Genomic DNA, 230,686 nt, shown 5'->3' with positions numbered 1-230,686 from the left:
AGGCCGTGGAACTGGCCAACGAAAACAAATACGATGGCATCTTGATGGACATCCATATGCCAGGTATCAGCGGCGATGAGGCAACGAGGCAGATCAGAGAGTTCGACAAGGAAATTCCGATCATAGCACTTACTGCTATTTCCCTGGACGATAGTTTAGAGAATTTTTATGCGGCGGGTTGTAACGATGTGGTCACCAAACCCTTTAAACCTGAGGTATTCTATCAAAAAATCGGGGAGAATATTTTGGACAAACAGATTAAGAATACCACCTCATAGCGTTGTCAAGGCATCCGATAATGCTTTTTTTCCTTTTCCAAGAAACTGATGTTTGATACCAAGATAACACAGTTGGTCCACCTTGCCCTTTAAACGTACAAAATCCTTTTCAGTTGTGAGTACCATCTCCCTCCCGTTCAACGAACGTATTTCTTTTTCGGTGAAAAAATGATGGTCCCGGTAGGACAAATGTTCAAAGGAAATGCCCTGTCCCTTCAAAAACTCCAACAAGGGCTGCGGTCTGGCAATACCCGTAACCAAGGTAAGTTTTTTGGTCTTGAGCCACATCAGCGGCTTGGGCGTTGGTAAACCTTTCAATTCCCCATCATAGGCCAGGGTACTGAACAATACCTGCTGATCCGGCAGCGGGTGTAGTTTTTTCCGAATATCATTTTGTTCGGTTTGACCCAGGTGATCTGGGCATTTGGTCACTACAATGAGGTCTGCGCGTTTGGCCGTGTACCGGCTATCCCGTAGATCCCCCGTGGGCAAATACCAATCATCGCAGTACAAATGGTCATAGGCTGTGAGCAAAATAGAAAAGCTTGGTTTCACCCTGCGATGCTGATAGGCATCGTCCAAAAGAATTAGATCGGGAGCTATCTCTGCTTCCAAAATGGAAATCCCGTTCCGTCGATCTGCATCCACCGCCACCGTTAGCCCTGGAAATTTCGAATAAATCTGAAAAGGTTCGTCACCCAATTCCAGGACCGTGCTGTTAGGCCCTGCCAGCACAAACCCTTTGGACCTTCTACCATAGCCCCTGCTCAATACGGCTATTTTACGCGTATCTTGCAATTCGGACGCCAAATATTCTATCATTGGGGTCTTGCCCGTGCCGCCCACGCTCAGATTTCCTACGCAAAGGGTGGGGGTAGCAAAGGATTTGCCGGTAAAAATGCCGGTGTCGTAGAAATAATTCCGCAAGCGCACCACGACCGCATAAACCAAAGATATGGGGAATCCTATTTTTCTTAACAGTTGCATCGGAACGAAAATATAATATTTTATCTTTGGTCACCTATAAAGTTTTGAAATGATTGTAAAGGAAGTAACCGCCATACTGGAGGAATTGGCCCCTTTGGCTTACGCAGAAGACTTTGATAATGTGGGCCTTTTAGTGGGCCGTGCCGATACGGAAGTGTCCGGTGTACTGGTTACCTTGGATACCCTGGAAAATGTGGTGGACGAGGCCATTGCCAAAAAATGCAACCTCATTGTCAGTTTTCATCCCATTATTTTTCAGGGTCTGAAAAAATTGAATGGAGCTACCTATGTGGAACGTGTGGTCATCAAGGCCATACAGCACAATATCGCCATTTACAGCATGCACACGGCACTGGACAATGCCATGGAGGGCGTAAACGGAAAAATCTGCGATATGTTGGGCTTAGGGAAACGTAAGATCCTTATCCCAAAAAAGGGAACCATCAAAAAACTCTCTACCTATGTACCAAAAGCAGATGCCGCCGTACTGAAAGAAGCACTTTTTGCTGCCGGTGCGGGCAATATTGGCAACTATAGCCATTGCAGCTTTACCGCAGAGGGGACGGGAAGTTATCAAGCTGGTGAAAACGCCAACCCTACCAAGGGAGCCATAGGCAAGACACATTATGAAGAGGAGACCCAAATTAATGTAACCTATCGGAAAGCAAATGAGGCTCAGGTGCTGACTTCCTTATTAAAAAACCATCCTTACGAGGAAGTAGCCTACGAACTCTTTACCTTGGAGAATCGCGATCAGCAAATTGGAATGGGCATGATCGGGGAGCTTCATGTTCCTATGGGAGAGCAGGCCTTTTTAAAATTGATCAAGGACAAAATGCAGGTTTCGGTGATAAGGCATTCCAAACTGTTGGGCAAGAAGGTAAAAAGGGTGGCTGTCCTGGGCGGGAGCGGAGCCTTTGCCATAGCAGCCGCAAAGGCCGCAAAGGCCGACTTTTTTATTAGCGCAGACCTTAAGTACCATCAGTTTTACGAAGCGGAAAACCAAATAGTGCTGGCAGACATCGGACACTATGAAACTGAGCAGTTTACAAAACAACTTTTAGTTGATCATCTTACAAAAAAAATTCCTAATTTTGCAATCTCTTTATCGGAGAGCATTACAAATCCCATCAAGTATTTTTAAATATGGCAAAAAAAACAGAAGCGACGGTAGAAGAAAAATTAAGGGCATTATACGATTTGCAATTGATTGATTCTAGGGTCGACGAGATACGCAGCGTACGCGGGGAATTACCTTTGGAAGTAGAAGATCTGGAAGATGAGGTGCTTGGGCTTAAGACGCGACTGGACAAGTTGAAGACCGATGTGGAAACCATCAACTTCGAAATTGGTGCCAAAAAGAACTTGATCGAGGAATCCAAGGTATTGATCAAAAAATACGCGGAACAGCAAAAGAATGTACGTAACAGCAGGGAGTTCAACTCGCTGACCAAGGAAGTGGAATTCCAGGAATTGGAAATACAGCTTGCCGAAAAAAATATTAAGGAATTCAAGGCCCAGATCGACCAGAAGAAGGAAGTGGTCTCAGAGACCAAGGAACGCTTAACGGAACGTGAGGCCCATTTGAAGCATAAGAAGAGTGAATTGGACGCCATATTGGCGGAAACGGAGAAAGAGGAAAAAGCGCTTTTGGCCAAGTCGGAAAAATATGAGGAGCAAATTGAGGAACGCCTGGTCATGGCCTACAAACGCATCCGGAACAATGTCAAGAACGGTTTGGCCGTAGTTCCCGTGGAACGTGGCGCTTCCGGAGGGTCCTTCTTTACCATACCACCACAGGTACAGGTAGAAATTGCCTCCAGAAAAAAAATCATTACCGATGAGCACAGTGGGCGTATCCTTGTAGATCCCACCTTGGCAGAAGAGGAACAACAGAAAATGGGCGAGCTCTTTTCAAAATTGTAGTTAGGAAAGTTCATTCAAGTATAGGGAAACCTCGATCTTTTGGTCGGGGTTTTTATTTACGGGCAAAGTAAGGGTTGTATCCGTTCGGGCAAGTAGCCAACCGAAATCAAGAAGGGAGCAAGCCCAAAATTTTCTCCTCTACCTCCCTACTGTTCCATTTATCGGCTATGTTGGGCATCTGCATTACTTGTTGCATAACCTTCTCCTGTGCATCCCCAATGGCCAAAGCTTCGGCATAAGGCCGATTGGAAAAGGTTACACGGGAATACACCGGAATCCATTTTTCCGGGTACTTGTCGGCAAAGCGTTTTTCAATCTTTTTTTGCAACAAAAATTTGGGGTCCGCCGTCTTGCTGCTCATTTCCATAAAATTCCGGTAGCTGAGTTCGGCAATGGCATCGGCATTGGGTTTTCGTTCCTTCTGATATTCCTGAAAGGTCTTCTCCCAATCATCCCCGTTTTCCTTGATCAGGCGGTTAAGTACGTAGATATCCTCAAAGCCGGCATTCATCCCTTGTCCGTAAAAGGGCACCACGGCATGTGCCGAATCGCCCACCAAGGCCGCCTTGTCCCAATAGGTCCACGGATAACATTTCATTGTGACCAGGGCACTGGTAGGGTTTTTAAAAAAGTCGCGCGTCAAATTTTCGATATCCTTGGTCACATTGGGGAAATAGGTCTTAAAAAAGGTCTTGGCATCGGCCTCCGTGCCAAGGCTTTCAAAGGAGACCTCCCCTTCGAAGGGCAGGAACAGGGTACAGGTAAAGCTACCGTCCAAATTGGGCATGGCGATAAGCATAAAATCGCCCCTGGGCCATATATGAAAGGAATTCTTATCCAATTTATGGGTCCCATCGGCATTGGGCGGAATGGACAATTCCTTATATCCCACATTGATAAAACGCTGGGAATAGTCAAAGCGGCTACGGCGCTGCATCTTATGGCGTATCCTTGAAAAGGCGCCATCGCAGCCAAAGACCATATCAAACTGGTACTCCTTCCATTCGCCTTTTTCCGTAGCCCCGGAAAAAAGCTTGGCTTCGGGAAGGCTTACGTCCCATATTTTTTCCTCAAAATGGAAATCCACTCCGGCTGCTTCGGCAAGATCGATCATCTTTCTGTTCAGGACCCCCCTCGATATGGACCAGATGGCTTCGCCTTCCTTGCCATATTTTTGGAAATACATCGGTTTTCCATTTACGTGCATTGCCCGCTTGTCCAAGGGGATGGCTATTTCTTTGATTTCTTCCTCTATGCCCACCTCCCTAAGGGATGTCCATCCTCGGTTGCTCATGGCCAAATTAATGGATCGACCCGAAAATTCTACCTTCCGTACGTCCGGTCTACGATCGAACACGGTGACGGAGTGTCCAAATTTTTTAAGATAAAGTGCAAGAAGTGACCCCACCAGTCCAGATCCGACAATGGCAATGTTTTTGGAAATTGGTTTCATAGGTGCTATTATTCCAAGAATTGGATAAACGCTAAAGTTAATAAAATTGGATTACTCCTGATATAAGCGTCCCTACAAAGGAGCTATGGAGAGACCATAGCGGTCATTTTATATCTTTTTTAACAGCCCGTCGAAGGCCAAGAATACCTTTCTGCCCGTATATATTATGAATTTTCCGCTTAGGCGTCCATATATATCCAAAAAAGTCCTTCACATTAAGTTTGCGAAGGACTTTTTCCATATGAGGGCCAAGGCCCTATTCCAAAATACCGTCCACGATACCGTAGGCTATAGATTCCTCAGCATTCATCCAATAATCCCTATCAAAATCCCGCATTACGCGTTCGTAATCCTGTCCGCAATTTTCCGACAGGAGTTTGGCGCTTAATTCTTTGGTCTTTATGATTTCCTTGGCCTGAATCTCTATATTGGAAGCTTGCCCCCGTGCACCTCCACTGGGCTGATGGATCATCACCTGGGCATGGGGTTGAATAAAGCGCCTTCCTTTCTTTCCTACCGAAAGCAATATAGACCCCATGGAGGCCGCCAGACCGGTACATATCGTGGAGACCGGACTTTTTAATGATTTGATCGTATCGTACATAGCGAAGCCAGAGGTAACATAACCTCCCGGACTGTTGATGAACAACTGTATTTCCTTGTTGTTTTGCATGTCTAGATAAAGCAGACGGTCTATGACGTGCTTGGCGGTATCATCATCTACCATGCCCCATAGAAATACTTTTCTTTCCTCCAACAATTTTTCGTCAATGGCCTGCTGTACTTTTCCTTTTTTAGAACTCATTTTTTGTTTTCTTGTTAGGTTTCAAAATTAATCAAATTATTGGGAAATGCTACCCCCACAAACCTGGCGATTTCTAGAATTAAACTATAAAAGCGAGTATCTTTGTGGAAAAGCATAAAAATGAAAAAAATTGTATCCCTTCTTGTCCTTGGTGTGCTGATCTTATCAAGTTGTAAAACGGAGAAAAAATCGGAAGCATCCGCAATTGAAAAGGAACTGACCATCTTGGAAAAAGTAGCCTTTGCCCACGGTTATGAAAATTGGAAAGATGTAAACGAAATTAGGTTCACCTTTAATGTGGACAGGGATACGACCCATTTTGAACGCAGCTGGACATGGAAACCAAAAAGCAATGATATCGTGGCCATAGGAGCCCAGGATACCCTTAGCTACAATAGGGGGAACATGGATAGTGTTGCCCTTAAGACCAATGGCGGTTTTATCAATGACCGATATTGGCTACTGGCGCCCTTTAATTTAGTCTGGGACAAGAACAATATTAGCTATGAGCACACAACGGAGGTACAAGCCCCGATCAGTAAGCAAGCGATGCAAAAATTGACCATTGTTTATGGGAGCGAAGGCGGGTATACGCCGGGCGACGCTTATGATTTTTATTTTGGGGATGATTATCTGTTGAAAGAATGGGTTTTTAGAAAAGGGAACCAAGCCGAAGCCTCCCTGACGACCACCTGGGAAGGTTACATTGATCAAAAGGGTCTTAAATTAGGTGCTATGCATAAAAATGCGGAGGGGAATTTTAAACTTTATCTGTCCAATATTGAGGTGCAGACCAAATAGCTGCATTTGTTGTTAGCGACTTTTTCGGTACATGATAAAGGTGGCGACCAATACTACCACGCAGCAACCAAGTAAGGACATAAAGCTCAGCTCCAGGGAGTAGGACTCTGCTATGAAACCTAAAATAACCGGGCCCAGCAGAAAGCCAGTATAGCCGGTTCCTGCAATAAAGGAGACCCCTTGTGCGGATTCTACCCCCTTAACATTGCCGCCAATTCTAAACAGTTCGGGAATGATTACGGAGAAACCAAGTCCGATCAGGGCAAAACCGGTAATGGCCAGGTAGGTCAAGGTACTCAGCACCAGAACATAGCCGACGATGGCAATAAGGCTGCCCAAGCCAACAATTTTTATAGATCCAATCTTGGCACTGATACTATCCCCTAAGAACCTACCCAAGGTCATGGTGGCCGAAAAGGCCAAAAACCCGGCGCCTATCAAGGTCTCTGGCGCCATACTCACTTCTTTTAAAAAGAGACCGCTCCAATCTACCACAGCTCCTTCACTTCCCATAACCACAAAGGACACGATTCCAATAAGCAGCAGGGGCTTGAACAACTTAAGACTAAAACCCTCCTTTTCCACCGGCGCCGCACGAATATGTAGGTATTTTTTATAAAAAAATAGGTTGACAATAATGACCAGGGCCACTGCATACGCCATATGAAGGGCCGGATTCCCGATCGCTACGATCAAAAAACTGCCCAAACCTGCCAATACACCCCCCAAACTAAAGAACCCATGGGCGGCCGACATGAAGTTTTGTCGGTCTTCCTTTTCTATTTCGGTCACTAGCGTATTCATGGAGATATCCGTAAAACCATTGGTGGCTCCGAAAACAAAAAGGGAGGCCATAAGTACGTAATAGTTGGGTGCCAATAAGGGTGCCAGAGCGGTAAGGCCGCTTAGGATTACCCCGTAAAAGGTTGCCTTGCCCACTCCAATCCTGTTTATAATCCATGCCGCAATGGGAAAAATAGTGAAGACACCTAGGGCAAGAAAAAAAATAGCGATTCCAAGATCGGCCTTGTCGATACCCAATTTCTCCTTTACGCTTGGTATGTAAATGGCCCATGTGCCAAAAAGCAGATTTAGGCATGCAAATACCCAGGCAGGGCCAAAATAACGCGGATTGGAAAGGATGAGTACGAGCGACTTCATAGGTACTGTTGGCTATAAAACTAAATATACAATCAATAGGTAAATAGGGTACGAACATCCAACAGTACCTCCTTTGGGATACTTGTACGGATTCTTCCTATTTCTACAACAAAATAACAGGGATAAAAAGGGAAAAAGTAGTATTAAATATTCCATTGTTAAGACAAAATGTTCTTTTTATGATTGATTTTGACAAATTTATGATAGTTTTGACTTATGCGACCGATTTATGAAAATGTGGATGTAGGCATCCATGCTTCCCTGAAAATAGCAACGTACACCCAGGATGATGGCTGTGAATCGGCCAATTGGCACATTCACCCCGAATACGAATTGGTCTACATAAAGAATGGGCGTGGCACCTTGCAAATAGATACCCACTCGATTCCGTATTCCGATGGAGTCCTGGTTTTTTTGGCGGGTAACATTCCCCATGCCGATTTTGGGAACAAGGTCTACGGGAACAATATGGAGGTGGTGGTTCAATTTGGCAATGAATTTATCGAAGAAAAGCTCAGCCACTTTACTGAATTTAGACACATCGTTAGGCTAATCCGCCGTTCCAAAAACGTGTTGCTTTTTGATCCGGAGGTGAAGGCTAAACTCTCGGCGCGTTTTGAGGCATTTGAGCAGCTCGATGCTACTGAAAAATTGCTTAACCTTCTTTATATCCTGCAGCAGTTGGCAAAGACAAAAAGCTATAGCTCCCAGTTTCAGAAGCGTGAACCTTCGGCATTCAAAACCGATGAAATAGACCGGCTCGAGTTCATATTTGAGCATGTCAACGCCCATTTTGCGGGTCACTTAAGCACATCGGAAATAGCAGCAAAGGTGGGCCTTACCACCAATTCATTTTGTCGGTTTTTTAAAAAGATGACCAACCAGTCCTTTATTCAGTTTGTAAACGAGTTCCGGGTAAGAAAGGCCAAGGAACTCTTTGACGGGAACCTAAGCTCCGTCTCACAGGTCATGTACCAATGTGGTTTTAACGATCCCTCCTATTTTACAAGGCAGTTCAAAAAATACCAGAAGTTTGCTCCAACCGACTATCTTCGACACAAGGCTTTGAGTGCATAGGTCAGTCGCCGAGAATACCTTGTTTCAATATCTGGCCAAAACGGTACATATCCTCAAAAGAGCAATAAAAAGGGGCCGGTGCCAGGCGAATGACATTAGGTTCTCGCCAATCGGTAATCACCCCGTTCTCCATGAGATAATCGAAGAGTGCCCTCCCCTCCCCGTGCAAAAAAACAGACAATTGGCATCCCCGCTCCTCCGGGGTAATAATTTCGAACGAACTGTCGACCTCAGCATCAATGGCGTGCAGGACAAACTCCAAATAAGCGGTAAGGATCTTTCTTTTCGCTATAAGGGCTTCCATGCCCACCTCGTCAAAAAGCTCCAAGGAAGCTAGGTAGGGCGCTACGGAAAGCACGGGAACATTGCTAATTTGCCAGGCATCTGCCGAATCCATGGGCTCAAACTCGGGCTTCATCAAAAACCGCGTTTCTTTTTTGGTGCCCCACCAGCCTTCGAAGCGGGGAAGGTCCTTGTTGTTTAGATGACGTTCATTTATAAAGACCCCCGAGGCATTTCCCGGGCCGCTATTCATGTACTTATAACTGCACCAGGAGGCAAAGTCTACATCCCATTTATGCAGGTCCAGATGCACATTGCCCGCGGCATGGGCCAAATCCCACCCCACCACGGCCCCGGCCGATTTTCCAGCCTTTGTTATGGACTCCATGGCCAGGACCTGACCGTTGTAATAGTTTACTCCGCCTATAAGGACCAGTGCCAGCGCATCGCCAACCTCCTCAATTTTGGCCAAGATATCCTCGGTTCTCCAAAAATGCTCCCCTTCCCTTTTCTTTATCTCGATAAGCGCCTCCTTAGGGTCCAATCCGTGAAAACGCAACTGGCTCTGCAACATATATTGATCGGAAGGAAATGCTTTTTCCTCACAGATAATCTTATACCGCTTTTGGGTAGGTCTGTAAAAGGATACCATGAGCAGGTGCAGGTTTACGGTAAGCGTATTCATAACGGTTACTTCCCTGGTTTTGGCGCCCACCACACGGGCCAACGGAGCTGCCAGTCGCTCGTGATAGTCCCACCAGGGCTTCTCCCCTTGAAAATGTCCTTCCACGGCCAACTCTTTCCAGTCGGTCATCACGCTATCCACAAATTTCTGGGTGCGCTTGGGCTGCAACCCCAAGGAATTTCCTGTAAAATAGATAACCTCCTTCCCCTTTACCTTGGGGAAATGAAATTCGTCCCGATAGCTCCGGAGGGGGTCCTTGGCGTCCATTTGTTGGGCAAAGACCAGCGTGTTCTCGAATTGCATAGTATGGTTTTGTTCAAAAGTACAACATCAAAATAGGATACGTATAACACCCATATTAAAGTTGCTCCCGATCTAGGCGCATCTCGATCATATGCTGTTTAAAGCCCACCTTTTCATAGGCCTTTATCGCGGGAAGGTTATCTACATAAACGGTTAGGCGAATCTCTTGGAGCCCTCTTTGCATGGACCAATCCTTCAGGACCTGAATAATTTTGCGGTTCACCCCCTTCCCCCTGAATTCAGGAGCGGTGTACATAAACCCGAGATAACTAAATTCCCTATGGTCCAGATAGGGTCGCGCCTTTTTGACCACGGCATATCCCGAACCCACAATTTGGCCAGCGCTTTCGGCGATCACCACATGGGCCCTGTCGGACAAAATCATTTCCTTAAGATCGTAATAATGTATAGGGTCTTCCCGCAAGGTGGGATCAAAAGGCCTTTCTGCCTGTATGATGCCCTGTTCAAAGTCCAGCAAGACCTCCAAGTCTTCCAACAAAGCCAAACGTACTTCAATTTTTTCCATACCTGATGTATACTATTTGGATACCTATTCTAAAGTACTATATATTTATAGAAATCTAAAAGAAAACAGCCATGCACTTTTTGCCTAAAGCGATAGAAAAATATATTCTGGATCATTCCGAAACGGAACCGCCCCTACTCCAGGAACTTACCAGGGAAACCCACCTGAAGGTGCTGCAGCCTCGAATGATTACCGGGCATTTTCAAGGCAGGGTGTTGAGCATGTTGTCAAAAATCTGTGGCCCGACAAACATCCTGGAAATTGGTACCTACACAGGTTATTCTGCCCTCTGTTTGGCCGAAGGCCTTGGTGCTGACGGACAACTCCACACTATCGATATCAACGAGGAACTATTGGAAATACAGCGACGTTATTTTGACAAAAGCGGCTATGGGAGCCAGATTGTGCAACATGTGGGCAATGCCCTGGATATTATTCCGAAAATGCAAACCGTATTTGACCTAGTTTTCATCGATGCAGAGAAAACGCAATATGTGGACTACTTTGAGTGCGTATTGAAAAAGACCAGGCCTGGGAGCCTCATTTTATCGGACAATGTGCTTTGGTCGGGAAAGGTCGTGGAAGCCGTGACCAAGGACGATAAGGCCACAAAAGCATTGTTGGACTACAATAGGTTGCTCAAGGAAGATGACCGGGTAGCGACCGTATTGCTCCCCATACGGGACGGACTTACCCTAAGTAGGGTGCGCTGATCCGGTTATACGAAAGATAAAACAAATACCCTGTGAGCGCGCCTACCGTGGCGCCCACCAGGATATCCACAGGGTAATGTACACCGATATAGATTCGACTATAGGCAAAAAGTACGGGCCAGAGGTAGAAGGCCCACGCCAAGTTGGTCTTTTTTCTTAGGAAGAGTACTACCAAAGTGCATATGGAAAAGGAGCTGGCCGCATGGCCGGAAAAAAAACTGAAACTTTGAGGCTCCCGGAGCACCCGGATAAGCATATTGATTTCTTCATCGTTATTGGGCCGGACCCTGCCCACCCCATCTTTGACCAAATTGGTAAAAACCGTGATAAAAATGGCGAGTAAAATGACGGTGAGTGCCCTATAAAGAGCTTCTTTGCGCGGGTATTTTACAAAAAGAAGCAAAGCAAATAGGAGAAAAAGGGGAATCCAGGTGGAAATATTGGTAACGGAGGACCAAAACGTATCGTATTGTTCTACACCCAGATTGTTCAGATAAATGAGGGTATCCGAATCCCAGTCCAACAATTTTTTGAGCATCTTATTTTCTTTTGATGACTCCAGTGACCTCGTCCACGTTCTCCTTTACTTTGTTTATTTCGTTCTTGATGTCCTTGGTAAAATCTGTATCGATACCCTGCTTTTCGGCACTTTTTTGTATTTCCTGTTTAATGTCTTCCGTGGCGTCCTTCAGTTGGCGCATCCCCTTGCCCAGACCCTTGGCAATGCCGGGAATCTTATCCGCGCCAAAGACCATGACCACAATGAACATGATGAAGAAAATTTCAGCGCCACTGATAAATAAGAAAACAGATGAATACATATAACAAATATAGTGAAGTTTAATGGCTAAATAAAAAAAGCCCTGCTATCCTGAAAACTGTCAAGAGCAGGGCTTTAGTATATCTTTGGGACTTATTTTCCCTTAATGTTGTTCTTAAAGGAGTCAAAATCCGACTTTTCATCCTTTTTAGGCCAAGAGTTGTTGGCCGGATCAATATCCGCTGTTTCTGCCTTGGGGTCTACAAGGATACCTACCAATTCCTTCTCAGAGGAAATAATGCGCTTTACTTCGGCATCGTTCTTTCTCCATATTTCGGGAGGATAGGTCACATTTTCCTTGCTGCCGTCGGCATAGGTGTATTCCACGATCAAAGGCATGGGTATACCGCCTGGCTTGTCAAAGGTTACCTCGTAAAAATACTTGGGTTCCTTAACTTCGGCCCTTTCCTCGGCCGTCATATTGTCCATCATATATTCCTTGAGGGTGGTAGAGGATTCAGAGGGGGATTTGCCCTTGAGTTCAGGGTCAAAATCCTCACTGTCCTCCTCGGCCAAATATACCAAGGGTGGAAAATCGGCCTCGGTGAGGTTTCGGGCTGCCATATATTCTTCCATCTGTTTGGTAGGCTTGTTGGAAACATAGTATTTTTTAACACCTTTTACCCCGATATCCACATAATCCGTGGTATAGAACCAGCCTCTCCAATACCAATCCAGATCAACCGCCGAAGCGTCTTCCATAGTACGGAAGAAATCCTCCGGGGTGGGATGCTTAAATTTCCACCTATTGGCATAGGTCTTAAAGGCATGATCGAACAATTCCTTACCCATTACCGTTTCCCGAAGTATGTTCAAAGCGGTAGCCGGTTTCCCATAGGCGTTCGGGCCCAATTTATACACATTTTCCGGATTGGACATAATAGGTGCTATGGTACTTTGGTCCCCACTCATATACGGCACGATCTTGGAAGGTTCTCCCCTCCGGGATGGGTATTTGTTATTTGGGGCAATCACCTCAGGATTGGCCTCTCCAAATTCCTGTTCCGCGATATATTGCATAAAGGTATCCAAGCCTTCATCCATCCAGCCCCATTGTCGCTCATCGGAATTCACGATCATGGGGAAAAAATTATGTCCTATCTCATGGATAATCACACTGATCATTCCATATTTTACGCGATCCGAATAGGTACCGTCCTCGTTGGGCCGACCGTAATTCCAGCAGATCATGGGATATTCCATGCCCTGATTCTTGGCATGTACCGAAATGGCTTTGTGATAAGGATAGTCAAAGGTGTGTTCCGAATAAGACTTTAAGGTACCCACTACTGCTTTTGTGGAAAGCTCTTCCCATAGCGGATTCCCTTCCTTGGGATACATGGAAACCGCCATAACATCTCGGCTTCCCAATTTAACGGCCTGCATATCCCAAATAAACTTTCGGGAAGATGCAAAACCAAAATCCCGCACATTTTTGGCCTTCAATCGCCATGTCTGCTTCTTCTCCGAAAAACCTTTTTCGGCAGCTTCTGCTTCTTCCTGGGTTACGATAAGCACAGGCTTGTCATAGGACTTTTTGGCCTGCTCATAACGCTTCATCATTTCCTTTGAGAATACTTCCTTTCTATTTTGAAGTTCGCCCGTTCCATCTAAAATGTGGTCGGCGGGCACCGTAATGTTCACTTCATAATCACCAAAGGGCAAGGCAAACTCGCCACTACCCCAGAATTGATGGTTCTGCCATCCTTCCACGTCGCTATAAACGGCCATCCTTGGAAAAAACTGGGCAATGACGTAGGCCTTGTTCCCATCTTTGGGAAAATATTCGAACCCTGATCGTGCCCGATTCACTGTGTGATCCGGGATGTTGTAATTCCATTTTATCGAAAACGATATTTGTTCCTTGCTGCGCAGGGGCTGCGGAATATTGATCCGCATCATGGTCTGGTTAACGGTGTACGATAGGGGCCTTCCATTGGCATCCCTTACGTAATCAATATTAAATCCGCCATCAAAAGGCTCTGTCATATAGGTCTGCACAAAACCGCCCGCTTGGGAAGCTATGGGCACACCGCCCCCGTTGCGAAGTGGGGATTTGGAATCCTTGGCCCTTACATTCTGATCTAACTGCACCCATAGGAATTCCAAATCGTCCGGGGAGTTGTTTGTATAGGTGATGGTTTCTTCCCCATATAGTCTGGAATTTTTATCATCCAATTCAATATCCATTTTGTAATCGGCCTGTTGCTGGTAGTAGTCGGGGCCGGGGGCGCCGGAGGCAGATCGGTAGGTATTGGGAGTTGAAAACTCTTCATACAACTGCTTAAACTTGCTCTGGTTGTAATGGCCAGGTTCTTTTTCTTCCTTCTCTCCATCCTGTGCTACAACGGTCGCCGCAAATAGGAACAATAGGGAGGCAAAACAATACTTAATTTTATTCATTTTTTTACTTATATTTTTAGTCGACGAAAAATAATATTTTTTTAACGAACTGTTAATAAATGTTATAAGTTTAACATTCCTTTATTATTCTCCCGGACGAGTACGAAACTTTTTTTCTTCCCCTTTAATTTAAAGTGCACGATATTCTGTTGTTCATCAAAAAGGTCGGTCAGAATTTCATTCTGTACTTCAATGGATTTCACCTTCTCGAATTGCACTTCGGGAATTTCCAGATAACACACCATTACATCGTTATCGTATTTCTTTCCCAAAAAAACAAAGCTCCGGTTCTCCCCATCGATTTGAAGTACAAATTTGGCGCGAAGGTATTTTTCGATATAGGTATTGGCAGCAGTGGATTCCTCATCTGTGGCCAACTGGGCCGTAAAGCCGTAACGTTCCTCCAAGACCTGTTCAAAATCATCTATGAAGATCCGGGTAGTTATCTGCAGCGCATCGTCCTTGTCCGAATAGTTAATATTGGTAACACTGACATAAAATTTATGAGCAGTCGTGAAAGCGACCAAAGGCAGTGCTAAAATTAAAAGTCCCTTTTTTAAATTTTTCATTTTCCCTATCTATCGTTCAAAAGTATGCAATCCCTGTGCCAAAAAATATCGATTCATTCCAGGCCATTATTTTCTCGGTAAGCGACACTTTTTTGTCGCAAAAAGCTCCAGATTTTAAGTCGGTCATGAGTATCCACAAGCGCACTGAACTCCGTATCCACTTCGCAAAAATACATGAAGTCGTCTATTTTGGCTTCCGGAATTTTCAGTTCACCGATAAAGAGTGAATCGGCATAAAAGGCACGTACCCGACCCGTTCGCGCATACTTTTTGTCCCTGGCCAATCTTTTCTTCAACATTTTCGTCCGCCCGCTCAGGGCATTGAGAATGGGGTTTAGGGGAACTAGTCCGGCCCCCGAGACAGCTTCGTACAACTCACGTTCCGCCTTTGTCGGTGGTTTTACATAGGCGTTGGGAAGCCCTAGGGTAGATGCGGTGACCACGGGTTCCGTTTCCAAATTTTCTACATCCTGGTCCAGGGTTCCCGATAGGTTATAAGGCATGACCACCACCTCGTCCAATTCCGTCAATCCTTCTTCCAGGGTAACAAAAACAATCTTGCTCTCCAGCACGGACGCGCTTATGACCATCTCCTTACGCTTAAACTGCACGGCCGAAAACACCAGCGTATCATGTAACCGAACCGGAATGGAAAAATACCCATAGGCGTTGGTAATCGTCGCCTTTTTAGTGGTAGTGTTCAGGACATGCACATCGGCAATATCCTTGGTCTCGCTAACTACTTTTCCCTGTAGGTTGGTACTGAACAGTGTTTGTGCCTGTGAACAAAAACAGGCTAAAAAAAAGTATATCCCTAGAAGGCTACTTTTCTTCATTCAATTCCTTTAAATACTTTTTGCTATGTGAAACCAGAAAATCAATCAATTGAAATTCATTATCCCTTTTTAAGAGGGACTGTGCGGGCATCTGGGCATCGCAATAATATAGAAAGTTATCTATTTTGTCCTGTGGGATCCTAAGATCGACCACAAAAAACTCATCGTCGTATACCTGCCGTAACACCTCGCTTACCTTAAGGGGTGCCCGTGCTTGGGTCTTGTCCTTGTTGGAGCGCACCAGGGCCCTAAAGATATTCACAAAATTGATGCCGTCCCGCATACCCCTAGTGGTCTGTGATTCGGCTACATTGATTACTTCTGTGGAGCGATCCGTTTCGTATTCGTATTGTTTGAAGTCCTCATTCTGCACTTCCAGAAATTTCTTCTGGTTTTCCGGACTCACCACGACCTCGTCCAGCTCGGTCACCTTTTCATTTACCTCTACCACCAATCTGTTGTTTTTCAATATTTCAGGGGTAATCTTAACAATCTGCAATTGGTAATTGATCGCCATAAATGCAAGCTCATCGCCTTCTTTGACGCGAATGGCAAACTGGCCGTTCTCGTTGGTAATGGTGGCCCTGTCCGAAGTGGTATTGATGACATTCTCATTGGGTACATTGCTGTTGCGGTAAAGTACTTTTCCCCGTAAGAGTTGACGCCCATCGTCCTGTCCGGATACAAGGCCGAGGCATAAAAAAGAAAGGAGAAGGAGAAGTTGATTTTTCATTGGTGCTAGTTTGAAACCGATCTAAAGGGAAGTCAATTTACAACAAATTTCAGCATCTCTACCGTTGCCCGTCCTACAAAACGAACGACCCTCTTAGGAATATTCCCAGGATAAAGAAAACCCAAGTTGGAGTCATAAAAAAATTTGGGACCTTTAAACTTTTGTTAATTTGGCCAAATTGCGGGTACAGGCTTGCCAAAACGGAGGGAGGGCAAAAACGCCTCTCCCTTTAACACTTTTCATCGATCAATCGAACCCTTTACCGCAAGAAAATGCATTTGGGAGGTTAAAGTTAGATTTCTGTCCCAATAGTTTTATTTTTGGATATTAACAGAAGATTAAATGCTCCCGCTATGCGACTCCCTAAACGAATCAATCGTATCTTCCTACTCCTGGCCCTTGTAGTGGGCACGGCGCTTCACGGTCAAATAAAAATTGGCGACAATCCACAAAATATCGATGCCGCCTCCGTACTGGAACTGGAAAGCGGTTCCCGAGTGCTGGTTATCACCCGGGTCACGGATGCACAAATGAACGGCATTACCCCCTTGCGCGGTGCCATGGTCTACAACACGGATACCCAATGCGTACATTTCTATGACGGCGTCCAATGGTTGAATCTTTGTACAGTTTCCAATATCAGTTTGGTGGATAATGGCGACAACACCTACACCTTTACCGATTCGGACGGTGCCACCACGGACATTATCAATACCACCAACGCAAGCCTGGCCATTGTGAACGACAGCCTGGTGCTTACCGATAGCGATAACAATACGGTGCGCACGGCCCTGGACGATATCAATACGCAGACTTTTAGTACCAATGCGGTGCTCAACGCGATCGAGACGATTAGCATTGAGCAGACGGGCAACAATTTCAATTTTGAGGTAAGTCAGATTACGGGGGAAAATATCGTGAACGGCACGGTGAATGGTACCTTGGATATACAGCCCGGTTCCATTACCTCTACCCAATTGCAGGACGATGCCGTGGGTCCCGGAAAAATTGCGGACAATGTAGTGGGCTCGCCAGAGATCATCAACTCCAGCATACAACCGATCGATATGGCCCCCGGTGGCTTCAGTCAGGTACTGCGAACCAATGCTGCAGGGACCGGTGTGGAATGGGGTACCCTGGATTTCAGTAGTATCACGGGACAAGATCTTACAGGAAGTGATGGCTCCATAGACGTGCTTAACGGTGCGGGTGCCACGCTTATCAATGTGGACATCAATGTGGCCCCCGATGGGATTACCAATGATAAGGTAGCGGACAATGCCATAAACACGGAAAATATTACGGACGGACAAGTGCAGACCGCCGATATCGCGGATGATGCGGTAACAGTTGCCAAAATAGGCACGGCGGGAGCTGCGGATGCCGATAGGCTCTTGATTACCGATGCTGCCGGCGACCCCTTCTGGGCAGATCCCGCTCTTTTGGTGGATGATGTGACCATTGAATTGGATCCCGGCAACGGCTTTCAGGTGAAGGATGATGGAATCACAGAACCCAAAATTGCCGATGATGCTGTGACCGCTGCAAAAATAAATGTGGATGTTGCCGGCACTGGGCTTATTCAAAATGCTGCGGGGGCCCTGGAAGTTGATCCTACAACAATTACAGGTGATGGAGACATTACTTCCACCGATATTACGGTAACTGGAGGAACGGGCGCTACCTTCAACGATGTTACGCTTACCATTGCCAACGACGCTGTGACCACGGTAAAAATATTGGATGGCAACGTGACCAATGCCAAACTGGATAAGGCCAATATTCCCTTGAGCGGATTTGGCGCTGCTACGGCCAATATTTCCATGGGTAATTTCCAAATCAACGACCTCCTCAATCCCACCTTAAATCAGGATGCGGCTACAAAAATCTATGTGGATAATGCCGTCAGCGGTGTGGGAGGATCTATTGTAAGCGCAGATGCAGGAAACTCTATTATCGCCAGTTTAAATGATGGCGGAGCTTTTTACGATGATCCGGATGATGATCCTTTAAACGAAAACCAGACCGTATCCGCCGGGACTGGGATAACCGTGAACCAAGTGGCCCAGGATTTCGAGGTGGTCAATGCGGCGCCTGACCAGATCGTGTCCCTCGCCGATGGGGGGAGCGGCAATGTCACCATAGGGGGCACCTATCCGAACCTGACCGTGGATGTGCCTTCCCTCAACGATGCCGACAGTGACCCGTTGAACGAAAACCAGACCGTATCCGCCGGGACTGGGATAACCGTGAACCAAGTGGCCCAGGATTTCGAGGTGGTCAATACGGCCCCTGACCAGATCGTGTCCTTGGCCGACGGAGGGAGCGGTAATGTCACGATTGGAGGGACCTATCCGAACCTGACCGTGGATGTGCCTTCCCTCAACGATGCCGACAGTGACCCGTTGAACGAAAACCAGACTGTATCCGCCGGGACTGGGATAACCGTGAACCAAGTGGCCCAGGATTTCGAGGTGGTCAATGCGGCCCCTGACCAGATCGTGTCCTTGGCCGACGGAGGGAGCGGCAATGTCACTATTGGAGGGACCTATCCGAACCTGACCGTGGATGTGCCTTCCCTCAACGATGCAGATGCCAATGCGAGCAATGAAATACAAACACTTACTTCGGCAGATAATTCAATTAGCCTTACTCCTACTGGTAACGATTATGATTTGTCGGTAACTAACCAAGTTGTCGCCATGGGCAAAGCAAATGGTAGTACAACCTTGAGAGAAACTGGCGGAACAGTTTCCGGAGCTGTTGCTGGTGTTTATACCGTTACCTTGGATGCCCCCCGAGCAAATGCCAATTACATTGTACAACTAAGTGTTCAAGGGGACAATAGAATTTATCTTACCACACAAGCCGCAGGTTCATTTTCAGTTGAAATAAGAGATAATGCCACGGATACTTTGGTAGCTGCAGTTTGGCATTACACGGTACTGGATTTTTAATCGATGAAAAAACAACTCTACATAACATTCTTCCTTCTGGTCGGTTCCCTACAGGCCCAAACGGCGCTGTACAATGCAGGGAATATCCGGATCCATCCCAACGGGCAGCTCGGTTTTCACACCGACCTGATCAACAATGCCTCTTTTGATCAAAATGCAGGTCTGGCCGGCTTTTATGGCAGCACTACCCTAAATGTTTCCGGGGCCTTTATGCCTGTCTTTTTTGATACCGAGATCGTTAACCCCAACGGGGTCTTGCTCAGCACCGGCCTTAGCGTTACCAACAACGCCAATTTTGTGGTGGGCGATTTTATCTCCCCCAAGGATCAAATGGATGTCTATTTCAATTTTTTCCAGGATGCCTTTGCCACGGGAGCGGCCGATAATACCAAAGTGGACGGTTTTGCCGCCCTTACGAACAAACAAACCTTTTCCTTTCCGGTAGGCGATGCGCAACAATTGCGCCCCTTGATCTTAAATTCGGAAAGCGTGAACGCCTTTGCCAAATGTGCCTATTTCTTTGAAGATCCCAACAACCCCTCGGCCTTCCCAGAAATTTTTGATACCACCAGAAAGATACGGGACATTGGGAACATTAGTACGTTCGAGTTTTGGCGCCTGGAGGGCAGCGTGCCTTCCACAGTTACCCTGAGTTGGAATACCCGTAGTAACCTGCCTGCCGTAGCCGATGATGTGCTCAATGTCATTATTGTGGGTTGGAACAAATCGGCCCGCAGATGGTTAGAACTGGGCAACATCGCTATTGGGGGCGACCTCGACCTGGGTTTTGTGACCTCGGAACCCTTTACCCCGGAGGAGTACGACATCATCACCTTTGGCACCGTGGCCGTACCCACCGAGATCCTCACCCTAGACAATTACCTGCTTACCCCAAACGGAGACGGGGTAAACGATGTGTTGGTCATCCAGGAACTCATTGACCTTTCGCCCAACAACAGTTTAAAAATCTTTGACCGAAACGGCCTGCAGGTCTTTGACATGATCAATTATTCCAACGAATTTGATGGCACCTCCAATATGGACAACCTGGTTATCAATCGGGATGCCGGCCTGCCAGAAGGCGTATATTTCTACTTGATCTTTATGGACGACCTGGATCTTGAATTTCAGGGCTTCCTGTATCTAGATCGCTAAACACAACTCAACATTCTTTGTGGGTACAGGCTAGCGTACTTCATCGCAAAAACCGGATGAAGTGTCTAAAAACACCGATGAAATCATCTTTTTGACCCCAAAAGTCCGTAGGTATCTTAGTGGAGAAGTTGTTATTTTATCTTTTTACATACTTTTCCTACAAATTCACAACAAAGATTGTTAATCGGCACGTTATTTCAGTAGTTTGCCCTAAAAGAATTGCTAACCCAAAAGTCGTTAAATGGTACTATTAATAGGATTTCCTTGGTGAAGGTTTAATTTCACAACAGTCCAACAGCGTTACACAACAATTTGATCAAACCGCCCCAAGTATGGTCTATTTTTATTCCCGATTACGCCTTACCCTCAAATCTATAAGGACATGAATGCTAAAAAATTACTATGGTTGCTGTTTTTTACAGGCCTAAACTTTGCCACGGCACAGGTTAAGATCGGGAACAATCCCAACAGTATTGATGCGGCCTCCATCATTGAACTGGAAAGTACCAACAAGGCCTTGGTACTCACCCGACTCACCAACGTACAGATGCTGACCATGGCTCCGCTCCAGGGTGCCCTGGTATACAATACGGACACGCAATGCGTACACTACTACAATGGGTCCCAGTGGACCAACCTATGCAATACTTCAGGGCCAGGCGGCTTTTCCTTTGCCGACAACGGCGACGGTACCTTTACCTTAAACGACGGTGCAGGCAATAGCATTACTTTTAATGGCGCCCCGGAAACGCTGACTACCTTGACCGACAATTTGGATGGTACGTACACCTATACCAATGAAGCCGGAACCCAAACCACCATTTCTGCTGGCAATACAGACAACCAGACCCTTAATACGGACGGAAGTCCGGGTAATGTTGGGATATCCAATGGAAACTCCCTCCTCATAAACGTAGACGATGGTGATGCGGACGACCAAAATGAAATTCAGGACTTACAGTTCAACGCAGGGGTCATTTCCTTGACCAATGATCCCGATGCCACGACAATCGACCTGAATGGCTATGATACCGATGTTTCGGACGACTTTAGCGGCGACTTCAACGACCTGACCAACGTGCCCGCCAACTTGGACACCGACAGTACGGACGATTTTAGCGGGGACTTCAATGATTTGACCAATGTACCTGCCGGACTTGCCGACGGGGACAACGATACTACATATACAGCCGGAACCGGACTTACCCTAATAGGGACCGAGTTCGCCGTGAACAATGCGGACATTGCGCCTGATTGGGCAAACATCACCAACATCCCGGCCAACCTGGATACGGACAGCACCGACGATTTCAGTGGGGACTTCAACGACCTGACCAATGTACCGGCCAACTTGGATACAGATTCCACCGATGATTTTAGCGGCGACTTCAACGACCTTACCAATGTGCCGGCCAACCTGGATACAGATTCCACCGATGATTTTAGCGGCGACTTCAACGACCTCACCAACGTGCCAGTGAATCTGGATACCGATTCTACCGACGATTTTAGCGGGGACTTCAACGATTTGACCAATGTACCCGCCAACCTGGACACCGACAGTACGGACGATTTTAGCGGGGATTTCAATGACCTGACCAACGTACCGGCCAACCTGGATACCGACTCCACCGACGACTTTAGCGGTAGCTTCAACGATCTTACGGATGTGCCCGTCAATTTGGATACGGACAGTACCGACGATTTTAGCGGTGACTTCAACGACCTGACCAATGTACCTGCCAATTTGGACACGGACAGTACCGATGACTTTAGCGGGGATTTCAATGACCTGACCAATGTACCTGCCAACTTGGATACGGACAGTACGGACGACTTTAGCGGCGACTTCAACGATTTGACCAATGTACCCGCCAACCTGGACACCGACAGTACGGACGATTTTAGCGGGGACTTCAACGACCTCACCAACGTGCCCGTCAATTTGGACACCGACAGTACGGACGATTTTAGCGGGGACTTCAACGACCTCACCAACGTGCCCACCAACCTGGATACCGACAGTACGGACGACTTTAGCGGGGATTTCAACGACCTCACCAACGTTCCTGCCAATCTGGATATCGACAGTACCGATGATTTTAGCGGGGACTTTAACGACCTTACTAATGTGCCTGCCAATTTGGACACGGACAGTACCGATGACTTTAGCGGGGACTTCAACGACCTGACCAATGTACCTGCTGGACTTGCGGATGGGGACAACGATACTACCTATACCGCAGGAACCGGACTCACTCTTACCGGAACCGAGTTCGCCGTGAACAATGCAGACATCGCTCCTGATTGGGCAAACATCACCAACATCCCGGCCAATCTGGACACGGACAGCACGGACGACTTTAGCGGAAGCTTTAACGACTTGACCGATGTACCGGCCAATTTGGACACGGATAGTACGGACGACTTCAGTGGTGACTTCAATGATCTCACCAATGTGCCTGTCAACTTGGACACGGACTCCACCGACGATTTCAGTGGCGACTTTAATGACCTTATCAACGTGCCTGCTGGACTTGCCGATGGGGATGACGATACTACCTATACCGCAGGAACCGGACTCACTCTTACCGGAACCGAGTTCGCCGTGAACAATGCAGACATTGCGCCTGATTGGGCAAACATTACCAACATCCCGGCCAATCTCGATACCGATAGCACCGATGACTTTAGCGGTAGCTTTAACGACCTGACTGATGTACCTGCAAATCTGGACACCGATAGCACGGACGACTTTAGCGGGGATTTCAATGACCTGACCAACGTACCAGCCAACTTGGATACGGACAGTACGGACGATTTCAGCGGCAGCTTTAACGATTTGACGGATGTGCCTGTCAACTTGGACACGGACAGCACCGATGACTTTAGCGGGGATTTCAACGACCTCACCAATGTACCGGCCAACCTGGACACGGACAGTACCGATGATTTTAGCGGTAGCTTTAACGACCTGACGGATGTACCCGCAAATCTGGACACCGATAGCACGGACGACTTTAGCGGGGATTTCAATGACCTGACCAATGTACCGGCCAACTTGGATACGGACAGTACGGACGATTTCAGCGGCAGCTTTAACGATTTGACGGATGTACCTGTCAACTTGGACACGGACAGCACCGATGACTTTAGCGGGGATTTCAACGACCTTACCAATGTACCGGCCAACTTGGACACGGACTCCACCGACGATTTCAGTGGCGACTTTAATGACCTTACCAACGTGCCCGCCAATCTGGATACGGATAGTACGGACGATTTCAGCGGCGACTTCAACGATTTGACCAATGTACCGGCCAATTTGGACACGGATAGTACGGACGACTTTAGCGGAAGCTTTAATGACCTGACGGATGTACCCGCCAACCTGGATACGGATTCCACAGATGATTTTAGCGGCAGCTTTAACGATTTGACCAATGTACCTGCCAACTTGGATACGGACAGTACGGACGACTTTAGCGGGGACTTTAATGACCTTACCAACGTGCCCGCCAATCTGGATACGGATAGTACGGACGATTTCAGCGGCGACTTCAACGACCTTACTAATGTGCCTGCTAATCTGGATACGGACAGTACCGATGATTTTAGCGGCGACTTCAACGACCTCACAAACGTTCCTGCAAATCTGGATACGGACAGTACGGACGATTTTAGTGGAAGCTTTAACGATCTGACGGACGTACCCGCCAACCTGGATACGGATTCCACAGATGATTTTAGCGGTAGCTTTAACGATTTGACGGATGTCCCAGTGAATTTGGATACCGATAGTACGGATGATTTCAGCGGCGACTTCAACGACCTCACCAATGTGCCCGCCAATCTGGACACCGACAGTACGGACGACTTTAGCGGTGATTTCAACGACCTCACCAACGTACCGGCCAACCTGGATACAGATTCCACCGATGATTTTAGCGGCGACTTCAACGACCTAACCAACGTGCCCGCCAACTTGGACACGGATAGTACGGATGATTTTAGTGGAAGCTTTAACGACTTGACCGATGTACCGGTCAACTTGGACACGGATAGTACGGACGACTTTAGCGGCGACTTCAACGACCTTACCAATGTACCCGCCAATCTGGATACCGATAGTACGGATGATTTCAGCGGGGACTTCAACGACCTCACCAACGTACCGGCCAATCTGGATACCGACAGCACGGACGACTTTAGCGGCGACTTCAACGACCTTACCAACGTGCCCGCCAATCTGGATACGGACTCCACCGACGATTTTAGTGGAAGCTTTAATGATCTGACGGATGTGCCGGCCGATTTGGATACGGATAGTACGGATGATTTTAGTGGAAGCTTTAACGACTTGACCGATGTACCGGTCAACTTGGACACGGATAGTACGGACGACTTTAGCGGCGACTTCAACGACCTTACCAATGTACCCGCCAATCTGGATACCGATAGTACGGATGATTTCAGCGGGGACTTCAACGACCTCACCAACGTACCGGCCAATCTGGATACCGACAGCACGGACGACTTTAGCGGCGACTTCAACGACCTTACCAACGTGCCCGCCAATCTGGATACGGACTCCACCGACGATTTTAGTGGAAGCTTTAATGATCTGACGGATGTGCCGGCCGATTTGGATACGAGTACCAGCAATGAAATACAGACCTTGTCCAAAAGTGGGACCACGATTTCCCTTAGCAATGGCGGAGGTTCTGTGGATGAAACGGTGACCTCGCTCTCCCAGAATACCACTACCGGACAGCTTACCTATACCAACGAAAATGCCGCCAGTCAGACAGCCAATGTAGTTTCCACAGACACCAACAATTCCATTTCCGTGGGCTCCGATGGTGGTGCGTATTTAAAAATCAACTTTGGTGGGCGTTGGACCAATACGGATACCAGCACCGACTTAAACATCAATAATACCGTAGCACCCATATTCGGCACACAGGATTATGTGGACGATGGCACCAACCTCTATGAGGTAATTGGGAACACCCTTGTTGTAAAAGAAGCCGGCAGGTACGACATTCGGGCTAATTTATCTTTACAGGGGGTCTCTGTAGGTGGAAACACGGATCAAAGGACCAATGTGAATTCAAGAATTGCGGTAAACGGTACAGTAATCGGAGCGAACGCAGCCTCGGCTTACATCCGATTTGCCAATGGCCATACCCAATCCAGTCTGCACCTCAACGAGATCCTGCAGTTGAATGCCAATGATGTAATCACCATAGTCACCTTTAGGGAAGCCAATTCGGCAGCGGTTAATTTTAGCGGCTCCGGGGAATCTAGCATTATGATCAATAAATTGAGGTAGAAGATGAAAAGAATCCTATTCCCATACCTGCTCTTTTTGAGTCTTGCCCTCCAAGCCCAGGATGCCATCCACAATTTTGGGAACATCCAGGTGCATGGAACGGCCTTGGTGGGCTTCCATACCGATGTAATCAACGACGGTACCTTTGATCAAAATTTGGGACTCGTCGGTTTTTACGGCGAAAACAGGTCTATTAGCCTCTCAGGAGCGTTTTCTCCTGTATTCTTTGACACGGAAATAGCCACAGACGACGGATTTTTCCTGGATACGACGATGGGAGTCACCAACAACGCAAGTTTTATTTCCGGCAATGTAATTACCCCTCGGGATCAAACCGATATTTACCTCAACTTCTTGGGCGATGCTTTTTACGTTGGGGAGGGCGACAATACGAAAATTGACGGTTTTGGTGCCATAAGCAACAGGGAAAGTTTCACCTTTCCGGTTGGGGACGATGACCGCTTACGCCCGTTGACCCTAACATCCGCGGCTATAAACGCCCTGGCCAAATGTGCCTATTTCTTCGAGGACCCAAATGCACCATCTACCTTTACCACGAGGTTCGATACCGACCTTAGGGACGTAGACGTTTTGGGAGTCAGCACACAGGAGTTTTGGCGCCTGGAAGGACAACTACCCGCTACAGTGACCCTTAGCTGGGACAACCAAAGCGATATCATTGTGTTGGGAGAGACCCTGGACGATTTGAAAGTGGTTGGATGGAGCAAGACCGAGCAGCTTTGGGTAAACCTTGGCAATACCGCAGTACAAGGCAGTATGAACTCAGGGACGATTACCTCGGATACCTTTGTTCCCGACGATTATGAAATCATTACCCTTGGCGGCAATAACGATATCCTGGAAACCTTGGATACAATAGAACTGGGCAACTATTTCTTAACCCCCAATGGGGATGGGCAGAACGATTTTCTGGTCATTGAAGGCCTGGAAAACTCGCCCAACAACTCCCTCCAAATCTTTAACAGATATGGGGTCTTAGTGTACAAAAAGGACAACTACACCAACGAATTCAATGGTAGGGCCAATGTGAGTCGCGTTATCGATAAGGACGCCGGCCTACCTGCTGGGATATACTTTTATATCATTGCCCTGAACGATCTACGTCAAAAACATCAGGGGTACATGTACATTACGCAGTAAAGTATTTTTCTGTTGTAAAATACTTAGTAACTTTGGGATTGGGCACAGTCTTGTGGATGCGCAAGCGTTTCCCGCTATGCACAATAGAACTGCCTAGCCCGCGTTTTTGAATTGAACCTACATGGGTTCCTTTTTTGCACTGCGAACATAAAACGGATGTATGAACAGACGATCTTTCATCAAAAAAAGTAGCATTTCGGGCCTCGCCTTGGCCACGGCACCCAGTTTGATCTCGTTTACCGAGACAGAATACACCATTTTGGAGCTCATGGGCAAGGAGGATATACCCCTGTATGGCAAGGACATCAATTTGAGAAAGGAGGCCCACGAGGCCTTCGTTGCCATGAAAAAAGCGGCCTATAGCGACGGTATTGATATCAAAATTGTATCGAGCTTTAGGGATTTTTATCGGCAGGAAGCCATTTGGGAAAGAAAATACTTGAGATTTACCGAAGACGATGGCATGCAGCCACTGGATGCCATTGATAAAATCATCGAATATTCGACCATTCCCGGTACGAGTCGCCACCATTGGGGCACGGATATCGATATTATTGATGGGTATCGAAAAACCGAGGGCGATGTGCTGGTCCCTGAAAAATTCCGCGAAGGTGGTCCTTTTGCCGATTTTAAGAAGTGGATGGATGAAAATTCCAAGAAATTTGATTTCTATCTCGTCTATACCGATCATTCCAAAAGAAGGGGGTTTAAATACGAACCCTGGCATTACAGTTATGCGCCACTTTCCATTCCCATGCTCACCGCATTTCGAAAAAAGAACATCCTACAGCTATTACAAAAAGAGGAGTTTTACGGCAGTGAGCATTTTACGGCTGGATTCTTAAAAACCTACGTCAGGGACAATATTTTGGACATAAACCCGGAACTTTTATAACACTTTTTGTACCTTGGGGAATCACCTGAACACTCCTTAGTATGCGAAGAGGTAGTTGGAAAGTACGGATATTCATAGGCTTGGCCATCGTGGCCTTTGCCTTCGTACAACGCTGCAATAACAAAGAGGAAAACCCCTATACCGGTAGGGTACAGAACATTAATATGTCTGCCGAACAGGAAATTTCCATTGGGCTGCAAAGCGCACCGGAAATGGCACAACAACATGGCGGTTTATACCCCGATGAGCGGATGCAGGCCTTGGTAGATGCGGTGGGAGATAAATTGGTGAACAACAGTATTGCCAGGGAAACCCCTTACAGCTACGAATTTCACCTGCTTGCCGATGATAGGACCATCAACGCCTTCGCCTTGCCCGGAGGACAAATATTCATTACCTATGCACTTTTCTCCCAATTGAACGAGGCGCAGCTTGCAGGCGTTCTGGGCCATGAGATCGGTCATGTGATCGGTAGGCATTCTGCCGAGCGCATCGCAGAGAGTAATTTTTGGAAAACGGTCTCCATGGGTGCCTCCGTTGGAGCGGACGCAGGGAGCATTGTAGGCAGTATAGGACAAAATACGCTTTTAAAAAATGGCAGGGGCGACGAATTGGAAAGCGATGAGTTGGGTGTGCTGTTTATGATCCAATCGGGTTATGAGCCACGGGAAATGATCCGGGTCATGGAAATCCTAAAGGCCGCCGCAGGCCCCAATAGAGCTCCCGAATTTCAAAGTACCCACCCAGATCCGGAGAATAGGATCCAAAAAATCAAGGAGGCCATTAAAAAATACAAGGGGCAGGTGTAACGTTAATTTCCCTAAAATCCCCATTGTTTGACTGCATTTTACTATATTTGTACCCACTCCCAGTCTTTTTAACGCCTCAGATTTAACCCTTATAGCATGATTTTATAATTGGTTTAAATGAAACTATAATGGGAACACTTGTACATTTTAAGAACCTTTATCTGGAAGCATTCAGGAATTGCAAGCCGGAATTCGTAGTGATTCTTTTGAAGATTTACTCGCTTTTCTGCTTTCTGATGTTGTCCATGGCCCTATATGCATTCTTTTATCGGGCCGTTACCGGATTCAATTTTTATTGATCGTATTATTTACTCTTTTACTTGAACACTATTTGATGTAAATACGTGAAAATCAAAATCCCCGTCCTGCTAGGACGGGGATTTTTAATTGATGAACAAACTCTTCTGTCTACCTTTTCATAGCGGCTTCAATAACCGCTAATGCGTCTTTAGCGTTAGAAAGTTCCGCATAGTACTTGGCGGTATACCCCTTGTCGCTTTTAATTTTAAGATTGGCCCCATTAGCAATCAATACTTCCAGTATTTCTGCCTTGTTGTAACGCGCAGCAAAAATGGCAGGTGTCATCCCCAAGGATTTTTTGTTGACATCCTCTCCAAGTTCGATCATACGCTTTACCATTTCCAAATCCCCTTTTACTATCGCCTTGCAAAAAGAACTCAAATCGGCATTTAAGGTTGTGTTGTTTACTGTAACATCAGTAACATCGGCACTGTTCTCGGCGGCAACGCCGGTAGCTACCAACATTAAAGCGGCGACTACGGTTAAAATTGTTTTTCTCATGATGAATGATTTTAATGATATAGGTTTTAATTATATACTAATAGACTACTTCTATCCATTTTTGTTTCATTCTTTAACACTTTAATAACGTAAGTTTAACAACCGGGGTCTCTTTATGGGAATTCCTTAACAACTTTGCAAAGGTCTTGCAAAAAATGCAAAAATTGATTGCCACTAGTAGCTATTCGCCATAGATCGTTCTATTTTTGATCCTGGAACAAAGCAGTTGACATGAACAAGAAAGTAATCCTTATGATTTTGGACGGATGGGGAAAATCCCCGGACCCCAAAATCTCGGCCATCGCTCAGGCCCATACCCCTTTTATAGATTCCCTGTACACCAAATATCCTGACGCCAATCTACTGACCGACGGCATGAACGTTGGATTGCCTGAGGGACAAATGGGCAATAGTGAAGTGGGTCATATGAATTTGGGTGCCGGGAGAATAGTCTATCAGGACCTGGCCAAAATAAACCTTGCCGTGAAGGAGAACACACTTAAGGACGAAGCAGTCCTTGAGGCAGCCTTTTTACATGCCAAAGAAGCGGGCAAGGCCGTACATTTCCTAGGTTTGGTAAGTGACGGAGGGGTGCACAGCCATATACAGCATCTCAAAGGACTTATCGAGGCCAGCGAAAGCCATGGCCTGCAGAAGGTGTTCGTCCACGCCTTTACCGACGGAAGGGATGTAGACCCCAAAAGTGGAAAAGCGTTCCTGGAAGATCTTTCTGCTTTCTGTGAGGATAAAAGTACTCGGCTTGCGTCCGTGGTGGGCCGGTATTATGCAATGGACCGAGACAAACGATGGGAGCGCGTTAAACTTGCCTATGACCTTTTGGTGAACAGCCAGGGCACCGCTGCCCAGGATATACCCTCGGCCATCCAGCAGAGCTATGACCAAGGGATTACCGATGAATTTATAAAGCCGATCGTAGGCACGGACGCCGAGGGCAATCCGCTTGCAAAAATCGATCAGGGCGATGTGGTCATCTTTTTTAATTTTAGGACAGACCGCGGTCGTGAATTGACTCAGGCGTTGAGCCAGGAAGATTTTCACGAACAGAACATGCACAAACTGGACCTTTACTACGTGACCATGACCAATTATGACGACTCTTTTACCGGCGTACATGTGGTATACGACAAGGAAAATCTGCGTGAAACCCTCGGAGAAGTGTTGGCCAAAGCGGGAAAAAAACAGATACGAATTGCGGAGACCGAAAAATATCCGCATGTTACCTTCTTTTTCAACGGGGGGCGGGAGGTGCCCTTTGAAGGTGAAGAACGCATATTATGTCCTTCGCCAAAAGTGGCCACCTACGACCTAAAGCCCGAAATGAGCGCCTATGAAATACGGGATGCCATAGTTCCCGAATTAAAAAAGGGGAAGGTCGATTTTGTCTGTCTAAACTTTGCCAACCCGGATATGGTAGGGCATACCGGAGATATGGATGCGGCGATCAAAGCCTGCGAAGTGGTCGATAGCTGTGCGGAGGCAGTAATCAACACAGGATTGGAACATGGTTACACCACTATCGTTATTGCCGATCACGGCAATTGCGACACCATGATCAATCCGGATGGCACGCCCAATACGGCACATACCACCAATCCGGTTCCCCTGATCTTGGTCGATGGTGAAGTAGATGAAATCAAGGACGGGGTTTTGGGTGATATAGCACCTACCATTCTAAAATTGATGGGTATTCCACAGCCTGGCCTTATGACCCAAAAACCTTTGATCTAAGCAAAAGGTCATTCGCGCCCCCCTTCTTATGAACGTCTTTTAGTTGTGGTTTTCCATATTTTAAAGTATTGTTTTACTTTTGCATCCTATGATAAAGCTCAAAACTTCGGAAGAAATAGAATTGATGCGCGAAAGTGCATTAGTGGTGTCCAAAACCTTGGGCATGTTGGCCGCTGAAATCAAACCGGGGGTCAATGCGCTGTATTTGGATAAATTGGCTGAAGAATTTATCCGCGACCATGGGGCAGAACCAGGTTTTTTGGGCATGTATGATTTTCCCAATACCCTTAATATGAGTCCCAATGCCCAAGTGGTCCACGGCATTCCCAATGGCGAACCGTTAAGGGAAGGGGATATTATTTCTGTAGACTGTGGTGCCTTGAAAAACGGATTCTACGGAGATCACGCCTACACTTTTGAGGTGGGCGAAGTGGATGAAGAGGTTAAAAAGCTATTGCGTGTCACTAAGGAATCGCTCTATCTCGGTATCCGGGAATTTAGGCATGGCAACCGTGTAGGCGATGTTGGCTACGCTATCCAAAAACACTGTGAAAATCACGGTTATGGAGTCGTCCGGGAATTGGTGGGGCACGGTTTGGGAAAAAAGCTCCATGAGAGTCCGGAAATGCCCAACTACGGAAAAAGAGGTAAGGGCAAAAAATTCATGGAGGGAATGGTGGTCGCCATAGAGCCTATGATCAATATGGGAACCCATCGTATAAAACAATTGAGGGACGGGTGGACCATCCTCACCGCCGACAATAAGCCAAGTGCCCATTTTGAGCATGATGTGGCCCTGGTGAACGGCCAACCAGAGCTCTTATCCACTTTTCAATACATTTATGATGCTCTGGGTATCAAGAGTACCGAAGAAGATGAGTTTAGACAAAAGAAACCGGTAGCGTAGGCCTGTATTTAAATGAAAAAGCTTTTTAAGTATATCCTAAATACCCTTCCCAGGCCCTTACTTATAAAACTCAGCTATTTAGCTAGGCCAATACTGGCGCTTTCCTTGCGGGGCAGCACGTATACCGATCCTATAGACCAGAAACAGTTTAAAAGTTTTCTCCCCTACGGCTATGAAAATCCCAGGAAAAATGTGCTGTCTCCCTCTACCCTTTCGTTGGAAAGACATCGCTTGCTTTGGCTCTACCTAAAAAACAAAACCGATTTTTTTACTGCTCCGGCCAAAGTCCTTCATTTTGCTCCCGAACAGGCTTTCTATAAACGCTTTCGGAAATTGCAGCACTTGGATTACACCACGACCGATTTAAATTCGCCCTTGGCGGATGTAAAGGCCGATATCTGCAACCTTCCCTTTCAGGACCACACCTTTGATATCATATTGTGCAACCATGTGTTGGAACATATTCCGGACGATACCAAAGCGATGCATGAACTATTCCGCATACTTAAACCTGGTGGTTGGGGCATATTTCAAATTCCCCAGGATTTAAAACGGAAGACCACCTTCCAGGACGATTCGGTGACGGACCGAAAAGAACGCGCCAAAATTTTTGGGCAATATGATCATGTGCGCATCTACGGAAGGGACTATTTTGACAAACTTAGAAGTATCGGGTTTAAGGTAGTAGAAGCAGATTACACGGCGGCGCTCTCCGATGCCGAAATCGAAAAATACCGCCTTGCCAAAGGTGAGATCATTCCTGTGGTCCGGAAATAATCAAGGTAGTACCAATTCCTTGAACCCGGTGGTCATAAATTCCTGTAACTCCCCTTTTTGATCTAAGTAAATAATGTAGGCGTCCAAGGCCTCCTGCTGCACCAATAATTTGATGGAATCCTCCAGGTCCATGGCCATAAAGGCAGTGGCATAGGCATCGGCTTCCGCACAGCTATTGGCGATTACGGTGGTGCCCAGTACATTGGAATTTTTGGTATAACCCGTTTTAGGGTCTATGGTATGTACATATTTCTTCCCACTTACACTGTCTATCCTGAACTTCCGATAATTGCCCGAGGAGGCCAAGGCCCGATCCTTTAACCTCAGTAGCAGCTTTGAGGTCCTGTCTCTTGTTGCCAGTGGGTCCTCTACCCCTACGACCCATTCCTTTTCCTTGAAAACATTGGTCCCTTGGGATACAATTTCCCCGCCCACTTCTATCAGATAATCGGTAATGCCTTTTTGATCCAGTAGCAGCGCCAAACGGTCTATGGCATATCCTTTGGCAATGGCGTTAAAATCGAAATAGGTATTTGGATTTACTTTGCTGACCGTGTTTTCATCGGTTAAGCGTACCTTATGGAAGCCAACGTACTCCAACAGACTATCTACCTTGGTGCTATCGAGCGATAGCTGTTCTCCCGGGCCAAAGCCCCAAGCGTTTACCAAAGTGCCCACAGTTGGGTCAAAATAGCCATTGGTGGCCCCGTGCACGGTCTGGGAAAGTTCAAAGACATCACGGAACATACCATCCACGACCACGGTAGAATCCCCTTTGTTAATCCTAGAAATATCGGAATCGGGCATATAGGTGGAAAGCGATTGGTTAATTACGGTAAAGACCGAATCTATTTCCTTTTGCATATGCTGCTCGGCCGAACTAAAGAATATGATATGATAGGACGTTCCCAAAGCAGCTCCATTGTAGTCGTTCCGTACGGGTTTTGGCGTTTCTTCCTTGCACTGTACCATAGCTAGCGCAAGGGATAAAAGTATGATCTTCCTCATTTGCTATATTTCAATAAGTCCGTCGTAGTCCACAATATACTCTTCATTTAAGTACACCGGGAGTTTGGTATCGGCGGCATTCGCCAAACCTACACCGGCATAATAGGTTTTTGCCTCGAATTTTTGAGCGCGATCCTTGATCTTTTGCATGAGTTCGGCATCATACCGCTTGGGATCCTGTGGATAGCTTACATTACGGACCACAATGAAATGCAGGAGCTTTTCCTTGAGACATACAAACTGAGGATTTTTTTTGAGCGTGCTATTCACTCCCATGAACTCATAACCTTCCGCTTCCAATTGCCTGCCCACAATGTTCATGGCCAAATTGTGGAGTTCCTGTTCCGTTAACGCTTTCATTATCCCTAATTAAAAAACTGTCTAAAAGTCTAGCCGATGCAAACTTAATAGACAGTTCTTATGTTTTACATGGATTTTAGCGGTCTACCCACCAAAATCATCAAATCTGATGTTCTCATCCGGGATTCCGAAATCCTCTCCCATTTTCTGAACGGCCTTGTTCATCAAGGGAGGACCGCAAAAATACAATTCGATATCCTCGGGCGAATCGTGATCGTTGAGGTAGTTATCTATAACACAATTGTGGATGAAGCCTACAAAACCATCGCCAGGCGCGTCCAGGTTCTCCTTTACCTTCCAGTTGTCCTCTTCCAAGGGCTCTGATAGGGCCAGATAGAACTTAAAATTGGAGAATTCCCTTTCCAACGCATAAAAATGTTCCAAATAGAAAAGTTCCCGTTTGGAGCGACCGCCATACCAATAGCTCACCTTACGACCTGTTCTTAAGGTCTTGAACAGATGGTACAGATGCGAACGCATAGGCGCCATTCCGGCACCACCGCCCACATAGAGCATTTCTGCCTCCGATTCGTTGATAAAGAACTCTCCGTAGGGACCTGAAATGATGACCTTGTCCCCAGGCTTTTGTGCAAAAATATAGGAAGAGGCCACACCTGGATTTACATCCATCCAACCGTTTATAGAACGATCCCAGGGCGGAGTGGCAATCCTCACATTTAACATAATCTCCCTGCCCTCCGCGGGAAAGGAGGCCATAGAGTAGGCCCTTTCTACGGTCTCTGTGTTTTTCATTACCAAAGGCCACAACCCAAACTTGTCCCACTCGGTTTGGAACTTATCGGGTGTCTCATGCTCCTCTGGATGGGCAGTAATATCGATGTCCTGGTATTTTATCTCACAGGGAGGTATCTCAATTTGGATGTAACCGCCCGCTTTGTAGTTCATATCCTCTGGAATCTCCACTACAAACTCCTTGATAAAGGAAGCAACGTTATAATTTCGAACTACTGTGCCTTCCCATTTCTTGATACCGAAAACTTCCTCAGGAATGGTAATCTCCATATCCTGCTTCACCTTTACCTGGCAGGCCAGTCGTGCCCCATGGTTCAATTCCTTTTTGGAAAAATGGGGGGTTTCCGTTGGCAGGGCCTCTCCTCCTCCGGAGAGCACGTGGCACTCGCATTGAATACAGGTACCCCCTCCCCCACATGCGGAAGGAAGAAAAATTTTCTGATTGCCCAGTGTGGACAACAAAGAGCTTCCAGAAGCTACCTCTACCTCTTTTTCCCCGTTTATGGTAATGGTCACAGGGCCCGAAGGCGATAATTTTTCCTTGGTAAAAAGCAGCAGTGCTACCAGGGCCAATAACAATAACATAAAGGCGACTACCGTAATAAGAATGGTTCCTCCCGTACTTGCGGCTAAAAACATAGTTACTCTTTTATAGTGTGGTTATAGGAAACTGCTTTTTCATCAATTTCCTTCTCTGTCTTCTTTTTTTCTTCTTCTTCCAATACTTTCTGAACGGTAGTGTTCTCCACGGGCTCAGGTGCTTCATCCCCTCCAGTGAGCATACCTCCAAAACTTTGGAAACCAATACCCATTAGGCCGGTGATGATAAAGGTGATGCCCAGGCCTCTTAAAGGGGCGGGCACATTGGAATACCGTATTTTCTCGCGGATGGCCGCAATGGCCAAAATGGCCAAGAACCAACCAATTCCAGAGCTTACCCCGTAGTTGAACGCCAATCCCAAGGTCTGGATATCCCTGGCCTGCATAAACAACGAACCTCCCAAAATGGCACAGTTCACCGCAATCAGTGGCAAGAAGATGCCCAGGGAATTATATAGGGCAGGAGAAAACTTTTCCACCACGATCTCTACCAACTGCACCATGGTGGCAATGGTGGCGATAAAGAGGATAAAGGACAAAAAGCTAAGGTTGTAATCGGCGTATTCCGGACCCAGCCAAGCCAGCGCGCCATCGCGCAACAGATACTGATCCAACAACCAGTTCAAAGGCACGGTCACGGCCAATACAAAGATAACTGCCGCTCCCAGTCCGACCGCTGTGGCCACCTTTTTGGAAACCGCCAAATACGAACACATTCCCAAAAACACGGAAAATACCATGTTATCGATGAATATGGATTTAAAAAATAGTTCGGTATGCTCTAACATAATAGTTCTTTTAAAGTCGCAATTTTAGTTCTCTTCGATCAAGGCCCTGTTCTTAGAGCGTTGTACCCAGATAATAATCCCCACTACGATCAGGGCCGCTGGAGGTATGATCATAAAACCGTTGTTCTCGTAACCTGTGGCATAGAGCCCTGTTTTTTCAACGGGATCTCCAAGGACCTTGAAACCCATGAGGGTCCCCGAACCAAAGAGCTCTCTAAAAAACCCTACAATAATCAGGATAACCCCGTAACCCAGCGCGTTCCCAATACCGTCCAGAAAGGACTTCCAGGGCCCGTTGCCCAGTGCAAAAGCCTCAAAGCGCCCCATAATAATACAGTTGGTAATAATCAGTCCAACGAAAACCGCCAAGGTCTTGCTCAGCTCATAGGCGAAGGCCTTTAAAACCTGATCAACGATGATTACCAAAGTGGCCACGACCACGAGCTGTACAATAATCCGGATTTTGGACGGAATAATATTCCGCATTAGGGAAATGACCACATTTCCCACCCCTAGTACAAAGACCACGGATATGGCCATTACAATAGAGGCTTTCAATTCTGCGGTAATCGCCAAGGCGGAACAGATGCCCAGTACCTGAATGGTAATGGGATTGTTATCGGCCAAGGGATCTAATATGAGATTCGCATCTTTTTTTGAGAGTAATGCCATGGTCCTAGCTTTTTGTTTTTATAGTTTCCAAATAAGGCCTGTAGAGTTGTAAACTTTTTCTGATCATGGCCGAAAGACCATCACCGGTTATGGTGGCACCCGCAAGGGCATCCACTTCATTGTCGTCCTTGATATTGTTCACTGGGTCGTTATTTCCTTTTGCCACCTTGATGCCGGCATATTGACTCCCCTTGAGTATGGATTCCCCAATAAAATCATCCATAAAATAGCGCTGCTTTATATTGGCGCCCAAACCCGGGGTCTCCCCTTTATGGTCAAAGTATACCCCTTGCACCGTCATACTTTCGTCCAGGGCCACAAAGCCCCAAATGGCATCCCAGAGGCCCTTGCCTCGCATGGGCAGGATGTAATATTTTTTTCCATCCTTATCCCCGATAAAAACGGGTAATTTTCGAGGAGCTCCCGTTTTGGAAAGAGTTTCTTGTTTTTGAAGATCGATCAAATAAGCCTCATCATCCTGGGTAATCTTGTCCCCTTCGATTACGAGTTGTTCCGTAATGTATTTTGAAAATTCGCCTTCCACCCGATCGGTAGGAATGAAATTCACGCTTCCCTCATCCTCATTCTCATGGACTCCCATGGCATAAAGGATGTTCTGCTGTTTTTCAAAACGTTCATTTTCACTGATCTTGTCCTTGAGACTGGCGGCCAAATAGGCCAGAATAGATCCCACAACCACTACCATCAGGGCTGCAAAAGCCACGGTGTAACTGTTCTTATCTGTATTGATTGCCATAATTATACTGTTTCCGCTTTAAGTTGCTCTGCCTTGCCATCTGTTGTTTTGGGATGGATGGTGGCCTGTTTAAGACGTTTCATTCTTCGTTTGATATTTCCCCTTACTACATAGTGATCGATGGTGGGGGCAAAGACGTTCATAAGAAGGATGGCCAGAAATACGCCCTCGGGATAGGCCGGATTAAAGGCACGGATCATGATGGAAATAAATCCGATCAGGAAACCATAAATCCATTTGCCCCGATTGGTCTGTGCCCCGGTCACGGGGTCCGTGGCCATATATACAATACCAAAGGCCAAACCGCCTATAATGAGATGTTTCCACCCCTCCAAACTCATTAAGCCATAAAACTTGCTGGTTTCGGCAATCCATGCCTGGTCTACCGCAAAATTGAAGATGTAGGCCATAACCAAGGCTCCTATGACCGCACTGACCATAATACGCCAACTGGCTATTTTACTAAAGATGAGGAAGAGCCCTCCCAACAAGATCAAAAAGGCCGAGGTCTCCCCTACCGACCCCGGAATAAATCCGTAGAACATGTCCGAGAGTGAATAGGCAAAGTCTTTGTTCTGGGCCAGATAGCCCAAAACCGTCTCCCCGGAAATCTCATCAGCAGTACCGGCCAGATTTACCGCTTCGTGCACCCACACTTTGTCCCCACTCATCCAGGTAGGATACGCAAAGAACAGGAACGCCCTAATGGTCAGTGCCGGGTTAAGAATGTTCATCCCGGTTCCGCCAAACACTTCCTTTCCGATTACAACACCAAAGGCAATTGCAACGGCCAACATCCATAAGGGAATATCTACAGGTACGATAAGCGGAACAAGCATCCCGGTTACCAAATACCCTTCCTCTACCTCATGCCCCTTAATAACGGCGAAGAGAAATTCAATGGCCAAGCCTACCCCATAGGAAACTATGACCAAGGGGATTACTTTAAGGGCACCCAACCAAAAATTGTCCCAGGTGAGGAAGTGTTCCATGATCGAAAAATCGGCCGGAAAATCGTTCACCGCGGCATAGTGCTGGTAGCCTGTATTGAAAATCCCGAACAAGAGACACGGAATCAAGGCCATGATCACGGTATTCATGGTGCGCTTTAAATCGTCAGCCGCCCGTACGTGAGATCCGGAATGGGTGGTTTCGTTGGGGAGGTACAGAAAAGTATGGATGGCATTAAAAGCCGGGGCCATTTTCTTGCCCTTATACCTTTCCTTTAATTGGTGCATTTTAGTCTTTAAACCCATTGTTATCCTATTTCTTTATACAATAAATCCAAGCCGTCCCTAATAATCTGCTGGTGCGGCTGTTTGGAAATGCAGATGAATTCCGTCAATGAAAAATCTTCCGGCGCCACTTCATAGAGTCCCAATTGTTCCATTTCGTCCAAATCCTTTACCATACAGGCTTTTAAGAGCTGTAGCGGATAGATATCCATGGGAAAGACTTCTTCATAACGTCCGGTGACCACAAATGCGCGATGTTCCCCGTTGGTATTTGTGGTTAACTTGTATTTCTTTTTGGGCTGCATCCAAGAGAAGGTCAACGCCCTGGTGGATGATATTTTGTTGAAAACAGGCTTGTTCCAGCCAAAAAACTCATAATCGTCCCCTTCGGGAATGGCAGTGACCGTATTGTTGTAGAACCCTAAATAACCATCCGGGCTGCTTTTGGAACCGGTAAGCACATCCCCGTTTATGACGCGAATGTTCTCCTCATTTACCCCACTTCCATAGAGGAAGGTAGAAATCTCGGTACCGATTTTGGTGGTGTAGTACTTGGGTGCCTTTACCGAGGAACCGGCTAGGGCCACGGTACGCTCTGGATTGAACTTTCCGGTAAGCAATAACTCCCCAATGATGATTAAATCTTGAGGCGCTACGGTCCAGATCACCTCGCCCTTGTTGATGGGATCCAGTTTATTGATCTGCGTCCCTACCAAACCGGCAGGGTGTGGCCCGGATACCTTATGCAATGTTATACCGTTGAGGCCCGAAAGTGGTGAATTCGATGCTTTCCCTACGGAAACATGTACCTTGCCCGGCGTAAACTTCCCAAGGGCGGTCAGTGCCGCTTGAAGCTCGGCTTCCTTGCCTTGAAGTACGTAATCCATATCTGCGGCCAAGGGCGCGGTGCCATAGGCCGAAATGAATATTGCCTTGGGTACGGCGTCGGGATCCGCTATAATATCGTAGGGCCGTTGCTTAATAAAAGGCCAGCACCCTGCCTTTAATAACAAGGCCTTCAATTCCTCGGAGGATGCCCGTTCGGCATCGAGGGGTTGGTGGGTATGCTGTTCCTGGGATTTATCGGCCAAAACTTTTAGGGTAAGGATCTTTCTGCGGGCACCCCGTTCAATTTCGATCAGTTCGCCGCTTACCGGTGAGACGAACCTCATATCCTCCCTATTTTTATTGTAGAAAAGTGCTTCGCCAGCTTTGATTTCAGCTCCCTGTTTTACCAGCATTTTTGGCGTTATCCCATGAAAATCTAGAAGGTTTATGGCATAAACATTACTTAAAACGGCTTTGGAGGTAGTCTTTTCTGCGGCACCGACAAGGTTAATGTTTAAGCCTTTTTTGATTCGGATGTCTTTAGACATATTGGATAGACCTTAGGTTAACAAAATTTCGTGCAAATTTAGTACTAAAACGGAAGTTTTCATAATAATTCACCTGTAAAAATAGGGATTATATCGATACAAATTTTTTGGGTATACTTTTTGTTTACCTTTACCCAAAAAATACAAAATAAATGCGGTTAAATCCTAAACAAATTGTTTGTTTGCTTTTTGTTTCATCGATGTTCGCGCAGGTACAGGAAGAGGTTGACCCCCCTTCAAATATCAAATCCATCATCTTTAAGGGACCTACGGAAGATCAGTTCCCCATTGTACAATTGGGAGAGACGATTCGTTTGGAATTTGATGACATTTTGGCCAACGAACAGGATTATTACTACCGTTTTGTTCATTGCGATTACGACTGGACCCCCTCGCGTTTGCTCAAGTCCCAATTCCTTACGGGAATGGACAACCAGCGTATCGTAAATTACGAAAACAGCTATACCACCTTACAGCCCTATTCCAACTACCAACTCAGCATTCCCAATGCCCAAGTGCGCTTAAAAGTGACCGGAAATTACCTTATTGAAATCTACAACAGTTATGATGAGCTGCAGTTCTCCCGAAGGTTTGTGGTCTACAGGGATGTGGTAAAAGTTGGCGCCATTGTAAAACGTTCAAGGGATTTTAACTACCTCAACGAAAAACAGGTGGTGCAGTTTAATCTGAATCCCGCCGGTATTCAGCTGGTAAATCCGAAAAAGGAGGTTAAGGTGGCCATCTTGCAAAACTACCATTGGCCTACCGCCCGCTACAATATTGCACCTCAATTTACCCTGGGAAGCGAACTGGTGTACAAGTATGACCAGGAGACCAGTTTCTGCGGGGGAAACGAATACTTAAATTTTGACACCAGCGATTTGCGGGCACCCAGTGCGGTGATTTCGCGCATCGAGTTCAAGAAACTGTATAACCACTATTTATTTACCGACCGTTATCGATCCGAACGGCCCTATACCTTTTACCCGGATATCAACGGGGATTTTGTAATCCGAACGCTCCAAGGTACGGATGTTTCACGTGAGGCAGAATATACCAATGTACATTTTAGCCTGCCTTATACCGATGCACTTGCATTGGACAAGGTCTATGTCTTTGGCAAATACAACAATTATGCCCTTAACGAGGAAAACCAAATGCACTACAATGAGGACACCGGCCTCATGGAGGCCTCCATCAAAATGAAACAGGGTTTTCACAATTACAAATACGTTATTGAAAGAGAGGGTGATGTTATAGACCTGAACACGGTCTGCGGCAATTTTCACTTTACGGAAAACAATTATACGATTTTGGTCTATTACAGGAACTTCGGCGATATCTATGACAGTGTCTTGGGCGTGGGCTCTGTAAACTCCAGAAATATTGCCAATTAATGTATCTTTACCTTGGATCGGACCCACGGCATCGCGGTTCCTTTTCAAGCTTTGACCATGACCAACAAACCAAACATTGTACCGAAAGGACGCTATAAGCTGAGATACAGGGGCACCCAATGTTTAAATTGCCAACACCCCCTGGATATGAGCGACAAATATTGTCCCAACTGTTCCCAGGCCAACAGCACCAAGAAACTGTCCCTAAAGGACTTTTTTGACGAGTTTTTCTCCAACCTTATCAATTACGACTCCAAACTGTTAAAGACGCTAGCCGCCCTCTTGTTGAGACCGGGGCGGATTACGGCAGACTATGTAGCGGGAAAACGTGTGTCCTATACCAATCCCTTTCGGTTTATGTTAAGCCTGGCCTTTATATACTTTCTGATGTTGAACTTCTCGGGCAATTTTGAGACGCTGGATCGCTTTGGGGAAGAGGGCAGCGGTTCTTTTCTCAACACGGAAGGCAAAAGCTTGACCTTTTCAGCGGATGCAGCCGAACTGACCGATGAAGATCAGCAGGAAGCCCTAAGGCAATTGGATTCCCTGGGGATATCCAAGGTGGTAAAGCAGGCTACCCTTGATCGGGATTCCTTGATACTTGCAGATCCTACAGGCCATTTCAAAAGTCTGAACCAAGAGGGTTTTTTTAACCGGTACCTGCAAAAGCAGGAGTTTTTTCAGACGGTCATGGAAGCTAGGCAAATCCATCGTTTTGATCAAGCGCGGGATTCCTTTGCCGTCCAGGAGACTTGGGAGAACAGAATGGCTTTCAATACTGCCGGCAGCGCTTCCCGGGCCATGCGGCAGCCAGGTAGCTTTCTCAACGACATGATTGCCAAACTTCCGTTTGCGATTTTCTTCTTTTTACCGGTCTTTGCACTCTTCATTTGGTTGATGTACATCAGAAAAAAATACAATTACACCGATCATCTTATTTTTAGCTTTCATAATCAATCCCTGTTATTTATCTTGCTCATCATTGGCTTCTTGATAGATGCCGTATTCAAAGTGGATTCGAGTGGGATCTTTTTATTGATTTTCTTGATATACCTCTACAAGGCAATGCGGAATTTCTATCAGCAGGGGCGCGTTAAAACTATTGTTAAATACCTTATTCTTAATGCTATTTTTTTTATTTTAGCATCGATTTCCGTGACGATTTTATTGGCCGGAAGCATTTTTACATATTAAGCAATGATCACACAAGTAACAAAAGGCATCAAAGTTTCGGTAGATACTAGTTTTGAAGGGACGTTCTTCAAAAACTACAAAATGCACTTTGCCTTTGGTTATACCATTACCATCGAGAACCAGAGCAAGGATTCCGTACAATTGACCTCGCGGCACTGGCAGATCTACGATGCCCTGAACGAAATGGAAATCGTGGATGGGGAGGGTGTCATTGGCAAAAAACCGGTCATCCGTCCTGGCGAATCACATACCTATAGCTCTGGATGCTTGTTGGCTTCACCGCTCGGGGCTATGAAAGGGCACTACAACATGGTCAACTTCAGTTCTACGGAAAAATTCAGGGTCTATATCCCTACCTTTAAGTTTAGTGCACCTTTTGCACTTAACTAAGACAGGCCGTTTTCACATTTCTTTTTTATTCTTTTTCCCTCTCGCCATGACATGGTTGAATAGTTGATGGTGGATGGTGGGCAGTGGGCAGTGGGCAGTAAACAGTTGACCGTTTACAGTTGATGGTTGACGGTGAACAGCAAGCAACAGGCAGTTTTAGGTGCTAAGTTTTAAATTCTAAGTTAGATGCTCCTTCACCGTAACTTCAAACCTTGAACCTTGAACTTTGAACAGTTGGCAGTGGTAAGATATAAGATTTCAGCGCTGACTTCCGACTTCTGACCTCCGACTTCTGAATCGGTCCCCTTGTCGCCAATCGCTATTACCTATTATCGGTGCGCAGTGTTAAGTTTTGAATTATGAGTTTTTGAGTTATGGACCTGAAACCTTGAACCTTGAACAGTCGGCAGTCGGCAGTGGGCAGTAAACAGTTGACCGTTCACAGTTGATGGTTGACGGTGAACAGCAAGCAACAGACGGTTTTAGGTGCTAAGTTTTAAATTCTAAGTTAGATGCTCCTTCACCGTAACTTCAAACCTTGAACTTTGAACAGTTGGCAGTGGTAAGATATAAGATTTCAGCGCTGACTTCCGACTTCTGACCTCCGACTTCTGAATCGGTCCCCTTATCGCTAATCGCTATTCCCGCTTCAATAAAACCTAGTAAAGCCCACGTCAGTTCGAGTGATCTGTGATTCAGTATCGGCCGGGACGGGCTGAAGATCGTATCGAGAACAGTGGGCGATTAAAATAGGTCGTTGGCAGTGAACAGTTCACGGTGAGCTTGAACCAGAAACCTGAAACTTTGAACCTGAACTTGAGCTTGTACTTGAACTTTGAACTTGCCCCCTTTTTTGTTTTATTTCCCCTCATGGTTTCACTACCTTTGCGGCGACTAATTTTAAATAAAGATCATCATGGGTAAAGGATTTTTTCAGGTCCCCACGGCATTCAACGAGCCTATCAAAAGTTATGCCCCCGGCAGCCCGGAACGGGAAGCCGTATTGGCACAATACAAGCAGTACTTTAATGGAAACGAGGATATACCGCTATACATTGGAGGAAAGGAAATACGCACGGGAAATACCAGGACCATGTCGCCACCGCACGACCATGGACATGCGGTAGGCCAATACCATCTGGCCGATAAGGAACAGGTATCCAGCGCCATTGAAACCGCCTTGGAGGCAAGGACCGCTTGGGCTGAACTCCATTGGGAACAGCGGGCCGCAATTTTCTTAAAAGCAGCGGAGCTGATTGCAGGCCCCTATAGAGCCAAGATCAATGCCGCTACCATGATCGCCCAGTCCAAAACCATACACCAGGCCGAGATCGATGCGGCTTGCGAATTAATCGATTTCCTGCGTTTTAATGTGGAGTATATGTCGCAGATCTATGAAGAGCAACCCGATTCTGCTGAAGGCATATGGAACCGCGTAGAGTACCGCCCACTGGAAGGTTTTGTCTACGCCATTACTCCTTTTAACTTTACGGCCATTGCCGGTAACCTTCCGACCAGTGCCGCCATGATGGGTAATGTAGTGGTGTGGAAACCCAGTGACAGTCAGGTATTTTCGGCCAAGGTCATTGTAGATGTCTTTGCGGAGGCAGGACTGCCCGCCGGGGTAATCAACGTGGTCTATGGCGATCCCGTAATGATTACGGAGACCGTTTTGGCTAGCCCCGATTTTTCGGGCATCCATTTTACAGGATCTACCCATGTGTTCAAGGAACTGTGGAAACAGATTGGCAACAACATCCATACCTATAAGACCTATCCACGGATCGTTGGGGAAACGGGAGGAAAGGACTTTATTGTGGCCCATCCCACAGCCAAACCACAACAGGTGGCCACGGCCATTACCCGGGGCGGTTTTGAGTTCCAGGGACAAAAATGCAGTGCCGCTTCACGGGTGTATTTGCCCAAATCCACAGCATCGGAAATCATGGACTTGGTAAAGGCAGATATCGCCTCTTTTAATCCTCCGGGAAGCCCTGAGGACATGTCCAATTTTATCACAGCAGTGATTCATGAAGGGTCCTTTGATAAACTCGCAAAATATATTGACCAGGCTAAAAACGATGCCACGGCAAAGGTTATAGCAGGTGGTGGATATGATAAATCCAAAGGGTACTTCATAGAGCCTACGGTAATCCTGGCCACAGACCCCAAGTACACCACTATGGAGACCGAATTGTTCGGACCGGTGGTCACCATCTATGTATACGAGGACGGGGATTGGTCCCAAACCTTGCAACTGGTGGATAGCACCTCGGAATATGCCTTAACGGGCGCCGTGCTGGCAACGGATCGCTACGCCATAGAAGAGGCCACAAAAGCCCTTCAGAACTGTGCAGGAAACTTCTATATCAATGATAAGCCTACAGGCGCCGTGGTAGGGCAGCAACCTTTTGGTGGAGCCCGGGCCTCAGGCACCAATGATAAGGCCGGTTCCGCGCAGAACCTGCTTCGCTGGGTGTCCCCGCGCCTGATCAAGGAGACCTTTGTGACCCCGGAGGATTACAGGTATCCGTTTTTGGGATAACTTGAATAGTACAATACACGTAAAGAACCATCTTCTATTGAAGGTGGTTTTTTTGTTGGGGATAGCATTGATTTCATTCCTACAAGTTTTCTATCTTTAAACAGCCCTGCCCCATGGTTCGGAAATCTCGATAAACTCCAGATAGGGCCCATCCACATAGAAAAGAAATGAAAAAAACAGCTAACAACAAAGATCTTTTTATCTACCACCTAAAGCTGACACCTAAGTACAACATCCCGGAAAACTGGACAGACGAGACCTTCAAGGTTATTGAGGAGCATGCTAAATTTATTGACGCTCATGGCCGCATGGGCATATTGGTCTTTGCCGGAAGGACCAAACTGGAGCCCGGGGATGAAAACCTTTTCGGCCTAGCCGTAATTCAGGCGCCTTCGCTCGAAAAAGCCAAAGAAATTATGGCAGGAGATCCCGCCGTAGCACAACATATTCAAACCGCTTCCATTTTTCCCTTTTCCATGGGCATACAATATTTCGAGAACTTAAAATAGGTGACCTCCCCATCTCGGAACACTTAGCCCAAGCCCACTCCATCCTTATCCAGGAAAAGACAAAGACCATGACCTCGGTTTTTTTATCAAAATAAATTTGCGTAACCGAATGATTACACATATATTTGTAACCATTCAGTTACATAAATGTATGAGACGTGATGTTTTTCAGGCGATAGCCGATCCCGTACGTAGGGATATCATAAACCTTTTGGCAGAACAAACGCTTACGATCAACGCCGTGGCGGACCGCTTTGATGTGAGTCGCCCCGCCATCTCCAAACATCTAAAAATCCTAAAGGAGTGCGGAATCATCGATATCACACAGCAGGGCAGGGAACGCTATTGCCAAATTCAGCCGAGAAACCTCATCCCCGCTTTCCTGTGGATCGATCAATACCGCAGTTTGTGGGAGGAAAAACTGGATTCGTTCGAGAACTATCTAAACAAACTTCAAACCCGCTTGCCGGACGGGCAGGCAAAAAATAAAAAAGATGAGTAAAACCGATGACTTAAAAAACAGGACCCTGAGCTTGAAAAGAACCTTCAATGCGCCAATTGCACTGGTGTGGGAAGCCTGGACCCAACCCGAACATATCGCCCAATGGTGGGGACCAAAAGGCATGGAGACCCGCGTAATTGAGCACGACTTCAGGGTGGGCGGCAAATGGCAATATGCCATGACCATGCCCGATGGAAAGGAGTTCACTACAGAAGGTGTCTATTTGGAAATCGTTGAACGCAAAAAAATAGTCTCCTCGGCCGACTTCAAACCTATGACCGAGGGTGTGGAAATACAGGCACTATTTGAGGAACAAGGGGACAAGACCCATTTTACCTTTAATTGCGTACACGCCACCGAGGAATACTGCAAACAACAGGAGCAAATGGGCTTTTACAATGGTTGGGGTTCCGTGTTCGACCGGCTTGGAGAGTTTCTTCAGCCTTGAGGAACATAACCTATCGGTTCAAGAGTATATCGCAAGCTAATAAATTAGGAAACCGAGGTAGCGGTACAATCTTTACCGTAAGCCCAATATGATGACGATGGCCCCTTTCGGGGCCGCAGATTTGATCAACAGCTATTGCAACGACCCGATATCCATCCATTAAAACGTTCCAAGGAATACCCATCGGGCAAGGGAACGGCAATTTCATGGTCCAAGCACTCTACCTTTCCACATGCAACGCACTTAAAATGAAAATGATTGTGGTTGTGTGCGCCCTTTTGCTCATCACAATTTAGGCAAAGTGCAAAGTACTGTTTACCATCATCCCCTACGATGCGGTGTACCCGGCCATCTTCACAGAACCTGTTCAAAACCCGATATATCGTTGCCCTATTAATGGCCGTTCCCAGTTCGGATTGCAGCATGTCATGACTTAAGGCAGCATTTGCGGCCTTTAGGGCGCCCAAAACCGCTGTTTTTGGTCCAGTGTTCCTTCTTTTCATTTTTATTGCGACTTTGTTGCAATAGTACGATTAATTCTTATATTTGCAAACTAAATTGCAATCTATATGCAGCACAAAAGACCATTAAATGATAGATGATAGAGATTTTGACGTGATTATTATCGGCGGAAGTTATTCCGGACTTTCCGCGGGCATGGCCCTGGGCAGGGCACTCAGACAGGTTTTAATCATAGACAGTGGGAAACCTTGTAATGCCCAAACGCCCCATTCCCACAACTTCCTTACCCAGGACGGGCAAACACCCCAGGAAATTTCGTCTAAAGCGAGAAAGCAGGTGGCGAACTACCCGACCATAAGATTTCATGAGGGCTACGCTTTAAGCGCAAGGAAAATAGACAAAGGTTTTGAGATCGCTACCCGATCCGGAGATCGGTTCACTGCCAAAAAACTCATCTTTGCCACGGGCATCAAAGACATCATGCCCAACATAGAAGGTTTTGCCCAATGTTGGGGCATTTCCATCATTCATTGTCCCTACTGCCACGGTTACGAAGTCAAACACCAAAAAACAGCTGTATTCGGAAACGGAGAATACGGTTTCGAGTTTTCAAAAATGATTCATAATTGGACCGAGGACCTCAGCCTGTTTACCAATGGAAAATCAACCTTGACCGGGGAACAGACGGAAAAATTAAGGGAGCACAACATAAACATTATCGAAACGGAAGTCGACCGCTTTGAACATCACCAAGGACAAATAAAAGTTGTCCATTTCAAGGACGGCTCCAAGACCATGCTGAAAGCGCTCTATGCCAGGACCGACTTTGAGCAACATTCCGACATTCCAAAAGCTTTGGGCTGCGAGTTGACCGAAGAAGGTTATATCGAAGTGGATTTGTTTCAAAAAACGACCATTGACGGGGTATTTGCTTGCGGCGACAATACTACCTTTATGCGTTCGGTATCCAATGCGGTAGCCGCAGGAACCGTAGCCGGAGCAGTAGTGAACAAAGAACTTATTGAAGAGGCATTTTGATGGAAATCCGTTCGCTCCTATAACATGAGGGTTGCTTTCCTGGCCGGAATTGACTACTTTTTCTACCTAATAATAGCTGGATGAGCCAAAAACAGGAAAACATGGATACATTTCTTTTGGAAGCAATCAAAGAGGCTGAACAAGGACTCCGGGAAGGTGGTATTCCCATTGGTTCCGTATTGGTCCATAATGGAAAGATCATTGGTCGTGGACACAATAGGCGCGTACAAAAAGGCAGTGTTATCCTGCATGGTGAAATGGACGCCTTGGAGCAAGCGGGAAGACAACCGGCAAAGGTCTACCAGGAATGCGTCCTGTACACTACCCTATCGCCCTGTCCCATGTGCTCCGGCACTATTCTCCTATACGGAATCCCCAAAGTAATCATTGGTGAGAACAAAACTTTTATGGGCGAGGAAAGCCTGTTAAAGGAAAGGGGCGTAGAAGTGGTCGTGGCCGATAACGCCAGGTGCAAGGCACTTATGAACGAATTTATTGCGGCTAATCCCCAACTCTGGAACGAGGATATTGGGGTTTAGTTGTCCTTAAAGGATGGCAATAGGTACGAATGCTTCAAAACGCACATAAATGTATTTCGGTTAAACTCCGGCAAGCCACTTTTCAACTATCTTGACGGTAATGGTCGCCCAATGACCTGTCCATTGCCATGTGCTTACGATCCATCATCCTATTTGCCCAGACCTGTACACTGCTGTTCTCCCAGTTTTTATTTCCGCAATTACCGGAACCGTCCGGACCACATTGCGTGGGTAAAATGAAGTTCCAGATCAACATTGGTGATCGTCCCGAACAGTATACAGAATCTCCGTCCGATTTTAGAAAACTTGCTGTAGATGTCTGGTATCCCTCAACTTGTAACGGGGACCTAGCGCGCTATATGCACCCCAAGGTATTCCAGGCCTACAAGGCCTCCAAAAAGCTTGGTGATAGCGTTGATATTTCGTTTATGCAACAGCTAAAGACCCATGCCCATTTAAATGCCAAGGTGGTTCCTGGCCTCCCTGCCGCTCCTGTACTGGTCTTTTCCCATGGTTCCTCTACCCCAGTGGAGCTCTACACCAGTTTTATGCTGCAATTGGCGAGCCATGGTTATTTTGTTTTTGCGGTATCGCACACCTACAATTCCATCGCGGTGGAATTTCCGGATGGCAGTGTGGTAACTGCAAACCGAACCTATTTTGACAAGCGTTGGACCGATGCGATCAACACGGGCTGGGAAGATATGATGACCTTTGTAAAGAGCGGGGCAGATCTAGAGGCAAAACGCGCCAAGGTACAAACCCTCTACGGTTCGGATTTCCCCGCCTCCGGTGATATGAAAATTTGGCCCGCTGACATTGCTTCCGCCATAGATTTGGCCATTACATTAAATAAGGACAGGGCAGGTCCTTTTCACAAGCGGCTCAATACCAGAAAAATTGGTGGGTTTGGACATTCGTATGGAGGTTCGGCCATGGCAAATGCCCTTATTTCGGACAGCCGGATCAAAGTGGCCGTAAATCTGGATGGCTGGCAGTTTGGTCCAGTCGTAATTGGCCATAGGTTCAAGAAACCCTTCCTATATGTACGGGGTGGATATCCGCAACCCGATGCCTTGAACACCGCAGTCTATTCCCTTGCCGGACCAAAATTTAAGCAGCTAAAAATAATAGGCACGGGACATTCCGACTTCACCGACCTTCCTTTATTCTCTGGAAAAGATAACATCTTCAATACCGGGGAACTGCATCCCACTAGGAATACCTATGTAATCAGCGACATCCTTCTGACTTTTTTTGATGCGCATCTGAAACGGAAAAAAGCAACTTGGAGCAGCTTGCTCCGCAACTATCCTGAAGCACAGTTCGAGTAGTATCACAAGCATCTCCCTAAAAGCATTATTTCCTGATGGTGACGTTCCCATGGCAATTGCGCGGGCGGGGCCAAAAGAAATTAATCCTTACATTTAGCTAACGGAAATTTACACCCCTGAGCTTGGATAGAAAAAACATTGCTTCCTCGTCCAATTTTGAACGACCCATAGGCTTCTCTAGAGCGGTACGTCTAGGAAACATCATAGCGGTATCGGGTACGGCACCGATTTTGCCGAGCGGCACCACCGCGCATCCCGATGACCTCTATGGTCAGACCAAGACTTGTATCAAAATCATGATAGATGCCATCCAAAAGGCTGGAGGAGCGGCCGGCAATATTGTTCGGACAAGAATCTACCTAAAGGACATAACGCAATGGGAACAGGCTGCGAAGGCACATGGGGAATTTTTTGCGCAGATTGGGCCGGCCTGTACCTTTGTGGAAGTAAAGGGTTTTATAGGAAAAGACTGGCTCGTGGAAACCGAAGCAGATTGCGTGCTGTAAAGAGAAATCGAATATGAAGCTGGCAACAAGCCCTATTTAAACGAATACCATGTCCAGAACAGAAAAATATCAACAGGAGTTCATTGTATTTCAGGAAGAGCTGAAATCGTACATCTATCGGCTGGTGACCCATAAACAGGAAACGGAGGACATTGCCCAGGAAACCTACATTAAAACCTTTAGGAATCTTGGGTCCTTTAAGGAAAATGCGGCCTTTAAAACCTGGGTGTTTGCCATTGCCACCAATTTGGCTAAAGACAGTTTACGGGCCCGTGAAAGATGGGGCGAAGATTGGATGGAACTGGTAAAGGACGCCCATGTGGAGAACCGTCAATTGCTGCAAAAAAAATTCGAGATTTCCCGCACTTCCGAACACGGTAAATTTGTCATTAGGGAGCATATCAGTTATTGTTTGAACTGCATTTCCAAAACCCTCTTGCTTACCGATCAGATCTGTTTGCTGCTAAAGGAGATCTACGGTTTTAAAGTACGGGAAATCATGGTCATTACTGGACTTACCGAAGGTAAGGTAAAACATACCCTGGCAGATGCCCGAAATAACATGACCCGCATCTTCGAAAAAAAATGCGCCCTGATCAATAAGAAGGGTATCTGTCATCAATGCACAGGGCTTAACAAGCGCTTTAATCCAAAACAGGACACCCAAATTGAACTCAACCGGATCAAGATGGTAAAAGAAGCCAGGAACAAAAACTATGGGCAGTTGCTACAATTGCGCTTTCAGTTGGCCCAAAACGTAGATCCGTTAAATGCAGAGGGCATGGATCTGCATAACTACCTCATAGAGAACTCCCCCGATTGGGCCAAGACGCAATTGGCCAAAAAATCTAAAATTAGCTGATTTATAGAAGCTTACGATAATTTTCGTCCGTTTTTGGGTGCAGGCCAGTCTAAGTAGTAGACAAGCTATTTATTAACATCTAAAAACAAGAAAATGAGTAACGTAATCAATTGGTTTAATCTACCCTCAACGGATTTTGACAGAGCTATTAAATTCTACAGCAGCGTGTTGGAAATTGAAATGATGCGCATGCCCAGTCCGGACGGATTTGAAAATGCCTTCTTTTCCAACCCACAGGACGGCGGTGTAAGTGGATCCATTGGCTCCAATCCGCAGCAAAAGCCCGGTGCCGATGGAGCAACCATTTATTTTGACGTGGATGGCCGTTTGGATGACGTTTTGCAAAGAGTGGAAGGAAGCGGCGGCCACATTGTTATGCCCAAAATGAACATTGGTGATTTTGGGAATATTGCTTTGGCCACAGACACCGAGGGCAATTTAATAGGCTTCCACTCCGCCTAAATCAAATTTACGGGGAGCGGAAATCGCTCTCCTTTTTTTATCCATATAAAATTCAATACACATGAAAGTACTTTTAACATTGGTTATGGTATTGGCCATTCTGGGTGGTCTTTATCTGGCCTACAGCATCTTTTCCAACAAAAAACCGCCGCTTTCCGCGGCCAATATCCATGGCGTCATAGGCCTCTTGGTGCTTGGGCTGTTGGGGTATAACGCCTACTCACTGAAGTTGTCCCAATTATGGATTGCTCTGGGCCTATTGCTCATGGCAGCCTTTGGTGGACTTTACTTGGTGAACAATCATAAAAAGGGACAACTGGGCCCCAAATCGGCCATAATTATTCACGCAATCGTGGGGCTTTCAGGAATAGGCCTAACCTTGATTTCAATTTGGTAGCCACCATTCATTGCGATAAAAAACATCAGATGGGGTATCCATATTTTCTGAAAAAGCTCCCTGTCCAGTGCCTTGTGATCGTATGGATATTTCACAATGCACATGTAACAAATATGTGCGGCAATCGTCCTCCTTGAGAAAACAACTAACGATGATCTCCAATAAAAAAACAGCGAGGACCGCAGGTTTTCTCTACCTGCTGCTCGTGGTCAGCGGTATCTTCAGCTTGCTCTACGTGCCCTCCCAACTCTATGTATGGGACGATCCCACAACCACCTTAAACAACATCAGGACATCGGAAACCTTGTTTAGGGTAAGCATAGCTACCGAATTGGTCAGTTATGTGTTCTTTTTGCTCCTGCCCTTGATCCTTTACAAACTGCTACATCATGTTCACAAGACCCAAGCCATCCTAATGGTGGCCTTTGCCGCGGTCAGCATACCCATATCTTTCTTGAATCTACAACATAAATTTGCGGTGTTGAAACTGGTGAACGGAACCGAATATCTGCAGGGCATCCCCATGGAACAGCTGCAGTCCCAACTCATGATACATTTGGATCTCTATAACGATGGACATCTGATCTCCCAAGTCTTTTGGGCCCTTTGGTTGTTCCCATTGGGGTATTTAATCTTCAAATCGGGCATACTGCCCAAATTTCTGGGTATCTTCCTAATGTTGGGTTGTATCGGGTATCTTCTGGACTTTTTTGGTCGTGTCCTATTGCCCAATTACTACGAACTGGCCATAGCCGATTACATCACTATACCGGCCAGTATTGGAGAAATAGGCACCTGTCTTTGGCTGCTGATCATGGGGGCCAAGGAATCCGACCAATAACCAAAAGCTCCACTACTTTTTCATCCGGAAATATACTACCTTTAATCCCCTAACAGCATAGATTCCCCAATAGTTCGTGGAATCGTGCAAATTGAGATAAGCCGTTCCAAAATAATGATCAGCTATGCTTAGGGCACATACCGATTTTGTTACAAGGGCCACGGAAGTCCTTAGAAAGGATGACACCATCCACGGACTTGCCGTTGGAGGCTCCTGGTTAACCGATGAAATAGATCCTTATTCCGATCTGGACCTGATCTTGGTGACCAAGGAACGTATTTCCGGGGACAAAGACAGCATGTTGTTAGCGGCGTCAAAACTAGGCAGGTTACTCTCGGGGTTTACCGGAGAACACGTTGGGGAACCCAGGGTTTTGATATGCCTCTACGATGCGCCCTTATTGCATGTGGATATTAAATTTGTAACACTGCAGGAGTTCCATGATCGGGTAGAAACCCCGGCAATCCTTCTGGACAAAGCAGGGGCATTGGAGAAGGCCCTAAGCGTTTCAGCGGCCAAATTTCCCTATCCGGATTACCAGTGGATCGAAGATCGTTTTTGGATTTGGGTACACTACGCACTTTTGAAGATAGGTCGGGGCGAGTATATGGAGGCATTCGACTTTTTTGGTTTTCTGCGGATGGTGGTCTTGGGTCCCTTGTCCCATATCAAAAATGGTCAGCTCCCACGTGGTGTCCGAAAAGTGGAGTCACAATTACCAGCACAGGATTATGAGGCCTTAAGGCAGACCCTCCCCGAATACGATAGGCAGGCGCTGCTCCGCAGCCTTAGGAGTGCCGTGTCGCTTTATAGGGAATTGCGAACCACACTGTTCGACCCAAGTATTGCCCTTCAGGGCGAAACGGAAGAAAAAGTGATGCGCTATTTTGATGAAATTGAGGCGGCCGGACCGGCTTAGTAGCAAATCGGCCGTGGTGATGGCCAGTTTGCCACATTAACGGAAGTGGGTTATATTTAAGCACGACTATACCACCAGGATATGAAATTATGGATAGGGATTCGCTTGCTACTTGCCTTTATGTGCTTCAGTGCCACGTTGCACGCCCAAAAAGTACTCTTCATGGGCAACAGTCTCACCTACACCAATGATTTACCACAATTAGTGGCCTACCTTGCCAAAAATTTTGATAAATCGCTCGAAACTACATCCCTTTGCTTCCCCAACTACGCACTTGAAGATCATTGGAACGACGGTTTGTTCCAAAAAATGCTCGCCGAACAAAATTTTGACTACGTCATTGTGCAACAGGGGCCATCCTCCCAAGAAGCGGGGAAACAGATGTTGCTCGAGTATGGGAAAAAAATAAAGAATGTCTGTGCGCAGTACGGTGCACAATTGGCCTATTACATGGTGTGGCCCTCTAAACGGTACTATTTTACCTTTGACAAGGTAATTGCTAACCACGAACAAGCTGCCAAGGAGCTTAGGGCCCTCCTTTTTCCGGTAGGTGTGCATTGGAAAACCTATGGGAAAAACGACTTTAGCGCTCAGCTCTACGGTCCGGATGGTTTTCATCCATCTCCTGCCGGTACCTTTTTGGCGGCCCTTACCATTTTCCATGGACTGTTCCCTAAGGAAAAGCTGTCCGAACTGAAATTCGAGGATGTCAAAAAATGGGTTCCGGACACCCGCTCTTTCCAAGGGATGACCCAACTAGTCCATAAAAAAAAGGATATGAATCGATAAACCTGTACACCATGAAAAACGAGAAACTGGAAATCTATGACAAACTGGTGGCCAAATGCCCCAGATTTGAAAGAAAGGGCAAGACCATGCACTTCACCTCGGCCAACGGTCATATGTTCTCACAATTGAACAAAGCCGGTGAAATCGGAATTCGTTTTTCCAAGGAGGCCCAGGAAAAATATCTGGAAGAATTCCAGACTACGTTTTTTAGGTCGTATGGGGCAGTCATGAGGGGTTATGTGTTAATCCCCGAACACATGCTCGACGATTTGGATGCCCTTGCCCATTATCTGGATGAAAGTTATGATTATGTGATGTCACTCGAACCAAAATAGCAATACCATGACTATCATAGATCTGTCCAAACCCATACGGTACAACCGCAACGATCCTTGGTTTATGCGCGTAAAAATCAAGCACAAGCCCCATAGAAAGGCAAAATGGCTGATTCGTCTTTTTGGCCTGCCCTTTAAGCTGTTTCCCAAAGGCTTCGTGGGCTGGGCCGATGACAGTATCCAAAAAATGGGCGTCCACGCCACCACACACATCGATGCGCCCTGGCATTATGCCCCCACTACGGAGGGGAAGCGGTCCAAAACAATCGATGAAGTACCGTTGGAATGGTGTTATGGCGAAGGCTTGGTCGTGGACATGAAGCACAAGGCAGATTTTGACCCGATTACCGTAAACGATATTCAAAGCTTTTTAAGCAATAACAACCTAACCGTAGTGGCAGGCATGATCGTATTGATCAAAACCGGGCGGGATACCTATAACGGCACCAAGGATTTTCATAAAATCGGTACCGGTATGAGCGCGGCGGCTACCGAATGGTTAATAGACCAGGGCGTAAAGGTGATGGGCATAGATTCCTGGGGATGGGACCTTCCCCTGCCCTACATGATAAAAAAGGCCAAGGAGAGCCAAAACCCCGAATTGTTCTGGGAAGCGCATTTGGTGGGAAGGAACAAGGAGTACTGCCATATGGAGCAATTGGTGAACCTGGATGCCCTTCCCCATACAGGCTTTAAGGTGGCGGTTTTTCCGCTAAAAATTGTTGGTGCCTCGGCCGCACCGGCCCGGGTGGTGGCCTTGCTCGATTAGCCAAAATGTGTACTGGACGGTTTCCTCCTGTAAGAATCTTAGGGTAAAGCAACCCTTTGGATTTTGCCCATCTATGAAAAAACATTCCTATGAAACCACCACATTTCCTGGCCTTCCTTTTGGTATGCCTATCTTGTATAATTTGCTGTTCCGATGATGACGATTCCAAGGACGAGCGTAGTGCCTGCGGTGTTGCGAACATCTTGGAAGATCTGGATTGGTTGCGCGACGAGATTGCCGATAGGGAACAGAGCACTTCCCCGGACATTCAATACTGTTATATCACTAAGGCTACCTGGAACGGGCAGACGGTTTTTCTGTATGAAGATTGTAATCCCCTCATCAATAAGGTCGTTCCCGTATTGGATTGCGAAGGGACTTCTTTAGGTGCGGTAGGGGTCGCTGTGGACCGAAATGAACTTAGTGATTTTTGCACAGTATGGAGTCCCGATAACTTTGCGTGCCTTATTGATTTTAGCTGCGTAGTGCAGCAATAAACAAGGTCCTTAGGCCTTCCGAAAACTCACCGAATATCAACTATTTAAAAAAATAACAAGCTTGTTACGCAATATTTATGTAAATTTAACGTTAAGCAATTGTAAATTAAACGTAATATTCTACCCTTTATAGGGCATAACCCAAAGCATTCAACGATGAAATGGCATAAGTCTTACACCAGAACAAAGCTGTTTTTTACCTCTGCGTACATTCACCTGATGTCGCATTTGCGCATCTATGCAAGGAAGTACAGAAGAGCGTACTACGGCATGTTCACCTTATAGGTCAACCCTTAAACTTAACAGGGAGGTAGACCACTTTCTTGGTCTCAAAAAAAGTTTCCGAAAAGTAGTCCGCCAAGTCAAAGGACTGCGCGGTACGATAGTCCTTCAATTCTTCGCTAAGATCTCCGCCCTTCAGATAAAGGATTCCATTTTTACGGGTATGGAGCGATTCCTTTTTTATCCTGCCCTTTACCCAACGGACAAAGGTGGGCATGGCCGCTACAGCCCTACTGACGATAAAATCGAAGCGCATCTCCAAATCCTCCACACGGCTATGGACCGCCTGCACATTGGTAAGGTCCAGGCCCTGAACCACTTCTTCCACCACTTTGATCTTTTTTCCAATGGCATCCACCAGTACAAACTGCGTGTCAGGGAAGAGGATGGCCAAAGGGATGCCCGGAAATCCACCACCGGTACCCACATCCAAGACAGAAGTCGTTGGCAGGAATTCCTGTACTTTAGCAATACCAAGGGAATGTAGCACATGTCGCAAATACAACTCGTCTATGTCCTTTCGGGAAACCACATTTATCTTTTGGTTCCAATCTTGGTAAAATTTCTCCAGCAAGATAAATTGCTGCTTTTGTACTTGGGTTAATTTTGGGAAATATTTAAAGACGATGTCCGCTTTCATGTGTATATTTGCATTTCGGCAAAATTAGCACTTTCTGATTCATAAATAAGGGCCAATTAAAATGGCTAAGGCATTAAAAAGTGCATAATTCCGTTATATTTACAAAAAGATTCCGGTATATGGATAAAAGCACCATCAAATTTTCAAGACGGGATTCCGCCCAGTTCTTCAGAACCTTGAACAAAAGGGTCAATGATTATTTTAAGGAAAACAAAATAAAGAAAACGGGCAACTGGCGACTCCACTTGAAAACAGCCGTGATGTTCGCCATTTTTCTGACCCCTTATTTCTTGATTCTTACTTTAAACCTTCCGTTATGGGCCAATCTGTTGTTGACCATTACCATGGGGGTGGGCATGGCCGGTGTGGGCATGAACGTGATGCACGACGGCAACCATGGTTCCTATTCCAATAAGAAATGGATCAATAAATTGATGGGGAGCAGTATCTATATTCTTGCCGGAAATGTATACAATTGGCAGGTACAGCACAATGTACTGCACCATACCTATACAAATATTCACGAGCACGATGAAGATTTGGAGGCCGGTAGGATTCTTCGTTTTTCCAAACACGCCAAATGGCATAGGTACCACAAATTTCAGCATTACTACTCCGTTTTCCTTTATGGCCTGCTTACCTTTAACTGGGCCATCACTACGGATTTTCAGCAAATGTACCGCTACATGAAACGCAAGCTTTCCTACGGAAAACTGCCGAATCCGGTTATTAACTGGAGTACCTTGGTCATTACCAAGGTGTCCTATATTACCATATGGATTGTGCTACCCCTTATTTTTGTTGATATCGCCTGGTGGAAAATTCTTGTGGGCTTTTTCATTATGCACTACGTTGCGGGGGTCATTTTAAGCGTGGTATTCCAATTGGCCCATGTGGTGGACGAAGCTGAAACCCCCTTGCCTGACGAGGGCGGCAATATGAAAAATACCTGGGCCGTTCATCAGTTGTTCACAACGGTAAATTTTGGCACCAAGAACCGAATTGTCAATTGGTTTACAGGAGGTTTGAACCATCAGGTGGAACATCATATCTTCCCGAACATAAGCCACGTGCATTACACAAAAATCTCCAAAATTGTTAAACAGACAGCCAAGGAGTTCAATTTACCGTACAACGAGTACAAAACTACCAGAAAAGCTATAATTTCGCACTTCAAACATTTAAAGGAGCTGGGCAAAAAACCCGCTTTGCAATATCAGTAAATACAGTATAGCAAATGAGCAACCACCTATCCGATAGAATTAAAAACATGTCTACTTCGGCCACCTTGGCTATGGCCGCAAAAGCAAGGGAATTACGCAACCAGGGAAAGGACATCATCGGTCTTAGCTTGGGAGAACCCGATTTTAACATCCCCGATTTCATAAAAGATGCCGCTAAACAGGCCATCGACGACAACTATAGCAGTTATTCCCCGGTAGATGGCTATGCCGATCTAAAACAGGCCATTTCAAATAAATTTAAGCGGGACAACAACCTGGATTACGGGGTTCAACAGATCGTCGTCTCCACTGGGGCCAAACAGTCCTTGGCCAATGTGGCCATGGTGATGATCAACAAAGGGGACGAGGTTATCCTACCAGCACCTTTTTGGGTAAGCTACAGCGATATCGTAAAAATTGCAGAGGGGATTCCGGTACAGGTACCCACAAGCATCGATACGGACTTCAAAATGACCCCAGAGCAATTGGAAAAGGCGATCACGCCAAAAACCAAAATGTTGTGGTTTAGTTCGCCCTGCAATCCCAGTGGTTCCGTGTACAGTAGAGCGGAACTGGAAGGTTTGGCCAAGGTATTGCAAAAACACCCAGATATCTACGTCGTTTCCGATGAGATTTACGAACACATCAACTTTGTGGGAGGCCATGTAAGTATCGCCGGAATAGAGGGCATGTATGAACGGACCATTACGGTGAACGGGGTATCCAAGGCGTTTGCCATGACAGGATGGCGAATTGGGTACATCGGAGCGGCGGAATGGATTGCCAAGGGCTGTACCAAATTCCAGGGACAGGTTACCAGCGGTGCCAATGCCATAGGACAGCGCGCCACCATTGCGGCCCTAGAGGCACCGGTAAGCAAGATTAAGCATATGATAGACGAGTTTCATCAGAGACGCGATATGCTATTGGAGCTTTTGGGGGAAATTGACGGATTTAAACTTAACGTTCCTGAGGGAGCTTTCTACGTCTTTCCCGATATTTCCAGCTTCTTTGGGAAGACTTTGAACGGGACCACCATAGGGAATGCCTCCGATTTTGCGCTCTACTTATTGGAAAACGCCAATGTGGCCACGGTAACGGGTGAGGCCTTTGGAAATCCCAACTGTATCCGTATTTCCTACGCCGCTTCGGAGAAAGAGTTACGGGAGGCGGTAGCCCGGATTAAATCGGTGGTATAGCTACGTAAACTCCATAAGAATAAAGAAATCGGGCCCGATATGCGGGCCTTTTCTATGTCTTCTTCCAAAAGTAAGGCGTTAGCAGAATCAGTACCGTAAAGAGTTCCAGACGCCCCAGTAGCATCAGAAAACCGCACCACCATTTCCCCAAGGCGGGCAGACCGTTAAAATTGCTCAGCGGGTTAAGGCTGCCAAAGGCCGGACCAACATTTCCAAGCGAGGATGCCGCACCACCGATGGCAGATTGAAAATCGAGCCCCAAAAAACCCAAGACCAGCGCTCCTATGATAAAGGACAGCATATAGAGCACAAAGAAGCCGATGATATTGTAAACGATATGCTCGCTTACGGTTTTTTCATTGTATCTCACGGGGATAATGGCATTGGGGTGCAAGGTCCTTTTAAATTCTAGCAGTCCGTTCTTAATGATCAATATATGCCGCATCACCTTAATACCTCCTGCCGTGGAGCCCGCAGAGCCCCCCAAAAACATCAAACCAAAGAAGAAAACAGTTAAAAAGGGTGTCCAGCTGGTAAAATCGGCCGTCACAAAACCGGTGGTGGTCACTATAGCGATAATCTGAAAAAGGGCATGCCGAAATGAACTTTCACCAGGGCCCAAAACCATAGGATGGTAGTCCGAAACAGGAACGTTGGCTTTAAAGTAGATGACCAGGACCGTGACCAGGGTGAACAGCAGAATTAAGCTTGTATAATACTTAAATTCTTCGTCCCTTAGAATGCGTTGTACCTTTCCTTTAAAGGCAAAATAGCTCAGTACAAAATTGCTACCGGCCAAAAACATAAAGAATATTATGATATATTGTATCAATGGCTGATCGTTCCAAAAGGCCAAACTGGCATTCTTGGTAGAAAAGCCGCCTGTTGACAGTGTGGCCAAGGAATGGTTGATCGCATCAAAAAAGGACATGCCGGCCAGTTTCAGCAGCAGTGTTTCCGCAACAGTATACCCAAAATAGATGAGCCATAATCTTTTGGCCGTGTCCGTAATTCTTGGGTGCAACTTGTCCGCGTTGGGGCCAGGAGCCTCCGCAGCAAACAGCTGCATACCCCCAATACCCAAAAGAGGAAGGATGGCTATGGCCAAGACAATGATTCCCATACCCCCGATCCAATGGGTGAGGCTCCGCCAAAAAAGGATGCCCTCGGGCAAGGATTCTATATCGTCCAAAATGGAGGCGCCGGTGGTGGTGTAACCCGACATGGTTTCGAAAAAGGCATTAGTGATATCTGGGATAGCTCCGGAAAAAATGTACGGGAGCACTCCGGAAACCGACATCACGATCCACCCAAAAGCAACAATGATGTACCCCTCCTTTCGTTTCACTACCTTCTCGTGCCCACGGGTATAGAACATGGCCATAACCCCCACGAGCATGGTAACAATAGCTGCCAGGGTAATGTCCAAAGTTGCCCCGTCCCTATAAATGCCGCTGACAAAAGCGGCCAACAGCATAAAAAAGCCATTGAACAGCAGCAGCAATCCCATAAGGTGGAAGATTATTTTGGAGTTTAGACCCATATTACAGAAACAACTTTTCTATTTTAGGGATAGCACGGGGTAGACAACAGACCACTACCCTATCGCCCTCGGTAATCTCAAAATCGCCCAGGGCAATAATACCTTCCCCATCCCTAACGACCCCACCAATAGTGGCCGCCCTGGGAAAATCGAGCTCCCGGATAATTTTGCCGGTAACCGCTGAGGTAGCCTTAACCTCAAACTCCAGGATTTCGGCATTTAGGTTGTTCAAACGGGTCATGGCCACCACCTCGCCCTTTCGGATGTATCTAAAAATATTATTGGCGGCCAGCAGTTTCTTGTTGATCAGGGTGTCTATCCCAATAGACTGGGACAATTGGAAATAATCCATATTCTCCACTAGGGCAATCGTCTTTTTGATGCGTTTTGATTTGGCGACCAAGCACGACATGATATTGGTTTCGGAATTTCCAGTCACCGCTATAAAGGCGTCCATGGATTCCAGGCTTTCCTCCTCCAGCAGTTCTACATTTCTTCCATCACCGTTGATAACAAGGGCATTGGGGAGATTATCGGCAATATCAAAGGCCTTTTCCTTGTCCTTTTCGATCAATTTTACATTGAACTTGCTGATACACAGATCTCTAGCGGTATTAAAACCCACCTTGCTGCCACCGAGAATCATTACGTTTTTTATTTCCTTTTTCTCCTTGCCCGTAAGCTTATAGAGTTCATCTACCCCTTCTTTGGCCGTGATAAAGTAGACCTGATCTTCCTCCTTAAATACGGTATCCCCCCTGGGAATAAGGGTATATTGCGTGCCGGATCGCTGAATGGCGATGGGCATAAAATGTAATTCCGGAAATATCCTGGCCGCTTCCTTTACCATCTTGCCCACAAAAGGAGCCGATTTTGGCAACGATACCCCGATCATGATCAATGCCCCCTCTTCAAACTCATAGGTATCGTTAAAGGCCGATTGGTTGAGCAACAGTTGAATTTCCGTGGCCGCCAGTTTTTCGGGGGAAATAAGCTCGTCTATGCCCAGGTCCGGGAATTTGATCGCTTCCTTATTGTCCACGAACTCTGTGTTTGAGATCCGTGCAATGGTCCTTTTACAACCCAACTGCTTTGCCAATAGGCAAAGGGTGAGGTTGGTGGTTTCCGAGGAGGTGACCCCAATGACCAAGTCCGAGTTGGATACTTGCGCGTCCTTCAGTACAGAAATAGACGTGGCATCGCCCTTGAGCACCCGAATATCAAGATGGTTATCCGCATAGGTCAGACTTTCTTTCCTGGAATCTATCAGCGTGATATCCTGGGATTCATAAGAGAGTAGTTTTGCCAAATGAAAACCTACTTCCCCCGCCCCTGCAATTATAATCTTCACACCCTTACATTTTTGTCTGAATCCCCATGGGATCTAAAAGCCTTCGTAAAGCTCATTTCAAGAAAAGTTTGCAAAATAATGCGGAACAAAATTACATAAATTTATTGGGTTGGAAGGCATGGGAAGTGGCTAAAGTGCAAAGTGTAAGGCCAATGTTCTGTATACAAATAAACCGATGCCACATGGGTTCTATATCTTATCTTTGCCCAAAAATTGCCCTTATGGCCAAAAAAGTAATTCCCTATAAAGATTCTCCGCTTGGAAAAAAAGATCAGGTGAAAAAGATGTTCGATGCCATTTCTACCAATTATGATGGTCTAAACAGGGTTATTTCCTTCGGGATAGACGTAAAGTGGCGGAACAGGGTGGTAACCATACTCAAGAAGAAAAAGCCTTCCAATATTCTAGATATCGCTACGGGAACAGGAGATCTGGCCATTAAATTGGTCAAAACTGGTGCCGAGGAAATCGTGGGATTGGATATTTCTCCCGGCATGCTCAAGGTGGGTAAGAAAAAGGTAGACCAAAAAAAATTGAGCGACATGGTGAAAATGGTGGTGGGCGACAGTGAAAAACTTCCTTTTCCCGATCAAAGCTTCGATGCGGTCACCGTTGCCTTTGGGGTGCGTAATTTTGAAACACTTGAAAAAGGACTGGCCGAGATCTATCGGGTCCTGAAACCCTCGGGAACTTTTGTAGTCCTTGAGACTTCCGTTCCCACCAAAACACCCTTTAAACAGGGGTACCACCTGTACACCAAATACATACTACCCACCATCGGCAAACTCTTCTCAAAAGACAAAGCGGCATACGCCTACCTTTGCGAATCTGCCTCCGTTTTTCCGCACGGGGCGGATTTCAACAATATTTTAGGAAAAATCGGGTTTATAGCTATGGAGAACAGGCCTCAAACATTTGGGGTGGCCTCCATATATATCGCTACAAAGTAAGCACATGAGGAACATTTTTTTTCTGTTAATGGGAATACTGTTGCTAGGCAATGCGGTACAGGCCCAGTTTAAGGAAAATCCCATTTTGAATTTGGAGAATGAAGACAAACCCCTTTTAAACTGGGGTTACTTTCTGGGATTCAATAAATACGATTTTAAATTTGATTACAAGGATGATATTGGAAGTGATATTTTGGTCAATACCACCTTTGGATTCAACGTGGGTTTGATCGGGGAATTGCGGATCAACGAATTTTTGGATGTCCGCTTCGAACCTGGACTGCTTTATACGCAAAGAGATCTTGGATTTCCGGGATTTAGCGATGCAAGTGAGGCCATCCGTGAGGTGCGCTCCACCTACATTAATTTTCCCTTGCTTTTAAAAGTAAGTGCCCGCAGATTTGGCAATTGGAAACCCTACATTACCGGGGGCGTATATGCCTCACAGAATTTGGGAAGCAACGAGGATAGCTTAGACGACAACAGTAGTGGGACCTTTAGGATGAAAAAAAGTGTTTATGGGTATGAATTGGGCTTTGGAATAGATTTTTACTTGGAATACTTTAAATTCTCACCCTCTATCCGTGGTGTCTTTGCCTTGAGCGACGAGTTGGTACCGGATAATGACCCCAATAGCCCATGGACGGGCAACATAGACGCCTTGCGTACCCGTGGCATCTTTATCAACCTTACTTTTGAGTAAGCTCGGCGTGGTTATGGCCTGCGCAATTCGTTCAATAAAATAGCCGTGGCGGTGGCCACATTTAAACTTTCTGCGGTTCTTTCCCCATGGGGAGGAATGGTCAGTTTTTTTTGGACCAGGCCCTCAAGTTTTTCGGAAATGCCCTTGGCTTCGTTCCCCATGACCAGAATACCTGTTTTGGGCAAGGGCTCGCCGTATACGTTTTCTCCGTCCATAAAGGCCCCATAAACGGGTATCTCCGTGTTCTTGATAAAATCAGCGAGGTCTGTATAGGTAATGCTTACCCGCGCTATAGATCCCATGCTTGCCTGTAACACCTTGGGGTTGTAACAATCTACCGTATGCTCGGAGCACACCAAATGTTTGATTCCGAACCAATCGCACAAACGTATCACCGTACCTAGATTCCCAGGGTCGCGAACATCGTCCAGGGCCAAGATCCAATCAGAGAAATCCACAGCACCGGGTGGGGACATATAAAAAATGCCCAAAATTGTATTGGGGGTTTGTAATCCGCTGATTTTTTTTAGGTCGCCCTCCTGGATTTTCTCCACGACTTCGGACTTGTGATCCAAAATTTCAGTGTTGGTGGTATAAATCCTGTAGGGTTTAAAATTGGATGCCAAAAGTTCCCGAACTACCTTGATTCCCTCGGCCACGAACATTCCGGATTGAATTCGGTACTTTTTTTGCTGTAAGCTTTTTATAAATTTTATTTGGTTTTTAACAACCATTCAAATAATGTATTTTTGGCGTCTATGACATTCCCTTTACGTTTCAAAAAAAGCATAGCAAAAATAGGCTTATTATTGTTAGGTATCGCAATAACTTCCTGTAATGCGCTTAAGAGGGTCGGGGAGGATGAACTTTTGCTTACTAAAAACGCGATATATGCGGATGGCGAAAAAGTGGCAAGCGAGGATGTCAAAAGTCTTATCATTCAAAAGCCGAACAGTACGGTACTGGGATATCCCCTAAGACTAAATCTGTACAATCTTGCCAAAAAAGACCCGGATTCCTCCTTTCAAGCCTGGCTGCACAAAAAGGAAAAAAGGAAACAACGTTACGAAAACTTCCTATCCAAAAAACAGGTAGATCGCCTGGGCAAGTCCTTTGCGGTAAAGGGGGCGAGCGAATGGCTGAAGAAAATCGGGGAAGTCCCGGCGATTATTGATACGGTAAAGACCAAAAAAACATTGGAGCGGCTCAAGGCATATTACGGCAGCAAGGGATACTTTAACAGCGATGCCACCTTTGCCGTAGATGAGGGCAAAAGAAAACAGCGCGCGAGCATAGATTACAAGATAAGCCTTGGGAAACCCTTTATCATCGATTCCCTTTCAAAAAAAATCGATTCCAAGGCCATCGATTCCATCTATGAATTGCATAAGGAAAACTCGTTCATCAAAGCCGAAAAACAGTTTGATCTGAGCGATTTTAACCAAGAAAGGGAGCGGCTCACCACCCTCTTTAGAAATTCTGGGGTCTACAATTTTCAGGAAAGCTCCATTACCTATGACATTCTAAGGGATACCACAAGGATTAGGGACGACCAAAAAATGGATGTGGAACTCAATATTGATAATTTAAGGAAACGAAACGATTCTGCCCTTACCACCTCGGAATACAAAGTGCACCGTTTTGATAAGATCAACATCTACGCGGACTACGTTTTCAATAGCAACACAGAAGAGTTGCAATCGGTGGATTTTGAAAATTACACCATCTATTTTAAGGACAAACTGCGCTATAAGCCCAAGGCCCTTACCGATGCCATTTTCTTGGAGAAAGACAGTATATATAGGGATTTGGACCGCTTAAGGACCTATAGGCAGATTACGAACCTCAATACCTTTAAATACCCCAATATCGAATTTATTGAGGACAGTACGGGAACCAAGTTGACGTCTAATATCTATTTGGCGCCCAGGCAAAAATATTCCTTGGGACTGAATACCGATGTAAAACACTCCAATATTGAGACCATAGGAGTGGCGTTCAGTGCCTCCCTTGTTTCCAGAAATGTTTTTGGAGGAGCCGAGACCTTGAGTCTTTCGGCTCGGGGATCCCTGGGTCTTTTGAGCGATGCCTCCGTCACCGATGAGGATTTTGTTTCCGAAATTGGTGGAGACATTAACCTCACCTTTCCCAGAATTTGGTTTCCTTTGATCAATACCAAAAGGATTATACCCTATTATATGCTTCCACAAACACGGATGTCCATTGGAACCAGTTTTCAAAAGAACATAGGCCTGGACAAACAAACGTTTAACACCATTTTGGGTTATAACTGGTCGCCTTCCAATTTTAAGCGAAACTCGTTAGAGCTCTTGAACATCCAATTTGTACGTAACGTTAACCCCGATAGGTTCTTCAATGTCTACCAGAACACCTACGAAACATTGGACGATATCGCCGATGCCTTCGAGGCCGAACCGCTCTTGCAGGGGTTTTACGAAGATCCCAACAACACTGGAGATCCCAGTCTGATCATTCCAGCGGGAACTACGGGTTTTATAACGGCCATTCAGAACGGTAGTGTAGTGGCCAGTGCCGATGTGGTCAGGGAAGTGGCCAGTGTGGAAGAACGCAGGGAAAGGTTAACGGAGAACAACCTTATCTTCACCAGTAATTATACCTATACAAAGAACAACCAACAGGGAATCAACGACGATAATTTTTACCAGTTCAGGCTCAGCTTTGAAAGTGCCGGTAATTTGTTGTCCGGTGTTTCAAGGATCATCCCCTTTGAGGAAAATGAGGATGGTGATCGTTTGGTCTTTGGGGTCCCTTTTTCCCAATATGTAAAATCGGAATTTGACTTTATCAAACATTGGAACTTATCGAGTACCGATGTGCTGGCCTTCCATGCCTTTACCGGTATGGCAGTCCCTTATGGCAACTCGAACAACATCCCCTTTGTACGCAGTTATTTTGCTGGGGGGTCTAATGACAACAGGGCATGGAACGCCTATTCCCTCGGGCCCGGACGTACTGACAATATCAATGATTTTAACGAGGCTAATTTTAAGCTGGCGGTCAATTTGGAATATCGTTTCCCCATTGTAGGTGATATTAAAGGGGCCTTCTTCGCAGATGCCGGAAATATCTGGAACGTTTTTGATGATATTGACGATGCCAACGCTACCTTCAACGGTTTCAGTTCCCTGGCGGATATTGCCCTGGGCACCGGTTTTGGGCTGAGGTACGACTTCACCTATTTTGTTTTTCGCCTAGATACCGGATTTAAGACCTACAATCCCGCATTGGAGCCGTCCAAAAGGTGGTTCAGGGATTATAATTTTAGCAATGCCGTCTTCAACATCGGGATAAATTATCCTTTTTAGACCTAATTATTTTATTACTTTTGTGCCAACTTTTCTAACACTAACAGACAAAAGAACATTATGGCCCATACGATTAAGCCGGGAGTAGCTACCGGAGATGAAGTGCAAGAGATTTTTAACTACGCCAAGGAAAAGGGCTTTGCGTTGCCCGCAGTAAACGTTATAGGATCCAATACCATCAACGGGGTCCTGGAAACTGCGGCCGACCTCAATGCTCCCGTAATCATACAATTCTCCAACGGAGGGGCACAGTTTAATGCGGGCAAGGGCCTGTCCAATGAGGGACAAAGGGCCGCCGTTCTGGGTGCCGTTGCCGGTGCCAAACACGTGCACCAGTTGGCTGAAGCCTATGGTGCCACGGTCATTTTGCACACCGATCACTGCGCAAAGAAATTACTGCCCTGGATCGACGGACTTTTGGATGCAAGTGAAAAACACTTTGCCGAGACCGGAAAATCCCTGTTCAGTTCCCATATGATCGATCTATCGGAAGAACCGTTGGAAGAGAATATTGAAATCTGCAAGACCTATCTCGCCAGAATGGCCAAAATGAATATGACCCTGGAAATAGAGCTTGGAATTACCGGGGGCGAAGAAGACGGAGTGGACAATTCTGATGTGGACGATTCCAAACTGTATACGCAGCCCGAAGAGGTGGCCTATGCCTATGAGGAACTGTCAAAAGTAAGTCCTAAATTCACCATTGCTGCGGCTTTTGGCAATGTGCACGGGGTATACAAGCCCGGAAACGTGAAGTTGACGCCAAAAATCCTTAAAAATTCGCAAGAGTACATCTCTGAAAAGTATGGGGTTGAACATAACCATATTGATTTTGTGTTCCATGGTGGATCGGGCTCCACAGTGGCCGAAATCAGCGAAGGAATTAGTTATGGAGTGATCAAGATGAACATTGATACCGACCTGCAATATGCCTTTCTATCTGGCGTAAGGGACTATACACAGGACAATTCTGCCTATTTGCAGTCGCAGATAGGGAATCCCAAGGGAAGCGATGAGCCCAACAAAAAGTTCTATGATCCCAGGGTGTGGTTGCGCGAAGGTGAAAAAGCTTTTGTGGAACGATTAAAGAAAGCCTTTGAGGATTTAAACAATATTGATACCTTGTAGGTCTGCAACCTAGGACTAATTTAATAGCAACATATGACTGCTTGGTTTAAACGAACGGAAAAAGGGATACAGACAGCTACCGAACAGAAGAAGGACACGCCAAAGGGGCTTTGGTACAAATCGCCCACCGGAAAGATCGTAGAATCGGAAGATCTGGCCAAAAACTTTTTTGTAAGCCCTGAAGATGATTATCACGTACGCATTGGAAGCAAGGAATATTTTGAAATCCTTTTCGATGACAATACCTTTAAAGAGTTAGATACCAAACTCAACTCCAAGGACCCGCTAAAATTTGAGGATACCAAAAAGTACTCCGATCGCCTTAAGGCCGCCCAACAAAAAACAGGCCTAAAGGATGCCGTTCGGACTGCTGTAGGAAAATCATTGGGCAAAGACCTGGTTATTTGCTGTATGGACTTCAACTTTATTGGAGGCTCTATGGGCAGCGTAGTCGGGGAAAAAATAGCACGTGGAATAGACTATGCCATTAAAAAGAAGGTTCCGTTCCTGATGATTTCAAAATCTGGCGGGGCACGTATGATGGAAGCCGCACTATCCTTGATGCAATTGGCGAAAACTTCGGCCAAATTGGCTCAGCTCGCCGAAGCACGTATCCCATATATCTCGCTGTGTACCGATCCCACCACCGGAGGAACTACCGCTTCCTATGCCATGCTCGGGGACATCAATATCTCCGAACCCGGAGCCTTGATCGGGTTTGCCGGACCCAGAGTGGTAAAAGAAGCAACGGGCAAGGAACTTCCCGAAGGTTTTCAGACTGCGGAGTTTCTGCAGGAACACGGGTTTTTGGATTTTATCACCCATCGCAGGGACCTGAAGAAGAACATCAACCTGTATATAGACCTTATACAGAACAATCCCTTAAGATCTTAGGTAAAGGCAGGCCAAAAAAGTTTTGGCCCCATAAGTCATATTGAGCGCAATCGAAATACCTTTAAGATTAACAACTTAAAGTTCTCGACTGCGCTCGAAGTGACTGTGACATCTGCTTTTGGACTTACCCCTTTTATCCCTTGTGCCCTAGTTAAGGAACCTCCTCAGAAATATCTCCTCGGAAGTACCATCAGGATACGTCAATATTCCGATGGCATCACAGCTGCCATCACCAAAATCCAAACTGGCGGTGGCATCGTTTCTGGAAATTTCCAAAACACCGCTTACAATAAACCGGCAAGCCAATTCACGTCTAAGAGGGGTTATGGTTTCCTTGGAAAAAACATTGCCCAATCTTCCGGTATAGGTGCCCTGCCCAGAGATCAAAAATACATTGTCTCCCCAAAAGCCGGTACCAAAGCCTTCTATCCATTCCCTGGTCCTGTTTCCGGTAAAGCTCGCCGTACTATCATCGGGCCAGGTGGCACTAAAGGAGGCTGTGGCATCAGACTGCGGATTGCCGTCCTCATTGGCACGCATCCTTAGGATAGAGGCACTGCCCTCAACAGCCACCCCATTAAATGTAAAATTCTCCAAGGAAAGCGCCAGCGTCTTTTGGGCCAGCTCCATATCCTTGGCATAGCTTAAATTAATGATTCCGCTGAGCACGTTGCCATTGGGCAATTCGCAGCCATCGCCAAAATCAATGGTCTTTTCCTTGGTCGTGCTGGTCACTACCGTAGTAATGGTTACACAATCGGGCAAATAATCAGAGGTGTAGGATGCTTTGGAAGTGGACGAGATCTCATCCGCGGCGTATACATCTTCGCCAATAACGGTAATTTCTTCCGAGATCATTTCGGTTTCATCGCTGACCTTCAATTCGGCCGCACTGATTACTTCCTCACCCACCACCTCTTCAGGGTCCGAGCTACTTTCGTCGGTACAGGAGGTGAAGGCGGTTGTAGCTACCAGCAACAAAGCTGCAATGTTCTGGGGTTTGAGACATGTTTTCATAAGATAATTGTTTTTAAAGTGTGGAGGTAGGACTGCGGTTAAACCAAATAGTTTAATGCCCTATAAAAAAAAGATCCAGGGCTGTGGATTATAAAAATATTCCTATCTTTGCGCCCTGATTGAAAATCAATCAAATACATAAAAATCATTAAACTAATATTGGAATGTATTTAACCAAGGAAGTAAAGGCCGAAATTTTTAAAAAACACGGCAAATCTGAAAAGAACACGGGATCTGCCGAAGGGCAAATTGCTTTGTTCACACATCGCATCAATCATTTGACCGAACACTTGAAGAAAAACCGTCAGGATTTCAACACGGAACGGTCATTGGTAAAGCTGGTAGGTAAGAGGAAAAGTCTCTTGGACTATTTAAAGAAAAAGGACATTACCAGATACCGTGAAATCATTAAAGAATTGGGTTTACGAAAGTAATTCAACAAAGGGGAGGCCAAGCTTCCCCTTTTATAATTTTTACAAAGCCCCTACAAGGATCTAGGGCAAACACAAAAAGCTTACACATAGTTTTTCATTGGTCACCACAACAACACAACACTGTCCGACGCGTATGTCGGAAGACCATTGTTTAACAGGCCTTTAATACAAGAGGCCTTAATTAAAATTTATGATTCCAAAAGTTTTTAGAGAGGTCATAGACCTCGGTGACGGTAGGGAAATCTCTATCGAGACCGGAAAATTGGCAAAACAGGCCCATGGTTCTGTGGTTGTACAATCCGGCAAGTGTATGTTGTTATGTACGGTAGTATCCAATTACAAACAAAGCGATTTGGATTTTCTACCCCTTACGGTAGACTATCGTGAAAAATTCGCCGCTTCGGGGCGTTATCCCGGAGGTTTCTTCAAGCGGGAAGCAAGGCCAAGTGATGGAGAAATCCTTACCATGCGTTTGGTAGACCGTGTATTGCGGCCACTTTTTCCAAAGGATTATCACTCAGAAACACAGGTTATGATCCAACTCATGTCACATGACGAGGATGTAATGCCAGATGCCATGGCCGGATTGGCTGCTTCTGCTGCTATCCAACTTTCCGATTTTCCTTTTGAATGTACCATATCGGAGGTTCGTGTGGGAAGAGTTGATGGCGAATTCGTCATTAACCCTACCAGAACGCAATTGCTAGAGTCGGATATTGATATGGTTATTGGTGCTTCTGCAGATTCCGTTATGATGGTAGAGGGTGAAATGGGAGAAATTTCCGAAGAGGAAATGGTAGAGGCCATCAAATTTGCCCATGAAGCCGTTAAAGTACAATGTGCAGCCCAGGATAGACTGGCGGACGCCTTTGGAAGAAAGGAAGTGCGTGAATATGAGGGTGAGCCCGAAGATGAGGAACTCGCCAAGAAAATTTATGACATGGCCTATGACAAAGTATATACCATTGCCAAAGCCGGTTCGGCAAAACAGGAAAGAAGTGCTGCCTTTGCCGAAATAAAGGAAGAGATCAAAGCTACTTTTTCCGAGGAAGAGTTGGAGGAAATTGGGGATCTGGTCTCCAAATATTACTACAAGGCCGAAAAAGAGGCCGTACGTAACCTTACCCTAAATGAAGGATTAAGACTCGACGGTAGGAAAACTGATGAAATCCGCCCTATTTGGTGCGAAGTGGATTACCTGCCCTCTACCCATGGTTCGTCCATATTTACCAGAGGGGAAACCCAGGCATTAGCTACGGTTACCTTGGGAACTTCCCGCGAAGCCAACCAAATAGATATGCCTTCTTTTGAAGGTGAGGAAACTTTTTATTTACATTACAACTTCCCTCCTTTCTCAACCGGGGAAGCAAGGCCTATTCGTGGCACATCCCGAAGGGAGATAGGACACGGTAATTTGGCACAACGTGCTTTAAAGGGAATGATTCCCGAGGATTGCCCGTATACCGTACGTGTAGTATCGGAAGTATTGGAATCCAACGGATCTTCCTCTATGGCAACGGTCTGTTCGGGTACCATGGCACTAATGGACGCCGGTGTTCAGCTTAAAAAGCCTGTTTCCGGTATTGCCATGGGGCTTATTTCCGATGCCGAATCAGGAAATTACGCCGTATTGTCCGATATTCTCGGAGATGAGGACCATTTGGGGGATATGGACTTTAAAGTAACCGGAACAGCAGATGGGATTACCGCCTGCCAGATGGATATTAAGGTAAAAGGACTGTCCTATGAAATTCTGGTAAAAGCCCTGAAACAAGCACAAGCAGGTCGCCTGCATATCTTAGGGAAACTTACCGAGGCCATTGCACAACCCAATGCAGATGTAAAAGCACATGCCCCAAAAATGGTGACTACCACCATTCCTGGCGAGTATATTGGTGCGTTGATCGGCCCTGGCGGAAAAGTAATCCAAGAGCTTCAAAAGACGACCAAGACCACCATTGTAATCAACGAGGATCCGGTAACGGAAGAAGGCCTTGTGGAAATTTTGGGTACCGATCAGGACGGTATCGATGCCGTATTGGCAAAAATCGATTCCATCACCTTTAAGCCCGAAGTTGGCAGTGTATATGAGGTGAAAGTCATCAAAATCCTTGATTTTGGAGCGGTGGTCGAATATGTGGAAGCCCCCGGAAACGAGGTGTTGCTCCATGTGTCCGAATTGGCTTGGAAACGTACAGAAAATGTTACCGATGCCGTTAACATGGGCGATGTCTTCGATGTAAAATATTTCGGTACCGACCCTAGAACGCGCAAGGAAAAAGTGTCGCGAAAAGCCCTATTGCCCAAACCTGAAGGGTATAAGGAAAGGCCGCCGAGGGACAACCGCGATCGTGGAAGAAATGACAGGAATAACAGGGACCGTAAGGCCCGTAGGGACTAAAACACCCTAAATAGCTTAAAAATAGGCCCCAGCGCAGTCGTTGGGGCTTTTTTATTGCCCGCATTTCATCGATCTTATTCTATTTCCACCGATTTTTTGTGTGCTTTTAACCAAAAAATCAAAATTATATAAGCTTGTTGTAACATTTGGTCCTTTTTTACGTATAACCATATGCAGTCCATATATTACGAACTTAATTTAGAAAGGAAAAAGTTAGATGAGACAGCTGAAAATTACAAAACAGGTTACCAATAGGGAAACCGCATCTTTGGACAAGTACTTGCAGGAAATTGGCAAGGTAGACCTTATTACCGCTGACGAGGAGGTAGAATTGGCACAACGTATCAAGGCAGGCGACCAGATCGCTCTTGAAAAACTTACAAAAGCCAATCTTCGATTCGTGGTATCGGTCGCCAAACAGTACCAGAACCAAGGACTTACTTTGCCCGATCTGATCAACGAAGGAAACTTGGGGTTGATCAAGGCCGCGCAGCGCTTTGACGAGACCAGGGGATTTAAATTTATCTCCTATGCCGTATGGTGGATTCGTCAATCCATATTACAAGCATTGGCAGAACAATCACGTATTGTACGCCTGCCATTGAACAAAATTGGTTCCATTAACAAGATCAATAAAACTTTTGCCTTCTTGGAGCAAGCGCACGAGCGTATCCCTTCAGCAGAGGAAATTGCAAAAGAACTGGATATGACCGTTGAGGATGTAAAACAGTCCTTAAAAAATTCAGGGCGCCATGTATCCATGGATGCGCCTTTAATAGATGGGGAAGATTCCAATCTATATGATGTTTTGCGTAGTGGTGAATCGCCCAATCCGGACAGGGAATTATTGCACGAATCCTTACGTACCGAAATAGAGCGAGCTTTGGAAACCCTGACGCCTAGGGAAGCGGATGTTATCCGTTTGTACTTTGGCCTTGCTGGACAGCATTCCATGACCTTGGAAGAAATTGGTGAAACCTTTGACCTGACTAGGGAAAGGGTTCGTCAGATCAAGGAAAAAGCGATCCGAAGGTTAAAACACACCTCTAGAAGCAAAATATTAAAGACCTATTTGGGTTAAGCGCCCGAACACAAATCCGATGTTAAATATTTCTTTAAATTGGAATTTTGGCATTAAAATTGTAATTTGTGAAACGTAACAACAGTTTATCATGACTGTTCGTTTTTTGATTGATGAATAAACTCCGGCTGATTACCGGAGTTTTTTCATTTATGGGTTTTACGGACACCTCCCTCCTAACAAGGAGGGATTGAGGGAGATGTAGCGTCATTTTCTCCAAAGATTTGTATATAGTCGACAATGGCTCTAAGCACATTGTCCATGTCAAACATTACCTGATGGTCCGAAAATCGCAAGACATGAATACCTAGGTTATTCAGCCTTCTCGTCTTCTTTTTATCTTTCTCCCAGACTTCGATAATTTCGTGGGAATATCCATCCAGTTCAATGGCAAGCTGTAGCTTATTGCAAAAGAAGTCCACAATATATTGATCTATGGGCTTTTGTCTATGGAAATCATAGCCATACATCTGCCCGCGCTTTAACTTCTGCTATAACCGAATTTCGGACTTGGTGGCATTGTTCCTTAGCTGCCTGGCCAAGGGAGTAAGTTTTGGATTATACCAAATTTTCATGAATATAAAAATAAGGGAATTATCAAATGACACACCCCTTAATCCCCTCTTACTGAAGGGGAAACAAATATGTTCGTTGGTTACCGGAGTTTTTTCATTTATGGGCATGACAATCCTATAAAGAAAATAAGGTTACGCTTTTAACGTAACCTTATTCCTTATTTGTCTTATGGAGCGGGCCATATGTCTCCCCTATTCCTCAGTTAGGCTACCCAGCTCCGGGACCGATTATGGATTGCCACCACCACCGGAGCCGCTACAGCTCAACAATTTACTATTGCTTACGGTACAAGTTGAACCATCTGTCAAAGTAATATTGGCCGTTACCCATAAGTAATGGTTATTGTAACTACCCGTTGGAAGGTAAAGCGGCTTAAAAATAGAATAGTTTCCATTGGGGTTGGATGAGGTACCAAAGGACCTGTTATTGATGGATTGGATGGAATACGTCCAACTTACCGATGCTACATCGTTGGCATTGTTCAGTGAAATACCAAAATCGTCACAACCATTGGCTCCGGCAGCAGCAGCGATGAAGAGATTGCTTCTGCTGGGGCAAGTAACCGAACCTCCCCCTGCGCGGGACAAGCCCATGGACTTCCCACACTGCCCCTGGTTAAGGTCAACACTTATTTGGCCCCCGTTAAAGGCGCTGCCCACACTTACCCTTAAGGTAGCGGTGCCTTGCCCGCTAATAATTCTCAATCCCGTAGGCACGGTCCAAACAATACTGGAAGGATTGGGGTCCGGGGCATTGGCAACACAGGTGAAGGTCACGGTAGACCCAACACTGAGCACCGTAGGGCCTATAAGGTCATTATCACAATTGGAGGAGGAAATAAGGGAAGTTGATTTCAGTTCTTCCGAGGAACCGGATTGGAGTTGGTCCTCCAAACTACTTTCTTTGCTGCAGGAAAACAACAGCACCATAGCCAATACCGGCAAAGCAAAAATTGATTTTTTCATTTTATTCATGTTTTTGAAGTTAATATTATGTCCGCTTAATTGCATACTAAACTATGCGATCAAGGAACGGTAAGAATGAGGGTATAAGGTGAAACACATTCAGGATAAATATAAGATATTTAAATAAAAAGTAATCTATTTCCTACAATAAATATAAATTATTTAAAATGCCAAGCACCCTAGCAAGGTCACGATCGAAGTACGGGGAACCTTTAATTTTCCAGCAAGGATTCAGGGTCAACTCGCAAAAGTGGGACAAATTTGCCCGAAGAAGCAAATTCCAAGGGCCAATCGCCCATTTCTCATAGAAATCCGTAACTTTAGCCACAAGTGTTTAGCTATTTTATAGTTATTAATTACTTGAAAATCAATATTTTAAATAGAGCAATAAGGTTTTTTACCCACAGTTCGAATCTATAAAAGTCAAATGAATACAAATAAAATTGCCCCTTCCCTACTGGCCGCTGATTTTGCCAACCTACAACGCGATATGGAAATGGTAAACCAAAGCGAGGCAGATTGGTTCCACCTGGATATCATGGATGGGGTCTTTGTCCCAAACATTTCCTTTGGAATGCCGGTCATGAAGGCTATGGCCAAACATGCCAAAAAACCTCTGGACGTGCATCTTATGATCGTAGATCCGGATCGTTATATCCAAACCTTCGCCGATCTGGGGGCCGAGGTGCTGACCGTGCATTACGAGGCCTGTACCCACCTACATAGGACCTTGCAGGCCATAAAAGCAGCCGGAATGAAGGCGGGCGTGGCCCTAAACCCGCACACATCCGTGCAGCTCCTGGAGGACACTTTGGCCGACATAGACCTTGTCTGCGTCATGAGCGTGAACCCCGGTTTTGGAGGGCAGTCCTTTATAGAAAACACCTATGAAAAGGTAAAGGCGTTAAAGGCGATGATCCAACAAAAAAACAGCGGGGCCCTTATAGAAATAGATGGTGGCGTTAATGACAAAAACGCAGCTGCATTGGTGGCAGCCGGCGCCGATGTTTTGGTCGCCGGAAGTTTTGTCTTTAAAAGTGAAAGCCCTTCCGATACCATCGCCACTTTAAAAAAACAGATAGGGTAATGGAGCACCTAGATCTTCTCATTATCGGGGGTGGTCCGATCGGTATCGCCTGTGGCCTGGAAGCCCAAAAAAAAGGATTGCGCTATGTTATCATAGAAAAGGGGCCTATAGTAAACTCACTTTTCAATTACCCCATCAATATGCAGTTTTTCTCCTCTTCCGAAAAACTGGAAATCGATGAGATTCCCTTTATAAGCAAGGAGGCGAAACCCAAAAGGAACGAGGCACTGGAATACTACAGGCGCATCGTTACCTCGAACAAACTCAGTATCCAGCTTTTTGAACAAGTGACCGAGGTCCACAAAAATAGCACAGGTTTTACGGTAATCTCCGACAAGCACAGTTATACCGCTGCCCATATCATTGTGGCGACTGGATTTTACGACCTCCCCAATAGGATAAACGTGCCTGGAGAAGATCTGCCCAAAGTATCGCACTATTACAAAGACCCCCACTTTTATGCCAGTCAAAAATTGGCCGTGATCGGCGCCAGTAATTCGGCCGTTGACGCTGCTCTGGAATGCTACCGTAAAGGGGCCGATGTTACCTTGATTATCCGTGGATCCGAGGTAGGACAACGCGTAAAGTACTGGGTAAGGCCCGATATTATCAATCGCATCAAAGAGGGAAGCATTAAAGCCTATTTTAATGCCCAAGTCACCGAAATTAGGGAAACTGAGCTTACCATAGACACGCCTGAGGGGGACATTGTCCTAGAAAACGATTTTGTACTTGCCCTTACCGGTTATATGCCCAATTTCGAATTTCTGCAAAAGTTGGGTATTATCCTGTCCGACGATAAAAAGAAGCTGCCCCAGTACGATCCCGAAACCATGGAGACCAATGTGGAAGGCCTTTATTTGGCTGGTGTCATCTGTGGAGGTATGGAAACCCATAAATGGTTCATTGAGAATTCCAGGGTACATGCCAAGATCATCATCAAAGCCATTCTGAAGAAAAATTCGGCCCGGGTAGGTGCATAAAAGATGAAACTGGATATTTGGTCCATAGGAATCATAATCATCATTTTCCAAGGAATATTCCTGTTGTCTATATTATTGGTATCGGCCGAAAAGCGCAGGAAAAGAGGGAATATATTCCTGTTTGCCCTCATCTTGGCTTTTCTTTGGTTCCTGTCCGAGTTTCTGGCCATACGCACTAAATACGATATCGGTTTTGATCTATTCTACGGAACCCGATATGGGTCCTGGTTTCTCTTGGGGCCTTTGACCCTGTTCTTTTTCAGGTCCGTTACCACTACCCAATGGAAATTCTCTAAAAAAGATGCCTTGCATTTTTTCCCATTTTTGGTTTTTGTGCTTATCGTTCCGCTGCTCAGTTCGGACACCCTGAGTTCCAGACAAATCCATTACGGCATGCTGGCGGTCTTTGATCATCGAAAAAAGGTGGTTACTCCCTTCGAATACCTGTATTCCGTTCTTTTCGTCCTTCAATTTGTACATCTAGGAGGTTACCTGGTCTACAACCAGATAAGGATCAGCAGGTATTCCGAGGGCCTAAAACGTGAATATTCCAACATTAACCAGGTGATTTGGCTCAAGATTCTGAATCTATTGTTGATGGCAACCCTGGTGCTGGCATCGGTTTATCTGTACGTTCTTTTTGCCTCCAATTTCTACCGAAGGTTCTTGGATTATATCTATGTATTGCCCATGGGATTTTTTATCTATTCCGTTGGCTATCGCATGGCGGGCATCCATTGGCCAGTACCTACCCAAAAAGAGGCCAAATACGTAAATTCTTCCTTAACCGAGGACGAAAAGGCAGACTACGCGGAACGCATCAAAAGGCTAATGCAGCAGGATAAGCCTTATTTAAAGAACGATCTTCGCTTGAAGGAACTCGCTACCCTACTCCAAATGAGTACCCATCACCTCTCACAGACCATCAATGAAACATATGATTGTTCCTTCTTTGATCTGATCAATCGGTACAGGGTACAAGAGGCGAAAGAAATCATTCGTTCACAACCTAGGCTCACTATGCTACAGGTAACCTTCGATGCAGGTTTCAATAACAAAACCTCTTTCGTGAATGCCTTTAAAAAATTTGAAAAAATGACGCCCTCCCAATTCCGGCAGCGGAGTGACAATTCCTAAAATTTCCCAAAATCAGGGCAACCCCTATAACGATTGTCAAAAAAATAGGGCATACCTCTTATACTTGTGTCCTGAACATCATCAATAAAACACCTATGAAATTACGCAACGTACTTTTTTTAGCCCTGGCTATCTGTGCCCTTAACACTACTGCCCAGACCTACAACATAGATCCCGGACACAGTGCCGTTCAAATACAGGTAGAACGGTTTGGGGTAATTGATGTTTCGGGAAGATTCAAAGACGTCCAGGGAAGTATCACCTACGATGCCGACGATCTTTCGGCTATGAGCGCACAGGCGGTCATTAAAGTGGAAAGTTATGATGCCAACAACCCTGGAGGCGAAGAAGCGGTAAAGAGCAAGGCCTTTTTGGATCAGGTCAGTTTTCCCGAAATACGTTTCCAAAGCATAGGGGTAAACCAGCGTGAGGGAAAACAGTATTTGATAGGAAACCTGACGATTAAAGGGGTAACCAAGGAAATAGCGCTTCCGTTTACGATAAAGGGGCCTTTACCCGATCTGCCCACAAAAAAGCAATCAATCGCCTTTGAAGGGGGTATTACCATTAACCGGCTCGACTACGGTATCCCCTTTGACAGAAAATTGCCCAACGGCACTAGCCTCATCGGCAATGATGTTAAAATTACCCTGCTCATCCTTGCCCTTGCCGAATAGTATAGGAGCCCTTAAAAGATACATTGCGCTTACCGGGCTTTTCCTTGCATGCGTGCCATGTGTTTTGTGCCAAAGCGTAAAATACATTGTCGACGCGGAAAGATCGGGGATATCCTTCAAAATTTCCCACATGGGGTTTCTAACAGTTCATGGTGAGTTTCACCGCTTTTCAGGAGCCATAGTGTACCGGGACAGCGCTCTTGTGGATATCAGGAGCAGGATTGTGGTGGCTAGTCTGGACACCCAGGACCAGGCCCGGGATAAAAGTCTGGTAGATGAAGCTTATCTCGATGCCTCCACATACCCCTACATCCGTTTCCACGCCTTAGATGTAACCAAGGACAACCCGCCGGTGCTGACCGGTATGCTGCAAATTAAGGGGGTCTCTAAAGAGGTTAGCATGCCCATGCGCATCGATCTCAGCGGGGACGAGCTGTCCCTGGTCCTATCTACCCAAATCAGTCGGGCCGCCTTCGGCTTGGATTTCGGAGCCATGGATATGCTTGTGGGTAATGTCATTGACGTGGAAGTGAACCTGATCGCCATACAGGACCCATAACCGACCCACAAAACCTTCTCAATAGCACCGCCCAAAATTGGCAAGGTGTCGTCCAAAGTAAGTTGCGCTATTATCCACTATTGCTTACACTTTAAAAATCATTACTTTTAGGTAGTACCACCCAATAGTAAAATTGATTCTTGAAAACACTGACCAAATACTGGTTTTTGGAAGGTTTTAATCTCTTCCACAAACTTGGGATGTCTACCATGATGCGCCTATGCGAAATCCTGGAGATGGAGTATATAGATAAGGGAAATCCTATTGAAACAGGCAATCGGGACAAACGTTGTGTCTTTTTCCTGAAAAAGGGCACCGTCAAAATTGTGCATCCCCATAGCGATACCGTAAAGTACATTGTAAAAAAAGGGAACATTTTTGGCGAGCTATCGCTTTATGATGAGGAAGCTGCAGTAAAGGAGCGGGCGGTTACCTTGGAGGACTGTATCGTTTGCTACATTGAATCGGACACCATGGAGGAGCTCATGGAAAAGCACAAATCCCTTAAAAATGGGGTGTTAAAGGTATACGGACTCCGCATCAAAAAATTGGAGCATCGCTTAGAAAATCTGCTTTATAAAGATAGCGCCACGCGCATTGGGGACTTTGTCCAGGACTACATTCGGGAATTCGGGGAAGAAGAAGAGGACAAATGGGTCGCCAAAAACCTGTTGTCCCATAAAGATATCGCCAACCTCACCAATACCTCCAGACAAACGGTCAGCAATCAGTTGAGCACCTTTAGAAAGCAGGGGTTGATCCATTATGACAGCAAATACATTACCATGTTTAAAGGTACTTCATGGGATATCTAAAAAAAATAGGGGTACGGATAGAAGCCGGCTACAGTAGCACCCCTAGCAAGGGTATTTTGAACCCAACTGAAAGGGCCGATACAAATCTGCGTCAAACTATACACAACTAATGAATACAACAACCAAAACCATTACGATTCTGGGCTATCTTGGTCCGCATGCCACTATCCTTACTGGCAAGAACGCACTATTGCTACATTACTTGGAAACGGAAGTGTCCAAAACGCTGGAGCGGAATCGCTATACGTTGCCCTTCTTTTTTGATTTTCCCGTCCCTGATCATTTTAAAGACTATCTAAAAAAAATAATCTCTTAACACTAACAAAAGACACCTGTATATGAAAAAACCCATTTTAATCGCACAGCTAAGCGAATTGGAAGATAGAAAACCCACCCATGCCCTGATAAACGGCCTAGATCTGGTCCTAATAAAATTTGATGCCCAAATCTCGGTCCTCTATGGGAGGTGCCTTCACCGGGGCGCGCTTATGGCCGATGGCAGCATTGTAGGGGACAACCTGATCTGCGGTGTCCATGGTTGGGACTACCGCTACGATACCGGTGTATCGGAATACAACAACAACGAAGTACTGCATAAATTCAGTACCAACTTGGATGGGGACAAGGTCTATGTGGACGAAGCGGAGATCAATGCCTTTTTGGAAGCGCACCCGCAGCCTTTTGATCGCGAGGAATACCTTGGCGCCTACGCCGATACCCATCCCGAGGATACCGAGCCCTATACCGGCTATATTAAGGAATTGGCCAAAAACGGGCTTAAAAACCTTGGACATCACGGCTTTTCCTCCTCCATGGGTGTAGATCGGAACACCTTGCCCAAATGGGATAAGATCCAATTTTTACCGGCGCAGCTGGCCAGCAGGCCGCTGTTGGACCATGAGGATGTGGCCACCCAGGTGGTCATTGGGCCTAAGGCCAAGAAACCGCTGGTCCTGGACATCCCTTTGTTTGTAAGCGATATGAGCTTTGGCGCACTTTCGCGAGAGGCCAAAATAGCCCTGTCCAAGGGGGCCGAAATGGCCGGTACCGGCATCTGTTCCGGGGAAGGCGGCATGCTCCCCCAAGAACAGCAGAACAACAGCAAATACTTTTATGAACTAGCCTCGGCCCAGTTCGGGTTCTCCTGGGATAAATTGGACAAGGTACAGGCTTTTCATTTTAAAGGCGGACAAGGAGCTAAAACGGGTACCGGTGGGCATTTACCAGGAAATAAGGTAAGCGCCGAAATTGCAGAGGTCCGTGGGCTAAAGCAAGGCGAAACCGCTATTTCCCCGGCCACCTTTCCCGATTTTCACGGTGTAAAGGATTTTAAGGCCTTTGCGGAAAAAGTACGGGAACGCACGGGTGGCATCCCGATAGGGTTTAAGATAGCGGCAAGCCATATTGAAAAGGACATCCAATTTGCCCTCGATGTGGGGGTGGATTATATTATCCTGGATGGTCGTGGCGGAGGTACGGGCTCGGCCCCTACCATTTTAAGGGATAACATCAACGTACCCACCATTCCCGCATTGGCAAGGGCAAGAAAGTACCTGGATAAGGTGGGGGCGACCGATGTTACGCTTGTCATTACCGGGGGATTGCGTATTGCCGAGGACTTTTCAAAGGCCATGATGCTGGGGGCAGATGCCATAGCTGTTTCCAATGCCGCTATACAGGCCGTTGGTTGCCTGGGTATGCGAGCGTGTGGCAGCAACAACTGCCCTGTAGGCATTGCGACCCAAAAGGAGTCCCTGCGTAGCCGGTTGATCATTGAATCCTCGGCCAAACAACTCTTTAATTATTTTGATGCCACCAACAACCTCATCAAGGTAATCGCAAGGGCCTGTGGCTATGACGACATCTCAAAATTTAATCAGGATGACCTGTCTACCTTTGATTACGATATGCACCGACTAAGCGGTATACCCTATGCAGGTGTTCTTTAGACATATCCTCATCGCGGCAGGACTGCTCCTGCTTATGGGCACTGGCATGGCCCAGCAGGGATTTATGGGAGGCATTGGACCTACCGTAGAGACCGACCAAGGACTTTGGGGGGCTAACGGGCGCTTTTATTACGGTCCCAATCCACACATCTGTTTTGGGCCAGAGGTTTCGTTTTTCCCCTACCAGGAGGTCGATTCGGAATACGAGATGCGGATCACGGAGTTGAACTTCAACGGGCACTATGTCTTTGAAGCTACACATAAACTAGGGATTTATCCCCTTGCGGGGGTCAATTACACCATAGAGGAAGAACGCCTCATCGAGATGACGTCCGAACAAGAAGAAGTCAAGGAATTTGGGCTTAACTATGGTTTCGGGGCCCATTACAACCTGAACCATTTTTTTGCCTTTGTAGAGTTTAAGGGAATCGCCGGGCAACTGGCAGACCAGTTTGTTACCGTTGGGCTCGTGTTTATTTTGTCCAAATCAACCGTGGAGCCAGAACATTGATGCGTTGCGGTAGAAAGAAGTAAAAGTGAATAACACAGAAAAAGATATGACATGATCAATCAGACGTATTTGGCAGGACAGTATTTGGCTACGGCCGCCATCAGTTTTTTAAAAAAAGAAGCCGATGATAGCCACACCAACTTAGGGTTTTCGACTGAGGATGGCTGTTTATCCACACGACCCTTAAATGCCTCGGGCGATATCCTGGTGCTGAACTATAATACCTTTTCGTTGGAATGGCGTAGAACCAATGCCACTGAGACCTTTCGGTTGGATGGCAGTACCCATGAGGAAGTTGTCCGTTGGCTGGAACGCATGACGCAAAACAGTGATCTGGACAAAGCCTATTCCTATGCCTTTCACTACGAACCCACCTACCCTATGACCCCTGGGTTCACCTTTAAACTTGTGGACTCAGGCAGGCTCCGGGAACTTATGCATTTCCGGATTTTGGCCCAGCTGGTGTTGCGCGCTTTTTTAGAAGAACAAAAATTGACCTCCGCGATTAGGATATGGCCACACCATTTTGATACTGGGGCCTTTGCAACGCTCCATGATGGGAGCGGTAGAGCAGTAGGATTGGGGCTGTCCATTCCCGATACCATGGTCAATGATTTCTATTTTTATATTAGTGTCTATGAGGGACACGATGCCGTGGATACTTCAGATTTCACCGAACTAACACAAGGGGAATGGCGCTCCAATGGATTTAAGGGCGCGGTACTGCCCGCTACGGGCACTAACCGAACTACAGCAGGCGATTTCTTTAAGGAAGCAATGGAAGCTTATAAAAAATAAGGTTCATGGAAAACTGGTACGTCCCCGTTACGATTATTCCCGGAATTGGTCTGCTTATCTTATCGACCTCCAATCTTTTGGTGGCCCTAAGTGATGAGATCAAAAATCTAATTTCGGACAAAACCACTACGGCGATGCTCATGGCCAGGAAACTCAGACAACTGAGGCTACTCAACAATGCCATGGTTTTTTTATACCTTACCGTAGCCTGCCTTTTGATCTCGGGGTTAATTTCCGGATTGGCGCAGAGCGCGGGAACCCATGTTGATTTCTCAATCTATATTACCATCGCAGGTATCGCATGCGCACTAATAGGGCTTATGTTGCTCATTCTTTACTCCTATAAGGCCGTAAAACTAAGACAAGATCAATTTCACAATAACTGTTGAAAATTAAATAACGCAAAGTATGGCTACCACAAAAAACATAAAATGGCACAAGGTGCTGGACAATAAGAAAGACTTGCCCGATGGTCGGGTAAAAACAGTGACCGTTAATCACAAAGGCATCTGTCTCACCCATTTTGAAGGGAAATTTTCTGCCCTGGACAATAAATGTCCCCATCAGGGCGGGCCGCTTGGGGAAGGTTCCATTGAAAACGGAATGCTCAGATGTCCTTGGCACGGTTGGGATTTTCATCCTTGCACAGGTCTCCCGCCCGGAGGTTTTGACGATGGCGTGGAAACCTTTGCCGTAAAAGAAGAAAACGATGCGGTTTTTGTAGGGATGGAAGAGGAAGTCCCCCATGAGGCCACGGTATCGGACATTATGGTGGAGACCATGGTAAATTGGGGCGTCACCAAGGTATTTGGTATGGTAGGGCACTCCAACTTGGGATTTGCCGATGCCATGAAACGACAGGAACAAAAAGGCAAGCTTAATTTCTACGGTATTCGGCACGAAGGAGCAGCGGCATTTGCAGCCTCGGCCTATGGAAAACTTACAGGCAAACCGGCTGCCTGCTTTACCATTGCAGGACCCGGGGCCACCAATCTGTATACGGGCATGTGGGATGCCAAGGTAGACCGGGCACCCTTTCTGGCACTCACCGGACAAGTGGCCACCCAGGTGGTAGGAACCGGAAATTTTCAGGAAGTAGACCTGGTGCAGGCATTCAATACGGTAGCGGAGTTCAACCAACGCGTACAGAGCGATAGCAAGCACGCCGAGCTTATGTCGCTTGCAGTGAAACACGCCATTCTAAAGCGCGATGTATCCCACCTCACCTTCCCGGATGAAGTACAGGAGCGCAAGGCCAAACCCAACGCCAAAGCCCTTACCCCTACCAATAGGATAACGTCGATGCAAATAGCACCACCAAAGGAAATGGCCGACAAGGCCATTGACCTTATTTCCAAGGCAAAACGCCCACTGATCATTATGGGCCATGGCGCCCGTGCCCATAAAAGGGCTATTGTAGCTTTTGCCGAAAGCCTAAACGCCGGGGTGGTCACCACCTTTAAAGGAAAAGGGCTTATAGCGGACAGTCATCCCTTGGGCTGTGGGGTGCTGGGAAGAAGCGGTACCCCCATAGCCTCCTGGTTTATGAACGAGGCCGACCTATTGATCGTTTTTGGGGCCTCTTTCTCCAACCATACGGGCATAACTCCTAAAAAGCCAACGATACAGGTAGATTTTGATCCCTTGGCCCTGAGCAAATTCCACGAGGTGGACGTAGCCGTTTGGGGGGAAATTTCACGGACCCTGGAACTGTTCTCCGATGCACTGCAGGGAAAAACAAATACCCTTGATCAAAAAGAAGAGATTGCTGAACGATGGGCTATTTGGAAGGAAGAAAAAGCAAAGCGCCTAACGGAGACCTCCAACCAGGGCCTAAGTTCCATAGCGGTCTTTGAAGCGTTGAACAAAACGGCTCCCAGGGATGCGGTCATGTGCGTTGATGTGGGAAACAACGCCTATTCCTTTGGCCGTTATTTTGAACCCGAACAACAGGACTTTCTAATGTCTGGGTACTTGGGGTCCATAGGATTTGCACTTCCTGCCGCCATAGGTGCCTGGACAGCAGTAGGCGATAGCAGACCGGTGGTAGCCGTGGCCGGAGACGGTGGACTTTGTCAATATTTGGCAGAGGTGACCACCTTGGTCAAATACAACATGCCGGTAAAACTGATCGTACTCAACAACCACGAACTGGGGAAAATTTCCAAGGAACAACGTGCCGGCGAGTTTGATGTCTGGCAGACCTCCCTTTCCAATCCCAATTTTGCGGAATACGCCAGATCTTGTGGAGCGTGGGGCAAACGCGTTGAGAACGACGCGGAACTCGAAACGGCCATGCAGGAGCTGTTCGCACTGCCCAGTGCAGGGGTTTTGGAAATTATTACTGATGTAAACCTTATCTGATCATGGAAAGTGTTATAACTATCTTCTTGTTATTGCTGGCCGCTTATACGGGCGTAGGCCTGTTATTTGGCCTCTATTTCTTTTTTAAGGGCGCCGCCCAAATAGATCCGGTGATTTCGGACAGCAAATGGACCGTACGCCTGTTACTTATTCCAGGCAGCATAGGCTTATGGCCCCTGCTCCTGGCAAAGCTCATTATAAAAGTAAAAGCATGACCTCGGACCTTAGAAAAGCACATAAGATGATTTGGGTGGTGCTGGCCATCCTAATCCCTATTTTGTTGGTCAGTGCGGTACTGGGTATCCCCAAACCCGCATTTAACGACAACGATTTGTTGGTCAATGATGGGATACATAAAGAACCGCCCGTATATGAAGACGAGTCCCTTACGCTGTTTCTAGAGCAGGACGGTGCGGAGGGAAACTTGCGGTTGTTCCTAAAACGGCCACTGCCCCACCCTTCCGCCCTGGTCTATGCCAGCTCGTCCAAGGCGACCGAGGACACCTATCTGGGCCAATTGGACAAGAAGGGCGTGTACACTTTTACACTGGATAGATCCACCGAGGAAATCAAGATCTACGATGCCATAAAAAAAGAGGAAATAACAAAGATTGCATTATCATGGGATTAGATTACCGACCCGTTCTCTGGAACAAGCATAAGAAAGTCTACGACAAATGGATTGCGGTCTCCGTGCTCCTGTACCTGTTGGCCTTTATCGGGATAAGCCTGGGCACCAATGCCGAAATTACGGCAGAAACCTTGATCATTAGGGCCTTTGGGACCCTGGCCATCGCCCTTTTGCATGTTGTACTGGCCATAGGGCCCTTGGCCCGATTAAACCCCCGTTTTCTGCCCGTACTGTACAACCGCAGGCATCTGGGGGTGAGTATGTTCCTTGCCGCCTTGGTCCACGGGGCCTTTTCCATCATTCAGTTCCATACCTTGGGCAATGTAAATGCCTTTCGCGCCCTGTTTACCTCCAATATGGACTATGGTTCCCTGACCAACTTTCCCTTTCAGGTACTGGGTTTTTTCGCCCTGATCATCCTGTTTCTAATGGCTGCCACAAGCCATGACTTTTGGCTAAAGAACCTCTCCCCCAAAACATGGAAACGCTTGCATATGTCGGTCTATGTTGCCTATGCATTGATCCTTATGCACGTGTTTTTGGGGGCCTTGCAACAGCAACCTTCCCTATGGTCCATCGGGATATTGAGTTTAGGATTTATGGGTATTGCCTCGCTTCACCTGGCCGCGGGAATAAAAGAGGGGAAGGTAGATCGAGGAAAGAGCGCCCAAACAAAAGATGGTTGGGTGTATGTTTGCGAAATTGAAGAGATTCCCGAAGATCGGGCAAAAATCTTTGTATTGGACAAGGAACGTATCGCCATTTTTAAATACGACGATAAAGTTTCTGCCATTTCCAATGTTTGTAAGCATCAGGGCGGACCTTTGGGCGAGGGCAAAGTGGTAGACGGTTGTGTTACCTGTCCCTGGCACGGTTACCAATATTTGCCCCACAATGGGCAGTCGCCTCCACCCTTTACCGAAAAGATAGCCACCTATAGGGTGCAAAAAAGAGGAGAAGAAATCTATGTGTATCCAGAGGCCCTGGCCGAAGGCACTGCCGTGGAACCCATTATCTTGTAAACCTGTATATGATGAAAGAAAAGGATGATTTTTATATCGGATATGTAGATCAGGTGTCCCCCGGCACCAAAAAACTGCTAAAGCGTTTTGTAATGTTTGCGCTAGTGGTGCTTTTGGGTATGGCGGCCATCTTTGGCCTTACGCAGAACAAGCTCAGCAATAGCGCTTTTGATTTTGGCATTGACACAGCCGTCACGGGCACGTATCACGAGCAGCCCTATCCCATGTTGCGGGTACAAACGGAGGAGAACACCTTTAAGAGCATCGTGCTCCTGGGTTTTGGCAAACTTGGCCCCAACTCCTATCTGAACAAGATTCGATCAGAAGTGGATCAGCTCTCCGGAAGTACCCTACGTATAGAAGGGGAACTGGTCTATTACAATGGAAAAACCCTGTTACAGCTCACTTCCGATGAAAAAGTATCCCTAGTGGAGAGGGCCAATGGCAGGGAATTGCCCAAAGCGAACCTAGTGGTATCGGATATGGAACTTAGCGGGGAAATCATAGATCCCAAATGTTATTTTGGGGTGATGAAACCCGGCAAGGGAAAAATTCACCGAAGCTGTGCGGTGCTCTGCATTGCAGGGGGTATTCCTCCGGTCTTGGCCACTACCGACGAGAACAATATCTCAGAATACTATATGATTACGGATAGCCAAGGAAAGGCTATCAACCAGGACATTCTGCCCTATGTGGGAAAACCCTCCTTGGTAAAGGGCACCGTAGTAAAACTGGAAGATTGGTACCAATTGCGGATCAATACCGAGGACATCAAGGATTTGGACAGCCCCTCAAAAGTATACTGATGGAGAAACTTTGGGAAACGCTAAGTGCCAATAAATACCTGATCGCTTTGATCAGTGTACTTAATTTCCTATTGACGCCTATCCATGTAAGTATTATTGGGGGCCATGCGGCCCATATTGTAGTGGTAAACTATACGCTGGTCATTTTGGCCAGTTCTTTGATCGCCGCACATGCCAAATCCAGAAGATGGACCTATATCTTGGGCTTTATTGCGCTCTGTAGTATTTGGCTGGAGTTTTCAAATCCAAACACGTCTATGATGGAACCCTTACGACTTATCTCTTCCTTTCTGTTGTTCCTGTATTTCTGTATTCTGCTTTTAAAGCAATTGCGGATGATCAAGGAGATGAACTTACAATTTATCCTTGGCCCCATACTGGGTTTTGTGTATTTGGGGGTCATTGGCGGTATTTTGTTCGAGTTTGCCCATTTTATGGACCCGGCCTCTTTTCATTTGCGAGGTGATTATTCGGGCTATATCTTTTATTATTTCAGTTTTATCAGCATAACCACCGTGGGATATGGCGATGTTACGCCACTTACCCAGCCCTCACAGGCGCTTACCCTGGTCATGAACATTGTTGGTCAGTTTTACCTAGCCATTGTGATCGCCGTATTCGTCGGAAAATATATTAATGTAAAATCATAGACATGTTACAATCGTTCAGCATCATTTTTTCCATGGCCGCATTCTTTAGTTTTATCAACTATAAATGGCTAAAGCTACCGGCCACCATCGGGTTGATGTTGATGAGCCTGGCCACGATCATCCTGATCACACTCAGTAAAAGTATCTTCCCGGACTTCTATATGTTCTTTTGTGATATGGTGACCAATTCCGACTTTAAGACACTCCTGTTGGACGGCCTTTTGAGTTTCCTGCTCTTTGCAGGGGCCCTGCATGTAAATATTGATGAACTGGCCAAGGAAAAATGGTCCGTTCTGCTGTTTGCCACCCTGGGCGTATTGATCTCTACCTTCTTGGTGGGCGGACTTACCTATGGAGCGGCACAACTTTTGGGCATAGAACTCCCCTTTTTGCACGCGCTGCTTTTTGGTGCCCTCATCTCCCCTACGGACCCCATAGCCGTTTTGGCCATTCTTAAGAAGACCAGCATTGCCAAAAATCTGCAGATCAAGATCGAAGGAGAGTCGCTATTTAACGATGGCATCGGAGTAGTGGTCTTTGCCGGTATATTGTTATTGGCCGATATGGGCGGGCATGCCATGGAAAGTTCCCTGGGTACCGAAATAGGCATATTGTTCCTGGAAGAGGCCGTTGGTGGCATTGTATATGGGGCCCTGCTCGGGTTTGTGGGCTATACCTGCATCAAATCGGTAAAGGACAATCCCCAACTGGCGGTTATGATCAGTCTGGCCCTGGTGATGGGCGGGTATGCGCTGGCCTCCATCATTCATGTCTCGGGACCCCTGGCCATGGTAGTTTCGGGCATGATCATTGGCAATAAGATAAACCTAGCGGCCAACAAGGGGGCCACACAAAAGATGCTGAACGAAATATGGGAAGTCCTGGACGATGTCTTCAACGGCATCCTGTTTGTCCTCATCGGCCTGGCCATACATCTCTTAAAGTTCGATATGGGTTTCCTTACGCTAGGTGTCATTGTCCTGGTCATTGTACTGCTATCCCGGTTTGTTTCGGTCTTCCTCCCCTATTCGCTCTTAAAACATACAGAGCGCAGTCCGTTGAAAACGGTGACCATATTGACCTGGGGTGGCCTACGGGGCGGTATCTCCATTGCCCTGGCCCTGAGCCTGGGCGATAATGCCTCCTCTGATTTAATTCTGTATATTACCTATGTGGTGGTGCTGTTCTCCATTATCGTACAGGGCCTCAGTATAGGCCGACTGGTAAAAAAATTGTATCCTTAAGGTATAGTCCATGAGCGAATCCGAAGCAGAAAACACAGAAGAGAAGAAGGTCCGGAAACGGGCCAAGATCATGGACCAGCAGCTTATGAAGGAGCTGGGCGTGGATCGGGAAGAACTAAAGTCGCTCAAGAAAAAACTGGCCAAAGTAGCACCAAGGCCAGAGCGTGGTGTGGAGACCCTCTTCCGTTTGATCTCCAAGAACCAGTATACCCTTAATGCGATGATCGACCGGAAGTCGAACATCCTAATATCGATCAATGCGTTGATCCTCTCGCTTATCCTGGGCACGGTATTGAGCCAGCTGGATAGGGACCCGCATTTACTTTACCCGGCCATTATGATGTTGCTTACCAATCTGATCTCCATTGCCTATGCGGTCTTTGCCACCCGTCCGGAACTGAAGCACGGGAAGCGGGAGACGGGCAATCTGATGTTCTACGGCAATTTCCACGATATGCAGGAACAGGAGTACATCAATGAACTAACGGGGCTTATGCACCAGGGGGACGAGTTGTACAGGACCATTGCCAAGGACACTTTTTATCTGGGCAAGACCATAGATCGTAAGTTTAAGCTGTTGCGCAAGTCCTTCACCGTTTTTTTGGTCGGTATCGTCCTTGCGGTTCTAGCCTTTATTGCCTGCCATGTGCTTTTTGGGGGCTATCTTGTATTACAATAAAAAACGACCTTTTTGACATGAAGGAAAGCGATTCGCTCAACTTGATCGAACGCATAAAATCCCCGACGCTCGCTTTGCTCGGTCGGGGACGGAAGGGTAGAAAAAACCTCCCCTTTCTCACGCCAGGGGCGTGATTCATTCCCCTCCTTGAACAAGGAGGGGAGCTTTAATACCGGCTCTTTTTTTAAAATCCGCTAGAGATATGTTTTAAATCTGCCAGAGATGTGTTTTGAATCTGCTAGAGATATATCTTAAATCTGCTAAAGATTCATGTTGAATCTGCCAGAGATGTGTTCCGCATCTGTCAAAGATGTGTTCTTCATCTGCCAGAGATGTGTTCCGCATCTGTCAAAGATGTGTTCTTCATCTGCCAGAGATGTGTTTTGCATCTGCCAGTGATATGTTCTGTATCCGCTAGAGGTCTACGGGACAAAGAACCCTTCGAAAAACGGGGATACCTATTTAAGGGCAAAGATTCCATATATTTGGAATGCCGCCGTACTTGGATGTGGCGGTAGTGGGGATATAATAGCTATTTAATCAATGATCGTATTCCTAGCTTAGGTACAAACAAAACCTAAATTAAAGATGATAAAGGGGATAAATACAATGTTCTATAGTTCAAAAGCTAAAGAACTCCGCGAATTTTTAAGAGATAAAATTGGGTTTAAGGCTACTGATATAGGTGACGGATGGCTGGTTTTTGATATTGTTGAAGGCGGTGACATGGGGGTAGAGTCTTCCGACGAAAGCGGGCAACACGGAAAACCTTCGGGCACACACCACATTTCATTTTATTGCGACAATATTGATGAAACCGTTAAAGAGCTAAAAAGCAAAGGTGTTGAATTCAAGGGAGAAATTGAGGATCTTGGATGGGGATTGGTTACTTACTTTAAAGTCCCTGGGGATTTCTTTCTACAATTATATCAACCAAAATATAAAAAGTGAAATCAGTACCTTGGCCGTAACTTAAAGCCTCAATAAACAGAGCGTAATCTTTAACTAAAAATCACGGAGGTATGAAGTTCTATATAATCCTTTTCCTCATCGCGGTGCCGCTACTGCACACGGGAAATCAGGCTAATACGGAAAACCCCCATCAGACCGGATTAAGCATGCAATTGGTCAACGGACACTGGTTCAATGGCCAGACCTTTGTAAAGCGGACGGCATGGGTGCGCGAGGGCAGCTTGCATTTTAAAGAGCCCACCACGGCTAACGATACGGTCATAGACCTTACCAACAAATATGTTATTCCGCCCTTTGCAGAGGCCCATAACCACAATCTGGAGAGCGATTACGGCTTACAGCAACGTATTGATGCCTATTTGAATAATGGCATCTTCTATGTAAAGTTGCTTTCTACCATAAAAAAGCGGATAGCCCCCCTGATGCACCATTACAACAAACCCGATGGGCTGGACGTTAGTATGGCCCATGCCCCCTTGACGGGCACGGGCGGACATCCCATTCCCCTAAGACAGCGCTATCTGGACCGCGGTTACTTTGACGGCATGTTCAACTCGATCGAAGAGGTGGCGTCCTACGGGTACTTTATCATTGATGACCTCGATGATCTGAACAGCAAATGGGAGCAGGTACGCTCTTTTTCACCGGATTTCATTAAGCTGAACCTGCTGTATTCGGAAGAATACGCAAAGCGCAAGGACGATACCACCTATTATGGCCGTAAAGGCCTGAATCCCGAATTGGTGCCGGAAATTGTAAAAAAAGCACATGCAGACCATCTAAGGGTCAGTGCCCATGTGGCCACGGCCCATGATTTTCACGTAGCGGTCGCCGCCGGTGTGGACGAGATCGCGCACCTGCCCGAGATACGCAATGGAAAGCCCATCGCCAAGGAAGACGCCGCGCTGGCCAGGGAAAAGGGGGTTACGGTGGTGACCACGGTTTCCCTGATCAAAAAGAATCAAGAGCAACCGAACTATACCGACTTGGTCAAAAATATCCGCGCCAATCTGAGCCTCTTAAAACAGGAAGGGGTTACACTGGCTATTGGTTCGGATATGTACAATGACAATTCGGTCGGTGAATTCAGGTTCCTATACGATCTCAAGGTCTTTAGCAACCTGGAACTGCTGAAAATGTGGTGCGAAAATGCCGCGACAACCACCTTCCCCAATAGAAAAATAGGCTACCTTAAGGAAGGGTACGAAGCCAGCTTTTTGGTGCTGGAACAAAATCCGCTGGAGAATATCGCCGAGGTGAATACGACCATCGCCTTAAAAGTGAAGCAGGGGGTCCTATTGGATCCATGATATGGAACATACCCATGAAATCCCAGGAATCCACCAAGCAAAGGTTGTTTGAATGGATTAGCTGACCTACCTTGTATATTTTCCGAAATATGAACAGTTACCAAATACATCCAATACTTCAGCTATTAACGGCCTGCCTTTTTTGTTACCAGGCATCCGCACAGACCACGGTGCGTAAAATTGACAACGATTGGACATTAATGGTAGGGGAAAAGCCCTTTGAAATTAAAGGGGCAACTTTTGGGTATGCTAAGGACGTTGAAAATTACGATCATTATTTCCAGGACCTGAAATCTCTCGGTGTCAATACCACCAGGCTCTGGGCCACGGATAAAAACACAGGAAAACTGCTCGATGTTGCACATACCTACGGCATCAAAGTTATGGTGGGCATTTGGATGCGCCACGGTAGGCCCGGGATGGAAGATGACGATAGCTTTGACTATCTAGAGGATAAAAAGGGCATGGAGGTTATGTACAACAATGCCCTCAAGGTGGTGGAAAAATATAAGGATCATCCCGCCGTGCTAAGTTGGGGCATTGGCAATGAGGTCTACCTGAACATGGCGACCGATGCCGAAAAGGAGGCCTATTCCAAGCTTTTGGAAAGCATATGCAGTGCCATTAAGCAACAGGATCCCAACCATCCCATTACCTCGGTAGAAGCATGGACTTTTGGGTTGGAGTGGTGGCAGCAATTTGTGCCCTCCATAGACATTTATGGACTTAACAGTTATGGCCCGGGCGTGGATCTACTGGCCAACGAACTTGAAAAAAGAGGTATTGACAAACCCTATATCGTGACCGAATTTGGGGTAACCGGGGAATGGGACATCAAGGAGAAAAAAAACGGTGTGGAAGTGGAGCCCAATGACCAACAAAAGTACGATGCCATAGCAAAGGGCTATCAGAACTGGATCAAAAACAAACCCGCTTGTTTAGGGGTATACGTTTTCCACTACAGCAATGGCAACGACTTCATTGCTCCTTGGTTGCTCACCCACTACAAGAAAATGCTACGCCCCCAATATTGGGCCATACGGGAAGCCTACACCGGGCAAAAACCGATCAATGCCGTTCCGGTCATAACAAGCTTTACGTTGCCAGACTCCGAAGCGGACTCTGGAACCTGGATGCCTGTCTCCCTAGGGGTATCCGATGTTGAAAACGAACGTCTCGATATTAGTTTTTACTACAATCAGAGAACCGGAAGCCGTAAGCGAAGAAATCAGATCAATACGCTTCAATTTCGCGGTAACCTCAGGGAGGGTTTTGAAATTCAATTGCCCAAGGAGCACGGCCCCATTAAAGTATATGTAAACGTAAAGGACTCGTTCAACAATGTAGGCATTGCCTCCACTGCTGTCGTTGTGAGGGATGAGGAAGCCAAACAGCGGAAATACCTCGTGGCCAAAACCAGCTTGCCATTCTATGTGTATAAAGATGGTACGGGCAATCCCTATATTCCTTCGGCTTACATGGGGAATATTGGATCCATTGAAGTGGATACCGAGCACACGGACGATGTACATTCAGGAACCACCTCCCTCCGGATCGGTTATAAGGCCTTCCAAGATTGGTACGGTGTCGGTTTTGTAGATCCCCCAAACGATTGGGGTGAAATTTTGGGAGGTTATGATCTATCCGGGGCCAAAACATTCAGTTTTTGGGCCAAAGCCAGTAAAAGGGGGGTAACCGCCAAAATTGGCTTTGGATTGATCGACAAGGACAAACCCTTCCCGGATACGGCAAAGAAAGAAATCGAAATCAAACTGACCCCCAAATGGAAAAAGTATACCATTGATCTTAAAAAGCTCGATTTGAGTTGCATACGATCCGGCCTGGTTGTTGTTTCGGCCAGCTATGGATCTCCACATTATATTTATTTGGACGATGTGGTTTTTGAGTAATGACCAGTTTGTGGGGAAGTGCGATGATTGACTGGGCCATAATTAAGATCCCGAACAGCGCAGAAGCACTAACATCGATATATAAACGTAACATCGTATCCTACACCGGACCGTGCATACCAAATGCTTTTCTATTGAAGCAATTGTTCGTATTTTGCTAGCAAGGGTGTCCTAAAAACTATTTCCCTAGCACGTGGATATTATTTTTATTCTGTCCGTAATTTGTATTACCCTATTTGGATTGTTGGGCATTTTTTTGACCCTGTCCAAAAAGGGCAACACCCCTGTGAATAGGCTTTTGGGTGTTTTCTTTTTACTATGGGCCCTCGATTTTTTGGATGGTTCCCTGCTGTTGAACGGGTTTTACCTACAACATCCCAATTGGGCTTTGTGGACAGAAGCCTCGATTTTTCTGTACGGCCCCTTACTATATCTGTATACCGCGCATTCGGTAGGTGCAAGGACCAAGTTCAAATGGATAGACCTTTTTCACCTTGTCCCTTTTTTAGTAGGGTTCATTGCAATGCTTCTAATCTATCATGTACAGCCCAGGGAAATTAAGCTCAATACCCTGACATCAATCGTAAATTTTGAGCAACTTTGGGGATCCTACATAGTGTTCGCCCTGCTCTATGCGCATTTCCTGTACTATATACATCTTTCCAAAAACTTGGTGCGCAGCGCTACAAGAAACCTAAAACAGTACTATTCCTACCACATCCTATCCTGGTTAAATAGGCTGCTCAATGCATTGATTGTGGTATTGTTAATAGCCATGGTCAACAGTGTCCTTCAATTGACCGGCTATAGATTTTATTTTGAGATAGGCCTAGTGGTCGTGCTCTTGATAACGGGTATATTTATTGGAGGTATTATTCTAAAAGCTCTCGATCAGTCTTCTCCCTTGATACAGCAAGATTTGGCCAAAAAATACTCGGGCAGTCTATTGCAATCACAGGAATCGGAGGCTTTAGCCATGAAAATTACACAAGTACTTGAGAAGGACCAGCTTTTTTTGAATCCTGAACTTACCTTGGAAGATCTGTCCAGTGCTATTGGGTCAACCAGCAGAAAGGTATCCCAAACAATCAATGAACGTATGGGGAAGAATTTTTTTGATCTCATTAACATGTACCGTATAGAGGCTGCAAAGAAAATCTTCACTGAACGTAAAGATCCCAAACTCACGGTTTTGGAGGTCATGTACGAGGTGGGTTTCAATTCCAAATCCTCCTTTAATAGGCAGTTCAAGAACAGGACCGGGGTAACCCCCTCCGAATTTTTACGGCTCCAATCCTAAGGTAGCACTTTCCGCAGGTAAAAAGCGAACCTTATAAAAAGCGTTCGACTTCCTGTAATCGGTCGCACAGCTCCCTATTGTTTTTGAGATTTGATTCCTAACAATCTTAAAAACAATTATCATGAAAACTGCATTCAACATTAGTCAAGATCAAATTACTTTAAAAAAGCAGCTGTGGTATCACTTCTATCCCGGCATTGCAATTCTGATCTTTTATATACTGATCTCCAAATACGTTGTTGATCTGGGGTATCCCGGACTTACAGGGCTTCTGCTGGCAGAGTTGTTTGTTCTGGCTCCGATCGGGATGTTCCACCTGGGAAGGCACGCCAAACGACTCAATGGTAGCCATAGCCTCAAAAATGTCATTGCCTATACCAAAAAACTGTCCACAGGGCAATACCTCAAATGGTCTTTGATCGGAATTCTAGGATGTACGCTCATCTACGTTCCCCTTTATCCAATTGGCTTGTATTTTAAGGAAACCATCTTTTATTGGCTTCCTGAATGGTACTTCGATCCGGGTTTTGGGGCTTCCAGCATAGATTTGGTCGCCAAGGTCTTTCTTGCCGGTATCTTTATTGATGGAATCGTTGGGCCTGTCGTGGAAGAACTGTTCTTTAGGGGGTATCTGCTTCCCAGAATGGCTTATTTGAAGCAATGGGCCCCGATCGTAAATGGTACCTTATTTGGTCTCTATCATTTTTGGCAACCCCACAATTATCTAGCGATTATTGGGGTGGGCATTATTCTGAGTTATGTAGTATGGAAAAGGAAAAATGTGTATCTGGGGATTATCATTCATTGTACACTTAATGTATTAGGCGCTATCGGTGGCTTTTTGGCCGCTAACGCCGGTGAGGTCCTGGTACGCTAGGTAGGTTTTGTCGTTCCGGGTCACTGAGCGTTATGCCTTTGCTCAAAAAGCAGTGCTTGGGTCTTTTCTCTCAAAGTATCGGGGATTAGCTACGCTTTTCCTGAATGGGCTCCCCTTTGCAAATAGGGCCGAAAGAAAAAGGCAACGATTTGCCTTTTTATTGAGGCGCCAGGTGGTGCGGCTGGGAGGTTAGCCTTTTAGAGGATTAGCTACGCTTTTCCTGAATGAACTCCCCTTTGCAAATACAAAACTGGCAAAGCTATCGCTTTACCTTTTTTGTTATTTGGAAAAGACCCAAAGCTCTGCTTCTGTCTTTTCCAAATAACAAAACCTGCAATGAAAATTGCAGGTTTTGTGCTTGTAGTGACCCCGGCAGGATTCAAACCTGCAACCCTCAGAGCCGAAACCTGCCTGCCGGCAGGCAGGTCTGATCTATGGTCCTAAATTAAGCAGGTCCCTCAGAAATTCCCGGCCGGCACCCGATTTGAAATACTTTTCCCTGGCCCGGGCCTCTTTCCGTGTCCGAAACTCCTCATAATACACCAGCTCCCATGGGCAAAACCCCTTGGTTGACCTGTTCTGGCCCAGATTGTGCTGTTTCATCCTTTTTTCCAAAGTATCCGTCAGGCCTTTATAAAGCCTGCCATCCTTCCCGCTTTTCAGAACATAGACGTAGTACATGGCCCCTGAAAATATAAAAAGGCCTTGCTTTTGGAAGCAAGACCTTCTTGGTTTAGTGACCCCGGCAGGATTCAAACCTGCAACCCTCAGAGCCGAAATCTGATGCGCTATTCAGTTGCGCCACGGGGCCTTGTCACTATTTTATATTTTATTATACGCTATCAAAAAAACCTATCCTCGCCGAAACCTGCCTGCCGGTTTACCCGCCTTTGGAGGGCAGGCAGGTCTGATGCGCCCCGACGTCGTCGGGCCCGTATTCAGCGTGTCCGCCTTGGGCGGATTACGCCACGGGGCCATTGGTTTTAGCGAGCGCAATTTACGCAAAAAGAACTTTGTGGCGCCAATAAAATTCGCTCTAAAGGGATTTTTGTTGCACATTTTAAGCAAATCCCAAAATTCTTGGTGCCCAACTGCTCCAAATTGCGTTGCAGGCCCGTTAAACGCTCCTTGGCCTTGCGCAGGGCCGCATCCATAACGCCCTTGTTGTTAATGGCATCCATTCGGGAGACGCGCCCTATGGCGTTGTCCGGGGCAATGGGTCCCGTCATACTTTCATAACGCGCTATCCGTTGGGTGGTTTTGGTGATTTCGGATTCAAAAAGCGACCGTATTTTTTCCGTGTCCATCGCTTAAGGCTTAGGCCAGCTTACTGCGTACAATAGCCGAAATGGTCTTCCCGTCTGCCTGGCCGGCCAATTCCTTGGACACGATGCCCATGACCTTGCCCATGTCCTTCATCCCCGAAGCTCCAACGGCGTCGATGGTCTGTACCACCACTTTCTCTATTTCCTCCTCACTGAGCTGTTCGGGCAAAAATTGTTCAATGACTGCTGCCTGTGCCAGTTCGGGTGCGGCCAGGTCGTCCCGCCCTTGTTCTTTATAGATGGCGGCACTGTCCTTGCGCTGCTTTACCAATTTCTGCACCAGCTTTACCTCTTCTTCTTCGGAAAGGCCTTCTCCCGCACCGCTTTGGGTCAGGGCCAATAAGACGGCCGACTTTATGGCTCGCAGGGATTCCAGGGCCACGGTATCCTTGGCTTTCATCGCTTGTTTCATTTGCTCCATTACCTGCTGTTGTAAGCTCATATTTCTTTAATTTTGGTAGGTGAAGATAAAAAATAAACCCGAAAACAAAATGCATCTCCGGGTTTTAAACTTGGTTTAACAATAAAGCCTAATCTACATTGTCATGTAGGTATGAGTTATTGGAACGCAACTGTATTTCGTCATTGCTATCCTCGCTTAAGGTGGTCCTGGAAACTTTCTTCTCCCTCGTATTTTCATCGAGCTCCACGCCTTGTCGCTTATATGCGGGTTCTTTTTCAATTTCGTCTATATTGCCAAGACTGTTTTGAAATTTATAATTGAAATCCTTTAAGGTTCTTCTGCGTTCATCGGCCCTGTCCTTTAAGATTTCCTCTATAGGACTGTTCATAGGATCTATCTTTCCTACCTCGTTACTTTCACTGTCGGTTTCTTTCGGTGCAAGTGTCTTTTTTTCAAAGACCAGTTCGTCCTCCACAATTTTGGGATCAAACTCCTCGGCCTTGGATTTGGCGCCGGTTAGCTTGTTCTCCATTTCCATGTAGTCATCCAGGCTGTAGCGCGTCTCCCCTTCTTTGTTGTATTCCAGTATCGGAATCACCTCTATATGGTCCTGCACGCTCATATCCCGGACCTCATCATCCAAGCTAAAGGTGATTACGTTTTCCTGCTCTTCCTCCTGATCGGTATCGGTCGCGGACAAGGGCAGGTCAAAGCTCATTGCAAACTGATCCTCGGCCACCTTTTTGGAAGAGACCACCTCGGGATCTACGACCTCAATATCGTGAAGCGTATCCTTGGCCTCTATGATGATAAAATCCTCATCTACCTCTTCGGCCACGACCTCCTCATAGAACACATTGAAATTTCTAATGTAGTTGGTAGTGGGAATCAGGTCGAATTCATACTCTTCCTCCTCTTCCTTAAGTGTATGTTTTATGACAGGTTCAAAAATATCCTCGTCCAATTGATGGACCACCGTATCATTGCTTAGATCCTGCTCCGCTTTTTGTTCATCCTCCAGGGTATGGATGATCTTTTTGGTTTCCGTGTTCACAATATCATCCTGTTGGTCCACATTGAATCCTGTGGCTATAACGGTTACGGCAATGGCCTCTCCTAAAGTTTCGTCTTCGCCCACTCCCATAATGATATTGGCGCCATGACCCGCCTCTATTTGAATATGGTCGTTGATTTCACCAATCTCGTCTATAGTGATCTCCTGGGAACCGGAAACGATGAGCAAGAGTACGTTTTTGGCCCCATTAATCTTGTTGTCGTTCAATAATGGAGAATCCAAGGCCTTCATAATGGCTTCATTGGCCCTTGAGGATCCAGAAGCCATTGCAGACCCCATGATGGCCGTGCCGCTGTTGGACAGTACCGTTTTGGCGTCGCGAAGGTCAATATTCTGTGTGTAGTGATGGGTAATGACCTCGGCAATACCGCGAGCCGCCGTGGCCAGCACTTCATCCGCTTTGGAGAAACCGGCCTTAAAACCTAAGTTGCCGTATACCTCCCTTAGCTTATTGTTGTTGATCACGATCAAGGAATCCACGTTACCCCGTAGCTTTTCTATTCCTATCTGGGCTTGTTGGCAACGCATCTTCCCCTCAAATTGAAAGGGCATGGTCACAATACCAACGGTCAAAATATCCATTTCTTTGGCCTGTTTGGCGATAATAGGCGCCGCTCCAGTACCGGTGCCTCCGCCCATACCTGCAGTAATGAATATCATTTTGGTGGTATGGTCCAACATGCCTTTAATATCCTCCATGCTCTCGATGGCAGCCTGCTCGCCCACTTCGGGATTGGCCCCGGCGCCGAGCCCTTCGGTCAGGGAAACACCCAATTGTATTTTGTTGGGCACAGAACTGTTTTGCAAGGCCTGTGAATCTGTATTGCAGATTACAAAATCGACTCCGTTTATTCCTGCCTGGAACATGTGGTTAATAGCGTTGCTTCCGCCACCGCCAACACCGATCACCTTTATTACGTTGCTCTGATTCTTAGGTAAATCAAAAGCTATGCTGTCTAATTCCGTGTTCTTGCTCATCTTTTTTCTATTACTGGTTTATTCTATCTATTTATCAGGTCCGCACTATTCTGCGTTGTCCAAGAAATCCTTCAATTTTTCGGACCATTTGTCAAAAACTGATTTTCGTTCTTTTTTTACCGCGGTTTTGGTAATGCTCTCCCCGTGGCCTTCCAATATGGCTTCTTGCAGGGCTTCCTCCTCTTCCTGGAGTACCTTGCTACGTGCCTCATTCTTGACAGCGTTCATCAACAGGCCAACAGCGGTAGCGTACAATGGGCTGGCCACCTCGGCATCGGAATCACCGGCCAAATGTTCGTTGGGATATCCAATTCGGGTATCCATACCCGTAATGTACTCCACAAGCTGCTTCAGGTGTTTCAACTGGCTTCCACCACCCGTAAGGACGATGCCCGCAATCAACTTTTTCTTTTGTTCCTCGTGTCCGTAGTTCTTGATCTCCACATACACCTGTTCCACAATTTCTACCACCCTGGCATGAATAATCTTGGAAAGGTTCTTAAGGGTAATCTCCTTGGGCTCCCTGCCCCTAAGCCCGGGAATGGAAACAATTTCGTTGTCTCGGTTCTCTCCCGGCCAGGCCGAACCAAATTTCATTTTTAAGAGTTCGGCCTGCTTTTCTATAATGGAGCAGCCCTCCTTTATGTCCTCGGTAATGACATTTCCTCCAAAGGGGATTACCGCGGTATGCCTAATGATGCCGTCCTTAAAAATGGCCAGATCCGTAGTGCCCCCACCTATATCGATCAGCGCTACCCCTGCTTCTTTCTCTTCTTGGCTCAAAACCGCGTCGGAAGATGCCAGGGGCTCCAAAGTGATATTGCCCAAATCCAGACCGGCACTCTTAATACACCTTCCTATGTTCTTAATAGAGGATACCTGCCCCACCACTACGTGAAAATTGGCCTCCAGCCTACCACCGTACATTCCAATAGGCTGTTTTATCTCCGCCTGCCCGTCTACCTTGTATTCTTGTGGCAAAACATGTATAATTTCTTCCCCAGGGAGCATTACCAACTTGTATACTTGGTTGCATAACTTGTCCAAGTCCTCTTCATTGATCACCTCCTCAGAATTAACCCGGGTAATGTAATCACTGTGCTGAAGACTTCTAATATGCTGACCCGCTATGCCCACCACCACGGAACCTATCTTTAATCCGGAATTGGCCTCGGCCTGTTCCACGGCCTGCTGTATGGACTTGATGGTCTGTGTAATATTGTTGACCACCCCGCGATGCACGCCCAAGCTTTTGGACCGTCCGATACCCAATACCTCAATTTTACCATATTCGTTCTCCTTCCCAATGATGGCAACGATCTTGGTGGTTCCAATGTCCAATCCAACTGAATAATTATCCTGTTCCATAATTTATATTTTGGTGCACACTACCTGATTATTATATTCCAAGCTTACTATATCGTAACTTTCCAAGGTTTTGTCCTTTGCCGCCTTGGTGTAAAAAGCCATAAAATTGCTGAACTTCTCCTCCAGATCGTCCACTCCGCCCAAATTCACGACGAAGTCTTCCATACGGAATTTTAACTGGTACTTTTCTTCCTCCACAATATGGATTCCGATGACGTTTTTCCGTAAAAAATCGTCCATATTGATATACTTTAAAATCGTATAGACGTCCTCCAAACTTTTACCGGTGATCTTGCCTGTGATTATAGGAACCCTGGCCGAGTGGTTTCCGGACAACGGCATGCGTTTTCCTTCATCATCCAGATAAAACTTAGTATTCCCTTCTACTCGTCCAATGGGTCGCCTTTGTACAATTTTGGATGTAAGCTCACCGTTTACAGTAAGATAAACTTGGGCACTTTTCACCATTTCATTGGTCTCTATGACCTTTTCCATAGTATTCAAAACTATATGTTCTTGGGGCACGTTCGTAAGGCTACCGTAATTTTGTATTAACAATTTATTAACCGTTTCGTGATTTACGTACAGGTTCTGCTCTCCAACAAATTCAATCTTTAACTTGCTGATTGTCTTCTGCTTACTTCTTTTATCGGCAAAAGCGTACAGGCCAATGCACAAGAGGCCCAAGGCTGTGATTTTAATGTGGTTTCTGTTAATTCGCATGTTCCAATTCACTTTTTATTTTTGCTACTTCCAGGCCAATATCACCCGCACCCATGGTGACCAGCACCTCAGGGTTCTGTTTTCTGATTTCGCTCACCAAGGCCGACTTTTCGACAAAACCCTTGTTGGGATTTTGTATTTTTTCCAACAGCCATTTTGAGGTAATCCCGGCTATGGGCTTTTCTCGTGCGGGATAAATATCCAATAACAGCACACTATCAAATTTGGCCAAACTACGGGCAAAATCCTCGGCGAAATCCTGTGTCCGTGAAAACAAATGGGGTTGAAAAACGGCCAACACCCGTTTATTGGGATGCATTTCCGAAATCGCCTGGTATACGGCATTGATTTCCGTAGGATGATGGGCATAATCATCGATAAAAACGAAGCTTTCCTCTTTGATTTTATAGGAAAACCGCCGTTGTACCCCTCGAAAGGTTTCCAGTGCCTCGGCAAGGCGATACGGGGGGGAACCTGCTTGTATCGCCATTGCAAAAGCCACTAGACCGTTCAGCAAATTATGCTCGCCCGGTTTGTTGAATTTCACCCCCTTTAGGGTCATTTCGGGGGTTCCCAAGTCGAAAATGTAGGTGCCATGTTCTATTTTTAAATTTCGGATGCAATAATCCGAATCGTCTTCTATGCCATATGTGATTCCCGCTATGGGCAGTCCCTTTCGCACAAAGAGCGTTCCGTTGGGCTTTAAACACTTAGTAAAGTCCATGAACGCCTTTTTTAATGTCTCCCTATCCCCATAGATATCCATATGGTCCGCATCCATGGAGGTAATGCAAGCCACATTGGGGGAAAGTTGTAGAAAGGAACGATCAAATTCATCGGCTTCAACCACGGAAAACTCGGTTCCCTCCAAGAGGAAATTGCTATTGAAATCCTCCGATATGCCTCCTAAAAACGCCGTGAGCGGCGTGCCCGTTTCCTTGAGGAGATGTGAAAGGATACCCGAGGTAGTAGTTTTGCCATGGGTACCCGCCACCGCAAAACAAAAGGTGTCCCGAGTAATAATACCAAGAACCTCCGAGCGTTTTTTTACTTTGAAACCGTGGTCCACAAAGTAGCTAAGCTCTGAATGACTGGCAGGAACGGCCGGGGTATATACGATCAGGGTGTTTTTGGGATCCAAAAATGCCCTAGGGACCAACTCCAGATCATCCGAATAGTGTACAGCAATATCCAAATCGGCCAACTCCTGGGTCAGGGGCGTTCGGGTCTTATCATACCCTGCCACCTGCTTTTCCACAAACCTGAAATAGCGGGCCAGGGCAGACATACCTATCCCCCCTATTCCGATAAAATACACCCTATGTATATCCTTCAAGTCCATGTTTTTACAATAATTTTTCTATCTCGTCCACAATTTGTTTTGTGGCATGTGGCCTTGCCATTTTTTTTATATTCACACTCAGTTCCCGTCTTTCGTCCTCCGACGCCATCAAACGGGAAAAAACCGTTTCGAAATCAGATTCCAGATCCCGTTCCCTTAACAACAGTGCCGCGCCTTCCTTTTCCAGGGCCTGTGCATTTTTGGTCTGATGGTCCTCGGCCACATTGGGCGACGGGATAAAGATTACTGGTTTGCCAACAATGCTGAGTTCAGACACGGCTCCGGCGCCCGATCTTGAAATAATTATATCCGCGGCAGCATAAGCCAAATCCATTCGATCCAGGTACTCCAACACCTTCACCTGCCCGGATTCCAGATTTTGATAGGCGGTATAGTACAGTTTCCCGCTCTGCCATATCACCTGAACGTCCTGATCTTTAAAAAAATCGAGCTTTTGAGCTACGAACTGGTTGATACGCCTTGCACCTAAGCTTCCGCCTACGACCAAAAGGGTATGTTTTGTTGTGGGCAACCCAAAAAATCGTAACGCGTCTTCCCTATTGCTCTTGATGGCCACCAGGTCTTCACGTACCGGATTTCCCGTTTTTACAATTTTATCCTCGGGGAAAAACTGCTGCATTCCTTCATAGGCCACAAAAATCTTCCGCATTCTTTTAGCCAGCAGTTTGTTGGTGATCCCGGCATAGGAATTTTGCTCCTGTACCACGCAAGGAATCCCCTTCCCAGCAGCCATTCTCAAGAGTGGTCCGCTAGCGAACCCGCCCGTGCCGATCACCACATGGGGCCTAAACTTTGCTACGATGTTCCTTGCCGTTATCAAACTACTGATCAATTTTATAGGAAACAGTACATTTTTAAGGGTCAGTTTCCGTTGTAACCCGCTGATCCACAATCCCTGGATGGCATACCCCGCTTGGGGGACCTTCTCCATTTCCATCTTATCCTTTGCGCCCACGAACAGAAATTCGGCATTGGCATGCCTCTTTTTTAGCTCGTTGGCTATGGCAATGGCCGGATAAATATGTCCGCCAGTGCCCCCCCCAGAGAGTATGAACCTATAATTGTCCACTCAACACTTCTAAAGGGTTGGTCTCATCCGTACCGGAAGTTTCATTTTCCGGCCCTATCTCTTTATTACTTGCACTCAATACAATTCCTATGGCCAGGCAGGTCATCCAAATGGAAGTACCCCCACTACTGATCAAGGGCAGTGTCTGTCCGGTGACCGGGAACAGTTCTACCGCTACCGCCATATTGATAAATGCCTGAAATACAATGGGCAACCCTACACCGACCACCAAAAGTTTTCCAAAAACCGTGTTATTACCGTTGGCCACGACCACAATTCGGAACAATAACAACAAGTAAAAGAACATTAGCGCAAAACCACCGGCCAGGCCATACTCTTCAATAATGATCGCGTAAATAAAATCGGAGGAGCTCTGTGGCAAAAAGTTCTTCTGAATGCTTTTCCCGGCACCTTTGCCCACGATACCCCCACTGGCGATCGCGATTTTTGCTTTTTCTATTTGGTAATCCCCTTCAGTGTCTGCTGGATCCCAAAAACTCTCTACCCTGCTGATCCATGTATCCACTCGGTTTGGAAACAAATCGGGCAAAGCCTTTGCCGTTAGAACAAACAAGGTTAAACACAACAGGCCGGTCCCTACAATCCCAAGAAGGTATTTCATAGGATATCCCCCAAGAAAACACAAGACTAGCACCATAAAAAAGATGATGGCGGCCGTGGAAAAATTGGCAGGCAATATTAATATCAATACAAGGAAAACAGGGAGCCATAAGGGCAGAATGCTCTCTTTAAAAGTGATGCTCCTGTCCTTGATTTTCGTCAGATACCTTGCCACATAGATCATGAGGACCACAGCGGCCAGATTAGAGGTCTGAAAAGTGACCCCTACTAGAGGCAGTTGGATCCATCTACTGGCGTTGGCCCCATCTATAATAGTACCTTGGGCCAAGGTGTATATCAAAAGCAACAGTACAATGGGCATGGCAATTATGGAAAGGCCCTTGAAAAAATGTGTGGGTATCCGGTGTACTCCGTAAATGATCCCAAAACCCAGGAACAAAAGCAGACCGTGCTTTACCAAGTGCCCCATAGTGGTTCCTTTCCCCACCACATATACCAAATTGCTACTGGCACTGTATACCGGTAAAAAGGAAAAAAGGGCCAATAGCGCCACAACGCCCCAAATGGCCTTATCTCCTTTGATATTTCGTAAAACTCCTAACACGTTTATAGGTTCTTTATAGCATCCTTAAATTGATTTCCCCGGTCCTCATAATTGTCAAAAAGATCAAAACTGGCACAGGCTGGCGAGAGCAGCACGTTATCTCCTCGCTCGGCAATTTTATAGGCCACCTTAACAGCTTCCTCCATGGCATAGGTCTCCACCAACAGATCTACCACATTGCCAAAGGCATCCTTTATTTTAGCATTGTCCAGACCCAAACAAACAATTGCTTTTACCTTTTCCCGTACCAAGGGCATCAACTCCCTATAATCATTACCCTTGTCCACTCCACCAACGATCCATACCGTAGGCGAGCTCATACTGTCCAAGGCGTAGTAGGTGGCATTGATATTGGTGGCCTTGGAATCGTTGATATATTGGACATGGTGTATTTTTAGCACCTTTTCCAAGCGATGTGCCGCTCCTTGAAAGTTTTTTATGCTTTCGCGGATGAATTCCTTTCTAACATCTACCAGTGTAGCGGCTGTGGCCGCCGCCATGGTATTTTTGAGATTGTGCTTTCCTTCTAAAGCTAATGTGTCCGTTGCCATTGTTATTGTCTTGTTTTGAGTCTTTACTACGATTTCATTATTTTTTAAATAGGCCCCCTCCGATACTTCCTTTTCAAGGGAGAAGGGCATCAATTTGGATTGAACGGGATGCGCTTTGAGCCATTCGCGGATGACCTTGTCATCTGCATCATAAATGAGGTAATCCTCATTGGTCTGGTTCTTTGCGATCCTAAATTTTGAAGCGATATAGTTGTCAAATTGATCCTCATATCGGTCCAAATGGTCGGGGGTAATGTTGGTGATCACCGCAATGTGCGGTTTAAAATCGATGATGCCATCCAACTGAAAACTGCTGATTTCCAGCACATAATAGCTGTAATCATTTTCGGCTACCATTTTAGCATAGCTATCGCCTATATTACCGGCCATGCCTACATGCAATCCTCCCTTTTTTAATAGGTGGTTTGCCAACATGGTGGTGGTGGTCTTGCCGTTGCTTCCGGTAATCCCTATAATTGTGGCATCGGTATATTTTGATGCAAACTCGATCTCCGAAATCACGGGCACCCCTTTCCCCATCAACTTTACCACCAAGGGTACCGTATCCGGAATACCCGGGCTTTTCATCACCAGATCGGCATTTAAAATCTCAGCTTCGGTATGCCGCTCCTCCTCCCAATCAATCCCAAAATGTTCAAGAACGTCCTTGTATGTATTGTTTATTTTTCCCTTGTCCGATACAAAAACCTTGTATCCTTTCTGCTTCCCCAAGATGGCCGTGCCAACACCACTTTCTCCACCGCCCAGTACCACGAGCCGCTTCATCTATCTTACTTTTAAGGTCACGAAGGTCACAATGGCCAACAGAATTCCAATAATCCAAAATCGGGTCACAATCTTGCTTTCGTGATATCCTTTCTTTTGATAATGGTGGTGCAAGGGAGCCATTAAAAAAATGCGTTTCCCTTCGCCCGATCTCTTTTTGGTATACTTAAAATAGCCCACCTGCAGCATGACGGAAATAGACTCTGCAAAGAAGATTCCGCACAGCAGGGGAATAAGCAGTTCCTTACGCACGATAATGGCTATGACCGCTATGACACCACCTATGGTAAGACTTCCCGTATCGCCCATAAATACTTGGGCCGGAAAGGCATTATACCATAGAAACCCTACCAGGGCACCAACAAATGCCGCAATAAAGACGACCAATTCACCGGCCCTGGGAATAAAAAAGATGTCCAGATATTCCGAAAAAATGATATTACCGGATACCCAGGCAAAAATTCCTAGGGTAAGCACAATTATGGCCGATGTCCCCGCAGCAAGACCATCAATGCCATCGGTTAGGTTGGCACCATTGGAAACGGCGGTAACGATCAGAATAATAATCGGAAGAAAAACCAGCCAGGCATAGTCCTTTGCTCCTTCACCGGCCCAGGAGATAAAATTGCTGTAATCCAGCTCGTTATCCTTAAAAAAAGGAACATTGGTCTTGGTGGATTTTACCTCTGGACCCTGAATTTCCTCTACGGTAAACTGGGCGGTAATCCTAGTACTGTTCTTCTCTTTCATGGTCACTTCGGGGTGAAAGTACAGGGTAGATCCAACGATCAAGCCCAGTACCACTTGCCCCATCACTTTAAATCTTCCCTTAAGGCCCTTTTTGTCCTTCTTGAAAATCTTGATGTAATCATCCACAAAACCAATAATCCCCATCCATACGGTAGTGACGATCAAAAGCAATACATAAATATTGTCCAAACGGGCAAACAGGAGTACAGGGATAAGGGTAGACATAATGATGATGAGTCCGCCCATTGTTGGTGTGCCCGCTTTTTGCTGCTGCCCCTCAAGACCAAGATCACGTACGGTCTCACCAATTTGCTTGCGCTTTAGAAAGAGAATTATACGTTTACCGTATGCTGTGGCAATAACTAGGGAAAGTAGGACGGCCACCGCCGCACGGAACGTAAGGAACTGGAAAAGACTGGCTCCCGGGAACTGGTACTGTTTTTCCAAATATTCGAATAGGTAATATAACATCTTCTTTGCTTGTTCCTTACGGACCCAGCTTGTGCCGGACCATATAAATTATTTGTCCAATTCGGACAATATTTCCTTCACTATTTTAAAATCATCAAAATCCACTCGTTTGCCATTAGTCTCCTGGTAGGTCTCATGCCCTTTACCGGCAACGAGGATGATATCGTTGTCCAAGGCCAGTTGGCAGGCAGTTTTAATGGCCTGCTTCCTATTTTCAATGGACAGTATTTTTTTAACATTTTGGGCCTCCACCCCTGCTTCCATTTCTTCAATAATCACGGTGGGCGACTCCGTACGCGGGTTGTCAGAGGTAAAAATGGCCTTGGTGCTCAACTCCGAAGCGATATGTCCCATTACCGGACGCTTAGAACTATCTCTGTCACCACCACACCCCACTACGGTGATGACATTTTCATTTCCAGTTCTCAATGTATTGATAGTATCAAGTACATTTTTTAAGGCGTCCGGCGTATGGGCATAATCAACAATAGCCGTTATTTTCTTTTTCGATATGTAGTATTGGAACCTTCCGTCCACGTTTTCCAGCTCGCTCAACAAACGAAGAATCTCGAGTTTTTCCAGTCCCAGTAAATCCGCAGTAGCGTAAATGGCCAAGATGTTATAGGCATTGAAATGCCCTATAAGTTTGGTCCACAGTTCATTGTCATCAATTTTCAGCAATTGGCCATTGAACTGGTTTTCAAGGACCTGTGCCCTGTAATCGGCATATGATTTTAACGCGTAGGTATTTTTTCTTGCCTTGGTGTTCTGCAACATGACCAAACCGTTCTTGTCGTCCACGTTGGTCAGGGCAAAGGCGCTTTTTGAAAGGCCATCGAAGAGTTCTTTTTTGGTGTCCCTGTATTCGGCAAACGTCTTGTGGTAGTCCAAATGGTCATGGGACAAGTTTGTAAAAATGGCCCCCGTAAAAACCAATCCTTCTGTCCTTTTTTGGGCGATACCGTGCGAGCTAACTTCCATAAAGCAGAATTCCACCCCTGCTTCGTTCATTAAACTTAAATGCCTATTGATGGTCAAGGCGTCCGGAGTAGTGTGGCTCGTGTTGTACTTTTGGGCATCTACCATAATCTTGATGGTGGATATCAATCCCACCTTATAGCCCGCTTTTTTGAACAGTTCGTACAACAAGCTACTTATCGTTGTCTTCCCATTGGTTCCTGTAATCCCTACCAATTTCAGGTTTTTGGAAGGGTTGTCATAAAAATTTGATGCCATGATGGCCAGGGCCTTGTTTCCGTTATCCACCTGCGCGTAGGTTACGCCATTGATCAATTGCTCCGGAAGTTCCTCACATACAATGGCATTGGCACCAGAGTCAATGGCTTTGGCTATATACTGGTGCCCGTCGGTCTGGGTTCCTCGTATGGCAATAAAGACATCGTCCAGGCCTACCTTTCTGGAATCAAAGCATATTGCATTGATCAGAATGGTCGTTGATCCGCTCACCGCTGAGAGGCTTACTCCATATAATATGTCCTTTAACAACTTCACGATAGTTCCAAAACAATTTTGTCCACTTTGTCCAAATCAGTACCCTGGGATACCGATTGTGCCCTTACCTTTCCATTTCCTTTGACTTCAACCTGTAAGCCCAAATTTTCCAGTAAGGAAACCGCATCCATTCCACTCATTCCTTTAACATTAGGGACCTTTTGATATTTTTTCTGTGCCTTTGCATAATAACTTTCATAAGCTTCCTCCAAATGTTCATCATCTGGTTTTAGTGTTTCCAACTCGTCTATCAAGGGAGAAGTGGCATAGATTTTTTGGGCGATGGACTTAAAAACCGGGCCCGATACGTCCGCTCCGTAGTATCCTACACTTTTATCTGGTTCATGGATTACCACAATACAGGAATATTTGGGATTGTCTGCGGGAAAATATCCGGCGAAGGTGGATATATACCTTAGTTTATCCGGGTCCTTGGAAACGTAATTTTTCTGACAGGTCCCGGTCTTGCCTGCCATAGAGAAATTTGGCGAGTACAACCCATGTCCGGTGCCGTGTTCTTTCTCCACCACATTCTTTAACAATTGTCTTACCTTGGCCGCCGTTTCCTGGGTGCAGATGGATGGATTTATGACTTCCTTGTTGAATTTTTGAATGGTCTTGTTCCATTCCCGCACCTCCTTGATCAATCTTGGTTTGATCATTTCGCCATCATTGGCAATGGCATTATAGAAGGCAAGGGTCTGCAATGGGGTAAGGGAAACTTCGTATCCATGGGACATCCAGGCCAGTGAAATGCCAGACCATCCCTTGTCACCAGGATACCTTATAACCGGTTTTCCCTCTCCCTTGATGGGTAGTCCCAAGGGTTCGTGAAGGTTCATGTTCATCAAGCGGTCCACAAAACGGGAAGGCCGTTCTTTATAACTGTTGTGTATGATTTTGGCGAAGGCGGTGTTGGAAGAGACCTCAAAGGCCTTTGCAGCGGAAATTTTTCCATATCCGCCAGGTTTGGAATCACGAACTGTACGGTCATACAATCGCCAACGCCCTTTCTCCGTATCTACCAATGTGGTGGTATCTATCACCTTATCTTCCAAAGCGGCCACTAATGACATCAATTTAAAGGTAGAACCGGGTTCATGGGATTCCCCCACGGCATAGTTCAACCGCTCATAGTACTTCCCTTCCTGAGTCCGTCCGAGATTGGAAATGGCCTTCACCTCCCCTGTCTTGGTTTCCATAACAATAACAGAACCATGATCCGCCTTGTACTTTTCCAATTGGCCCAACAGCGCGTGGTGCGCAATATCCTGTATGTTGATATTTATGGTGGATATAACGTCATAACCATCCTTAGGTTCAATGATATTATCCAGCCCAATGGGTTTCCATTGACCCTTGGCAATTTTTTGTTTGAGTCTTTTCCCCTCGCTACCCCTTAAATACTGACCAAAGGCGCCTTCAAGGCCCACCCTGGTAAAGTATCCATTATCATCTACCCGCTCATACCCAACGCTGCGTTCCGCAATTTTTCCCAACGGATGCTCCCGTACCGTACGCTGTTCCACGATCAATCCGCCTTCGTTGGGGCCTTTTTCGAAAAGTGGAAAAGCTTTGGTCCTCATATAATCCGAATAATCGAGGTTGCGGGCCACCAGTTTGTACCTGTGCTTATTTACCTTTGCCTTTCTTAATAGGTTTTCATAATGCGATGCCGGTTTCCCCAACATACTGGCAAGGGAATCGGACAAGGGTTTTATATGGGCCTCAAAGTCCTCGGTCTTAACGGTAACTGCATCGAACCGAATAGTATACCTGGATACTGATGTAGCTAACAAACTGCCGTCATCGGAATATAGGTTACCCCTATTGGGTGCAATGGTGAACATTTTTTCCGTGCGGGCCATGGCCAGCTTCTTGTATTTGTCTCCATGTACCATCTGTATGCTCACCAGTTTCACGACCACTGCGACGGCAAACAAGAACAAACATCCGGCTACGGCATACAATCTGGTTAATATGTTCCTTTCGGTTATAGGCACTAATCCTCTGATTTAACTTTTATTTTTTTAGGCGGTGTTTCTGACGGATACAGGCCGTCTTCGGCCACTGTCTGCATTACCGTAGACTCTAACTTCAGCCGCTGCACATCCGAGCGGATATCCACAAACTCGCTCCTCAATTCCTTTACTTCCTCGTTCAAGGCCGCCACTTGGTGCACCTTACGGTCCGCGCTGTGCGAACTCGCGATCATTACGGTGGCCAAAAAGGAGGCGAAAATGATAAAAAGCCAGTTTTTGGGCGCGTCTCCGCTTACCAAAAACTTCCCTTTTAAAATGTCCAGAATTCCTTTTTTCATTTTTATATTTTTTCAGCTATTCGCAGTTTGGCGCTCCTAGCTCTGTTATTCTTTGCTATTTCCTCTGGTAACGGAACTATAAGTCCGCCCACTTTCTTAAAGGGTACCTGAGGGTTTCCGTAAAAATCCTTTTCGGCCTCTCCTTCAAACTGTCCGGCACGGATAAACCGTTTTACCAGTCGGTCCTCGAGCGAATGATAGCTAATGACACTGAGCCTTCCGCCCTTTTCCAGTAGCTCTGGGGTCTGCAACAAAAACTCCTTGATGACCGCTATTTCCTGGTTCACCTCGATCCGTATGGCCTGGTATATCTGCGCCAGGATTTTCTGTTCCTTAAACTTGGGCAAAAATCGTTGCAACACCTGCTTCAGCTGTTCCGTTGTTTTTATGGGCGCTTCTTCCCGAGCCGTAATCAACGTCCCTGCCATGGCATTTGCATTCCGCAAATCGCCATACTGGAAGAGCACCTTTCGCAACTCATCATAGGAATAGTTATTCACCACATCATAGGCAGAGCTGGTGTTCTTCCTGCTCATGCGCATATCCAGATCCGCATCAAAACGGGTAGAAAATCCACGTTCCGCTTTGTCAAATTGATGTGAGGAAACCCCAAAATCTGCCAAGATCCCATCTACTTTCCGAATGCCATAGAACTTTAAAAACTGCTTGATATACCTAAAATTCTCGTTGATCAATAAAAACCTTTCGTCCGCTATCGTATTCTGCAAAGCCTCCTCGTCCTGATCAAACGCTATCAATCTGCCATCTTCCCCCAACTGTTTTAGGATTTCCTTGGAATGTCCTCCGCCACCGAAAGTTACATCCACGTAAACCCCATCTTTTTTTATGTGGAGTCCATTGACCGACTCCTTTAACAGTACCGGGTTATGATACTCCATCCGTTTTGTCCTTCCCGCCCATTACCTTTTTCGCCAAGCTGGCCACTTCTTCAGGGGCCACATTGATTTCCTGCTCATATCTATCCTTATCCCATATCTCAATATTCTTACCTATGGAAGCCAATACCACATCTTTGGTTATACCCACCAGCGTGGTCAAATTCTTGGGAATCAATAACCTTCCGGTAGTATCTATTTCCACCTGTTTTAAACCAGCGGTAAATTTTCTGATGAAATCTATATTGTCCTTTTCGTACCTGCTTTTGGCATTGAGTTCCTGCATCACCGTATTCCATTCGTACATGGGATAGAGTTCCAGACAGGGCGCATACATGGACCGCTTTATCACAAAGCCGTCATTAAGGATAGGCGTAATCTGGTTTTTTAGGGTAACTGGTAACATTACCCTACCTTTGGCATCGGCCTTACAGTTATATGTTCCAACAAAAAATATGTCCAAAGCTGGTGGCTATTTGCTTTTATAACTCAAATATATAGAAATTATTACCACATAATACCACAAATTACCACTTTGTTGATAATTTTTAGGTGATTTGGCCCAAAAAGAGGCTAAAGTGCTAGAAAATAGGCGGACTAATAAAGTGGTAAGGATTTCATCTTTTTTGTCAAAACCCAGCAGTTTCAGGGCAAGCTCCCTTCAAAGGGAATGTATTGCTATTATGGGGAAATGCCTATATTTGCCAACTGAGACCAGAAGCTGTCCTTGAATGGAAGAAAAGATTATTACCGAAGGAAAATACAGGTATATAGAGATAGGGGAAGGCACCCCGATTATTATATTACATGGGCTCATGGGAGGTTTGAGCAATTTTCAGGGCGTAATGCACCATTTTCCTTCCAAAGGATATAAGGTTCTCGTTCCTGAACTCCCTATCTATGATATGCCCATAATCCGAACCAACGTAAAGAACTTTGCCAAGTTTTTGGAGCGGTTCATCGAGTTCAAAGGACTTAAGGATGTTATTCTTTTGGGAAATTCCCTAGGCGGCCATATTGGTCTATTGCATACCAAACTCTACCCGGAAATGGTGAGGGCCTTGGTCATTACAGGCAGTTCGGGACTTTACGAAAGTGCCATGGGAGATGGGTACCCCAAACGCGGGGATTATGAATTCATCAAAAAGAAGGCCCAAGACGTTTTTTATAATCCCAAGGTAGCCACTAAGGAGATTGTGGACGAAGTCTATGCCACGGTAAACGACCGTATGAAATTGGTGAAGACCCTGGCAATTGCCAAAAGTGCCATACGGCACAATATGTCCAAGGACCTTCCACATATGCTTACCCCTACCTGTATCATTTGGGGTCAAGACGATACAGTGACCCCGCCCAACGTGGCCAAAGAATTTCACGAACTACTCCCGGATTCGGAACTTTTTTGGATCCAAAAGTGTGGCCACGCCCCGATGATGGAACGTCCTAAGGAATTCAACGCTATCCTGGACGCTTGGTTGGAAAAGCGAAACTTCTAAAATCCTTCCGATGAAAATAAAGTCGGCCGACTTTGTAATGAGCAATTCCAATGTGGCGAAGTGTCCAAAGGAACTCCTTCCCGAATACGCTTTTATAGGCCGATCCAATGTGGGCAAGTCCTCCTTGATCAATATGCTCACCCAGCGGAAAAACCTGGCAAAAACCTCGGGCAGACCAGGGAAAACACAACTTATCAACCATTTTAAGATCAATGATAACTGGTTTCTCGTGGATTTACCGGGCTACGGTTATGCCCGCGCTTCCAAAAAGGACAAAAAGACCTTTCAGAAATACATCACGGATTATTTTTTACAGCGCAAACAATTGGTTTGTGCCTTTGTCCTAGTAGATGTGAGACACGAACCTCAAAAAGTGGATATGGAATTCATGGAATGGCTAGGCACCCATATGATCCCTTTTTGCATTGTCTTCACCAAAGCGGACAAGCTAAAGCCCCAGCTCACGGAAAAACAGGTGGACACCTACCTTAAAACCTTATTGGAAGGGGTTTGGGAGGAAGTACCGCCCTATTTTGTGACCTCATCCGCCCACAGAACGGGAAGGGAGGAATTGTTGGGGTACGTCCATAACATTAACACCGAATTTCACAAGGAAAATAAAGGTTAGGTTTAAGGTTTAAGGTTTAAGGTTTAAGGTTTAAGGTTTAAGGTTTAAGGTTTAAGAATGAACCATTTTTTATTGCTAATTGCTAATTGTTCATTTTTTATTGTCCACTACCGAATATAATGCATCACGCCATACGCTAAGCGCCGAGCGCATTGCCCATTCATAATTAACTACTCAACATTTAACACCTAACACTGCCTACTGCCCACTGCCTACTACTAACCAACGTGTTCTTCGATCAATTGAATTAGCTCTTCCGCACTTTTCAAATCGTTCAACACCTGGGTGCTCACCAGAACCTCCAGCTTGTCATGGGTAACCGCTAACACAATGGGAAAGGTAAACTTGTGGCCAAATTTGGATGCATATTGTTGGGTAAACTCGTCTTTGTGCAAAAATTCCATGGACACCTTACTACCTTCCCGGAATTGCTTCCAACCAGTGTTTTCACTGAAAACGCCAAAGGTAATGTCGCATAGATTGCAATCGTAAGTGGCCGGACTGAGAATTTTGTGGGCACTGTCCAGCAAGGCATTGCGCAGGCCAGAGTTGGCGTTGTAAATGAACAACAGTTTGTAGGTATCTTGGTTTTCCATTTTTGAAAGGTAACTAAATATGCTATATCTTTGGGAACCATGGGCGACAATAGCCCAAAGACAGCTCCCAAAACATATGCAAAACACACTTCGCTTCCTTGGCTTGCTCATCCTATTTCTCCATCCCCTGGCAGTTAAGTCCCAAGAAAAAGGGTTGGCTTACAGCTCTGAACACCTTAAAATCATCGCTATTTCAGAAAACAGCTATGTGCACGTCTCTTATCTGGACATTCCGGATTACGGGAAATTTGAGTGTAATGGTCTGGTGTACATCAACAACAAGGAGGCCGTTGTATTTGACAGCCCCTCGGAGGAGGCGGTGGCCACAGAACTGATCAAATGGATCGCCGAGGTTAAAAATTCCGATGTTACCGCGGTGGTCGTCAATCATTTCCATGATGATTGCCTGGGCGGTTTGCCAAGCTTTCATGCGCTGGGCATTCCTTCCTTTGCCAACCAGACAACGATAATCCTGGCCAGGGAGGCAGGCCTGCCTGTACCCCAAGTGGGCTTTGATACCCAGATGGAACTGGAAGTTGGTACAGGCAAGGTACGTAACCAATACTTTGGCGAGGCCCATACGAAGGACAATATTGTTAGCTATATTGCTGAGGACAGGCTCCTGTTCGGAGGTTGTATGATCAAGGCCCAGGACGCTAAAAAGGGCAATCTAGCCGATGCCAATGTGCAAACATGGTCGCAAACCGTGCAAAAGATCAAAGCTGCCTTCCCGGACCTAAAAACTGTAATTCCCGGGCATGGTCCCACTGGCTCGGAGGAATTATTGGAGTATACCATAGCGGTTTTCGCACCTCCCAAATAAAATTTATTTTTTAATTGTTTTAGTTAGATTAACTTACTATATTTGTTTCGGCAACGAAGCCAGAATAAATATAACAATATGAAAAAAGCAACATTTTATCATGCAGGCTGTCCCGTTTGTGTTAGCGCGGAGCAGGAATTATTGAACCTCTTGGATCTTTCCAAAATTTCCTTAGAAACCGTGCACTTGGGCGAAGAAAAGCATCAAATTGCAGCTGCAGAAGCATTGGGAGTGCACTCTGTTCCCGCTTTGGTTCTAGACAACGGCGCTGTACTGCACATCAATCACGGCGCCAGCATGGCCGAAGTAAAAGGATAAAAAAATTTAACTTATAAAGTTAGTTTAACTCACTTTATGAATCGTAATTGAAACAAATATGAAACAACTACAATTAAGAACCGGACTATGGGCAAGTTTGCTCCTAGGACTGCTCTCCTGTCAGGGACAGCACACCAACGAGTCATCCAACTTTAAAGATTCGGATGACTTTAAGATTATCGGTACCACTGTGGAGCACGATACCGATCTACAACAGCTGATCTTTTCCATAAGCGTAAAGGGCAAGGCCGGAGCCAGCGTTCCGGACAAGGCCGGACAAATGGATGGCGCCCCGGTGCTAGGTTATGTTTTTCCAACCAATCTGTCACCCGAAGATGTAGGGTTCTCAAAAACGGAAGGGATTCTTGCCCTAGCCCTTACCTCACATCCCGACTTTGATGACACGCCGCTCTGGGACGAAAACACAAATTCTATCTTTGACGATGACGGAATCGTTTGGCACCCCCATTGGGTGGTTCTGGTCAAAGATGAACGTGTAGCTGGGGGCTTGTCCGTAAAACAGTTCGACAAGGCCGATACCAGCGTAAAATTGCCTCCTACCAATCCAGGAATGCCCATGTTTATGGATTCTCCCGGATTTCCGGTGATTACCAAGGGAAACACCATAAAGGTGGTGGTACCTTTATACCGAATGGGCCATAAGACCCAATTTAAGTTCGACGGTGTTGCCGCCTATATGCAGGTAAATACCAGCAAAGAAGGGTTGCCCTTGTTAGGGGTATACCGTGTATACAGCATCTCCTCTGGCGATCTTTCCCTTCCTTACGCTGTTTCTGAAAAATAAACTTAGGCCCTGAATGGTTAGATAAACTAATTGTTTGGGGCTACTTTTGTGATATGGATACCTTTGATCCCTCAGCTCAACATCTGCGAATTGAAAGTAAAATCGTGGCCGCCCTGGAACGAATTTCCGAGGCCTTTAGGGTACTGCTCTGGCAAGAAGGGAAGCAACACGGGCTTACCCCGATCCAAATACAGCTCCTTCTGTTCCTACGCTTCCATGCCCCAGCACTTTGTAAGGTAAACTATCTTGCCAAGGAATTCAATGTTACCAAAGCCACCATTAGCGAATCGATCCGGATCCTGACCAAAAAGGGATTTATCTTCAAGGAAACGGACCCGGCCGACACCCGTAGTTTTACCATTCACCTGACCGATATTGGAAAGGAGATGGTCAGCAGGACCAGCGCTTTCGCGACGGCTATTGACAAACCGGTACAAGGGCTTACCCAGTTTCAAAAGGAACAGCTCTTTCAAAACCTACTGGAAATCATCAAAAAGCTCAACAAAGCTGGGGTCGTCACGGTACAGCGCATGTGCTTTTCCTGCCGCTTTTACCACCGTGGTCCGGAAAACGATTATTGCAGTCTTCTTAAAAAGACCCTCCATAAACCCGACTTGCGGGTAGATTGTCCGGAACATGAGCTTGTTGCCCCATAGGAACCCTCCTGCTAGAGGCCCAATCGTTTCATAAACTCTTCCCTATAGCTGTCCCCAATCGGAATGCGGATATCATCGATCACAATTTTGCTGCGCTGTATGGAATTGATCCGGCTGATGTTGACGATAAAGGAGCGGTGTACCCTAAAAAAATTGTTTTTCGGCAATTTGGCATCGATATCCTTAAAATTCATCAAGGTCAGAATAGGTTTGCTCTGGTCCGTATGGATCTTGAGATAGTCCTTTAAGCCTTGGATGTACTTAATATCGTCCAATTTGATCTTGACATTGTCATAATCCGATTTCACAAAAATAAAACCCTGCATGGAGTTCTCCGAACCCATGGCGGATACAAGATTTTCAGAGGACACATTGACCCGATTTCTCAGTTCCAGTAATTCCTTCACCCTATTGATCGATTTCACAAAACGTGAAAAGGGTATGGGCTTCACCAAATAATCGGCCGCATTGAGTTCAAAACCCTCTATGGCGTACTGGGGATAGGCCGTGGTAAAAATAAATAACGGTTTTATGTCCAGTGCCTGTATGAACTCTATTCCATTGATCTGCGGCATCTGAATATCCAAAAAGACCAGATCTAATTCCTCTGTCTGCAATATTTCAATGGCGTCCAGGGGATTGGTATAGGTGCCCACGACGTTTAGCTTACCCATTTCCTCACAATAGGATTTTATGATCCCGAGAGCAAGGGGTTCGTCATCAATTATTATACAGTTCATCATATGTTTTTTAGCTTAGGGTCAATTGCAAGCGTACCCCATAGTTACCGTTCTGCCTGTCTATTGTTAAATTGTGCGATTCGGGGAACAAGAGCATCAATCTGTTCTTAATGTTCTCGAGCCCAATGCCCGAATTTTCCAAATCCTTTTTATAGGGGCCCACTTTGTTCCTTACATGGAAATCCAATTGGTCATCGGCAATTTCAATGCGCATATCAATGTCGGTCCGTCCCTTAAAATCCGTGCCATACTTAAACGCATTTTCCACAAATGGAATCAACAATAGGGGAGGTACGATCTTGTTGTTGTAGTCCCCGCTAATTTTTAGGTTCACATTCTCACTGTCTGACAACCGTAGGCGTTGCAGCGCCACAAAATTTTTAATATAGTCTATTTCCTTAATCAATGGCACAAACTCCTGTTTTGCCTCGTAAAGCATATAACGCATCAGTTCGGACAATGTAATTACCGCTTCTGAAGCGTCGTTGGATTTGTTGCGGACCAGGGAATAGATACTGTTGAGGGAGTTGAACAAAAAATGTGGGTTTAACTGGGCCCTGAGGAACTGCAGCTCCGTTTCCTTCTGTTTGGACTCTTTTTCCTTGGAGGCTTTGTCCCGCTTATAAAAGTCCTTGGTCAGGCCCAAAACACCCCCCAAAAGAAAAAAGGCCAGTGAAATAATGGCGGTAACCATATGGGGAAACCTCCTATATTTAGGCATCCGTGCCCTTCTTACAAACCTTTCGAATTCCTCAATAGGGTCTACCGGAAGTACATAACGCATCAACAGGTTTAACAGGAGCAGCAGGGCAAGGGAGACCAAAATATAGGTCGATATCTTTTTTTTGAGCAACAGAAAGGGCACCAAAATCAGGTAGTTACTATACAATAGCAGTGGATTCACCATGAACCTATACAAAAAATTGGACCTTAACTCCCCGTACTCTATAGTAGATATGGTAATAGGAATGGACAATAGACAAATCCAAACGATGATATGTACATATACTTCCTTGATACGAAATGATCTTTTCAAAGCATCTTTCTTTAGCAAAAGAAGATACTTATTTTTAATGACTGATTCCATTCTTTTTTAAATCCTCTACATGGACTACGGGCGATTTGCCCACAATCAAACGGTCTAAGACCAATGTTCCCACGATACGTGCCTCTTCTTTAGATGTAAAATGTTTTTTTCCACGGATTCCAGGGACAAACTCCTGCTTGATCTGCAGTTGATCCCCGTAATATATCTCATACGACCATGCGCTGGCCCAATGCTCAATTACCTCCAGTCGGTACTGCGGCCTCAGGGGCGGCTTCTCCTTTGATCGGATTTTCAAAATGATCCCGATCAAAAGCACCGCTATGCCGATAAGAATCAGAGCTACCGTATGTCTTCTTTTGTTATCCATCCTTGATAGGACGTACCGGCCCCATTTGTTTTCACCAGGACCGGTTTGCCCAACTAATTACACACATTAAAAACCAATCTAAACTTAAATCCTATTTGCTTACAAAAATTCTAATCATCCTCGTCCTCCTCCTCCAAAGGAAAGAACTCCCGATTATCGTCCAAATACAGGTTACCGCTCCTGCCCAGGGCCAGGAAAGCCCGTGAGCCGTTGGAAAAAGCTATCGCACCCTGCCTTGTGGTTCCCTCATAGGGTGTTTTTTCTTCCCATAGATCGGTTAGGGGGTCATATTCCCATATATCTATGGAAGCTCCAGCACCAGAATCTCCCGTAGCAAAATACCCTTTGTCGCCAATACTGAAACCTACTCCGCTATTGCGGACAATGGCATAATCGTCATCATCATCCAAATCGAGCAAGGGGCTCCAGGATTCGTTGGTGAGATCAAAAACCCAAAAATCGGTCTGGTTTAGCCCGTTAGAGACCCCTGTGCCCAAATATATCTTGTCATTGATGGCAAAAGTGGCACCGTCCCTTCTTTTATTGCCCCCAAAACCTACAAGTTCTGTCCATGTGTCCAAAGTGGGGTCGTATCGCCAAAAATCCTTTTTATCGTTATCCCCGTCAAATCCGGTCCCCACATAACCATGGGTAGCCGAGTTGAAGGCCACCGCCCCTCGCCTTGCCGATCCACCAAAGGGCGCAATTGTATCCCAGGTGTTGGCTGCCACATTATAGCGGTAAAAATCGCCCAGCTCGTTATCGCCGTCAAAACCCAGTCCTACATACCCGTTCCCGTTGATGGTAAAGGCTGCGGCAGAGCTGCGTGCCGTAGCCGGAAAACTGGCCAATTGGCTCCAAAAATTACCTTGGATATCGTACACCCAAAAATCGGCCAAACGATCATCCCCATCAAATCCGGTTCCCATATAGCCCAAATCGCCGATGGTAAAGGTAGCTGCACCGCTTCTCGGGGTTCCGTCGAATATGGAACGGTCTACCCAATTCCCCAGTGCGTCATCACCATCATCACTGCTGGAACAGCCGAGGAATATCCCTAAACACATGCATAAGAGCAGCAGGGGCCGGCCATTTGCCAAAAGATTTGCTTCTTTACTTCTTGTTTCCATACCTTCTTTAGTTTAAATTAAACGTTAAGCCCATACTGATGTAGGCTGCGCCCGTTGTTTCAAAATTGAACAGTTCCGTATTTTCGCCATCAAGGATACGGAACTGGTTGGTGGACCAATAACCCACCCTAATCACTGTTGTAAAATTGGGTTGTATCCTAAAGTTGTGCTCCACACCAAAATCAAGGCCGTTGACCTGTAATTTGGTATGCCTAAGGTCTCCTATATCATTGAAGGACACTGTTGATGAGATATTAGCGTAGGTGCCGAAAAAAGTAGCTCTCGCCCTCAGCGAATGCCGTTCATCGGGGCGGTAGGTAAGTCCCGAAACAGGTATCCCCAAAACATAGCTCCATCGTTCACTTAGTTTCTTCCCAAAGGAAAGCGTTGGGAAAAATTGTGGCTTTCCGAAAGCGGTACCAAAGGCAAGTCCAAACGAAAAAGTGGCCGGGCCTTTTCCCCCTTCCCATCTTTTGGACAGACCTGTCAAGGCGTTGATCTGAAAATCATCACCGGAAATGCCTTCGGCAAAGTTGGAGGACAAGCCCGGGGCCACACTAAAATTGGCCGACCAACCTTTACCCATTTTATGTCTGTAAAACAGTCTGGCCCTAAGTACATGTATTTCCTCATATTCCTGGGATTCAAAGTTTCCAGGTAGATCAAAAAAAGAAAAATTATGATTGGTATACCCAAGCCCGATTCCCAAAAATCCCGACTTCATCTTAATCCCCCCTCCAAGGTTAAACGTATAGGTACTCATCTCTGTGTCCCCTAGGCTAGGTACGAGCCGGTATTCCAGTTTGGCGATTTCACCCAAGGCAGCTCCTTGAGCCCATGATATGTTATAGGTAAACGGTACCATTAAGAGTAAATATATTTTGCACTTCAACTACTTGCATTTTTGTCAAAACTAAAGGCAGGGTGCAAGGGTCCGAAAAAAAATATACAGGGCTTGTGATTCTCTAGACCAACCCGGCATAAGTATCGACCGTTTCCGTATTTCCGGTTTGTAGATAGATTTTCCAAGTCCGTATATGGATTTTTCCACTCCGTATAAAATACTTCCCAGACTGCTGGCGCCCTACTTAATTTGCCATCAGAAATAGCTTGCGAAATGAAGAAACTCTTGGGCATAACCGCCGTCCTTGGTCTTATCCTGGCCTGCTCCGTGGATCCACAGGACATCCCTACCCTGGAAGTAGGTCAGGAATTTGCGGATTCTAACGTACGTCTGCTCGTATTGGACACTTTTGCCGTTGAACTCTCTACCTTTAAATTTGACAGTATCATCAGCTCGGATGGCGATAGGCTATTGATAGGCAGGTACTCCGATGCCTTTTTGGGCAGCGTTACTGCCGCGGCATATATGGAACTTAGCGCACAGACCTATTCCCTGCCCAATGACGCAGAGCTGGACAGCATTGCCTTAATTTTGGGGTACGATGACTACTTTTACAGCGATACTACACAGGTAACGCAAATACGCGTACACCTACTTACCGAGGAGCTACGGCCCGAGGAGGATTTTTTTTACAACACCAGCACCCTCCCGTTTGATTCCGTTCCCCTAGCCCAACGAAATTACCGGCCCGAACCTTTTGACGAAGATTCCCTGCATATCTCTCTTCCCATTTCGGCAGGGCAGGAAATCTTTGACCTCATACAAGAAAACGATATCAATGATACGGATGACCTGAGGGAAAAATTCAAGGGATTCAGCCTGCAGTCGGGTGTGGAGGACAATGGTGCTATTGTCGGTTTTTCCAAAAACCAGGAACAAACCTATCTTCGTTTTTTTTATTCCGTTCCAGATGAATTTGAGGATGTGGAGGGAAGCTTTGATCTTTTTATCAACCCCTTTAGCGAAACACCTTCGGCTTTTAACAATATAACCAGTGATGTGTCGGGAACAACATTGGAGGTGTTGACAGACCAGGAAACAAACCTACCTACTACGGCCTCCAACAACCTGAGTTATATTCAATCGGGTATCGGGTATGCCACCCGGGTGGAATTCCCTACGATCAAAAGGGTTTTTGACCTCCAAGGCACAGGAACGGTGCTGAGCGCCATCCTGCAGTTAAAACCTCCTGTTGCATCCTACGATGACATTCTCCCCCTAAGGGATTCCTTAAATGTCGCCATTTTGGACCAGAACAACGAGATTATCGGACCGGTCGCTAACGGACAGGGGATTGTGCTGGGCAGGATAAGCCAGGAAAACGAGGAATTCAGCAATGTCATTTATGAAATTCCTGTGGGGGTCTATATCGATGCTAAATTGACAGAGACCCCTACAGTTGAAGATGCCTTGGTGCTTTTCCCCCCAGAGTTCAATGGGACGGTAGACAGAATTGTCCTTGAAGGTCCTGAAAATACAGATTTTGAAGCTCGGTTAATCCTCACTTATGCCATTTATGATGATTAGATCAGTCCTGTTACGAACGCTACTGCTTTTCCCTTTGGGTTTGATGGCACAGACCAATAATCTTACCGGCTCTCCGTATTCCCTATTCGGCTTGGGTGTATCCACCAATGCCAATATTGGCAAGAACAGTTCCCTCGGAAATGGGGGGTACGCCCTGGCCGGCCCAAATTTCATCAATATCCTCAATCCGGCTTCTTTTGGCGAGTATGCCGAAAGGAGTTTTCTTTTTGATTTTGGGTTTCTGGTCGAAATGAGCAACATATCCAACCGCAGTGCCAACGAACGGCGCATTGCAGGTAACTTTTCCAACTTGGCCATAGCTGCAAGCCTTAGTCCCAAATCTTCATTTGGGTTATCCGTGGCTCCCTACACCGATGTTGGATATTCCCTTATTGGTGTGGAAAGCAATATTGAGGGCTCCTTTGACCAATTTACCAGCAACATCCTGGGCACGGGCTCCCTAAACGATTTTCGGTTTTCCTATGGATATGCGCTCACCGAGCATTTGCGAATTGGGGGCAGCCTCTCCTATCTTTTTGGTACGCTGGAAGAAAGTGAGCAGATCGTGGCCGATCAGAGTTCCCTATCCATTGCTGAACAAAGTAGTTACAATGGATTTCGACTTGGATTGGGCCTCCAATATGAGCTGGGTGAAAAATTCACCTTGGGCCTAGTGGCCAATCTACCTGCTTCACTCTCGGGCACCCAAGATCGGGTAGTGGATAAATCCCTGGATTTTGTTCCTACCGTTGTAGAAAATGAAACAAACATTTCGCTCGAAAGCTTTGATCTGCCCTTGGAACTCAACGGAGGCATCCTAATAAGACCCAGCAACCAACTAGCGGTTAATTTGGATTATGGGATACGCCTGTGGGAGGCTACCGGACAACGGGACAACGTAGGACAGTTTATAGACCAACATGTCATCTCCCTAGGTGGGGAATACATTAAGGACAAACAAGGATTAAAGTTTTGGGAACGTTTGCAATTCCGCGCAGGATTCAACTATGACACCGGTTATCTTCAGGTGAATGACAACAAGATAAATTCCTACGGCATTACAGCGGGCATAGGCATTCCCCTAGGGTACCGGTCCGCATCCCGATTGAATATTTCCTACGCCAACAGTAGCCGGGGCACCACCGAGGGATTTCTGGTACAGGAGCGCTTTAACACCATTAACATAAACATCAGCTTAAAGGACATTTGGTTCCTAAAACGAAAAATTAATTGATACCATAGTTTATGAAAACAAAAAAGATAACTACTACCCTGTTTGTGGGGTTGTTTTTGGCCTGCCTGTCAGCTCAAGAGGGCCTGGATGCCCAAAAAATGGCCGAATATCAAAGTCGAGAAATGGCAAAGGAATTAAAATTGAATGATGCACAGCAAGGCCGTATTGAAGCCATCAACCTGAAATACGCAAAAAAAATGTTCGCCATAAGGGAGGCCGATGGTGGCATGTTTGGGAAAATGGGTGAAATAAAGGCCCTTAAAAAAGCTAAGCATACCAATTTGGAAGCCGTGCTTACCCCAGATCAAATGGAAAAATACAGAGAGGAGCTGGAGCCCAAGTTCAGAAGATATTTCAGAAAACAGATGGGACCATAGCCTCCTGGCCTGCACGTCTTTTTTAGGCCCTACTGCTTGAGTTCCAATTTCTCGGCAAAATAGTCGCAAAAATCCTTCATCGTGGCCGTCATTTTTTCATCTTGGGTAGCCTTCATAAAAGTGTCCGACAGGGATACCAAGGTTTGATGGAAAAAAATCTTCATTTCGTCCACGGGCATATCCTTGGTCCATAAATCGATCTTAAGGGATTCCCTGTTCTTGCTGTCCCATACGGATAGCAGCATAGCCTTGGCCTGTTCGTTATCAATTCCGCCATCCTGGGCGGACCAGGTAAGTTCCTCGGGAACCCTGTTTTCATCGAGTCCTACCTTCAATGTAATTTCCGAGGTGTGGAGCTTTGCCATTATTTCTTAGGTTTGTAGTTAGATCTTTTGAAGATTTCATCGGCAGAAAGGTTCAATAATTGAGTTAGGTTCAAATCATTATTTTCCATAAAGGACCTTACAATCTGCCAACCCATGTACCTGCCGATCCGTCCAGGGGATTCATTGTCCAATTCCAATTGAAATTTGGAAAAAGGGGCAAGGTCCAGAAATCGCTGATCCAATTTGTTGTTTGTACTGTAGAGCAGTTCCCTTTCCACAAAGTAGCGCCAAATTTGTTCTTCATTGGCCTGTGCCCAGGCCAATTGATCTGAGGAATATCCTATTTTTTCGGTATCGTCCAAAAAGGGCGCTATTTTGTCCTTTAGGTACAGTTCCTTGCCATAGTACACCATTTTGGACAGCAAGGTCTTGTCCCTTGGCCTGGAAACCACCTGTTTTCCGAAGGTGCCGGCCACATCACTGATCAAAAACCGTTTGTCCAGACCTGCGGCTATATAATTTTGCATCCCCGCATAAAATTTATGTTCATGGCCCAGGTAGTTGTCCAATCCCAAAAACAACAGCGAGTCCGTTAAAATCACTCGATTGTTGTAATCCACATCTGTAGTGACGGTAAGTACCTTGGGAAGCTTATAGTTGGGGAAGTAATATTTTATGTGTTTGAAAAGCAGCTCCAGATCGGCAGTTTCCGCTTCAAAATTGGCAAATGCCCTATCCACTTCTTCCAAAAGTTCAAGTTGCAAGGTGTCTACAAGCTTGGCCTCCCAGACACTGTCTGCATACTGTTCTGGAAAGAGGTAAGGATAACGATTCTTTAAAGCGGGAAGATCCGAAGGAGAGGCTTGGGCAAACGCCCTATCGAAACGGGATATCTCTAAATCCACCGCTGTTTTCCTAACCGCTTCGGCAACTTTGTCCCCATCACCACAACCAAAAAGAACCGCCGTTAGCATCAAAACCAAAAAATCCCATTTTCTCCAATGAAAGTAATCGCCCTTTCGTTTCATTTTTCAGTACCTACGCTTTATTTTTACGGGGCTAAGTTAACAGTTTTCAACGTAATAAATATCGCTATGCAAACGGAAAAAGTAATAGACCATATTGTGAAATGGTTACGGGATTATGCTACAAATGCCCACATCAAGGGATTTGTCATTGGGATATCGGGGGGAATAGATTCTGCCGTTACCTCCACGCTCTGTGCCAAGACCGGTCTGGACCTTCTCTGTTTGGAAATGCCCATCCATCAATCCGAAAAGCAGGTAAGTCGCGCCTCGCACCATATACAATGGCTTCAGGATAATTTTGCCCACGTAAAGCGGCAAGAGGTAAACCTCACCCCGGTGTTCGATAATCTGGTGGCCGCGTTGCCCCCTGTGGACAATGAGGAAGACCGTTTTATGTCCCTGGCCAATACCCGGGCACGCTTACGCATGACCACATTGTACTATTTTGCGGCATTAAAGGGCTATTTAGTGGCCGGTACCGGGAATAAAGTAGAGGACTTTGGCGTAGGATTTTATACCAAATATGGTGATGGAGGCGTGGATTTAAGTCCCATCGCAGACCTTTTGAAGACCGAAGTTTATACAATAGCCACCTTTCTGGGCATAAACAGGGAAATCATCAAAGCCCCCCCTACAGATGGGCTCTGGGGCGATAACAGGACCGATGAGGATCAGATCGGGGCCTCCTATCCGGAACTGGAATGGGCCATGCGCATGAGCGATCAGGGCAAACAGGCAACTGACTTTTCGGGTAGAGAAAGAGAAGTTTTTCTTATATTTAAAAAATTTAATTCGGCAAACCAGCATAAGATGGTTCCCATTCCTGTTTGCGAGATTCCAACAGGATTAAAATAACCGCTTGACTAAGAATCAAGTGTTTAAGTCGAATAAAGTGGTGAAAATTCTGGTTTTTCCAGAAAAAATTTCATTTTTGTTCAACAAATTAGATATTTTAACCTTACATTGCATGTCAGTATTTTTAGACGTAACAGTATAGTTAGAATATAGAAAAACAAGCCAAAATGATCAAAGTTTTAATTGCGGACAACCACCCCATTGTGCGAATGGGAATTAAGCATGTACTTGGGTCTTCTTCCGATTTTGAGGTTATTGACGACGTTGCTACAACTTCCGAGCTATTCGAAAAATTGGAAAAAGTTAGCCCCGATGTCGTTATGCTAGAGATGGATATTCCTGAAATTAACGGTATTGCTACCCTTAGAAAGATTAAGCAAGAATATCCGAATATCAAGGTACTTATCTACAGCGGGCAGTCAGAGGATGTTTATGCCCTGAGTACCATTAGGGCCGGTGCCTTTGGTTACCTATCCAAGACAGCTGATCTGGATTATATTATTTCCGCTGTCAAAAAGGTAAGCCAAGGTAATATGTTCATTACCAATGAATTGGCACAGCGCCTGGCCTTTGATGAAGGAACACAAAAGCCTAGAAGGTTCTTTAGAAAACTCTCAACAAGGGAAGTTGAAGTGCTGAAGCTTTTGGCTAGTGGCAAGCGAAACAAGGATGTGGCCCTGGGGTTAAACCTGAATGAAAAAACGGTCAGCACCTACAAAGCGCGTTTAATGAGAAAATTAAATGTGGACAATCTGGTGGATTTATTGCAGCAGGCAAAAGCCCTTGAACTGTATTAAACTCCACTTCGATTTCAAAAGATAAAACCCCGCTACCAAATGCAGGGGTTTCTTTTTTGTCCAAACCGGGGAATTAGGAAAGTACCCTGTTCAACTTTTTGTTCAACAACTTATTTAATTGTAAGTAATTGACAATTTCCTCCAGCGTCTCCCTATTGTCCGTATTTATTTCCTGTGTATCCTGTTGTAGGGCTTCGATTCTTCGTTTGATCAAAAAACAACGAAGGGTCAAAATGGTCTCACTGACCAATTGGGCAATGCCCTGCTTCTTTTCCTTGGGATAAATGTCTTTCCGCTCCCAGTTGTGAAGGGTGTATTTTTCCTCTTCCATTAAAATGGAGGAGATGTCAGAAATCACTTCCCGGTCCAAATCTGCCATAAACGTATTTACCGAAAAATCCTCCTTTTCGTTGAGTTGCTCGATCAGGGTGTAGTAAATTGACCGAAAGCGTTCGTGGGTAAGTTCTATTTCGTCCTCTTGTAGGTCCAAAAAGATTTTTTCATATACTTTGACCTGCAATTGTTCCGGTTCCAGGACCAAATCGCCCTTTTCGTTCTCTTTTAGGATTAAATCCTCAAATTCCTGTTGTTCGTTCCCATAGAGCAGCAGCATTTCTATAATCTTGCGTTCCAGTTCATATTGCACATCAACCCTTTGCTGTACCGGTTCGTTTCGGACCACATCAAAGGCCTGTTGGGTCTTTTTTGCTTTTTTACCGGCCTCTACCATTTCTTTTTTGCCTATCTGTGCCAGGGTATTGAAGAGTACTTCTTCCGAAACGTTCATTATCTGGGCACATTCCTGGATATAGATTTCCCTTTTGATACGATCGGGTATCCTGGAAATACTATGCACAATATCGCGGACAGTATCGGCCCTTTTTATTGGGTCGTTCGCTGATTCCTCCGCTAATAGCGAGGTCTTAAACTGAATGAAATCCTTGGCGTTTTCCCGCAGATAGCGCAGCACCTCCTCGTAGTCATTATTTTTTGCAAAACTATCCGGGTCTTCGCCTTCGGGAAAGGTACAGACCTTAACATTCATCCCCTGTTCCAGAATAAGGTCAATTCCGCGTAGAGAGGCCCGCAATCCTGCGGCATCACCGTCAAAAAGCACGGTAATATTTTTCGTTAGCCGGTTGATCAGACGAATTTGGTCCGGCGTCAAGGCCGTGCCACTAGAGGCTACCACATTTTCAATGCCCCTCTGGTACAGTTGGATCACATCTGTATATCCCTCCACCAAATAGCAATTGTCCTCCTTTGCGATGGCTTGTTTTGCCAGGTAGATCCCATAGAGTACCTTGCTCTTATGGTAAATCTCGCTCTCCGGACTATTTAGATATTTCGCTGCCTTTTTATCACTCGTCAATATCCGGCCTCCAAAACCCAGTACCCGACCACTCATGGAATGTATGGGGAACATCACCCGACCCTTAAATCGGTCAAATTTTTTGGTATCCCCTGTGTTGAGGCCGCCGTCCTTTACAATGGTAAGACCAGTTTTTTCCAGGTAATCCAGTTGATATCCCTTATCCAGTGCCCCTTGGGTAAAGGCTTCCCACTGATCCAAGCTATATCCCAACCCGAACTTTTTAATAGTCTCCTCCGTAAATCCCCGTTCTTTAAAATAACTGAGTCCGATAGCCTTCCCCGGCTCACTTTCCCATAGGGTATCCTCAAAATATTTGGCGGCAAATTCAGAGACCAGAAACATACTCTCGCGTTCATTGGCTTGGGCCTTTTCCTCCTGACTCTGCTCGGTCTCCTCAACCTCTATATTGTACTTTTTGGCCAGATATTTTATGGCCTCGGGATAAGTAAAGTGCTCGTGTTCCATTAAAAAAGCCACTACATTACCCCCTTTGCCACTACTAAAATCCTTCCATATCTGTTTTACGGGAGAAACCATAAAACTCGGGGTGCGTTCGTCTGTAAACGGACTCAGGCCCTTAAAGTTTGACCCCGACTTCTTCAATTGTACAAAATCCCCGATAACTTCCTCCAAACGGGCTGTTTCGTATACTTGATCTATGGTCGATTTTGAAATCAAAAGGTGGAAATTTGGAAAATTTTGTGTCAAAAAAACAATATCGTAAAGATAATTTAATTGCACAAACTTCCTTTCAAAAGCGAAAAAACCATCCAAAAAAAAATGAAGTTCTGTTAATATTTATATAGAAAACATAACATTTTCATTACGGTACCCCTGATAAGGCCAGGCCCATGGGCCTCCTAAAAATTTGATACTCAAGATGATTGGGAAAAACGATCCGGTTTTATTCCTCCCTGCACTCTTGTGATAACTGTTTTTTAGGTTGTAAGCAGTGAAAGGCGTCCCCGTACCAAACTACAGGTCAAAAAAACAAGACCGGATTTTTTAACCCGCATTCTTTCGGCCGAATGTAGCAAAGTTGAACAATATCTGGATAATCCATGGAGACGAAGTGCAGCTATGCGTACTTGGCTTTAAGGTACTCCGAGATAGCTTACAATAAAACGAATTAAACCTAAAAAAATAGTAATGAAAAATTTGAAAATATTTGTATTTGGACTGGTGGTCGTTGGCCTTACTTTTGCCTCCTGCAGTGATGATGACGATTTGGTAACCCAAGATCCGGTTACCGATGGCGAAGGTGATGGTGACGACAACGATGACGATGCTCCAAATTTTGTCGGTGCCGTATACGCCATGACCAATGGAGATGGACAGGTTACGGGAACCAATATCCAAGGACCAAACGTAATTATTGCATACGCCCGGGAAGCGGATGGGTCCCTGACACCGATCGGACCCAATCCCACAGGCGGAAATGGGGGCGATTTTGATGGCGGCGAGGGCTTGGACCCACTAATTTCGGCCTATGCCCTTACAAAAACAGATGATAATGAGAATTTATTGGCGGTAAATGCGGGAAGCAATACCATTACCTCCTTTAACATCAACGAGGACTATTCCTTGGAACTTGTAGGTTCCCAGCCCACGGGAGATCTGGGTCCTAACAGTATTGCGTATTCCGAGCGGAGCGATGCTGCGGACGGACTTAAAGGCATTGTATATGTCTCCAATATAAGCCGTCAGGAATTTTTAGCCGGTGGGGAACCGGAGCAGCAGGGAAGTATCACCGGTTACTGGCTATTGGACGATGGCTCCCTGTCTCCCATAGCAGGTTCTACCCGGAATTTAGCCAACAGGCCTTCGGCCGTGCAATTCTCCCCCGACGGTAATTGGTTGGTGGTTGCCTCCATAAATGCTGGCGCCGCGGCCCTGGCATCGGGAAGTGAAGATGAGATTGTGGTATACAGTGTCAATGCAGATGGCACCCTAAGTGCCGATCAAGTGGCAGGCGCTACTTCTACCCTACGGGGCAACACAGACGGGAGAAACCTACCCTCGGCCATTGGATTTCAAATTGTGGGCAACAACTATGTAGTGGTAACAGAAGCCAGGGAGTTTCAGCCAGACGGCACGCCCCCTGCCTTCCCCGCCTTGCAGGACGGTTCGGTTTCCACCTGGCAAATTCAGGCAGATGGCAGCCTAACCCCCATAAGCATGGATGTACGCTCGGGTGAAGGAAACACGGGAAGAACCGCCTGTTGGTTGGATTTTACCGCCGACGGCAACACCTTCTTTGTTTCCAATGCCATTGAGGCAGGTTTGGCCTCTTATTCCTTCAGCAACGGTGCTGTACAATTGCTAGACCAAACGGCAGCCTTGGGCACGGGAACGGGTGGAGCGGACAATGGTCCCGACGCCTTTGCCAATACCGAGGGTTGGATAGACATGTGGATTACCGATGATGGTGAATATCTCTACCAATTGTTCGGATTGGACGGTACCATAGGAATTTATAGAATAAGCGGCCAGTCCTTGGAGTTTGTCGGTGAGGAATCTGGCAACCTTCCGGACACCAATACCCAGGGTATTGTGGCCATTTAAAATATAGTGGTGGTTTGTTTAAAGGCCGGAAGGGGCTTCTAAAACCCTTCTGGCCTTTTTTATGGCACAAGATCATAGATCGAACCGAAGACCCAGTGAAATATTATTTTGCTCCACGACCGCATTTTCAAAGATAGGGCTGAGATCATATTTTGCATAGAGCAGCACCCCTTCTACACCAATATAGGCGCTAAGACCATATACAAAGTCAGATACATTATAATCCCGCTTCAGTTTTTCCTTTATCCGATTCCCACTTTCATTTCGATATTTCAGTTTTTGCCGGGAGCCGATATTAAACCCGCCATAACCTCCGAACCCCACCCGAAACTGATTGCGCAGGGAGTAGCGGATCTTTTCATCGGTCTGCCAAAATCTTGAGGGACCAAATTCCAAATGCAGCGGGAATACCAAATTGTCCATTCTGAACTTGGATTTGCTGAGATTAAATTCAAAATCCTGCAACTCGGTCTGGTCCCCATTGACCACGAAAATTTGGTTATCCTTTGGTTTTAAGCCGTTGAACTGAAAGGAAAAGCCATAGTTGATGCGCATAAAATTCGAGTTTTTAAAGACCCGGGTACGCCAGGCCCATCCCATTTCAAAAAAACGACTTCCCCCAGTTTTATACGGGGAATCGCCCAAGGACTCCCCATCTATAATCGCATTGTTAAACCCTATGGCCAGAACTAGGTCCGAATAGGTACGTCTATCGTACTTAACGTCCCTTCTCCATCGCTGTCGTTTGGCGAATATTGAGGTGCCATCGGACCTTTTTACATCGAACTCAAAACCTGCTGTTTTCTCGGTGGAATCCCGCTCCTGCAACACCAACAACTTGCCCTCGTTGCGTTCCAACAAGGCTATTTCGTTGTCTACGATCGCTATCCTGTTCTCTATGTTCAAGGCCCTCTTTTTTGCCGCTGCCTCCTTTAAGATCTTCGCCTCTTCCACACTTATGAGTTTCTGGTCCAAACGCTTGTTGATGTCCTGAATCTCTAATTTTAATGCGTCCTTTTCCTGTTGGGTGATTTCTTTTTTCCGCGCTTTCAGAGTGGCCACTTCTTCCTTGTATCCTTGGTCCTGGGCAACCGCGCTTTGCGCGATTAGCGAAAGAATAAGAAGTGCCAAATACATGCTAATGGTTCTCATACTGTTTTTGTTTCTCCCCGTACCGCCCCCTCCCTTTTTGGAAGGGTGGCATCTGGGTCTGTTAATGATTGATGAATTATTTATGCTGCCAACCCCATGGGCGTAACAAGGATTGGAGAGGTGATTCATATGAATTTCAGTTGTTACGATCGGCAACCGCTGTCCTAACTTTGAAATATCCTTTTTTCAAGGTTTCAAAAATTTGATCCCTAAACGATTTGTCGAGTTCGGACTCGGCTTCTGCAAGTAAGGCCGATGCATCTACCGTTTGATCCTCCCTAAATATCCTTTCCGCCAATATTTCTTCCTGGGCCTTGCGCAATAGGGTTTCGAGCTCAGCGTCGGTAACTACCGTATTTTCCTGTTCTAGCAAATCTACTTGGGCAATTACCTCGGCAATTTTTGTATCTATGATTTCCTGTGATTCCGACCATTCTTTTTTTCTTATCAATTCCGAACCATGTATCTTTTCCGTTACCTTTATATCGGTCTCTCGTTGCGCCATGGCATTCTTGGCCAGGGGAGCCTCCTCGGTCATAACTTCTGTATCCTCCTTGGCAACTGCAATTTCCTCGGGCACCTTCTCCAAGGCCGGTATGGTATTGTTTCCTTTCGGCTGTTCAATTTTTTTCTTGCTTACCGGTACCTCTACCGTTTGCTGGTCAGGTGCTGTGGAAACCTCCCGAAGGCTAAAATACCAGAGGGAAACTGCCAAAATACCTGCAAAACTGGCGGCCAGGCCATACCAAAAGAAGTTTCCCCTCTTGGACGCCCTATTGGTATAGAGCGTTTCGCTGATGGCTTCCCACGCCCTTTCGGTGGGTTGCATCCGCCTTTCGTTCAATTTTTCCTTAATCTGCTCCTCAAACTTAGTGGGTGCCATAACCAATCCTATTTTGTTCCTTTATCATTTCTTGCAACATTCTTCGGGCCTTAAACAGTTGGGTTTTGGAAGTACTTTCCGAAATTTCCAGCATCTTGGCTATTTCGCCGTGCTTATACCCTTCAACAGCATAGAGTACAAAGACCATTTTGTAGCCCTCTGGAAGTTTATCGATCAATTGTTGTATACGCTCTGCATCCAGGTCCTCATTGAAGGAGATGGGATCTGCGGCCTTATATTCGAACAACTCATCATCAAAAACCACAAACTGTTTCCTTCTCAGGTAAGAAATCGCCTCCCTTACCATAATCTTACGAATCCAGCCCTCAAAACTGCCCTGATGCCGAAACGAGTCAATATGTTTGAACACTTTCACAAAACCGTTGATCATCACATCTTCCGCAAATTGCAGGTCCCGGACATATTGCCTGCACACGCTTAACATCTTGGCAGAATAGGTGTCGTATATGAACCGTTGTGCCTCCCGATCTGCTTCGGTCGCTTTTTTGATCAGGGCTTTCTCGTTGTTGTAAAATGAAATGATTTTCACTGGTCTTTAGTGTCTCTATAAACTAGACGACCTAAATGGCTAAAACGTTGCCTGGCCTGTAGTTTTTTTCTTGGGGGCGCCATTTATAGTCGTGGACGAGCCTATTTTTTTCGATCCACCACATAGTTCACCATGAGTTTTAGGGAACTTTTGTACTCGGACTCGGGATAGGCGTCCAAAATATTCAATGCTTCTTCCTTGAACTCGTGCATTTTGTTTTCCGCATAGCGCAATCCTCCTTTTTCCTTTACAAAAGCAATGACCTCCCTGACCCGTTTCCGATTTTTGTTGTGGTTCTTTATGGAATTGATCAGCCATTTCTTTTCGTCCTTGGAACAGGTGTTCAATACGTGAATCAGGGGAAGGGTCATTTTTTGTTCCTTAATATCGATTCCCGTGGGTTTCCCGATTTTTTCCTCACTGTAGTCAAAAAGATCGTCCTTGATTTGAAAGGCCATGCCGCTAAGCTCGCCAAATTTTCTAAAGATCTCCACCTCTGCTGAGCCGGGTTTCACCGAGCAGGCACCAATACTGCAACAGGCCGCGATCAGGGTAGCCGTTTTTTGTCTGATGATTTCATAGTATACGGCTTCGGTAATGTCCAAGCGCCTTGCCTTATCGATCTGCAATAGCTCGCCCTCACTGATCTCCCGCATGGCTACGGAAATGATTTGCAAGAGATCAAAATCACCATGGTCTACGGATAGGAGCATCCCCCTTGCTAGAAGGAAATCCCCCACCAATACGGCTATCTTATTTTTCCAAAGCGCATTTACGGAGAAAAATCCCCTTCTTTTATTGCTTTCATCCACCACGTCATCATGCACCAAAGAGGCCGTATGTATCAGCTCTATGACCGAGGCCCCGCGATAACTGCGTTCGTTTACCTCGCCTTGGTTCAGTAGTTTTGCGGTGAGAAACACAAACATGGGTCGCATCTGTTTTCCCTTGCGATTAACAATATAATACGTGATCCTGTTGAGCAAGGCCACTTTAGAAGACATGGATTCGTGGAACTTGGCTTCAAAAAGCTCCATTTCCTTATTGATCGGTTCCCGTATTTGAGCTGCTATCTTCACAAATGACTGCACATGGCTTGGAGCCATAAAATTAGGTAAAATTAAGGGGTTTGGGACCATCTAACGGATAAGCTTAACATATTACCCTTTGTATGGCAATCTTTAAAACAGGCGCTAGGATTTATTTGCCAACTGTCCGCAGGCGGCATCGATGTCCTTCCCACGGGACCGGCGTACCGTAACGGTAATACCATTTTGTTCCAGGCATTCCACATAACGATCGATAACCGATGTAGGTGCCTGCTGGAATTCCCCATCATCTATGGGATTATACTCAATAAGGTTCACTTTGGATGGGGCAAAACGACAAAAATCCACTAAGGCGTCGATGTCCTTTTGGGAATCGTTGACATCCTTCCAAACCACATACTCATAGGTAATCCTACTTTTAGTTTCCCGATACCAATATTCCAGTGCTTCCCGAAGATCTTGCAGCGTAAATGTGGCGTTGAACGGCATGATGGAGGTACGGGTCTCCTCAATGGCAGAATGCAGGGATACGGCCAATTTGAATTTCACCCGCTGATCGGCCATTTTTTTTATCATCTTGGGCACTCCCGAGGTAGAGACCGTAATGCGCTTGGGCGACATCCCCAAGCCCTCGACAGAGGTAATCTTTTCTATGGCCTTTAGAACATTGTTATAGTTCATTAAAGGTTCTCCCATGCCCATAAAGACAATATTGCTCAGGGGCCTGTTGAAATACAGCCGGCTTTCGTTGTCAATGGCCACTACCTGGTCATAGATTTCATCGGGATTCAGGTTTCGCATCCGTTTTAGCCTCGCAGTGGCACAAAAGCGACAATCCAAGCTACAACCCACCTGGCTGGAAACACAGGCGGTGGTCCTCTTTGCGGTCGGGATGAGTACGGACTCTACCACCAGACCATCATGCAGTCTTACCGCGTTCTTGATGGTACCATCCTTGCTGCGCTGCATTTGGTCTACCTTAATGTGGTTGATTACAAAATTGGTGTCCAACAGAAGGCGGGTCTCCTTGGATATGTTGGTCATGGCATCAAAGGAATGGGCCCCTTTTTGCCACAACCACTCATATACCTGATTGCCCCTGAAAGCCTGATCCCCTTGAGCGGTAAAGAACGCCCGGAGTTGCTCCTTTGTCAAGGCACGTACATCTTTCTTTTTTTTGTTCTCCACCAGCTAGTTTTAAAAAATCCCGCCTATCTTACTATACACCAAGATACGACGGGATCATTTTATATTGTGCACATCGATCAAATGATCAACATGGCATCTCCATAAGAATAGAACTTATAGCCTTCTATGATAGCCTCTTTGTAGGCCCTTTTCATAAGATCATGGCCCATAAAGGCAGACACCATCATAAGGAGGGTGGACTTCGGTAAATGAAAATTGGTTACCATACAATTGGCGATGCTAAAATCGTAGGGAGGAAAAATGAACTTATTGGTCCAGCCATCAAAGGTGTTCAAGGTATGTTCCGAAGAAACAGCACTTTCCAGACCTCGCATGGCCGTGGTCCCAACCGCACATACTTTTTTCCTATTGGGCTTGGCGTTGTTCACGATTTCTGTGGCCCGTTCATCAATAATAAGCTCCTCACTATCCATTTTGTGTTTGGAAAGATCCTCCACCTCCACAGGATTAAAAGTACCTAGGCCTACATGCAGGGTAATCTCGGCAAAATCTATCCCTTTGATCTCCAAGCGTTTCAACAAATGTTTGGAAAAGTGAAGACCCGCAGTGGGTGCTGCCACGGCCCCCTCGTGCTTGGCGTATATGGTCTGGTAACGATTTTCGTCCTCGGGCTCTACCTCCCGTTTTATATATTTGGGCAGTGGGGTCTCACCCAGTTCCCTAAGTTTTCTTCTAAAATCGGTATAGGAGCCATCGTATAAAAAACGCAGGGTCCTACCGCGGGAGGTAGTATTGTCTATTACCTCAGCCACCAAACTTTCATCATCCCCAAAGTAGAGTTTGTTCCCAATCCGTATTTTACGTGCCGGATCCACCAGAACATCCCAAAGCCTTTGCTCTTCGTTGAGTTCGCGCAATAAAAAAACCTCTATGCGAGCGCCTGTCTTTTCCTTATTGCCATATAGCCTAGCCGGAAAAACCTTGGTATTGTTTAGGACCATAACATCGCCTTCATCAAAATAATCTATAAGGTCCTTGAACATCTTATGCTCGATCTTTCCCGTTTCCCGATGTACGACCATCAATTTGGATTCGTCCCGGTTTTCGGCAGGATACTCGGCCATTAATTCTTTAGGAAGCTCAAAATTAAAGTGCGATAATTTCATTTAAAAAGGTTTTATTAGGGATTTTTGCGGCTGCAAATATACAATGCGCGAACAGGGGTTGTCAAGTAAAACAGCCAATAAATAAAAATTAAAGTTCGCTTATGTTGAATTGTAGGCTCTTGAGGTCTTTCCAATAATCGGGATAGGACTTTGAAACTACCTCGGCGTCATTGATGATCAGGGAGGTCTTTAACGCCAGGGGGGCGAATGCCATGGCCATTCTGTGATCGTTATAGGTGTCTATGACAACGTCCTTTTTCATCGTGGTAGTCGGCATTAACGTTAAGGTACGGTCCGTGACCGAAATTGCCGCGCCCAACTTTGAAAGTTCCGTTTGCAGGGCCTCCAGCCTGTCCGTTTCCTTGATCTTCAGGGTGTGTAAGCCGCTTAAATGACAGCCCATACCCAGTCCAAAACAGCTAACTGCAATGGTCTGTGCAATATCCGGAGCATTGGACAACTCAAAATCTACGGTAGACAACTGGCATTCCCTTGTTTTGCGAAGTACCACCGTCTGTTCCCCAAAGGCGGTCTCTACGCCAAAACGCTTATATACCTCCGCAAGCACACTATCTCCCTGCAAGCTGTTTTCCCGGTAGGCCGACAACTGTATTTCAGTACCCACGGCGCCCAGTGCCACAATACTGTAAAAATAAGAGGCGGAGCTCCAATCGGACTCCACCACCAAATTAACTGGGTCTACCGACACTTTGGGAGCGATGGTAATCGTATTTCCCTCAAAGGAGTTTTGTATGCCCAACTGCGATAGGAGTCCCAGGGTCATGTCAATATAGGGAACGGAGGTAATCTTACCCACCAACTCCAGCTCCAAACCGTTTTCCAGACGCGCTGCAATCAGCAACAGGGCCGAAATATATTGGCTACTAATGTTGGCGGGCAGGCTTGCCTTTCGTTCCAGAAGTTGTTTTCCTTTGATCTGTATGGGAGGATACCCCTCATTTCCCACATAAGCAATCTCCGCTCCCAAACTGCGAAGGGCATCTACGAGGACCTTTACCGGCCGCTCCGTCATGCGTTTGGAGCCGGTAAGCACCACGTCCCTGCCCTCTTGCGAGGCAAAAAAGGCCGTTAAGAACCGCATGGCCGTTCCGGCATGGTGGATATCCACTTCTCCCCGATGGATCTGCAGTCCTTGCTGCATCACTTCCGAATCGTCCGAATTGGAAAGGTTGTCAATGGTTATGTTAGGATATAAGGCTTGTAATAGCAACAGTCTATTGGACTCACTTTTGGAGCCTGTGATTTGTATGCGGGACCGTAAAAGACTGTTTGGCGGAGCGGAAAGGTGTAATTTCAATTTCTGGGCTGTTTTTACAAAAGATCTTGGCCCATGCGGGCCATTTTGTAACGCTACGGGACATCCGCTGCGAACAAGCTACAAATATACTACTATTTCAGCTTTTCGTTGTTGCGGTGCCTATCGCTGTCGCGCTTCGTCTTCAGGTCCAATTTCCTGTCGAAGGCCGATTGCAGATCTACTCCCGTCTGGTTGGCCAAACAGAGCACTACGAACAGGACATCTGCCAATTCCTCTCCCAGGTCCTTGTCCTTGTCGGAAGCTTTTTCGCTCTGTTCCCCGTATCTCCGGGCAATAATCCGGGCAACCTCGCCCACCTCCTCGGTGAGCTGGGCCATATTGGTGAGTTCGTTAAAATAACGAACCCCATGTTCCTTTATCCAATCGTCAACGACTTGTTGGGCATTTTGTATGTTCATCCTCTTAAATTTTGGATAAAACTACCTTTTCTGTCTCTTTTTCAACGATTTTTTTATACAATTCTTTGATGCTGCCGTAAGCCTGGACCGGGATGACCGCTTGGTTGATCTTGAAATCGGCCATAATCTGAAGCGTATTGGTATCCGGATTCAAAATTCTAAAGATGAAACTTCCCATGTTGTTTTCCAACGCAAGACGTAAGTCCTCGGGTTTGGATGTCACTGTATAGCCTTCCGGAATGGTTATGTTTAGAATATATTTTTTTTGGCGCGGATAAGTAAAATCTATAGGATAATTACGTTCCTCCAATTTAAAGGGGTTTTCCTTGGTCGTATTGAAAAGCAAGGGCGAAAAATAAATCTTATCACCGATAATGTCCAACTGGTTTTCTGAATAAAAATCAAAACTCTCCACAATGGGTTTGCCCAGCACTTTACTATTATCGACCTTATAATTCGAAATTTCCATTCCGGCACCGGTGTTTTCCAACCTTTCCAGATAATCCTCTTCGCTGACGTCATTATAGGTATTCCTGAAAAGATACGCGTTATAGTACGTTAACGACTTTCGAATTTTCCCTGATATATCACCGTTCACGTCCAGGTTTACGCTCATCATTTCAGTTGTAACGGAACGTTTCCCTGGAACCACGGACACAATGGAAGAACTTCCATTTTCCTTTATGATCCGACCGGACCAGTTCAGGGCCGATGTAGGCAATAGATTGGGTTCCGTATACTTATTGCAGGCATCCAATAAAATGGTCTTGTCTGCGATTTGGGCGGACGCGATTACATAGTTGAAACCCTCGCGCGTCGGAAAAAGCGGCACTCCGTTGTCCCGCGTGCTAATCAACACCGGATTCGCCGTCAACCCTGCCTCCCTGAGCATCGAAACCAAAATAAGGTTAATGTCGGCCACGTTTCCTGTCCTTTCTTCATATGCATCCTTCACTCCCTTTTCGGCATATTTCCCAAAATAGCCATTCCAGTTCATGTGCCGTTGTACATGGGAAAAAACTGCCACCATCTTTTCAACATCACTGGACGCTCCAGCAAGAACAGCATTGAGCTGGTTTTTGAAAAACCTGGAATAGGTTAACTGCTTACCAAAGCTGTCACTGTTGTAAATGGTCTTCACCACTTTTTCCCAGGTAGTGGAAAAACTTTCCATAGGAGAATTTGGATACTTTACATATTGGAGCTCGTAATTGATGCTTGACCGGTAGTTGTTCATATTGTTTACATGAGGTTCCTTTTGTAAGGCCGGTACATCCCTCATGGTAAAGTTGGTCGTTTTTATAGTATAGTCAACACTGCTTGAACTATAGTATGATTTTCCAGTATAGTCATCTTGGTCCTTGCGCTTTGTCTGGAAGTTTATCTTCCCCGATTTCGAACCGTATTTTGGGTTAATTCCCAAATATCCTTTCATGCTCGGCTTAAAGGCAAAATATTCCGGAATCGAGATGTTAATATGCTGCTGCTGTATTGGGATATCGTATTGCAGCACAATTTCGTCAATGGAATAAGCAAAAGGCGATACAATTTTATATTCGTATTCCACAACGCTTCCCTCCTTCACATTGGGCATCGTGAACTTCTCTTCATTGTGGTACTTCGAGAGCGATTTGGAAAACATCTCTGAGCTCTTCAGTTTAGTCTTTACCACCTCACCATTTTCCAAAGTATACGTGAAGGCTTTAAGGCCGCTGAGGGATTCCCTGTCGCTCTTGCTTTTGTAAAGTCGCTCTGTAACCGTGGCAAATTTAAAGCCGTTTTTATTGAACAGTTTGGCACGCTCATGAACCCGCGTTATTACCTGAAATCCAACAGATTGTGCATAGGAATAGGAAACATCAACATCCCTATACAGCACTACGGCTGGTGCCGATGAATCCTTTGCATAAACACTTTCCATGAGTTCTTCTTTGGACACTTTTCCGAATTTTACCTCTTGTGCGGTCGTAATCAATACCAGGAACAGGCATATCCCAGTCAATCTAAATTGTGGTTTCCTCATCATTTTGGTTGGGTTATTATCAATTCTACGGATTGCTCTTAACAAGCACCATTTGCGCATTGTCGGCACGGGCCGTTGTTCTTCTAAAATCTCTATAGCTATCGTATTTTTCTTTGGGATAGGCCCCCTCCTTAACAAAGAGGCTGCGCTTATAGACCACTGCTTTCCCATCCTCGCTCAGGGAAGCCGACATGGAATATGCACCAAATTCGTTTTTGATGTTCTTTTCTTCTGGAAGGGCTTCTACCTGATATCCTTCCGGGAGCTGTAGGGTCAGTTCATCCTCATCCAAAAAGCCCCTTTGAATTTCCAAGGGCATCTTCCTATTCCTATATCTATTGGGTACATACCCATTGTTATTGAACACGTTGAGCGTAAACAAAATGCGATCACCACTTTTTGTAGCATAGTTGGTAGCGCTCAAAGAAACCGTTTCCGTAAAAACGATATCTTCCCTATCATTTTTGAACGTATGCTCCTTTACACTTAAATTGTTGATATTGGACCAGTAATTCTTGTAGTGTTTTATAACATCATCGTTGGTTTTGTCTTCCAGGTAAAAACGATTGTCGTATTGTATTCCTTCGGTATTGATAAGCACTTCTGCCTTAATGCCCCCATCGCTATTTAAAGAGCAACTTGCCGAGGTCTTTTGGCGGTTTTCCTCATTCAAATAGGAAGCGGTCGTAGCAAGTTCACCCCCTTGAGGTGTAATGACCAAAACTTTTCTTCCATCGGTGAAATCGCCGATGAATCCAAAGGGATGGATTTGGGAGGTACAATCGATCCAATAATACGTATCATTATACGGAATGGCGAGTATAACATGATCACCCTGCCCCAGATCGGCAAAATCGTCCTCAAAATCCACTTTATCCCTACCCGATTCTACATGGGTATAGTAAGCCGGTACGTCCACTGCATTGAGAAGGGCCTTTGTGTAATTTGACAGCCCCTTACAATCCCCGTATTTTACCCTATCCACATCTATGGCGCTAATGGGCTGTAACCCCCCTATGCCTACCTGCACACTTATGTACCTGGTATTCTTCTGAACATATTCATAAATTAATTTTGCCTTCTCCAAATTGTCCGTGACCCCTTTAACCAAAGATCTGGCCTTTTCTTTCGTTGCTTCCGGAAGAACACCCCTGTCCTTTAAGAGATTGTCATGCATCCATAAGCCAACATCCTTCCAGTTCTGGACCGAGGCATCATAACCTTCGTGGTTAAAGTTTATGGCCCTGACCAAAAGTTTTGGTGCGATCTTACCGAAGGACGGACTTAAATTTTCTTTCCTTATCGCCTCAATATGTGAAGCTTTATAACTGATTTTATTTCCCACATCAGTTTTGGAAACATCGATTCCCGAGATATTTTTTTCCTTAATTATAGGTTTTAACCCTGGAGCATTATATACAATAGTGTATTTACTTTCCTCAGTACTCACCAAAAAACCATCGAGAAAATACCAAGATGGGATATTTCCCGTATTTTGCGTGCTTACCTCATAGGTGAATTCAACTGTATAGGGATACTGCACCGGCGTGTATTCCATATACAATACCCTAGAGTCCGAATATAATGTACCTCCACTGACGGCACTAACATCCCTGAAGTCCTTTCTCTTTATTTTATCCATCTCATTGCCAAATGCATCATAAATCACAGCTTGTACATGTTTTACCTTAATGCTGTTGTTGTAACCTATGGACGTATGGGTATGCTTGTTTCCCAATTTGTTAAGCACGGTAACTACTCTTGTAAGTTTTATGCTCATTTCCCTTTTGGAGAAAAGTTCCACGACCATATCATCCAAACGCACCACGGCATTTGCGTTCTCAGTTAGTGCCTTGTCTAAGGAAAGTATTGTATATGTAGAGTCTTGGGCCGGCAAAAAATGGCACAGGAAAAGAAAGCAAATAGGGAACAAGAAGCGCATTTTGGTTTGGTTTGGTCTGATAACTTTCAATAGCTAAAATCGTAAATTTCTTACAATCACGATAAAAAAATCGATTAAAAGTGTTATTCCCTGTTTTTTGAATCTATAATAATGGTCACAGGACCGTCGTTCAAGAGGGCTACCTTCATATCCGCTCCAAAAACTCCTACCCCAATCTCTTTACCCAAGTCCTGTTCCAGTTGTCCGACGAACTGTTCATAGAGCGGAATCGCACTTTCCGGTTTCGCCGCTTTGATATAGGAAGGTCTGTTCCCTTTTTTTGTTGCCGCATGCAAGGTAAACTGACTCACCACAATGGCGCCGCCGTTCACCGCCATTAGCGATTGGTTCATCACCCCCTGGTCATCGTTGAAAATTCTTAGGTTCACAATCTTTCGGGACAACCATTGGATATCCTCGAGACCATCGGCCTCCTCGATGCCCAATAGAATCAGCAACCCTTCACCTATTTCGGAGATCACCTTCTGGTCCACGGTGACGCTTGCCCGGGAAACTCTTTGCACTACGACCCTCATTTATTTTTCACTGTGTATATCTACCCTGTAATTCTCCTCTTCGCCCGTAATCATCTGTACATAGCTCTGATACCGGCTCCAAGCTACCTCATCCCCCTCCAGTGCTTCCTTTACGGCGCATTGGGGTTCATCCAAATGAAGGCAATTGTTGAATTTACATGCACTCTTTAATTTAAAAAATTCAGGAAAATAATCCCCGATCTCCTCGGCATCCATATCTACGATGCCAAAGCCTTTAATGCCTGGCGTATCTATGATTCGCGCTCCAAAGTCCAGATCGTACATTTCTGCAAAGGTGGTCGTGTGCTGTCCCTGAAGATGCTGTTGGGATATTTCCGAGGTCTTTATGTTCAATTCCGGTGCTATATAATTGATCAGGGTAGACTTCCCCACACCAGAATGTCCCGAAAACATACTGGTCTTGTCCTTCATCAACGCCTGTACCTGATCCACATTTTTCCCTGTCTTCGCGGAAATCCCAATACAGGTATAACCAATGTTACGGTACAGCGCCGCCAGGTACTTTATTTCGGCCAGTTCCTCCCGTCCATAGGTGTCCACTTTGTTAAACAGCAAAATAGCAGGAATTTCATAGGCCTCGGAAGTGACCAAAAAGCGGTCGATAAAACGGGTAAAGGTAACCGGATTGTTCAGGGTCACCATTAAAAAAACCTGATCCAGATTGGCGGCAATAATATGGGTCTGTTTGGAAAGTTTCACCGATTTCCTAATGATATAGTTCCTTCGGTCCTCGATTTTCGTAATGACCCCAACGGTTTCATCGCCTGTGGTTTCCAACACAAACTGGACCACATCGCCCACGGCCACCGGATTCGTACTTTTAATGCCCTTTATGCGGAACTTTCCTTTGATCCTGCACTCATAAAAACTACCCTCCGCGACTTTTACGGTATACCAGCTTCCGGTAGATTTATAAACAGTTCCTCGCATGCATTTTTAAATTTCTTTACAAAGAAACAACAATCCTTTTATACTATCCTTTATATTTGGGCGTTGAAAGCATTATTAACGAACCAATTTATACTTTACATCATGAAGAAAATATTTTTTATCGCTTTTTTGGCCCTTGCGGCAACCATAGATGCCCAGGCCCAACAATTTAAGGTCATTACCAGCGTAGAATCCATCGTTCCTGCTGGAATTGGAAGATCTAGGTTAATCAGTGCCCTGGAAGAAAAGGATTACAAGGAGTTTTCCAGTATTCAGACCGAGGATGACAATACCAGAAACAAGTCAAAAAGGGGCGAAATCCGTGTAAAGAACTTTGAAGAGACCAAATTATTGAACTTCTATAACCTTGGGGGCATCCGTTTTCAAAACATTGCCGCCAATGACGCTTTGATCACTTCAAAAATAAATACCATGGTAGCCGAAGGATGGGAACTTGCCTTTGTTACCAGTGCTGTGGAAAGTGAAGGGGGAAAAGGCGATGGAAACGGAATCTTTATTACCCGATATATCTTTAAGAAGTAGTCCCTACACAGAAATCACAAGATAAAAGGCCCTGTCCAATCGGACAGGGCCTTTGTTATTTCCAGGTCTTAATCTAATCCTGTATAAATATTCTTCCGCCAGCAAAGGTATTTTTGTTGATTTCATTCGGATTGCCATAGACATACACATCGCCGCCTGCCCTGACATTAATGTCCACCTGGTCCGAAGCGAATAATTCGGCCTCGCCCCCCGCAGAGATCTTCACGCTGGAGAACTCTGTCTTTAGGGCCCTCCCCTCAAAAATACCTCCGGTATTAAGGACGATATACTGGCTTTTGGCTAGACCCGAAGTTTCCACAATCCCTCCTGTCACGGCACGTATGTCCGCGTAATCTACCTGCATACCAATTCTAATCCGGGCACCTTCCTGTGCCCGCAACTCGATCCTATCCTGTTCTACGAGTTCATTGCACACTATTTTTGCGCCTTCATTACCATCAATAACATCAAGATCGGTATAGTATACTTCGATCAGGGTATCCTCGCCCAGGAATTTTTTCTCCAGGTGCATTTTCAGTTTCAGCACACCATTTCTATTGGTCCATTTGATATCGTGCACGTTATGGCCCTTGATCAAAATCCGGTTTTCATCAGATTTTATCAGGTTCACCTCAATAAGATCAAAAACCTTGATCTCTTTAAAGTCGCCTACTTCCGTATCAATGATTCTTTGGGCGGAGAGATTGGTGGCCACCAATATTACGCAGAGTGTAAGTAATCTTTTCATCGTGTTCCTATTTAGCGTTTGCATAAAGATAAAGGCAATTCGGATCTGTTACAGTGTACGTCAAAAAAAAATCCCGATGTCTCGGGATTTTTCAATAGCTAAGCCTTTATAATTTTCTCCTGATGATTTATGGACTCCTGGTGGATGGCCTTGAACATGCGCAATACGAATTCTTCACTGAGCCCATTGGACTCGCCTTCCAAGATCATTTTGCCCAAAATGGCGTTCCAGCGGTTCGTCTGCAGTACGGCGACATTCCTTTGCTTTTTAAGCTCCCCGATACTGTCCGATATCTTCATGCGCTTGCCCAAAGTGTCGATCAATTGGTTGTCTATGATGTCTATCTGGGCCCTGAGATTGCTCAGCCTGCTATTGTACTCGGCTTCCTCATCCGTTTCCTTACGTATTCTAAGATCTTCCATGATTTGAACCAGTTTTTTAGGGGTTACCTGCTGTGCGGCATCACTCCATGCGTTGTCCGGGTCCCAGTGCGTTTCAATCATTAGGCCATCAAAATTTAAGTCCAATGCGGTCTGGGAAACATCGAAGATCATATTCCTTTTCCCGGTAATATGCGAGGGATCATTGATCAAGGGCAGGTCTGGGAACTTGGTCTGCAGTTCAATGGCCAGTTGCCACTCCGGAATATTTCGGTATTTGGTCTTCTCGTAAGTAGAGAACCCTCTGTGGATTACCCCCAGCTTTTTGATGTTTGCCGTATGGAGCCTTTCTATGGCCCCAAGCCACAAGGGAAGATCGGGATTTACCGGATTTTTTACCAGCACCACCTTATCCGTGCCTTCCAGGGCATCAGCGATTTCTTGAACAATAAAGGGACTTACGGTAGAACGTGCACCGATCCAAAGCAGGTCTACATCGTGTTCCAATGCCAGATCCACATGGGCCCTATTGGCCACTTCGGTCGCGGTTTTTAAGCCCGTTTCTTCCTTTACCTTTTGCAGCCACTTCAACCCAATGGCGCCAACACCCTCAAAATTGCCTGGACGGGTCCTGGGCTTCCATATTCCGGCCCGGTAGTAATTTACATCGGTGTCCTTAAGTTCTTGCGCAATGCCCAACACCTGTTCTTCCGTCTCTGCACTACATGGCCCTGCGATTACCAATGGGTGGCTCAATGCCATATCGTCTAACCATGTCCTCAATTGTTTTGAATTTTTCACTGCTTTAAATTTTATAAGTATTTATCTATTTTGATTTAACGGTATTCCCTTTAATATTTCCCTTATCTTATTGGTATTGTTCATTTCCTTATGAATGCCCTCAAAATTTTCGTCCAACAGCATTTGCTTGAACTGCTGCAAATTTCTAATATATTCCTCCAGGGTCTCTACCACATTCTGTTTGTTTTGCTCAAAAATGGGCGTCCACATGTCCGGGGAGCTCTTGGCCAAGCGCACGGTACTTTCAAATCCGCTCCCGGCCATGTCAAAAATATCACGTTCGTTCTTTTCTTTCTCAATAACCGTCTTTCCCAACATAAAGGAGCTTATATGTGATAAATGCGACACGTAAGCTATGTGTTTATCGTGGGCCTCAGGATTCATATACCGAATGCGCATCCCCAGTTGCTGAAACAGATGCAAGGCTTTTTCCTGTAATTTAAAGGCGGTTTTTTCTACTTCACAAATAATATTGGTCTTGCCTTCGTACAAGCCCTGTATAGCCGCCGAGGGGCCCGAAAATTCCGTACCGGAGATGGGATGGCACGCCAAAAAATTCCTGCGTTTGGGGTGGTCTTCCACGGCCTTGCAGACCTGGGATTTTGTGGAACCGGCATCGAATACGACAGCGCCGTCGTTAATCCCATCCAATATCCGGGGCAATTCGCTCACGAGGACATCAACCGGAATACTGACTACGACCACATCGGCCAAAGGCAAATCGGCGTAGCTAGATTTTAGGTCGATAAGGTTCAAGGCCATGGCTTGCTCCAGATGATCCTTATTGGTATCCACACCATAGATTTTGGCATTGGGGTACAATTGCCTGATATCCTTTGCCAAAGAGCCCCCTATAAGTCCGATTCCTATTATAAATACGTTCATTTTTCTAAATTCTGTCAATAGCTTCCCTGATCTTATCCGTTGTTACACAAAGTGAAAACCGTACATATCCTTCCCCGTTGCTCCCGAAAATGGTTCCCGGCGCTATAAAAATGTCTTTTTGGTGCAGTAGTTCGTCAATATATCGTTCGGCCGAAGGGAATCCTGCAGGCAGTTTGGCCCAAACGAACATCCCTACCGCATTTTTGTCATAAACACAGCCCAACTTATCTACCAGCGTAAACATGAGGTTCCTTCTAGCGCTATAAATGCTATCCAATTCATCAAACCAAGCCTTGCCACTTTGTAGCGCTGTAATGGCTCCCTTTTGGATTCCGTAGAACATGCCAGAGTCCATATTACTCTTTACTTTTAGCACCGCCTGGATGTGCTCCGGACTTCCCAAAACCATGCCCACTCGCCAGCCGGCCATATTAAAGGTCTTGCTCAGGGAATTAAGTTCCAGGCATACGGCTTTGGCACCCGCTATTCCCAACAGACTCAGGGGGTTATCGGTCAACACAAAACTATAGGGATTGTCATTGACCAACAGAATATCGTGATGTCTGGCAAATTGGACCAAAGCACCAAGCTGGTCCGCCGTTGCTGTTGCGCCTGTAGGCATATGCGGATAACTTACCCACATAAGCTTTACTCGGGACAGGTCACGTTTTTGCAACGCCCGCAGGTCGGGAAACCAGTTGTCTTCGGCAAGTAGGTCGTAAGAACGCGGAACGCCACCGATCAGTTTGGTTACCGATGTATAGGTGGGATAACCCGGGTTGGGAATCAGCACTTCATCCCCCTCATTCAAAAAGGCCATGCTGATATGCATAATACCCTCCTTGGAGCCCATCAAGGGCAATATTTCCGAAACGGGATCTAAGGAAACCCCGAATTTTGCGTTGTAAAAATCGGCGATGGTCTTCCGCAATTCCGGTAATCCCTGGTAGCTTTGGTATTGATGTGCACCCTTATGGCTGACCGCATTTTGTATGGCCTCTATGACCTTGCCCGATGGGGCGAGGTCAGGGCTTCCAATGCCCATATTGATGATAGGCTTGCCAGCGGCCGCCAAGGCACGTACTTCTCTCAGTTTTTTGGAGAAATAATATTCTTCTACCGTATGAAGACGATCTGCTGTGCGTATCATAATCGTGCGTTTTTATATTCCCCAAGGATCTTAAATTCTTCCGCCATGATTTCCAAAAGGGCTTTCGCCTTCCTAAAATGCTCATAGGTCTCAAAGGTCACATCCACAAAAAAAGAGTATTTCCAGGGCGTTTCAATTACCGGAAGGGACTGTATTTTGGTAAGGTTCAGGTTACAATCGCTCATCACATTGAGCACGGCGGCCAGACTCCCCCTTTTATGATCGGTAATGAAGCGGAGCGAGGCTTTATTGATTTCCTTTTCCGGTAAGGCCTTGTTCCTTGTCTTTATGATGATGAATCGGGTGGCATTGTTCTTAATGGTCTGTATTTCAGGTGCAATAATCCTTAAATCGTACAAATCGGCCGCCATTTGGGGCGCAATGGCCGCAATGTCGTTTAGTCCCTGTTCCTGGATCCTTCGGGCCGTCTCGGCAGTATCCACATCCTCGACCAATTTAATATGTGGATAGTCCTTAAAAAAATCCTTGCATTGCAACAGCGCCATAGGATGGGAGTGCACTTCCTTTATGTCCTGTATTTGCTGTCCGTTGGACACCATTAGGTTGTGGTGGATCTGCAAATAGTGTTCCCCGATAATGTGCAGATTGTTCCGTGAAATCAGGGCGTAATTGGGAATGATCGATCCCGCGATAGAATTTTCAATGGCCATAATGCCCTTGTCCGCGACCCCCTGGAGCAGTTGATCTACCATCGCATCAAAGGACAGACATTCTACCAGGTCTACACCCTTCCCGAAATATTCCTTGGCCACCTGATGGTGGTTAGATCCCTTTATCCCCTGTATGGCTATTCTTAAACCCATTCTCTTTTCAAATGCAAAATCTTACACAAAAAAAAAGTTCCGATTTTCACGGAACTTCACTCTATTTATACCTTTTGAATATGCTAGAACAGTCCCGTACCTCTCTTAAAAAAGAAGTAAAAATAAAAACCGTTCCAGAAATATTGCTTTGTCATTTTTTCACTTAAACTTAGGCTAAGGTAATTATTAAATTTAAAAATCAAATTTTCTATACATCTTTTTTTGAATCTTTCGGATTAGGTATCATTCTTTGAGAATTCATTTTGAAAAATTGGGTTCTGTTAAGAATAATGAATTGGTTGCCAAGACTTCTTATTTGTTTATTTTTGATGAAAATTTAGTATCCATGTCCATAACGGTTCAACACATCACTAAGGCATTTGGGGCACAAAAGGCGCTGGACGATATCTCCTTTACCATCAAAAAAGGGGAAATCGTGGGTTTTTTGGGACCTAACGGAGCGGGAAAATCCACGATGATGAAAATACTGACTACTTACAGTCGCGCAGATGAGGGTAGCGCAGCCGTAAATTCGTTCGATGTGGTGGGTGACAAAAGAAACGTTCAAAAAAGTGTGGGCTATCTGGCCGAACACAATCCATTATATCTGGACATGTATGTAAAGGAGTATTTGGGCTTTAATGCGGATGTCTATAAGTCCGACAAGGGGCGCATCCAAAAAGTGATCGAACAGACCGGACTGGGCCCTGAAGCCCATAAAAAGATAGGGCAACTTTCCAAGGGGTACAGACAGCGTGTGGGCTTGGCAGCGGCCTTGTTACACGACCCCGAAGTACTGATATTGGATGAGCCCACCACAGGTTTGGATCCCAACCAGCTATTGGAAATTCGAAAATTGATCAAGGAAATTGGCAAAGAAAAGACCATATTGCTCTCCACCCATATCATGAAGGAAGTGGAAGCGGTATGTGACCGCGTACTGATCATCAATAAGGGAAACCTCGTTGCGGACAAGAAACTTTCCGATCTCAGGGAGGAAGACGAACAGATTATCGAGGTGGAGTTCGATTATCGGGTGGAAGAAGTGTTGTTGCAGAAGCTGCCCCATGCCGAAAAAGTGAAAAATACGGGCGGTTTTGTCTATGAAATCACCTTCAATACACCAAAGGACATGCGGCCGGCGGTATTCGACTTTGCCCACGATAACAAACTAAAGACCCTGGAGCTGAGTAGAAAAAACAAGAACCTGGAGAGTTTGTTTACCGAGTTGACCAATTAAGGGGCCATAGCCAAAACGCATTCGACCGTTCTCCAATGACCCTCCAACCCATCATTTGATCCTATCCAAATTTTGATCGATGTCCCTGTTCTTAAGATCGGGATCCTTGATTTTCCCCAGGGCATACTTTACCGTAAGGGCAATTTCCTGTGCGTCCGTAAAGAAAATACCCTCGGACCGGATTCCGTTTATCACATAACTTTCTTCAAAACGCATAGCCCTGCCTATATCGTTAAAACGCAACGAACACTGCAATTTTTTAAAGAATGTCTGTGAAATCCCGGCATTCATCACAAATAGGGCATTTCTTTTAAAAATTCCCTCCTCACGTTTGGTCAATCCCCATCCGTCCATGGATATAATGGTGTCTTTGGTTATGCGAAATTGATGGCTGCTGTGGTAATACAGAAAGGGCTTGGCCTTTACCATTGCAGCTTCAGGATCCGTAATGTTATTGTTGGTCAGGACCATGGAGAAAGAAGCGGTCCACTTACGATAGCTAATAGGTACGTTCACATTTAGATTCCAGCCGCTTTGTTCCCCTAAATTAACGGGGCCAAAAATGGCCCGATCGGCCTCTTCATCATAAAAAACACTGTAATAGATGGGGTTTTTCTGTTGGTAATAGCTAAAACCCAGGCTGCTCTTTTTGTACTGAAAGTTCATGGAAACCTCATCTATCAATGTAGGCTTTAGGTTAATGTTTCTGGAAAACTCCAAAAAAGGATTGATAAAGGTGGTAATGGAACTGGCATTGGAAAAATTGGGTCGCTCTATACTCCTGGAATAGTTAAGTGTAATGGATTTGGTACTATCTATAGGCACGCTTAGCCTCATTTTTGGAAAAAAATTGATGTTTTTTCGATCGACCAGAAAATTGGGCGCGTCCGTAAATTTGCCCTGCACCAGGTTCGTTTCCATTCGCAACCCCGCGCTATAACCCACTTTTTTGCGCATTTTGCCAGAAAACTGTGCATAAACCCCAAAGATACCCTCCTCATAGCGATAATCCGTATCCAAATCCGCGTCACCGATAGCTTGAACCTGGGTGCGTGCCTTGGCCCTGGCCTCATTGACATTGAATCCAAGCTCCCACCGTGCTCCATGGGTAAAGGCGCTTTCCAAATCTAATCGGAATGCAAGGGCATCCAACTGGTACTTTTGTTGTCGGGATTGTGACGGTACAAATCCTGTACTATTAAAATCATTTGAAATATCGGTATCCAGTTTTTGCACAAAGGAAGAATACTGTCCGCCCAAAAACACATTCAAATTCTTACCGAGTTGCTTGTTGAAATTCAAGTTCCCACTAAAAAAATCCTTGGTATTGTCGTTCAGGGTTTGGGAAACGATAAAATCTGCTGAGGTACCCTGTGCCAAAAACGTATCCGTATCGATCGGAAATTTATCGGTCTGCAGTTTTAAAAGCGTACCAAGGGAAAAATAGTCCGTGTCGTTGAATTGATAGGACAGGCCTGCCCCCATATGGGTCTGCAACCTAGTATTGGCCCGCATAAGGGCCAAATAATCGGTTTGGATATCCTGTGCGGGAATCTGGAATTCAAAACCATTGCTTTCCCAGGTTTGCAGATGATTTAAGGCGAGGTTTCCCCTGAGACTTAACCCCTTCTTTCTATAGGTCCCGTTGGTATTCAAAAAATGGTTGAAATTGCGCTTTGACGAGGCCGTCTCCGATACGTTCAACTTAATGCCCTCGGAAAGGTTGGGCTTTGGCGTAATCAAAAGCACAGCCCTCCCCGCTGCCTCGTATTTAGCCGATGGATTATTGATAATCTCAATACTACTGATGCCTTCCACAGGGAGGGCGGCAAATTCTTCCAAACTTATCTGTTGGTTTCGCAAATAGATCAAGGGGGTGCCTTTCCCAATAACCGTTAAGGATTCCCTATCCGGACTCAGCTGCAGGTTGGGCAATCGGGACAGGAGGTCCAGGGCATCCGGAATGGATGAAAAGATGGGGTTGTCCACATTTACCTTTAGGTTTCCATGCTCATTTGAAAATACGTTTTTGGAGCCCCTGAGTTCAACAGCATCCAGTTCTGTAACATTTTCTGTCAATTGGATCTGCAATTCCATATTTTCGTCCACTTCCAGGACCCTTGACTCATCGCTAAAGCCCAGGCAGGAAATTCGCAAGCGGTAGCCACCTTGCCCGATACCTTCAAAAAAAAAGATTCCATCAGTTATGGTGGTGTAATTGATCAGCGTCCCGTCTTTTATCGCAAATAAAAGGGCATCACCAAAGGCAACGGGAGCACCGTCACCATCTACCACGCTTCCCGAAAGGGTATGGGTCTGTCCATAAGCGATGTAAGACAACAGAATTGCGATGGCCATGATTCCTCTATGCATCCCTTTGGTTTTTGGATGCAATTACGCCAGCAAAGCGCATTAATCATTTTTTTAAGGGTGGGATTTAGGTACTAGTACCTAGACTAATTTTTCGCTTTCTTGAACAATTCCCCTCTATTGGCTACGTTCAGCTTCCCATAAATATTGGTTATGTGGGTCTTGACGGTGCTGATACTGATAAAAAGCTCGTTGGCAATTTCCTTATTGCTCTTTCCGGCCAGGATAAGTCGCTGTACCTTCTGTTCCTGCCTGCTTAAATCTACCCCATTGGCGAGATTTTGTTTTCTTCCCATAAGTAACAAAAACACCAATCCCCCCATGGCCACTACCAGAACCACATTGAGGATTCTACTGGTCCTATATTTCCTTGCCACCACCTCGGTGGTAAGATAGGCCAGTTTCTTTTCGAGAAACAGGTATTGGGCCGGATCTAGATCGCTCACCTTCAGCTCTTCCAGAAGGGCCACATAATGGTCAGGGTTCTTGGCGATGTCCTCATCCAGTAATTTTTTATTCTCCAACTCATGGATTCCGATAAGTTTTACCATGAGAATCCGAAGAGAATCCTTGGTATAGCCATTTAAGCGAGCGGCATATGCCATGGCGGTACTATCGCCGTATTGCATTTCCCTGTTTCGAAGTGCAGCCTCGTATTTGCGTAGGCTCTGCCATTCCGTATCGGTCTTGTTGGTAGTATCATAAGGGCCAAACAACCGCTTTCCTTTTCTAAATTGGACGCTGTCTTTCCTGGACAATATCAACAGCCTATCATTGGAAGGTCCTTGGCCAAGGACCTCCTTGATGCGATCCATATGCAAGCGATAGACAGCATCTTTATCCGCAATCAGTTTTCGTTCAAAGGAAAAGTAACCGTCCTTGCCAACGGTTGTAGAGGCCACCAATCTGGTGTGCCTATAATCGGGCAGGTCTTTCATCTTTATCTCGGAGAGATAAACCTTGGATCCCCAGGCCTCGGTATCTTCCCTATGCACATAGCCCGAGATGGCATTTTGGGCCCAAAGGGCGGTACCACTCAGCGTAAGTACTAAAAAGAAAAGCTTTCTAAACATGATTTACTATAAACGGAACAACTAAGTTAGGGGTTTCCTAAGATAAAATCAATACAGGAGATACCGCCTTACACCGCCTCGAGAATCAAATCGATAATCTCGTCCAAAGGTTCCTGTACCTTAGGGTCAGTACAGTTGATCAGTATGGAAATTACCGTTCCATGTTCGGGGTATACAAAAAAATTGGAATACCCGCCAACACCGTTCCCTACATGGCCGTAATACGCCCTACCCTTTTTGTCCATACTTACTTCCCAGCCCAATCCGTAGTAGGTGGGCTCCCCGTTGATGGTAACCGAGCTGAGAAATTCGGATATTACCGAGGTATCTGCAATGGCCCTATCCAAATACGCCTGCCCCAACTTGGCGATATCTTCGGAAGTGGATAGATAACCCCCACCGGCAAGCTTATAAAAATTATCCACCGGCACCGCTTTGCGAAAGCCTCTTGAATTTTTGGAATAGAAAACGGTTCCCAAAGGTGTGGAATCGCCAGAAAGCTCGGGAAAGGTATGTGCCATGCCCAAGGGTTGCAAAACCCTATGCCCTACAACTGCTTCAAAGTGTTGCTGACAAGCTTCTTCTATGGCAAGGGAAATCAGGGCCCAATCGTAGCTGTTATAGTGGTAATCGGTCCCCGGCTCAAAGAGTAGTTCGTCATCCTTGAACACGCTAATTCCCTCCTTGATGGAATAGGGTTCGTTTAAGGCGTACTCCTTGCCCCGGTACGATCGGATTCCCGCAGTATGCCCGGCCAGTTGTCTAATGGTAAAGTCGTATCCCTTTGCAGGATAATAGGGTACATAGGTATAAAAGGATGCATCCAAATCAATGATTCCTTCGGCCACTAGCCTGGCCAAAGCTGTAGCGGCTATGGGCTTGGATACGCTTGCGATCCTAAAAATTGTCTTCCGTGGGTCTACCGGGCTTCCCCTGTCCAAATCGGTATGTCCATAACCTTGCTGAAACACAGTCTGCCCATGTTTAAGGGCAGTTATCGCCAAGCCTGGAACCTTCTTTTCGGAAATCAAAGATCTGAGCAATGTATCGGCCTGAAGCAAGCCTTGCAAGGGCCTATCTTCCCCTACGATCCGGCGGGAGGCGAAAAGATCTTTCAAGTATGTAAGCAGTGGCTTCATTCTAAATAATTGATCTTGGAGTAAATCCCCTACGCACTTAGGAATCCATGGCCAATGATGTTTAAGGTGCATCACCACGCTCGGAGTCACAAAAGGGCGGCCTAATCCCTAAAAATCAATCGCCCGTTAAACAGTTCCTCCACATTGATCACCGGCGGCCTATTAAAACTTACCACATCTCCGGTACCCCGAATCACCCCGTTCAAAGTTTGTTCGGGAAAGATCAATATATCATTGGAACCCCTATGGTTCAAGGTAACGTTCTGGGCGATCAGGCGTTCCGCATCTATCCTGGAATCTCCCGCAGCGATAAACACATTGAGATTTTCTACTGTACCCCCAAGCTCAAAAAAGGCAATGCCATTGGTAGTGATACTTATATTTTCCGAGGCCACTTCCAATTCAAAAGAGCCATCGGTGGTCTCCTCCTCAGGGTTGGTGAAACTCTCGGAAAACAAGGTCAGGCTCGGGTAACCCAATACTCCATCACTTTCAATGGGAAAACCGGTATTGCTCCTAATTTCGGTGATGTCAGGTGCGGTCACGTACACCGTAGTGAGTCCAAATTCCCGCACAAAATTACAATTGTTTTCATCGCGTAGTAGGAGTCTGTCCCCTTCCACCACAGCAGATACTTCATCCCGTAAAAATTCCCCTGTCTCTATTTCCACCTTTTGTTCGGCACCATCCCTGAGGACCAAACGTACGTTCTCGAAAACTGTAATCGCGGTAAATGCGGGTACGGTGACCTCGTCCCGGACGGTATCGCCAGCGTTCTGGAAGCAGTCAGAAAAACCATCCCCGTTACAGGAGACCAGTGTTAGCACAAGATATGTCAAAAACCATTTTCTCATAGACGTACCCCTATTCCAAATTCCACGGCTTCGGCCTTGGCCCCGTGCGATTTTAATGTAATCGCGCCGTACCACCGATCCCCAAAATAGCGCTTTAAGCCAATCCTATTGTATACCCGCCCTTCAAAATCAAATGGATAATACACATAGTATCCCAATTGGGTAATGACGGACATGCTGTTGATAAAAAGTTCGTGTCCCAAAAACAGGCCGACCCTTTTGAAATCCGTGTCCTCCGCTACCGCCAGTTCAGGAAATGCGATGGCCTGAAAGCGTATCAATTCCTTTAAAAAATTGGAGAAAAACAGGTCGGTCCCTAGCTGTATGGCGCTTACCCTTCCCAAACGCTTATCGGCATAGGCCGAGAAAATATAGAATGGGAACCTCCCGGAATCAATGACATCACTTTCGTTGATTCCGCTCCTGAAGGCCAGGTTAAACCGCAAAGGTTCCCTGATTTTTTCGGTTTCCCTATCTGCCTTCGGAAGGTATTCAAATTCCTTTCCGCCATCCAGGTCGTACACCAATCCGGCGTTAAAAGCCAAGGTGTTCGTGGAAGTATTGGGCGCTTTAAAGTTGGCATTGGAATAATGCACTACGGAGATGCCCGCCTTAAATCCGATGCCCTTGAAGAGGTTCTCCCGGTGATAATTGAACATCAGTAAGGTAGAACTCAACAAATGTGAGCCGTAGGCATTGTTCCTAAAATTGAGGTTTTTGTCATATGGATTGGTGTTGTATGCCAGCCCTTGTCCAATCCGGAATTGCAGTTTGCGCCTAAAAAAATAAAAATTATAATGGGCGTATACCCCGTAGTTTTTGCCCAGGGTCGTATTGTCCATGTCCTGGTATACAAAGGAAAAACCAAGATCGGGATAGTTGTACGTTTGTTCCCATTCCTGGGAACCATAGGTCTTTCTATTGAAGGCCAGAATGATCCCGCTGGGATGTTCCGTGATCAGATGGGAGATATCCGGGTTGTGCAAGAGAATGGAACCGTAGAACGGGTTGGCATCCACTGTAAATTTTTTGGGAAGGTTTTCTTCTTGTGAAAAGCACAGCAGAGAGGAAAAAAGTAGGCCAAAGAGAATTTTCACGTTCATGGGGTGTAAAAATAAACAATCGGTCGAGAACTGGACACCCTTGCCCGTTTTATGTTTTTAAAACCGCTGAATTCGCTTAGCTACCCCCTAGAAAACGGCCTTGGCAATGGCCTTGATATTGTCCGATTTTCCCATGGAGTAGTAATGCAGCACCGGAACACCAGCTGCCTTGAGCTCCTTGGATTGTTCAACCGCCCATTCTATGCCTACTTGGCGCACTTCCTTGTTGTTATCACAGGCATCTACGGCATCTATCAGATCTTGGGGCAGGTCTATGCGGAAGACCTGTGGCAACAATTGCAAATGCCGCTTAACGGCAATCGGTTTTATTCCAGGAATAATGGGCACTGTGATACCTATTTCCCTGGCAGCCTTCACAAAATCAAAATACTTCTGGTTGTCAAAGAACATCTGGGTCACCACGTATTCGGCGCCTGCATCCACCTTTTCCTTTAATCGTTTCAAGTCCGATTTTAAGGATGGAGCCTCCAGGTGTTTTTCCGGATAGCCGGCCACACCGATACAAAAGTCGGCACAATCGTCGGTCTCTATCACCTCGTGGAGATAGGTACCGCAATTTAAATCGTGGATCTGGCGCACCAGGTCTATGGCATAGGGGTGGCCTCCCTGTGTGGGTTCAAAGAACTTTTCCTCCCTCATGGCATCCCCTCGCAAGGCCATTACATTATCCAATCCCAAATAATGGCAGTCTACCAATAGGTATTCGGTCTCCTCCTTGGTAAAACCTCCGCACAGTACATGGGGAATGGTGTCTACGTTGTATTTGTGCTTTATAGAAGCGCAAATCCCTACGGTACCTGGGCGCATTCGAGTGAGCTTTTTGTCCAAAAGGCCATCCCGATCTAGGTATACATATTCCTCCCTGGAGGTAGTTACATCAATAAAGGGAGGTTTAAACTCCATCAAAGGATCTATGTTGTTGTACAGTTCTTGGATGCTTCTCCCCTTTACCGGGGGGATGATCTCAAATGAAAAAAGTGTTTTTCCCTTGGCTTGTTTTATATGTTCCGTTACTTTCATCGATATGCTACTTGGTTCAGTATCCTTTTCTTTTCTTATGCGTTCGGGCGGGCTTTCGGTAGTCGCTTCCCCCTTCGCCTTCGGCTACGGAGGAGAGCTCCAACAGTACCTCAATCCCTAACGCAAATCAGTCTTCCGCTATGTTTGGGGCCAACCATTGTTTGGCCTTTTCCATGGGTATTTCCTTTCTTTCGGCAAAGTCCGCAACCTGGTCTTCCTTGATCTTGCCTAGGCCAAAATACTTGGCCCCGGGATTTGCAAAATAATAGCCGCTCACACTGGCTGCAGGCCACATGGCCAGACTTTCCGTGAGGGTTACCCCAATTTTTTGCTCCACCTCCAATACCTCCCAGATGGTCAATTTTTCCAGATGGTCCGGGCAGGCCGGATAACCTGGTGCCGGACGTATACCTTTGTAGGCTTCCGCTATCAGCTCCTGATTGCTCAATTCCTCGCTGGAAGCGTAACCCCAATACATGGTGCGGACTTCCTTATGTAAATACTCCGCGAAGGCCTCCGCTAACCGATCGGCCAGGGCCTTGATCATAATGGCGCTGTAATCGTCCAATTCCTTTTCAAATTTCTCCGCCAATGCCGCCGTTCCAAATCCGGCTGTGACACAGAAACAGCCCAGGTAATCCTGTATACCAGTTTCTTTTGGCGCTATAAAATCGGCCAGGGCCAAATTGGGGACACCTTCCCTTTTTTTGAGCTGCTGGCGCAAGGTTCTAAAAACATGTTTTGTTCCATTCGCGCTTACTTCAATATCATCAACGTCCATGGTGTTGGCAGGGAACAGCCCAAATACTGCTTTGGCCGTTAGTTGCTTCTCTTCAATGACCTTTTTCAACATTTCCCGGGCATCCGAAAAAAGTTCCCTGGCCTGCTTGCCCACTACCTTGTCTTCAAGAATATCCGGATATTTGCCGTGCAGGTCCCAACTTCTAAAAAAGGGGGTCCAATCAATAAAATCTTCCAATTTTCCCAACTCTTGGTCCTCAATGACGTGTATACCCGGTTTTTTTGGCGGCACAATTGAGGTACGGTCCCAAGCTATTGCCAACCTATTGTCACGTGCTTCCGCAAGTGTGAGGTATTCTTTTGCCCTTGTGCGCTTCAGAAACTTGTCCCTAAAGGTTTCATAGTCCAGTTTAAGGGATTCCTTGTAGGCGTTGGAGGACTCTTTTTGCAACAGATCCCCCACCACGGTTACCGCTCGTGAGGCATCGTTTACGTGTACCACGGCCGAACTGTACTGCGGGTCTATTTTTACCGCTGTATGCGCCTTGCTCGTGGTGGCACCTCCAATTAACAGGGGTACCTTAAAATTTTGCCGTTCCATTTCCTTGGCCAAAAAGACCATTTCATCCAGGGAAGGGGTAATCAATCCGCTTAGACCAATGATATCTACCTTTTCCTCCTTGGCCGCATTGATAATTTTTTCAGGAGGTACCATAACGCCCAAATCCACAATCTCATAATTGTTACAGGCCAGGACCACACTGACAATATTTTTTCCGATATCATGAACATCCCCTTTTACTGTGGCCATTAAGATCTTACCTGCGGCTTGGGAAATCCCATCCTTCCCAGCTTCGATATAGGGAAGCAGATAGGCCACGGCCTTCTTCATCACACGGGCCGATTTCACCACCTGTGGCAGAAACATTTTTCCGCTTCCGAACAGATCACCCACCACGTTCATACCCGTCATCAAATGTCCTTCTATCACTTCTATAGGCCTGGTAACGCTTTGCCGTGCCGCCTCCACATCCTCCACAATATATTGGTCTATCCCCTTTACCAAAGCCCGTGTGATACGATTTTGCAAGGGTTCCTCGCGCCAAGACAAGTCTACCTTGCCTTCCTTTGCCGTGCCTACTACAGTTTCGGCAAAATCCAGAAGGCGTTCGGTGGCATCGTCTCTACGGTTGAGAATGACATCCTCTACACGTTCCAAGAGATTTTTCGGAATATCATCATAGACCTCCAACAGGTTTGGGTTAACAATCCCTATGTTCATTCCCGCTTTTATGGCATGATATAGAAATACCGAGTGCATGGCCTCCCGAACCGGATTGTTCCCCCGGAAAGAAAAGGAAACGTTGCTTACCCCGCCACTTACACTGCAGTGGGGCAGGTTTTCGCGCACCCATTTGGTGGCTTCGATGAAGTCTACCGCGTTGCGTTTGTGTTCCTCCATTCCAGTGGCCACCGGAAAGATATTGAGGTCAAAAATGATGTCCTCGGGAGGGAAATTCACGCGGTTTACCAGTATATCGTAGGAACGTTGGGAAATTTCTATCCGTCTTTGGTAATTGTCTGCCTGCCCCACCTCATCAAATGCCATGACGATTACGGCCGCTCCATAGCGTTTAATACGTTGGGCATGTGCTATAAATTCGGCCTCTCCCTCTTTTAAGCTGATGGAGTTTACCACACATTTCCCCTGTACCACTTGGAGTCCGGCCTCGATAATCTCCCATTTGGAGCTATCGATCATAATGGGCACCCGCGCAATATCCGGCTCGGCTACTACAAGGTTCAGGAATTTTACCATGGCCTCCTTGCCATCGATAAGGCCGTCATCCATATTGATATCTATAATCTGGGCTCCCCCTTCCACCTGGTTACGGGCAATATCCAGCGCCTCCTCAAATTTGCGCTCTTTGATCAGGCGCAGAAATTTCTTGGATCCGGCCACATTGGTGCGCTCCCCCACGTTTATGAAATTGCTTTCCGGGGTAATGACCAGGGGTTCCAGGCCTGAAAGCTTTAGATATTTTTCTTGGATCTCGTTCATTGTCACACTATTGTACGGCATTTCCCTGTACCGGAATCTTCATCCGCCTAGGTTCGTATTCCTTCACCAAATCTGCAATGGCCTTAATGTGCTCCGGTGTCGTGCCACAACACCCCCCCACAATGTTGACCAAACTTTTTTCTACATATTCCCGTATTTGATCTGCCATTTGCTCGGGTGTCTCGTCATAGGCTCCAAAGGCATTCGGCAATCCTGCATTGGGATGGGCAGAGACGGCATTTCCCGTCTTCACCGATAACACTTCCAAATGCGGTACGAGTTGGCTGGCCCCTAAGGCACAATTAAACCCTACCGATAACATGGGGATATGGGAAATGGAAATTAAGAAGGCCTCAGCGGTCTGTCCGGACAGGGTTCTCCCTGAGGCATCCGTGATGGTACCACTGATCATCACGGGTACTTGAATGGCTCGTGCTTCCTTGACTTCTTCTATAGCAAATAGGGCCGCCTTGGCGTTTAGGGTGTCAAAAATGGTCTCTACCAACAAAATGTGGGCGCCGCCATCGAGCAAGGCCTCCACCTGCTGTTTGTAGGCCGTTTTTAATTCCTCAAAGGAAATGGCCCTGAAACCCGGATCGTTCACATCGGGGGACATGCTGGCCGTCTTGTTGGTAGGGCCAATACTTCCGGCAACAAAGCGTGGTTTATGAGGTTCCCGGGCCGTGAAGTCGTCAGCGACCTCCCGGGCTATCCTGGCCGATTCATAATTGAGTTCGTAGACCAGTTCCTCCATGCCATAATCGGCCATGGCTATGGTCGTGCCCGAAAAGGTATTGGTCTCCACAATGTCCGCGCCCACCTCAAAGTATTTCCGGTGTACGGCGGCAATCGCATGGGGTTGTGTCAGGGACAACAGGTCGTTATTGCCCTGTAAGGGGTGCGGCCAATCCGCAAAGCGTTCACCGCGAAAATCGTCCTCAGTGAATTTATAGCGCTGCAGCATGGTGCCCATAGCGCCGTCCAAGACTAAAATTCGGTTTTCCAATATGCTTTGTATCGTATCCATGCTGTTTTTTGTATTAGCGATAATCCCATGCATGCTCCATTCCCTCATTTTGCAAGGGAAAACATCATAAAAATGCCCCCTCCGCAAGCAATGTGGTGAACTGGTATTCATAGGGTATCAAGTAAGGGAAAGGTCAAGACCGGAACGTCTTGCTTTTTGTTATCTATTCCCAAATCGGTTGGGATAGAATGTAGCACCTTCTTTATCCAAATGGGTTTGTGAAAAAGGGTTGCTAAGGCTTCAACGGGTCTATTCCCTCCACCTTTCTTGATAACGTTTTCAATTTTGAAATGAACTGAGTGCAAAGAAACAGCACAGTTCCTTTAAAAACAAGGAAAGTCCAATTTTTTTGGATCTCCTATTCCAAAAAAAGAACCCTTCTGCCGTTTAGGGAAGAAGGGTCCATAGCTAATCTACATAATGTGGTACTCTTACACCAAAATACTTTGCACCACTTCTTTTTTTGCTTCTTTCTTGGAGCCATCAAATCCTTCTACCCCTCCAACGGTGGTGTATTTCATAACATACCGCTTGCCCGGATGGATCCGTTGATAAGCGCTCTGGCACATAACCGCCGCCTCGTGGAAACCGGATAGGATCAATTTTAGTTTTCCAGGATAGGTATTTACATCCCCAATGGCATAGACCCCGGGGATATTGGTCTGATAGTCATAGGCGTTGTTTACTTTAATGGCGTTTTTTTCTATTTCAAAACCCCAGTCCCCTATGGGTCCCAATTTTGGGGAAAGACCAAACAAGGGGATAAAATTATCCACTTCCAGATAGGTCTGTCCTTTTTTGACATCATTGTGCTTAACAACAACCGCCTCCAAATGGTCCTTACCGTGCAGTTCAGTTACCTCGGCCTCCGTAAACAATTGGATTTTTCCAAGTTTGGCCAGTTCCGATGCTTTTTCCACGGAATCCAGGGCCCCACGAAACTCGTTTCGCCTGTGCACCAGGGAAACCTCGGCAGCTACATCGGCAAGGAAAATGGCCCAGTCCAATGCTGAATCCCCACCCCCGGCGATAACTACTTTTTTATTTCTATAGACCTCCGGATCTTTAACGATATAGGCCACGCCTTTGTCCTCAAAGTCCTTGATATTTGAAATGGGCGGTTTTCTGGGTTCAAAGGAACCCAAGCCCCCAGCAACCACTACAACGGGCGCGTGGTGCCTTGTACCTTTGTTCGTAGTAACGATAAAGGAGCCGTCTTCCAACTTGTCCAAGGTTTCGGCCCGTTCGCCCAAGGTAAATCCAGGTTCAAAGGGCTTTATTTGTTCCATCAGATTGTTCACCAGATCGCCCGCCAATATTTCGGGAAAGGCCGGAATATCATATATGGGTTTCTTGGGATAGATTTCGGAACACTGCCCGCCTGGTTGTGGCAAAGCGTCTATTAGATGTGTTTTTAATTTTAGCAATCCCGCCTCAAACACCGTGAAGAGCCCTGTAGGACCCGCACCTATTATCAAAATATCCGTTTTTATCATCTCTAATCGATTTACTTTATCTTATTTGTCGCCTATCCCAATACGGTTTTATGGGCGCTGTTTTTACTTTCCACACGTATTTGTTTTGCCTTATATCCGTAGGCAATATCTTTTAGGGCAGCCCTATGCCTAACAACCTCGCCAATAACAATGATGGCCGGATTGCTGAGCTGTTGTTTTGCCACTTCGGCCTCTATGGTCCCAACGGTTGCCACACCCACTTTTTCATTTTTCTGGGTGCCATTTTGGATAATGGCAATGGGCATTTCCGATTTCCCTTCCTGCCTGAAGAGTTCCACAATTTTGGATAATTTACCCATGCCCATTAAAATAACCACCGTGGCGTTGGATTTGGCGGCCAAGGCCACATCCTGTGACAATTTGTGATTCTTCGTAGTTCCGGTAATGACCCAAAAACTTTCTGTTGCACCTCTTTTGGTCACCGGAATATCTTGCAAGGCAGGAACAGACACGGCGGAAGACAGCCCCGGAACCATTGCCACGGAGATTCCATGTTTTGCGGCATATTCCATTTCTTCAGCGCCCCTTCCAAAAACAAAGGGGTCTCCTCCCTTTAAACGTACCACATGTCCGTGGGTCTTGGCCCGACTCACGATCAGTTCATTGATCTGCTCCTGCTGATAGGCATAACACCCTTTTCGCTTGCCCACAAAAATATGTTCGGCCAAAGGAGCATACTGCAGGAGGGTGGGATCTACCAAGGCATCATAAAGGACCACATCGGCATTACCCAAGGTCTTTACAGCCTTAAGCGTGATCAGTTCCACATCTCCTGGACCTGCACCTACAACGGTAAGTTTTTGTTCGTTACGCATGTTCCAATTCCAATTTTCTATAGGCTTCCACTTTCTCCAAAAAGCGTTTTGCATCCAATAGATAGTTTTTCGCAAAAGCTTCGGTGGGCTTGTTTTTATTCAATTGAAGCGCCAGGGTCTCAAAAGAACCCCTAAGGTCTATATTTCCAGGGGCCACAAACACTTCATCGAAGCTCTTGATAATGCCCACATGGGTATTTGTCTTTTTATTTTCTGCGGTCAACAGCGCCTTGGCAGAATTTACCATGGAAGCGTAGGAATGGTAGATGCTGGCAGCCCATTTTCCCTCTTCAAATGCGGACTGGGCATTTTGGATCTTTTCTTCGCTCTCGAACAGCAGCGTCGCGATCAAATCAATGACCACTCCGGCACATTCCCCTATTCCTATGGCCTTTTCATATCTCTTGGTATTTCCCCAATCGATAAAATCTTCTTGGGTCAAACGTTCTATATTCGATAGCGGTTTAAGAAAGTCGTAGAAATAATGCTCTCCCTTTTCCGCATAATAGTCCACAAATTTTGCTCCCTTGCCGTGCGCTTCAAAATCGTTCAGTATAAGACGAAGGGCCTCTGGTCCCCTTTTACTGGGCACCTTAATGACTTTATCCGCAAAGCGTCCCTCTCCGTTCCCAAAATTGCCACCACCCAAAAGCACCTGAAGTGCCGGGGCGACCAATTTGTCCTTTGTTCGTATGGACATCCCCTGAAAGCCAATGTTGGCCATATTGTGCTGCCCACAGGCGTTCATACAACCGCTGATCTTGATGACCACATCCTCATTGGCAATGTATTGCGGGTATTCCGTTTTTATGACCCTTTCCAACTCCTCGGCAATCCCCGTACTGCTTGCTATACCCAAATTACAGGTATCCGTTCCAGGACAGGCGGTTATATCCAAGGCTTTATTATATCCCTTTTCAACAAAACCCAACTTTTCCAGTTCCGTGTAGAAAAAAGGCACTAGGTCCTCCTTCACATAGGGAATCAATATATTTTGCCTGAGCGATAATCGAAACTCGCTCGCGGCGTACTTGGCTACCAGGTCGGCTAAAAGTCGTGCCTTATCCGTGTAGAAATCACCCAGCAACACCTTGATGCCGATGGCCACGTATCCCTCTTGCTTCTGAGGAACCAAATTGGTGGACTTCCATGCCTCAAAGGCTTCCTTGTCCTGAATGTTCACCTTAGGCACGGCACTTTCGGCCACTATCGCCTTAGGGTAGGCATCTGCATCTATGGGATAGGAAGTATAGGGTACGGCAGGCCGTACCTCTTCCAGTAAGTTTTTGAAGCCCTCCAGGCCCACGTCCCGCACCAAAAATTTCATACGGGCCTTGGCCCTGCTCTTGCGTTCCCCATAGCTATCGAACACGCGTACAACACCATCCATCAACGGAATGATTTTGTCCGAAGGTAAAAAATCGTAAAGTACATCGGCGTGCCTTGGTTGCGATCCCAAACCACCGGCAAGCATGACCTTAAATCCACGAACACCATTTTTTATTTTGGCAATAAAACCCAAATCGTGCATATAGGACAATCCGGTATCGGCCTCACTGGCGGAAAAGGAAACCTTAAATTTCCTTCCCATTTCCTGACTGATGGGATTCCGTAAAAAATACTGGAACAGCGCATGGGCATAGGGTGACACATCAAAGGGTTCATCCGCATCTATCCCTGCCGTTTCACTAGCGGTGACATTACGGACCGTGTTTCCACAGGCCTCGCGTAGGGTAATATCGTCCTGTTCCAATTGTGCCCAAAGTTCGGGGGTCCTTTCCAAATCCACATAATGGATCTGTATATCCTGACGGGTGGTGATGTGCAAGCGCCCGGTGGAATATTCATCGGACACATCGCAGATACGCCTTAACTGATCGGAGGTCACCTTTCCATAGGGTAATTTGATTCGGATCATTTGCACCCCCTCTTGACGCTGACCGTAAACACCTCTGGCCAAACGCAGGCTTCGGAATTTTTCCTCGTCTAGTTTGCCCTCCTTGAACTGACGGATCTTGGCCTCCAATTCAATGATATCTTTTTCTACTGTCGGGTTTTCCAATTCTGTTCTAAAACTTTGCATTTGTCCTATTTTATTTATTTCTCCTATGGATTTAGTAGGATATTAACTTAAACACCTCCACCATTATGCGGATGATCCTCCTTTTAATTGATAAAACCTACCGCTGCTGTTGCGTTGGTATGGGCATCCAATAAAATAAAGGCACCATTATACTTGTTGTCCTTATAGGCATCGTAATAAATGGGCTTGCTCAATTTTATCCGTACTTCACCGATTTCGTTGAGCGCCAATTTACCATTGGCTTCTATTTGTCCGGAAAAATCCGTGGTCATTACACTTTCTATGGTATCAATTTTGGACAATACCTTGTTGGTGCTATGTTGTACAATATATTTTGTTCCCGGCTGCAATTGTTTGTTGTCCATCCAACACACGGTTGCCCGGATTTCTTTCTCAATTTTGGGAAGTTCGTCGGTCTTTACCAACATATCCCCCCTTGCGATATTGATATCGTCCTCCAGGGTAATATTGACGGAGCTTCCTGCCACCGCCTCCTGGTAGGTCTGATCAAAAAAGTAGATTTCCTTTATCCTGGATTGGATAAGGGACGGGAGCACGGTAACGGAATCGCCTACCTGTAGGCTTCCTCCGTAGACCTTACCGGCATATCCCCGAAAATCGTGATATTCCTCTGTTTTGGGTCGTATTACGGTCTGTATAGGGAACCGAACCTGCCCCCCTTCATACACGTCGGCCGCTTCCAAATGCTCCAAATGTTCCAAAAGGGTATCTCCGTTGTACCATGGCATGGCATCGGTCTTTGCTGCGACGTTGTCCCCATTTAAAGCACTGACCGGAATATAACTCACGCGCTGTTCTGCATAGGTGCTTTTAAGGTTCAATGCCTCAAAATCGCGCTTAATAGCCTCAAAGGCCGCCTCTGAATAGTCTACCAGGTCCATTTTGTTCACGGCCACGATCACGTTTTTGATCCGCAATAGATTGTTGATGAAAAAGTGCCGGTAGGTTTGTTCTATGACCCCTTTCCGGGCATCGATCAAGATGATGGCGGCCTGGGAAGTGGAAGCTCCGGTAACCATATTCCTGGTATATTCAACATGTCCCGGGGTATCGGCAATAATATAGCTTTTGTTGGGGGTAGAAAAATAAATATGGGCCACGTCTATCGTAATACCCTGTTCCCTTTCTGCCACAAGGCCATCGGTAGCCAAGGAGAAATCGAGGTAATCATAGCCTCGTTGCTCACTGCTTTTCTTGATGGCTTCCAACTTATCGTCGGTAAGTGACTTGGTATCGTAGAGCAACCTCCCTATTAAGGTACTCTTGCCATCGTCCACACTCCCTGCCGTCGCTATCTTTAGTACTTCCATTTTTCTTCTTATTTGGTGCTGGCCGCCCTCCTGACGGAAATTGGCTTGCCAACTTCAACCTTAGTTACTCTATACTGTTTTAGAAATATCCTTGCTGCTTGCGTTTTTCCATTGCAGCTTCGGATCTTTTGTCATCGATCCGCGCTCCCCGTTCGGAGATTTTGGATGCCCTAATTTCGGCCACCACCTTATCTATAGTATCGGCATGCGATAGTACCGCAGCGGTACACGACATATCCCCTACCGTTCTGAAACGGACCATTCGCTCCTCTACGGGTTCATCTTCGGCCCTAAAAACAACGGCATCGGCCGCTGACCAAATAAGACCATCGCGAACAAAGATGTTACGCGGATGTGCAAAGTATATGGATGGAATCTCTATCCTTTCTTTTTGGATATAACTCCAAACATCCAATTCTGTCCAATTGCTTATAGGGAAAACACGGACGTTTTGTCCAATTTCAATGTTCCCGTTGAGCATATCGAACAGTTCTGGTCGTTGGTTTTTTTCGTCCCACTGCCCAAAATCGTCCCGAACCGAAAAAATACGTTCCTTGGCCCTTGCTTTTTCCTCATCCCTACGGGCCCCTCCAATACAGGCATCGAACTTGAATTCCTCTATGGCGTCCAAAAGCGTAGTGGTTTGTAAGCTGTTGCGACTGGCATATTTTCCAGTTTCTTCCACTACCTTGCCTTGGTCTATGGAATCCTGCACTTTACGCACGATCAGTTCCACACCCAATTCTTCTACCAGCTTGTCGCGGAAGGCCATTGTTTCGGGAAAATTATGACCCGTATCTATATGCATTAAGGGAAAAGGAATCTTGGCGGGATAAAATGCCTTTTGCGCCAGGCGGACCAGGGTAATGGAATCCTTGCCACCCGAGAACAACAGCACAGGTTTTTCAAACTGCGAAGCTACCTCCCTCATTATATATATGGCCTCATTTTCCAAGGCGTTTGTCCTTAGTATCGGTAAGGCATCCTGCCTTGTTTCCGTTTCCCATTCGGGCGTTAATGTATTTACACTCATTTTTTTAAGTATGTAATCCACATTCCCTGTTTTCGAGAACTTTGGTGGGGTCAAAATATTTATGTTCATTGGGCAAATTCCGTTCCTCCAGATATACATCCAATTGTACATCGTTCCAATGGTAGAAAGGGCTCACTTTAAGTACCCCATCCTTGCTCAAACTCAAAATATCCAGGGTATTCCTTAGCTCGGTCTGTCCCTTCCTTAAATTGGTAAACCATACATCGGGTTGGTGTTCGGCCATGGCCCTTTTAAAAGGTTCCAGTTTTACCTGCTCCGTGAACTTTGCATGATTTGGGTCATCTATACCTGGAATACCCATTACAACGTCGCGATGGGCGGCAGTTTGTTGGGGTACATATAATTTAACATTAAGTGCTAATCTTGAAATGAGTTCCTCGGCATGCCGGTAGGTATTCGGTGTATTGTAGCCCGTATCCGCCCAAATAACCGGAATATCCCGTTGTACTGCGGTGACAGCATGGAGTATGGCAACCTCATAAGGTCTAAAATTGGTAGTAACCAGTGGAGCCTGTCCGTTTTCAATTGCCCAAGAGATAATCTCTTCGGGAGTAAAGCCGGTAAACTGTATGTTTAGTTCCTTGATTTGTTTTTCAGTAAAACCCATTTCATTGTTTCCTAAGAAGGTTAAATATTTTGCTCCTATCTGCCCCAGCTGATGGTATTCCAAATCCGTTCGTGAAAAAAGTACAGGGCCATCTTTGTAAAAAGCTCCACGATCCCAATGGAAAAGGCAACGGCCAGAGTGCCGGTGACAATCCAGGAAATTACAATGGTATCCAATGTTCCTATGATTCTCCAGCTAATGGATTTTGCTATACTCCTCTTGGGTTTATCCGATTTCCTGTCAACACTATAGCTGCTTTTTTCGGTTCTTCTGTTTAAAACAAATTGGTCTGCAATCATGAAAATAAACTTATATTTTTTTATCCTATAGATTTAATAGGGTAAACAAAAATAGTATTATTATTCTTAGTAGACGTTAAAAAAGCATTAATATTACGTTTATCCTATCGTTTTAATAGATTAATGGCTTACAGGACCAATTCCTATCAAAAATGGAGTAATCCTAGCTGTTTTTTGGGAATTTCGAATTAGACAATAATATCGGCCAGGGTATTATTCCGGTATACCTCTAGCACACTGTCCCTGACTTGTAACATTAGCTTGTGCACCGAGCAGCTGTCCTCATCCGGACAATCGTCGCACTTTTCGTAAAAATTGAGGCTTACACAGGGCACCATGGCAATAGGGCCTTCCAGCACCCGTATTACGGCGGTCATGAGTATTTCCGAAGGCTCTTTGATCAAATAGTAGCCACCGCCCTTCCCTTTTTTTGACCCGAGAAATCCCGTTCTTCTGAGGGTGAGCAAAATACTTTCCAGAAACTTTTGGGAAATATTTTCGTGCCTCGCAATTTCGGCAATTTGCACGGGTTCCTTATTTTTCTGATTCGCTAAAAAAGTCAGTGCCTTAAGTCCATATTTTGTCTTCTTGGAGAGCATGCTACGAATATAGACAAAATCGAATAAAAGGCAGAGCAGAGAGCCTGGGTAAAGCCGCAAGATCCACCTATTTGTTACAAAATGAGTTCCATTTTGATGTTGCTCCTTTCATAGGGCGGATTTTCTTCCGACACAATTTCCCTGAAACCATACTTTCTGTAAATGTAGATAGCATTCTCCAGAAAGGTATTGGAGTAGAGAATGAGTTTTTCCCATTGTTGCTCACGAGAGAAATCAATGCAGAACTGCATGAGGCCCTGACCTATCTTATGGCCCTGAAATTTAGGCGACACCGCCATTTTTCCCAATTCATAGATGTTTTCCCCTGCCCTGATCAGGGAAAAAGTCCCTGCAATTTCCTGGCCCACCCTTGCAAAGAAAATATGCCCTCCCGGGGCTATAATATTCTCCTCACAGGCTTCCAGGAGTTCTGCATCATGGGGTTCCACTTCAAAGTACTTTTCCAACCATTCCACATTAAGGCGGGCAAAGTCTTTGGCATATCGCGATTCAAAAGGTATAATTTCCACGTTTTTCATCTCGGTACAATTTATTCCTTAATATTTTCAAGTATCCTTTTACTAAGTTCCCTTTCCGCCAAGCTGGCTTCCAATTGGGATATGTGATCCAATAGACTACTGGAAGGAAAATGGGTAAGTTCCTTTACCTGGGTGTCCATAGCTTTCCATAGGGGAAGCATCTTTTGGTGTACTTCCTTTCCCCTCTCAGTGAGGTAGTACAACTTTTTGCGTTTGTCCGTGCGATCGGACTTAAAGGCAACCAAATCTTTTTGCATTAACTTCTGCAATGCCTGGGTAATTGCCGGTTGTGAATACCGTAATCCTCCTTGTATATGCGATGTAGTGACCATTTCCGAATCGATTATGATCTTGAAAATGGGGAAAAGGTAGGGGTCAAAATCGATGCCCTTGGCCGCGTATACCAATTGTATTTCCTTCATAAGCTGTCCGCTTAGTCTATTTAGACGGGAGCCCAAGCCCAGTTCGGCCAAGGTTTTCAGAGTATCATTCATAACTGCTTATATAAGTGCTTATGTAAATATATCACCTTTTACTAAATTATACAAATCCCCCTATTCTAGGGCCTGCGCGATATCAGCAATGATATCATTAACATGCTCCAGTCCCACGGACACCCGGATCATTCCATCCGATATGCCCACAAGAGCCCTTTCTTCTGACGATAATTTGCTATGGGTAGTAGACGCAGGATGGGTGACGATGCTCCTGGAATCGCCTAGATTGGCCGAAAGTGACATCATTTTTACGGAATCAAAAAACCGCTGGCCGGCCCCCAACCCGCCCTTTACCTCAAAGGCCACAACACATCCACCCGCCTTCATTTGTTTTTTTGCCAGCTCGTATTGGGGGTGCGATGGTAAAAAAGGGTATTTCACCCAGTCTATCCTGGGATGTTGTTCCAGGAACTCTGCCACCTTAAGGGCATTCTCACAATGTCGATCCACTCGAACTCCAAGGGTCTCCAGGCTTTTGGACAAAACCCAAGCGTTAAAGGGGGACAAAGACGGTCCCGTTATTCTTGAAAAGCGGTAGATCTTGTCTATGAGTTCCCCGTTCCCCACGGTGATTCCTGCCAGCACCCTACCTTGACCGTCCATGAGCTTTGTGCCGGAATGTATCACCAGGTCGGCCCCGAAGGCGATGGGCTGTTGCAAATAAGGCGATGCAAAGCAGTTGTCTATGATGAAAATCAAATTGTGTTTCTTGGCAATAGCGCCCAAGGCTTCCAGATCCAAGATGTCGACTCCCGGATTGGTAGGTGATTCGGCATAGATAAGCTTGGTATTGGGCGTGATCAGGTTTTCTATTTCATCTAGCTCATCGAGTTTAAAATAGCTGGTACCTATGTTCCATTTGGGAAAAAATTGGGTAAACAAAGTGTGGGTAGACCCAAAAATACTGCGCGCTGAGAGGATATGGTCCCCATGCTCCAACAAAGCGGCAAAGGTCGAAAAAACGGCCGCCATTCCGGAAGCAAATGCAAATCCGTCCTCCGCACCTTCCATTTTACAGACCTTATCAATAAATTCGGAAGAATTGGGGTTGGAATATCGGGAATAAATATTTCGATCCTTTTCTTCGGCAAAAGAGGCCCTCATATCCTCGGCATCCTCAAAAACAAAACTCGATGTGAGATACATTGGACTTGAATGTTCCAAATATTGGGAACGCCCTAACTGTGTTCTTACCGCCTCTGTTTCAAATTCACGTCTCTTTTTCATACTTAACTTTTTTCCGCAATCCGTAAGATATCCCCAAAAACGCCTCGCGCCGTTACGGCGGCACCAGCTCCGGCCCCTTGTATCACCAAAGGGTGCTCGCCATAGGACTCTGTATAGATTTCAATGATAGAATCCGATCCCTTTACCTGTCCCAGAGCACTTTGGCTGGGCACAGAGATCAATTTAACCTCCAAAATCCCTTTTTCCTGCTGCAGGTCCCCATATAGATCTCCCACATAACGCAGCACATGTTTTGGTTTCTGCAGGCGTTTAATTTCATTGAAGGTATCATCCAAAACATTTAAATTGCCAAGGAAATCGGTCACCTCGCCTTTACGCAATATTTCGGGAATCAGATTTTGTACCTCGATATCCGAAAATTCGTTTTTCAAATCCAACTCCCTGGCCAAGATCAGCAGTTTTCTACCTACGTCATTGCCCGAGAGGTCCTCTCTGGGATCTGGTTCGGTGAAACCCTTTTTCATGGCCTCCTTAAGGACAAGGGAAAAGGGGACATCCATCTCGGAAAAGGTATTGAATATGTAGCTCAAAGATCCTGAGAACACCCCCTTGATTCGGGTGATGTTCTCGCCGGACAAATGCAATAGTTTTATGGTATCAATCAACGGTAGTCCCGCCCCCACATTGGTTTCGTATAGATATTGTTTTTGACTTTTGGACAATTCTTCCCTGAGCAATCGGTAGTAGTCGTACCGTAGGGTATTGGCAATTTTATTGGAAGACACCAGGTCAAAACCGTTTTCCGCGAAATCAAAATAGCGGGCAACAAAATCCTCGCTAGCCGTATTATCAACGGCTATCAAATTTTCCAAATGATGTGTCCTGGCATAAGCAAAAACATCCTCAACGGTGTATGGAACACCCTCTTTCTGCACCTTCGTTTTCCAATTGGTGCCTATCCCATCTTTGTTCAAAAGCACCTTTTTGGAGTTTGCAAGGGCAAAAACGTTCAGATGAATACCCTTACGCCTGTCTATGGTATCAGAAGATTTCAGAATTTGATCCAGTAGGGTCCCCCCCACGTTTCCGTGCCCAAAAATGGCAAGGTTCACTTTTTTTGTAATGCCAAAGATCTGTCCATGCATTACGTTCAACGCTTTGTGCAAATCGGCCTTCCTTACGACCAGGCTCACGTTCTTCCCCGAAACCGTATTGTTGAACAGCAAGGGTACGACATGATTTTTTATCAAGGTATTGTAGGGCTTGTGGAAAGTACTCAAATCCTGGCCCACGATGGAAATGACCGAAACATCCTCTACCACGGTAATGTTATTGATGTCCTTGGTGCGGAAGTCATTTTCGAATTCCGACTCCAGCTCCGCCCTCCCCTTTTCGGCCTTGTCTGCATCGACCACCAAACCTATTCCCCTTTCGGAGGATCCCTGGGAAATAATGCCCACATTAATATTGTTTCTGCCCAACACCTTAAAGATGCGTGCATCTACCCCAACCTTTCCCAAAAGGCCCCTGCCCTCCAAGTTGATGAGGGCCATATGGTCTATGACCGACAAGGATTTGATGCCTTCCTTGTTTGATTTGGCACTGATCAAGGTACCCTCATTATCATCATTAAAGGTATTGAGGATACGGAGCGGGATATTTTTTTCGATCAAGGGAATAATCGTTTTTGCATGCAAAATGTTAGCCCCAAAGGTGGCCAGTTCATTGGCCTCGCTATAGGACAGTTCCGAAATACGTCGAGCCTCGGACACCAACTCGGGATTGGCCGTAAAAATACCATCTACATGCGTGTAATTCTGTAGTTCTTCCGCATCCAAAAAATTAGCGACCAGGGCCGCCGTATAATTGCTTCCATTCCTACCCAGTGTGGTGGTCTCATTATTTCTGTTGGAGGCGATGAAGCCCGTAACAATAGGTACGCAGTCTGTATCCAGTTTGGAAAAAGCGGTCACTATATTTTCCTTGGAGAGCGCTTCCAAAACTTGGGCGTCCCCAAAGGTGGTATCTGTTTTTAGTAGGTTCCTCGCGTCTATGGACTGGGCCTTTATCCCCTTTCCTATCAATAATTTGGTTATCAGCTTGGCCGAGATTAATTCGCCATACGCCAGTACCTGATCCTTAATTTTGGAACTGTAATCCCCTAAAAGGGCCACCCCTTCAAGTAGCTTGGCCAATGCAGCAAACTCTTTGGAAAGGTTCACATTTTTAAAGGAGTGTTTCTGGTACTTTTCAAAGACCTCAAAATCTGCTCGATAGTTGGCTCCCTGTGCTGCTTGTTCCAATATGGATTCCAATTGGTCCGTTGCATTTTCCCTGGCCGACAGGACCACCACAATTTTTTCTCCCTTTCCTACCTTATCCGAGATTATTTTTAATACCCGCTCTATTCCCTCGCCGTTGGAGAGTGACTTTCCTCCAAATTTCAAGACTTTGACGCGCTGGGTCTTCCCATTTTGATCAAAAATGCCTTTGAGGAGGTTCTGCATCTGTTCAAACTCGATCAAAAAAGCGTCGTGACCATGTAAGGATTGAATCTCCCCATAAGTAACATTGCTATTGGCCTGTGCCAATCGCTTAAAGGTTTCTTTGTTCTCTTTGGCTGTAAAAAAAAGGTCCGAATCCACGCCTACAATGTGAATATTGGTATTGCTCTGTTGCAATTGGTTGAACGCTTGTTCTCCCTGTCTGCTAACATCAATGGTCTTTAGCAGCTGGTTCATTAGCTTATAGGCAGATAACTGAAAGCGCTCCTGCAGCTTTTCTCCGTGGTGCAAAAGCCAACTTTCTACATTGAAAACCTGAAGTTCCTCGTTTGTGGTACGCTGAAAACGTTCCTTGAACGATTCTGGTGTCCTATAGCAAAGCATAGCGTGCATACGGGCGTCATGCACGGGCTGCTTGGAGTTTGTCAAAAACTGTTCCTGGATCTGACAGTTGGCAATCAGCCAATCCGTGGATTTCCAGTCTGAGGCCACAGGAATCAAATGTTGGATCAAATTAGGGTTCAGGGCAGCCATCTCCCAGGCAATTCCTCCCCCAAGAGATCCCCCGATTACGGCGAACAGCCTTTCGATCTCCAGTTCCTTTAAGCCCTGTAAAAAGATTTTGGCAATATCTTGGGCCACAAAATCCTTGTAGTTTTCTATGACGAAACTATCATAGCCATTCCCAGGTATATTAAAAGCCAAAACCGTATATTTTTTGGTATCGATACACTTCCCGTCGCCCACTAGGGAAGACCACCAACCGGTTTTTCCGGTAACATCGGAGTTTCCGGTAAGCGCATGGTTCACCAAAACAATAGGGGCAGAGTGAAGTGGCTTCCCAAATAGTTGGTAGGACAACGAAATTTCTTGTGAGACCCCGCTTACCGTGGTATAGTTTTCTATATGTATATGATGTAGCATAGATTCCTCAAAACGGTCATAAAAATTCCGTACCTCACGTACGGGTGTGGCACTGGCTTAGGCCAGTACGGATTTATCAATTAAGGCAAAAGCCTGTTCCAGATCGGCCTTTAAATCATCCAAGTTCTCCAGCCCTACGGACAAACGTATCAGATCCTGTGTAACTCCGGTAGACTCTTGAGCCGCCTCATCCAGTTGCTGGTGGGTGGTGCTGGCCGGATGGATAATCAAGGATTTGGTATCGCCTATATTGGCCAGGAGCGAGAATATCTTGGTTTCATCCGCGATTTTTTTGGCCGATTCAAAACCGCCTTTCACTCCAAAGGTCACCAGGCTGCTTTGCCCATGGGGCAGATACTTCTTGGCCAGGGCATTATATTTACTGGATTCCAGTCCCGGGTAATTTACCCAGGTCACTTCCTCCTTGGTCTGTAACCATTTTGCCAGTTCCAGGGCGTTCTCGCTGTGCCTTTTCATCCGTACCTCCAAAGTTTCCAGACCTTGTATAATTTGGAAGGTATTGAACGGACTAAGACATGCACCATAGTCCCGTAGACCTTCTATCCGTACCTTGGCAATAAAGGCCGCAGGGCCCAGGGCTTCGTGGTACACTAGCCCATGATACCCAGGGGAGGGTTCCGTAAACTCCGGGAACTTTCCATTGGCCCAATTAAAGGTGCCTGCATCAATGACCGCTCCACCTAGGGCCGTTCCGTTCCCATTGATGTACTTGGTAAGCGAATGTATCACAATATTGGCGCCATGGGCTATAGGGTTCAAAAGTGCCGGGCTGGCCACCGTATTGTCCACTATAAAGGGAACTTCTGCTATTACGGCTTCCGTGGAAATTGCCTTGAGGTCCAGCACATCCAGTTTCGGATTTCCCAACGCTTCCACAAAAAAGGCCCTGGTGTTGTCCTGAACGGCCTTGCTAAAATTTGAGGGGTCGGAAGGATCTACAAAGGTGGTGGTAATTCCCAAACGGGGCAGGGTAACGCTCAACAGATTGTAGGTTCCGCCGTACAAGCTATTGGAAGCCACAATATGATCCCCCGCCTTCAACAACACCAAAAGTGCTGTAGCGGTCGCCGCCGTACCCGAGGAAGTGACCACAGAGGCAATACCGCCTTCCAGAGCAGCTAAGCGTTGTTCCAATATATCATTGGTGGGGTTGTTGATCCTGGTATATATATTTCCGGTTTCCGCCAAGGAAAATAAATTGGCGGCATGATCCGCACTGTCGAACACATAGGCCGTACTTTGGTATATGGGCACTGCCCGTGTTCCACCATTTAAGGTAGTATCGTGGCCTGCATGCAACGCATTGGTAGAAAATTTCTGATCACTCATGACTTTTGTTTTTTAATTTCACAATTCCTTAAATACAAAGTCAAACCCTCAATGCAACGGCTGCAACAGGTATAATCAAAAAGTTAAAAAGAAAGAAAAATTACGGAGGTAATTCAGATATGTTATCTATTCCCATATGTCGGGATAGAATTTAGCACCTTCTCCGTTCCCGAAAGCTATCGGTAAACAAAGGGTTGCTAAGGCTTCATAGGGTCTATTCCCTCCACCTTTCTTGATAACCATTCAATATGTGTTTGAACTTTAACGCTACAAATATAGCTACGGAAAATTTTAATTTCCTAATCTTTTTGGGAAAAATTACAAATTGAAAGCCGATTTCACCTGGTCCACGGCATCGAGCTTCTCCCAGGTAAACAATTCTACCTCTTTTTCAATCCTTCCGTTATAGGGTGATTCAAAAACCTTATTGACCGTTTGGGGCTGCTTCCCCATGTGTCCATAGGCCGCAGATTCCAAATAAATAGGGTTTCGAAGTTTTAAGCGCTCCTCAATCGCAAAAGGTCGCATATCGAACAACTGCGCCACTTTTTTTGCAATCTCCCCATCGCTGAGTTCCACGTTTGCCGTTCCATAGGTATCCACAAATATAGAGGTGGGTTCTACCATGCCAATGGCATAGCTTACTTGGACCAAAATTTCGTCCGCCACCCCTGCGGCCACCAGATTCTTTGCGGCATGGCGTGTGGCATAGGCAGCACTTCGATCTACCTTGCTCGGATCCTTTCCGCTAAAGGCTCCTCCGCCATGGGCGCCTTTTCCACCATAGGTATCCACGATGATTTTTCTTCCTGTTAAGCCAGTATCTCCATGGGGACCGCCAATGACAAACTTGCCGGTAGGGTTAATATGGTATTTGATGTTGCCATTAAAAAGTTGCTGAACATAGTCGGGAAATTGGGCAATTACTTTTGGCATCAGAATACTCACGATATCTTCCTTGATTTTCAGGAGCATTTTAGCATCATCAGTATCAAAATCGTCATGCTGCGTAGAGACCACAATGGTATCTATGCGTTGGGGTACATTATCATCGGAATATTCAATGGTTACCTGGGCCTTGGCATCTGGTCTTAAATAATCGATTTGATCCTGCGCCCTTCGCAAGTCGGCCAGCCCTTGCAATATTTTATGGGAAATATCAAGGGCCAAGGGCATATAGTTCTCTGTTTCCTTGGTGGCATACCCGAACATCATACCCTGGTCTCCCGCTCCCTGATCTTCCTTGGCACCTCTGTCCACACCCTGGTTGATATCTTGTGACTGCTCATGGATCAAGGAAATTATGCCACAGGAATCCCCGCTAAACTGATATTCGCCTTTGGTGTACCCAATATTGTTGATTACTTCCCTGGTAATCTGCTGAACATCCAAATAGGTGGCACTCTTAACTTCACCGGCCAACACCACCTGGCCTGTGGTGACCAAGGTTTCACAAGCTACCTTGCTTTCCGGATCAAATGCCAGAAAATTATCCAATAAGGCATCGCTTATCTGGTCCGCAATTTTATCGGGATGTCCTTCGCTCACAGACTCCGAAGTAAATAAATATGCCATATACCACTGTTCTTTAGTGTTGAGGGATTTGACGAAAAAATTTAAAGAAGTTTACTAGTATGGATATATTCTGTAGTAACTGCTTTAGCATTTTTTGGTTCCCTGTTCATGCCCGGGCCAAAGAGGTTGCAATCAGTCAAATCCATCCTCTACACAATTGGTGCACAAAAGTACATATTTATCAAAGAAATCAAAATCAAAAAAAAGAATTTGTTCGTGGTATTTCAACAACTATTTTTTTCTCTTACACCAGATACTTGTATATTGTACGCCCAACCAAAATTTGATACCGACCAACAATTAATAGTACCATATGCATATTGCCGTTGCTGGAAATATAGGAGCCGGAAAAACCACTTTGACCAAATTGCTTGCCAAACACTACAAATGGGAGGCCCATTTTGAGGATGTTGTTGACAATCCCTATTTGGATGATTTTTATAACCAAATGGAACGCTGGAGTTTTAATCTCCAAATTTACTTCCTTAACAGTAGGTACCGGCAAATCCTGCAGATACGCGAAAGTGGCAAGAATATTATCCAGGACAGGACCATTTATGAGGACGCCCATATCTTTGCGCCCAACTTACATGCCATGGGACTTATGACCAATCGGGATTTTAACAACTATTCCAGTCTTTTTGACCTGATGGAGAGTTTGGTTCAACCTCCCGATCTGCTCATCTACCTCAGAAGTTCCATTCCCAATCTGGTAAGCCAGATCCACAAACGTGGTAGGGAGTATGAAAATACGATTTCCATAGATTATTTGAGCAGGCTGAACGAACGTTACGAAGCCTGGGTACACGGTTATGAAAAAGGCAATCTGTTGGTCATTGATGTGGACCGCCTGGATTTTGTGGACAATCCCGAACACCTAGGGGAAGTCATCAACAAGATCGACGCCGAAATCAACGGCCTTTTTTAATTCCCCTCCTGGCTTAAACGGTGGGTTTTCCGTAGTTTTTTCTTTTTATTCCATTAGGCATTGGTCCCTACTATGTCCTAATTTTTATACATAGAAAAAGGGAGCCCATGTTGCCATAGCTCCCTTTCCAAAAAGTTTGTTGTTTCCTTATTTCCTTTCCTCCATCGCGGCAGCATAGCTGATGGTAGTATCTTCCGTTTCGGAATGCTGTATTTTGGTTTCTAGTTGGATTTTCTCAGTGGCATTTTCGGCCGTTCCTGTTTCGTCCTCGGTATGTCCTCCCAAAATTGGGGCGATGACCAGACCTACCAAACAAGTAAGTTTGATCAGAATGTTCATAGAGGGTCCTGAAGTATCCTTAAATGGATCGCCAACGGTATCACCTGTTACTGCAGCTTTATGGGCATCAGAGCCTTTATAGGTCATTTCACCATTGATTTCGACACCGGCCTCAAAGGATTTTTTGGCATTGTCCCAGGCACCCCCTGCATTGTTCTGGAAAATGGCCCACATGACACCGGATACGCATACCCCTGCCATATAACCTCCCAAAGGTTCTGCCCCAAAGACCAAGCCAATGATAATTGGGGTAATAATGGTAATCAGTCCTGGCAATATCATTTCCCTTAAGGCTGCTTTTGTGGAAATATCAACACATTTTGCATATTCTGGTGTTCCGGTACCTTCCATAATTCCCGGTATTTCCTTGAACTGTCTGCGCACCTCTTGCACCATTTCCATGGCGGCCTTGCCCACGGACTGCATGGCCAATGCCGAAAAGACCACTGGGATCATCCCACCTACAAATAGCATGGCCAGTACGTCTGCCTTAAATATGTTTATGCCATCGATTCCTGTAAAGGTCACATAGGCGGCAAACAGGGCCAGGGCGGTCAAGGCAGCTGAGGCAATGGCGAAACCTTTGCCAACCGCAGCCGTTGTATTGCCTACGGAGTCCAAAATATCAGTACGTTCACGTACCTCAGGGTCCAATTCACTCATTTCTGCAACTCCGCCTGCGTTATCGGCAATTGGGCCAAAGGCATCTATGGCCAATTGCATGGCCGTGGTGGCCATCATGGCCGACGCCGCAAGGGCCACACCGTAAAATCCGGCCAAGGCGTAAGATCCATAGATTGCGGCGGCAAAGAGTATTACCGATGCAAAGGTAGATTTCATCCCAACGGCGAGACCAGCGATGATGTTCGTAGCCGCTCCGGTTGAGCTGTTTTTTACGATATCCAATACGGGTTTTTTTCCTAAACTGGTGTAATATGAAGTTACCACAGATATTAAGGCGCCTACGGCCAATCCGATACAGGCCGCTCCAAAAACATTGGTAGCGGCAATATCCCGATACCCTTCACCAAAAAACTTCATGCTCATGGTTTCCGGCAACATCCAATCGATCAAAAACCAGCTGGCCACTAGGGTCAATAGGATGGATGCCCAGTTTCCGGTATCCAATGCCCTTTGTACTTGGGCTTCTTTAGCGCTGTTACTGGATATTTTTACCAAAAAGGTACCGAGTATGGAGGCCAATATACCCACACCGGCAATAACAATGGGCAAGAGCACAGGGCCCATATTGTTAAAAGCATCCGTGAATTGTGTGGTGGCCGACATATCCTTTATCAGATAGTTCCCCAACACCATGGAAGCCAGGACGGTGGCGACATAAGAGCCAAAAAGGTCGGCACCCATTCCTGCTACATCCCCTACATTATCGCCCACGTTGTCAGCAATGGTGGCCGGGTTACGGGGATCGTCCTCAGGAATACCGGCTTCTACTTTCCCAACAAGGTCGGCCCCTACATCGGCCGCTTTGGTATAGATTCCTCCACCTACACGGGCGAATAGGGCTATGGATTCCGCTCCCAATGAAAATCCGGCCAGTGCTTCTAGTGCAATGGTCATTTCAACATAAAAGGAAGCGTCTCCCGTAATGAACATTTTAATGAAAATAAAGAACAATAGGCTTAGTCCCAATACTGCCAAACTTGCTACACCCAATCCCATAACGGTTCCCCCTCCAAAAGACACTTTTAGCGCCTGAGGAAGACTTGTTTTGGCCGCTTCGGCAGTTCTGGCATTGGCTTCTGTGGCGATGCGCATGCCTATATTACCGGCAAGGGCAGAAAAAATGGCCCCCAGAATAAAGGCCACGATGATAATCCAATGGGTAGTGGGCACAAAATAGGAGATAGCGCCCAAGGCTACGGAAGCAATCACTACAAAGACGGCAAGTAGGCGGTATTCCGCACTTAGAAAGGCCAATGCACCTTCTTTGATCGCCTTGGAGATACCTTGCATTTTTTCACTGCCAGCAGGCTGCTTTTTTACCCAGGCCATTTTTACGATCATAAAAAGAAGGCCTAAAACTGCCAATCCTATTGGCACAAAAATAATATTGGATTCCATATGTTCTTCTGTTAATTATTTAGCTGGGCAAAAGTAGTGAAATCATACAGAATAAAAAAAGCAATATCACATGCGGATATTGCTTTTTTTACCAGCCTTGAAATGCCACATTTACTTGATGCTCACTTCTTTCTTGGGAACGTCGCTTTTCGAAAACCGATTGATGCATTTGGCCACAATCTCTTTGGCTTCGGCCACATTTCCCCACCCACCAACGGCTACTTTTTTCTTTTCAAGGTCCTTGTAGACCTTAAAAAAGTGCTCTATTTCCTTTATGAGGTGCGGGTTCAGTTCGTTTAGATCGCTCACCCTATTGGATATAGGATCGGAAATGGGTACACAGATCACCTTTTCATCTGGGCCTTTTTCATCGGCCATATGGAAAACCCCAATGGGTTTAACCTCCATAACACAGCCCGGAAAGGTAGGCTCTGTGACCAGCACCAAAACATCCAGCGGGTCGCCGTCCAAGGCTAGGGTCTCTGGAACAAAACCGTAATCTGCCGGATACATCATGGAAGAAAATATCATCCGATCGTACCGTATCTTTTTCAGTTCAAAATCGTATTCGTATTTATTTCTACTGCCCTTGGGAATTTCAATCAAAACATCAAAGGAGGTGATTTCTTGTGCCGTCATAATTCGTCTTATTAGGTGGGCAAAGATACTTGAAATTGGGCTGATGCCATAGCTAAGGCATCAAAAACTAAACCCGAAGGAACCGGTTACGCTAAAAGGCCTGGCATTGGGATTGTCCAAATAATTGCCCCGAAAGTTAAAATCTATCCTCAAAATCTTAAAGATATTGCCCACCCCAAAGGAATACTCCCAGTATATCTGGTTTTCCGGAGCGATAAGAGGAATGTTGGTAGGACTGTTCAAAGCAATGTTTTCATCCGAGAGTTGGCCCCAAGCGCCCCTAAGACCAACGATTTCCCTGAGATTAAGTTTTCGCAGGAAGGGAATTCGGGAGAAAAGCCTGCCGTTGAAATTATGTTCCAGGTGCGCGGAAGCGTAAGTATCCGTAACGAATTCATAAAAATCGAGGTTCGGGAAGGTATTGTAGAGTGAGAATAGGGTCTGATTGCCAGGGATTACATTTAAAAGGCTTAGCGGGACCTCACCAAAGGTCTTGCCTACCTCAACCGTGCTCAGTAGTCTTCCAAAGCCTCCAATCTGCCAGGGTTGCGTATAGGAAAACTGTACTCTTTCGTAATCAAAATCACTGCCCAGAAAACCCTCTATACCCTTGGTATAGTTTAACAAGAGGGTGCTAAAATTGTCGTTGATGTTTATGCGCTCCACACCGTAGCCAATGGTTCGCTTCCCAGGTGTGTAGACCAAGATGGTGTTGATATCGAACTGCTCCACTTCCGAAGAAATGCCGGTGGGGGATGTGGGATCCACATAATCCAGGTTAAAGGCATCGGGCAGCGCCGAGCTCAGGGTGCGGAACGAACTGCCAATACGTATCCTAAAATTGGTAAGGGGTTCCACTTCTACATTAAAGGTGCTGAGATTGATGTTGGTAAGCCGGTCATTGGCCCCTACGGTAAGTACGGAAGAAGAAGCTATACTACGACCTAAAACGTCGTTTGTAGCGGTTAGGCTCAACCCTAACTGTTCTATATCCCTCCTATTCCCGCCAGAAAGAATCAAGCGGGTTTTCCGGTCCAAAAGAAACTTGGCGGAAAAACCGTGCTTAAATTTTCGGTCATCAAAGCCGTAGGCCATATACCCTTCCAAGCGCCAGGGGTCGTTTTGCCCGAAATAGGTCCTAGCACCGCCCCGTACGCGAATGCCCTCGGCATCATTGAATCCAAACACGCTGTAGATATCCCCAAGATCCAGATTCCATTTATCAATTTCCACATAGCCCGAATTCAGGATACTCACAATATTGTAATAGGTTTTGAATTTGGGTACGGTCTTAAGGGTGTCCAAAAGCTTATAAATGCCCTTTTCATCCTTGTTCAGTGTTTCCAGTCTACTGCTTTTCCAGAACAAACTATCCCTGTTGAATACCCTGGGGTCAAAGGGATCGGCTTCATTTTTATAGAATTCCAGGGGCCTGGGAACATTGAAGGTATAGTTGTCATAGACCGTGGTTCTCTTGCCGTAGATGCCCCTGGACTTTTCCTTTTTCCGCAGGCTGAAATCGCTTAGCATATAATCCCTTTTCAAGAGAAAAACCGAGTCGTTCACCACATCAAAATCCTGTTCTATATAAATCTCCTTTACCCAATTGATATTGGCACTTTTGGTGACCTCTAGATTGATCTTCTTTATGGCATAGGTAGAATCGTTCACCCAAAAATCGCCTTTAAAGGTGAGTTCGTTTTTTCTTCGGGGGTAGTAAATAATGTTATAGCACCATTTATTATCGATATAGGCACTATCCGATAGCACATAATTATAGGTATCTATACCTGTTTTGGACAGCGGGCTGGTAAAGCTTTTGTCAAAAAACTTGAGGTAGTTTTCGTAGATATCGTAATCCGAGTACAAGTCTTGGATAAATGCTGTAATGGCCTGGTTATTGCTGAAACCGGAATTTTTATTGCCCAATACGTCTTCCTTTTCCTCTCCCATTGCATTGTCGCCATACACCTTGGAAGCCACTTCGTTCAAAAAAATGGGCAAATAGGTCTTGCCCGTAATCCTGGAAGTATCCAAATCCTGGAACATGAATTCCAGGCCTTTGAACAACTTACTTTTCATTAGCGCGCTGTCTATGGTGTTTAAATCAAACTCTACCTTCTCGTACTTATCGTATTTGTACTGCTCAAACATGCGCAGGCCGTTTATCCTTTTTTTCGCCCATATTTTGCGTAAAATATCAATGGCAGGATTGTTCTTTTTGGATTGCCGGCCCACGTAGACCACGACCTCGTCTAATTGCTCGCTCTCCTCTATCAGGGGTACTTCCATATTGTAATTTACCTTGGCCTGCAAGGAAATTTCTATGGCCTGGTACCCGATAAAGGAAACGACCAAGGTCGAATAGGTAGTGTCCGATTCCAAATAAAACCGGCCGTTGTCATTGGTAATGGTACCTTCGGTGGAATTTTTGAACAGCACATTGGCAAATGCGACCGGGGAACCGGATTCGTCCACCACGATACCGCTAACCTTGGTTTGGGATAATGCAAAAAATGTAGAGAGGAGAAAAAAGGTAAAAAGCAGTTTCTTCATCTATTGGATAAATTCACCAGCATGCATTCCACTGATTCCAGGGACCATGCGTACATGTTTGATTAATTGATCTAGCGTAATGTTCCTATCAAATAATGTACCCTTTTAGAAAAAAATTCGCCAACTGTTCAGTTGGCGAAGCTAATATAACCCGACAAAACGGTTTTGATCATTTATATAACACTTTCTTAACAGCTTTGATGACATCTGTATGATTGGGAAGCCATTCTGCCAATAGGACAGGGGAATAAGGTGCCGGTGTATCTGCTGTATTTATTTTCACGATCGGGGCGTCCAAATAATCGAAGGCGTTGGACTGTATATGGTAGGTAATCTCCGTGGCAACATTTCCAAAAGGCCAGGCCTCCTCCAGCACTACCAATCTATTTGTTTTCTTCACCGAATTCACCACGGCCTCGTAATCCAGAGGTTTAACGGTGCGCAGGTCTATGATTTCGCAACTAATACCTTCTTTATGGAGTTCATCGGCGGCCAAATAGGCTTCCTTTATGATTTTTCCGAAGGAAACTATGGTGACATCGCTTCCTTCCCTTTTGATATCGGCTACGCCCAAGGGTATGGTATATTCCCCTTCCGGAACTTCCCCCTTGTCTCCGTACATTTGCTCGGACTCCATAAAAATTACAGGGTCGTCATCTCGAATGGCCGATTTTAATAGGCCTTTGGCGTCATTGGGATTGGATGGCACCACCACTTTTAGACCAGGACAATTGGCGAACCAGCTTTCAAAAGCCTGGGAATGTGTGGCGCCCAATTGGCCCGCAGATGCTGTTGGCCCTCTAAAAACTATCGGACAATTAAACTGTCCGCCCGACATCTGACGGATCTTGGCGGCATTGTTGATGATTTGATCGATACCGACCAAAGCAAAATTAAAGGTCATAAACTCCACGATGGGCCTGTTGCCGTTCATGGCAGAACCTATAGCTATTCCGGAAAAACCCAATTCGGAAATAGGGGTATCCAAGACACGGTCTGGTCCAAATTCGTCCAACATTCCTTTGGACGCCTTGTATGCCCCGTTGTACTCGGCAACTTCCTCGCCCATGAGATATATGGATTCGTCCCTTCTCATCTCTTCGGACATGGCCTCGGCTATGGCCTGCCTAAATTGTAAAGTTTTCATAATATTTTTGGCCTAATGATTAATCCCTATCGCTTAAAATGCAAGCAAAAATAGGAAAATATATGTCAATTCATTGACAGCCATGAATAAAAAAAATAGCAAAATTTACTATGCATGCATAGTAAATCTTAAAATTAATAGTTATCTTAGCGGCGTTTTAAAAAGACTAAAAACAGCAATAATGAAGATATTAGTTTGCATAAGCAATGTACCGGATACCACGTCCAAAATAAACTTTGCGGAAAACGACACCAAATTCGATACCAACGGGGTGCAATTCGTAATCAACCCGAACGATGAATTTGGGCTTACCCGCGCCATGTGGTTTAAGGAAAAGCAAGGCGCTACCGTGCATGTGGCCACCGTTGGCGGTACCACCACGGAGCCTACCATCAGGAAGGCCCTGGCCATTGGGGCAGATGAGGCCATTCGTGTAAATGCAGAGCCTACCGACGGTTTTTTTGTGGCTGAACAATTGACCGATGTGGCCAAGAACGGCGACTACGACCTTATTATCGCCGGTAGGGAATCCATTGATTACAATGGCGGCATGGTGCCGGGCATCATGGCTACCTTGCTCAACATGAATTTCGTAAACACCTGTATCGGTCTAGAAGTAGAGGGCAATAATGCCACTGCCATGCGTGAAATTGATGGCGGAAAGGAAAAAATTGCCACCACCCTGCCCCTGGTTATCGGAGGACAGAAGGGGCTGGTAGAAGAGAGTGATCTACGGATCCCCAACATGAGGGGCATCATGATGGCGCGACAGAAAAAACTGAGTGTAGTGGAGCCCATAGCCTCCAGCAACACTACCGAAGATATTAAATTTGAAAAGCCCGCCCCCAAGGGTGCCGTTAAGCTGGTCGATGCCGACGATATGGACGAATTGGTCCGTCTTTTGCACAACGAGGCCAAGGTAATCTAATTAAAAACACAAACTCCAAGCGCAAAAAGCAGTTTGGAAGTTGCAAATCAACTATACAATATGTCAGTCTTAGTATATACAGAATCGGAAAACGGAAAATTTAAAAAGAACGCTTTTGAAGTAGCTTCCTATGCCCATGCGGTCGCCCAACAGTTGGGCACTGCGGTTACGGCGGTCGCATTCAATGCCAGCGAGGGCGAAAGTTTGGGTGCTTATGGCGTTTCCAAGGTGTTGAACATCGCTGATGATTCCCTTAAAACCTTCAACGCAAAGGCATTTGCCAATGCCATAGCACAAGCTGCTGAGCAAGAGGGGGCCAACACCGTAATATTGAGTTCCAGTGCGGATACCAAATTCCTAGCCTCCATTCTAACGGCCCAATTAAAAGCGGGTTACGTACCCAATGTAGTAGGGGCACCTTTAAGTACAGCTCCTTTCGTAGTAAAAAGAACAGCCTTTAGCAACAAGGGGTTTGCGCATACACAGATCAATGCCGAATTAAAGGTGTTGGGGGTTTCAAACAATGCTTTTGGCGCTCGGGAGAACAAGCTGGATGCGACAGTGGAAAATTTTGCCCCTACCCTATCGGAAACGGATTTTTCCACAAAATCCGTGGAAATAGATAAGGTTGTAGGCAAGGCTACCATCGCCGATGCCGATATCGTGGTTTCGGGGGGAAGAGGATTAAAAGGCCCTGAAAACTGGGGTATGTTGGAAGAATTGGCAGAGGTACTGGGTGCCGCTACGGCCTGTTCCAAGCCGGTTTCGGATTTAGGCTGGCGGTCGCATGGAGAACATGTTGGGCAAACGGGGAAACCCGTGGCCAGCAATCTGTATATCGCTATCGGTATTTCCGGTGCCATACAACATTTGGCGGGGGTAAGTGCCTCTAAGGTCAAAGTGGTCATCAATACAGATCCAGAGGCTCCATTCTTTAAAGCGGCCGACTATGGCGTTGTTGGGGATGCTTTTGAAGTAGTTCCCAAACTAACCGAAAAATTAAAGGAATTTAAAGCCCAAAACGCTTAATTTTTGTTAATTTGTGCCCCTGAAGGGCTGTTTAAATAACGGGCAATCCTTTTATTTAAACGGCCTTTTATAGTTTATAGATATGAGTTTAGTTCGATTAAAAATAAAGGGGATATCCTATAGCCAGACCCAAAATGGTGCATACGCCCTGATATTGAATGAAGTTGAGGGAGACCGTAAGCTACCCATTGTCATAGGGGCATTTGAGGCGCAATCCATTGCCATCGCCCTAGAAAAGGAAATAAAACCCCCAAGACCGCTGACACACGATCTTTTTAAGAATTTTGCGGATCGTTTTGATATCGTGGTCAAACAGGTTATTATACACAAGCTGGTAGATGGCGTCTTCTATTCCAGTATTATCTGCGAACGCGACAAAATTGAAGAGATTATCGATGCCAGGACCAGTGATGCCATTGCTTTGGCACTTCGGTTCGGGGCTCCTATTTTTACCTATAAGACCATTCTGGACAAGGCGGGGATCTTTTTAAAATTTTCTTCCAAGGACAAGGACAAGGAAGAAGGGGACGACAGTATTGTGGTCGATGAAATTTTACAGGAGGGTGAGACCGTGGAGATTGAGACCGGGGCCTCAGATGCCTATAAGGAATTGACCCTGGAGGAACTGCACCAGGAGTTGGAAAAAGCCGTGGCCAACGAGGATTACGAAAAAGCGGTAAAACTCAGGGATGAAATATCCAAACGCAAGTAACTAACCAACAACCACTTTATGAAATACGGACTTTGGATTCTTCTCTTTGTATGCTGTATTTCTTTTCCCTCATTTGCCCAAGAGACATCGCTTCCCGATAGTTTGCAGACCATCGCGGAAACCACCACCATTAATGAGGTAGTACCCCAGAAAATCCCGGAAATCATTCCCAACGAGGGCTTTTCCATCAACAGTCTATGGCGGGGCATGTTGGGCATGGGTGTCTTGGTGCTTATTTCCTTTCTATTCAGCGCTAATAGAAGGGCCATCAACTGGAAGACCGTGGGTATTGGCCTAAGCATCCAATTGCTTATCGCCATTGGGGTCCTGAAAGTACCCTTTATTAAGGTCGCATTTGAGAGTATAGGAAGGGTCTTCGTAAAAATCTTGGATTTCACTCGAGCGGGCAGTAAGTTCCTTTTTGAAGGATTGGTGGTGGATATGGATACTTTTGGGTTCATTTTTGCCTTTCAGGTACTCCCTACGATCATCTTCTTTTCGGCCTTGACATCTGTTTTATTCTACTTGGGAATCATCCAAAAAGTGGTCCGTGGCCTGGCCTGGCTGCTGACCCGATCTCTGGGTATTTCCGGGGCCGAAAGCCTTAGTATTGCGGGGAATATCTTTCTAGGTCAGACCGAAGCTCCATTGCTCATCAAGGCTTATTTGGAAAAAATGAACAAATCCGAGATCCTACTGGTAATGATCGGTGGGATGGCCACCGTGGCCGGCGCTGTTTTGGCCGCGTATATAGGGTTTTTAGGAGGTGATGATCCGGAGCTCCGATTGTATTTTGCCAAACACCTTTTGGCCGCTTCCGTCATGGCGGCTCCCGGAGCCATTGTAATTTCCAAAATGCTCTACCCGCAAACCGAATCGGTCAATACGGAAGTACAGGTCTCCACCGAAAAAATCGGGGCCAACATTTTGGATGCCATTGCCAATGGCACCACGGAAGGCCTAAAATTAGCGGTAAACGTAGGTGCTATGTTGCTGGTCTTCGTTGCCTTTATTGCCATGCTCAATGGCATTTTTGGATGGATCGGTGATTTCACCACCCTGAACGAATTAATCGCCAAAAACACTGCCTACGACAAGTTTTCATTGGAAGCCATTCTCGGTACCGTCTTTGCCCCGCTCATGTGGCTTATAGGCGTTGCCAAGGAAGACATTATGCTTATGGGGCAATTGTTAGGGATTAAACTGGCAGCCAGTGAATTTATAGGATATATACAACTGGCCGAACTAAAAAATATGGCCAACACCACGCATTTTACCTATAACAAGTCCGTCATCATGGCTACCTATATGCTCTGCGGTTTTGCTAACTTTGCCTCTATCGGTATTCAGATCGGAGGCATCGGTTCCTTAGCGCCCGGACAGCGAAAAACCCTTTCGGAGTTTGGGATGCGGGCCGTGCTTGGTGGCTCTCTAGCCTCGTTGCTCTCTGCCACCATAGCGGGAATGATCCTGGGATAACCCCAAGTTTTACATTTTTGGTTGATAAAATTTTCATAACTATTTAGGTGCTTACCTTCGGGAATAGCGGTCTATATTTTATTTTAGCCAGACGATGGGCGTCATGGTCCGTCGGTCTAACCCACAACACCCTAGTTGATACCTTAAAAAAATAGTTGGAAAAGTACCTATGAAACAATACCACGACTTACTGAAACATGTGCTCCAAAACGGAAACCAAAAGGGGGATAGAACGGGAACGGGAACTCTGAGCGTCTTTGGGCACCAAATGCGCTTTGACCTTAGCGAGGGCTTTCCGATGATCACCACAAAAAAGCTGCACCTAAAGTCCATCATCCATGAGTTGCTCTGGTTTCTCAAGGGAGATACCAATGTAGGGTACTTGCAAGAAAACGGGGTCCGCATTTGGAACGAATGGGCCGATGAAAAGGGCGACCTGGGTCCGGTATACGGACATCAATGGCGCAATTGGAACGGGGAGGATATAGACCAAATCCGGGAAATTGTGCACACCCTACGGAACAACCCCAACAGCAGACGTATGCTGGTCTCTGCCTGGAACCCAAGCGTATTGCCAGACACCTCGGTTTCCTTTGCCGAGAATGTGGCCCAGGGCAAGGCCGCCCTACCGCCCTGCCATGCTTTTTTCCAGTTTTATGTGGCCGATGGCAAACTGTCTTGCCAGTTGTACCAGCGCAGTGCCGATATTTTTCTAGGCGTCCCTTTTAACATTGCCTCCTATGCCCTATTCACCCTTATGATGGCCCAGGTCTGTGGCTACGCCCCGGGAGCGTTCATCCATACCTTTGGGGATGCCCACATCTATACCAACCATATGGACCAGGTAAGCTTACAATTGAGCCGGGAACCCCGGGAACTTCCTAAAATGATCTTAAATCCCGAGGTAACGGATATCTTCGATTTCACATTTGAGGATTTTACCCTGGTAGATTATAATCCCCACCCCCACATCAAGGGAGCCGTGGCTGTTTAAATCTGATGATTCGAAACAACCGGAACAGGTTTCCTCGTCAGCTTCATATTCCGCTCTGTGGAAGTTAGGATGCTCTTTTTTCACAATTTCCGGTCAACTTCCCAAGGCAGACAACCCAATTAACATCTTCTTAACCGGGTAGGGATCTCAAAAACCATAATTTCAGTATCTTTAAGGTATAATTTATCTCATGATACTTACGGAAAACCTGCTCGACTTCTTTCGGGATACCCGAAAGCATACGGAGGCCATCTGCTCTCCCTTGGAAATTGAGGATTATGTAGTGCAGCCCATCGTGGATGTGTCCCCGCCTAAATGGCATTTGGGCCATACCACTTGGTTCTTTGAGGAATTTATACTAAAGCCATACGGCGAAGGCTACCACCTTTTTGATGAGGATTTCTCCTTTGTCTTCAACAGCTACTATGAAACTGTTGGCAAGCGGGTAGTGCGATCGGACCGTGGCAATCTCTCCAGACCATCGGTGCAACAGGTCTACGCCTATAGAACCTATGTTACCAAGGCTATGGTATCCCTACTCGAAAAAAACCAAAGTCAGGAACTGCTCGACCTCTTGGAAATTGGCATACACCATGAAAAACAACATCAGGAACTGTTACTTACCGATATCAAGTATATTTTGGGCAACAATCCACTACTCCCCGCCTATTCCGACACCTTTGAGGAGTATGTGCCAGAAGATCATGGAAGGGAATGGATTTCCATGAACGAGGGCCTGTATGAAATTGGGCATAATTCCCCGGATTTTTGCTATGACAATGAACTGGGTCGGCACAAGGTTTTCCTACCTTCCTATGAAATCTCCAATAAATTGGTGACCAATGGGGAATTTATGGCCTTCATCCAAGCTGGGGGATACCAACAATTTGATCTCTGGCATGCTGAAGCCTGGGATTGGGTAAACCAAGAACAGGTAACCGCTCCTTTATATTGGCACAATATTGAGGGAGAATGGCACCATTATTCCCTTAAGGGCCTGCGTAAAATTGAGCCGGATCAGCCGCTGGCCCATATCTCCTATTTTGAGGCCTTTGCGTATGCGCAATGGAAACAATGCAGACTGCCCACGGAATTTGAGTGGGAAGCTGCCCAAGAATTTTTTCCTTGGGGCAAGCGATGGGAATGGACGGAAAGCGCGTACATGCCCTACCCTTCCTATAAGAAGGCCGAAGGTGCCCTGGGCGAGTACAATGGGAAGTTCATGGTTAACCAAAAAGTGCTTCGGGGCGGCTCCGTAGCTACGCCCCAAAAACATACCAGGCCCACCTATCGCAATTTTTTCCACCCCAATTTAAGATGGCAGTTTACCGGATTAAGGTTGGCCAAATAATTTCGACTTAAGCAGCATGCAGCAAAAAACAAGCACCATTTTCAAATCGCAATTTGAAGAAGAGGTATTTCAGGGCCTCTCCGAGTACCCCAAACACCTATCCTCCAAGTACTTTTACGATGAACGGGGAGACAAACTCTTTCAGGATATTATGGATATGCCCGAGTACTATCTCACGGATTGCGAGTTTGAGATCCTTTCTACATACAAAGAGGAGATTGCACGCCTTTTCAGCGCTGGCACCGAGGAATTTAACCTGGTGGAATTGGGAGCAGGCGACGGAAAAAAAACAAAAATCCTTTTGCGCTATTTTTCAGAACAGCGTATCAATTTCACCTATTTGCCCATAGATATCAGTCAGAATGCCTTGGACCAACTGGAAAAATCGGTGGGTGAGGAACTACCAAAGGTGCCAGTTCAAACACAGCAGGGCACCTATTTTGAAACACTGGAGAGCATTAACCGTTTGGACCATACCAAGAAGGTCATTCTATTTTTGGGATCCAATATCGGGAATCTTTTGCACCCCCAGGCTATAGAATTTTTAAAACACATTCAGGAATTGATGCAAGCCGGAGATTTACTTTTCATAGGTTTTGACCAGAAAAAACATCCACAGACCATTCTGGATGCCTACAACGATGCGGCCGGTATCACAGAAGCATTCAATAAAAATGTGTTGGCCCGCATCAACAAGGAACTGGACGGTAATTTTGATTTGGACAAATTCCTACACTGGGAAGTTTATGACCCGGAAACAGGGACGGCCAAAAGTTATCTGGTAGCCAAGGAATCCCAGACCGTTCGCATTGAAAAACTCCAGCTCACGGTAACTTTTAAACCCTGGGAGACCATACATACAGAAATCTCCCAAAAATATGATAATGAGACCGTGTGCTGGCTTGCGGAAAAGGCTGGCTTGCAAGTAGAAACAGAGTTCGGCGACCCCCAAAATCAATATAAGAATTACATTTTCAAGAAAAAATAAGAGGTATGAAAGCTATTTGGAACAATACAGTAGTTGCGGAAAGTGATGAAACGGTAGTGGTAGAAAACAATCATTACTTCCCTGCAGAGAGCATCAAAAAGGAATATTTTAAACCCAGTAACACCCACACCACATGTCCATGGAAGGGCCTTGCATCGTACTATACCCTATCTGTGGATGGCGAAGAGAACCCAGATGCAGCCTGGTACTATCCGGAAGTGAGCGAACTGGCCAGGTCCATAAAGGGACGGGTGGCCTTCTGGAAGGGCGTTACCATTGAGGAATAGTCCCCAATGGCAACCCTTTGATCCATTAAACTTCCAAAACCGCGTTTTCCGAGCCCGCGAAATCGTTCCACTGGTAGCGATCGGCTTCAGCTTCGTTGACGTAATTGCCGTCAATCAAGTACCTAAACTCATAAGAGCTTTCCTTGGGAAGGTCGAACGTTCCTTTAAATGTTCCGTTCTTTAATTTTTTAAGCGTGCTGCCCTTGGGGTTCCAATCGTTGAAATCTCCAACTACAGCCACTTTTTTAGCATCTTCTGCAGGTACTGTAAAGGTCACTTTACATACTGGTTTAGTCTTTAAATATTGTTTAGCAATAGACATAATGTTCTGATTTTAAATTACGCTGCAAAACAAAGTATTAAATCGCTCACCCGCAATGATTAAAATCATATTTATCGATTTGATAAAATTAGGCTGACAATATGTTCACTTTGACAAAAAACACGGCGTAATTTTTGAAGAGGCAAAATGCTACTTCCCTGTTTTTAAGATTTCTACAAGTCTATCAATGTCATTTTCGGTGTTATAAAAGTGAAAACTGAATCGAATCCCCATACCGCGGAGCGAACAGATAACATCTTTCTGGGCAAGCTGTCCATATATTCGTTCATTACCCTTGATATTGAATATGGTACTATGCCCTTCTCGTTTCAGCACGGCTTCTTCCAAGAGTCCCAGCTCTGCAAAGGCTATTTTTGCCTTGACCGACAGTTGTTCATTTTGCCGTGCTACGGTTTGCATGCCCAAGCGTGTTAGATAATCCAAGGAGAATTTGAGACTGCCAAAACTCAAGGTGTCCAGATGCCCCGGTTCCAAGCGCTTGGCAAAACGGACTTTTCCATTTTTGGACACATCCCCGTTAGCGGCATTGAGGCCGATTGTTCTTAAGTGGAACCTGTCTTTTATTTCTTCCTTGAAAAGCGCAAACCCGTTGCCATGGCCGGCCAGTAACCATTTATACCCGCTCGCCAATAAAACGTCCAATCCCGACTTTTCAAAATCGAAGTCCCTCGTACCACAGAATTGCGTGCCGTCCGCAAGGATGATCAAATCCGGATAGTTTTGTTTTAAGCGCTTCAAAAACTTAAGATCTATCTGTATACCGTTCACCCATTGCACCAAACTAAGGGCAAGGACAGAAATACGGTCCTGTTCTATCTTCGCGAGGATGTTTTCTTCCAGGTTTTCATCAATTGTTGCGTAGGAAATAATGAAGTCCCTATTTTCAAAGGGCCAATTTACCGAAGGGTAATCCCCTTCGAGCAATAATACCCGAGCATCCTGGTCCAGTCCCTCTAAAAGCATGTTGAGGCCAAGGGAAAAATTAGGGATCAGAGCCACACTCTCCCGGCTACAGTTAAAAAATGTACCGACCGTGGTCCTGGTTTCGGAGATAAGGCCAACGCACACCTTCTTGGCAGGAATACCGTCGATCAGAAAGTCTAGATCGTGCTCCTGTCTCCATTGCAGTAAACCGTCATAGAGCAATCCGGAGGCAGCAGTGTTGGCGTAAAGATATTGATTAAGCAAGGGAAATTCCTCTGTGAGCTTTTGCATGCGGCACAAATTGATAAATTGGATTTGTGGTATCTTTGCGAGTAAAGATAGGTATTAGCATGCTTTCCAAAAATAAAAACGAGGCCGAAATAAATTTGGAACAACACGAATTGCTCGAAACTGCCCAAACCCGAATAAAGCAGAAAAAGCGATTGTTTACCCATTTTGTGGTTTTTCTTATAGGCAGTGTTTTCCTCATCTTGATCAACAAGATCCTAAAGTACGGTGAGGCCTACGATTGGTTTATCTGGGCAATTACCCTATGGGCCTTCCTATTTGTGGTGCACGCGTTCAATGTCTTTGTTACACAGAAATTCATGGGCAAGGAATGGGAGCGAAAACAAAGGGAAAAGCTGGTCTTGAAACAGAAACAGAAAATTGCGGCCCTACAAAAGGAAATTGAGACAGATTTCCCCATTTCCAACATTAATAAAAAAAAAGAATAGTGCAGGACATCATTCTTATTGCGGCGGCAGCTGAAAATGACGCCTTGGGTCAGGATAATGATTTGCTTTGGCACCTACCAGATGATTTTAAACGCTTTAAACGGCTCACGCTGGGGTACAAGATTATCATGGGCCGCAAAACCTTTGAAAGTTTTCCAAAACCCCTTCCCAAAAGGATACATATCGTCATCACTCGAGACCGGAACTACAGCCCAAAATTTCCTGACTGTATTGTTGTGCACTCTCTCAAAGAGGCCCTTAATCATGTAGATAAGGGAGAGACCACCTATATTATCGGGGGTGGTGAAATCTACCAGCTTGCCTTGGAAATCGCCAACAAAATAGAACTTACCCGAATACACCATGAATTTGAAGCCGACACCTTTTTCCCAAGGATTGATGAAACCCAATGGAAGCTGGTGGCATCGGAATATCATGCAAAGGACGATAGACATGCCTATGATTTCACCTACCTGAGCTACGAGAAAAAATAGCGTTTAGAAATTGTGTTGTTCTACGGTGTAATTGGCCGTTACATCGGACAAAAAATCCTTCAATATTGCGGTGTCGGAATTGGAATAAAATAAATGGCTACTAGCCCTGGGATGCGAGTGCATCAAATTGTTTTGCTTTAAAACATGTAAGGTCTGCCGGGCTACGGCCTCCCCTGAATCCAAAATCTTCACATGGGGCGGGAGCATCCGCTTCAGTACAGGGATCAAATAGGGGTAATGGGTGCAGCCCAGAACAAGATAATCAATATCCTTTTCCAACATGGGCGCCAGGAACTTCCCGAGCAATTCCTTGGTCTCTTCCGTATTGATCTTGCCCTTTTCTATCAAGGATACCAGTCCCGCTCCCTCACGTTCAATAACAGTTATGCCGTTTGCGTGGTTTTTGGCCGTGCTATGGAATAGCTGGCTGGTGAGGGTTCCCTTCGTGGCCAGGACACCTACCGTTTTAGAGCGTGATTGCAGTGCAGCAGGCTTAATGGCAGGCTCTATCCCGATGAACGGAACTTTATACTGTTTGCGTAGTTGGTCTATGGCATTCGTAGTAGCTGTGTTGCAAGCCACCACAATGAGCTTACAACCCCTATTGAGCAAAAACTCCGTGTTCTTTATACTTAGCTCAAGTATTTCGGCATGGGGTCTTCCACCGTATGGGGCGTTCTTGCTATCTGCCAGATACACGGTGTCCTCATAGGGCAACAGCTTGTGGATTTCTTTCCAGATGGAAGTTCCGCCTATGCCAGAATCAAAAATACCAATGGGATCGTTCATCAATTAAGGCTTCCAAATTTAATGCAACTTACTAAAATAAAAGCTTGCCATGAAAACAAAAAAACCACCTCAATGAGGTGGTCGGTTCGGCTTGTATGGCAACTTTCATTAAAAGCCCAATTCCTTTTTTACTTCCGGCAGCAGATCTTTGCCCTTGGCCACGATCAGACCGAGTCCCTGGGTGGCATCCATGACATAGTCATAGCCTTGTGCAGCTGCAACCTTATCGATTGCGGCTTTTGCTTTTTCGGATATTGGAGCGAACAATTCTGCCTGTTTCTTCTGAATTTCCTGGTAGGCGGCCTGTTCGGCTTCTTTAATATTTTTTTCAAATCCCTGGAGTTCCGTGGCGCGCTTTTTATTTTCCTCTTCGGATTTGGAAGTGGCCTCGTTGGAATATTGCGTGTACTTGTTTTTTAACTCCGTGTACGAACTTTCTATATCGGCACTGTAGGTTTCCTGTAATTTCTTCAGCTCACCCTGAGCTGCCTTCATCTCCGGCATTTCAGATAAAAGTTGCTGCACATTAATGTGGGCCACTTTGCTCTGTGCATTTACAAAACCAGTAGCTGCTATGACTAAAACAATGACTACTGCTACTTTCTTAAGTTGTTTCATGATTTCTAATTAATGTTTGAGTGTTAATTTTTGAGTTTTATTCTTGCTAGGACACAACCCCAGCTTTTTTAGTTAATGGTGTCTTTTTCCTGTTCTGTATTTTCCTTCGCTTTCTTGCGTTCTTCTAGCTTGGCCTTTCTTTTGGCCTCGCGCTCCTCCAATAATTTCTTTCTTCTGGCCTCATAAGCTTTCTTGCGTTCTTCGCGCAATCTAAGCTGCTCGTTTCTCTTTTCTTCGGCGGTCTTTGTCCGGGCCTCTTCGGCCTGCTTTGCCTTCTCCTGGCGCGCCTTTAGTTCCTCACTGATCTCCTTCTCCAATTCCTCCCCTTCAAATTGATCTAACCGACTTTCGGCGCTCTGTTTCTTTTTGGGTTTGCTTATTTTTCTGGTTCTGGCAATACCCCTAAGGACCAAGTCACTAATATCGTGTCTTTTTTGGGAGTACAACATTACGACATCCGCTGATTTATCGAAAATAAAATCGTACTTTTTATTTGCCCCTATTTTCTGGACCTCGTTAAAAACCTGGTCCTGGATGGGCTGAATCAGTAGCCGTTTTTGAACGACCAAATCGCCCTGGGGACCAAACCTATCCTGTTGGTACTCCAACATTTCTTTCTCCAAAATCTGTATTTCCTCTTCCCTTTCCGTCACCAGTTCATCCGTCAACAATACCTTTTCCGCCATTAGGTCCTTTTTCATTTGATCAACGACACTTTGCTTTTGCTCTATCTCCACTTTCCATCTTTGGACCTTGGTCTCCAATTGATCGCTGGCATCCCTGTATTCCTCCACATTCTCCAGGATGTATTCCATATCCACATAACCAATCCGTACCCCGCGTTGCGCGTAACTAAGCGATGAAAATAATACAGCGGTTAAAATTAAAAGAACTTTCGTTTTCATTTTTATTGTCGGTTTTTACATAGAAAATATCGTGCCAAAGTAACTAAATATTTTAAAATGAACGATTTAACTTTGTTGAAACTGCTAAGAAAGTTCTGGTCTATGTTAAAACTGTTGTCCTATGATAAAGTGCGTTTGCCAACCACTTGGACCTACCGATCCGGGTATGTTGTCCGAATCAAATCCATATCCAAAATCAATTCCCAACAGGCCAAATGCGGGCATGAAAATCCGCAATCCAACTCCGGCCGATCGTTTTATTTGAAACGGATTAAATTCCCGAAAATTGTTGAAAGCGTTACCGCCTTCCAAAAATGCAAGTCCGTAAATGGATGCCGAGGGTTTTAAAGTAAGTGGATATCGCAATTCCAAAGAGAACTTATTGTAGATCACTCCGCCTTCCTGCTGGCCTGTCAAGGGGTCCACAGGGGTTAGCGATTGGTTCTCATAGCCCCGTAATTGTACCACATCCCTACCGTCCAAGGTAAAATTGCCAAGGCCATCGCCCCCTACAAAAAACCGTTCAAAGGGAACATCGCCTATATCATTGTTGTAATTCCCCAAAAACCCAAGTTCGGCATTGGTACGCAACACTAACTTTTCTACCAAACGGGTGTACCAATCCCCTTTGAATTTGATCTTGTAAAACTCCAAAAGATTAAAACGTTCCGCTTCCAATTCTTCCAGACGTTCGTTTATATCCGCTATTTCCGGATCGTTCGGCACCAACGCAGTACGTTGCTCCAAAAGGTCTTCGCTCTCTGAGCGCAATGCTTTGAAGTCCTTATTGCTGAAAAGTGAGTAGGGCGGGGTAAACTTGGCCGTAACCTCAAAAGTGGATCCGTATAAGGGATAGATACGCCCTGGCCCTGCTGAATTTCTTGAAATCCCAAAAGTATAGGTCAGGGAATTGGCAGTTCCATTTCCAAAATTAAACAAGCCCGAGGTAAAATCCTGGAATCTATATAACTGATATCCTAGCGCATGGGATACCGTAAAAAAGTCGTCTGGCCATTGCACCCGCTTGGCAAGGCCAACGGATACCCCGGTAATCGAAAATTGTCTTGACTTATCTACCTGTATCCTTCCGTTGTTTCCAAAGGACGTTCCAAACTGCTGGGTCCTGGACAGGGACATGTTAAAACGGACAGGTTTTTTGCCCCCAAGCCAAGGTTCGGAAAAATTAAGGCTATACACCCTAAAGGTCCTACTGGCCTGTACCCTAAGCGCAAATGTTTGTCCGTCTCCCATGGGGACGGGTTTATACGCTTCCCCATTAAAGAGGTTCTTGATGGAGAAATTACTGAATGAAAGACCTAGGGTACCTATAAAACCACCACCGCCAAAGCCGCCCTGCAATTCTATCTGGCTAGATCCAGATTCCACTAAGCTATACTCAATATCTACCGTACCTTCGTTGGGGTTGGGGTTCTGGATATCCGGTGAAATCTGTTCGGCATCAAAGAAGCCCAATTGGCCCAATTCACGAATACTCCGTACGATATCGGCCTTGCTGTATTTTTGACCGGGACGTGTGCGCAACTCCCTGAAAATTACATGGTCATTGGTCTTGTCGTTGCCAACTACGGTTACATGATCTAAAAAGGTCTCCTTACCTTCTATGATGCGTATTTCAAAATTTATGGTATCGTTTTCGGCTGATACCTCTACCGGATTGATACTGGAAAACAGATAGCCGTTGTTTTGGTATAAATTGGTAATGTCCTCGGCATCCGGTTTGGAGTCGTCCGCTATGCGCTTTCTTAAAAGAACCCCGTTGTAGGTAGCTCCTTTTTTAATACCTAACACCTGTGACAACTGTCTATCGGTATATACAGTATTCCCAACAAAGTCTATATCACCAAAATAGTACTTATCGCCCTCCTCAACCTTGATCTTTACGTCTATGTTATGATCATCTACTACTATCACGGTATCCGAGAGGATCCTGGCATCCCTATATCCGCTTTCGGCATACTTGTCCACCAGGGAAGACAAATCCTCGGTATAGTCGGCCTCTATATACTTGGATTTCTTCCAAAAACGATAGAACTTCCTTTTCTTGGTGTTTTTAAGGGATTTACGAAGCTTTTTTGCAGAGAGCTGTTCATTTCCCTCGAAAACGATATCCCGGATTTTTACCTTGTCGCCTTTCTTTACATTGATCACCATATTCTGTGAATTGGTGGCCGAGGTATCCCTGGCTGTGGCAATGTTAACCTTCGTATTTAGGTACCCTTGTTTCCGGTATTTATTTTCAAGGTAGTTCTTTGTATTGGCGATAAGACTCTCGGTAATCTTTTTCCCCTTCTTTAAATCGGTGTCGTTGATAATATCCGGCACCTTTCTTTTCTTTACCCCATAAACGGTAACTTTGGAAAGAGTGGGGCGCTCCAGGATATTCAATTCCAGAAATACACGATCGTCCTCTACCTTGGTTATATAAAATGAGATATCGCTGAACAGTTCCAGCCCCCATAGTTTTTTGAGTATGGCACTTATTTCCTCTCCTGGCAAGGTAATGGGCTGTCCTACCCTAAGACCGGTATAGGTCTTTACGGTCTGTTCGTTATAACTTTGCAGACCGGTGACCTCCAAGCCACCGAGTATATACTTTTTACCATCTTCGTACGAAGTCTCTTGGGCAAGTGTGGTAGTTGTAAATAAAAGGAATATGAGTATACATGAAAATACTAGAGATATGATCTTTTTCATATCTCTAGTTGAGTTGTTCGCTAGTTTTTCCAAATCTTCTTTCTCTGTTTTGGTAATTTATGATTGCCTCTACCAAATGATGCTCACTAAAATCGGGCCAAAATACGTCAATAAAATATAATTCAGCGTATGCAATTTGCCAAAGTAGAAAATTGCTGATTCTATGCTCTCCACTGGTGCGGATCAGCAGGTCTACATCGGGCAAGTCATGCGTGTAAAGATGAGTATTAATAATGGTTTCGTCAATAGTTTCGGGAGAAATTATATTATTTTTAACTTTGACACTTATTTCATAAACAGCGCTTTTTATTTCCTCTCGCGCTCCGTAGCTCAAAGCCAAAGTCAATGTCATTCCCGAATTTTCACTGGTTTTGGAAATGACCTCATTCAGTTCTTTATAGGCCTTCTTTGGGAGGGACGCAATATTTCCTATCGCGTTCAATTTTATGTTGTTCTTGTTTAGGGTATCGAGTTCCTTCTTGAGGGATGAGACTAGCAGCTTCATGAGCGTGTCCACCTCTATTTTTGGTCTTTTCCAATTTTCTGTTGAGAAGGCGTACAGCGTGAGGTAGTCCAGTCCGATCTTAGCGCAGTTTTCTACCGTCTGTTTTACCGCCTTTACGCCATTTTCATGCCCAAAGACGCGCTGTCTGCCCTGCTGCTTAGCCCATCTGCCATTGCCATCCATAATAATGGCAATATGATTCGGCAATTTACCGTCATTTAAATCCTTAATAGTGCTCATTCTAGTGCTACTCGAAACAATCGGAACACGGTTTTCTTCCAAAGGTATACGTTAAGGTAACCCCTGAGAAAACGTACCAATCATCACTTAAAATGTTTCCAAATCTGAACTGTTCAAAGTTGGATCCTTCGGGGTTGCTAGCGTCCAAATTATCGGTGAACGTATATCTGGCCCCTACTTCGGCCCCCAATATCAAAAATTGGTTCAGTCTTGCCTTAAGTCCAACCGTCATCGGGATGGCAAAAGATCCTTCTTTTTGATTTATTTCCTGCAACTGGCCTGCGTCAAAATAATTAAAGTCGTACCTAAAATAGGTAACCCCCGTATACAGGTAGGGCGTAAAGGCCGGTCCCAATTTATGCAGGTTGTATTCCACAAAATGAAATTCCAGGCCTGCGGAGGCTTCCAAAATGGAATTGTCCATGACAAAACCCCTTTGTTCCCTTGACGTATCTCCCGATTTCGTGTCATCAGCCGTAAAGCTTCCATATATCACACTGGCGCGCCATGCATATCTTTTGCTCTTGTTCCATTTGAACAATCCTCCAAAAGCCGGACCGGAAGGCAGCACGTAGTTGGTTCTTCCCACGTCGCCAATATTGTTGGCTCCTCCTGCAAAAACACCTACTTCATATGTCTGCGCACCAACTTCTCCAAAGATAAATACAAGAAATAAAACAATAAATACTCTCATTAAATCTAAAAGTTTGCAAATATAACAATTCCAGCATTTTAGCCTAGAAAATTATCATATCTCTTGTTCTCTCTTGATAAACAGCTTTTAGCGTCATTTATTGTTCATTATAATCTCAATTCCGCCGGTCTTCTCCCCATAATAATTTGTTTCGAAGGGTCTTTAAAAAACTTTCCGAGGTGTACTCGATCAGTTTTATGGTGAAGTCGGCTTTTTGTACGGTGATTTCCATTCCATTTTCCAGAGTGGCGATCCGGGAGTCCAGGGAGACGAGGTGATGCTCTTCCCTACCGGAGACTTTAAGCCGTATTACCGTATCGTCCGATATAACAAGGGGTCTTGCGTTAAGGTTGTGCGGGGCGATGGGGGTAAGTATCAACGATTTGGCCGTAGGCGTAATAACCGGGCCCCCACAGCTTAAGGAATATCCCGTAGAACCGGTAGGCGTGGCAACAATGAGCCCATCTGCCCAATAGGAAGTTAAATATTCATCGTTCAAATAGGTTTCCACTGTAATCATGGAAGTGGTATCCTTTCTGCTCACAGTAATTTCGTTGAGCGCAAAGTTCAACTCCCTAAATTCTGGAATATCGTAATCCGTCCGCACTTCAACAAGGCTTCTTTCCACTACGGTATAGGCCCCGGCCACAAATTCGCGGACCACCTTCCTGACTTCCTCTTTTTTAAAAGTAGAAAGGAATCCCAACCGCCCAGTGTTTACCCCTACCATGGGTATGCCCAAATCCCGGACATAGGTAGCCGCCCTTAAAATAGTGCCATCGCCCCCAAAACTCACAAACATATCAAAGGAGGTATCCAGTCCTTTTTTTTCAGTGAAGGTCTTATAAGGAACTACCTTGGCCGAACGGGACAGGAGTTTATAGAAATCCTCCTCCAAATAGACCTCTGCCGATTCCTTTTCAAGCTCTTCCAAAAGCTCAAGCACAGGGGATACGGCATTGTCCTTATAAGTTTGACCGTATATGGCAACTTTCATACGTTCATATATTTAGTATATCGGTCAGACCCACCCAACGGCAGGTAGCCGTAGTTCGTCTACAAACATATTGGTCGTTTCCAAAATTGATGTGGTCCATTTTATCTATCCAAAAAATTGGTCATGAAGCGCCGATCGTTGCCGATCCGCTAGGGCAATGCTTATTTTATACGTTTAGATATTTATCCAAATAATCCGAACGCTGTTTTAGGTCCTCCAGAAATTGATCGTCATTGTTGCCAAATACAATGCTGTAATTATAGCGTCTAAAACTTTGGATGATCTCATTGAGGTTCGAAGTTCCTATTTTTATCGTAATCTGCACCACATCGTTCCTACTATCGGTAATGAATCCGCCCAACAATTTGGCATTGTTGCTCTCAACGATCTGCGCGATTTCTCCAAAGGAATAGTCTTTTATTCCCTTGGCCAGTACCAGAATACCCCCGGGTTCCGTAAAAAAAGGTGTTTCTATAAACACCCCTACGATGTCCGTAAGATCGTAATAACCTACTACTTTCTCGTTATCGTCCAAAACCGGTAATAAATTGGTGTCGTTCCTTGCAAAAAGCTCCAATACATCCAACCAAGAAGTCTCTTTGAGCACAAAGAAAGATTCCAGGGAATAGCGATAATCCTCTATGGTTTTGTGATCTTCAAAATTTCGCAGATCGTTCTCCCCTAGCACACCCACAAAATGTTGGCCCTCCTGTATAGCTACATGGGTAAAGGTAGAGTCATTGAAAAACTGTACAACATCTTTCAAGGGATTCCCTATCTGAAAAACAGGGAGCGAGGTGATTATGTGGGACTGAATCTGCATAACTTCATATATCTAACGCAAAATACTAATTTTAAATATCAAAAGGTATGCCTAATTTGTATTTTTGCGCTTAATACAAAGAGATCTACCGAAATGACAAAACTGAGTGTAAATATTAACAAAATAGCAACCTTGCGAAATGCCCGGGGCGGCAACGTGCCAGACCTTCTCAAGGTGGCAGCGGATATCGAAAGTTTCGGTGCCCAGGGTATAACCATACACCCTAGGCCAGACGAAAGACATATTAGGTACAGCGATGCCCATGAACTTAAAAAAATCGTGTCGACCGAATTTAACATTGAGGGAAACCCCGTACCAAAATTCATTGACCTGGTTTTGGAAGTAGTGCCCGAACAAGTGACCCTGGTACCCGATGCCGTGGATGCCATAACGTCCAACGCAGGTTGGGATACCCTGGCACATAGGGGTTTTTTAAAAGAGGTGATCCAAACCTTCAAGGATAAGGGCATAAGGACCTCCATCTTTGTGGATGCCGATCTAAAAATGGTGGAGGGTGCTGCCGAAACGGGAACGGACCGAATAGAGCTCTATACGGAAAGTTATGCAAAAGCTTTCGATAAGGGAAATATGGAGGGTGTAAAGCCCTTTACCTCGGCTGCACAATTGGCCCATAGTTTAGGCCTAGGGATTAACGCCGGCCATGATTTGAGCTTGGACAATATAGGGTACTTCAAGGAAAGTGTACCACATCTTTTGGAAGTCTCCATAGGCCATGCACTCATCTGTGAGTCCCTGTACCTGGGTCTGGAAAACGTAGTGAACATGTACCTAAACCGATTGCACTGATGCAACAGCTTCATTCTAAGATTTTGGGAGAGGGAAAGCCCTTAGTAATTTTGCACGGCTTTTTGGGCATGTCGGACAATTGGAAGACCCTTGGGGCCCAATATGCCAAAGCAGGTTTTCAGGTACACCTCATCGACCAGCGCAACCATGGCAGAAGTTTCCATTCGGACGCCTTTGACTACGACATTCTTGCAGACGATATTTTGGGGTACACAGCGCAGCACGGCATAGGGCAGGCAATTGTTATGGGCCATTCCATGGGCGGTAAAACCGCTATGCAGCTGGCCACGGACCAGTCTCAACTGGTTGAAAAATTAGTGGTTGCCGATATTGCGCCAAAATTTTATCCTCCCCATCATCAGGATATCGTAGACGCGCTCAATACCATTTCCATACATCATATAAGCTCCAGAGGGCAGGCAGATGAAGCGCTCTCCCGGTATATCCCCGATCTGGGAATCCGGCAATTTTTATTGAAAAACCTATATTGGGCGGACAAAGAGAGGTTGGGATTTCGGTTTAATCTTCCGGTCCTGAGCCAAAAAATGGAAGAGATTGGAGAAAATATCCCCCCTACGGCCCAGTACTCCGGTCCTACTCTTTTTCTGCGAGGTGATCGATCCGAATATATTTCGCCCGACGACTATCCCGGAATCAAAAGACATTTTCCCCAGGCAAAAATTGAGGTCATAGATAATGCGGGCCATTGGCTGCATGCCGAAAACCCACAACAGTTCTTCACAAAATCCATGGCCTTCCTGAATTCTTAAAAATGTCTTAATTGTTAAAAACACTCCTGATTTATTATGCATGCATAATTTTTTACCCCAGAGTATTGCGAGTGTCATAATTTTGGTTAATTTTGGTTTTACTGTATTAACAGGAATTTAACGTAAACTAACTTAAAATTATATCCATGAAAAAGAGTATAGCATTGCTCGCAATTTTAGGGCTTGTCTTTGTTTCTTGCAGTGAGGATGATGCTGTGATACCCCCAGTGGTTACCCCTCCGACAGTCGATTTTACCAGTGGTTCCGCCAACTTTTCTACTTACGTTGCGGTAGGGAATTCCCTGACAGCCGGATTTTCCGATAATGCCCTGTTCATAGATGGCCAAACGGCTTCCTTTCCCAATATGTTGGCTTCCAACTTTGCCTTGGTGGGTGGAGGTAGTTTTTCCATTCCCTTTATGGCCGATAACTTGGGTGGTGCTACTTTGGGCGGTGTTCCTATACTTGGAAATCGCTTGTTTTTGGACTTTTCAACGGGCTCTCCCTTACCCACACCAGTAGCGGGAACGGGCAGCACGGAAATTTCGAATATACTATCCGGGCCCTTTAACAATATGGGGGTGCCCGGTGCCAGAAGTTATCACTTGGTCGCTCCAGGATACGGGAACGTAGCTGGGGTACAACCTGGACTTGCCAATCCGTTTTTTGCACGCTTTGCCTCTTCGCCCGGTACTACCGTCTTGGCAGACGCAGCTGCACTGGCCCCAACCTTCTTTTCACTTTGGATAGGCAGCAATGATATTTTGGGATATGCCACTGCTGGCGGTAGCGGTGAAGATCACAATGAAACCGGAAATTTGGATCCGGCAACCTATGCCGGCAATGACATTACCAACGCCAATGTATTCGCAAGCGTCTATGACGGCTTGTTGCAAACCCTTACCGCGAACGGCGCGGATGGGGTGGTGGCCAATATCCCGGAGGTGACCTCCATTCCGTTTTTTACCACGGTACCCCATAATCCGGTACCTCTGGATGCCGCAACGGCCGCCCTGCTAAATGGGGCCTATGCAGCTTACAATGGCGGATTGGCCCAGTTATCGGGCATAGCCTTACCTGCTGAGGAAGCGGAAGCCCGTATGATATCCTTTTCTGCTGGAGAAACCAACGCTGTTGTTATTATTGACGAAGATCTCACCGATCTTACCGGAATCAATCCGGCACTGATCAATATGAGGCAAGCCACAGCGGAAGATCTTGTGGTCCTGATCGCAAGGACATTTATCGGAACCCTGGCCAATCCTAACGACCCAACTTCTATTAACGGAGTGGCAGTTCCGTTGGCCGATCAATGGGTACTGACCCCTGAGGAACAAGAAGCGATTTCAAATGCCATAACCGCATACAATCAGACCATAGCCGCCTTGGCCACCCAGTATGACGTAGCCTTGGTAGATGCAAATGCCTATTTGGAAACGGTCTCCCAGACGGGGGCTCCCTTGGCAGATGGCAGCACCGTAACTTCTACATTCGCTGTAGGCGGGGGCTTTTCCTTGGACGGGGTACACCCATCGCCCAGGGGATACGCTTTATTGGCCAACCTTTTTGTAGAAGCGATCAATACAAAATACGGCTCCAACTTGCCGGGGGTGAATCCATTGGATTTCACTGGTCTGTATGTTGAATAATCTGGAAAATATGCTTACTTTTAAAGGTACCGATGTTCGGTACCTTTTTTATATAACCAAAATACAAACCCTATGAAACTGATCTTAAGGATTCTCCTGAGCGCCCTGGCCGTGGTCATACTCGCCAAGGTATTGCCGGGAGTAGGCGTGGACTCTTACACCACCGCCATCATTGTGGCCATTGTACTGAGCCTGTTGAACTTTTTGGTGAAACCAGTTTTGGTCATTCTCACCCTTCCGGTCACCGTGCTCACCCTTGGGCTTTTTCTCCTTATCATCAATGCGATAATCATTCTTATCGCCGACCACTTTATCAGTGGTTTCACAGTAAGCAGCATCTGGTGGGCGGTACTTTTTAGCCTGTTATTGTCCTTCTTGCAGTCCATACTGTTTTCCCTGCTCAAGGAAGATAAATAACTTTAAGGTATTCTTATGGCATTCAGTATTTTAAAAACTTGCCCGACTTCATAAAAAGTTCTATTTTTGCCTCCCATTTTATTATGCAAAATTAGAGATACAAATGAATATTACGAAAGAGCAGATCGATGAGTTGAATGCCGTGGTAACAGTTGCCCTTACCAAGGAGGATTACCAAGAGAAAGTAGACGGTATCCTTAAGGATTACAGGAAGCAGGCCAACATTCCTGGTTTCAGAAAAGGTCAGGTGCCCATGGGGTTGATCAAGAAACAATATGGGAAGGCCGTTTTGGTAGATGAGGTGAACAAGCTCTTACAGGACAATCTCAACAAATATCTTACGGAGGAGAAATTGGATGTGCTGGGAAATCCACTTCCAAAGCAACAGGACAATTTTAACTGGGATGCCGAGGAATTGGCCTTTGAATTTGAGTTGGGATTGGCCCCTGATTTTGAAGTGCCCCTTAAGACCAAAAAGGCCATTATCCACTATCGTATCGTTGCCGATAAAAAGATGATCGACGATCAGGTAAATCGCATACAGAAACAGTACGGTAAATTGGTAAACAAGGCCAAAGTGGACAAGACCGATGAAGTTACCGGTACTTTTAGCAACGAAGCCGAAGAAATAGACCATAAGAGCACCCTGGAGTTGGACAAGGTAAAGAGCAAAAAAGCACTGGAAAGTCTCGTGGGGAAAAAAGTGGGCGATGTGATAACACTTAAGACCAAAGGGCTCTTTAAGGAGGATTACCTGCTTACCAGTGCCTTGGGAATCCAAAAGGAAAAGGCCGAAAAACTGAATGTGGAAGTTACCTTTACCATAACTGAAATCAACGAAAGGGAGCCGGCGTCCTTAGATCAGGAACTGTTTGATAAGCTCTTCGGCAAGGACGTTGTAAAGTCGGAAAAAGAGTTGAAAGCAAAACTAAAGGAAGATTCGGAGAAACAATTTGAGCAACAAGCAGATCAAAAGCTGCTCAACGATGTGACCGAAAGGCTCATTGAGACCACAAAGTTTGAACTTCCTACAGACTTCCTTAAAAAGTGGATACAGATGACAGGAGAAAATCCATTGACAGAGGAAGAAGCGGTTGAGGAATATGAAAAATCCGAGAAAGGGCTTCGCTATCAGTTAATCGAGGGCAAGATCATTAGGGAGAACGACATCCAAATTCAATTTGATGAGCTTAAGGAATTCGCCAAGGGATTCATTAAGTCCCAAATGGCACAATACGGCCAACTAAATCCTCAGGAAGAAGAACTGGACAATATAGCGGCCAGGGTATTGGGCAATCAGGACGAGGTAAAACGACTATCCGAACAATTAATGAGCCAAAAATTGTTGACGCTTTACAAGGAGAAAGCAAATCTCAAAACCAAGGAAGTTACCTATGAAAACTTTGTCAAAGAAGTGTATGGGTAGTTTTCCAAAATAAAATAAGTATCTTTACGGTGCCGAAACGTTTAGTTTTTCGGCACCTTTTTTTTGTTTAAAACATATTGTATACAGACCAATGGATTACGGAAAAGAATTCAAGAATTACGCCATAAATCACCAAGGGATAAGCAGTACCTACTACGATGATATCCTGAGCAGCATGTATCCTACGGGCATGACCCCCAATATCATTGAGGAACGACAAATGAACATTGCCATCTTTGACGTTTTTTCCAGGCTTATGATGGATCGCATCATCTTTTTGGGAACCGTGATCAACGATCAGGTGGCCAATATTATCCAGGCACAATTGCTTTTTTTGGAAAGCACGGATAGCAATAAGGATATACAAATTTATATCAATTCCCCCGGAGGCAGTGTTTATGCAGGCCTGGGGATCTATGACACTATGCAGTTCATAAAACCTGATGTGGCAACCATATGCACGGGCATGGCGGCTTCCATGGGGGCCGTACTCCTCTGTGCCGGGGAAAAGGGCAAGCGTAGTGGCCTTACCCACTCTCGCGTTATGATCCACCAACCTTTGGGCGGTGCCCAAGGGCAGGCGAGCGATATTGAGATTACGGCACGGGAAATCCTTAAACTTAAGGACGAACTGTACCAAATCATAGCAAAACATTCCGGACAGTCCGTTGAAAAGGTACACGAGGACAGTGACAGGGATTATTGGATGAAAGCTGAAGAAGCTAGAAAATATGGGATGATAGACGAAATTTTGGTAAGGGATAGGGATTAAATTCGACGTATTACCTTGAAAAATAGCGGGTACACGCTTTTGCAATAAACCAAAACCCCCATTATTTCGTTACTATCTATAAAGTTAGACACAATTATGGCCAAGGAAAACTTAGAATGTTCTTTTTGCGGAAGGAAAAAACCGGAGACCAATCTTTTGATTGCCGGTCTGGATGCGCATATTTGTGATCGTTGTATAGAACAAGCGCATGGCATTGTTTCTGAAGAATCCAAGCAATCAAAAAACCATGACCTCTCCTCCGAATTGGTATTGAGAAAACCAAAGGAGATCAAAGATTTTCTGGATACCTTTATCATTGGCCAAGAGCGCACCAAAAAAGTAATGTCGGTTGCGGTCTACAACCATTACAAAAGACTCTTGCAACCCAGTTCCAAGGAGGACGAGATAGAAATACAAAAGAGCAACATCATCATGGTGGGCCAAACCGGTACGGGCAAGACGCTCATGGCCAAAACCATAGCTCGAATGCTCAATGTTCCTTTGGCCATAGTGGATGCCACGGTATTGACCGAGGCCGGCTATGTGGGCGAGGATGTGGAAAGTATTCTCACCCGGCTGCTCCAGGCCGCCGACTACAACTTGGAAAAAGCGGAACGCGGCATCGTGTTTATCGATGAGATCGATAAAATTGCCCGTAAGAGCGACAATCCTTCCATTACCCGTGATGTATCGGGCGAAGGCGTACAACAAGGGCTTTTAAAACTTTTGGAGGGCACCTCGGTAAATGTGCCGCCCAAGGGAGGAAGAAAACATCCTGATCAGAAATTCATTGAGGTGAACACCGAAAATATTCTGTTTATAGCCGGTGGTGCCTTTGATGGGATAGAGCGCATCATTACAAAGCGGCTCAATATGCAGGCGGTGGGATATAGTGCCTCCAAGGCAGAGGACAATTTGGACAACACCAATGTGCTTCAATACATCATTCCCAGGGATTTAAAGGAATTTGGACTGATTCCTGAAATCATAGGGAGGCTTCCGGTACTTACCCATATGAATCCATTGGACAAAAAGACTCTAAGGGCCATCCTAACGGAACCTAAAAATGCCATCATCAAACAATATGAAAAATTGTTTGCCATGGATGATATCAGTTTTAAGATAACCGAGCAGGCCTTGGATTATATTGTTGAAAAGGCCATTGAATACAAATTGGGTGCACGCGGCCTACGTTCGCTTTGCGAGGCCGTTTTTACGGATGCAATGTTTGAGCTGCCCAGTAGCGATGAAAGTGAATTTAAGGTGACTAAACCCTATGCGGAGGACAAATTATCGCACGAGACCATTAAAAAGCTAAAGGCGGTTTCCTAAGCTTCCTGTTTCCGAATTGCCCTTTCGAGCAAATCCTGACACACTTTTCGGACGATTTTTTCATCGGTGTACAGTTCGTGCCCAAAATTGGGTACCAACTCCATGGTCACTCCTATATCCTTTGACCATTCGGTAGACGGTCTAAAAGAATCGCGATCCCCATACATAAGGGTCAGCGGAACTTCGGGTCTTTCTTCCTCCAAACGCAGTCTGGTTGCAGAGATGGTGTACAGGGATTTCATAGGCAATCCCAAAAGACCGGCTTTCCATGCAATGGTTCCTCCCGTACTAAAGGCCAAGTAGTGAGAGGCCTCGTTCTCCTTCTTTAACAGATGGGCCACAGCAGTGCATATACCCCCTTCCACAAATTCCTTATGGATATTTTCGGCGGTATCTACAGTGAGATCAATATTTGCCAGTTGCTGGCAATCATAAAAAACAATGTTGAAATACTGTTGTAAATAGCCCAGATAAGAGGTAATCCAGAGGCCTTTTTTGGCGCCCCACATATCCGATACAACAACTAATCTTTCTGCCATATTTGGGAGTTTATATTATACTTTCGGTTAAGTTTTGGTTATAAATATGAACAATAAACGTTAAAATTCCTTTTTTATTTGTTCATCTGGAGCAATTCGTCGATGTAGCCCCTATCATTGGACAATCTGGGTATTTTGTGCTGACCTCCAAGCTTGTTCTTGGATTTTAACCAATCGTAGAAGAGATTCTCCCTGGCAACATGCACTTTGGGCATTTTTAAGGTCATGTTGTTATAGCGTTTTGCCTCGTAATCCGAATTCAGCGATTTTAGGGCATTATCCAAGAATTCCGTAAAATAATTGAGTTCGTCCGGTGCTTTCCTAAATTCGATGATCCATTCGTGGGCGCCTTTTTCCTTTCCAGACATAAAAATGGGGGCCGCTGTATAATCCATAATCTCGGCGCCCGTTTTTTTACAGATGTTCTTCAGGGCCTCCTCTGCATTTTCTATGATCAATTCCTCCCCAAAGGCGTTAATATGGTGTTTGGTACGCCCGGTTACCTTTACCCGATAGGGATCCAGCGAGGTAAATCGGAGCGTATCCCCTATTTTATAACGCCAAAGTCCGGCATTGGTGGTAATGACGATAGCGTAATTTTTGCCCGTCTGCACCTGCCATAAGGGAATGGCACGTTGTTCTACGGTGCCATAGGTTTCCATGGGAATAAACTCGTAGAAGATGCCGTAGTCCAGCATCAACAATAGGTCATCCGAGTTATTTCTGTCCTGAATGGCAAAAAAGCCTTCGGATGCGTTATATATTTCATAATAGTTAAAGTTTTTTCTGGGTAAAAGTTTTTGGTATTGGTCCTTATATGGATTGAAACTGACCCCTCCGTGAAAATACACCTCCAGATTCTCCCAAACCTGAAAAAGGTGATCCCGGCCCGTTTCCTCTAGGACCTTGTTCAACAAGACCAGCATCCAAGAGGGTACGCCTGCCAAACTGGTCACATTCTCCTCCACACTTTCCTTGATGATGGCACCCATTTTAGTCTCCCACTCGCTCATGAGCGATACCCTGCTGCTCGGGGTGCTGCTCAACTCGGCCCAAAAGGGCATATTGTCTATTAAAATAGCGGACAAATCCCCGAAAAAGGAACCATTATCCTCATAAAGTTCCTTGCTGCCGCCCAAACGAAGGCTTTTTCCATTGAACAGTTGCGAGTTCTCATTGTTGTTCAAATAAAGGCACAGCAGGTCCTTTCCCGATTTATAATGACAGTCTTCCAAGGCCTCCGTGCTCACAGGGATGAACTTGCTCTTGGCATTGGTGGTACCGCTACTTTTGGCGAACCATTTGATCCCTGTGGGCCAAAAAATATTCTGCTCTCCCCTACGGGTGCGTTCTATCAGGGGTTCTGTCTCCTCATAGGAGACAATGGGTACCCTTTGGGCAAAAGTTTCGTAATTGGCAATGGACTCAAAACCGTGCTTTTTTCCTATTTCTGTATCCTTGGCCATGGAAATCAATTGATGAAGCACCTCTTCCTGAACCTCAGCAGGGTACTTCAGAAAAAGTTCTATCTGGTGATAGCGCTTTTTTAGCAACCATGACGCTATGGAGTTAAATAAGGGTATTGGCATTTTTAGGTATCTTTATCCTGAAAATATCCAGGGGTAAAAGTTTCGTTGGTTTCATCAAAATAGCCCTTAAATTTACTACTTTCAAATTTATTTTAAATTAAAATGACTAGTATGCTGTACGAAGGGGTTTTACGTAAAATGCAGACCGAAATGGGAAGCCCCATTCAATATTATATGCTCTTTGAGAACGATTTTTTAAATGTTAACCAGGTACTCGATAAGAGCTTGCAGATCAACTTCATAAAATTCCAATGCCTCAATTGTGGAGAAGACCGTCCGATATACCGCCAAGGGTTCTGCAAAAGCTGTTTTTATGAAACGGCCGCCGCAGGCGAGTGGATTATGCGGCCCGAACTGAGCACGGCTCATTTGGATAAGGAGGACAGGGATCTGGAATACGAAAAAAAGGTGCAGTTACAGCCACATATCGTATACTTGGCCAATTCCAGCAACATTAAGGTAGGAGTAACACGGAAGACACAGGTCCCTACCCGTTGGATAGACCAGGGGGCACACGAGGCTATTGAAATTGTGGAGGTACCCAACCGATATTTGGCGGGCATTACGGAAGTGGCCCTAAAGGATCATCTCAGTGATAAGACCAATTGGCGCAAAATGCTTACCAATGATGTAAAGGACGAAAACCTAGTGGAATGGCGAAACAAACTGAGGTCCTACATTCCGGAGGAGGCAACGGATTACTATATTGACAACAATACGGAGACCCATCTAGAGTTTCCGGTGCTCAGATATCCAGAGAAGGTGAAAAGCCTTAGCCTCAATAAAAATCCCAACTATACGGGCGTTCTAAAGGGAATCAAGGGACAGTACCTCATCTTTGAGGACAATACGGTGTTCAATATACGTGGAAGCGAAGGCTACTATGTAGGTTTGGGGGTTAATTAATGGAGTTTTTTTCTGCTTTATCGCTATGGAAATGACAAGAGAACTAGGTAATAAAAAATAATTCTTGCCAGCTTCATTTCTTTGCTTGTCCAAAGAAACGAAGCAAAGAAAAGACACCTTCTACACAGGAATTTTTGCTTTGCAAAATCGGTGTCGAAACTTCTCCATCACGCCCTAGCGTGACGGTACCAATCGAAGCTTTCTCCACCTATTCTTTGTAGAAGGGGGTTCAAAAGAAATCATTTTGTCACATGCACCATTCCAATGAAGCTTCTTTAATCAATTTTTGTTTGGTCAATTAACGGAATCTTTCTCTTTTTTCTTCTTTTTCCCCAACAGATTGCCCAAAATGCCTTTGGCTGCCTTTTTGACGGGATCGGTCGATGTGGCGCTCGAATCGGTTTTTGATCCAACGGTATCTTTTTGTTTATCGCCCAACAAATTCCCCAGGGTACTGGTTACCGATTCTTGGGAACCGGTTTGGACGGTGGAATCCTTATCGGATGAATTTCCCGAAAGGATGTTGCCGATCAACTCCTTGGCCTGGTCCTTGCCCTGGTTGAGTAATTTTTGCTTTTGCACCTCTACCAGCTGGGCCGTCAGGTTCTTGACCCCAGAACTTAAATCGGTACTGACCGTTGGGGCCCCAAAACTGCCCCCTATGTTTGCACTGATGGGGACCGTCATATTTTCCAGCTCCTCATCATCAATTTTGGCAATAAGGTTGTTCACTTCGCTGCCCAAATACTTCGTGGGTACATCCAGGGTGGCCGTGTAGTTCAGTGCATTGTCAAAGGTATGGCTCCCGCTAACGTTTACGGCAATATCTTCGTACATGACCGTAAAGGGTTTAACCTTCACCAATCCATCTTCAAAAGAGAGGGCCGTTTTTAGCCCTTTTAGATTAAGTTTATCCGTCTCCAGAAAACTGAGCTTGCTGCTTAGGGACGACAGTATTTTTGCCTTTTCGGGCTTGATTTCCGTGGCCAGTAGTTCCGCCAATACGTTGCCCGTAACCGAAGAAAGGTTTGGCGTAAAATCGTTCTTTAGATTTCCCGACAATTGAACATCCGAATTCAACTTCCCCCTTAGTGCACTGGCAACGGGCGCCAAGGCCTTGAACAGTTCCAAGGCTTCAAAGGTCTCCCCGATCCTAAAACCGTCCATCCCCAATTTCATGGCAAAGGTAGGGGTCTCCGCTTTCGTGGAAACTTCTCCATTAAGCGCCAGTTTCCCATCAAAAAGAGAAGAACTCATTTGTGAAAGGGTAGCTTTTTCATCCCTTATCCGTAAGGTTCCGGAAACGTCCTTTAGTGCTAGGTTGTCATATAGCACCGTAGCCGCATTGGCCCTTATGGTGCAGTCCAAAAAGGACGGAATCTTTATTTTTTCCGTGGTTTCCGGCGCCTCGGACGTTCCGGAAGACTCTTCCACCATAAAATCGTTCAGCGCAAAGGTGTCCGATTCCAGGTCGAAATCCCCAACGACTTTTTCATTGTTGAACAGGAATCCCAAAAGATTGGTAAGGGTACCCTTGGCCTTAAAATCGGTTTTTCCCGTTTGTCCACTAAGATCGTTCAGCGTCACCGTTTCGGGATCAAAGGTCAGGGCTGTGGATTTTATTTCAATGGGATTTGCAAATTCTTCTGAGCTGTATTGAAAGTTGGAGAGCTGTAGACGGCCTTTAGTACTGGTATTCCCATACCGTTTGTTTTCTACCGAGGCCATATCAAAGGCTGTAGTGACATTGGCATCCAAGATGCCCTGCAATTTCAGATCCTCCGGCATGGGATAGGCCTTTGAAATATTGGACAGGTCCATTTTGGCATCCAAATGGGCATTTACCTTGGTATTGCCCAATAGGTCCACCAACTTGGCGGTCATATTGAAGCTATCTGAGTTAATTCTAAATTTTAGTCTGTTGATTTCTACATAGGTGTCTTCGCTTATACCTGTTTTGTTCGTCACAGCCATTTGGATGGCGATATCCTCAACGGACTTGGGCAGGTCAGGGTACTTAAAGGAAGCCTTATCAGAATTTACCCGAATATCGAAGGTGGGGATATGTTCCTCATCCACCACACCCTTGAAAACCCCTGCCACTGTAAAGTTTCCCGTGGTCTGCACATTTTCAATGTTCCTAGCGTAGGCTTCGGGCAACACCGCCAGAAAATTCTTAAACCCCGAGGAGGGGGTCTCAAAGCTAATGTCTACCTCCTGATTATCTTCGTTCACCTGCACGTAACCTTCAAAAACCAAGGGTAATTGATTGATTACAGCCTCATTTTTAAGAAAGGAATATTTGTTCGCTTTCAAATCCATGCCAAGGAGTGCGTCCAACTGCACCTTGTTTTTATTCAAGTAATTGGTACTGTCTAACTGAAAGGATACCAGGGCATTGGTATGCGTATCCAATTCCGACTTCTCAAGGGACAGGTCCCCACTACCCGAATGATCCAGATCCAAGAGCTCCAATTGAAGCCCTGTGGACAAATCCGTATAGCGTATTTCGGAATTGGTGATCTCATAAGACTCCAGGGCCAAGCTAAAGTTATCGGATTTCCCTTCGGTTTCCTCCACAGTCTCGGTTGGTACCGCGATATCGTAGTTGGCAATTCCCAAGGAATCGATGGTGATTTGCAAACGAGCACCATCAATGGTTAAACTACGTATGCCGATGGGTTCCGAGGCATCTTTGAACAGCTCCCCTATGCCCATCGTCAACTCCACCTCTTTAGAAGCGAACAGCGTATCTCCGGCAAAGGGGGCAGCGGTAACCAGGCTGATGTCTTTAAGGCTTACCTTAGCCTTGGGGAAGCTGCTGAAAAGGCTCAGATCGGCCTCGGAAAAATCCAGGGTCCCGGTAATGTTATTGTTTACCTTGTTTTTAATGATATCGGCTATCTTGCCCTTGAGAAAAAATGGGGCGGCAATGAGGGTGAGTACAAAAAGTAATACAACGACACCTACAATCCTGACAATTTTCTTTTTCATATCTCCTATACTTATTCCTGTTCTATCAACTTAAAAAAGCGCCACTTATTATATGTCGAGCGCTATTTCCCCACCAACGGGAAGTTTAAACCGTTTTCTTAGGATATATACGAACAAATACAGAAAAGGGGTGTCCAGAAATGCTATAAAAACCTTAAAAAGGAAGCCGCTGACCACCAGGCCGTAAAATAGGCTCCAGGGGAGCACTCCAAAGAGGCATAAAAGGCCTACCACCGTAAAGGTATCTATGAACTGGGAAAGAAAGGTAGAGAAATTGTTTCGCAACCAAAGGTACTTTCCCTTGGTGAGTCGTTTCCAGAAATGGTAAAGGGCGATATCCACATACTGGGCCGCCAAATAGGCGAGCATCGAGGCCAATACGGCTACAGGGGAAAGCGCAAACACCTGGCCAAAGACGGCATCGTCTACCGGGGAGGTGGGAATGGCCGGGACAAAATCTGCCAACAGCAGGATGCCCATGGAAAAAAAGGAGGCAAAAATACCTGCTGTTACGATTTGGTTGGCCCGTTTTTTTCCATAAATCTCGGAAATGAGGTCCGTAATCAAAAAAGTGAGGGGATAGGGTAATATCCCTACCGAAAGTTCAAAAATAGGTGCCCCAAAAACAGTGATATCACCAAAGGGGTTCCAGTAAAAGAACTTCTGAAAGATCAAGTTGGAAACCACCAATGAGGTAATGAAGAGCGCGCCCAGATATAGATAGATGGTGTAGGCAAGCCTCTTGTCCTTAAGCGTCATATATTTTATTTAATATTCAGCGCAAAAGGCATCCTTGCCTGAATCCCCTTTTGTTGCATTGCCCGTTTAATTTGTTTTAAGATGGTATAGGCCTCCTCGCCCACTTCGGCTTGGATAAAAGCTTCCTTATGCTGCACGCTGGTGCCGCCAAAATCTTCCATAAAGCGCTCAAAGCCCGATTTGTACCTGGGATATTTTTTTATTCCGAAGGATTCAACTTCTGCCAGGGAGGCCGCGGCGGTAACCGCGTCGTCCAAACCGCCCAATTCATCGATCAGTCCCAGCCGTTTTGCATCGGTACCGCTCCACACCCTACCTTGGGCCAGGCTATCCGCTTCGGCTATGCTAATGTTGCGCCCTTGCGAAACCCGATCCAAAAAGGTGTTATAGGTGTCCTCAATGCCCTCCTGAATCACTGCTCGGAAACTATCGCTCATGGGTTCAAAAACGGAATAATCCACCGAATTCTTGTTGGTCCCCACCTGTTCGGCATTGATCCCAATATTGCCTGCCAGTTCGCTGATGTTCGGGATGGTGCCAAAAACCCCAATAGAGCCTGTAATAGTGGTAGGTTCGGCGAAAATCCTATCTGCTCCCACGGCAATGTAATAGCCCCCTGAAGCGGCCACATTGCCCATGGAGACCACCACGGGTTTCTCTGCTTTGGTGAGTTCTATTTCCCTCCAGATAATATCCGATACCAGCGCACTGCCACCGGGCGAATTGACCCGAAGCACGATGGCCTTCACCGACTCATCTTCCCGGGCCTTTCTCAGGGCGTTGTTGATAATCCCCTGGCCTATAAAATCAGGGCTGCCCTCACCGTAATAAATTTCTCCCTGAGCGTAGATGATCGCTATTTTATCCTTGCCGGAATAGATCTTCTTTTTGTTGGCCGTTCTGATGTAATCATAGAGGCTTACGTAGTTCACATCTTCGTCCTCTCCCAGTTCAAGCGCAGTTTTGAGATACTCTTCGTATTCATCATAGTTGGCCAGGCCGTCGATTAGGCCGGACATTTCGGCATATTCGGGTTTTCTGGCCCCCAGGGTATCGGCAATGACGTTCAGGTCCTGTTCACTCATATTTCTCCCCTCGGCGATATCGCCCAGCATGGAATCCCATAGTGAGTTGATCAGCTCGCTGATCTGTGTTCGGTTGGCCTCACTCATTTCATCGGAGAGATAGGGTTCTACCGCACTCTTGTACTTCCCGTGACGGATGACCTCCATCTTCACTCCTGTCTTTTCCTGAAGTCCCTTGTAGTACAGTACCTCGGCGGACAATCCCTTGAAGTCCATTCCCCCTACCGGGTTCAGGTACATCTTATCGGCCACGCTGGACAGATAGTAGTCTTTTTGCAGGTAAAAATCGCCAAAGGCATAAACAAACTTTCCAGAAGTTTTAAAATCCTTTAAGGCATCCCTAATAGCCTGTGTTTGGGAGAGGCCCGCTACCAAGAAATTGTTGTTGATGCTGATCCCCTTGATCTTATCATCCTCCTTGGCCACCTGAATGGCGTGCAGAATTTCATCCAATCCTTGGGATTCCTCAAAAAAACCGCCGAAGGGATCCAGCTCATCGTTTCCTACATAGTCCTTGATCGGATCCTCTATTTGCAACTCCAGCACCGCCTTGTTGGGAATACTGACCCCATCCTCGGCGCTCCCGGCCAGACTTATAAAAATCAGGAACATCACGAACAGTATTCCGAACGCGATAAGACTACCAAGAATGGCCGCAAGTAAATTTCTTAAAAACTTCATTAATAGCAATTTAATTCAAAAAGTGCAAAGATAACCAATGTTATGCTTATTTATGTCGTGATTTAGATCGAATCATTTCTCTGGCTATTTCGGAATGATTTCTTTTTATGTCGATTTGTTTTTGTTTACTTTGTTTCCCCATTATGCCAGACGCTGTAATCTCATATCTTTCCTTGGGCAGTAATTTGGGCGATAAGGCCCACCAACTGCAAAGTGCCCTTTTTTTACTTCATGAAAAGGCGGGGTCCATCCAACGCATATCGCACGTTTATAAAACGGCGGCCTGGGGCTTTGATTCGGATGATTTTCTGAATATCTGCATCGCCCTGGAAACGAAACTCACGCCCGAAGCCCTGTTAGAGGTCATTCTACAGATTGAGGAACAGTTGGGAAGAAAAAGAGCCGCCGGCGAAGGGTATACCGCGCGCAGTATCGATATAGACATGCTGTATTACGACTTTGAAATCATGAAGACCGATACCCTTACCCTTCCACACCCAGAACTGCACCTAAGGCGTTTTGTCTTAAAACCTTTGGCGGACATCGCCCCGCAGTTCTATCACCCCATATTGATCAAGGATACGCGCAACTTGCTACAGGAGTGCAGGGACAAAAGTGTACCCGAGAAAACGGCACACCGTTTTTTCAAGAATCGGGAGGAGCAGTTTTCGGGACTGAATTTTATCGCGATCGAAGGGAATATCGGAGCCGGAAAAACCACTTTGGCACGTAAAATTTCGGAGGACTTTAACGCGAAACTGGTCTTGGAGCGCTTTGCGGACAATCCCTTTCTGCCTAAGTTTTATGAGGACCAAAGTCGGTATGCCTTTCCCCTGGAAATGTCCTTCCTGGCCGATCGCTACCAACAATTTTCGGACGACACCTCCCAGTTTGACCTTTTTAGGCAGTTTATGGTGAGTGATTACGATATTTACAAATCGCTAATCTTTGCAAAAATCACCCTGCAGGAAGAGGAATTTGCGCTCTACCGGAAGGTGTTTAATTTTATGTATCGTGAAGTAAAAAAGCCCAAGATATACGTTTACCTCTATCAGCATACGGAACGCTTGTTGGAGAACATCAAGAAACGGGGTAGGGATTATGAACAAAAAATACCGCCCGATTATCTGGAAAAAATCAATCGTGGATATTTTGATTTCATCAAGAGCTATCCGGAGCAGAACAACTTGGTCATAGACGTATCCACCATGGATTTTGTAGAGCACGAAGCCGATTACCAGAGCATTCTCGACCAAATCCAGAAATTCGCTGCCCAGTTGTCTTTTTAAGATAAAATTTGGAAAATTCTTGCACAAGAGCGTGCAATTTGCTTTATTGCAGGCGCAAATACGCAACTAACTAACTCAAACTATATAGGTAAGACCCTGACATTCACTGTCGGGGTTTTATTTTTTTAGGTGTGGAATCCCATCCAAAAATGCCATACCACCACCCCGGCGCTTACCGAAATATTCAAGGAATGTTTGGTGCCGTATTGGGGAATTTCGAGCACCCCATCACAAACCGATACCACTGCCTGGCTTACGCCCCTTACCTCGTTTCCAAAGACCAGGGCGTACTTGTTATCACCTTTGATCGAAAAGTCTTGTAGTTGGGTGGCCCGTTCTGCCTGTTCCACAGCCAAGGTAGTGTAGCCAAGGGTCTTCAGCTCGGCTATCAGTGCTTCTGTATCCTTGCGGTATTCCCAGGACACGCTTTCGGTAGCACCCAGAGCGGTCTTATGGATATCCTTATGGGGCGGTGTGGCGGTAATTCCGCACAGATAAATCTTCTCCACCAAAAAGGCATCGGCCGTTCTAAATACCGAACCGATATTGTTAAGGCTCCGGATATTGTCCAACACCAGGACCACGGGTGTTTTTGCTACCTTTTTGAATTCCTGGACCGTTAAACGCTCCAATTCGTTGTTTTCCAATTTTCGCATGGATCTTGCGGATAGGTGTTTTACCCTGTACCCTATTAGCGCTCTATAGCAGCCATCACGTTAAATTGCCCTGGTGGTTTTGGGGAGGACAAAGTTATCCCCAAAATATCAACAATAGTTTGATGCCCCTAGGGAAATTGGTACATTCGTTTTTACAATTTCCCAACAAAAATACACTAATAAAATCGCTTTTGGCCCAGTCTGGAAAAACAAAAAAGGTGACCCCTTTGATGCAGCAGTACAACACCATCAAGACCAAGTATCCTGATGCCTTGTTGCTATTCCGCGTGGGCGATTTTTATGAGACCTTTGGCGAAGATGCGGTGAAGGCCGCCAAAATATTGGGCATTATCCTGACCCATCGGAACAATGGGGGCGATAAGACCGAATTGGCCGGTTTTCCCCACCATTCCCTGAATACCTATCTGCCCAAACTGGTAAAGGCCGGGCAGCGGGTGGCCATCTGTGATCAGCTGGAAGATCCCAAACAGACCAAGACCATTGTAAAAAGGGGCGTTACGGAGCTGGTAACACCCGGGGTGGCCCTAAACGATGATATTTTGCAGGCCAAGACCAATAATTTTTTGGCTTCGGTACATTTTGGGAACAAGCGCCTAGGGGTATCCTTTCTGGATATCTCCACCGGAGAGTTCCTTACGGCCCAAGGCAGTGAGGAGCAGATAGATAAGTTGCTGCAGAATTTTGCGCCGAATGAACTCTTGGTCTCCAAGGCGTACAAAAAGGATTTTTCTGAGGTTTTTGGCGATCGCTTCCACACCTTTTTTATGGAAGATTGGGTGTTTCAGGAAGACTTTGCCCTGGAAACGCTCACCCGTCATTTTAAGACCAAAACCTTAAAAGGCTTTGGAATAGACCATCTGCAACAGGGCATTGTAGCCTCTGGGGTGGTGTTGCACTATCTTTCCGAGACACGGCATAGTCAGTTGCAGCACATTGGTAGGCTGAGCCGTATTGCTGAGGAGGACCATATCTGGATGGACCGCTTCACCATTAGGAACCTGGAACTGTACCAATCCAGTAACTCCAATGCCATTACCCTCTTGGACATCATTGACAAGACCCGTTCCCCTATGGGCGGGCGACTGCTAAAACGCTGGTTGGCACTACCGCTGCAGCATGTAGAGAAGATTCGCCAGCGGCATCAGGTGGTTTCCTATTTGGTAGGGCACGAGCCTGTACTGGAAAAGCTGCAGCACAGCATGAAGCAAATGGGCGATCTGGAACGCCTGATTTCCAAGGTGGCCACGGGAAAGATCAATCCCAAGGAAGTAATCTATCTCAAAAATTCGCTCGAGGCCATCGTTCCCTTAAAACAATTGGTACTGCAGACCGATGATGGGGCTCTACAGGCCCTGGGGAACCAATTGGAAGATTGTGGGGCCCTGCGGGCAAAGATCAAGGAAATGATCAATGAGGAGGCCCCGGTAAATCCGTTGAAGGGCAAGACCATAGCCGATGGGTATTCCGAGGAGCTTGACGAGCTGCGGGAGCTGGCCTTTTCCGGGAAGGACTATTTGGACAAGATGTTGCAGCGGGAAACGGAACGTACCGGAATCAGTTCGCTCAAAATAGCCTCCAATAACGTTTTTGGCTACTATATTGAGGTACGCAATACCCATAAGGACAAGGTACCGGAAGAATGGATCCGCAAGCAGACCTTGGTGAGTGCGGAGCGCTATATTACCGAGGAACTAAAGGAATACGAGGCCAAGATATTGGGGGCCGAGGAACGCATCCAGATCCTGGAACAACAGTTGTTCGCCCAGCTTATTGTTTGGATGCAGGAATACATTGCCCCCGTGCAGCAAAACGCGCAGCAGATTGCGCAGTTGGACTGCCTCTGTGGCTTTGCCCAATTGGCCCAGGAAAACCAATACGTGCAACCGGTAATGAACGATGCTACGGTAATCGATATCAGGCAGGGGCGCCATCCGGTCATCGAAAAGCAATTGCCGCCCGGGGAGAGTTATGTAGCCAACGACTTGCTCTTGGACCGGGAACAGCAGCAGATCATCATGATCACAGGGCCCAACATGAGTGGTAAGTCGGCCCTATTGCGCCAGACCGCCTTGATTGTGCTCTTGGCACAGATGGGCAGTTTTGTCCCGGCCACATCGGCCAACATCGGTTATGTGGACAAGATTTTTACCCGTGTGGGTGCCAGTGACAATATTTCCATGGGCGAGTCTACCTTTATGGTAGAAATGAACGAGACCGCCGCCATACTGAACAACTTATCGGAGCGCAGCCTGGTGTTGCTGGATGAGATCGGTCGCGGTACAAGCACCTATGACGGTATATCCATCGCCTGGGCCATTTCGGAATACCTGCACGAGCATCCGTCGCGAGCCAAAACGCTTTTTGCTACCCACTATCACGAACTCAATGAGATGTCGGCCACCTTTGAACGCATCAAAAACTACAATGTTTCGGTAAAGGAGCTCAAGGACAAAGTGCTCTTTCTCAGAAAACTTACTCCTGGGGGCAGTGCCCATAGTTTTGGTATCCATGTGGCAAAAATGGCGGGCATGCCCCAGCAGGTCATCCAAAAGAGCCAAAAAATCCTGAAAAAGCTCGAAAAGTCGCACTCAAGCGAAGAGCTTACCGATAAATTGCAGTCGGTCCAAAACGATCTGCAGCTGAGTTTCTTCAATTTGGACGATCCCTTGTTGGAGCAGATCAAGGAAGAGATCTTGGATCTGGATATCAACACCCTTACCCCGGTGGAGGCCTTGATGAAGTTAAATGAGATTAAACGCTTGTTGGGCAAAAAGAAGAAAGCCTCCAGTTAGCCGGGCCTGACTTTTACCCGAATCAAAATAATTGTCCCACCTGCTGTTTTTTGACCAAAAATTCCTTTGCCTTTTCTAGAATTGTATTAAATTTGCGTCCGCAACGATAGATACGTTCTTACATATGCGAAAATAGCTCAGTTGGTAGAGCGCCACCTTGCCAAGGTGGAGGTCGCGGGTTCGAATCCCGTTTTTCGCTCCAATTGAAGTTCTTTAGTGGAAAGTGACCTGGATACAGGTCGCGGGCCGAGACGTTCCGCCCTGCGGAAGTCGCGGTGCGGACAAGCGAAAGCTTCGTCAGCATTCGAATCCCGTTTTTCGCTCCAATTGAAGTTCTTTAGTGGAAAGTGACCTGGATACAGGTCGCGGGCCGAGACGTTCCGC

Annotated in this window: 217 protein-coding genes, 2 tRNA genes, 2 pseudogenes and 2 riboswitches (1 of these 223 only partly in view); of the genes and pseudogenes, 107 read left to right on the top strand and 114 right to left on the bottom strand. The window is 45.9% G+C overall.

All coding sequences use genetic code 11. The features are described 5' to 3' along the window. A protein-coding gene (locus ACRD67_RS05785) for a tetratricopeptide repeat-containing hybrid sensor histidine kinase/response regulator (RefSeq protein ID WP_430966187.1) crosses the window boundary here: on the top strand, nt 1–278 show its final stretch. It extends 1,948 nt beyond the left edge of the window; only the last 278 of its 2,226 coding nucleotides appear in the window; the start codon falls outside the window, past its left edge; it ends in the stop codon at nt 276–278. Here ACRD67_RS05785 and lpxK read toward each other — a convergent pair. After that, entirely contained in the window at nt 273–1,265 is a 993-nt protein-coding gene (gene lpxK, locus ACRD67_RS05780) for a tetraacyldisaccharide 4'-kinase (protein ID WP_430966091.1), read from the bottom strand. The genes ACRD67_RS05785 and lpxK overlap by 6 nt on opposite strands. Before the next feature lie 49 nt (nt 1,266–1,314). Here lpxK and ACRD67_RS05775 point away from each other — a divergent pair, with 49 nt between their 5' ends. Together ACRD67_RS05775 and ACRD67_RS05770 are read left to right on the top strand one after the other, a co-directional pair. Beyond that, on the top strand, nt 1,315–2,409 hold the full coding sequence (locus ACRD67_RS05775) for a Nif3-like dinuclear metal center hexameric protein (protein WP_430966090.1): 1,095 nt from the start codon (nt 1,315–1,317) through the stop codon (nt 2,407–2,409). A 2-nt stretch (nt 2,410–2,411) separates the two neighbouring features. Continuing rightward, nucleotides 2,412–3,191 (top strand): zinc ribbon domain-containing protein, encoded by a 780-nt coding sequence (locus tag ACRD67_RS05770; protein WP_430966089.1) that lies wholly within the window; start codon nt 2,412–2,414, stop codon nt 3,189–3,191. Nucleotides 3,192–3,297: 106 nt separating this feature from the next. Here the strand turns inward: ACRD67_RS05770 and ACRD67_RS05765 are convergent, their stop codons facing one another. Beyond that, nucleotides 3,298–4,644: an FAD-dependent oxidoreductase gene (locus ACRD67_RS05765; RefSeq protein WP_430966088.1), complete on the bottom strand. Its 1,347-nt coding sequence runs from the start codon at nt 4,642–4,644 to the stop codon at nt 3,298–3,300. 256 nt (nt 4,645–4,900) lie between these two features. Beyond that, entirely contained in the window at nt 4,901–5,449 is a 549-nt protein-coding gene (locus ACRD67_RS05760) for a ClpP family protease (RefSeq protein ID WP_430966087.1), read from the bottom strand. 120 nt (nt 5,450–5,569) lie between these two features. Between ACRD67_RS05760 and ACRD67_RS05755 the strand changes: the two genes are divergently transcribed. After that, the gene (locus tag ACRD67_RS05755) at nt 5,570–6,250 is read left to right on the top strand and encodes a hypothetical protein (RefSeq protein ID WP_430966086.1); all 681 of its coding nucleotides are present in this window, start codon (nt 5,570–5,572) and stop codon (nt 6,248–6,250) included. A gap of 12 nt (nt 6,251–6,262) precedes the next feature. Here the strand turns inward: ACRD67_RS05755 and ACRD67_RS05750 are convergent, their stop codons facing one another. Beyond that, entirely contained in the window at nt 6,263–7,411 is a 1,149-nt protein-coding gene (locus ACRD67_RS05750; RefSeq protein ID WP_430966085.1) for an MFS transporter, read from the bottom strand. A gap of 216 nt (nt 7,412–7,627) precedes the next feature. On the opposite strand from ACRD67_RS05750, the gene ACRD67_RS05745 reads away from it, so the two are divergent. Beyond that, the gene (locus ACRD67_RS05745; RefSeq protein WP_430966084.1) at nt 7,628–8,488 is read left to right on the top strand and encodes an AraC family transcriptional regulator; all 861 of its coding nucleotides are present in this window, start codon (nt 7,628–7,630) and stop codon (nt 8,486–8,488) included. A gap of 1 nt (nt 8,489) precedes the next feature. Here the strand turns inward: ACRD67_RS05745 and kynU are convergent, their stop codons facing one another. Together kynU and ACRD67_RS05735 are read right to left on the bottom strand one after the other, a co-directional pair. Then, complete coding sequence (gene kynU / locus ACRD67_RS05740) at nt 8,490–9,758, bottom strand: kynureninase (RefSeq protein WP_430966083.1); 1,269 nt, start codon at nt 9,756–9,758, stop codon at nt 8,490–8,492. Nucleotides 9,759–9,813: 55 nt separating this feature from the next. Beyond that, entirely contained in the window at nt 9,814–10,284 is a 471-nt protein-coding gene (locus ACRD67_RS05735) for a GNAT family N-acetyltransferase (RefSeq protein WP_430966082.1), read from the bottom strand. A gap of 71 nt (nt 10,285–10,355) precedes the next feature. Between ACRD67_RS05735 and ACRD67_RS05730 the strand changes: the two genes are divergently transcribed. Beyond that, nucleotides 10,356–10,997, top strand: coding sequence for an O-methyltransferase (locus ACRD67_RS05730; RefSeq protein ID WP_430966081.1), 642 nt, complete (start codon nt 10,356–10,358; stop codon nt 10,995–10,997). Here ACRD67_RS05730 and ACRD67_RS05725 read toward each other — a convergent pair. The 6 genes from ACRD67_RS05725 to ACRD67_RS05700 all read right to left on the bottom strand — a co-directional run bounded on the left by ACRD67_RS05725 (nt 10,975) and on the right by ACRD67_RS05700 (nt 16,358). After that, on the bottom strand, nt 10,975–11,535 hold the full coding sequence (locus ACRD67_RS05725) for a phosphatase PAP2 family protein (RefSeq protein ID WP_430966080.1): 561 nt from the start codon (nt 11,533–11,535) through the stop codon (nt 10,975–10,977). The genes ACRD67_RS05730 and ACRD67_RS05725 overlap by 23 nt on opposite strands. A gap of 1 nt (nt 11,536) precedes the next feature. Continuing rightward, entirely contained in the window at nt 11,537–11,818 is a 282-nt protein-coding gene (locus ACRD67_RS05720) for a Sec-independent protein translocase subunit TatA/TatB (RefSeq protein ID WP_430966079.1), read from the bottom strand. A 92-nt stretch (nt 11,819–11,910) separates the two neighbouring features. Then, the gene (locus ACRD67_RS05715; protein WP_430966078.1) at nt 11,911–14,220 is read right to left on the bottom strand and encodes a M1 family metallopeptidase; all 2,310 of its coding nucleotides are present in this window, start codon (nt 14,218–14,220) and stop codon (nt 11,911–11,913) included. A gap of 62 nt (nt 14,221–14,282) precedes the next feature. Next, nucleotides 14,283–14,789 carry a DUF6702 family protein gene (locus ACRD67_RS05710; protein WP_430966077.1) on the bottom strand — a complete coding sequence of 169 codons (507 nt, stop codon included), beginning with the start codon at nt 14,787–14,789 and terminating at the stop codon, nt 14,283–14,285. Nucleotides 14,790–14,842: 53 nt separating this feature from the next. Then, nucleotides 14,843–15,625: a carboxypeptidase-like regulatory domain-containing protein gene (locus ACRD67_RS05705; protein ID WP_430966076.1), complete on the bottom strand. Its 783-nt coding sequence runs from the start codon at nt 15,623–15,625 to the stop codon at nt 14,843–14,845. After that, on the bottom strand, nt 15,612–16,358 hold the full coding sequence (locus ACRD67_RS05700; protein ID WP_430966075.1) for a carboxypeptidase-like regulatory domain-containing protein: 747 nt from the start codon (nt 16,356–16,358) through the stop codon (nt 15,612–15,614). The genes ACRD67_RS05705 and ACRD67_RS05700 overlap by 14 nt, the downstream gene beginning before the upstream one ends. A gap of 353 nt (nt 16,359–16,711) precedes the next feature. Here ACRD67_RS05700 and ACRD67_RS05695 point away from each other — a divergent pair, with 353 nt between their 5' ends. The 7 genes from ACRD67_RS05695 to ACRD67_RS05665 all read left to right on the top strand — a co-directional run bounded on the left by ACRD67_RS05695 (nt 16,712) and on the right by ACRD67_RS05665 (nt 28,969). Then, nucleotides 16,712–19,315: a beta strand repeat-containing protein gene (locus tag ACRD67_RS05695; protein ID WP_430966074.1), complete on the top strand. Its 2,604-nt coding sequence runs from the start codon at nt 16,712–16,714 to the stop codon at nt 19,313–19,315. Between the two features lie 3 nt (nt 19,316–19,318). Continuing rightward, nucleotides 19,319–20,470 carry a T9SS type B sorting domain-containing protein gene (locus ACRD67_RS05690; protein WP_430966073.1) on the top strand — a complete coding sequence of 384 codons (1,152 nt, stop codon included), beginning with the start codon at nt 19,319–19,321 and terminating at the stop codon, nt 20,468–20,470. A gap of 382 nt (nt 20,471–20,852) precedes the next feature. Further along, entirely contained in the window at nt 20,853–25,805 is a 4,953-nt protein-coding gene (locus ACRD67_RS05685; RefSeq protein ID WP_430966072.1) for a beta strand repeat-containing protein, read from the top strand. 3 nt (nt 25,806–25,808) lie between these two features. Beyond that, on the top strand, nt 25,809–26,966 hold the full coding sequence (locus ACRD67_RS05680; RefSeq protein WP_430966071.1) for a T9SS type B sorting domain-containing protein: 1,158 nt from the start codon (nt 25,809–25,811) through the stop codon (nt 26,964–26,966). A 160-nt stretch (nt 26,967–27,126) separates the two neighbouring features. Next, on the top strand, nt 27,127–27,861 hold the full coding sequence (locus ACRD67_RS05675) for a M15 family metallopeptidase (protein ID WP_430966070.1): 735 nt from the start codon (nt 27,127–27,129) through the stop codon (nt 27,859–27,861). 41 nt (nt 27,862–27,902) lie between these two features. Beyond that, nucleotides 27,903–28,670, top strand: a complete 768-nt coding sequence (locus ACRD67_RS05670) for a M48 family metalloprotease (RefSeq protein ID WP_430966069.1) — start codon at nt 27,903–27,905, stop codon at nt 28,668–28,670. Between the two features lie 128 nt (nt 28,671–28,798). Next, the gene (locus ACRD67_RS05665; protein ID WP_430966068.1) at nt 28,799–28,969 is read left to right on the top strand and encodes a DUF6747 family protein; all 171 of its coding nucleotides are present in this window, start codon (nt 28,799–28,801) and stop codon (nt 28,967–28,969) included. Between the two features lie 109 nt (nt 28,970–29,078). On the opposite strand, the gene ACRD67_RS05660 is transcribed toward ACRD67_RS05665, so the two are convergent. Continuing rightward, complete coding sequence (locus ACRD67_RS05660; RefSeq protein WP_430966067.1) at nt 29,079–29,471, bottom strand: ankyrin repeat domain-containing protein; 393 nt, start codon at nt 29,469–29,471, stop codon at nt 29,079–29,081. Nucleotides 29,472–29,702: 231 nt separating this feature from the next. On the opposite strand from ACRD67_RS05660, the gene gpmI reads away from it, so the two are divergent. From gpmI to ACRD67_RS05645, 3 genes are all read left to right on the top strand, one after another. Next, entirely contained in the window at nt 29,703–31,220 is a 1,518-nt protein-coding gene (gpmI, locus tag ACRD67_RS05655; protein ID WP_430966066.1) for a 2,3-bisphosphoglycerate-independent phosphoglycerate mutase, read from the top strand. A gap of 88 nt (nt 31,221–31,308) precedes the next feature. After that, the gene (map, locus tag ACRD67_RS05650; RefSeq protein WP_430966065.1) at nt 31,309–32,127 is read left to right on the top strand and encodes a type I methionyl aminopeptidase; all 819 of its coding nucleotides are present in this window, start codon (nt 31,309–31,311) and stop codon (nt 32,125–32,127) included. Between the two features lie 12 nt (nt 32,128–32,139). Then, a complete protein-coding gene (locus tag ACRD67_RS05645; protein ID WP_430966064.1) occupies nt 32,140–32,904 on the top strand; it encodes a class I SAM-dependent methyltransferase in 765 nt (254 codons plus the stop codon). Here ACRD67_RS05645 and ACRD67_RS05640 read toward each other — a convergent pair whose 3' ends face one another. From ACRD67_RS05640 to ACRD67_RS05605, 8 genes are all read right to left on the bottom strand, one after another. Continuing rightward, on the bottom strand, nt 32,905–33,912 hold the full coding sequence (locus tag ACRD67_RS05640) for an FAD:protein FMN transferase (RefSeq protein WP_430966063.1): 1,008 nt from the start codon (nt 33,910–33,912) through the stop codon (nt 32,905–32,907). A gap of 3 nt (nt 33,913–33,915) precedes the next feature. Beyond that, a complete protein-coding gene (locus tag ACRD67_RS05635; protein WP_430966062.1) occupies nt 33,916–34,272 on the bottom strand; it encodes a DUF8840 domain-containing protein in 357 nt (118 codons plus the stop codon). An 84-nt stretch (nt 34,273–34,356) separates the two neighbouring features. After that, entirely contained in the window at nt 34,357–35,664 is a 1,308-nt protein-coding gene (nqrF, locus tag ACRD67_RS05630) for an NADH:ubiquinone reductase (Na(+)-transporting) subunit F (protein ID WP_430966061.1), read from the bottom strand. A gap of 2 nt (nt 35,665–35,666) precedes the next feature. Continuing rightward, nucleotides 35,667–36,413 (bottom strand): NADH:ubiquinone reductase (Na(+)-transporting) subunit E, encoded by a 747-nt coding sequence (gene nqrE, locus ACRD67_RS05625; RefSeq protein ID WP_430966060.1) that lies wholly within the window; start codon nt 36,411–36,413, stop codon nt 35,667–35,669. A 24-nt stretch (nt 36,414–36,437) separates the two neighbouring features. Further along, complete coding sequence (locus ACRD67_RS05620; RefSeq protein WP_430966059.1) at nt 36,438–37,085, bottom strand: NADH:ubiquinone reductase (Na(+)-transporting) subunit D; 648 nt, start codon at nt 37,083–37,085, stop codon at nt 36,438–36,440. 4 nt (nt 37,086–37,089) lie between these two features. Further along, the gene (locus tag ACRD67_RS05615) at nt 37,090–37,842 is read right to left on the bottom strand and encodes a Na(+)-translocating NADH-quinone reductase subunit C (RefSeq protein ID WP_430966058.1); all 753 of its coding nucleotides are present in this window, start codon (nt 37,840–37,842) and stop codon (nt 37,090–37,092) included. Nucleotides 37,843–37,844: 2 nt separating this feature from the next. Continuing rightward, the gene (locus ACRD67_RS05610; RefSeq protein ID WP_430966057.1) at nt 37,845–39,098 is read right to left on the bottom strand and encodes an NADH:ubiquinone reductase (Na(+)-transporting) subunit B; all 1,254 of its coding nucleotides are present in this window, start codon (nt 39,096–39,098) and stop codon (nt 37,845–37,847) included. Nucleotides 39,099–39,100: 2 nt separating this feature from the next. Beyond that, entirely contained in the window at nt 39,101–40,453 is a 1,353-nt protein-coding gene (locus ACRD67_RS05605; RefSeq protein WP_430966056.1) for a Na(+)-translocating NADH-quinone reductase subunit A, read from the bottom strand. Nucleotides 40,454–40,605: 152 nt separating this feature from the next. Between ACRD67_RS05605 and ACRD67_RS05600 the strand changes: the two genes are divergently transcribed. The 7 genes from ACRD67_RS05600 to ACRD67_RS05570 all read left to right on the top strand — a co-directional run bounded on the left by ACRD67_RS05600 (nt 40,606) and on the right by ACRD67_RS05570 (nt 47,438). Further along, nucleotides 40,606–41,850, top strand: coding sequence for a type IX secretion system plug protein (locus ACRD67_RS05600; protein ID WP_430966055.1), 1,245 nt, complete (start codon nt 40,606–40,608; stop codon nt 41,848–41,850). A gap of 147 nt (nt 41,851–41,997) precedes the next feature. Beyond that, nucleotides 41,998–43,044 (top strand): DUF3667 domain-containing protein, encoded by a 1,047-nt coding sequence (locus ACRD67_RS05595; protein ID WP_430966054.1) that lies wholly within the window; start codon nt 41,998–42,000, stop codon nt 43,042–43,044. A gap of 3 nt (nt 43,045–43,047) precedes the next feature. Then, nucleotides 43,048–43,434: a Co2+/Mg2+ efflux protein ApaG gene (apaG, locus tag ACRD67_RS05590; RefSeq protein ID WP_430966053.1), complete on the top strand. Its 387-nt coding sequence runs from the start codon at nt 43,048–43,050 to the stop codon at nt 43,432–43,434. Nucleotides 43,435–44,350: 916 nt separating this feature from the next. Continuing rightward, on the top strand, nt 44,351–45,979 hold the full coding sequence (gene pruA / locus ACRD67_RS05585) for an L-glutamate gamma-semialdehyde dehydrogenase (protein WP_430966052.1): 1,629 nt from the start codon (nt 44,351–44,353) through the stop codon (nt 45,977–45,979). Between the two features lie 167 nt (nt 45,980–46,146). Beyond that, the gene (locus ACRD67_RS05580; RefSeq protein WP_430966051.1) at nt 46,147–46,488 is read left to right on the top strand and encodes a YciI family protein; all 342 of its coding nucleotides are present in this window, start codon (nt 46,147–46,149) and stop codon (nt 46,486–46,488) included. Nucleotides 46,489–46,639: 151 nt separating this feature from the next. Next, a complete protein-coding gene (locus ACRD67_RS05575) occupies nt 46,640–46,990 on the top strand; it encodes an ArsR/SmtB family transcription factor (protein ID WP_430966050.1) in 351 nt (116 codons plus the stop codon). Continuing rightward, the gene (locus ACRD67_RS05570; RefSeq protein WP_430966049.1) at nt 46,983–47,438 is read left to right on the top strand and encodes an SRPBCC domain-containing protein; all 456 of its coding nucleotides are present in this window, start codon (nt 46,983–46,985) and stop codon (nt 47,436–47,438) included. The genes ACRD67_RS05575 and ACRD67_RS05570 overlap by 8 nt, the downstream gene beginning before the upstream one ends. Before the next feature lie 125 nt (nt 47,439–47,563). On the opposite strand, the gene ACRD67_RS05565 is transcribed toward ACRD67_RS05570, so the two are convergent. Next, nucleotides 47,564–47,941: a Fur family transcriptional regulator gene (locus ACRD67_RS05565; protein ID WP_430966048.1), complete on the bottom strand. Its 378-nt coding sequence runs from the start codon at nt 47,939–47,941 to the stop codon at nt 47,564–47,566. An 88-nt stretch (nt 47,942–48,029) separates the two neighbouring features. Here ACRD67_RS05565 and ACRD67_RS05560 point away from each other — a divergent pair, with 88 nt between their 5' ends. The 14 genes from ACRD67_RS05560 to ACRD67_RS05495 all read left to right on the top strand — a co-directional run bounded on the left by ACRD67_RS05560 (nt 48,030) and on the right by ACRD67_RS05495 (nt 57,473). Beyond that, entirely contained in the window at nt 48,030–48,938 is a 909-nt protein-coding gene (locus tag ACRD67_RS05560) for an NAD(P)/FAD-dependent oxidoreductase (protein ID WP_430966047.1), read from the top strand. A gap of 101 nt (nt 48,939–49,039) precedes the next feature. Further along, entirely contained in the window at nt 49,040–49,477 is a 438-nt protein-coding gene (locus tag ACRD67_RS05555) for a nucleoside deaminase (protein ID WP_430966046.1), read from the top strand. A 128-nt stretch (nt 49,478–49,605) separates the two neighbouring features. Beyond that, complete coding sequence (locus ACRD67_RS05550) at nt 49,606–50,811, top strand: alpha/beta hydrolase family protein (RefSeq protein WP_430966045.1); 1,206 nt, start codon at nt 49,606–49,608, stop codon at nt 50,809–50,811. A 122-nt stretch (nt 50,812–50,933) separates the two neighbouring features. Further along, nucleotides 50,934–51,317, top strand: a complete 384-nt coding sequence (locus tag ACRD67_RS05545; RefSeq protein ID WP_430966044.1) for a RidA family protein — start codon at nt 50,934–50,936, stop codon at nt 51,315–51,317. A gap of 49 nt (nt 51,318–51,366) precedes the next feature. Continuing rightward, nucleotides 51,367–52,179 (top strand): sigma-70 family RNA polymerase sigma factor, encoded by an 813-nt coding sequence (locus ACRD67_RS05540; RefSeq protein ID WP_430966043.1) that lies wholly within the window; start codon nt 51,367–51,369, stop codon nt 52,177–52,179. Nucleotides 52,180–52,272: 93 nt separating this feature from the next. After that, a complete protein-coding gene (locus tag ACRD67_RS05535) occupies nt 52,273–52,641 on the top strand; it encodes a VOC family protein (RefSeq protein ID WP_430966042.1) in 369 nt (122 codons plus the stop codon). Between the two features lie 61 nt (nt 52,642–52,702). Beyond that, the gene (locus tag ACRD67_RS05530) at nt 52,703–53,038 is read left to right on the top strand and encodes a hypothetical protein (RefSeq protein ID WP_430966041.1); all 336 of its coding nucleotides are present in this window, start codon (nt 52,703–52,705) and stop codon (nt 53,036–53,038) included. A 151-nt stretch (nt 53,039–53,189) separates the two neighbouring features. Continuing rightward, nucleotides 53,190–53,879 (top strand): DUF4386 domain-containing protein, encoded by a 690-nt coding sequence (locus tag ACRD67_RS05525; RefSeq protein ID WP_430966040.1) that lies wholly within the window; start codon nt 53,190–53,192, stop codon nt 53,877–53,879. Nucleotides 53,880–54,003: 124 nt separating this feature from the next. After that, nucleotides 54,004–54,798: a hypothetical protein gene (locus tag ACRD67_RS05520; RefSeq protein WP_430966039.1), complete on the top strand. Its 795-nt coding sequence runs from the start codon at nt 54,004–54,006 to the stop codon at nt 54,796–54,798. 81 nt (nt 54,799–54,879) lie between these two features. Further along, nucleotides 54,880–55,587, top strand: a complete 708-nt coding sequence (locus ACRD67_RS05515; RefSeq protein ID WP_430966038.1) for an SGNH/GDSL hydrolase family protein — start codon at nt 54,880–54,882, stop codon at nt 55,585–55,587. Between the two features lie 11 nt (nt 55,588–55,598). Beyond that, nucleotides 55,599–55,922 (top strand): hypothetical protein, encoded by a 324-nt coding sequence (locus ACRD67_RS05510; protein ID WP_430966037.1) that lies wholly within the window; start codon nt 55,599–55,601, stop codon nt 55,920–55,922. Between the two features lie 7 nt (nt 55,923–55,929). Then, nucleotides 55,930–56,691, top strand: a complete 762-nt coding sequence (locus ACRD67_RS05505; RefSeq protein WP_430966036.1) for a cyclase family protein — start codon at nt 55,930–55,932, stop codon at nt 56,689–56,691. Between the two features lie 89 nt (nt 56,692–56,780). Next, nucleotides 56,781–57,188: a hypothetical protein gene (locus tag ACRD67_RS05500; protein ID WP_430966035.1), complete on the top strand. Its 408-nt coding sequence runs from the start codon at nt 56,781–56,783 to the stop codon at nt 57,186–57,188. A gap of 156 nt (nt 57,189–57,344) precedes the next feature. Beyond that, nucleotides 57,345–57,473, top strand: a complete 129-nt coding sequence (locus ACRD67_RS05495; protein ID WP_430966034.1) for a hypothetical protein — start codon at nt 57,345–57,347, stop codon at nt 57,471–57,473. Nucleotide 57,474: 1 nt separating this feature from the next. Here ACRD67_RS05495 and rsmG read toward each other — a convergent pair whose 3' ends face one another. Next, nucleotides 57,475–58,110 (bottom strand): 16S rRNA (guanine(527)-N(7))-methyltransferase RsmG, encoded by a 636-nt coding sequence (gene rsmG / locus ACRD67_RS05490; RefSeq protein WP_430966033.1) that lies wholly within the window; start codon nt 58,108–58,110, stop codon nt 57,475–57,477. 119 nt (nt 58,111–58,229) lie between these two features. On the opposite strand from rsmG, the gene ACRD67_RS05485 reads away from it, so the two are divergent. Both ACRD67_RS05485 and ACRD67_RS05480 read left to right on the top strand, forming a co-directional pair. After that, nucleotides 58,230–59,333 carry a fatty acid desaturase family protein gene (locus ACRD67_RS05485; RefSeq protein ID WP_430966032.1) on the top strand — a complete coding sequence of 368 codons (1,104 nt, stop codon included), beginning with the start codon at nt 58,230–58,232 and terminating at the stop codon, nt 59,331–59,333. 14 nt (nt 59,334–59,347) lie between these two features. After that, nucleotides 59,348–60,532, top strand: a complete 1,185-nt coding sequence (locus ACRD67_RS05480) for a pyridoxal phosphate-dependent aminotransferase (RefSeq protein WP_430966031.1) — start codon at nt 59,348–59,350, stop codon at nt 60,530–60,532. Between the two features lie 52 nt (nt 60,533–60,584). On the opposite strand, the gene ACRD67_RS05475 is transcribed toward ACRD67_RS05480, so the two are convergent. Together ACRD67_RS05475 and trkA are read right to left on the bottom strand one after the other, a co-directional pair. Continuing rightward, the gene (locus ACRD67_RS05475; RefSeq protein ID WP_430966030.1) at nt 60,585–62,075 is read right to left on the bottom strand and encodes a TrkH family potassium uptake protein; all 1,491 of its coding nucleotides are present in this window, start codon (nt 62,073–62,075) and stop codon (nt 60,585–60,587) included. A 1-nt stretch (nt 62,076) separates the two neighbouring features. Beyond that, on the bottom strand, nt 62,077–63,426 hold the full coding sequence (gene trkA / locus ACRD67_RS05470) for a Trk system potassium transporter TrkA (RefSeq protein ID WP_430966029.1): 1,350 nt from the start codon (nt 63,424–63,426) through the stop codon (nt 62,077–62,079). Between the two features lie 221 nt (nt 63,427–63,647). Between trkA and ubiE the strand changes: the two genes are divergently transcribed. Together ubiE and porT are read left to right on the top strand one after the other, a co-directional pair. Continuing rightward, nucleotides 63,648–64,376, top strand: a complete 729-nt coding sequence (gene ubiE / locus ACRD67_RS05465) for a bifunctional demethylmenaquinone methyltransferase/2-methoxy-6-polyprenyl-1,4-benzoquinol methylase UbiE (RefSeq protein WP_430966028.1) — start codon at nt 63,648–63,650, stop codon at nt 64,374–64,376. Between the two features lie 4 nt (nt 64,377–64,380). Further along, entirely contained in the window at nt 64,381–65,079 is a 699-nt protein-coding gene (porT, locus tag ACRD67_RS05460; protein WP_430966027.1) for a type IX secretion/gliding motility protein PorT/SprT, read from the top strand. A gap of 11 nt (nt 65,080–65,090) precedes the next feature. On the opposite strand, the gene ACRD67_RS05455 is transcribed toward porT, so the two are convergent. Next, complete coding sequence (locus ACRD67_RS05455) at nt 65,091–65,813, bottom strand: TrmH family RNA methyltransferase (protein WP_430966026.1); 723 nt, start codon at nt 65,811–65,813, stop codon at nt 65,091–65,093. Between the two features lie 24 nt (nt 65,814–65,837). Between ACRD67_RS05455 and tamL the strand changes: the two genes are divergently transcribed. From tamL to accD, 3 genes are read left to right on the top strand one after another with little or no spacing between them, the layout of a single operon-like run. Then, complete coding sequence (tamL, locus tag ACRD67_RS05450; protein ID WP_430966025.1) at nt 65,838–68,426, top strand: translocation and assembly module lipoprotein TamL; 2,589 nt, start codon at nt 65,838–65,840, stop codon at nt 68,424–68,426. 60 nt (nt 68,427–68,486) lie between these two features. Then, nucleotides 68,487–69,554: a class II fructose-bisphosphate aldolase gene (gene fbaA / locus ACRD67_RS05445; protein WP_430966024.1), complete on the top strand. Its 1,068-nt coding sequence runs from the start codon at nt 68,487–68,489 to the stop codon at nt 69,552–69,554. Nucleotides 69,555–69,587: 33 nt separating this feature from the next. Then, nucleotides 69,588–70,448: an acetyl-CoA carboxylase, carboxyltransferase subunit beta gene (gene accD, locus ACRD67_RS05440; RefSeq protein WP_430966023.1), complete on the top strand. Its 861-nt coding sequence runs from the start codon at nt 69,588–69,590 to the stop codon at nt 70,446–70,448. A 147-nt stretch (nt 70,449–70,595) separates the two neighbouring features. Here accD and ACRD67_RS05435 read toward each other — a convergent pair whose 3' ends face one another. After that, nucleotides 70,596–71,465, bottom strand: a complete 870-nt coding sequence (locus ACRD67_RS05435) for a hypothetical protein (protein ID WP_430966022.1) — start codon at nt 71,463–71,465, stop codon at nt 70,596–70,598. A 164-nt stretch (nt 71,466–71,629) separates the two neighbouring features. On the opposite strand from ACRD67_RS05435, the gene rpsO reads away from it, so the two are divergent. The 3 genes from rpsO to ACRD67_RS05420 all read left to right on the top strand — a co-directional run bounded on the left by rpsO (nt 71,630) and on the right by ACRD67_RS05420 (nt 75,381). Further along, the gene (gene rpsO / locus ACRD67_RS05430; protein WP_430966021.1) at nt 71,630–71,899 is read left to right on the top strand and encodes a 30S ribosomal protein S15; all 270 of its coding nucleotides are present in this window, start codon (nt 71,630–71,632) and stop codon (nt 71,897–71,899) included. 190 nt (nt 71,900–72,089) lie between these two features. Continuing rightward, a complete protein-coding gene (locus tag ACRD67_RS05425; RefSeq protein ID WP_430966020.1) occupies nt 72,090–74,300 on the top strand; it encodes a polyribonucleotide nucleotidyltransferase in 2,211 nt (736 codons plus the stop codon). Between the two features lie 217 nt (nt 74,301–74,517). Continuing rightward, nucleotides 74,518–75,381 carry a sigma-70 family RNA polymerase sigma factor gene (locus ACRD67_RS05420; RefSeq protein WP_047247652.1) on the top strand — a complete coding sequence of 288 codons (864 nt, stop codon included), beginning with the start codon at nt 74,518–74,520 and terminating at the stop codon, nt 75,379–75,381. Nucleotides 75,382–75,557: 176 nt separating this feature from the next. Here ACRD67_RS05420 and ACRD67_RS05415 read toward each other — a convergent pair. Beyond that, nucleotides 75,558–75,857, bottom strand: a pseudogene (locus ACRD67_RS05415) (endonuclease domain-containing protein); the annotation flags it as partial. A gap of 327 nt (nt 75,858–76,184) precedes the next feature. Then, complete coding sequence (locus ACRD67_RS05410; protein WP_430966019.1) at nt 76,185–76,922, bottom strand: hypothetical protein; 738 nt, start codon at nt 76,920–76,922, stop codon at nt 76,185–76,187. A gap of 427 nt (nt 76,923–77,349) precedes the next feature. Between ACRD67_RS05410 and rpe the strand changes: the two genes are divergently transcribed. From rpe to ACRD67_RS05290, 24 genes are all read left to right on the top strand, one after another. Beyond that, nucleotides 77,350–78,009, top strand: a complete 660-nt coding sequence (gene rpe, locus ACRD67_RS05405) for a ribulose-phosphate 3-epimerase (RefSeq protein WP_430966018.1) — start codon at nt 77,350–77,352, stop codon at nt 78,007–78,009. Then, nucleotides 78,009–78,992 carry a YpdA family putative bacillithiol disulfide reductase gene (locus tag ACRD67_RS05400; protein WP_430966017.1) on the top strand — a complete coding sequence of 328 codons (984 nt, stop codon included), beginning with the start codon at nt 78,009–78,011 and terminating at the stop codon, nt 78,990–78,992. The genes rpe and ACRD67_RS05400 overlap by 1 nt, the downstream gene beginning before the upstream one ends. 3 nt (nt 78,993–78,995) lie before the next feature. Next, nucleotides 78,996–80,129 carry an AraC family transcriptional regulator gene (locus ACRD67_RS05395; protein WP_430966016.1) on the top strand — a complete coding sequence of 378 codons (1,134 nt, stop codon included), beginning with the start codon at nt 78,996–78,998 and terminating at the stop codon, nt 80,127–80,129. Between the two features lie 95 nt (nt 80,130–80,224). Next, the gene (locus ACRD67_RS05390; protein WP_430966015.1) at nt 80,225–80,806 is read left to right on the top strand and encodes a YceI family protein; all 582 of its coding nucleotides are present in this window, start codon (nt 80,225–80,227) and stop codon (nt 80,804–80,806) included. Further along, nucleotides 80,763–81,365, top strand: coding sequence for a YceI family protein (locus ACRD67_RS05385; RefSeq protein ID WP_430966014.1), 603 nt, complete (start codon nt 80,763–80,765; stop codon nt 81,363–81,365). Before ACRD67_RS05390 ends, ACRD67_RS05385 begins: the two co-directional genes overlap by 44 nt. A gap of 140 nt (nt 81,366–81,505) precedes the next feature. Further along, on the top strand, nt 81,506–82,180 hold the full coding sequence (locus ACRD67_RS05380) for a Crp/Fnr family transcriptional regulator (RefSeq protein ID WP_430966013.1): 675 nt from the start codon (nt 81,506–81,508) through the stop codon (nt 82,178–82,180). A gap of 109 nt (nt 82,181–82,289) precedes the next feature. Further along, entirely contained in the window at nt 82,290–82,496 is a 207-nt protein-coding gene (locus tag ACRD67_RS05375) for a hypothetical protein (RefSeq protein ID WP_430966012.1), read from the top strand. A gap of 22 nt (nt 82,497–82,518) precedes the next feature. Next, entirely contained in the window at nt 82,519–84,129 is a 1,611-nt protein-coding gene (locus ACRD67_RS05370) for a glutamate synthase-related protein (protein ID WP_430966011.1), read from the top strand. Further along, entirely contained in the window at nt 84,113–84,640 is a 528-nt protein-coding gene (locus ACRD67_RS05365) for a hypothetical protein (RefSeq protein WP_430966010.1), read from the top strand. The genes ACRD67_RS05370 and ACRD67_RS05365 overlap by 17 nt, the downstream gene beginning before the upstream one ends. Before the next feature lie 51 nt (nt 84,641–84,691). Further along, complete coding sequence (locus ACRD67_RS05360) at nt 84,692–85,438, top strand: hypothetical protein (protein WP_430966009.1); 747 nt, start codon at nt 84,692–84,694, stop codon at nt 85,436–85,438. Between the two features lie 5 nt (nt 85,439–85,443). Beyond that, nucleotides 85,444–85,827, top strand: coding sequence for a DUF2721 domain-containing protein (locus tag ACRD67_RS05355; protein WP_430966008.1), 384 nt, complete (start codon nt 85,444–85,446; stop codon nt 85,825–85,827). Between the two features lie 19 nt (nt 85,828–85,846). After that, nucleotides 85,847–87,802 (top strand): thiamine pyrophosphate-binding protein, encoded by a 1,956-nt coding sequence (locus ACRD67_RS05350; RefSeq protein WP_430966007.1) that lies wholly within the window; start codon nt 85,847–85,849, stop codon nt 87,800–87,802. A 2-nt stretch (nt 87,803–87,804) separates the two neighbouring features. Next, nucleotides 87,805–88,017: a hypothetical protein gene (locus ACRD67_RS05345; protein ID WP_430966006.1), complete on the top strand. Its 213-nt coding sequence runs from the start codon at nt 87,805–87,807 to the stop codon at nt 88,015–88,017. Then, on the top strand, nt 88,014–88,433 hold the full coding sequence (locus ACRD67_RS05340) for a hypothetical protein (RefSeq protein WP_430966005.1): 420 nt from the start codon (nt 88,014–88,016) through the stop codon (nt 88,431–88,433). The genes ACRD67_RS05345 and ACRD67_RS05340 overlap by 4 nt, the downstream gene beginning before the upstream one ends. Then, complete coding sequence (locus ACRD67_RS05335; protein ID WP_430966004.1) at nt 88,424–89,455, top strand: Rieske 2Fe-2S domain-containing protein; 1,032 nt, start codon at nt 88,424–88,426, stop codon at nt 89,453–89,455. The genes ACRD67_RS05340 and ACRD67_RS05335 overlap by 10 nt, the downstream gene beginning before the upstream one ends. 8 nt (nt 89,456–89,463) lie before the next feature. Continuing rightward, nucleotides 89,464–90,261: a hypothetical protein gene (locus tag ACRD67_RS05330; protein WP_430966003.1), complete on the top strand. Its 798-nt coding sequence runs from the start codon at nt 89,464–89,466 to the stop codon at nt 90,259–90,261. Beyond that, a complete protein-coding gene (locus ACRD67_RS05325) occupies nt 90,261–90,911 on the top strand; it encodes an ion channel (RefSeq protein ID WP_430966002.1) in 651 nt (216 codons plus the stop codon). The genes ACRD67_RS05330 and ACRD67_RS05325 overlap by 1 nt, the downstream gene beginning before the upstream one ends. Before the next feature lie 2 nt (nt 90,912–90,913). Beyond that, entirely contained in the window at nt 90,914–92,155 is a 1,242-nt protein-coding gene (locus ACRD67_RS05320; protein WP_430966001.1) for a cation:proton antiporter, read from the top strand. A 10-nt stretch (nt 92,156–92,165) separates the two neighbouring features. Then, on the top strand, nt 92,166–92,834 hold the full coding sequence (locus tag ACRD67_RS05315) for a Pycsar system effector family protein (protein ID WP_430966000.1): 669 nt from the start codon (nt 92,166–92,168) through the stop codon (nt 92,832–92,834). Between the two features lie 588 nt (nt 92,835–93,422). Beyond that, nucleotides 93,423–93,785 carry a VOC family protein gene (locus ACRD67_RS05310; protein ID WP_430965999.1) on the top strand — a complete coding sequence of 121 codons (363 nt, stop codon included), beginning with the start codon at nt 93,423–93,425 and terminating at the stop codon, nt 93,783–93,785. 71 nt (nt 93,786–93,856) lie between these two features. Beyond that, a complete protein-coding gene (locus tag ACRD67_RS05305; RefSeq protein ID WP_430965998.1) occupies nt 93,857–95,116 on the top strand; it encodes an amidohydrolase family protein in 1,260 nt (419 codons plus the stop codon). Nucleotides 95,117–95,205: 89 nt separating this feature from the next. Further along, the gene (locus ACRD67_RS05300; protein ID WP_430965997.1) at nt 95,206–97,026 is read left to right on the top strand and encodes a glycoside hydrolase family 2 TIM barrel-domain containing protein; all 1,821 of its coding nucleotides are present in this window, start codon (nt 95,206–95,208) and stop codon (nt 97,024–97,026) included. A gap of 193 nt (nt 97,027–97,219) precedes the next feature. After that, the gene (locus ACRD67_RS05295; protein WP_430965996.1) at nt 97,220–98,326 is read left to right on the top strand and encodes a helix-turn-helix domain-containing protein; all 1,107 of its coding nucleotides are present in this window, start codon (nt 97,220–97,222) and stop codon (nt 98,324–98,326) included. 121 nt (nt 98,327–98,447) lie between these two features. Then, nucleotides 98,448–99,203, top strand: a complete 756-nt coding sequence (locus tag ACRD67_RS05290) for a CPBP family intramembrane glutamic endopeptidase (RefSeq protein WP_430965995.1) — start codon at nt 98,448–98,450, stop codon at nt 99,201–99,203. A 432-nt stretch (nt 99,204–99,635) separates the two neighbouring features. Here the strand turns inward: ACRD67_RS05290 and ACRD67_RS05285 are convergent, their stop codons facing one another. The 17 genes from ACRD67_RS05285 to ACRD67_RS05205 all read right to left on the bottom strand — a co-directional run bounded on the left by ACRD67_RS05285 (nt 99,636) and on the right by ACRD67_RS05205 (nt 116,442). Further along, a complete protein-coding gene (locus tag ACRD67_RS05285; RefSeq protein ID WP_430965994.1) occupies nt 99,636–99,884 on the bottom strand; it encodes a GIY-YIG nuclease family protein in 249 nt (82 codons plus the stop codon). Between the two features lie 56 nt (nt 99,885–99,940). Beyond that, a tRNA-Arg gene (locus ACRD67_RS05280) sits at nt 99,941–100,014 on the bottom strand. A 172-nt stretch (nt 100,015–100,186) separates the two neighbouring features. Continuing rightward, complete coding sequence (locus ACRD67_RS05275; RefSeq protein WP_430965993.1) at nt 100,187–100,510, bottom strand: TraR/DksA family transcriptional regulator; 324 nt, start codon at nt 100,508–100,510, stop codon at nt 100,187–100,189. Nucleotides 100,511–100,520: 10 nt separating this feature from the next. Continuing rightward, nucleotides 100,521–100,970 carry a GatB/YqeY domain-containing protein gene (locus ACRD67_RS05270; protein ID WP_430965992.1) on the bottom strand — a complete coding sequence of 150 codons (450 nt, stop codon included), beginning with the start codon at nt 100,968–100,970 and terminating at the stop codon, nt 100,521–100,523. Nucleotides 100,971–101,058: 88 nt separating this feature from the next. Next, the gene (gene ftsZ, locus ACRD67_RS05265) at nt 101,059–102,984 is read right to left on the bottom strand and encodes a cell division protein FtsZ (RefSeq protein WP_430965991.1); all 1,926 of its coding nucleotides are present in this window, start codon (nt 102,982–102,984) and stop codon (nt 101,059–101,061) included. Between the two features lie 45 nt (nt 102,985–103,029). Further along, a complete protein-coding gene (gene ftsA, locus ACRD67_RS05260) occupies nt 103,030–104,352 on the bottom strand; it encodes a cell division protein FtsA (RefSeq protein ID WP_430965990.1) in 1,323 nt (440 codons plus the stop codon). A 3-nt stretch (nt 104,353–104,355) separates the two neighbouring features. Next, nucleotides 104,356–105,075, bottom strand: coding sequence for a cell division protein FtsQ/DivIB (locus tag ACRD67_RS05255; protein WP_430965989.1), 720 nt, complete (start codon nt 105,073–105,075; stop codon nt 104,356–104,358). Beyond that, complete coding sequence (gene murC / locus ACRD67_RS05250) at nt 105,065–106,417, bottom strand: UDP-N-acetylmuramate--L-alanine ligase (protein WP_430965988.1); 1,353 nt, start codon at nt 106,415–106,417, stop codon at nt 105,065–105,067. Before murC ends, ACRD67_RS05255 begins: the two co-directional genes overlap by 11 nt. Nucleotides 106,418–106,421: 4 nt before the next feature. Then, complete coding sequence (murG, locus tag ACRD67_RS05245) at nt 106,422–107,507, bottom strand: undecaprenyldiphospho-muramoylpentapeptide beta-N-acetylglucosaminyltransferase (RefSeq protein ID WP_430965987.1); 1,086 nt, start codon at nt 107,505–107,507, stop codon at nt 106,422–106,424. Then, a complete protein-coding gene (locus tag ACRD67_RS05240) occupies nt 107,494–108,693 on the bottom strand; it encodes an FtsW/RodA/SpoVE family cell cycle protein (protein WP_430965986.1) in 1,200 nt (399 codons plus the stop codon). The genes murG and ACRD67_RS05240 overlap by 14 nt, the downstream gene beginning before the upstream one ends. 2 nt (nt 108,694–108,695) lie before the next feature. Next, complete coding sequence (murD, locus tag ACRD67_RS05235) at nt 108,696–110,030, bottom strand: UDP-N-acetylmuramoyl-L-alanine--D-glutamate ligase (protein WP_430965985.1); 1,335 nt, start codon at nt 110,028–110,030, stop codon at nt 108,696–108,698. Next, the gene (gene mraY, locus ACRD67_RS05230; RefSeq protein WP_430965984.1) at nt 110,031–111,251 is read right to left on the bottom strand and encodes a phospho-N-acetylmuramoyl-pentapeptide-transferase; all 1,221 of its coding nucleotides are present in this window, start codon (nt 111,249–111,251) and stop codon (nt 110,031–110,033) included. Between the two features lie 48 nt (nt 111,252–111,299). Continuing rightward, a complete protein-coding gene (locus ACRD67_RS05225; RefSeq protein ID WP_430965983.1) occupies nt 111,300–112,763 on the bottom strand; it encodes a UDP-N-acetylmuramoyl-L-alanyl-D-glutamate--2,6-diaminopimelate ligase in 1,464 nt (487 codons plus the stop codon). Further along, complete coding sequence (locus tag ACRD67_RS05220) at nt 112,760–114,766, bottom strand: penicillin-binding protein (protein WP_430965982.1); 2,007 nt, start codon at nt 114,764–114,766, stop codon at nt 112,760–112,762. Before ACRD67_RS05220 ends, ACRD67_RS05225 begins: the two co-directional genes overlap by 4 nt. After that, nucleotides 114,766–115,083 (bottom strand): FtsL-like putative cell division protein, encoded by a 318-nt coding sequence (locus ACRD67_RS05215; protein WP_430965981.1) that lies wholly within the window; start codon nt 115,081–115,083, stop codon nt 114,766–114,768. The genes ACRD67_RS05220 and ACRD67_RS05215 overlap by 1 nt, the downstream gene beginning before the upstream one ends. 2 nt (nt 115,084–115,085) lie before the next feature. Next, nucleotides 115,086–115,982, bottom strand: coding sequence for a 16S rRNA (cytosine(1402)-N(4))-methyltransferase RsmH (rsmH, locus tag ACRD67_RS05210; protein WP_430965980.1), 897 nt, complete (start codon nt 115,980–115,982; stop codon nt 115,086–115,088). Beyond that, nucleotides 115,969–116,442, bottom strand: a complete 474-nt coding sequence (locus tag ACRD67_RS05205; RefSeq protein WP_430965979.1) for a division/cell wall cluster transcriptional repressor MraZ — start codon at nt 116,440–116,442, stop codon at nt 115,969–115,971. The genes rsmH and ACRD67_RS05205 overlap by 14 nt, the downstream gene beginning before the upstream one ends. Nucleotides 116,443–116,710: 268 nt before the next feature. On the opposite strand from ACRD67_RS05205, the gene ACRD67_RS05200 reads away from it, so the two are divergent. Together ACRD67_RS05200 and yihA are read left to right on the top strand one after the other, a co-directional pair. Beyond that, a complete protein-coding gene (locus ACRD67_RS05200; RefSeq protein WP_430965978.1) occupies nt 116,711–117,475 on the top strand; it encodes an alpha/beta fold hydrolase in 765 nt (254 codons plus the stop codon). 10 nt (nt 117,476–117,485) lie between these two features. Beyond that, the gene (yihA, locus tag ACRD67_RS05195; protein WP_430965977.1) at nt 117,486–118,103 is read left to right on the top strand and encodes a ribosome biogenesis GTP-binding protein YihA/YsxC; all 618 of its coding nucleotides are present in this window, start codon (nt 117,486–117,488) and stop codon (nt 118,101–118,103) included. A 218-nt stretch (nt 118,104–118,321) separates the two neighbouring features. Here the strand turns inward: yihA and ACRD67_RS05190 are convergent, their stop codons facing one another. Continuing rightward, nucleotides 118,322–118,699 carry a GTPase gene (locus ACRD67_RS05190; protein ID WP_430965976.1) on the bottom strand — a complete coding sequence of 126 codons (378 nt, stop codon included), beginning with the start codon at nt 118,697–118,699 and terminating at the stop codon, nt 118,322–118,324. 76 nt (nt 118,700–118,775) lie between these two features. Here ACRD67_RS05190 and bla point away from each other — a divergent pair, with 76 nt between their 5' ends. From bla to ACRD67_RS05170, 4 genes are all read left to right on the top strand, one after another. Further along, a complete protein-coding gene (bla, locus tag ACRD67_RS05185; RefSeq protein ID WP_430965975.1) occupies nt 118,776–119,522 on the top strand; it encodes a subclass B1 metallo-beta-lactamase in 747 nt (248 codons plus the stop codon). Between the two features lie 78 nt (nt 119,523–119,600). After that, nucleotides 119,601–119,840 (top strand): thioredoxin domain-containing protein, encoded by a 240-nt coding sequence (locus tag ACRD67_RS05180; RefSeq protein ID WP_430965974.1) that lies wholly within the window; start codon nt 119,601–119,603, stop codon nt 119,838–119,840. A 58-nt stretch (nt 119,841–119,898) separates the two neighbouring features. Further along, nucleotides 119,899–120,645 (top strand): hypothetical protein, encoded by a 747-nt coding sequence (locus ACRD67_RS05175; protein WP_430965973.1) that lies wholly within the window; start codon nt 119,899–119,901, stop codon nt 120,643–120,645. A gap of 53 nt (nt 120,646–120,698) precedes the next feature. Then, complete coding sequence (locus ACRD67_RS05170; RefSeq protein WP_430965972.1) at nt 120,699–121,301, top strand: MarR family winged helix-turn-helix transcriptional regulator; 603 nt, start codon at nt 120,699–120,701, stop codon at nt 121,299–121,301. An 11-nt stretch (nt 121,302–121,312) separates the two neighbouring features. Here ACRD67_RS05170 and ACRD67_RS05165 read toward each other — a convergent pair whose 3' ends face one another. The 5 genes from ACRD67_RS05165 to ACRD67_RS05145 all read right to left on the bottom strand — a co-directional run bounded on the left by ACRD67_RS05165 (nt 121,313) and on the right by ACRD67_RS05145 (nt 125,478). Continuing rightward, nucleotides 121,313–122,041: a LytR/AlgR family response regulator transcription factor gene (locus tag ACRD67_RS05165; RefSeq protein WP_430965971.1), complete on the bottom strand. Its 729-nt coding sequence runs from the start codon at nt 122,039–122,041 to the stop codon at nt 121,313–121,315. Nucleotides 122,042–122,051: 10 nt separating this feature from the next. Further along, entirely contained in the window at nt 122,052–123,077 is a 1,026-nt protein-coding gene (locus ACRD67_RS05160; RefSeq protein ID WP_430965970.1) for a sensor histidine kinase, read from the bottom strand. A gap of 34 nt (nt 123,078–123,111) precedes the next feature. Next, a complete protein-coding gene (locus ACRD67_RS05155; RefSeq protein WP_430965969.1) occupies nt 123,112–123,456 on the bottom strand; it encodes a DUF4907 domain-containing protein in 345 nt (114 codons plus the stop codon). A gap of 110 nt (nt 123,457–123,566) precedes the next feature. Continuing rightward, nucleotides 123,567–124,586, bottom strand: a complete 1,020-nt coding sequence (locus ACRD67_RS05150; RefSeq protein WP_430965968.1) for a Kelch repeat-containing protein — start codon at nt 124,584–124,586, stop codon at nt 123,567–123,569. Between the two features lie 7 nt (nt 124,587–124,593). After that, nucleotides 124,594–125,478 (bottom strand): DUF6268 family outer membrane beta-barrel protein, encoded by an 885-nt coding sequence (locus tag ACRD67_RS05145; RefSeq protein WP_430965967.1) that lies wholly within the window; start codon nt 125,476–125,478, stop codon nt 124,594–124,596. A gap of 225 nt (nt 125,479–125,703) precedes the next feature. Here ACRD67_RS05145 and ACRD67_RS05140 point away from each other — a divergent pair, with 225 nt between their 5' ends. Genes ACRD67_RS05140 through ACRD67_RS05130 form a run of 3 tightly spaced genes read left to right on the top strand, consistent with a single transcriptional unit; the run spans nt 125,704 to nt 128,628 of the window. Beyond that, entirely contained in the window at nt 125,704–127,017 is a 1,314-nt protein-coding gene (locus ACRD67_RS05140) for a DUF4270 family protein (protein ID WP_430965966.1), read from the top strand. After that, nucleotides 127,007–128,251, top strand: coding sequence for a BamG family beta-barrel-assembly machinery protein (bamG, locus tag ACRD67_RS05135; protein ID WP_430965965.1), 1,245 nt, complete (start codon nt 127,007–127,009; stop codon nt 128,249–128,251). Before ACRD67_RS05140 ends, bamG begins: the two co-directional genes overlap by 11 nt. A gap of 11 nt (nt 128,252–128,262) precedes the next feature. Beyond that, the gene (locus ACRD67_RS05130) at nt 128,263–128,628 is read left to right on the top strand and encodes a DUF4890 domain-containing protein (protein WP_430965964.1); all 366 of its coding nucleotides are present in this window, start codon (nt 128,263–128,265) and stop codon (nt 128,626–128,628) included. Nucleotides 128,629–128,657: 29 nt separating this feature from the next. On the opposite strand, the gene gldC is transcribed toward ACRD67_RS05130, so the two are convergent. Further along, nucleotides 128,658–128,993 (bottom strand): gliding motility protein GldC, encoded by a 336-nt coding sequence (gldC, locus tag ACRD67_RS05125; protein WP_430965963.1) that lies wholly within the window; start codon nt 128,991–128,993, stop codon nt 128,658–128,660. Further along, nucleotides 128,993–129,982: a gliding motility lipoprotein GldB gene (gene gldB, locus ACRD67_RS05120; protein ID WP_430965962.1), complete on the bottom strand. Its 990-nt coding sequence runs from the start codon at nt 129,980–129,982 to the stop codon at nt 128,993–128,995. Before gldB ends, gldC begins: the two co-directional genes overlap by 1 nt. Before the next feature lie 66 nt (nt 129,983–130,048). Between gldB and nadE the strand changes: the two genes are divergently transcribed. Together nadE and ACRD67_RS05110 are read left to right on the top strand one after the other, a co-directional pair. Beyond that, nucleotides 130,049–130,837 (top strand): NAD(+) synthase, encoded by a 789-nt coding sequence (nadE, locus tag ACRD67_RS05115; RefSeq protein WP_430965961.1) that lies wholly within the window; start codon nt 130,049–130,051, stop codon nt 130,835–130,837. Between the two features lie 167 nt (nt 130,838–131,004). Next, nucleotides 131,005–131,634: a response regulator gene (locus tag ACRD67_RS05110; RefSeq protein ID WP_430965960.1), complete on the top strand. Its 630-nt coding sequence runs from the start codon at nt 131,005–131,007 to the stop codon at nt 131,632–131,634. Nucleotides 131,635–131,707: 73 nt separating this feature from the next. Here ACRD67_RS05110 and dnaG read toward each other — a convergent pair whose 3' ends face one another. Beyond that, on the bottom strand, nt 131,708–133,687 hold the full coding sequence (dnaG, locus tag ACRD67_RS05105; RefSeq protein WP_430965959.1) for a DNA primase: 1,980 nt from the start codon (nt 133,685–133,687) through the stop codon (nt 131,708–131,710). 471 nt (nt 133,688–134,158) lie between these two features. Between dnaG and ACRD67_RS05100 the strand changes: the two genes are divergently transcribed. Then, nucleotides 134,159–135,574 (top strand): lactonase family protein, encoded by a 1,416-nt coding sequence (locus ACRD67_RS05100; protein WP_430965958.1) that lies wholly within the window; start codon nt 134,159–134,161, stop codon nt 135,572–135,574. A gap of 72 nt (nt 135,575–135,646) precedes the next feature. Here the strand turns inward: ACRD67_RS05100 and ACRD67_RS05095 are convergent, their stop codons facing one another. The 12 genes from ACRD67_RS05095 to rsgA form a co-directional block, all read right to left on the bottom strand. Next, complete coding sequence (locus ACRD67_RS05095; protein WP_430965957.1) at nt 135,647–136,726, bottom strand: porin family protein; 1,080 nt, start codon at nt 136,724–136,726, stop codon at nt 135,647–135,649. A gap of 136 nt (nt 136,727–136,862) precedes the next feature. Beyond that, complete coding sequence (locus ACRD67_RS05090; RefSeq protein ID WP_430965956.1) at nt 136,863–137,609, bottom strand: hypothetical protein; 747 nt, start codon at nt 137,607–137,609, stop codon at nt 136,863–136,865. Beyond that, nucleotides 137,596–138,159: an RNA polymerase sigma factor gene (locus tag ACRD67_RS05085; RefSeq protein WP_430965955.1), complete on the bottom strand. Its 564-nt coding sequence runs from the start codon at nt 138,157–138,159 to the stop codon at nt 137,596–137,598. The genes ACRD67_RS05090 and ACRD67_RS05085 overlap by 14 nt, the downstream gene beginning before the upstream one ends. A gap of 101 nt (nt 138,160–138,260) precedes the next feature. Further along, nucleotides 138,261–139,238 (bottom strand): polyprenyl synthetase family protein, encoded by a 978-nt coding sequence (locus ACRD67_RS05080; RefSeq protein ID WP_430966186.1) that lies wholly within the window; start codon nt 139,236–139,238, stop codon nt 138,261–138,263. Between the two features lie 114 nt (nt 139,239–139,352). After that, the gene (rlmN, locus tag ACRD67_RS05075; protein ID WP_430965954.1) at nt 139,353–140,396 is read right to left on the bottom strand and encodes a dual-specificity RNA methyltransferase RlmN; all 1,044 of its coding nucleotides are present in this window, start codon (nt 140,394–140,396) and stop codon (nt 139,353–139,355) included. Nucleotides 140,397–140,473: 77 nt separating this feature from the next. After that, on the bottom strand, nt 140,474–141,523 hold the full coding sequence (gene queA / locus ACRD67_RS05070; RefSeq protein ID WP_430965953.1) for a tRNA preQ1(34) S-adenosylmethionine ribosyltransferase-isomerase QueA: 1,050 nt from the start codon (nt 141,521–141,523) through the stop codon (nt 140,474–140,476). A gap of 88 nt (nt 141,524–141,611) precedes the next feature. Further along, the gene (locus ACRD67_RS05065; RefSeq protein ID WP_430965952.1) at nt 141,612–142,841 is read right to left on the bottom strand and encodes a 3-phosphoshikimate 1-carboxyvinyltransferase; all 1,230 of its coding nucleotides are present in this window, start codon (nt 142,839–142,841) and stop codon (nt 141,612–141,614) included. Nucleotides 142,842–142,933: 92 nt separating this feature from the next. After that, entirely contained in the window at nt 142,934–143,260 is a 327-nt protein-coding gene (locus tag ACRD67_RS05060; RefSeq protein ID WP_430965951.1) for a nucleotide pyrophosphohydrolase, read from the bottom strand. Between the two features lie 4 nt (nt 143,261–143,264). Next, nucleotides 143,265–145,286 carry a DUF3858 domain-containing protein gene (locus ACRD67_RS05055; protein WP_430965950.1) on the bottom strand — a complete coding sequence of 674 codons (2,022 nt, stop codon included), beginning with the start codon at nt 145,284–145,286 and terminating at the stop codon, nt 143,265–143,267. Between the two features lie 22 nt (nt 145,287–145,308). Further along, the gene (locus ACRD67_RS05050) at nt 145,309–147,225 is read right to left on the bottom strand and encodes a DUF3858 domain-containing protein (protein WP_430965949.1); all 1,917 of its coding nucleotides are present in this window, start codon (nt 147,223–147,225) and stop codon (nt 145,309–145,311) included. Nucleotides 147,226–147,308: 83 nt separating this feature from the next. Then, a complete protein-coding gene (gene dtd / locus ACRD67_RS05045) occupies nt 147,309–147,761 on the bottom strand; it encodes a D-aminoacyl-tRNA deacylase (RefSeq protein WP_430965948.1) in 453 nt (150 codons plus the stop codon). Further along, nucleotides 147,762–148,712: a ribosome small subunit-dependent GTPase A gene (gene rsgA, locus ACRD67_RS05040; RefSeq protein ID WP_430965947.1), complete on the bottom strand. Its 951-nt coding sequence runs from the start codon at nt 148,710–148,712 to the stop codon at nt 147,762–147,764. 102 nt (nt 148,713–148,814) lie between these two features. On the opposite strand from rsgA, the gene ACRD67_RS05035 reads away from it, so the two are divergent. Further along, nucleotides 148,815–149,255 (top strand): hypothetical protein, encoded by a 441-nt coding sequence (locus tag ACRD67_RS05035; protein ID WP_430965946.1) that lies wholly within the window; start codon nt 148,815–148,817, stop codon nt 149,253–149,255. A 73-nt stretch (nt 149,256–149,328) separates the two neighbouring features. Here the strand turns inward: ACRD67_RS05035 and ACRD67_RS05030 are convergent, their stop codons facing one another. The 5 genes from ACRD67_RS05030 to ACRD67_RS05010 form a co-directional block, all read right to left on the bottom strand. Then, nucleotides 149,329–150,003, bottom strand: coding sequence for a head GIN domain-containing protein (locus tag ACRD67_RS05030; RefSeq protein ID WP_430965945.1), 675 nt, complete (start codon nt 150,001–150,003; stop codon nt 149,329–149,331). 98 nt (nt 150,004–150,101) lie between these two features. Next, complete coding sequence (locus ACRD67_RS05025) at nt 150,102–151,184, bottom strand: chorismate mutase (protein WP_430965944.1); 1,083 nt, start codon at nt 151,182–151,184, stop codon at nt 150,102–150,104. A 21-nt stretch (nt 151,185–151,205) separates the two neighbouring features. Further along, nucleotides 151,206–152,069 (bottom strand): prephenate dehydrogenase, encoded by an 864-nt coding sequence (locus tag ACRD67_RS05020; RefSeq protein WP_430965943.1) that lies wholly within the window; start codon nt 152,067–152,069, stop codon nt 151,206–151,208. Nucleotides 152,070–152,073: 4 nt separating this feature from the next. Next, nucleotides 152,074–153,219 carry a pyridoxal phosphate-dependent aminotransferase gene (locus ACRD67_RS05015; RefSeq protein WP_430965942.1) on the bottom strand — a complete coding sequence of 382 codons (1,146 nt, stop codon included), beginning with the start codon at nt 153,217–153,219 and terminating at the stop codon, nt 152,074–152,076. Continuing rightward, on the bottom strand, nt 153,216–154,043 hold the full coding sequence (locus ACRD67_RS05010; RefSeq protein ID WP_430965941.1) for a prephenate dehydratase: 828 nt from the start codon (nt 154,041–154,043) through the stop codon (nt 153,216–153,218). The genes ACRD67_RS05015 and ACRD67_RS05010 overlap by 4 nt, the downstream gene beginning before the upstream one ends. Before the next feature lie 346 nt (nt 154,044–154,389). On the opposite strand from ACRD67_RS05010, the gene gldA reads away from it, so the two are divergent. Beyond that, nucleotides 154,390–155,283, top strand: coding sequence for a gliding motility-associated ABC transporter ATP-binding subunit GldA (gene gldA, locus ACRD67_RS05005; RefSeq protein ID WP_430965940.1), 894 nt, complete (start codon nt 154,390–154,392; stop codon nt 155,281–155,283). Nucleotides 155,284–155,334: 51 nt separating this feature from the next. Here the strand turns inward: gldA and ACRD67_RS05000 are convergent, their stop codons facing one another. The 22 genes from ACRD67_RS05000 to metK form a co-directional block, all read right to left on the bottom strand. Beyond that, the gene (locus ACRD67_RS05000; RefSeq protein WP_430965939.1) at nt 155,335–157,656 is read right to left on the bottom strand and encodes a TonB-dependent receptor domain-containing protein; all 2,322 of its coding nucleotides are present in this window, start codon (nt 157,654–157,656) and stop codon (nt 155,335–155,337) included. Nucleotides 157,657–157,739: 83 nt separating this feature from the next. Beyond that, nucleotides 157,740–158,726, bottom strand: a complete 987-nt coding sequence (locus tag ACRD67_RS04995) for a response regulator transcription factor (RefSeq protein WP_430965938.1) — start codon at nt 158,724–158,726, stop codon at nt 157,740–157,742. A gap of 68 nt (nt 158,727–158,794) precedes the next feature. Further along, nucleotides 158,795–159,865 (bottom strand): serine hydrolase domain-containing protein, encoded by a 1,071-nt coding sequence (locus ACRD67_RS04990; protein WP_430965937.1) that lies wholly within the window; start codon nt 159,863–159,865, stop codon nt 158,795–158,797. Between the two features lie 101 nt (nt 159,866–159,966). Next, nucleotides 159,967–160,719: a head GIN domain-containing protein gene (locus tag ACRD67_RS04985; protein ID WP_430965936.1), complete on the bottom strand. Its 753-nt coding sequence runs from the start codon at nt 160,717–160,719 to the stop codon at nt 159,967–159,969. Further along, complete coding sequence (locus tag ACRD67_RS04980; protein WP_430965935.1) at nt 160,716–161,822, bottom strand: acyloxyacyl hydrolase; 1,107 nt, start codon at nt 161,820–161,822, stop codon at nt 160,716–160,718. The genes ACRD67_RS04985 and ACRD67_RS04980 overlap by 4 nt, the downstream gene beginning before the upstream one ends. 87 nt (nt 161,823–161,909) lie before the next feature. Beyond that, nucleotides 161,910–162,863: a methylenetetrahydrofolate reductase [NAD(P)H] gene (gene metF, locus ACRD67_RS04975; RefSeq protein WP_430965934.1), complete on the bottom strand. Its 954-nt coding sequence runs from the start codon at nt 162,861–162,863 to the stop codon at nt 161,910–161,912. A 127-nt stretch (nt 162,864–162,990) separates the two neighbouring features. Then, nucleotides 162,991–165,666 (bottom strand): methionine synthase, encoded by a 2,676-nt coding sequence (gene metH / locus ACRD67_RS04970; RefSeq protein WP_430965933.1) that lies wholly within the window; start codon nt 165,664–165,666, stop codon nt 162,991–162,993. A 7-nt stretch (nt 165,667–165,673) separates the two neighbouring features. Further along, nucleotides 165,674–166,693, bottom strand: a complete 1,020-nt coding sequence (locus tag ACRD67_RS04965; protein ID WP_430965932.1) for a homocysteine S-methyltransferase family protein — start codon at nt 166,691–166,693, stop codon at nt 165,674–165,676. A gap of 156 nt (nt 166,694–166,849) precedes the next feature. Then, a riboswitch (SAM riboswitch) is annotated at nt 166,850–166,970 on the bottom strand. A gap of 154 nt (nt 166,971–167,124) precedes the next feature. Continuing rightward, nucleotides 167,125–168,189: an NAD(P)/FAD-dependent oxidoreductase gene (locus ACRD67_RS04960; RefSeq protein ID WP_430965931.1), complete on the bottom strand. Its 1,065-nt coding sequence runs from the start codon at nt 168,187–168,189 to the stop codon at nt 167,125–167,127. 32 nt (nt 168,190–168,221) lie between these two features. Further along, entirely contained in the window at nt 168,222–169,025 is an 804-nt protein-coding gene (gene cobA / locus ACRD67_RS04955; RefSeq protein ID WP_430965930.1) for a uroporphyrinogen-III C-methyltransferase, read from the bottom strand. Further along, entirely contained in the window at nt 169,018–171,108 is a 2,091-nt protein-coding gene (locus ACRD67_RS04950; protein WP_430965929.1) for a HEPN domain-containing protein, read from the bottom strand. The genes cobA and ACRD67_RS04950 overlap by 8 nt, the downstream gene beginning before the upstream one ends. Nucleotides 171,109–171,191: 83 nt before the next feature. Continuing rightward, nucleotides 171,192–172,439, bottom strand: coding sequence for a sulfate adenylyltransferase subunit 1 (locus ACRD67_RS04945; RefSeq protein ID WP_430965928.1), 1,248 nt, complete (start codon nt 172,437–172,439; stop codon nt 171,192–171,194). A gap of 79 nt (nt 172,440–172,518) precedes the next feature. After that, on the bottom strand, nt 172,519–173,472 hold the full coding sequence (cysD, locus tag ACRD67_RS04940; protein ID WP_430965927.1) for a sulfate adenylyltransferase subunit CysD: 954 nt from the start codon (nt 173,470–173,472) through the stop codon (nt 172,519–172,521). 4 nt (nt 173,473–173,476) lie between these two features. Further along, the gene (locus tag ACRD67_RS04935; protein WP_430965926.1) at nt 173,477–174,100 is read right to left on the bottom strand and encodes a phosphoadenosine phosphosulfate reductase domain-containing protein; all 624 of its coding nucleotides are present in this window, start codon (nt 174,098–174,100) and stop codon (nt 173,477–173,479) included. 35 nt (nt 174,101–174,135) lie between these two features. Next, nucleotides 174,136–174,399 carry a DUF2061 domain-containing protein gene (locus tag ACRD67_RS04930; protein WP_430965925.1) on the bottom strand — a complete coding sequence of 88 codons (264 nt, stop codon included), beginning with the start codon at nt 174,397–174,399 and terminating at the stop codon, nt 174,136–174,138. 188 nt (nt 174,400–174,587) lie between these two features. Then, nucleotides 174,588–174,998: an RrF2 family transcriptional regulator gene (locus ACRD67_RS04925; protein WP_430965924.1), complete on the bottom strand. Its 411-nt coding sequence runs from the start codon at nt 174,996–174,998 to the stop codon at nt 174,588–174,590. Nucleotides 174,999–175,072: 74 nt separating this feature from the next. Next, entirely contained in the window at nt 175,073–175,537 is a 465-nt protein-coding gene (locus tag ACRD67_RS04920) for a GNAT family N-acetyltransferase (protein ID WP_430965923.1), read from the bottom strand. 11 nt (nt 175,538–175,548) lie between these two features. Then, a complete protein-coding gene (locus tag ACRD67_RS04915) occupies nt 175,549–176,031 on the bottom strand; it encodes a MarR family winged helix-turn-helix transcriptional regulator (protein WP_430965922.1) in 483 nt (160 codons plus the stop codon). A 60-nt stretch (nt 176,032–176,091) separates the two neighbouring features. Continuing rightward, a complete protein-coding gene (locus tag ACRD67_RS04910) occupies nt 176,092–177,261 on the bottom strand; it encodes a trans-sulfuration enzyme family protein (protein ID WP_430965921.1) in 1,170 nt (389 codons plus the stop codon). A 2-nt stretch (nt 177,262–177,263) separates the two neighbouring features. Beyond that, the gene (thrA, locus tag ACRD67_RS04905; protein ID WP_430965920.1) at nt 177,264–180,650 is read right to left on the bottom strand and encodes a bifunctional aspartate kinase/homoserine dehydrogenase I; all 3,387 of its coding nucleotides are present in this window, start codon (nt 180,648–180,650) and stop codon (nt 177,264–177,266) included. A 57-nt stretch (nt 180,651–180,707) separates the two neighbouring features. Next, on the bottom strand, nt 180,708–182,000 hold the full coding sequence (locus tag ACRD67_RS04900) for an O-acetylhomoserine aminocarboxypropyltransferase/cysteine synthase family protein (protein WP_430965919.1): 1,293 nt from the start codon (nt 181,998–182,000) through the stop codon (nt 180,708–180,710). A gap of 119 nt (nt 182,001–182,119) precedes the next feature. After that, nucleotides 182,120–182,242: riboswitch (SAM riboswitch) on the bottom strand. Nucleotides 182,243–182,318: 76 nt separating this feature from the next. Continuing rightward, a complete protein-coding gene (gene metK / locus ACRD67_RS04895) occupies nt 182,319–183,575 on the bottom strand; it encodes a methionine adenosyltransferase (RefSeq protein WP_430965918.1) in 1,257 nt (418 codons plus the stop codon). A gap of 313 nt (nt 183,576–183,888) precedes the next feature. On the opposite strand from metK, the gene ACRD67_RS04890 reads away from it, so the two are divergent. Then, nucleotides 183,889–184,503 (top strand): deoxynucleoside kinase, encoded by a 615-nt coding sequence (locus ACRD67_RS04890; protein ID WP_430965917.1) that lies wholly within the window; start codon nt 183,889–183,891, stop codon nt 184,501–184,503. A 192-nt stretch (nt 184,504–184,695) separates the two neighbouring features. Here ACRD67_RS04890 and ACRD67_RS04885 read toward each other — a convergent pair. The 4 genes and pseudogenes from ACRD67_RS04885 to ACRD67_RS04870 form a co-directional block, all read right to left on the bottom strand. Continuing rightward, nucleotides 184,696–186,924: pseudogene (locus ACRD67_RS04885) on the bottom strand (sodium-translocating pyrophosphatase); the annotation flags it as partial. Between the two features lie 111 nt (nt 186,925–187,035). Beyond that, nucleotides 187,036–187,563 (bottom strand): inorganic diphosphatase, encoded by a 528-nt coding sequence (locus ACRD67_RS04880; protein ID WP_430965916.1) that lies wholly within the window; start codon nt 187,561–187,563, stop codon nt 187,036–187,038. 60 nt (nt 187,564–187,623) lie between these two features. Beyond that, a complete protein-coding gene (locus ACRD67_RS04875; protein WP_430965915.1) occupies nt 187,624–190,119 on the bottom strand; it encodes a DUF5686 family protein in 2,496 nt (831 codons plus the stop codon). Between the two features lie 169 nt (nt 190,120–190,288). After that, nucleotides 190,289–191,266 (bottom strand): pyruvate dehydrogenase complex E1 component subunit beta, encoded by a 978-nt coding sequence (locus tag ACRD67_RS04870; protein WP_430965914.1) that lies wholly within the window; start codon nt 191,264–191,266, stop codon nt 190,289–190,291. A gap of 181 nt (nt 191,267–191,447) precedes the next feature. On the opposite strand from ACRD67_RS04870, the gene ACRD67_RS04865 reads away from it, so the two are divergent. The 8 genes from ACRD67_RS04865 (at nt 191,448) to ACRD67_RS04830 (ending at nt 199,034) form a co-directional block, all read left to right on the top strand. Next, nucleotides 191,448–192,194, top strand: a complete 747-nt coding sequence (locus ACRD67_RS04865; RefSeq protein ID WP_430965913.1) for an electron transfer flavoprotein subunit beta/FixA family protein — start codon at nt 191,448–191,450, stop codon at nt 192,192–192,194. A gap of 60 nt (nt 192,195–192,254) precedes the next feature. After that, a complete protein-coding gene (locus ACRD67_RS04860; RefSeq protein WP_430965912.1) occupies nt 192,255–193,223 on the top strand; it encodes an electron transfer flavoprotein subunit alpha/FixB family protein in 969 nt (322 codons plus the stop codon). Nucleotides 193,224–193,305: 82 nt separating this feature from the next. Further along, a complete protein-coding gene (locus ACRD67_RS04855) occupies nt 193,306–193,935 on the top strand; it encodes a bifunctional nuclease family protein (RefSeq protein ID WP_430965911.1) in 630 nt (209 codons plus the stop codon). 18 nt (nt 193,936–193,953) lie between these two features. Next, entirely contained in the window at nt 193,954–195,414 is a 1,461-nt protein-coding gene (locus tag ACRD67_RS04850) for a NupC/NupG family nucleoside CNT transporter (RefSeq protein ID WP_430965910.1), read from the top strand. Nucleotides 195,415–195,583: 169 nt separating this feature from the next. Further along, entirely contained in the window at nt 195,584–196,408 is an 825-nt protein-coding gene (locus tag ACRD67_RS04845; RefSeq protein ID WP_430965909.1) for a thymidylate synthase, read from the top strand. 190 nt (nt 196,409–196,598) lie between these two features. Then, on the top strand, nt 196,599–197,759 hold the full coding sequence (gene egtB, locus ACRD67_RS04840; protein ID WP_430965908.1) for an ergothioneine biosynthesis protein EgtB: 1,161 nt from the start codon (nt 196,599–196,601) through the stop codon (nt 197,757–197,759). A 16-nt stretch (nt 197,760–197,775) separates the two neighbouring features. After that, on the top strand, nt 197,776–198,747 hold the full coding sequence (egtD, locus tag ACRD67_RS04835) for an L-histidine N(alpha)-methyltransferase (RefSeq protein ID WP_430965907.1): 972 nt from the start codon (nt 197,776–197,778) through the stop codon (nt 198,745–198,747). Nucleotides 198,748–198,752: 5 nt separating this feature from the next. Beyond that, nucleotides 198,753–199,034: a DUF427 domain-containing protein gene (locus ACRD67_RS04830; protein ID WP_430965906.1), complete on the top strand. Its 282-nt coding sequence runs from the start codon at nt 198,753–198,755 to the stop codon at nt 199,032–199,034. Between the two features lie 25 nt (nt 199,035–199,059). Here ACRD67_RS04830 and ACRD67_RS04825 read toward each other — a convergent pair whose 3' ends face one another. Together ACRD67_RS04825 and ACRD67_RS04820 are read right to left on the bottom strand one after the other, a co-directional pair. Continuing rightward, nucleotides 199,060–199,356, bottom strand: coding sequence for an isoamylase early set domain-containing protein (locus ACRD67_RS04825; protein ID WP_430965905.1), 297 nt, complete (start codon nt 199,354–199,356; stop codon nt 199,060–199,062). A gap of 150 nt (nt 199,357–199,506) precedes the next feature. Then, on the bottom strand, nt 199,507–200,592 hold the full coding sequence (locus tag ACRD67_RS04820) for an aminotransferase class V-fold PLP-dependent enzyme (protein WP_430965904.1): 1,086 nt from the start codon (nt 200,590–200,592) through the stop codon (nt 199,507–199,509). Nucleotides 200,593–200,651: 59 nt separating this feature from the next. Here ACRD67_RS04820 and ACRD67_RS04815 point away from each other — a divergent pair, with 59 nt between their 5' ends. Both ACRD67_RS04815 and ACRD67_RS04810 read left to right on the top strand, forming a co-directional pair. Further along, entirely contained in the window at nt 200,652–201,038 is a 387-nt protein-coding gene (locus ACRD67_RS04815; protein ID WP_430965903.1) for a 2TM domain-containing protein, read from the top strand. Next, nucleotides 201,038–201,532 (top strand): dihydrofolate reductase, encoded by a 495-nt coding sequence (locus ACRD67_RS04810; RefSeq protein WP_430965902.1) that lies wholly within the window; start codon nt 201,038–201,040, stop codon nt 201,530–201,532. Before ACRD67_RS04815 ends, ACRD67_RS04810 begins: the two co-directional genes overlap by 1 nt. A 3-nt stretch (nt 201,533–201,535) precedes the next feature. Here the strand turns inward: ACRD67_RS04810 and murI are convergent, their stop codons facing one another. From murI to ACRD67_RS04770, 8 genes are all read right to left on the bottom strand, one after another. Next, nucleotides 201,536–202,321 carry a glutamate racemase gene (gene murI / locus ACRD67_RS04805; RefSeq protein WP_430965901.1) on the bottom strand — a complete coding sequence of 262 codons (786 nt, stop codon included), beginning with the start codon at nt 202,319–202,321 and terminating at the stop codon, nt 201,536–201,538. Nucleotides 202,322–202,429: 108 nt separating this feature from the next. Continuing rightward, entirely contained in the window at nt 202,430–202,939 is a 510-nt protein-coding gene (locus ACRD67_RS04800; RefSeq protein WP_430965900.1) for an OmpH/Skp family outer membrane protein, read from the bottom strand. Nucleotides 202,940–203,007: 68 nt separating this feature from the next. Next, entirely contained in the window at nt 203,008–203,844 is an 837-nt protein-coding gene (locus tag ACRD67_RS04795) for an OmpH/Skp family outer membrane protein (RefSeq protein WP_430965899.1), read from the bottom strand. Nucleotides 203,845–203,949: 105 nt separating this feature from the next. Continuing rightward, the gene (locus ACRD67_RS04790) at nt 203,950–206,559 is read right to left on the bottom strand and encodes a BamA/OMP85 family outer membrane protein (protein ID WP_430965898.1); all 2,610 of its coding nucleotides are present in this window, start codon (nt 206,557–206,559) and stop codon (nt 203,950–203,952) included. A 4-nt stretch (nt 206,560–206,563) separates the two neighbouring features. Next, complete coding sequence (uppS, locus tag ACRD67_RS04785; RefSeq protein ID WP_430965897.1) at nt 206,564–207,304, bottom strand: undecaprenyl pyrophosphate synthase; 741 nt, start codon at nt 207,302–207,304, stop codon at nt 206,564–206,566. 7 nt (nt 207,305–207,311) lie between these two features. Beyond that, on the bottom strand, nt 207,312–207,998 hold the full coding sequence (porG, locus tag ACRD67_RS04780; RefSeq protein WP_430965896.1) for a type IX secretion system protein PorG: 687 nt from the start codon (nt 207,996–207,998) through the stop codon (nt 207,312–207,314). 115 nt (nt 207,999–208,113) lie between these two features. Continuing rightward, a complete protein-coding gene (locus tag ACRD67_RS04775) occupies nt 208,114–208,995 on the bottom strand; it encodes an NAD kinase (protein ID WP_430965895.1) in 882 nt (293 codons plus the stop codon). 166 nt (nt 208,996–209,161) lie between these two features. After that, nucleotides 209,162–209,818 carry a CBS domain-containing protein gene (locus ACRD67_RS04770; protein WP_430965894.1) on the bottom strand — a complete coding sequence of 219 codons (657 nt, stop codon included), beginning with the start codon at nt 209,816–209,818 and terminating at the stop codon, nt 209,162–209,164. A gap of 93 nt (nt 209,819–209,911) precedes the next feature. Here ACRD67_RS04770 and ACRD67_RS04765 point away from each other — a divergent pair, with 93 nt between their 5' ends. The 7 genes from ACRD67_RS04765 to clpX all read left to right on the top strand — a co-directional run bounded on the left by ACRD67_RS04765 (nt 209,912) and on the right by clpX (nt 216,991). Next, entirely contained in the window at nt 209,912–210,625 is a 714-nt protein-coding gene (locus tag ACRD67_RS04765) for a pyridoxine 5'-phosphate synthase (protein WP_430965893.1), read from the top strand. Next, nucleotides 210,625–211,395 carry an alpha/beta fold hydrolase gene (locus tag ACRD67_RS04760; protein WP_430965892.1) on the top strand — a complete coding sequence of 257 codons (771 nt, stop codon included), beginning with the start codon at nt 210,625–210,627 and terminating at the stop codon, nt 211,393–211,395. The genes ACRD67_RS04765 and ACRD67_RS04760 overlap by 1 nt, the downstream gene beginning before the upstream one ends. 146 nt (nt 211,396–211,541) lie before the next feature. After that, nucleotides 211,542–213,044: an SGNH/GDSL hydrolase family protein gene (locus tag ACRD67_RS04755; RefSeq protein ID WP_430965891.1), complete on the top strand. Its 1,503-nt coding sequence runs from the start codon at nt 211,542–211,544 to the stop codon at nt 213,042–213,044. A gap of 72 nt (nt 213,045–213,116) precedes the next feature. Then, complete coding sequence (locus tag ACRD67_RS04750; RefSeq protein WP_430965890.1) at nt 213,117–213,461, top strand: phage holin family protein; 345 nt, start codon at nt 213,117–213,119, stop codon at nt 213,459–213,461. Nucleotides 213,462–213,564: 103 nt separating this feature from the next. Beyond that, nucleotides 213,565–214,887 (top strand): trigger factor, encoded by a 1,323-nt coding sequence (tig, locus tag ACRD67_RS04745; protein ID WP_430965889.1) that lies wholly within the window; start codon nt 213,565–213,567, stop codon nt 214,885–214,887. A 91-nt stretch (nt 214,888–214,978) separates the two neighbouring features. Beyond that, entirely contained in the window at nt 214,979–215,659 is a 681-nt protein-coding gene (gene clpP, locus ACRD67_RS04740) for an ATP-dependent Clp endopeptidase proteolytic subunit ClpP (RefSeq protein ID WP_430965888.1), read from the top strand. Between the two features lie 96 nt (nt 215,660–215,755). Then, complete coding sequence (gene clpX / locus ACRD67_RS04735; RefSeq protein ID WP_430965887.1) at nt 215,756–216,991, top strand: ATP-dependent Clp protease ATP-binding subunit ClpX; 1,236 nt, start codon at nt 215,756–215,758, stop codon at nt 216,989–216,991. Here the strand turns inward: clpX and ACRD67_RS04730 are convergent. Together ACRD67_RS04730 and ACRD67_RS04725 are read right to left on the bottom strand one after the other, a co-directional pair. After that, complete coding sequence (locus ACRD67_RS04730) at nt 216,988–217,530, bottom strand: alpha/beta fold hydrolase (protein WP_430965886.1); 543 nt, start codon at nt 217,528–217,530, stop codon at nt 216,988–216,990. The genes clpX and ACRD67_RS04730 overlap by 4 nt on opposite strands. A gap of 74 nt (nt 217,531–217,604) precedes the next feature. Further along, a complete protein-coding gene (locus tag ACRD67_RS04725) occupies nt 217,605–219,119 on the bottom strand; it encodes a GH3 auxin-responsive promoter family protein (protein WP_430965885.1) in 1,515 nt (504 codons plus the stop codon). A 111-nt stretch (nt 219,120–219,230) separates the two neighbouring features. On the opposite strand from ACRD67_RS04725, the gene ACRD67_RS04720 reads away from it, so the two are divergent. After that, a complete protein-coding gene (locus tag ACRD67_RS04720) occupies nt 219,231–220,025 on the top strand; it encodes a DUF2797 domain-containing protein (protein WP_430965884.1) in 795 nt (264 codons plus the stop codon). 294 nt (nt 220,026–220,319) lie between these two features. On the opposite strand, the gene ACRD67_RS04715 is transcribed toward ACRD67_RS04720, so the two are convergent. The 3 genes from ACRD67_RS04715 to sppA are packed head-to-tail and all read right to left on the bottom strand — an operon-like array spanning nt 220,320 to nt 225,544. Beyond that, nucleotides 220,320–223,019, bottom strand: a complete 2,700-nt coding sequence (locus tag ACRD67_RS04715; protein WP_430965883.1) for an AsmA-like C-terminal region-containing protein — start codon at nt 223,017–223,019, stop codon at nt 220,320–220,322. Nucleotides 223,020–223,067: 48 nt separating this feature from the next. Beyond that, nucleotides 223,068–223,778: a queuosine precursor transporter gene (locus tag ACRD67_RS04710; protein WP_430965882.1), complete on the bottom strand. Its 711-nt coding sequence runs from the start codon at nt 223,776–223,778 to the stop codon at nt 223,068–223,070. 5 nt (nt 223,779–223,783) lie between these two features. Continuing rightward, a complete protein-coding gene (gene sppA, locus ACRD67_RS04705; protein ID WP_430965881.1) occupies nt 223,784–225,544 on the bottom strand; it encodes a signal peptide peptidase SppA in 1,761 nt (586 codons plus the stop codon). 143 nt (nt 225,545–225,687) lie between these two features. On the opposite strand from sppA, the gene folK reads away from it, so the two are divergent. Next, nucleotides 225,688–226,833, top strand: coding sequence for a 2-amino-4-hydroxy-6-hydroxymethyldihydropteridine diphosphokinase (gene folK, locus ACRD67_RS04700; protein WP_430965880.1), 1,146 nt, complete (start codon nt 225,688–225,690; stop codon nt 226,831–226,833). A gap of 125 nt (nt 226,834–226,958) precedes the next feature. Here folK and ACRD67_RS04695 read toward each other — a convergent pair whose 3' ends face one another. Then, on the bottom strand, nt 226,959–227,489 hold the full coding sequence (locus tag ACRD67_RS04695) for an RNA methyltransferase (protein ID WP_430965879.1): 531 nt from the start codon (nt 227,487–227,489) through the stop codon (nt 226,959–226,961). Nucleotides 227,490–227,719: 230 nt separating this feature from the next. On the opposite strand from ACRD67_RS04695, the gene mutS reads away from it, so the two are divergent. Beyond that, nucleotides 227,720–230,302 carry a DNA mismatch repair protein MutS gene (mutS, locus tag ACRD67_RS04690; protein ID WP_430966185.1) on the top strand — a complete coding sequence of 861 codons (2,583 nt, stop codon included), beginning with the start codon at nt 227,720–227,722 and terminating at the stop codon, nt 230,300–230,302. A 126-nt stretch (nt 230,303–230,428) separates the two neighbouring features. Next, a tRNA-Gly gene (locus tag ACRD67_RS04685) sits at nt 230,429–230,504 on the top strand. Nucleotides 230,505–230,686: the final 182 nt, after the last annotated feature.

It is taken from the genome of Eudoraea algarum, assembly GCF_050589645.1.
GTDB lineage: Bacteria > Bacteroidota > Bacteroidia > Flavobacteriales > Flavobacteriaceae > JBNGOQ01.
The sequence above is the reverse complement of the archived record's forward strand: the minus strand, read 5'-3'. Positions and strand labels throughout refer to the sequence as shown.

What these genes read in the sequence shown, in the direction of transcription:
- ACRD67_RS05530 (WP_430966041.1), top strand. Translation starts at nt 52,703, where the DNA reads ATGAAAGTACTTTTAACATTGGTTATGGTATTGGCCATTCTGGGTGGT.
- ACRD67_RS05770 (WP_430966089.1), top strand. Translation starts at nt 2,412, where the DNA reads ATGGCAAAAAAAACAGAAGCGACGGTAGAAGAAAAATTAAGGGCATTA.
- ACRD67_RS05360 (WP_430966009.1), top strand. Translation starts at nt 84,692, where the DNA reads ATGATCAATCAGACGTATTTGGCAGGACAGTATTTGGCTACGGCCGCC.
- ACRD67_RS04850 (WP_430965910.1), top strand. Translation starts at nt 193,954, where the DNA reads ATGAAATACGGACTTTGGATTCTTCTCTTTGTATGCTGTATTTCTTTT.
- ACRD67_RS05670 (WP_430966069.1), top strand. Translation starts at nt 27,903, where the DNA reads ATGCGAAGAGGTAGTTGGAAAGTACGGATATTCATAGGCTTGGCCATC.
- ACRD67_RS05315 (WP_430966000.1), top strand. Translation starts at nt 92,166, where the DNA reads ATGAGCGAATCCGAAGCAGAAAACACAGAAGAGAAGAAGGTCCGGAAA.
- ACRD67_RS05390 (WP_430966015.1), top strand. Translation starts at nt 80,225, where the DNA reads ATGAAATTACGCAACGTACTTTTTTTAGCCCTGGCTATCTGTGCCCTT.
- ACRD67_RS04980 (WP_430965935.1), bottom strand. Translation starts at nt 161,822, where the DNA reads ATGAACGTGAAAATTCTCTTTGGCCTACTTTTTTCCTCTCTGCTGTGC.
- ACRD67_RS04800 (WP_430965900.1), bottom strand. Translation starts at nt 202,939, where the DNA reads ATGAAACAACTTAAGAAAGTAGCAGTAGTCATTGTTTTAGTCATAGCA.
- ACRD67_RS05335 (WP_430966004.1), top strand. Translation starts at nt 88,424, where the DNA reads ATGGGATTAGATTACCGACCCGTTCTCTGGAACAAGCATAAGAAAGTC.
- tamL (WP_430966025.1), top strand. Translation starts at nt 65,838, where the DNA reads ATGACATTCCCTTTACGTTTCAAAAAAAGCATAGCAAAAATAGGCTTA.
- nadE (WP_430965961.1), top strand. Translation starts at nt 130,049, where the DNA reads ATGCAAACGGAAAAAGTAATAGACCATATTGTGAAATGGTTACGGGAT.
- ACRD67_RS05775 (WP_430966090.1), top strand. Translation starts at nt 1,315, where the DNA reads ATGATTGTAAAGGAAGTAACCGCCATACTGGAGGAATTGGCCCCTTTG.
- ACRD67_RS04990 (WP_430965937.1), bottom strand. Translation starts at nt 159,865, where the DNA reads ATGAAGCCACTGCTTACATACTTGAAAGATCTTTTCGCCTCCCGCCGG.
- ACRD67_RS05455 (WP_430966026.1), bottom strand. Translation starts at nt 65,813, where the DNA reads ATGGTTGTTAAAAACCAAATAAAATTTATAAAAAGCTTACAGCAAAAA.
- ACRD67_RS05600 (WP_430966055.1), top strand. Translation starts at nt 40,606, where the DNA reads ATGCGGTTAAATCCTAAACAAATTGTTTGTTTGCTTTTTGTTTCATCG.
- ACRD67_RS05550 (WP_430966045.1), top strand. Translation starts at nt 49,606, where the DNA reads ATGTGCTTACGATCCATCATCCTATTTGCCCAGACCTGTACACTGCTG.
- ftsZ (WP_430965991.1), bottom strand. Translation starts at nt 102,984, where the DNA reads ATGAGCAAGAACACGGAATTAGACAGCATAGCTTTTGATTTACCTAAG.
- egtD (WP_430965907.1), top strand. Translation starts at nt 197,776, where the DNA reads ATGCAGCAAAAAACAAGCACCATTTTCAAATCGCAATTTGAAGAAGAG.
- egtB (WP_430965908.1), top strand. Translation starts at nt 196,599, where the DNA reads ATGATACTTACGGAAAACCTGCTCGACTTCTTTCGGGATACCCGAAAG.
- ACRD67_RS05520 (WP_430966039.1), top strand. Translation starts at nt 54,004, where the DNA reads ATGCTTAGGGCACATACCGATTTTGTTACAAGGGCCACGGAAGTCCTT.
- sppA (WP_430965881.1), bottom strand. Translation starts at nt 225,544, where the DNA reads ATGAAGTTTTTAAGAAATTTACTTGCGGCCATTCTTGGTAGTCTTATC.
- ACRD67_RS04920 (WP_430965923.1), bottom strand. Translation starts at nt 175,537, where the DNA reads ATGAAAAACGTGGAAATTATACCTTTTGAATCGCGATATGCCAAAGAC.
- ACRD67_RS05605 (WP_430966056.1), bottom strand. Translation starts at nt 40,453, where the DNA reads ATGTCTAAAGACATCCGAATCAAAAAAGGCTTAAACATTAACCTTGTC.
- ACRD67_RS04930 (WP_430965925.1), bottom strand. Translation starts at nt 174,399, where the DNA reads ATGATTGCAGACCAATTTGTTTTAAACAGAAGAACCGAAAAAAGCAGC.
- ACRD67_RS05580 (WP_430966051.1), top strand. Translation starts at nt 46,147, where the DNA reads ATGAAAAAAACAGCTAACAACAAAGATCTTTTTATCTACCACCTAAAG.
- cobA (WP_430965930.1), bottom strand. Translation starts at nt 169,025, where the DNA reads ATGCGTAACGAACAAAAACTTACCGTTGTAGGTGCAGGTCCAGGAGAT.
- mraY (WP_430965984.1), bottom strand. Translation starts at nt 111,251, where the DNA reads ATGTTATATTACCTATTCGAATATTTGGAAAAACAGTACCAGTTCCCG.
- bamG (WP_430965965.1), top strand. Translation starts at nt 127,007, where the DNA reads ATGATGATTAGATCAGTCCTGTTACGAACGCTACTGCTTTTCCCTTTG.
- ACRD67_RS04860 (WP_430965912.1), top strand. Translation starts at nt 192,255, where the DNA reads ATGTCAGTCTTAGTATATACAGAATCGGAAAACGGAAAATTTAAAAAG.
- ACRD67_RS05255 (WP_430965989.1), bottom strand. Translation starts at nt 105,075, where the DNA reads ATGCGAATTAACAGAAACCACATTAAAATCACAGCCTTGGGCCTCTTG.
- ACRD67_RS04830 (WP_430965906.1), top strand. Translation starts at nt 198,753, where the DNA reads ATGAAAGCTATTTGGAACAATACAGTAGTTGCGGAAAGTGATGAAACG.
- ACRD67_RS05275 (WP_430965993.1), bottom strand. Translation starts at nt 100,510, where the DNA reads ATGGACACGGAAAAAATACGGTCGCTTTTTGAATCCGAAATCACCAAA.
- ACRD67_RS05170 (WP_430965972.1), top strand. Translation starts at nt 120,699, where the DNA reads ATGGATACCTTTGATCCCTCAGCTCAACATCTGCGAATTGAAAGTAAA.
- rsmH (WP_430965980.1), bottom strand. Translation starts at nt 115,982, where the DNA reads ATGGAGTATCATAACCCGGTACTGTTAAAGGAGTCGGTCAATGGACTC.
- ACRD67_RS05270 (WP_430965992.1), bottom strand. Translation starts at nt 100,970, where the DNA reads ATGAGCTTACAACAGCAGGTAATGGAGCAAATGAAACAAGCGATGAAA.
- ACRD67_RS05610 (WP_430966057.1), bottom strand. Translation starts at nt 39,098, where the DNA reads ATGGGTTTAAAGACTAAAATGCACCAATTAAAGGAAAGGTATAAGGGC.
- tig (WP_430965889.1), top strand. Translation starts at nt 213,565, where the DNA reads ATGAATATTACGAAAGAGCAGATCGATGAGTTGAATGCCGTGGTAACA.
- ACRD67_RS04730 (WP_430965886.1), bottom strand. Translation starts at nt 217,530, where the DNA reads ATGGCAGAAAGATTAGTTGTTGTATCGGATATGTGGGGCGCCAAAAAA.
- uppS (WP_430965897.1), bottom strand. Translation starts at nt 207,304, where the DNA reads ATGAGCACTATTAAGGATTTAAATGACGGTAAATTGCCGAATCATATT.
- ACRD67_RS04945 (WP_430965928.1), bottom strand. Translation starts at nt 172,439, where the DNA reads ATGGAAGTACTAAAGATAGCGACGGCAGGGAGTGTGGACGATGGCAAG.
- ACRD67_RS05000 (WP_430965939.1), bottom strand. Translation starts at nt 157,656, where the DNA reads ATGCATAGAGGAATCATGGCCATCGCAATTCTGTTGTCTTACATCGCT.
- ACRD67_RS05020 (WP_430965943.1), bottom strand. Translation starts at nt 152,069, where the DNA reads ATGAACGTATTTATAATAGGAATCGGACTTATAGGGGGCTCTTTGGCA.
- clpX (WP_430965887.1), top strand. Translation starts at nt 215,756, where the DNA reads ATGGCCAAGGAAAACTTAGAATGTTCTTTTTGCGGAAGGAAAAAACCG.
- ACRD67_RS05140 (WP_430965966.1), top strand. Translation starts at nt 125,704, where the DNA reads ATGAAGAAACTCTTGGGCATAACCGCCGTCCTTGGTCTTATCCTGGCC.
- ACRD67_RS04915 (WP_430965922.1), bottom strand. Translation starts at nt 176,031, where the DNA reads ATGAATGATACTCTGAAAACCTTGGCCGAACTGGGCTTGGGCTCCCGT.
- ACRD67_RS05680 (WP_430966071.1), top strand. Translation starts at nt 25,809, where the DNA reads ATGAAAAGAATCCTATTCCCATACCTGCTCTTTTTGAGTCTTGCCCTC.
- nqrF (WP_430966061.1), bottom strand. Translation starts at nt 35,664, where the DNA reads ATGTTTTTAGCCGCAAGTACGGGAGGAACCATTCTTATTACGGTAGTC.
- ACRD67_RS05505 (WP_430966036.1), top strand. Translation starts at nt 55,930, where the DNA reads ATGACTATCATAGATCTGTCCAAACCCATACGGTACAACCGCAACGAT.
- gldB (WP_430965962.1), bottom strand. Translation starts at nt 129,982, where the DNA reads ATGAAACGAAAGGGCGATTACTTTCATTGGAGAAAATGGGATTTTTTG.
- ACRD67_RS05310 (WP_430965999.1), top strand. Translation starts at nt 93,423, where the DNA reads ATGATAAAGGGGATAAATACAATGTTCTATAGTTCAAAAGCTAAAGAA.
- murI (WP_430965901.1), bottom strand. Translation starts at nt 202,321, where the DNA reads ATGAACGATCCCATTGGTATTTTTGATTCTGGCATAGGCGGAACTTCC.
- rpsO (WP_430966021.1), top strand. Translation starts at nt 71,630, where the DNA reads ATGTATTTAACCAAGGAAGTAAAGGCCGAAATTTTTAAAAAACACGGC.
- ACRD67_RS05130 (WP_430965964.1), top strand. Translation starts at nt 128,263, where the DNA reads ATGAAAACAAAAAAGATAACTACTACCCTGTTTGTGGGGTTGTTTTTG.
- ACRD67_RS05285 (WP_430965994.1), bottom strand. Translation starts at nt 99,884, where the DNA reads ATGTACTACGTCTATGTTCTGAAAAGCGGGAAGGATGGCAGGCTTTAT.
- ACRD67_RS04965 (WP_430965932.1), bottom strand. Translation starts at nt 166,693, where the DNA reads ATGGATACGATACAAAGCATATTGGAAAACCGAATTTTAGTCTTGGAC.
- ACRD67_RS05110 (WP_430965960.1), top strand. Translation starts at nt 131,005, where the DNA reads ATGATCAAAGTTTTAATTGCGGACAACCACCCCATTGTGCGAATGGGA.
- ACRD67_RS05760 (WP_430966087.1), bottom strand. Translation starts at nt 5,449, where the DNA reads ATGAGTTCTAAAAAAGGAAAAGTACAGCAGGCCATTGACGAAAAATTG.
- ACRD67_RS05350 (WP_430966007.1), top strand. Translation starts at nt 85,847, where the DNA reads ATGGCTACCACAAAAAACATAAAATGGCACAAGGTGCTGGACAATAAG.
- ACRD67_RS04825 (WP_430965905.1), bottom strand. Translation starts at nt 199,356, where the DNA reads ATGTCTATTGCTAAACAATATTTAAAGACTAAACCAGTATGTAAAGTG.
- ACRD67_RS05525 (WP_430966040.1), top strand. Translation starts at nt 53,190, where the DNA reads ATGATCTCCAATAAAAAAACAGCGAGGACCGCAGGTTTTCTCTACCTG.
- pruA (WP_430966052.1), top strand. Translation starts at nt 44,351, where the DNA reads ATGGGTAAAGGATTTTTTCAGGTCCCCACGGCATTCAACGAGCCTATC.
- ACRD67_RS05035 (WP_430965946.1), top strand. Translation starts at nt 148,815, where the DNA reads ATGAAGAAAATATTTTTTATCGCTTTTTTGGCCCTTGCGGCAACCATA.
- porT (WP_430966027.1), top strand. Translation starts at nt 64,381, where the DNA reads ATGAGGAACATTTTTTTTCTGTTAATGGGAATACTGTTGCTAGGCAAT.
- ACRD67_RS05180 (WP_430965974.1), top strand. Translation starts at nt 119,601, where the DNA reads ATGAAAAAAGCAACATTTTATCATGCAGGCTGTCCCGTTTGTGTTAGC.
- ACRD67_RS05720 (WP_430966079.1), bottom strand. Translation starts at nt 11,818, where the DNA reads ATGTATTCATCTGTTTTCTTATTTATCAGTGGCGCTGAAATTTTCTTC.
- ACRD67_RS04710 (WP_430965882.1), bottom strand. Translation starts at nt 223,778, where the DNA reads ATGACGCTTAAGGACAAGAGGCTTGCCTACACCATCTATCTATATCTG.
- rsgA (WP_430965947.1), bottom strand. Translation starts at nt 148,712, where the DNA reads ATGCGAGGAACTGTTTATAAATCTACCGGAAGCTGGTATACCGTAAAA.
- metF (WP_430965934.1), bottom strand. Translation starts at nt 162,863, where the DNA reads ATGAAAGTAACGGAACATATAAAACAAGCCAAGGGAAAAACACTTTTT.
- ACRD67_RS05635 (WP_430966062.1), bottom strand. Translation starts at nt 34,272, where the DNA reads ATGAAAGCGTTAACGGAACAGGAACTCCACAATTTGGCCATGAACATT.
- ACRD67_RS05420 (WP_047247652.1), top strand. Translation starts at nt 74,518, where the DNA reads ATGAGACAGCTGAAAATTACAAAACAGGTTACCAATAGGGAAACCGCA.
- ACRD67_RS05190 (WP_430965976.1), bottom strand. Translation starts at nt 118,699, where the DNA reads ATGGAAAACCAAGATACCTACAAACTGTTGTTCATTTACAACGCCAAC.
- ACRD67_RS05300 (WP_430965997.1), top strand. Translation starts at nt 95,206, where the DNA reads ATGAACAGTTACCAAATACATCCAATACTTCAGCTATTAACGGCCTGC.
- ACRD67_RS05510 (WP_430966037.1), top strand. Translation starts at nt 55,599, where the DNA reads ATGAAAAACGAGAAACTGGAAATCTATGACAAACTGGTGGCCAAATGC.
- ACRD67_RS05395 (WP_430966016.1), top strand. Translation starts at nt 78,996, where the DNA reads ATGAAACTGGATATTTGGTCCATAGGAATCATAATCATCATTTTCCAA.
- ACRD67_RS04870 (WP_430965914.1), bottom strand. Translation starts at nt 191,266, where the DNA reads ATGAAAACTTTACAATTTAGGCAGGCCATAGCCGAGGCCATGTCCGAA.
- fbaA (WP_430966024.1), top strand. Translation starts at nt 68,487, where the DNA reads ATGGCCCATACGATTAAGCCGGGAGTAGCTACCGGAGATGAAGTGCAA.
- thrA (WP_430965920.1), bottom strand. Translation starts at nt 180,650, where the DNA reads ATGCTACATCATATACATATAGAAAACTATACCACGGTAAGCGGGGTC.
- yihA (WP_430965977.1), top strand. Translation starts at nt 117,486, where the DNA reads ATGAAAATAAAGTCGGCCGACTTTGTAATGAGCAATTCCAATGTGGCG.
- ACRD67_RS05500 (WP_430966035.1), top strand. Translation starts at nt 56,781, where the DNA reads ATGAAACCACCACATTTCCTGGCCTTCCTTTTGGTATGCCTATCTTGT.
- ACRD67_RS05055 (WP_430965950.1), bottom strand. Translation starts at nt 145,286, where the DNA reads ATGATGAGGAAACCACAATTTAGATTGACTGGGATATGCCTGTTCCTG.
- ACRD67_RS05700 (WP_430966075.1), bottom strand. Translation starts at nt 16,358, where the DNA reads ATGAAAAATCAACTTCTCCTTCTCCTTTCTTTTTTATGCCTCGGCCTT.
- ACRD67_RS04715 (WP_430965883.1), bottom strand. Translation starts at nt 223,019, where the DNA reads ATGAAAAAGAAAATTGTCAGGATTGTAGGTGTCGTTGTATTACTTTTT.
- ACRD67_RS05365 (WP_430966010.1), top strand. Translation starts at nt 84,113, where the DNA reads ATGCAGGTGTTCTTTAGACATATCCTCATCGCGGCAGGACTGCTCCTG.
- ACRD67_RS05730 (WP_430966081.1), top strand. Translation starts at nt 10,356, where the DNA reads ATGCACTTTTTGCCTAAAGCGATAGAAAAATATATTCTGGATCATTCC.
- ACRD67_RS05385 (WP_430966014.1), top strand. Translation starts at nt 80,763, where the DNA reads ATGATGTTAAAATTACCCTGCTCATCCTTGCCCTTGCCGAATAGTATA.
- ACRD67_RS05215 (WP_430965981.1), bottom strand. Translation starts at nt 115,083, where the DNA reads ATGAAAAAAGGAATTCTGGACATTTTAAAAGGGAAGTTTTTGGTAAGC.
- ACRD67_RS05330 (WP_430966003.1), top strand. Translation starts at nt 89,464, where the DNA reads ATGATGAAAGAAAAGGATGATTTTTATATCGGATATGTAGATCAGGTG.
- ACRD67_RS05515 (WP_430966038.1), top strand. Translation starts at nt 54,880, where the DNA reads ATGAAATTATGGATAGGGATTCGCTTGCTACTTGCCTTTATGTGCTTC.
- ubiE (WP_430966028.1), top strand. Translation starts at nt 63,648, where the DNA reads ATGGCCAAAAAAGTAATTCCCTATAAAGATTCTCCGCTTGGAAAAAAA.
- porG (WP_430965896.1), bottom strand. Translation starts at nt 207,998, where the DNA reads ATGAGAGTATTTATTGTTTTATTTCTTGTATTTATCTTTGGAGAAGTT.
- ACRD67_RS05570 (WP_430966049.1), top strand. Translation starts at nt 46,983, where the DNA reads ATGAGTAAAACCGATGACTTAAAAAACAGGACCCTGAGCTTGAAAAGA.
- ACRD67_RS05410 (WP_430966019.1), bottom strand. Translation starts at nt 76,922, where the DNA reads ATGAAAAAATCAATTTTTGCTTTGCCGGTATTGGCTATGGTGCTGTTG.
- ACRD67_RS04875 (WP_430965915.1), bottom strand. Translation starts at nt 190,119, where the DNA reads ATGAAGAAACTGCTTTTTACCTTTTTTCTCCTCTCTACATTTTTTGCA.
- folK (WP_430965880.1), top strand. Translation starts at nt 225,688, where the DNA reads ATGCCAGACGCTGTAATCTCATATCTTTCCTTGGGCAGTAATTTGGGC.
- ACRD67_RS05715 (WP_430966078.1), bottom strand. Translation starts at nt 14,220, where the DNA reads ATGAATAAAATTAAGTATTGTTTTGCCTCCCTATTGTTCCTATTTGCG.
- nqrE (WP_430966060.1), bottom strand. Translation starts at nt 36,413, where the DNA reads ATGTTAGAGCATACCGAACTATTTTTTAAATCCATATTCATCGATAAC.
- kynU (WP_430966083.1), bottom strand. Translation starts at nt 9,758, where the DNA reads ATGCAATTCGAGAACACGCTGGTCTTTGCCCAACAAATGGACGCCAAG.
- ACRD67_RS04910 (WP_430965921.1), bottom strand. Translation starts at nt 177,261, where the DNA reads ATGAAAAAGAGACGTGAATTTGAAACAGAGGCGGTAAGAACACAGTTA.
- ACRD67_RS04925 (WP_430965924.1), bottom strand. Translation starts at nt 174,998, where the DNA reads ATGCTCTCCAAGAAGACAAAATATGGACTTAAGGCACTGACTTTTTTA.
- ftsA (WP_430965990.1), bottom strand. Translation starts at nt 104,352, where the DNA reads ATGGAACAGGATAATTATTCAGTTGGATTGGACATTGGAACCACCAAG.
- ACRD67_RS05340 (WP_430966005.1), top strand. Translation starts at nt 88,014, where the DNA reads ATGACCTCGGACCTTAGAAAAGCACATAAGATGATTTGGGTGGTGCTG.
- queA (WP_430965953.1), bottom strand. Translation starts at nt 141,523, where the DNA reads ATGAAATTATCGCACTTTAATTTTGAGCTTCCTAAAGAATTAATGGCC.
- mutS (WP_430966185.1), top strand. Translation starts at nt 227,720, where the DNA reads ATGCAGCAGTACAACACCATCAAGACCAAGTATCCTGATGCCTTGTTG.
- ACRD67_RS05560 (WP_430966047.1), top strand. Translation starts at nt 48,030, where the DNA reads ATGATAGATGATAGAGATTTTGACGTGATTATTATCGGCGGAAGTTAT.
- ACRD67_RS04755 (WP_430965891.1), top strand. Translation starts at nt 211,542, where the DNA reads ATGAAAAAGAGTATAGCATTGCTCGCAATTTTAGGGCTTGTCTTTGTT.
- ACRD67_RS05690 (WP_430966073.1), top strand. Translation starts at nt 19,319, where the DNA reads ATGAAAAAACAACTCTACATAACATTCTTCCTTCTGGTCGGTTCCCTA.
- ACRD67_RS04880 (WP_430965916.1), bottom strand. Translation starts at nt 187,563, where the DNA reads ATGACGGCACAAGAAATCACCTCCTTTGATGTTTTGATTGAAATTCCC.
- ACRD67_RS05090 (WP_430965956.1), bottom strand. Translation starts at nt 137,609, where the DNA reads ATGGCACCCACTAAGTTTGAGGAGCAGATTAAGGAAAAATTGAACGAA.
- ACRD67_RS04855 (WP_430965911.1), top strand. Translation starts at nt 193,306, where the DNA reads ATGAGTTTAGTTCGATTAAAAATAAAGGGGATATCCTATAGCCAGACC.
- ACRD67_RS05565 (WP_430966048.1), bottom strand. Translation starts at nt 47,941, where the DNA reads ATGAAAAGAAGGAACACTGGACCAAAAACAGCGGTTTTGGGCGCCCTA.
- ACRD67_RS04960 (WP_430965931.1), bottom strand. Translation starts at nt 168,189, where the DNA reads ATGATAAAAACGGATATTTTGATAATAGGTGCGGGTCCTACAGGGCTC.
- ACRD67_RS05645 (WP_430966064.1), top strand. Translation starts at nt 32,140, where the DNA reads ATGAAAAAGCTTTTTAAGTATATCCTAAATACCCTTCCCAGGCCCTTA.
- ACRD67_RS05725 (WP_430966080.1), bottom strand. Translation starts at nt 11,535, where the DNA reads ATGCTCAAAAAATTGTTGGACTGGGATTCGGATACCCTCATTTATCTG.
- clpP (WP_430965888.1), top strand. Translation starts at nt 214,979, where the DNA reads ATGGATTACGGAAAAGAATTCAAGAATTACGCCATAAATCACCAAGGG.
- ACRD67_RS05640 (WP_430966063.1), bottom strand. Translation starts at nt 33,912, where the DNA reads ATGAGGAAGATCATACTTTTATCCCTTGCGCTAGCTATGGTACAGTGC.
- ACRD67_RS04770 (WP_430965894.1), bottom strand. Translation starts at nt 209,818, where the DNA reads ATGCAGATTCAGTCCCACATAATCACCTCGCTCCCTGTTTTTCAGATA.
- ACRD67_RS05665 (WP_430966068.1), top strand. Translation starts at nt 28,799, where the DNA reads ATGGGAACACTTGTACATTTTAAGAACCTTTATCTGGAAGCATTCAGG.
- ACRD67_RS05480 (WP_430966031.1), top strand. Translation starts at nt 59,348, where the DNA reads ATGAGCAACCACCTATCCGATAGAATTAAAAACATGTCTACTTCGGCC.
- ACRD67_RS05165 (WP_430965971.1), bottom strand. Translation starts at nt 122,041, where the DNA reads ATGAACTGTATAATAATTGATGACGAACCCCTTGCTCTCGGGATCATA.
- murC (WP_430965988.1), bottom strand. Translation starts at nt 106,417, where the DNA reads ATGGACTTGAAGGATATACATAGGGTGTATTTTATCGGAATAGGGGGG.
- ACRD67_RS04985 (WP_430965936.1), bottom strand. Translation starts at nt 160,719, where the DNA reads ATGAGAAAATGGTTTTTGACATATCTTGTGCTAACACTGGTCTCCTGT.
- ACRD67_RS05595 (WP_430966054.1), top strand. Translation starts at nt 41,998, where the DNA reads ATGAGCGACAAATATTGTCCCAACTGTTCCCAGGCCAACAGCACCAAG.
- ACRD67_RS04815 (WP_430965903.1), top strand. Translation starts at nt 200,652, where the DNA reads ATGCTTTCCAAAAATAAAAACGAGGCCGAAATAAATTTGGAACAACAC.
- ACRD67_RS05615 (WP_430966058.1), bottom strand. Translation starts at nt 37,842, where the DNA reads ATGGCAATCAATACAGATAAGAACAGTTACACCGTGGCTTTTGCAGCC.
- ACRD67_RS05735 (WP_430966082.1), bottom strand. Translation starts at nt 10,284, where the DNA reads ATGGAAAAAATTGAAGTACGTTTGGCTTTGTTGGAAGACTTGGAGGTC.
- rsmG (WP_430966033.1), bottom strand. Translation starts at nt 58,110, where the DNA reads ATGAAAGCGGACATCGTCTTTAAATATTTCCCAAAATTAACCCAAGTA.
- ACRD67_RS05175 (WP_430965973.1), top strand. Translation starts at nt 119,899, where the DNA reads ATGAAACAACTACAATTAAGAACCGGACTATGGGCAAGTTTGCTCCTA.
- ACRD67_RS05370 (WP_430966011.1), top strand. Translation starts at nt 82,519, where the DNA reads ATGAAAAAACCCATTTTAATCGCACAGCTAAGCGAATTGGAAGATAGA.
- ACRD67_RS05555 (WP_430966046.1), top strand. Translation starts at nt 49,040, where the DNA reads ATGGATACATTTCTTTTGGAAGCAATCAAAGAGGCTGAACAAGGACTC.
- ACRD67_RS05050 (WP_430965949.1), bottom strand. Translation starts at nt 147,225, where the DNA reads ATGCGCTTCTTGTTCCCTATTTGCTTTCTTTTCCTGTGCCATTTTTTG.
- ACRD67_RS05030 (WP_430965945.1), bottom strand. Translation starts at nt 150,003, where the DNA reads ATGAAAAGATTACTTACACTCTGCGTAATATTGGTGGCCACCAATCTC.
- rpe (WP_430966018.1), top strand. Translation starts at nt 77,350, where the DNA reads ATGAATACAAATAAAATTGCCCCTTCCCTACTGGCCGCTGATTTTGCC.
- metH (WP_430965933.1), bottom strand. Translation starts at nt 165,666, where the DNA reads ATGAACGAGATCCAAGAAAAATATCTAAAGCTTTCAGGCCTGGAACCC.
- ACRD67_RS05485 (WP_430966032.1), top strand. Translation starts at nt 58,230, where the DNA reads ATGGATAAAAGCACCATCAAATTTTCAAGACGGGATTCCGCCCAGTTC.
- ACRD67_RS05150 (WP_430965968.1), bottom strand. Translation starts at nt 124,586, where the DNA reads ATGGAAACAAGAAGTAAAGAAGCAAATCTTTTGGCAAATGGCCGGCCC.
- ACRD67_RS05705 (WP_430966076.1), bottom strand. Translation starts at nt 15,625, where the DNA reads ATGAAGAAAAGTAGCCTTCTAGGGATATACTTTTTTTTAGCCTGTTTT.
- ACRD67_RS05675 (WP_430966070.1), top strand. Translation starts at nt 27,127, where the DNA reads ATGAACAGACGATCTTTCATCAAAAAAAGTAGCATTTCGGGCCTCGCC.
- ACRD67_RS04935 (WP_430965926.1), bottom strand. Translation starts at nt 174,100, where the DNA reads ATGGGTTTTACTGAAAAACAAATCAAGGAACTAAACATACAGTTTACC.
- ACRD67_RS04900 (WP_430965919.1), bottom strand. Translation starts at nt 182,000, where the DNA reads ATGAGTGATCAGAAATTTTCTACCAATGCGTTGCATGCAGGCCACGAT.
- ACRD67_RS05495 (WP_430966034.1), top strand. Translation starts at nt 57,345, where the DNA reads ATGAAATGGCATAAGTCTTACACCAGAACAAAGCTGTTTTTTACCTCT.
- ACRD67_RS05155 (WP_430965969.1), bottom strand. Translation starts at nt 123,456, where the DNA reads ATGGATAACAAAAGAAGACATACGGTAGCTCTGATTCTTATCGGCATA.
- ACRD67_RS05620 (WP_430966059.1), bottom strand. Translation starts at nt 37,085, where the DNA reads ATGGCATTACTCTCAAAAAAAGATGCGAATCTCATATTAGATCCCTTG.
- ACRD67_RS04790 (WP_430965898.1), bottom strand. Translation starts at nt 206,559, where the DNA reads ATGAAAAAGATCATATCTCTAGTATTTTCATGTATACTCATATTCCTT.
- ACRD67_RS05660 (WP_430966067.1), bottom strand. Translation starts at nt 29,471, where the DNA reads ATGAGAAAAACAATTTTAACCGTAGTCGCCGCTTTAATGTTGGTAGCT.
- ACRD67_RS04750 (WP_430965890.1), top strand. Translation starts at nt 213,117, where the DNA reads ATGAAACTGATCTTAAGGATTCTCCTGAGCGCCCTGGCCGTGGTCATA.
- ACRD67_RS05540 (WP_430966043.1), top strand. Translation starts at nt 51,367, where the DNA reads ATGTCCAGAACAGAAAAATATCAACAGGAGTTCATTGTATTTCAGGAA.
- ACRD67_RS05320 (WP_430966001.1), top strand. Translation starts at nt 90,914, where the DNA reads ATGTTACAATCGTTCAGCATCATTTTTTCCATGGCCGCATTCTTTAGT.
- ACRD67_RS05575 (WP_430966050.1), top strand. Translation starts at nt 46,640, where the DNA reads ATGAGACGTGATGTTTTTCAGGCGATAGCCGATCCCGTACGTAGGGAT.
- ACRD67_RS05010 (WP_430965941.1), bottom strand. Translation starts at nt 154,043, where the DNA reads ATGGGTTTAAGAATAGCCATACAGGGGATAAAGGGATCTAACCACCAT.
- ACRD67_RS05060 (WP_430965951.1), bottom strand. Translation starts at nt 143,260, where the DNA reads ATGAACATACAAAATGCCCAACAAGTCGTTGACGATTGGATAAAGGAA.
- apaG (WP_430966053.1), top strand. Translation starts at nt 43,048, where the DNA reads ATGATCACACAAGTAACAAAAGGCATCAAAGTTTCGGTAGATACTAGT.
- ACRD67_RS05765 (WP_430966088.1), bottom strand. Translation starts at nt 4,644, where the DNA reads ATGAAACCAATTTCCAAAAACATTGCCATTGTCGGATCTGGACTGGTG.
- ACRD67_RS05345 (WP_430966006.1), top strand. Translation starts at nt 87,805, where the DNA reads ATGGAAAGTGTTATAACTATCTTCTTGTTATTGCTGGCCGCTTATACG.
- ACRD67_RS05325 (WP_430966002.1), top strand. Translation starts at nt 90,261, where the DNA reads ATGGAGAAACTTTGGGAAACGCTAAGTGCCAATAAATACCTGATCGCT.
- ACRD67_RS05745 (WP_430966084.1), top strand. Translation starts at nt 7,628, where the DNA reads ATGCGACCGATTTATGAAAATGTGGATGTAGGCATCCATGCTTCCCTG.
- ACRD67_RS05695 (WP_430966074.1), top strand. Translation starts at nt 16,712, where the DNA reads ATGCGACTCCCTAAACGAATCAATCGTATCTTCCTACTCCTGGCCCTT.
- ACRD67_RS05750 (WP_430966085.1), bottom strand. Translation starts at nt 7,411, where the DNA reads ATGAAGTCGCTCGTACTCATCCTTTCCAATCCGCGTTATTTTGGCCCT.
- bla (WP_430965975.1), top strand. Translation starts at nt 118,776, where the DNA reads ATGCAAAACACACTTCGCTTCCTTGGCTTGCTCATCCTATTTCTCCAT.
- ACRD67_RS05290 (WP_430965995.1), top strand. Translation starts at nt 98,448, where the DNA reads ATGAAAACTGCATTCAACATTAGTCAAGATCAAATTACTTTAAAAAAG.
- ACRD67_RS05710 (WP_430966077.1), bottom strand. Translation starts at nt 14,789, where the DNA reads ATGAAAAATTTAAAAAAGGGACTTTTAATTTTAGCACTGCCTTTGGTC.
- dtd (WP_430965948.1), bottom strand. Translation starts at nt 147,761, where the DNA reads ATGAGGGTCGTAGTGCAAAGAGTTTCCCGGGCAAGCGTCACCGTGGAC.
- ACRD67_RS05755 (WP_430966086.1), top strand. Translation starts at nt 5,570, where the DNA reads ATGAAAAAAATTGTATCCCTTCTTGTCCTTGGTGTGCTGATCTTATCA.
- ACRD67_RS05355 (WP_430966008.1), top strand. Translation starts at nt 85,444, where the DNA reads ATGGAAAACTGGTACGTCCCCGTTACGATTATTCCCGGAATTGGTCTG.
- ACRD67_RS05400 (WP_430966017.1), top strand. Translation starts at nt 78,009, where the DNA reads ATGGAGCACCTAGATCTTCTCATTATCGGGGGTGGTCCGATCGGTATC.
- ACRD67_RS05375 (WP_430966012.1), top strand. Translation starts at nt 82,290, where the DNA reads ATGAATACAACAACCAAAACCATTACGATTCTGGGCTATCTTGGTCCG.
- gldC (WP_430965963.1), bottom strand. Translation starts at nt 128,993, where the DNA reads ATGGCAAAGCTCCACACCTCGGAAATTACATTGAAGGTAGGACTCGAT.
- ACRD67_RS04865 (WP_430965913.1), top strand. Translation starts at nt 191,448, where the DNA reads ATGAAGATATTAGTTTGCATAAGCAATGTACCGGATACCACGTCCAAA.
- murD (WP_430965985.1), bottom strand. Translation starts at nt 110,030, where the DNA reads ATGAAGCGGCTCGTGGTACTGGGCGGTGGAGAAAGTGGTGTTGGCACG.
- ACRD67_RS05100 (WP_430965958.1), top strand. Translation starts at nt 134,159, where the DNA reads ATGAAAAATTTGAAAATATTTGTATTTGGACTGGTGGTCGTTGGCCTT.
- ACRD67_RS04775 (WP_430965895.1), bottom strand. Translation starts at nt 208,995, where the DNA reads ATGAAAGTTGCCATATACGGTCAAACTTATAAGGACAATGCCGTATCC.
- ACRD67_RS04760 (WP_430965892.1), top strand. Translation starts at nt 210,625, where the DNA reads ATGCAACAGCTTCATTCTAAGATTTTGGGAGAGGGAAAGCCCTTAGTA.
- ACRD67_RS04995 (WP_430965938.1), bottom strand. Translation starts at nt 158,726, where the DNA reads ATGTTTAGAAAGCTTTTCTTTTTAGTACTTACGCTGAGTGGTACCGCC.
- gpmI (WP_430966066.1), top strand. Translation starts at nt 29,703, where the DNA reads ATGAACAAGAAAGTAATCCTTATGATTTTGGACGGATGGGGAAAATCC.
- gldA (WP_430965940.1), top strand. Translation starts at nt 154,390, where the DNA reads ATGTCCATAACGGTTCAACACATCACTAAGGCATTTGGGGCACAAAAG.
- ACRD67_RS05535 (WP_430966042.1), top strand. Translation starts at nt 52,273, where the DNA reads ATGAGTAACGTAATCAATTGGTTTAATCTACCCTCAACGGATTTTGAC.
- ACRD67_RS04720 (WP_430965884.1), top strand. Translation starts at nt 219,231, where the DNA reads ATGCTGTACGAAGGGGTTTTACGTAAAATGCAGACCGAAATGGGAAGC.
- ACRD67_RS05305 (WP_430965998.1), top strand. Translation starts at nt 93,857, where the DNA reads ATGAAGTTCTATATAATCCTTTTCCTCATCGCGGTGCCGCTACTGCAC.
- ACRD67_RS05435 (WP_430966022.1), bottom strand. Translation starts at nt 71,465, where the DNA reads ATGAAAACATGTCTCAAACCCCAGAACATTGCAGCTTTGTTGCTGGTA.
- ACRD67_RS05095 (WP_430965957.1), bottom strand. Translation starts at nt 136,726, where the DNA reads ATGAGAACCATTAGCATGTATTTGGCACTTCTTATTCTTTCGCTAATC.
- ACRD67_RS04950 (WP_430965929.1), bottom strand. Translation starts at nt 171,108, where the DNA reads ATGCAAAGTTTTAGAACAGAATTGGAAAACCCGACAGTAGAAAAAGAT.
- ACRD67_RS04820 (WP_430965904.1), bottom strand. Translation starts at nt 200,592, where the DNA reads ATGCAAAAGCTCACAGAGGAATTTCCCTTGCTTAATCAATATCTTTAC.
- lpxK (WP_430966091.1), bottom strand. Translation starts at nt 1,265, where the DNA reads ATGCAACTGTTAAGAAAAATAGGATTCCCCATATCTTTGGTTTATGCG.
- ACRD67_RS05015 (WP_430965942.1), bottom strand. Translation starts at nt 153,219, where the DNA reads ATGATACGCACAGCAGATCGTCTTCATACGGTAGAAGAATATTATTTC.
- ACRD67_RS04795 (WP_430965899.1), bottom strand. Translation starts at nt 203,844, where the DNA reads ATGAAAACGAAAGTTCTTTTAATTTTAACCGCTGTATTATTTTCATCG.
- ACRD67_RS05200 (WP_430965978.1), top strand. Translation starts at nt 116,711, where the DNA reads ATGGAAGAAAAGATTATTACCGAAGGAAAATACAGGTATATAGAGATA.
- ACRD67_RS05475 (WP_430966030.1), bottom strand. Translation starts at nt 62,075, where the DNA reads ATGGGTCTAAACTCCAAAATAATCTTCCACCTTATGGGATTGCTGCTG.
- ACRD67_RS04765 (WP_430965893.1), top strand. Translation starts at nt 209,912, where the DNA reads ATGACAAAACTGAGTGTAAATATTAACAAAATAGCAACCTTGCGAAAT.
- map (WP_430966065.1), top strand. Translation starts at nt 31,309, where the DNA reads ATGATAAAGCTCAAAACTTCGGAAGAAATAGAATTGATGCGCGAAAGT.
- cysD (WP_430965927.1), bottom strand. Translation starts at nt 173,472, where the DNA reads ATGAGTGTAAATACATTAACGCCCGAATGGGAAACGGAAACAAGGCAG.
- accD (WP_430966023.1), top strand. Translation starts at nt 69,588, where the DNA reads ATGACTGCTTGGTTTAAACGAACGGAAAAAGGGATACAGACAGCTACC.
- ACRD67_RS05685 (WP_430966072.1), top strand. Translation starts at nt 20,853, where the DNA reads ATGAATGCTAAAAAATTACTATGGTTGCTGTTTTTTACAGGCCTAAAC.
- ACRD67_RS04890 (WP_430965917.1), top strand. Translation starts at nt 183,889, where the DNA reads ATGCATATTGCCGTTGCTGGAAATATAGGAGCCGGAAAAACCACTTTG.
- ACRD67_RS05425 (WP_430966020.1), top strand. Translation starts at nt 72,090, where the DNA reads ATGATTCCAAAAGTTTTTAGAGAGGTCATAGACCTCGGTGACGGTAGG.
- metK (WP_430965918.1), bottom strand. Translation starts at nt 183,575, where the DNA reads ATGGCATATTTATTTACTTCGGAGTCTGTGAGCGAAGGACATCCCGAT.
- ACRD67_RS04695 (WP_430965879.1), bottom strand. Translation starts at nt 227,489, where the DNA reads ATGCGAAAATTGGAAAACAACGAATTGGAGCGTTTAACGGTCCAGGAA.
- ACRD67_RS04725 (WP_430965885.1), bottom strand. Translation starts at nt 219,119, where the DNA reads ATGCCAATACCCTTATTTAACTCCATAGCGTCATGGTTGCTAAAAAAG.
- ACRD67_RS04845 (WP_430965909.1), top strand. Translation starts at nt 195,584, where the DNA reads ATGAAACAATACCACGACTTACTGAAACATGTGCTCCAAAACGGAAAC.